The following is a 224,334-nucleotide window of genomic DNA, read 5'->3' on the forward strand; positions in this document are numbered from 1 at the left end:
GCCTGGCGCAGGGCGGCCGCGAGTTGCGCCGGATCCTGGGCGTCGGCGGCGAAGCACAGGACCAGCGCTGGTCTGAAACCCGCCATCTGGCCGGCAATTTCGGCCACTGCGGAGGCAGCGCTGGAAGCCCGGGAAAAAGCAACCCGGATCGAAGTCATGGTGATGTCTCTCTCTTTTATCGGGATCGCTCTGACGCGATCCGCAGGTATTTCATCTGATTCTAATTCACTGTCGGGAAAAATCTATTACTTTAGTAATGGGTCTGTGCATCCATCGGGGAGGGGGCGTCCCGATTTCTGCGGGCTGAGTTCCTGTTGCCAGCACCCCTCCCCAAGGGCGGGAAAGGAAAGGGATGCATCATCTCGGTGCGTGCGACGCCCCCCGAGCACCGGGAAGCGGCATAATTTCACGCTTTGGGGGCTTTCCCCCTGGTGGCATGGAAGGTGCTGTAGTTCTCTGGCAGACCTCTTTTTTTGATCGAGCGGGTGGACCATGAATTTCTATAACGAGATGACCGACGTCGGCGGCACCATCAGGGACCATTACGTCCATTACGCCCGCTGGCTTGAGGAGACGCCGGCGGAACGCATCACGCGCAAGCGGGCGGAAGCCGATCTGGCCTTTCACCGGGTGGGGATCACCTTTGCGGTCTATGGCGAGGAAGCCGGCAAGGAGCGTCTCATCCCCTTCGACATCATCCCGCGCATCATCCCCGCCGCCGAGTGGCGCGCCCTGGAGTCCGGCCTGCGCCAGCGGGTGAAGGCCTTGAACAGCTTCCTGCACGACATCTACCACGAGCGGGAAATCCTCAAGGCCGGCAAGATCCCCGCCGCCCAGGTCCTCGACAACGCCCAGTTCCGCCCCGAGATGCAGGGCGTCGACGTACCCGGCGGTATCTACGCCCACATCGCCGGGGTGGACGTGGTGCGCGCCGGAGCGGGCGAGTTCTACGTGCTGGAGGACAACCTCAGGGTGCCCTCCGGCGTCTCCTACATGCTGGAAGACCGCAAGATGATGATGCGGCTCTTCCCCGAACTCTTCGCCCGCCACAAGGTGGCGCCGGTGCAGCATTACCCCGACATGCTGCTGGAGAAACTTCGGGCCGTGGCCCCCAAGGGGGTGAGCAATCCCACCGTGGTCGTCCTGACGCCGGGAGCCTTCAACAGCGCCTATTTCGAGCACACTTTCCTGGCGCAGCAGATGGGGGTGGAACTGGTGGAGGGGCGCGATCTCTTCGTGGCCAAGGACCAGGTCTTCATGCGCACCACTCAGGGGGCCCACAAGGTCGACGTCATCTACCGCCGCATCGACGACGATTTTCTCGACCCCCTCGCCTTTCGGCCCGATTCCGCCCTGGGGGTGCCGGGCATCCTCAAGGCCTATCAGGCGGGCAATGTCACCCTGGCCAACGCCATCGGCACCGGGGTCGCCGACGACAAGTCCATCTACCCCTACGTGCCGGACATGATCCGCTTCTACCTCGGTGAGGAGCCCCTGCTCAACAACGTGCCCACCTATATGTGCCGCAAGCGGGACGACCTGGATTACGTCCTGGCCCATCTGCCTGAACTGGTGGTCAAGGAGGTCCATGGTGCCGGCGGCTACGGCATGCTGGTGGGGCCGGCGTCCCCTCGGGAGCAGATCGAAAAGTTCCGCCAGCGCCTGCTGGCCAGGCCCGAGGGCTACATCGCCCAGCCGACCCTGGCGCTCTCCAACTGCCCCACCTTCGTCGAGGAAGGCATTGCGCCGCGCCACCTGGATCTGCGGCCCTTCGTGCTCTCCGGCCAGGACGTCGACATGGTGCCGGGCGGGCTCACCCGGGTTGCCCTCACCGCGGGATCCCTGGTCGTGAACTCGTCCCAGGGCGGGGGCACCAAGGACACCTGGATTCTCGAGGACTGAGAAAGGAATACGCCATGCTGAGCCGTACCGCCGACCACCTGTTCTGGATGGCCCGCTACATCGAGCGGGCCGAGAATCTCGCCCGCCTCCTCGACGTCACCTGGCAGATGTCCCTGGTGCCTCAGTCCGTCGAGGCCGCCAACCAGAGCTGGAACGCCATCATCGCCCTCAACAGCCTGGAGGAGGCCTTCGCGGCCCAGTACCCGGCGGTGACGGGAGACAATGTCCTGCGCTTCATGGTGAGCGATGCCGCCAATTCGGCCTCCATCCACAGTTGCCTGCGCCTGGCCCGGGAAAACGCCCACGCGGTGCGCGGGACCATCACCTCGGAAATGTGGGAGACCATGAACGCCACTTGGCTGGAGGCCCGGGAGCAGAGTTTCGAAAGAATCAGCGCAGCCGGCATCGGCGAGTTCTTCGAATGGGTGAAGATGCGCTCTTCCCTCTCCCGCGGCGTCACCATCGGCACCCTGCTGCAGGACGAAGCCTTTCACTTCATCCGCCTGGGCACCCTGCTGGAGCGGGCCGACAACACTGCCCGCATCCTGGACGTGAAATACCACGTCCTGCGGCCCCTGGGCCACGAGGAAGCCACGGATTTCTACCAGTGGGGCGCCCTGCTGCGCTCGGTCTCCGCGTTCGAGAACTACCGCAAGGTCTACCGCGACGTCATCACCCCCGAGCGGGTGGCGGAACTGCTCATCCTGCGCAGCGACCTGCCCCGCTCCCTGCACTTCTGCCTCAACGGCGTGGTCAAGAACCTGGAACTGGTGGCCAACACTCACTGCGGCGAGACCCTGCGCCAGGCGGGCATCCTGCACGCCAGGCTGCACTACGCCCGGGTGGGGGACATCCTGGACCAGGGTCTGCACGAGTGGCTGACCGATTTCATGGACTGCATCTACGAAATCGGCAATGGCATCAGCCGCGACTTTCTGGTGGCCGACAGCGGCGGGGTCTGATCCAGGAGGGTCCCGCTCAATCCGCGTCGGCTGCTACAGGGGCGGTGGCCTCGGCCACCGAGCGGGCGAAGGACGTGATCCCCGCCGTCTTGACGTAGATGCAGCGCTTGCCGCTGCGTTTGCACTGTTCCTTCACCCGCCAGCAGGCGTTATGGCTGATGCAGCCGGCCTGGCAGATGACCAGATCGGCGGCGGCCAGCACCCCGTCGATGCGGTGCACGCTCTCCTCCAGGCCGCCGTCGTGGTGCAGGAAGCGGCCGCCGCGGGATTCCACCAGTTGCCGGTAGGCGTCCACCGAGCCGGAGCGGCCGCCCACGCAGAGGATGCAACGCCCCGCCAGGGCCTCGGGTTGTGGCCAGGGCTTCCGCACTCGGCCCGCATAATTTCCGCTCATGCCGACATGAAGGCTGCCAGCTTCGAGTACATCGAGGTCTTCTACAACCGCAAGCGGCAGCATTCGACACTCGGTTGTAAGTCGCCGACTCAGTTCCTCGAACGCTGGATCAGCGAGCAGCATCAAGAAAAACAGGCAGCATGAAACCCACCCTTTGGCAGACGAAAAACCGAGGGAACCTCACATTGCGGGGTGGTCCCCCGCTCGCCTCACGCCGCTTCGGCCACGCTGAACCCCACCCCGCAGCCCGAGGTGACGATTTCCTTCACCGCGCAGTGGGCGATGGATTCCAGCACCCGGGCGCGCTGCTCCGGGGAGAAATGCTCGGGGAAATGCACTTCGGTCTTGAAGCGGCCCAGGCTCACGGCGCCGCCTTGTCCGGCGACGGGGCGGCATTCGATGTGGATGCCCTCCGGCGACTGGCCGATTTCCTTGCAGGCCTTCTTGGCATAGACCGCGGCGCAGCCCGCCAGGGTGGCGTAGAAAGCCTCCAGGGGGTTCATGAGAGAGCCATCGACGGCGTAGCGGACCTGATGCCTCTGGCCGGAGACGGTGATGACGGGGGATTCGGAAACATCGACGGAGTACATGGTGTCCTTTCGTATTGATATTTGGTGAATTACTGATATGCCGGTGAAAAAAAATCAGTCTTTTCGGGCGGGAGCCTCGAAAAGCAGGATCCCGGCCACCAGGGCGCCCAGAAAAACCATTCCCTGGACCGAGCCCGTACCGGCCAGCACCAGGGCCGGTCCCGGGCAGATACCGGCCAGACCCCAGCCGATGCCGAACAGGGCGCTCCCCGCCAGCAGCCGCTGATCTATCCCGCCCACGGCCGGGAGGCACATGGACTCGCCCAGGAGCGCCACCTTGCGCTGCCGGGCGAAGCGGTAGGCAAGGGACGCCGGCAGCAGGGCGCCGGCCATGACCAGGGCCAGGGAAGGATCCCAGGCGCCGGCCAGGTCGAGGAAACCGAGCACCCGAGCGGGGTCGCTCATGCCGGAGACGATGAGACCGATCCCGAAGAGGAGTCCCACCGCAAAGGCGCCGAGGGCGTTCATGCCTGCCCCCCCAGGGCATGGCGCAGGACCAGGACGGTGAGGAATCCGGTCCCCATGAAGGTCGCCGTCGCCGCCAGGGAGCGCGGCGACAGGCGCGCCACGCCGCAGATGCCGTGACCGCTGGTGCACCCGGACCCCAGGCGGGCACCGAAGCCCACCAGGACGCCGGCCACCGCCAGGAGGGCCAGGGGCGTCTCGACCACGGCAGCGGAGGGAGTCGCCAGAGCCCCGACCAGGACGGGAGAGAGGAGCAGGCCGGCGACGAAGGCCGCCCGCCACAACCAGTCCCGTCTTCCGGCCGGCAGCAAGACGCCGCCCAGGATGCCACTGACGCCGGCGATGCGGCCCGAGAGCAGCAGCAGGAGCGCGACCGCCAGGCCGATGAGCAGGCCGCCGGCAAAGGCCTGGCCGCCGAGGGATGCAAGGAGATCAAGACGCATGGTCGGCGCAGCCCGTCTGGGGGCAGAAGAGACTGTAAAGGGTATCGAGGAGCGCCTGCACCCGGGGGTCGGCGATGGCGTAGAACATGCGCTTCCCCTCCCGGCGGGTGCTGACCAGACCCTGGGCGCGCAGGACAGAAAGCTGCTGCGAGAGGCTGGGCTGGTGCAGGTCCAGGAGGTTTTCCAGTTCGCTCACCGAGCGCTCGCCCTGGGTGAGCTGGCACAGGAGGAGCAGCCGGTTCTCGTTGGCCAGCACCCCCAGGAGGGCAGTGGCCTCCCCGGCGGCACGGCGCATGGCATCTACGGCGAAGGCAGTGGTTTCGGGCATGTCTGTATATTATCGATTGCTGATGTACAACATTCTACGAATCGATATTATGTTTGTCAATAAATTGTTATCAGGCCGCTCGCTGACCCGGGGCGTCACGCCACGCCCAGGCTTCCTCCGCCCGCCAGCTAAAATGGCACGCTCAACTTTCAACTTTCACCTTTCACCCCCGTGCCCAGCCCGCCCCCCGCCCAGCGCGTGGTCAAAATCCGCCGCGACTACAATACCTGGGTCGCCGACGAGACCCTGGAAGACTACGCCCTGCGCTTCACCCCGCGGAGCTTCCGCAAGTGGTCGGAAATGCGGGTGGCCAACACGGCCTTCGGGGCGGCGTCTTTCCTGGTGCTGGAGGCGGTGGGGGCGACCCTGCTGGTCCAGGCGGGCTTCATCAACGCCTTCTGGGCCATCCTGGCCACCGGGCTGATCATCTTCCTGCTCGGCCTGCCGGTCAGCATCGCCGCCGCGCGCCACGGGCTGGACATGGACCTGCTCACCCGCGGCGCCGGCTTCGGCTACATCGGCTCCACCGTCACCTCCCTCATCTACGCCAGCTTCACCTTCATCTTCTTCGCCCTGGAAGCGGCCATCATGGCCTACGCCCTGGAGCTGGCCTTCGGCATTCCGCCGGCCTGGGGCTACCTACTGTGCGCCCTGGTGGTGATTCCCCTGGTCACCCACGGGGTCACGGCCATCAGCCGCCTGCAGGCCTGGACCCAGCCCCTGTGGCTCTTCCTGCTGGTGCTGCCCTACGTCTTCGTCTTTCTGGAAGAGCCGACGGCCCTGGCCGGGCTCTGGCACTACGGCGGCGAGCACGGCCGAGGCGCCGTCTTCGACCCGGGACTGTTCGGCGCGGCGCTGACGGTGGGCATCGCCCTCGTCACCCAGATGGGCGAGCAGGTGGATTACCTGCGCTTCATGCCCGAGAAGACGCCGGCTTCCGCCCGCCGCTGGTGGTTCGGCGTAGTGGTGGGCGGCCCCGGCTGGGTGGTGCCGGGCATCCTCAAGATGCTGGGCGGGGCGCTGCTGGCCTGGCTGGTGCTGCGCAACGGCGGCCCGGCGGACAAGGCGGTGGACCCCAACCAGATGTACCTGATCGGCTTCTCCCACGTCTTCGCCAACACCACCCTGGCCATCGCCGCCACCGCGCTGTTCGTCGTCGTGTCGCAATTGAAGATCAACGTCACCAACGCCTACGCCGGCTCGCTGGCCTGGTCCAACTTCTTCTCCCGCCTCACCCACAGCCACCCGGGGCGCGTGGTGTGGGTGGTGTTCAACACCCTCATCGCCCTGCTTCTGATGGAGTTGGGGGTGTTCCAGGCCCTCGGCCAGGTGCTGGGGCTCTATTCCAATATCGCCATTTCCTGGATGGCGGCGGTGGTGGCCGACCTGGTCATCAACAAGCCCCTGGGTCTGGCGCCCCCCGGCCTGGAATTCAAGCGCAGCCGGCTTTACGACATCAACCCGGTGGGGGTCGGCGCCATGGGGGTGGCGTCGCTGCTCGCCATCGCCGCCTTCGTCGGGGTTCTGGGGCCGCGGCTCCAGCCCTACGCCCCCTTCGTCGCCCTGGTGGCCGCCTTCGTCCTCTCGCCCCTCATCGCCTGGGCCACCGGCGGCCGCTACTACCGGGTGGCGCCCGCCCCCGCCGCCGCCAGCGGCCGGCGCTGCGTCATCTGCGAGCGGGAATACGAAGCCGAGGACATGGCCCACTGCCCCGCCTACGCGGGTCCCATCTGTTCCCTGTGCTGCTCCCTGGACGCCCGCTGCCACGACCTGTGCAAGCCCGAAGCCCACCTGGGCGCCCAGTGGAACGCCCTGCTGCGTCGCCTGCTGCCCCCCGCCGCCCGGCCCTCCCTGGAGCGCGGCCTGGGCCACTACCTGTTGCTCATGGCCGGCATCGTGCCGGTCCTCGCCCTGGTCCTGGGGGTGCTCTACACCCACGAACTCCTCGCCCTGCCGGCGGGGGACGCCGCCGTGGCGGAACGGCTGCGGGACGGCTTCGTCAAGGTCTTCGCCGCCCTCCTGCTGCTCACCGGCATCATCGCCTGGTGGATGGTGCTGACCCAGGAAAGCCGCCGCGTCGCCCAGGAGGAATCGAACCGCCAGACCCAGTTGCTGATGCAGGAAATCGAATCCCACCAGCGCACCGACGCCGCCCTGCAGGAAGCCAAGCGCCTGGCCGACCAGGCCAACCAGGCCAAGAGCCGCTACATCACCGCCATCAGCCACGAACTACGCACGCCCTTGAACAGCATCCTGGGCTACGCGCAAATCCTGGCGGCGGACGTCGACGTCCCGCCCAAGCGGCGCCAGGCGGTCAATGTCATCCGCAAATCCGGCGACCACCTGCTGTCGGTCATCGAAGGCACCCTGGACATCGCCCGCATCGAGGGGGGCAAGCTGGCCCTGGACGTGAAGGCCATGGATTTCCCCGAATTCCTGCACCAGATCGTCGCCATGTTCGAGCTGCAGGCCCGCAACAAGGGGCTTTCCTTCGCCTACGAGCCGGCCGGCGAACTGCCGGCGGTGCTGCGCGCCGACGAGCGACGCCTGCGCCAGATTCTCATCAACGTCCTGGGCAATGCGGTGAAATTCACCCAGCGGGGCGGCATCCGCTTCGCCGTCGAGACGGGGCGGGAGATGGCCACCTTCACCATCCGCGACAGCGGCCCCGGCATCCCGGCCCAGGACCTGGAGCGCATCTTCGAGCCCTTCACCCGCGGCAGCACGGCCCAGGCCGGGGGCAGCGGCGTCGGGCTGACCATCGCCCGCATGCTGGTTTCCCTCATGGGGGGCGAGATGCAGGTCGCCAGCACCCCCGGCGAAGGCACGGAATTCCGCATCCGCCTCTTTCTGCCCCGGGTCCATTCCGCCCAGGCGGCCAAGGAACTGCCCCGCCTGGACCGGGTCGGTTACGGCGGCCCCCGCCGCCGCATCCTGGTGGTGGATAACGAAAGCGACGACCGCCAGTTGCTGCGCCACGTCCTGGAGCCGCTCGGCTTCCTGGTCGAGGAGGCGGCCAGCGGATACGAATGCCTGGCCGTCGCCCCCCGCTGCGACCCCCACCTCATCTTCATGGACCTCGGCATGCCCGGCATCGACGGCTGGGAGACCATCCGCCGCCTGCGCCAGCAGCGCCTCTCCGACGCCGCCGTGATCGTCCTTTCGGCCAACGCCTTCGACAAGCACCTGGACAACGATGTGGGCGTGCGGCCGGAGGATTTCATCGTCAAACCCTTCAAACTCGCCGAACTGCTCGATTGCCTGGGGCGGCGCCTCGAACTGGCGTGGCTCACCGCCGACGCCCCCGTCGCCCCGGCCCCGGCCGCCGAAGCGCCGCCCCTGGTGCCGCCGGGGGAAGCGGAACTCGCCGCCCTGGATGAACTGATCGACCTGGGCTACCTGCGCGGCATTCTCGACAAGCTGACCGCCATCGCCGCCGCCGACGCCCGCCACGCCGAGTTCGCCCGGGTGCTGGCCGAACTTGCGCGACAATTCGACTTCGACGCCATGAAGGAACTCCTGCGCCAGACCCGCGCCGCCCCCACGCCATGACCCCGACCGATCGGCCCCTTTCCGACATCGTCCTCATCGTGGACGACGTGCCCGAGAACCTCTCCCTGCTCCACGACGCCCTGGACGACGCCGGCTACACCGTGCTCGTCGCCACCCACGGCGAGGCCGCCCTGCAACGGGCGCGCCAGAGCCTGCCCGACGTCATCCTGCTCGATGCCGTCATGCCCGGCCTGGACGGCTTCGAAGTGGCCCGGCGCCTCAAGGCCGACTTCGCGACGCAACACATCCCCATCGTCTTCATGACCGGGCTCTCCGAAACTGAGCACGTCATCGCCGCCTTCGCCGCCGGCGGCTCCGACTACGTCACCAAGCCCATCCGCCCGGCCGAGGTGCTGGCCCGCATCGCCGCCCACATGGCCAGCGCCCGCCAGATGCGCCAGGCCCGCAGCGCCCTGGACGCCTTCGGCCAGGCCACCGTCGCCGTGCGCGCCGGCGACCGCCGCATCGTCTGGCAGACGCCGCTGGCCCGACGCCTGCTCACCGCCTACTTCGGCAACCCGGAAACCGTCGCCCCCGACGAACTGCTGGCCTGGATCGCCGCCGCGCTCAAGGCCCGCGGCGAAGGCCGCGAACCGGCCCAGCTCCTCCTGGCCCAGGACAGCCGCCGCCTGCTGGCCAGCTTCCACGACCAGAGCGGCGAGGAGGAATGGCTGGTGGTGCTGCGGGAAGAAAACGACGGCGCCGCCGTGGAGACCCTCATCGCCGCCTTCCGCCTCACCCAGCGGGAGGCCGAAGTGCTCTACTGGGTCGTGCAGGGCAAGACCAGCAAGGACATCGGCGACATCCTCGGCAGCAGCCCCCGCACCGTGAACAAGCACCTGGAGCACGTCTTCGAGAAGCTGGGGGTGGAAACCCGCACGGCGGCCGCCAATCTCGCCCTGGGCAAGCTGCGGGGCGCATAGGAGCGGTCTTCGCGGATTCGTGGTGGCGCCCAAACAAGCCCGCAAAAAATATTTTTGTTGCAGTGCACCAATTTCTTCGGAAGTCGTCTATACTCCGTTCCGCACTGAGCAATTTACGTACTCCAACCCCTCCTCATCTCTCTCGCACTGGAACCCATCATGACCGTTACCCCCGAGCAGCTCGTCGCCGCCAACAAGGCCACCGTTGATTCCCTCCTGGCCGTTGCCAACACCGCCCTCGCTTCCGCCGAGCGCGTTGCCGCCCTCAACCTGAGCACCTCCCGCGCCGCCCTCGACGACGCCGCCGCCGGTGCCCGTTCCGTCCTGACCGCCAAGGATCCCCAGGCCGCTCTGGCTGCCCAGGCTGCCCTGGCCCAGCCCGCCGTGGATAAGGCCGTCGCCTACTCCCGTTCGGTCTACGAAATCACCAGCCAGACCCAACAGGAACTGGCCAAGCTGGTCGAAGCCCAGTTCGGTGACTTCCAGAAGTCCGTGGCCGGCCTGGTGGACCTCGCCGCCAAGTCCGCTCCCGCCGGTTCCGAAGGTGCCGTCGCCGCGATCCAGAGCGCCATCGCTGCCGCCAACTCCGCGTTCGGCAACATGAACGCCCTGGCCAAGCAATTCTCCGACGCCGCCCAGGCCAACGTGACCGCCGCGACCAAGAAGGGCCGCTAATCCCTTCGGCCTCTCAGGCAACCCGGGGCCCCACGGAATTTCGTGGGGCCTTTTTTCGGCCCCTACACTTCAAGCCATGGCTGATTCCAAAGACGCCCCCTCGCCCGAAGAACTCGACCTCGCCACCGAACAAGCCCTGATCGCCGCTCTTGGCGGGCTTTCCCCGCGCGAAGCCCTGCTCGAAGCCTCCCGCGCCCAGGACGCCGACGCGGAAGCCCGCGCCGCGGCCCGGGAACGCAATCGGGCCAACGCCCTGCGCCTGCTGGAAATCCTGGAAAAATCCGGCGGCGGAACACCGGACTGATCCGTTCATGCGGCGGGGGAGCATCCCCCCCGCACCAAATCGGGGCTCGCGCGCACCGGCCCGGAGCTACGCAATCTAACGTATTCCTCCGCCCCCACCCGGCTCCTTACATTGGCGTTGCACTGCAACAGCGCAGTTCAACCGCTTACCCAATGTCCAAGGAGCTTTCATGAGCACTCGCCGCAGCTTCATCCAGGCCACCGTCCTGGCCGCCGCCCTGTCTTCCATCGGCATGGCCGCCCGCGCCGCCGACACCATCAAGGTCGGCATCCTGCATTCCCTCTCCGGCACCATGGCCATTTCCGAAACCGCCCTCAAGGAAACCGCCCTGATGACCATCGAGGAAATCAACAAGGCCGGCGGCGTCATGGGCAAGAAGCTCGAACCCGTGGTGGTGGACCCCGCCTCCAACTGGCCGCTCTTCGCCGAAAAGGCCCGCCAGTTGCTGACCAAGGACAAGGTTGCCGTCACCTTCGGCTGCTGGACTTCCGTCTCCCGCAAGTCCGTCCTGCCGGTCTATAAGGAATTGAACGGCCTGCTCTTCTACCCCGTGCAGTACGAAGGCGAAGAGCTGGAAAAGAACGTTTTCTACACCGGCGCCGCCCCCAACCAGCAAGCCATCCCTGCCGTCGAATACCTGATGTCCAAGGACGGCGGCGAAGCCAAGCGCTGGGTGCTGCTGGGCACCGACTACGTCTATCCCCGCACCACCAACAAGATCCTGCGTGCCTTCCTGAAGTCCAAGGGCGTCGCCGAGGCCGACATCATGGAGGAGTACACCCCCTTCGGCCACAGCGACTACCAGACCATCATCGCCAAGATCAAGAAGTTCGCCGCCGAAGGCAAGAAGACCGCCGTCGTCTCCACCATCAACGGTGACTCCAACGTGCCCTTCTACAAGGAACTGGGCAACGCCGGCCTGAAGGCCACCGACGTGCCGGTGGTCGCCTTCTCGGTGGGTGAGGAGGAACTGCGCGGCGTCGATACCAAGCCCCTGGTGGGCCACCTGGCCGCGTGGAACTACTTCCAGTCCCTGAAGAACGCCGAAAACACCAAGTTCATCAAGATGTACAAGGACTGGGCCATCAGCAAGAAGCTGCCCAATGCCAAGACCGTGGTGACCAACGACCCCATGGAAGCCACCTACATCGGCATCCACATGTGGAAGCAGGCGGTGGAAAAGGCCAAGAGCACCGACACCGACAAGGTCATCGCCGCCATGGCCGGCCAGACCTTCAAGGCCCCCTCCGGCTTCGAAGTGAAGATGGACGAAAAGAACCACCACCTGCACAAGCCCGTGTTCATCGGCGAAGTGAAGGCCGACGGTCAGTTCAATGTCGTGTGGAAGACCCCCGGCCCGGTCAAGGCCGCCCCCTGGAGCCCCTACATCCAGGGCAACGACAAGAAGAAGGACGAGCCGGAAGGCAAGTGATCCACAAGCAACGCAACGGGGGCCTCGGCCCCCGTTTTTCATCCTGACCCGCCATGTTCGCCAACCTCCACAACCTCTCCCACCACGCTGCCTGGCGCCGGCAGCTGGAGATGATCCTCGAATCCACCGGCGAAGGCATCTACGGGATCGACCTCAAGGGCCGCTGCATCTTCATCAACGAAGCCGGCGCCCGGCTGCTGGGCTATACGCCGGACGAAGTGCTCGGCCGCTCCATGCACTACCTCATCCACCACTCCCACGCCGACGCGACGCTCATGCCGGTGCACGAATGCCGCATTTACAAGGCCTTCCACCTGGGCCGGGGGGTGCGGGTGGATGACGAAGTGCTGTGGCGCCGCGACGGCTCCAGCTTCCCGGCCGAATACGCCTCCTACCCCATCCGGGACGGCACGGCGGTAGTCGGCGCCGTGGTCACCTTCAACGACATCACCGAGCGCAAACGCACCGAATCGCTCCTGCGGGAAGCCCACGACACCCTGGAATGCCGCGTGCGCGAGCGCACCGCCGAACTCACCGCCGCCCACGACCGCCTGCGCCAGTCCCACGAATCCCTGCGCCGGCTCTCGGCCCACATGAACACCCTGCGCGAGGAAGAGCGCCGCCACGTCGCCCGCGACATCCACGACGACCTGGGCGCCGCCCTCACCGCCCTGCAACTCGACATGAGCTGGATGCGCCAGCGCCTGGCCGCCGAAGACCCCCTGGTCGCCAAGCTGGAGGGCATGCTCGACATCGGCAGCCAGGCCATGGAATCGATGCGCCGCATCCTGAACGACCTGCGCCCCGGCGTCCTCGACCACCTGGGCCTCTGGCCGGCCCTGGAAAGCCTGCTGCAGGACTTCCAGCGCCGCAACCGCCTGCAATGCCTCTTTCGCTGCCCGCCCCTGGTCGAGCGCTGCCGTCTCGGCCGCGACGCCGAAATCGCCCTCTACCGCATCGTCCAGGAGGTGCTCACCAACGTCTCGCGCCATGCCCGGGCAACCCGGGTGCGCCTTGAGGCCACGGCCGAGGACCGCGACCTGGTCCTCACCATCGCCGACAACGGCCAGGGCATGCGCGTCCCGCCCCAGCCCAGCTCCTTCGGCCTACTCGGCATGCGCGAACGCACCCTGGCCCTGGGCGGCAAACTCGACATCGTCAGCAACCCCGGCGAAGGCACCACCGTCGTCCTGCGCCTGCCCGGAGTCCTGGAGGGGGAGGTGGGATGATCCGCATCCTCATCGTCGACGACCACATGATCATCCGCCGCGGCCTGCGGCAGATCCTCTCCGAAAACCCTGGCATCGGCGCCATCGCAGAAGCGGAAGACGGCCCCACCACCCTGCGCCACCTGCGCACCGCGCCGGTGGACGTGGTGCTCCTCGACATCGCCCTGGGCGAACGCGACGGCCTCGACCTCCTCAAGACCCTGCACGCCGAATTCCCCCGCGTAGCGGTCATCATGCTATCCGTATACCCGGAGAACCAGTTCGCCCTGCGGGCGATCCGCAGCGGCGCCCACGCCTACCTCAACAAGGGCTGCAGCCCGGACATCCTCTACGCCGCCATCGCCAAGGTCGCCAGCGGCGGCCTCTACATCACCCCCGCGGTGGCCGAACTCCTCGCCCACGACGTGCGCGGCGACCCCGCCGCCGCAAAGCCCCCCCACGAAACCCTCTCCAACCGCGAATTCCAGGTGCTGCAACTCCTCGCCCAGGGCCGCGGCGTCACCCAGATCGCCCAGCAGCTCGCCCTCTCGGCCAACACCATCTCCACCTACCGCGCCCGCATCTTCGACAAACTCGACCTGCACAACCCGGCCGACCTCTTCGCCTACGCGGCGCGGCACGGGCTGACGGGCTGACGCGAGCAGCGGCGATCAATCACGAAGAGCGTGCGGGGATTCCGCCGCTTGGCCAATCCGACGTTGGCCAAGCTCGATCAAGCGCAGCCTGACATCAGAGGCGTGTTGCATCTCCGCTTATGGCTGCGGTTCGCTTCGTGCGATCGGGGCGCGGAGGCGCGCCTCGGCATCGACGCAAACCTATCTGACTGAGGACTGGCTCTCGCCCCACGTGCTGCGCCACACCTTCGCCACCCACCTGCTCAACCACGGCGCCGATCTGCGGGTAGTCCGGTTGCTTCTCGGCCACGCCGACCTCTCCACCACCCGGATCTACACCCACGTGGCGCGGCAAAGGCTGAAAAGCGTTGCATGTGGTGCATCACCCCCGGGGCTGACCCAGCGGGGGGATTTCACGCTGCTGCAGGCGAGACGGGCCGTTCAACCGCCAGTGCGGCGGCTCCTGCGGTCGATCGTCGCGAGGCCCGCATCCGCGCACTTGCATTTCCTGAAGCGACTCTCCAATGAGGACGGCGAAAGGAACACCGCCCGCGCAAGGGACAAGCCCCATCAGGCCGAAAACCACGCCTGGTCGGGGCAGGTTCTGACGCCAAGGCGCATGCCAGTCAGGGTCGCCACCACTGCGCACTCCGTGTCAGGCAAGTGCGTCCTCCTCACGCTCCGAGAATCCGGCCCGACCTGCTTGCTTTCGCCGACATCCTCGAGCACCGTCAGGGCAGCGACTTGCCCTTCCCAGCGCGCGGCGCTGACGTGGAGCCGGCATAGCAGCATCTGGCCGCTGCGATGGATGATGCGCGCCTCGTAGGCGTCTGGCGCCGCATCGCCTCGCAGACGTCGCTCGCAGATGGCCATGATGCGCGGACGGTCCGCCTCGTGCAGAAAAGATAGGATTGATTGGCCGACACCGTCCTCCGGGGACCATCCCAGAAGGACGGCTGCCCGGTCATTGAGGTAGCGGACTATGCCATCCTGCACGATGGCCACGCCTACTGGCAGCTTGGTGATGAGTTCGCGATGGATGCGCTCGGATTCCTCGAGCTCCTTCAACAGGCGATGGCGGTGGGTGATGTCCCGGGCAAAGCCGACCGTGCCGACCCGTTTGCCGTCGATGGTCACCGGCGAACGGTAGGTCTCGAACCAGCGCGCGTCTCCGGCTTCACCGAGGCGCGCTTCGACGAGAGCTTGCTCGCCGCTCTCGAGCACGGAACGGTCGGCAGCGCGACACGCCTCGGCCAGATCCCGGGGCGTCAGGTCGAAATCGGTCTTGCCCACCAGGGCCTCCACCGAAGGCAGCCCGAAATTCCGGGCCAGGGGCAGATTTACGGCGAGAAAACGACTTTCCGTGTCCTTGAGCCAGACCATGAACGGAAAGTTGTCGAGCACCGCGCGCAGGTAAGCCTCGCGCTCGCCCAAGGTTTTTTCGACCTGCTTTTCGGCGGTGATGTCGGTGACCACCATGCGGCATTCCCGGCCGCTCTCGTCGCTGACGGCCTCGATATGAACCACGGCCTCGCCCCTCTGCCCGTTGGGCACCAGGGAGACTTCGCAAATCTTCTTGGTCTTGGCGTCACGCATCGTCCCGAGGAAACGATTGAATTCCGCCAAATACTCCGGGGCGACGGCGGCGGCGAAGCGATGCCTGGCCTTTTCCGATCGCTTGATGCCCAGCAGGATGGCCCCGGCAAGATTGAGATCGACGATGGAACCCTGGCCGTCCAGGGTGAAATACCCCACTGGCGCAAAGTCATAGATGTCGGCATAGCGGCTACGCAGCGCGTCGGCTTCATCGTAGGCGCGGCGCAACTCCTCGTTGTGCAATTCCAGTTCGATCTGATGCACCTGAAGCTCGTGCAACAATCGCGTCGTCTCGCCGGGGTTGGTCGGCGTCTTCGCCAAGGTACGTTCCAGCAAGGTCTCGGCCCGCTGGCGCAGGTTTCCCGGCTCCGGGCGCTTGCGGCAGACCGCTGGCGGCGCCTGCATCGGCAGGAACAGGCGGTCGAATTCCTTTTTTACCGTGCCATAGCATTCGCACACCCGGGCTTCGAGCCCGCCACGATCGAGGATGGCGATGTGGCCCCGGCTGTACTGGATCAGCCCGGCGGCCTGCAGCTTGCCGGCCGCCTCGGTGACTGCTTCGCGACGTACTCCCAGCATGTTGGCGATCAGTTCCTGGGTCATATTGAGGTGGTTGCCCGGCAGGCGGTCGAAACTGAGCAGCAGCCAGCGGCAGAGCTGCTGGTCCACCGTGTGGTGGCGGTTGCAGACGACCGTCTGGGCCATCTGGGTCATCAACGCCTGGATGTAGCGCAGGGCGAGGTACTGCAGCCCGCTCGCCGGGGCGAGTTCCCAGCGCAGGATTTCGACGCGCAGGCGGTAGGCATTGCCGGCACTCTGCACGACGCAGCGATGGGTCGTCGTCCCTCCCCCCAGGATGAGGGGGATGCCGACCAGGCCGTCGTTGCCGGTCATCGCCAGTTCGGCGGAGGAACCGTTTTCCGTGATGAACACCAGGGAAACGATGCAGGTGGTGGGGAAATAGACGTAGCCCAGAGTATCGCCGCACTCGTAGAGAACCTGGCCGAGGGGCAGGGCCACGAGTTCGAGATCGTCGGCAAGGCGCCCAATTTCTTCCGCGGACAGGGCCGCCAGGATGCGGTTCTCCCTCGGGTTGTCGATCATTGTCTTCGCCATGGCAATCCCTTCCTGTCGTACCGCTCGTAGTCAGATAGGATCAGCACTGTTCGGCGCGCCTCGGCATTCACGCATGCCGATTTGATTGACTACCAGTTCGTTCTACGACCTTGCAGCGCAATGGCAAGATCTAACCGTCACAGCCTAGCCTCAACCGGTCTCCGACTGTGTTCGATAGCACACACAAGGCACCGATGGCCCGGCCATTGGCATTTGCCTCGCCGTGCTCAGCGGGAGCGCGCTCGCGTAGGGATCATCCGCTGGTAACCTGCCTTGTCGGCTGCGTAACATCGGCAGGCAGCCCCCTCCAGGCCGGTGCGGTCGAGAATGACGACGTCGCCCCGGCGATAGCTGATCAGCTTCAGTTGCTGCAGAACCGTAGCGGCCCGGGTAACCCCGACCCGGCGCACTCCCAGCAGGGCGGCCAGATGTTCGTGGGTGAGGTGGAAGGCGTCGGAACGGGCACGGTCCCCCGTCATCAGCAGCCAGCGGGCGAGGCGTTCCATTACCACATGAAAGCGAGTGCAGGTGACGGCCTGGGCCAGTTGCTCGACCAGCATCAGCAGATAGCGATCGAGAAGCGCCCGCAGCACGGGACTGCGCGCGAGTTCCTGGCAAAACGAGGCGACCTCCAGCCGCAGGGCCGGCCCCGGCTCCTGAACCACGGCATGCAGGGGAGAACGGTCAATGCCCAGGACCAGTGAAAATCCGACCATGCCCTCGTTGCCCACCAGGCCGACAGCCAGGCTGGACCCCCGATTCGCCGGCGACATGAGGGCGACGACACCTCCGGTCGGGAAGTGAACGTATCGAATCGACTTCCCCGCCTCGGCGAGAATGTCCCCGGCCGGCAGGTCGACGGATTCGCCCATCGACACGAATCGATCCCGCTCCCGCCGTGGGAGGGCGGCAAGCAACTGGTTTGCAGCCAAAGCCGGCGTAACGTGCGGCACGGGGGTCTCACTGGAGAAGAAGGGCGAGGGTGCGGAACGTCGCGCCGGCTCGCGGCACGGGCCGAGGACGCATGGGTACTTGGCCGCACCCTGCGACGAATTTCGGGCGCCGTCCGGCGGCTGGCGCACAGAAGGCGCCCCCGCGGCGGAGCACGGGACGCCGCCTATGTGCGATGGCGAACGGAGGACATCGCCACGAACTGCGTCAATGGGCGTTCCTGCTTCCGGAGCCCGACCGCCATCGGGTATCCGGAGCCCTGTATCGCCCCTTGAAGGAGATCCGGCATGCATGAGAAAAACTGTTCGGCAGTCGGACTGTTTTGCGACCACCGGGATGCGGAAGAAGCCGTCATGGAATTGCAGAAGGCCGGCTTCGACATGAAGAAGCTCTCCGTCGTCGGCAAAGACTATCAAACCGAGGAATCGGTCATCGGCTACTACAACACTGGCGAGCGCATGGCGACCTGGGGAAAGTTCGGATTGTTCTGGGGTTCCATCTGGGGCCTTCTGTTCGGCTCAGCCTTTCTCATCATCCCCGGCCTCGGTCCGGTCATGATCGGCGGTCCCCTGGTCAGCTGGATTCTTGGCGCTCTGGAAACCGCCCTGTTCACGGGCGGCCTCACCGCGCTGGGCGGCGCGCTTTCCGGTATCGGAATCCCCCGGGATAGCGTGATCCACTACGAAACCGCCCTCAAGGCCAACAAGTTCCTCCTCGTGGTGCACGGATCGGCCGCCGAAATTGCCGCGGCGAAGGAAATCCTGTTACGGAACAAGGCGGAAGAAGCGCATATCCACGAAACCCCCTCCGATCCGCAGCCGCTAGCGGCCTAATCACCCCGAGGAGCATCAAATGTCCACCCTTCACCGACTGTTTGCCGCCACCGCCTTCGCCTCCGCGCTGGGCGCCCTTGCCACCCCCACCCTGGCGGCGCCCAACGATTGTGCTTCCCGGGGCGGGTACTGGGAACACCGCAGCGAAACCATGGAACAGCACCACAAGAGGCTCCACACCGCCTTGAAACTGACCCCAGAGCAGGAAAGTGCCTGGACGAGACTGGTGGATGCGGTGCCGCCCCCGACCGCGCCGGACGTCGGCAAGGCCGACGACTGGTCGAAGCTCACGACGCCGGAAAGGGCCGACCGCATGATGGAGCGCATGAAGGCGCATCAGGCACGAATGGCCGACCATCTGGCGGCCATGAAGGCGTTCTACGGGGTTCTCACCGCCACCCAGAAAAAGACTTTCGACGATTTCCACGCCGGCCCGCGGGCAGGCATGGACGGCAAGCGGGAGGGGCGCGGAAATCCGCGGGCTGCACCCTGAAGGGCAAGTGACGGGATTTCCCGCGGCCCGGATCGGGCCGCCTCAAGGAACGGGGAAAAGCCATGCCCCATCGCGAAAGGCACCGTAGCCACCGCACCGGCTGGCTGCGGGCCGCGGTGCTCGGCGCCAACGACGGCATCGTCTCCACGGCCAGCCTGATCCTCGGGGTCGCCGCGGCCGGCGCGGACGCCAGGGCGATCCTCGTCGCCGGCGTGGCCGGCCTGGTGGCCGGTGCCACCTCGATGGCCGCCGGCGAATACGTTTCCGTCAGTTCCCAGTCCGATACCGAGGGGGCCGATCTGGAACGGGAAAGGCGCGAACTGGCCGCCGACCCCGTCCACGAACTGGCCGAAATGGCCGCCATATACGCCCGGCGCGGCCTGGAACCCGGCCTGGCCGCGCAGGTTGCCCGCCAGTTGATGGCCCGTGATGCCCTGGGAACCCACGCCCGTGACGAACTGGGAATATCCGAAACCCTGACCGCCCGGCCGCTCCAGGCCGCCGCCGCTTCTGCGGCCACCTTCGCGGCAGGCGCCGCCCTGCCTCTGGTGGTAGCTCTGCTGGTGCCCCCCGCCACCGTCCTCTGGTCCGTCGCCGGCAGCGCCCTTCTCTTCCTGGCCCTGCTGGGCGCCCTGGCCGGCTGGGCCGGTGGTGCGCCCCTTACCAGGGCCACCTGCCGCGTAGGCTTCTGGGGCGCACTGGCCATGGCCTTCACCACCCTGGCCGGAGCGCTTTTTGGTGTAACCGCCTGACGGTTTTCGGCTTTAGCGCGCCAGCGTACAGAGCGGACTGCGATTTCCACCAATCATGGGAGCAATGACCGATTGCCCTCGGGAACCGCGTCGGCGCCCTGCGAAGGGGCAGCCTCTCCGGCCACTCCTTCTCCGGCCCCACCCGGAGCGGACCACCGACCGGCATTTCCGGACCATGGCTGCCGGTACCCGCCGTTGTGCCGGCAGTTGCACTAGCCAAGCCTGCACAAGGCCGAGATGGCGCTACTTGTTAAGCGAGAACAGCTATGACTAATTCATTGAGCAAGACGCAGGCCTGCCTGGCAGTGTCGTGTGCCCTGGCTTTGGGCCTGGTGCCGGCTTTGTCCCGGGCCGAAACAATCAATCCGGCGGAGGCCAATTTCGTCACGGACCAGCGGGGCGCCGTCGCCAAGAGCGGCTTCGGACTTTGCTGGCACAGCGGATACGGGCCAACGCCCGTATCCACCGCCGAGTGCGACCCGAACTTCGTCGCCCCGAAGCTCGTGAAGCAAGACCCGCCGGCCGCTGCCGTTGCGCCGCTGATCGCCGGCGTGAAACCCGCCGCCGAACGGCTGACCCTGGACGCGGACATGCTTTTCGATTTCGACAGGGCGACCCTTCGCCCGGCCGGGCAAACCGCCCTGGACGGCTTCGTCGACCGGCTCAAGGACATCAGTCCGGAAATGATCATGGCCGTCGGCCATGCCGACCGCTTCGGGACCGCCGACTACAACCAACGCCTCTCCGAGGAGCGCGTCGGTTCCGTCAAGACCTATCTGGTCGGGAGGGGTGTGGACGGGAGCCGCGTGCACACCGAAGGCAAGGGGGAGTCGCAGCCCATCACCAAGGCCGGCGATTGCGTAGGCGCCAAGAGCGCCAAGGTCATCGCTTGTCTGCAACCCGACCGCCGGGTCGAGATCCAGATGGTGGGGACACGGGTCGCCCGTTGAACCCAAGCGTTACGCCAGTCTTTAAACCACTCACGCAAGGAAGCCAAATGAAAAACCTCAACTACAAAGTGATCGCCCTGGCGGTCAGTCTCTCCGTCGGCGTCGGCGCCTTTGCCGAGGGCATGTCCAAGGTCGATTACAAGGCCGGCAAGGACAGGATCAGTGCCACATACAAGACCGACACGGCCGGGTGCAAGGCCCTGTCAGGCAACGCCAACGACATCTGCGGGGCCGAGGCCAGCGGCAAGGAGAAGGTCGCCCTGGCAGAACTCCATGCTGCCTACAAGCCGAATTCCAAGACCCATTACGACGTTCTCGTCGCCAAGGCAGATGCCAGCTACACCGTCGCCCGGGAACGTTGCGACGACAAGTCGGGCAACGCCAAGGACATCTGTATCCGGGAGGCGCAGTCCGCTGAAACGGCCGCCAAGGCGGATGCCAAGGCCCAGATGAAGACGAATGATGCGAACGACAAGGCAGGCGAAGCGTCCACCGATGCCCGCAAGGAGGCCAGCGAAGACAAGGGTGAGGCCCGGTACGCGGTGGCCAAGGAAAAGTGCGATACCTACGCCGGCGTCACCAAGGACACCTGCCTGGCCCAGGCCAAGGCCCGTTTCAGCAAGCAGTAAGCCAGGCAACCGGAAGGGCGTGCCCCTGTCGCCGGTTGACGGGGTACGCCGGACCAAGCCCCCCAAACACGTAGAGGTCATTCGATGAGCAACACGCCGAGATTCACCCTCACCTCCCTGACAGCAGCCTTGCTGCTGAGTCTTGGGGCCTGTTCCAACATGTCTTCCCAGGACAAGAGCACCGCTATCGGTGCCGGCGCCGGCGCAGTCGGCGGCGCCATCCTGACCGGCGGCAGCGCCGTCGGAACCGTAGGCGGCGCGGCAGTCGGCGCCATCATCGGCCATGAAGTTGGCAAGTAAATTCGCGTGGCGGGTGCGCCGCTCTCGTCTGGAAAGCAGAGCCATCTGCCCCCGGGGGAACACGCGGCCATGCGTGGCCGTGTGTCGCGCCGGCCGCCGGGGTCCTCCATGAACCCGGCTGACGGCCCCCTGTCCGTGCTTTGCGCCGAGGTTGCGGACGCGCCACCCTTGCCGGCGGGATCGGAATTGCGCTATGTCATGGGGCGTTGCGAAAAACGTATGCGGCACGCCGTAGAACGCTGCGGCGGACAAATGGTGGGCCATCAGGGCCGCTGCTTGATGGCCTTCTTTACCGACGATCTGCGAGCCCTGCAATCGGCAGTCGAGATCCAGCACCGCATCGCCGACCTGCCACCCACCGGGGGATTTCCCCTCGCGGCACGTGTGGGTGTATGCGCCGGCCATCGCAAGCGGGAAGAGCCGTACTTCCCGGGTGCAGGCTTGAATCCGGCCGCCTGGCTCTCGGCGGTGGCGGACCAGGGGGAAATCCTCATCAGCATGCCCCGACGGGTACGCAGCTTTTCCTGGTCCCACTTGCTATCGAACAGCATTCCGGAGTTGACGCTTAATTGCGGCAAACGGCGCCTGGGCGTCTTTCAGGTGCCCTGGCAGTCACACGATCCTGCCACCTTGGGGGCCTTGCTGCGACAGCGGCGGGAAGGCAGCGAACCGTTCTCCGTCCACCATCGGCACGGGGACCAACCCCTCGAGGGCAAGGGGGCCGTCATGCGCATCGGGCGCCATCAGGACTGCGAGCTGAACCTGGGCGACCTGCGCGTTTCCCGCTTCCACGGGAAAATCGAGCGACGGCCCGACCAGGTCGTGCTGGTCGATCACAGTCGAAACGGCACTTTCGTGACCTTCGAGGGCCAGGCCGAGTTCTTCCTTCACCATCAGGAGTTGATCCTGGCTGGCCGCGGGTGCCTGAGTTTCGGCATGTCATGCAGCGCCGCGGGCGCCGAGCCGATGGCCTTCGCCGGGACATCCTGACTACCCGGCCGGCGCCAGTGTGCGCCGTCGTACAGACCATGCCGGCGGCACGGCGTGACAATCCCCCGACGACCCGAGGTTGCGGCAACGCGCCTGGCCGGGATGGGCGGGTGTGTCATCCGCTCAGGCCCGGGGTTGTTTTCCGGGGCAGACCATGAACCAACACCTGTCAGGCTTTTTGCGGCCTTTCCGCCGCCCCCCGACGCGCCAGGCCTTGCGGGCGCGGCCAGCGAAGGCCCTGGCCGCCCTCCTGGTTCCCATTGCCCTGTTTTGGGTACCGCTGTCGACCCAGGCGGAGAACGACATGGCGCGCTACAACTCCACGAGCCCAGCCACGGCCGAGATTGCCTGGATGAGCGGCGGCGTCGGCGGCGAAGCCCGCGACGAGATGCGCAAGGCCAGTGTTGCCTATAACGTGCATGTGCTGTTCAGTGATCGCCGGGGCCGCTATCTCGCCGACGTCCCCTATACCGTGACCCGGCACGACGGCAGACAAGTGCTTTCAGGCATCGCCGAGGGGCCGCTGCTCTATCTGAAACTCCCCCCCGGGTCCTACCGCGTCGGAGTCGAAATCGACGGGGCCTGGCAACGCAGATCCGTCCAGGCCGGCGTCTCCGGACGACCCACCCGGTTGATGTTCGTCGGCCGCCGGGGATGACGCGCGTTCGCCCGACCGAAGACCCGGCGGCGGAGTACCGCCTGCTGACCGTCTGGCGCCTCGAAGCACCGCTGGACGATATCTACGCCGCGATTCACGATTCCCTGCACTGGCCGGACTGGTGGCCGGGGGTCATCGAGGTGGCGACCATTGCCGATGGCGATGCCGAGGGGGTCGGCAACATCCGCCACTACGCCTGGCAGGGGCGATTGCCTTACCGGGTCACTTTTGCCGTGTGTACCACGCGCATCGAAGCGCTCACTGCCATCGAGGGGAACGCCTGCGGCGACCTGGAAGGAACGGGCCGCTGGAATTTTTCCTGCCAGGGCCCGATCAGTATCGTTCGTTACGAGTGGCACGTCCGCAGCACCCGCTGGTGGATGAACCTGATCTCCCCGTTGGCCCGCCCGCTGTTCGTCCGTAACCACGCCTGGGTCATGTCGCGGGGCGGGGAAGGCCTGGCGCGACGACTCGGCGTGCGTCTGACCAGCCAGGAAAACATCGATCTGACGGCGGCTGCCCCACCGAACGCCAAGCGCGGCAGCCGTTGGGAGGGCGGCCGGATCGATCCGGCGATGGCGCTGATTGCCGGCATCGCCGCCGGGGTACTGGCCACCGGCGCCCAGGTCGTCCTCTGGTGGCTCGCCGGAATGCCGCTGGCCGCCACGCTCTTGCGCGACGCCCGCCTGACTGCAGCCCTGCTCCTGGGGCCCTCGGTCCTTACGCCACCCTCGACCCTGAGGTGGGACATCCTGCTGGTGGCGACGCTGATCCATTTTGCCCTGTCGGTTCTCTACGCCCTGCTTCCAGCCGCCGTGGGCGGGCGTCTGCGCCAAGGGGAGGCCCTCGTTGCCGGCGCCGCTTACGGTGCGCTCATCTACGCCGTGAACCTATACGGGCTGACCTATTTCTTTCCCTGGTTCGCCGTGGCCCGGGACTGGGTGACCCTGGCAGCCCACCTCGTGTTCGGCGTCGCCCTCGTCGGCGCCTGCCGCCTGTATGCGGGCAGGCGGTGACCCCCATCGGTCGCCAGTTGTGGTTGCGGTTCCGGACGATTGCGGCGCCTTACTGGAAGGGCAGGGAGAAATGGCGAGCCCGGGGGCTGCTCGCTCTTCTGGTCCTCCTGCTCTTGGGGCAGACCGGCTTCGCCGTGCTGTTCAACGAGCAGACCGGGGAATTCACGTCGGCACTGGCGGCAAAAGACCCGGAACGGTTCTGGCTGTCCATGCAGAAATGCCTCGCCATCCTCGTCGTGGGCGTGCCGACGTATGCCTTTTACTACTTCGTGCGCGACAAGCTCGGCGTGTATTGGCGGCGCTGGCTAACACGGGATCTGCTGGGCAGCTATTTCGCCAACCGCGCCTACTACGACCTGAATGCCTGTAACCAGATCGACAACCCGGATCAGCGGGTCGCCGAAGACATCAACACCTTTACCCAGAAATCCCTGCAGTTTCTCCTGGTACTTGTCGGGGCGGTGCTGCAGCTGATCGCATTCTGTGGCGTCCTATGGTCCATTTCCCACGCCCTGGTGGCCTTTCTCATCGTCTATGCGATTGCCGGCACGGGGGTGACGGTGCTGGTGTTCGGAAAGGTGCTGATCGGCCTCAATTTCCACCAGCTCAAACGGGAGGCCGATTTCCGCTTCAGCCTGGTGCGTATTCGAGAAAACGCCGAGGCCATCGCCTTCTATCGCGGCGAGGCGCAGGAGTCGGCTCTGGTTGGCCGCCGTTTCAACGAGGCGTTCAGCAATTTCAACAAGCTGATCCGGGTGCAGCTCAATTTGAACCTCTTTCAATATGGCTACAGCTTCCTGACCATCATCCTGCCCAGCGCCATCATTGCCGGGCGGGTGATCTCCGGGGAACTGGAGGTCGGGCGGGCGATCCAGGCCGCGGGGGCATTTGCGGCCATCCTGAGCGCCCTGACCGTACTTATCGACAACTTCGAGAGCTTCAGCAAATTTGCCGCCGGAATCGATCGGCTCGACAGCTTTGCCCGCTTCCTCCAGGGGACGCGGGGCGACCGGCCGGGGTCCGGCGATGGCATCAGCTTTGTGTTCGGCAAGCATCTGGCCATCGAAAATCTCACCCTGCAGACGCCGAACCGCGGCAGAACTCTGGTCAAAGACTTGTCGCTGACCGTCAATCCGGACCAGGGGCTGATGATCGTGGGGGCCAGCGGCTGCGGGAAGAGTTCGCTGCTGCGCGCCATCGCAGGCCTGTGGCGTTGCGGAAGCGGAAGGATCGTCGGGCCTGACGGCGGCGAAATGCTGTTTCTACCGCAGCGCCCCTACATGCTCCAGGGCAGTTTGCGCAGCCAGTTGCTGTATCCGCAGCAGCCTCGGGGTGTCCCGGACGAGGCCCTTCTGCACGCCCTGGCCAGGGTCAATCTGCCGGATATCGCCGCCAATTTTGGCGGCCTGGATGCCGAACTGGACTGGGCCAAGGTTTTGTCCGTGGGCGAGCAACAGCGGGTGGCCTTCGCTCGCGTGCTGCTCGCCGCACCCCGGTATGCCATGCTCGACGAAGCGACCAGCGCCCTCGACATCGCCAACGAAGACAGCCTCTATCGGGAACTGGCGGCCACCGGGACGATCCTGGTCAGCGTCGGCCACCGTCCCTCCATCCTGAAATACCACCCCCAAGTGCTGGAACTGGAAGGCAACGGATCGTGGCGGCTCTATTCGGCCGACGACTACCGGTTCAACCGCTAGGAGTTAACGATGTGCCTCAGTGCCAGGGCGTGACCCATAGGCCCCGCATGACTACGGAGCTGACCGATTTCGCGGGGACGTCGAGGATGCGTTGGGCGCCGGTGATCGGCCAGCGCCTCGCTCACACGGTGGCGACGTCGCTGATCTCGCCGACCGACGCCGCGATCACCTCCCGGGCGATGGCCGTTTCCGGCTCGGTGATCGTCTGCGCAACAAGGACGACCTGACCGCTGGCAATGGCATCGCTGACCAGGTCCGACAGCCAGCCTTCCTTTTGCTCGATATCGCTTTGAGCGCCGGTTGCGGCGCCGATGAAGGCACCGAGACTGGCCCCCCAGCCCAGCATGACCAGGGGCGCGACCAGGGGACTGGCGATGAACAGGCTGACGTTTCCCGCCACCAGCGCCAGTTGTGCCAGGGCGCCGATGCCGGTGCCCACGGCGGTGCCGATGGCGCCGTCGACGAGGACATTGGTCAGCACTTCGTTGCTTTCCCCTTGTGGCTTGGTTGCGGGGGGGCCCGAATTGGCGTCGAACAGATGCAGGCGCCCTCGGGGGAGTCCCCGTTCCATGAGGCGGGAAAGGGCGCCTTCGGCTTCGACCCAGTTGGCAAAAAAGCCCGACACATGGTGGCTATAGGTGGTCATGGTATTTCTCCTTCGGCGGCCCTTGAGTAAGGGGTAGTCCCCACGCTAGCGGAGCCCCGTGAGCACGTCTGAGCGCCACCGAACAGAAAGCGCGGGCGGTTGAACACGGGAAGCTTCCGCCGCCCCGGTACAGGATGCCGGCTTTCGCCACGCCGTCGGACGACCGGGGTTCCCGCCCGGGAGCGATCAAACCCCCCAGGTGACCGGCGTGCCTTCCTTGAGGGCGTGTTCCAGCAGTGCGAGAAGCGGCACCGCTCGCTGGTAAAAGGCGACGCTGCCGCCCGGCGCTTCCGTATCGTCGGCGTCGTCGGCGGGGGGGCACCGGTGCTTGAGCCTGTCGGCCGCAATGGCGGCCCTGAGGGCACTGGTCGCCGCGGGCAATTGCTCGACGGTAACGACGCCCCGGCGGGCGCCGGCGTCCTTGCCAAGAACCCCCAGGGCCTGGCTGGCGTTGCTCTCGAACAGGGTGACATCGCCGCAGGCGGGAGACTTGAAGATGATCAGCATGGCTGTGTCCTTGGAGTGAAATGCCGCCAGGCGCGAAACGTGGTATCCCCCCGGCAGCCCGATCGCCCTACTTGTCGACGACGACCTTGATATGGTTACGCACCGAGGTCACGCCCTTAACTCCGTGGGCGATGGCGACGGCCCTGTCGATGGCGGCCTGACTGGCGGCGCTGCCGCTCAGGGTAACGGCCCCCTTCTTGTCGGTATCGACGTTGATCTTGACCAGGCTCGACAGCTTTTCCTCAGCCAGCTCGGCCTTGATCTTGGTGGTGATGACCGAGTCCTTGACGTACTCGGTTGCGGTCGAGCCGGTGGCATCCGCGGCGTGGGTGGCAAGCGGCAGCGACAGTGCCGCAGCCAAGATGAAACCAAAACGGGCTGCAAGTCGGGAATTCATGATTTCTCCTGTTGCGAAGGAAATTGACGGGGCGCCACGTTCGTGACGGCAAATGGCGCAAGTCTGAATGGGCGGCCGCCAGTGGCGGAGCGGCTTCTCGATGCGGCACCCTCATTGGGCAGTGGGCGATGGTCAGGGTCTGTGCGCCGGCGCACGGAATCGGCCGATGGCTCCGACAGACACGAAACCGCAAGGTGCCCCCTGCCGCGACGAACGATGGGGCGACGGACGGCCCGAAACGGGTGCTACGCATTGCCGAAGGCGACGGCGCGACGGGAAGGCCACCACAATCCGGCCTTTATGTGTGCCACCGAACATAGCGAAAGCGCCCTCTGGTGCATGCTGCCCGCAGATGTTCGCTTTCGCCCCCATCCCTTGAGCGACCATCTGACAACTTCAGCCCGGACCGGCAATGCCGCTCCGGGCTTTTTCTTGCCCGGCCTTCTTGTCATCGGCAACGCCGGGGCGAGGGGGGCGCGACCTTGATCGCCAGCCCCATTCCCCGTTCCCGCCAAGGGGCATTTCGACGCCGCTCGCCATGCGAACCGGACAGGCGACCTATGCGCGACACCGCACAGAGGAAACGCCGTGCCATGCCTAATCTCCAGCGGTGGGCGCTCGTGACATCCCCGGCGCTCCCGCTCAAGGTCAACACTCACCACAGGAGAAAAGCATGAACAAGGACCAAGTCAAAGGACACCTCAAGGAAGCAGAGGGCAAAGTGAAGGAGGTCGCCGGCAAAGTCGTCGGCAACAAGGCGCTCGAACAAAAGGGAAAGATCGAGAACGCCCAGGGAAAGATTCAATCGGCCTGCGGTGACTTGAAGGCAGACCTCAAGAAACCTTGCTGAGCAGGAATGAACCGCAAGGCACCCGGGGAGTGAGCCTGCCCGATGGTCGCCTGGCGGCTTTCACATGACATTATTGAGGAGCACGACATGAGTAGCGAAATCAGCAGTTCTTCCGCCGATACGAACACGTCCGCTGGCCACCTGGTATTGAGCGCCAGCACGCTCGCCGGCGACGACGTCTATAATCGGCAGGGCATAAAGCTCGGCAGCATCAAGGAAATCATGCTGGATGTCCCCAACGGCACGGTGAGTTATGCGGTCTTGTCCTGTGGCGGTTTTCTCAGCTTGGGCGAAAAATTGTTCGCCATCCCGTGGCGTGCCCTCCAGGTGGATACGGAAAAGAAGCGCTTCGTGTTCGATGCCGACGAGGCACGGCTCAAGGACGCCCCGGGATTCGACAACGACCATTGGCCGAACATGGCCGATGCGTCCTGGGCGAAGGGTATCCATTCCTACTACGGCACCCAGTGGGACATGCGTCCCTGACCCCCCGGACATACGATTGTCGACAATCCCCGTCCACGCGCCTGCCCGGCGCGGACGGGGATTTTTCTTGGCCGCGGGGGAAAGTCACGCGCCGATTCCTTCCCGGGTTTTCGCGACAGCCCGAAGGGGGCAGCGATGAGGCCCTCTGAAGCGCCAGCCCCGCCCTGGTGGGTCGAGACCTTGCCTCCGGAGGCAGGGAGCCTGTCGGCCGCCGAGGCCGGTGCACGGCTCGCGCAATTCGGCCCCAACCAATTTCGCGATCATCGGGACCAACCGCTGTGGCTCCAGTTCCTGGCCCGCTTCAAAAATCCCCTGGTGATCCTCCTTCTGTTCGCCAGCGCCCTCTCGGCCATCGCCGGCGAATTCACCAATTTCCTCATCATTTCGGTGATGGTGCTCTTCAGCGTCACCCTGGACTTCGTCCAGGAGCGCCGCGCCGGCAAGGCGGCAGCCAGTCTCCGCCAATCCGTCGCGGTGCGGACGCGGGCGCTCCGCGACGGCAAATCTGTGGAAGTACCGGTGGCCGAGGTGGTGCCAGGCGATTGGGTGATGCTCTCCGCGGGGGACATGATTCCCGCCGATGGCCGGGTGCTGGAGGCCAACGATTTCTTCGTCCAGCAGGCACTGCTGACGGGCGAGGCCTATCCAGTGGAGAAGCGGCCGGGCCAACTTGCGGCGACCGCCACCGACATGCAGGAAGCCGCCAATGCGGTATTCATGGGTACCACGGTGATCAGTGGCAGCGCTACGGTTCAGGTGGTCAGGACCGGCGCTGAAACAGCCCTCGGGGCCATCGCCGATACCCTGATCCGGCAGGCGCCACCGACTGCCTTCGAGTTGGGCACCCATCGTTTCGGCATGCTGATCATGCGCCTCACCATCGTTCTGGTGCTCTTCGTGCTGCTCGTCAACGCGCTGATGCACAAGCCCTGGCTGGAGTCCTTCCTGTTCGCCGTGGCTCTCGCCGTGGGACTGACGCCGGAGCTCCTGCCCATGGTGGTGTCCGTCACCCTCGCCCGGGGCGCCTTGGTCATGGCCCGCAAGCGGGTCATCGTGAAACGGCTCGCGTCGATCCAGAATCTGGGCTCGATGGATGTGCTGTGCACCGACAAGACGGGCACCCTCACCGAGGCCAAGATCCGGCTGGAACAACATGTGGACTCCCTGGGGCAGGCGAGCCCGCGGGTACTGGAACTGGCCTATCTCAACAGCTTTTTCGAAACCGGCCTGAAAAGTCCTCTCGACGAGGCGATCCTCGGTCACGAACACATCGACGTGGGGGCCTGGAAGAAAATCGACGAGGTGCCTTTCGATTTCGAGCGGCGCCGGGTATCGGTGCTGCTGGACAAAGGGAACGGCCGTCTTTTGGTGGTCAAGGGCGCTTCCGAGGAAATCGTCGGCCTGTGCACCCACTACGAGGTGCTGGGCAGCGACGCCCAGACGGTCCTCGACAAGGATTCCCGGGCGCACATCCACGGCGTTCATGTGGCGCTCGAAAAAGAGGGGTTTCGCGTCCTGGGTATTGCCTGGCGAGAGGTGCCGCCGGACCATCCCCATGCCGTGATCGGCGACGAGGCCGAACTGGTGTTCGCCGGGTTTGCGGCCTTTCTCGATCCGCCCAAGGAAAGTGCCGGTACCGCCCTTGCCGCCCTCAGGGACAGTGGTGTCGCCGTCAAGATCGTCACCGGCGATAGCGAACTGGTCACGCAGCACGTCTGCGCCCAGTTGGCCATTCCTGTGACCGGATTGCTGACCGGAAAGGACATCGAAGTCATGGACGATTCCGCCCTGCAGGCCCGGGTGGAGGCGGTCAACCTGTTCTGCCGCGTCAATCCGGCCCAGAAGAACCGGGTCATCCTCGCCCTCAAGGCGCGTGGCCATGTGGTCGGCTACCTCGGCGACGGGATCAACGATGCGCCTTCCCTGCATTCCGCCGACGTCGGCTTATCGGTGGATTCCGCCGTCGACGTGGCGAAGGAGGCCGCCGACATGATCCTGCTGGACCAGGATCTCCATGTCCTGCACGACGGCGTCCTCGAAGGGCGTCGTACGTTCGGCAACATCATGAAGTACATCATGATGGGGACCAGTTCCAACTTCGGCAACATGTTCAGCATGGCCGGGGCGGCATTGTTTCTGCCCTTCCTGCCCATGCTGCCGACCCAGATTCTGCTCAACAACATCCTCTACGACGTTTCCGAGGTGCCGATCCCCCTCGATGCGGTGGACCCGGAGGAACTGCGTCAGCCGCGAACCCTCGACATGGCCTTCATCCGCGATTTCATGCTGGTCATCGGCCCGATCAGCTCGGTCTTCGATTTCCTTACCTTCTACGTCCTGATCGCCGTCCTGCAGGCAGGCGAACAACTGTTCCAGACCGGCTGGTTCGTCGAATCGCTGTGTACTCAGGTTCTGGTGATCTTCATCATCCGCACCCGGGGCAATCCCCTCAAGAGCCGTCCGCATCCCGCCCTGATGGCGACTTCCCTCACCATCGCACTGACCGGTGCGGTGCTGCCGTATACGCCGGTCGGTTCCTACTTCGGCTTCGTTCCTCCGCCGGCGGGTTTCTATCTGATACTCGCGGCCATGGTGGTGGTCTATCTCGGGGCCGTCGAGATGGCCAAGCAGGCGTTCTATCGGTGGCACCGGAAATCCCCGCCCATGGGCGGGCCGCGGTAGTGCGAGCCCGTTTGCCGCGCGTGTTCGCTGCCGCACCGACGCCGGATGGCGTGGCGCCCAGGCTACCATCAGGTCTACCGGGCATCGGACTGCAAATCGCATGCGCTGGGAGACCGGATTGGCAGCGGCTGGCATTTCTCTGGCTTGTTCCTATGCCCCCACCAGCCGCCAGCCGCCGTTCAACGCTGAAAAAAGGTGTGCTCCATGCTTTATACGATCGCTGTCGTCATGCTCGTCCTGTGGCTTTTCGGGCTCGTCACCTCCTACACCCTGGGGGGGTTCATCCACGTCCTGCTGGTGGTCGCCCTCGTGATGGTCGTGGTCAACCTCCTCACCGGGCGACGGGCGCTCTGACGCCATCGCCAAGGGCCTCCGGCCACAGGACTCGCCCTCACGCCGGCCAAGCGCGACCCGGGTGCCGGGTCAGGCGGCGATAGGCAGGTTCGTGGCCTTCCGCGCAAGGCTTCGCATTGCCGCGCTGAGGGCCACTTGCTGGCCTGCAGTGAGCATGCGCCTGCCCTCGCGCCAATCATGGGTGATGCCGTTGATCGGCACCCCAGCGCAACAAAGGGCCTGGGCCACTGAGGGCAAATCCGTGGCTTCGATGCTCCGGCCGTCGCTCAAGGCGGCGAGAAAGCGGTCCTCCACTGCTCCGACGTGGGCAGAAATCTCCATGGCGACTCCTCGTTGGTGTGATCCCGATGGACGACGGGGCAATCCGCTAAGCACCGCTTCCCGCTCTGCGCTCGGCACCCTTGGCGGGGGGTGCCGAACGGACGAACAGGGCAATGATCTCGGGCCAGGTGTTCCGTGGGGGCAACTCGTCTTCCGGAATGGGAAACACCGGCTGCCTCGACGCCGCAACTCCCTCCCGCGTCACGCCGCCGGTTTCCAGGTAGTCCCGCGAAAGCGCGAGAAAATTCTCGATGATCGATTCCTGAGCACGTGCCACGGCTTCCATGTCCTGGGTATTCATCGCGTCGTCTCCGTATTTTTCAGGAACTGCCCCCGACCAACGCATGACGACGGCGCAGATCGCGGATGGCGGTGGCGAAGGTACCCCAGCGGGATGAACATTTATGTTCGCCAGCACACATAGAGGGCAGCGCCACGGCGGGGACGGCCGGGGGATACCTTCGCGCAACGCCTATGTTCGCTGGCGCACAGTGAGAGCTTCCTGACGCTGGCATCGTGGGCTGACCGCAACAAGGAGCCCACCCGTGCACAAAGTGAAAATCCTGGGGATTGCAGGCAGCCTGCGCAAGACGTCGTTCAACCGTTCCGCACTCTTGGCCGCGCAGCGACTGCTGCCCGACGACGCCGAACTGACGATCATTGGCCTCGAAGGCATCCCGATCTTCAACCAGGACGACGAAGCGGCGCCACCGCCGGCAGTGTTCGAATTCAAGCGCCGCATACTGGCGGCGGACGCCATACTTTTTGCCACGCCGGAATACAACTACTCGCTGCCCGGCGCCCTCAAGAACGCCATTGATTGGGGCTCCCGGCCCTACGGCGAGAGCGTCTGGGCGGGCAAGCCGGCCGCGATGCTGGGCGCCTCGGTGGGAGCGCTGGGTACCGCCAGGGCCCAATACCACCTGCGGCAGATTCTCGTTGCCCTGAACATGCCGGCAGTCATTCAGCCAGAGGTAATGATCGGCAACGCCGCCCAGCGCTTCGACGAACTCGGAACCCTGACCGACGAGCCCACCCGCCAGTTCATCCAGAAACTCCTGGCTGCGCTGGTGCAGCTGGCCAGGTTGAGTATGACGAACCATGGCTAGGAACGCGGAAAGCCGGTCGCCGCATGGAGAAGGCAAGATGGACAAGAAAATTCCGCTTCGGGTGATAGCTATGCGTAACGCGATGACGCCAGCTTGCGACCGGTGGACACCCATCCTGGCCGTGGCCGACGATTCCCCGCCGCGAGTGCCGGCGCCGGCGGTGCCCCGAATTCGTCCGGAAGCCACCCCTGACGTCGTCCGCACCCCCGACCGATACCCGGAATGAATGATCGACATCCCTTGCTGCGCCCGTCGCAACGGGGATCGGATCAGGGTCCGCTCTAGATGGAATTCAAGGATTACTACCAGATCATGGGTGTGGCGCGGGATGCGACCCAGGACGAAATCAAGCGCGCCTACCGCCAACTGGCCCGCAAGTACCACCCTGACGTGAGCAAGCAGGCCGATGCCGAAATCCGTTTCAAGGAACTCGGCGAGGCCTATGCCGTGCTCAAGGATATCGAAAAGCGCGCCGCCTACGACCAGCTGGGCAGCGACTGGAAAGCGGGGCAGGATTTTCGTCCCCCGCCGGACTGGAAAACCGGATTCGAGTTTTCCGGCAATGGCGCGGACGGCGGCAACGGCGCCGACTTCAGCGACTTTTTCGAAACCCTGTACGGGCAAGCCGGCGGCCGCAGGGAGCGCCAGGCTTTCCACGCCCGGGGCGAAGACCGCCATGCCCGGGTACACATCGACCTGGAAGACGCTTACACCGGTGCCACCCGCACCATCACGCTGCACAGGCCGGAAGCAGACCAGGAACGCGGCTCGGCTCGCGCCCACCAGCTCAACGTGACCATTCCCCGGGGCGTCCGCGCCGGGCAGCACATCCGTCTGGCCGGGCAGGGAGCGCCGGGCTTCGGCCAGGGCAAGCCCGGCGACCTGTACCTGGAAATCGTGTTCAACCCGCATCCGCTGTTTCGGGTCGAACAGCGGGATGTCTTCCTCGACTTGCCCGTGGCCCCCTGGGAAGCCGTTCTGGGTGCCACCGTGCAGGCGCCGACCCCGAGCGGCCTGATCGAACTGACGATTCCGGCCGGCTCTGCGCCAGGAAGCAGCTTGCGCCTGAAGGGCCGCGGCATTCCGGGCGCCACCCCCGGTGACCTCTATGCCGTCCTGCGCGTCGCCTTGCCGCCCGGTGAAGACGAAACCGCCATCGCCTTCTATCGCCAGATGGCCGATCGCTTCGACGCCTTCAAGCCTCGCGCCGGACTGGGAGTCTGATCATGGAAACGCCGAATCGCCTACCGCAGGTCAGCGCCGTCATCCTGGAGGAGCAGGGCAACCTGACCCTGGCCGATCTTGGCCATGCCTGTGCGGTGCAGGCGGAGTTCATCGTCGATCTGGTCCAGGAAGGCGTGCTGGCGCCGGCAGGGGAGGCGCCCCATCGCTGGCGCTTCAATGGCGCCCATCTGGTGCGGGCCACCGTCGCCTTCCGGCTGCAGCGGGATCTCGGCGTCAATCTCCCCGGTGCCGCCCTGGCCCTGCAACTGCTGGACGAAATCGAGGCGCTGCAGGCGCGGCTCCGGGCGCTTGGCGCCGATCCCGGACCGAGTACTGGTACGGCGAGCACGCCCGAACAAAATGCTGTCCGACCCGGAGGAAGAGCATGACATGGCGCAATACGAAGGAACACTACGGACCTCCCGCGATCCTGCTGCACTGGATCATGCTGCTCCTGCTGGTCGCGGTCTACGCCTGCATCGAACTCCATGAGGCGCTTCCGAAGGGGAGCGATACCCGCGAGGCGCTGAAGACCTGGCATTTCATGCTGGGCCTGACGGTCTTCGTGCTCGCGTTCATCCGGCTGGCGGTCCATCCGGCTGGCCCGGAGCCCCTGATCGTGCCGGCGCCGCCGTCGTGGCAGAAGGCCTTGGCGACCACCGCCCACGTTCTGCTCTATGTCCTGATGATCGCCATGCCCCTTTTGGGATGGCTGCTCCTGAGCGCCTCGGGAAAGCCGGTACCGTTCTGGGGCATGCAACTCCCGGCATTGGTCGCCGAAAGCAAGAGTGTCGCGGCCTGGGTCGAGGAAGTTCATGAAGCGGGGGGCACCGCAGGCTACTTCCTCGTCGCCTTGCACGCCGCTGCCGCCCTCTATCACCACTACTTCGTCAGGGACAACACGCTGCTGCGCATGCTGCCGGAGCGCAAATGACGCGAGCCCGCGACGGATCGTTTCCAGCCTACCCTGAGGAGATCGCCGTGCCGCCCCCGAGTACCGCCCTGGACGAACAGGAACTGAAGCGGATCGACGCCTATTGGCGTGCCGCCAACTATCTTTCGGTAGGGCAGATCTACCTGCTCGACAACCCCCTCCTGAAGGAGCCGCTGCAACTGGCCCACATCAAGCCCCGCCTCCTCGGGCACTGGGGCACGACACCGGGGTTGAACTTCATCTACGCCCACATGAACCGGGCCATCCGATGCCAGGACGTGAACATGGTCTTCATCGCCGGCCCGGGCCACGGCGGGCCGGCGGTGGTGGCCAACACCTATCTCGAAGGCACCTATAGCGAACTGTACTCGGACATTTCCCGGAACGAGGATGGCCTGCGGCGCCTGTTCCGGCAGTTCTCCTTCCCCGGCGGCATTCCCAGTCACGCCGCGCCGGAGACCCCCGGCTCCCTCCACGAGGGCGGCGAGCTGGGGTATGCCTTGTTCCATGCCTACGGGGCGGTATTCGACAATCCCGACCTCATCGCCTGCTGCGTGATCGGCGACGGCGAGGCCGAAACCGGTCCCCTGGCCACCTCCTGGCATTCCAATAAATTCCTCGACCCGCGCCGGGACGGCGCGGTGCTGCCGATTCTCCATCTCAACGGCTACAAGATCGCCAGCCCGGCGATCTTGGCCCGCATCGACCGCGGCGAGCTGGAAAGCCTGCTGGTGGGTTACGGGTACGCAACCTACTTCGTCGAGGGGGACGACCCGGATACCATGCATCGGCTGATGGCCGATACCGTCGCCACGGTCATCGGCAGAATTCGCGAGATCCAGCGTCAGGCACGGCGGGGTGGCGATGGGAAACGGCCCCGGTGGCCGCTGATCGTGCTGCGTTCCCCCAAGGGCTGGACCGGGCCCAAGGAAGTGGACGGCCAGAAGACGGAAGGATCCTGGCGCTCCCACCAGGTGCCCTTCAGCACGATGGAAAAGCCCGAACATGTCCGCTTGCTGGAACGCTGGATGCTCTCCTACCGGCCCCGGGAACTGTTCGACGCCGAGGGATGCCTGATGCCCGAACTGGCAGCCCTGGCCCCGGCGGGCGAGCGGCGCATGGGGGCCAATCCCCACGCCAACGGGGGCATCCTGCTGCATGCCCTGAACCTGCCGAATTTCCGCGACTACGGTGTGGCCGTACCCGCACCGGGCGCCGCCCTGGCCGAATCCACCCGGGCCATGGGGGTCTACCTGCGCGATGTGATGCGGGCCAATGTCGACAATTTCCGCCTCTTCGGTCCCGACGAGACGGCATCGAACCGCCTCGGCGCCGTCTTCGAAATCACGGACCGCAGCTGGATGGCGAAGCGCTTCCCTTACGACGACCACCTGGCCCCCGACGGCCGGGTGATGGAACTCCTGTCGGAACACGCTTGCCAGGGCTGGCTGGAAGGCTATCTGCTCACCGGCCGCCACGGGCTATTCTCCTGTTACGAGGCTTTCATCCACATTGTGGACTCGATGTTCAACCAGCATGCCAAGTGGCTCAAGGTCTGTCGCGACATTCCCTGGCGCCGGCCCATCGCCTCGCTGAACATCCTGCTCACCTCCCACGTCTGGCGCCAGGACAACAACGGCTTTTCGCACCAGGATCCGGGTTTCATCGATCACGTGGTCAACAAGAAGGCCGACGTCATCCGCGTCTACCTGCCGCCGGATGCCAATACCCTTCTCTACGTGACCGCCCAATGTCTGAAGAGCCGCAATCTGGTGAACGTCATCGTCGCCGGCAAACAGCCGGAACTGCAGTGGCTGGACATGGAAGCCGCCGTGGACCACGCCAGCGCCGGCATCGGCCTCTGGGAATGGGCCTGCAACGACCACACCGGCGAACCGGACATCGTCCTGGCGGCGGCGGGGGATGTGCCGACCCTGGAAATGCTGGCGGCCATCGCCCTCCTGCGGGAGCTGGCGCCAGAGCTCAAGATGCGCTTCATCAACGTCGTCGACCTGATGACCCTGCAGCCCCAGGAGGAGCATCCCCACGGCCTGTCGAGCGACGCCTTCGACGCCCTGTTCCGTACCGACAAACCCATCCTCTTTGCCTATCACGGCTATCCCTGGCTGATCCACCGCCTCTGCTATCGCCGTACCGGCCACGCCAAGCTGCATGTCCGTGGCTACAAGGAGGAGGGCACGACCACCACCCCCTTCGACATGGTGGTGCTCAACTCGCTCGATCGCTTCCATCTGGTCATGGACGTCGCCAGCCAGGTGCCGCTCCTCCAACCCCAGGCCGCCCATATCAAGCAGCGCATGCGCGACAAGCTCAATGAGCACACCCGATACATCCACGAGCATGGCGAAGACCTGCCGGAGATTCGCAACTGGACCTGGCCGGGTCAGAAGGTCGGACGATGAAGGAAAATCCGCTCCTGGCGCTGAAAGCTCTGGGCCAGCAGGTGTGGCTCGACAATCTGTCGCGGGCGCTGTTCCGCGATGGTGCCCTGGAGGGGTTCGTCCGCGATGATGGCGTCGACGGCGTCACCTCCAATCCGAGCATTTTCCGCAAGGCCATCGCCGACACCGCGGACTATGCGGACGACCGCCAACGCCTGCGCCGCTCAGACCTCACTGCGGAAGGGCGCTACGAAGCCATCGTCATCGACGACATCCGGACGGCGTGCAACCTCCTATGGCCGACCTATCTGGCCAGTGGCGGTGAAGCAGGCTTTGTCAGCCTGGAAGTCTCGCCAGCCTTGTCGCACGACGGGGCGGGTACGGAGGCGGCAGCCCGGCACCTGCGCCTGCTGGTGAGCCGCGACAACCTGCTGGTCAAGGTTCCAGGAACACCGGCCGGGATCCGGGCCTTCGAGGCTTTGACCGCTGCCGGCATACGGGTCAACGTGACCCTGCTCTTTTCTCAGCCCCAGTATGAGGCGGTGGCGCAGGCCTATCTGCGCGGCGCCCAGCGTTGGCTGGAGAGCGGCGGACACCCCGGGCGGTTGCGTTCCGTGGCCAGCCTGTTCCTCAGTCGTATCGACACGCTCGTGGACTGGCGGCTCGACGCCATCGCCACCGGCGAAGCCCTGGCCCTGCGGGGCCGGGCGGGGGTGGCGCTGGCCAAACGCTGCTATTCGCGTTATCGGGAGCTCTTCCACGGCCCGGCCTTCAGCACGCTTGCCGCGGCCGGCGTACGTCCGCAGAAGCTGCTCTGGGCCAGCACCGGCGGCAAGAATCCAGCCTACAGCGATGTACTCTACGTGGAAGCGCTGATCGGTCCGGAAACCATCACCACGCTTCCCGACGCGACGCTGGCGGCCTTTCGCGACCACGGCCGAGTCGGCCCGACCCTGATGTTGGGTATGGACGACGCGCGTATCCATATCGAAGCCCTGGCAGCCCTCGGCATCAAGCTGGACGAAGCCGGGGAAACCTTGCAGTTCGACGGGCTGTGTCTCTTCTCGGATGCCTATGCAATGCTTCTGGAGAGCCTTGGCCCAAGGACTGCCTGAGGCCCCTGCGCCCAGGCCGGAGAAAGTTCGGCGCATGAGGTCTCGAGCTTTGCCTCGAGGAGGTTGATCTGGGCGCTCCACTCCTTCAGTTTCGCGCCCATTTGTTCGCGATAGGCTTATTGAATTTCCAGGATGGACTCCTGGTAGGTGGGGGGGTGGGTGCTGCTCACTTGGCTGCCGCCAGCTTCAGGCGATTGGCGACATCGCTGACGCCGGGAACGGCGGCGGCCAGGGTTCTGGCGCGATCGCTGCTGGCCTGGGAGTCGGCGGTGCCGGTCAGGGTAACCATGCCCTTCACCGTATCGACACTGATTTCCAGTGTCTTGAGGCCGGGTTCGGCGAGGATCGCCGCCTTCACCCTGCCGGTGATTTCGGTATCGCTGATGGCCGCGGCGGTTCTGGCGCCCTGTTCTTGCATGGTCTTTTCGGCCTTGGCAGCGGTATCGCTGGCGGTCCTGCCGACGCTCTCGGCCGCCTGATCCAGTTTCTTGCCGGCATTTTCGGCCGGCCCCGGCTTCTCGCAGGCGAGCAACGCCAGGACCACGGCCACAGAAACGACAGATAGCTTGAAATCTTCCAGAGTTTTCATTTCGACTTCCTTTCGAAACAGTTCGCATTGGCGAAAAAAAGGGGGGCTTGCGCCCCGACAGCGGCCGAAACCGGATCCATGGCCCCGGCCCCCGACCGGAATGGGGTCGTTGCGGCGGCCGCCCGCCGCCGAAAAAGGGATTCCGGCCGGGCGCGCTAAATCTTGCCCAGCAGGAACAGGACGAGCAGGATCGCGACCACCAGTCCGAGACCGCCGCTGGGGCCGTATCCCCAGCTCCGGCTGTGGGGCCAGGCGGGAATTGCGCCGACCAGCAGCAGAATCAGGATGATCAGCAGGATGGTTCCCAATGACATGACACACCTTCCCTAGCAGTCAGTCAGATCGGATTGCGTCGATGCCGAGGCGCGCATCCGCGCCCCGATCGCACGAAGCGAACCGCAGCCATAGCCGAAGCTATGGCGAGGATGAGCGACAAAGCGAGCGGGGATGCGGGGCGGGCCGAACATAGCTGAACCTATCTGACTGACTACTCGTCGTGAATGAGCGCTTTCCGGTCTTCCCGACCGGTCTGTCGCAGGACGATTGCCGTTCCAGGAGGCTACGCTTCGAGGAGGTGTCGTCCGTACGCCAGCGCACACAGCGTCTGGCGCGGGTGCCGGAGCGGGCACACGGCCAGCCTGTCGGGCGCCATCAGTGCGGTGGCGCACAGACCCCGCCCCGTCGGCCATTCACCATCGCTGCAGGAAGCCGGGACTCAGGAACGCCTGCCGTGCGCTGTCTTCGACTCCGGGCACTCGCTGCCCACGGCTCCGATTTCTTGTTCAACAACGGGAGTAAGCATGAGCACCGAACTGACGACAACCCCGGGCGCTGCCGGCCTCACGCAGGACGATCCGGGCAAAGAATTCAAGACGATCGCCGCGAACGGCGAAGCATTGCTCAAAGACGCGGCCCACGCGACGGCGGATAGACTTGCCGCTGCACGCCGGAAGCTGGAGAGGCAGCTCGCGGCGGCCAAAGCCGGGCTGGGGAGTGCCGGCACCGCGGTCGGCGCCAAGGCGAAGTCCATCGCCTGCTCGACCGACGGCTATGTGCGTGACAATCCGTGGAAGACCGTTGGCCTGGCCGCGGTGGCCGGCGTCCTGGTCGGCATCGTCCTGATCCGGCGGTAGGGCCATGTCCCTGCGCAAGCCATTTGTCCAGACGATCAACCCGACGCAGGGGATTCCCTCGACGTTTTTCGGGCGCATGTCCGCGTATCTGTACGACAAACATGCCAAGCGGCACAGGGCTCGGCTGAGCGGAGGGGACGACCACGGCAGGGCACCTGAACTTCATCCGGTCTTCCCCACCGAACGCCACTGACAGGACGATTGAAATGGCCAGCGTCGGATACCACGAGCCCCTGGACGAACAGAGCACCGAAACGCAAGACATGCGCCGGGCGATCGTTTCCCTGATGGAAGAACTGGAGGCTGTCGAGTGGTACAACCAACGGGCCGAGACATGCGAGGATCGCGAACTCATGGCCATCCTGGAACATCACCGGGATGAAGAGAAGGAGCACGCCTCCATGCTGCTCGAGTGGATACGGCGCCATGACGAAAGGTTTTCCGGAGCGCTGAGAGAAACTCTCTTCTCGCCCGGTCCGGTCCGGTCCGGTATCGAAAGCATGACCGATCCTGCCTGCATGGCGGGATTGCCCCTCGAACCCGGTCACTGATGCCATCAGCCTGGCCATGCGCGATACGCTGACCCGCGTGCTTCTCGTCACAAGCAGGCGGGGCGCTGCCAAGGGGGTGCGCAGGGCACTGGCGGCGTGCGAGACCGGTCAGTTTCAAGTCGAATGGGTGCGGGGCCTCGCCGGCGCCATCGATCGCCTGGCGCAGGGTGGCGTCGATATCGTCCTGCTTGACCTGGCCCTGCCCGACGGACGGGGCCTCGAGGCCTTCGAGCAAATCCGCGCTGCAGCGGGCGACGCCATGATCCTGGTTCTGTCTGCGGCAAGCGACGAAGCGACCGCCCGTCAGGCGGTGCGGCAGGGTGCCATGGACTATCTGGTTGAGGGCCATGTCGATGCCCACTGGTTGCCGCGTACGCTGCACTACGCCGTCGAACGCAAGGCTGTCCAGGACGCCTTGCGGGCCAGCGAGGCCCGTTTCCGGGCCATCAGCGATGCCTCGCCCCTGGGGATCATGGTGTGCGATGCCCGGGGGGATTGCGTCTACACCAACGTCGCCTATCAATCGATCACCGGCCTCACGCTTGCGGAGACACTGGGATCGAAGTGGAGCCGGGCGATCCATCCGGCCGACCGGCAGTCGGTCCTGCGCAAATGGCAGCAGGCCGACCAAGAGCAGACACTGTTTTCCGTCGAAACGCGCATTTTGCGGCGTGATGGCGACCTTGCCTGGGTGCGCCTGAACGCCGCGCCGATGGGCGACGGCACGGCCCATCGGGGCCATGTTCACACCGTCGAGGACGTCACCGAGCGCAAGGCCACCGAACGCATTTTGCAGAGCGCGGAAGAAATCCTGTTCACGGAAAAGGAACGCGCCGAAGTGACGCTGAATTCCATTGGCGACGCGGTGTTGTGTACCGATCTCCCGGGCCGGGTGACCTACCTGAACACGGTGGCCGAAGCGATGACCGGCTGGCCCCGGGAGGAAGCCATCGGGCGTCCGCTGGCGGAGGTCTTTCGCATCATCGACGGCATGACGCGGATGCTCATCGCCAATCCGGCCGAACGCGCCATCCGCGAAAACCTCACCATCGGGCTTGCCTCCGACAGCGTTCTGGTGCGCCGGGATGGCGTCGAGGTGGCGATCGAGGATTCGTCGGCGCCCATCCACAACCGTGACGGCTCGGTGGCGGGCGCCGTGATCGTCTTTCATGACGTCACCGAGTCCCGGGCCATGACGCAAAAGATGGCGCATCTCGCCCAGCACGACTTCCTGACCGGCCTGCCCAACCGTGCCTTGCTCATCGAGCGCCTGGACCGGGCCATTGGCTTGGCGCAACGGCATCGCAAGCAACTGGCCTTGCTGTTCATCGACCTCGATTATTTCAAGACCATCAATGATTCCCTGGGGCACACGGTCGGCGACCAATTGCTGCAGTCCGTGGCGGCACGGCTGCTCGAATGCGTTCGCACCACGGATACGGTGTGCCGCCAGGGGGGCGACGAGTTCGTGATCCTGCTGGCCGAAATCGAGCAGCCCCAGCGGGCGGCCCATGTTTCGGACAAGCTGCTTGCCGCATTCGCCGCCCCCCATCTCGTGGATGGTCATGAACTCCACGTCAACCTGAGCATCGGCATCAGCATCTATCCGGACGATGGCATCGATGTCGATACCGCCCTCAGGAACGCCGACACGGCCATGTACCACGCCAAAGGCTGCGGACGGAACAACTACCAGTTCTTCACCGCCGACATGAACGCCCGGGCCGTGCAGCGCCTGTCCATCGAAAGCAATCTGCGCCGGGCACTGAAGGACGACGAGTTTGCCCTTTACTATCAGCCCAAGGTGGATCTGGCATCCGGCACCATGACCGGCAGCGAGGCCCTCATCCGCTGGCTCGATCCGGTTCGCGGCGTGATCTACCCGGCCGAGTTCGTCACCGTGGCCGAAGAATCCGGGCTCATCGTCCCCATCGGCCGATGGGTGCTGCGGGAGGCTTGCCGCCAGGTGAAGGCCTGGCTGGATTCGGGTCTGGACGCGGTACCCGTGGCGGTGAATATATCCGCGGTTGAATTCCGGCACCTCGACTTTCTCGCCGGGGTCACCCGTATCCTGGCGGAAACCGGCCTGGCCCCGCGCTACCTGGAAATGGAGGTGACCGAGGGTATCCTCATGCACGATGCCGCGGCCTCGGCATCGCTCCTGGCAGCCCTCAAGGACATGGGGATCCGGCTGGCCATCGACGACTTTGGCACCGGGTATTCCAGCCTGAGCTATCTGAGAAGCTTCCCCATCGACACCCTGAAGATCGACCGCTCCTTCGTCAGCGACATCTCCCTTCAGGGGGGCGACACCACCATCGTCACCGCCATCATCGCCATGGGACGCAACCTCAACCAGAAGGTGGTCGCCGAAGGGGTGGAAACCCTGGACCAGTTGCGCTTCCTGCGGGCCCGGTGCTGTGACGAAGGGCAGGGCTATCAGTTCAGCCGTCCCTTGTCGGCCGGGGATTTCGGGCGAATGCTCGGCGACAGCCCCCGACTTCCCGACCGAAACGGGCACTGAAGCGCCGGAATTGCCTGAATCGCCGCATGCGCCGGTTGGCGCCCGCTGGCGAAGCTGTGTGCGATAGCGCACCGACCGGGCTGGCGTCGGCGGCTAGTCTGGCACCACGGTACCGACGGGGCCTGAGCAGGGCCCAGGACACCTCAGACCGAACGCCCGACGGGGACGGTCCCCATGCACCACAATCTGGAGCCATACCATGAACCGATTCAGCAAATGCTGTTCCGCCATCTGTCTTGCCGCCACGCTGGTCACAGCAGCCGGCTGCGCTTCCACGGCAAAGCAGGAGGGCACCGGCGAGTATGTCGACGACAGCGCGATCACCGCCAAGGTGAAGGCGGCCATCCTCAACGACCCGAGCCTGAAGGTGGCGGAAATAAATGTCGAGACCTTCAAGGGCGTCGTTCAGCTCAGTGGCTTCGTCAGTTCCCAGGCTGCGGCGAACAAGGCGGTCGAGGTGGCCCGGGCCGTGGGCGGCGTGAAATCCGTCAAGAACGACATGCGCATCAAGTAAGCCTGTCCTTCCGGACTGCGGCCGGGCCCTGGGTCCGGCGGCGGCTCCGGGGTGGCGGACAGCAGTTCCGCCAGCATCGTAAAGGAATTGCGCCGGGGCACGCGCCGCATTCCCGGAAAGACCCCTCTGAATCGAGTCGGCATAAATCCGCTCCGCTATTTGCAGCAGCTGAAGACCGGGCTGCCGCAGAGCCTGTGGCCAAGGATTTCAGCCGAAGATGAGCCGCCGCTGCGGTCGGAACTGTTCAGCGCCGATCAGATGGAGCAGCACGGCAAGGCCCTCGCCGCCTCGCACCGGGTAGCGCGGGGGCACGCGCCGGATCGTCTGCTCGGCCGCCTCGCGGCCAACGAAGATGCCCTGATCGACGTCTGCAGCTTGCTAACGGCAGTGGTCCTGGAAAACCGCCAGGTCACCCCGGCAGGAGAGTGGCTGCTCGACAACTTCTACCTCGTAGAAGAGCAGATCGGCACCGCCAAGCGGCACCTGCCCAGGGGCTACAGCCGCGAACTGCCGCGCCTGGAGCAGACGCCCTGGGGCGGTCGGCCCCGGGTCTACGACATGGCCCTGGAAACCGTCGCCCACGGGGATGGACGCATCGACACGGAAACGCTGGGCCGCTTCGTCGCCGCGTACCAGACGGTGACCGCGCTCAAGCTGGGGGAATTGTGGGCCATCCCCATCATGTTGCGTCTCGCCGTCATCGAGAACCTTCGTCGCGTCAGCGTGCGCATCGCTGCGGGCTGGGGCGAGAGAAATCTGGCCGATTCCTGGGCGGACCGCATGCTGGAGATCGTCGATGAGGATCCAAAAAGCCTGATCCTGGTGATCGCCGACATGGCCCACTCGGACCCTCCCATGGTCAGCACCTTCGTCGCCGAACTGGCCCGTCGCCTGAAGGGCCAGGGCCCGGCCCTGGCCCTGCCGCTTACCTGGATCGAACAACGGCTTGCGGAATCCGGGCAGACCATCGACCACCTGGTCCAGGCCGAGAATCAGCAGCAGGCTGCCGACCAGGTTTCCATCAGCAATAGCATCGGCAGCCTGCGCGTGCTCGGCGCCACCGACTGGCGCGCCTTCGTGGAGAGCATGAGCGTCGTCGAGCGAACCTTGCGCGAAGATCCCAGCGGCGTCTATGGCGGCATGGACTTCGTCAGCCGAGACCGCTACCGCCACGCCACCGAAGAGATCGCCAAGGGCAGCCGCCTGACCGAGGGCGAGCTTGCCCGCCTGGCCGTCGATCTGGCCACGGCCGCCCAGGCCGAGGGTGGCGGCGACGACGACCCGGCGGCCCACGTGGGTTACTACCTGATCGACCGGGGGCGGCCGGCACTGGAGCGACACGCCCGGGCTCGCATTGCCTGGGGCGAGACCTGGCGCCGCAGGGCCGCGCGTTGCCCCCTGTTCCTCTATCTCGGGGCTGTCGCCCTGGTCACGGCGCTCGCGGCCGGCGGATTCCTGGCATTGGTTCCGGCAAACTGGCCACTCGCGGGGCTGCTGCCGGTCGCCGCCCTCGTGCTCCTGGGCGCCAGCCAGCTGGCGGTATCCCTGGTCAATTGGGGGGCCACCCTGCTGGTGACGGCCCACCCCTTGCCGCGCATGGATTTTTCACAGGCGATACCGCCCCGGTTCCGTACGCTGGTCGTGGTCCCCACCATGCTGAGCAGCGCCGCTGGCGTCGAGGATCTGGTCGAGGCCCTGGAGGTGCGCTTCCTGGCCAACCGCGACGAGGGACTGCATTTTGCCCTGTTGACCGATTTTCTTGATGCCGCCGCGGAAACCCTGCCCGGCGACGGAGCTCTGGTGGCCCTGGCCCACCAGCGGATCGGGGAACTCAACGCCAAGTACGACGGGGCTGGCGGCGGCAAGGTCTTCTTCCTGTTCCATCGGCCACGCCGGTGGAACCCCAGGGAGCGGCGCTGGATGGGCTACGAGCGCAAGCGCGGCAAGTTGTCCGACCTCAACGCCCTGCTGCGGAAGGGCACCACGGAGGCCTTTGCGGTGGTGGAGGGCGAGATCGCGGCGCTGTCCGGGGTGAAGTACGTCATCACCCTGGATACCGATACCCAGCTGCCGCGGGATGCCGCCCGGCAATTCGTCGGCGCCATGGCCCATCCCCTCAACCGGCCGCGCTACGACGCGGGGCAGCGGCGGGTGGTGGCCGGTTACGGCATTCTGCAGCCGCGGGTGACGGTCAGCCTGCCGGGCACCCATCGCTCTCACTACGCACGCCTCTACGGCGGCGAGCCCGGCATCGACCCCTATACCCACGCGGTCTCCGATGTGTATCAGGACGTGTTCGGCGAAGGCTCTTTCATCGGCAAGGGCATTTACGACATCGACGCCTTCGAACTGGCCCTGGCGGGACGCTTTCCGGAGAACCGCATCCTCAGCCACGACCTCCTGGAAGGCTGTTATGCCCGCTCGGGCTTGTTGAGCGACGTGCAGTTGTACGACGATTACCCGGCCCGTTACGGCGCCGACGTCAGCCGCCGCTACCGCTGGATTCGCGGCGACTGGCAACTGGCGGGCTGGCTATGGCGCCGGGTGCCGGCGGGACGACCGGAGGCCGGAAAACGGCGGGAGCGCAATCCCCTGTCGCCCCTGTCCCAGTGGAAGCTCTTCGACAATCTGCGGCGCAGCCTCATCCCGGCAACGATGACCGGCCTCCTGCTCTTCGGATGGGCTTCACTGCCCGCGCCCACGCCATGGACCCTGGCGGTGCTTGCCCTCGTGCTGCTGCCGCCCTTGGCAAGCGCCGCGGTGGGCCTCTTCCGCAAGCCGGGCGAGGTACTCGTCACCCAACACCTGAGCGCCGCATGGCGGACCGTGTCCCGCCAGATGCGGCAGGTCGCCTTCGAGATCGCCTGCCTGCCCTATGAAGCGTGCTACACCCTCGACGCCATTCTGCGCACCCTGTGGCGTACTGTCGTCAGCGGCCGCCAGCTTCTGGAATGGAATCCGTCGAGCGAGGTCGATCGCCTGGCCAGGAGAACCGATCTCGCCGCCAACTACCGTACCCTGTGGGCTGCCCCAACCCTCGCCGCAGTGGTGGCTGTGGAACTGGCTGCCTGGAACGCTGCCGCCCTGCCCGCGGCGGGGCCTATCCTGCTGCTGTGGGTCACCGCACCGTTGCTCGCCTGGTGGGTCAGTCGCCCTCTTGCACCGCGCCAGGCGGCGCTGTCCGCAGAACAGAGCTTCTTCCTGCGCACCGTGGCGCGCCGGACCTGGGGATTCTTCGACCGCTTCGTTGCTGCCGAGGACCATTGGCTCCCGCCGGATAACTTCCAGGAATACCGGGCGGCCTCGGTGGCCCATCGCACGTCGCCCACCAACATGGGTCTGGCACTCCTGGCGACGCTGTCAGCCCACGATTTTGCCTATGTCACGACGGCCGGGCTGATCGACCGCACAGCCCGCGCCCTGGGGACGATGAAGGGCCTGGAGCGCTACCGCGGGCATTTTTACAACTGGTACGACACCCAGACGCTACAGCCCCTGCCGCCGCTGTACGTGTCGACGGTGGATAGCGGCAACCTCGCCGGGCACCTGCTGACCCTGCGGGCCGGCCTGCTCGGCGTGGTCGACGCGCCGATTCTCTCGGGCCGGCTCTTCGAAGGCGTGCGGGACACCTTCGGCGTGCTGGTCGATGAAGTGGGCATCGAGAACAAGACGGTGACCCACCATTTGCAGGACTGTGCCCGGGAGCTTGAAGCGGCGGTTGGCGCTGCGCCCGGAACGCTGCCAGCGATGCGGCGGGCCCTGGGGAAACTGTCGGCCCGGGTCGCGAGCTGTGCCAGCATGGCCGACGGCCGTGACGACGAAGGCGAGATTGCGCGGTGGATGCACGAGTTGGCGCGGCAAAGCAGCGATGCCGTGGAGGAATTGGGCTTTCTCGCGCCCTGGTCGGCGCTGCCGGCAGCGCCGGGGGGGCTGGAAGAATTTTCGGATGCCATGGCCATACCCACCCTGCGCGGTCTGGCGCATCTGGATTCGGCACTGAATCCCCGCCTCGCCCACCGGCTCGAGGCAGGAACGACGCCAGCGCAGCGCGACTGGCTGGAAGAATTGCGGCGTCACATTGCCCAAGGCAGCAGCCGTGCCCGCGACCGCATGGCGGCGCTGATCGGTCTTGCGTCCCGGGCGGGCGACATGGCGTGCATGGACTACGAATTCCTGTATGACCGGACCCGCCATCTGCTTTCCATCGGCTACAACGTCCATGAGCATCGGGTGGATGCCAGCTATTACGACCTGCTTGCCTCGGAGGCGCGCCTGTGCGCCTTCGTTGCCATTGCCCAGGGCCAGTTGCCCCAGGAAAGCTGGTTCGCCCTGGGCCGCTTGCTGACCGGCACCGGGGGCGACCCGGTCCTCCTGTCGTGGAGCGGCTCCATGTTCGAATACCTGATGCCGCTCCTGGTGATGCCCAGCTACGAGAACACCCTGCTCGACCAGACCTGCAAGGCGGCGGTGGCCCGGCAGATCGAATACGGCATCCAGCGCGGCGTGCCTTGGGGGATGTCGGAATCGGGGTACAACACGGTGGATGTCCATCTCAACTACCAGTACCGGGCTTTCGGCGTCCCGGGCCTCGGGCTCAAGCGCGGCCTGGCGGAAGATCTGGTCATCGCCCCCTATGCCTCGGCCCTGGCGCTGATGGTGGCGCCGGAAGAAGCCTGCCGCAACCTGCAACGGCTCGCGGCCGAGGGTTTTCTCGGCAAATACGGCTTCTTCGAGGCCATCGACTACACGCCGGCCCGGCAGCGGCGGGGCCAGGCCCAGGCGGTGGTGCGCTCCTTCATGGCGCACCATCAGGGCATGAGCCTCCTTGCGCTGGCTTACCTGCTCCTGGATCAGCCCATGCAGCGGCGCTTCGCTTCGGACCGGCTGTTCCAGGCGGTGATGCTGCTGCTCCAGGAACGCATTCCCAAGGCGACCGCGCTCTTTTCCCATACCGCCGAACTGGCCGATGCGCGCTCACCAGCGGCCAGCGCCGAAACGCCGATCCGGGTGTTCAAGAGCCCGGATACACCGCTTCCCGAAGTTCAGTTGCTGTCCAATGGCCGCTACCACGTCATGGTCACCCATGCCGGCGGCGGCTACAGCCGCTGGAAAGATCTGGCGGTGACGCGCTGGCGCGAGGACGTCACCCGCGACCACTGGGGCAGTTTCTGTTACCTGCGGGACCTGGCGAGCGGGGACTTCTGGTCCACTGCCCACCAGCCGACCTGCCGCCCGGCGGCCAGCTACGAGGCCGTCTTCTCGGAAGGGCGGGCCGAGTTTCGTCGGCACGACATCGTGGATGGCGGGGACGGAAGCTTCGAGACCCATACCGAAATCGTCGTCTCGCCCGAAGACGACATCGAGCTGCGGCGCATCCGTGTCGCCAACCGTTCGCGGCAGCGGCGGGCCATCGACATCACCAGCTTCGCCGAGGTGGTGATCGCGCCACCCGCCGCCGAAGCGCTGCACCCGGCTTTCAGCAACCTGTTCGTGCAGACCGAGATCCTGCCGGAACGGCGGGCCATCCTGTGCACCCGGAGACCCCGTTCCAACGGGGAGCCGGTGCCCTGGATGTTCCACCTGATGGCGGTCCATGGCACGGCCATTGCCGATGTATCCTACGAGACCGACCGGGCGCGCTTCATCGGCCGTACGCGGGATGCGGCGTCGCCGCAGGCCCTGGTGCAGGCGGGGCCGCTCTCCGGCAGCGCGGGTTCGGTGCTCGACCCCATCGTCGCCATCCGCTATTCGCTGACGCTCGACGCCGGGCAGTCGGCCACCGTCGACCTGGTGAGCGGTATCGCCGACAGCCGAGACGCCGTCCTCGGGCTGGCGGACAAATACCAGGACAGGCACCTCGCCGACCGGGTCTTCGACCTGACGTGGACCCACAGCCAGGTCGTTCTCTGGCAACTCAACGCCAGCGAAAGCGACTCGGAGCTTTACGCCCGGCTCGCCAGCCGGGTCATCTACGCCCATGCCTCCCTGCGCGCCGACAGCAGCGTACTGCTGAAGAATCGCCGTGGGCAGTCGGGACTGTGGGGGTACGCCATTTCCGGCGACCTGCCCATCGTCCTCCTGCAGATCGGCGACGTCGCCCATATCGATCTCGTACGCCAGCTGGTCCAGGCCCACGCCTATTGGCGGCGGAAGGGCCTGGCGGTGGATCTGGTGATCTGGAACGAGGATCACGCCGGCTATCGGCAGCGGCTTCAGGACCAGATCATGGGCATGATCTCGTCGGGTATCGAGGCCAGCGTCATCGATCGCCCCGGCGGAATCTTCGTGCGGCAGGCCGAGCAGATTTCGAGCGAGGACCGTGTCCTGCTCCAGGCCGTGGCCCGCGCCATCATCACCGACTGCAACGGCGGCCTGGCAGAACAGCTCGACCGAAGCGCCATGGCGGAAGCGAAGATTCCCCATCTGCCGCCCAGCCGGCGGCTGCCGTCGGAACCGGTTTCACCGCCATCCATGGCCCGGGACGATCTGATCCTCTGCAACGGCCTGGGCGGATTCACCCCGGACGGGCGTGAATACGTCGTCGTGCTCAAACCCGGCGAGACCACGCCGGCACCCTGGGTCAACGTGCTGGCCAATCCCCATTTCGGAACCGTGGTTTCCGAAAACGGCACGGCCTACACCTGGAGCGAGAACGCCCATGAGTTCCGCCTCACCCCCTGGGCCAACGACCCGGTGAGCGATGCCGGCGGCGAGGCTTTTTACCTGCGGGACGAAGAGACCGGCCACCTCTGGTCCCCGACGCCTTCACCCGCCGCATCCGCGACGACCCACGTGATCCGGCACGGCTTCGGCTACAGCGTCTTCGAAACCTGCAGTGACGGGATCTATTCGGAGTTGTGGGTCTACGTGGCCACCGACGCCCCGGTCAAATTTTCCCAACTCAAGCTGCGCAACGCCTCCGGCCGCCCGCGGCGCCTGACCGCCACGGGCTATGTCGAGTGGGTGCTGGGCGATCTGCCGGCAAAATCGGCCATGCACGTGAGTACCGGGGTCGACGTGGCGAGCAAGGCGCTGTGGGCACGCAACCCCTACAACGGGGAATTCGCGGAACGGGTGGCGTTTTTTGACACCGATGCCGCGGCCCGTACCGTCACCGGCGACCGGACGGAGTTCATCGGGCGCAACGGTTCCCTGCATCGCCCGGCGGCCCTGGGTCGCACACGTCTCTCCGGCCGGCTGGGGGCAGGGCTCGACCCCTGCGCCGCCATCCAGGTCAGCGTCGATCTTCCCGACGGCCAGGGCCGCGATGTCGTCTTCCGGCTCGGTCTGGGGCGCGATGCCGAAGACGCCAGCCAGCTCGCGCAGCGTTTCCGGGGGGTCGCCGCAGCGCGGGTGGCGCTGGAAGCTGTCTGGCACCAGTGGAATCACACCCTGGGCGCTGTCCAGGTGGAAACCGCCGATCCGGCAGTCAATGTACTGGCCAACGGCTGGCTGGTTTATCAAACCCTGTCCTGCCGCCTCTGGGCCCGCAGCGGCCACTACCAATCGGGGGGCGCCTTCGGCTTCCGCGACCAGTTGCAGGATGTGATGGCCCTGGTTCATTGCGCACCCGGATTGGTCCGCGACCACGTGCTCCTCTGTGCCAGCCGCCAGTTCGTGGAGGGCGACGTGCAGCACTGGTGGCATCCGCCTGCGGGGCGGGGTGTCCGCACCCATTGCTCCGATGATTACCTGTGGCTGCCCCTGGCCGTCGCCCGGTACGTGGCGACGACCGGAGACTCCGGCGTGCTGGACGAGACGATCGCCTTCCTCGAGGGCCGGCCGGTCAATGCCGAGGATGACTCCTATTACGACCTGCCGGGCCGTTCCAGCGAAACGGCAAGCCTCTACGAGCATTGCCTGCGGGCGATCCGGCACGGCCTGCGCTTCGGTGCCCACGGGTTACCCCTGATCGGCTCGGGCGACTGGAACGACGGCATGAACCTGGTGGGCTTCCAGGGTCGCGGGGAAAGCGTCTGGCTGGGCTTCTTCCTCTGCGACGTGTTGCGGCGCTTCGCCAGACTGGCAGAAGCCCATGGCGACCCCGACTTCGCCCGGCTGTGCGTTGAAGAGGCGGGGCGGCTGCACGAGAACATCGAGTTGCACGCCTGGGACGGGGCCTGGTATCGGCGGGCCTATTTCGATGACGGCACCCCCCTCGGTGCTGCCGCCAATGCCGAATGCCGCATCGATTCCATCGCCCAGAGCTGGTCGGTGCTTTCCGGAGCGGGGGATGCCGGCCGCGCCCGCCTGGCCATGGACGCGGTGGATCGATTCCTGGTTCGGCGCGGCGAGTCCCTCGTGCAGCTCCTGGACCCGCCCTTCGACAAATCCGGCATGGACCCGGGCTACATCCGCGGTTACGTTCCCGGGGTGCGCGAAAACGGTGGCCAATACACCCACGGCGCCATCTGGGCCGCCATGGCTTTCGCCGCCCTCGGGGACGGCGCGCGCGCCTGGGAACTGCTGGACCTCATCAACCCGGTCAATCATGCGCGCTCGCCCCAGGGCGCCGCCGTCTACAAGGCAGAACCCTATGTCGCGGCGGCCGATGTCTATGCGGTCGCGCCCCATGTCGGCCGCGGCGGCTGGTCCTGGTATACCGGCTCGGCGGGGTGGATGTATCGGCTCGTCGTCGAATCGCTCCTCGGCCTGCACCGGGCGGGCGAAACCCTGCATCTGGCCCCCTGCCTTCCGCCCGACGGGCAGCCGTTCAAGATTCATTACCGGTTTGGCGAGACGGTCTATCACATCGCCGTCACGCCCTTGCCCAGCGGGGCACCCGGCATCGGCGTGCTCGTCGATGGCGCCGCGCAGCCCGATATGGCGCTCCGCCTGGTCGATGACCGACGGGAGCACCTGGTGGAGGTCAACATCCATGCGCAATAAGACCATCACCCTCGCCCTGCAAGGCGGCGGTTCCCACGGCGCCTTCACCTGGGGGGTACTCGACCGCCTGCTGGAAGAGCCGCGGCTCGGCATCGAGGGAATCAGCGGTGCCAGCGCCGGGGCAATGAATGCGGTGGTGCTGGCCCACGGCTATACCCGTGGCGGGCGGGACGGCGCACGCCTTGCCCTGAAGCGCTTCTGGGACGCGGTCGCCACTCGCGAACCCCTGACGGCCATACCCGACAATCCGTTCGCGCCGGATGGCGGCGGAGCCCTGGGCAGCGACAACCCGCTGCGGGCCTTTCTCTTCATGACGCGGTATTTCTCTCCTTATCAGCTCAATCCCCTGGACGTAAACCCATTGCGGGATATCCTGGAGGATCAGGTCGATTTCGAAGGTCTGCGCACCGACTGCCCGATCGCCCTGTTCATCGCCGCAACCCGCGTCAGCACGGGCACGTTGCGCATCTTCGGCACCCGGCAGATCACCCTCGAGGCCTTGCTGGCGTCGGCCTGCCTGCCGGCGCTGCACCACAGCATCAAGATCGACGGCGAAGCCTACTGGGATGGCGGCCTGACCGCCAACCCGCCGCTCTATCCGTTGCTTGCCGGATGTTCCGCCGACGATCTGCTGATGGTGCTGCTCCACGGCGAGCCACTGGCAACGATTCCGGCCACGGCCGACGAGATCGCCCGACGCTTGACCGAGATCGGCTTCACTGCCGGGTTTTTCGCCGAAATCCAGGGTCTGTTCCTGGCGAAGCAGGAGGCGGAGCGGGGCTGGGGTGCCATCGGCCGCCTGCAGCGCAAGCTGCGCCGTCTGCACCTGCATCTGATCGATGCCCCCAAGTACATGAGCACCCTGGGCGTCCTGAGCAAGGCCAACACCCACGCATCCTTCATCGCCGCGCTGTACGAGGAGGGCCGGCGGCGGACGGACTTGTGGCTGGCCGCCAACCTGCAGCGGGTGGGCGTGGCGTCGTCCTGCGAACCGAGCGATGTGCTGCGCTGAGCACCCAGGCCGGGCCGCCCGGGAACCAGGCCATGGCGCGGCAGATAGCCGGCACAGCCGGCTGGTTCCGAACGCATCCCGGGCGCTGGCCGTGACCCGACAATTTCTCGCCGACCTGCATCCCGGTACTGCCGGCGTCCGGGCCGTCACCCTCGACAGCAATCTGGAGCGGGATTTCGCCCTCGACAGTCTGAGCCGCGTGGAACTGGCGGTACGCATGGAGGGCGAGTTCGGCCTGGCCCTGCCCGAGTTGGCCCCGGGGCGAGGCGACGACGGTTCGGGACCTGCTTGCCGCGCTGCACATCGTCTCCGGGGGGCCGTCGCCGGTGGCCATCATGCTGCCCACCGGCCCCGAGTACTTCTACGCCTACCTGGGCATTCTCCGGGCGGGGGCGGGGGCGGTGCCGATCTATCCGCCGGCGCGCCTGTACCAGATCGAGGAGCACGTGCGCCGCCATGCCGGCATCCTCGCCAACGCCCAGACCCCGCTATTGCTTTCCGTTGCCGTAGCGAGGGGCGTGGCGCGACTGCTCGAGGCGCGGGTTGCCGGGCTGCACCGGGTGGCCACTGCGCCGGAACTTCTGGAGGGTGTTGGCCGGCCAATCGCCGCACCCATCGCCTCCGGGGACATCGCCTTTCTGCAATACACGGGTCGTTGATACACCGGCACTTTATTCGAGAGAAACGGGAGCAGTTTGTATGTCCCATGCCCAAGTCCTTGCTGCCGCACGCCCGTGGGTCATTCGTCGAAGCCGTCTCTACTTCCCACGCCGTATTTCTAATGTCGCTTTAGCCGAGGCATCAGAACCCCCATTGGTCAATCTAGGCTCGGTTCACAGCCGTCGCGCAGACCAGTTTCTTCTTTGGATTCATGCCGGCGCAAAACAAGTCGCTGTCGCTGATACTTGATCCGTCACTCCCGGCAGCCAAGCTCAACCATTCCCGGGCGTCCGCTTACCCGACTGCACAATTGCCGCTTTGTGTCGCTTTGAACCAACAAACCCCATACGCCTCAACCGTGACCCCGGCCGCCAGACCCATGCCGCGCGCCAACCGCGCCATCCGTCGGCCTTCCCGGCTATCATGGGCGCCTTGTCGAAACCCTGCCGACCCCTGGTCGCCCCATCGTCATGTTCCGTCCCGCTGCCCTCCTGCTCGCCCTTCTCCTCCCTCTTCCCGGCCTGGCCGAAGCCCCTCGTGACGGGGTCGAAGTCGGCAAGGCTTCGCCAGTACGCAAGCTGGTACCGGCCGATCAGCTGGAAAAGGCCGCCGCCCAGCAGTACGCCCAGTTGAAGCAGCAAGCCGCGTCCCAGGGCGCCCTGGTGCCGGACAATCATCCCCAGGTGCAGCGCCTGCGTGCCATCGCCCAGCGCATCCTGCCCCACACCGAGCGCTTCAATTCCCGGGCCGATCGCTGGAAGTGGGAAGTCGTCCTGATCAAATCCAAGGAGCTCAACGCCTTCTGCATGCCCGGCGGCAAGATCGCCTTCTACACCGGACTCATCGATACCCTGCACCTTTCCGATGACGAGGTCGCGATCGTGATGGGCCACGAAGTAGCCCACGCCCTGCGCGAACACGCCCGGGAGCGGGTGGCCAAGACCCAGCTCACCCAGATCGGCACCGCCATCCTGGGAGAGCTGATCGGCGGCGGCAAATACGCCGGCGCCTTCCAGTTGGGGGGCAATCTCATGACCCTCAAGTTCGGCCGCGACGACGAGACCGAAGCCGACGTGGTGGGTCTGGACCTCTCCGCCCGGGCCGGTTACGACCCGCGGGCCGGGGTCAGCCTGTGGAAGAAAATGGGCGCCGAGAGCAAGGGCGCTCCGCCCCAGTGGCTCTCCACTCACCCGGCGGGCAAGAACCGCATCGAGGAAATCGAGCGCCACCTGCCCGAAGTGATGCCCCTCTACGAAGCCGCCCGCAAGCGCGGCAATCAGTAGTTCTTGGCGTTACCCCGGGGCGGCATTTTCGGCTTGCCCGTGAAGGTGGCCGGCGGCACCTTGTAGCCTGCGGGTTTGCCGTTTTGGTCGACGACGATGTTGGCCGACTGCTGCTTGGGATCCTTGCGGCTGGCGGTGATCTCCAGGGTCGCCGCCCGGGCCGGACCATCCCGGTTGAGTTCCGCCCGCACGATGCGCGCCCGCTCGGCCGCGATGCGGTTGTCGACGGTCTGGGTGGATAACTTGCGCTCGGCCAGGATTTCCCGCATGCGCAAGAGCTCGTCCAATTCCCTGGAACTGCGGTGGGAACGGCGAGGCTCGCCCCATTTGGCCTTGGGCTGGGCCACGGCGATGTTGAATTCCTCCGGGCTGGTCACCAGCCGGGCGAGCTTGAGATTGTTGTTACGCATGGCCCATTCCAGCGCGCCGTCGCCCCAGTCGTTCTTGACCGACCGGTCGGCCCCCTTTTCGATGAGCAGGCGGGCGAGTTCCTCGCGCCCTTCGTAAATGGCCATCATCAGCACGCTGGACCCGTTGCTGCTGCGGGCATCGATGTCGGCGCCCCGCTCGATGAGCTGGCGGGCCAGGTCGCCGTGGCCGGCAAACACCGCGTAATGCAGGGCCGACCACTGCTTCTCGCCGGCGTTGATCTTGGCGCCCCGCTCCAGGAGCCAATCGACCGCCGCCTGCCGTCCCTGCCAGGCCGCCAGCAGCAGCGCGGTCTCGCCGTTGCCATTGCGGTAATCGATATCGGCCCCGTGGGCGAGGAAGAGGCGCATCAACTCCAGATTGCCCTCCCAGGCCCCGATCTGGAGCCCGCTGCCGATGCGGCTACCCTCGAAATCCGGCGGCAGGCCCGCGGCAAGCCAGGCCTCGGCCTTGGCGCGGTCGCCGAGTTCCATCTGCACCGAAAACTCCACCGGACTCGGCAGGCGGGTTTCCGCCCACGCCGGCATGGGCGGAAACCCGCCCAGGCCCAGTGCGATTATCATTGCCGCCAGTGTCCGCCCCATGCCGCCATCCGTCATTTTCGCCAGCCGCCATTCTCGCATGACTTCCCCCCCTCGCCGGCTGCTGGCGGCGCTCGCCCTGTCCCTCCTCGCGCACGGCCTGCCCTTCGTCAGCGACTTCCTGCCCCGCCCCCGGGCGGCCCCTCCGCGCCCGCTGGTGGCCGAGTTGCGCCCCCCGGCCGCCCCCCTGCCCGAGACGCCGCCCCTCTTCCTGCCCGAGCAGCCCGCCGCCAAGCCGGAGCCCCCTCCGCCGCCCCCGACGGCCCGTCCTCCGGAGCCGCGGCGCCCCAAACTTGTCCCCGCCCCCTCCCGCACCTGGCAGGAGGAGGTCAAGCGCCAATTCAGAAAGCTGCACGAGGCGGGTCTCTTCTACCCGGAGGAAGCCATCGCCCGCGGCCTGGAAGGCGAAGCCCTGGTGCTCCTCATCCTCGACGCCGACGGGAATGCCGTCGCCGTACGCCTGGAAACGAGCAGCGGCCACGGCATCCTCGACCAGGCCGCCTTGCGGGCCGCCCGCTCCCTCAGGAGCCTCCCCGGCGACGCCTCCAGGGAAACCCTGATTCCGGTGCGTTTTCGGCTTCGCTGAGGTCTGAATCGCCAGATTTTCGACGCTCGGACAGGGTCCGGGCCGCAGCGGGGATTCTCCCCGGTGGCAGGGGAACACTTCCCCAGCATTGCGGGGCCTTCGTGTCAGACCGCCCCTGCCGCCCGCAGGGCGGCAACCTCCTCCGTACCGTAGCCCAGGCTGGCCAGCACCGCGTCGGTGTGCTCTCCCAGGGCCGGCCCGGGCCATTCGGCGCCCCCCGGGGTCCGGGACAGCTTGGGGACGATGCCCGGCACCTTGATTTCCCGCCCCCCCGCCAGGCGGGCGGTCTGGATCATCTCCCGCGCCAGGAATTGGGGGTCGGAGAACATGTCGGCCACGGAATAGACCCGCGAGGCGGGCACCTCGGCTTTTTCCAGCAGGGCCAGCACCTCGGCTTCATCGTGGGCCGAGCACCAGGCGTCGATGAGGGCGTAGATGGCCTCGCGCCGGGCATCGCGGCCGGCGTTGTCGGCCAGGCCGGGATCGTCGGCCAGATCGTCACGACCGATGGCCCGCATGAAGCGCTTGAAGATGGCGTCGCCGTTGGCGCCGATGGTGACGTGCTTGCCGTCCCGCGTCGTATGGGTGTTGGACGGCGTGATGCCGGGCATGATGTTGCCGGTGCGCTCCCGCACGAAGCCGAACACGTCGAACTCCGGCACCATCGACTCCATCATGGCGAACACGGCTTCGTAGAGCGCCACGTCTACCACCTGTCCGGGACCGCCCTGCACCTCCCGGTGGCGCAGGGCCATCAGGGCCCCGATGGCGCCCCACAGGGCGGCGATGGAGTCGCCGATGGATATGCCGGTACGCACCGGCGGCCGGTCGGGGAAGCCGGTGATGTAGCGCAGGCCGCCCATGGATTCGCCCACCGCGCCAAAGCCCGGCTGATCCTTGTAGGGCCCGGTCTGGCCGAAGCCGGAAAGGCGCACCATGACCAGGCCGGGGTTTGCGGCCTGCAGGGATTCCCACGACAGCCCCAGCTTTTCCAGCACCCCGGGGCGGAAGTTCTCCACCAGGATGTCGGCCCCGGCAATGAGACGCCGCACGAAGGCGAGACCGTCAGGATGTTTCAGGTTGGCCGTGACCGAACGCTTGTTGCGGGCCTGGACCGCCCACCAGAGCGAAGTGCCCTCGTGCAGCTTGCGCCACAGGCGCAGGGGGTCGCCGCCCTGGGGGGATTCCACCTTCACCACCTCGGCGCCGAATTCCGCCAGGATGCGGGTACAGAACGGCCCGGCGATAAGGGTGCCGAGTTCGACGACCTTCAGGCCGGCGAGGGGTTTTTGCGTATCCATCATGTCCAGGGCTCCCAATGCTCAACCGCAAGATGCGTTCCCCACAAGCGCGCGACCTTCTCTCTCACGACCTGGGGAGCGCCGCTCGTGGCCACCCGGAGACCCCCATGGCCTCCCCCGAGCAGCCCCGCCGTCGTAAGGATGCGCTCGAGTTGCCGCGCCACGGCTTCGCCGGTGTCGAGCAGGGTCACGGCCTGCGGCAAGCGGCGGGCAATCGCCGCCGACACCCAGGGATAGTGCGTGCAGCCAAGAACCACCACATCCGCCGCCGCCAGGGGAGGAACGAAGGTGTCGAGCAGTTGCGCAACGCCTTCCCCATCCGGTCCCTCGGCTTCGATGGCCTCGGCCAGCCCGGGACAGGCCTGGGCGATGACCCGGAAGCCCTCGGCGTGCCTATCCACCAGGCTGCGGAAACGCTCGCTCTCCAGGGTGCGGGTGGTAGCCAGGACGCCGATGGTGCCGCTGCGGCTCAGGGCGGCGGCAGGCTTGACGCCCGGTTCCAGGGCCACCACGGGGAGTCGGGTGGCAGCCCGGATGGCTTCCGCCGCCGCCGCGGTCGCGGTGTTGCAGGCGATGACCAGGGCCTTGGCGCCCCGCCGCACCAAGCCCTGGGCGATAACCACGCCGCGCTCGCGCAGGAAGACCTCGGGCCGGTCGCCGTAGGGCAGGAAGCGGGTGTCGGCGAAATAGAAGAAGTCCTCCTGGGGCAACCGGTCGCGCAGGGCCCGCAGGACGGTGAGGCCGCCCAGGCCGGAATCGAACACGGCGACGGGAGCGTTCGGGCTCATGGGGGCAGCGGGCGAGGGGCGCAGACCAGGGCTCACCGCGGCGCGGCGGGCCAGGCAGCGACGAGTTCCACCAGGGAGCGCTGGCTGACCTGGACCAGGCCGCGGCGGGGCCGGTCGAGGTCGAGGACGAGGAAAACCAGGAACACCATCATCCCGGCCAGCAGATACCCCGCCAGGGAGAGCCGGTGGCCGGCCAGACCCGCGCCGTAACCGACGACGCCCCCGGCGAACAGGAGACAGGCGTAGAGGAAATCCAGGATGGGTTCCGGCACATGGCGGTCGAGGGCGGCTTCGCGGGTGTCGGCATTATCGAAGGCTTCGTTGATGGCCTGGACGAAAAGTCCGCCGGTGGCCGGCCGGGAATCGACGGCGATCACCTGGCGCACCCCCTCCCAGAGGGCGTCCCGCGCCGCCGATGTGCGGGCGGCCAGGGCCTGGCGCCCCCCGTGGTCGTCCAGGCTGATCCGTCCTGCCTCGACGCGGGTCTGGGCATAGGCACGCAGGAGCCGCTGCATGTGCGGAGCCTGTTCGGGCGGCAGCAGGCCGATACGCAGCCAGGCGGTCCCCAGGGCGTTGGCCTCGGCGACCAGGGCCTCGCTGCGGCTGTCGTAGCGTTGCAGCGCCAGTGACAGGGTAAAGCCCAGTACGATGGCCAGGATGCCGAGAGTGGCGCCCTGGATGAAGCGGACGTGCTCGCGGAAGGCATCCTGCGCCCCGGGCGCGGCGCGGCGTCCCAGGCGGGTGCCGACTTCCACCGCCGCCGCCATGCTGACGAAGAGCGTCAGGGCGATGAGGGCGCCGGGAATGTCGTAGCTAAGCTCGTGCATGGGGTCAGGGCTGCGGAATGGCGGGAACACCCTCGCCGGTGGGCGACAGTTTAACCGCATGACGGACCGGGCCGGTACGGGCGGGCAGCGCCCGGGCGCACCGGCTCCCGGCGGCGGGGCGGCCGGGCGCAGGCAATTCCGCACCGGGGAAGCGCAGGCAGCGTGGGGCGCAGGAAACACCGGGGCCGGGCCGACGACGGAAAATGACGCCGCTCTCCGCCCGCGGCGAGGCTTGCTTTACACTATTGCGTCATTCGCTTCGAGGTCGATGGTGCGGCGCCTATTCGTTTCCCTTTTTCTCGCCTCCCTGACGCTGCCGGCGGCAGCCCAGGCGCAGGCCCCGGCCCCCGGCGTCGGCGCCGGAACCTTCGTCCAGGCCCTCGCGGCCCTGGGCCTCATCGTCCTCCTGCTCCTCGCCCTGGCCTGGGTCGCCCAGCGCATCGGCGGCGGACGGGCCTTCGGCACGGCGGGCATGAAGGTGGTCGGCGGGCTTTCCCTCGGCCCGCGGGAAAAGGTGGTCCTGGTGGAGGTGGGCGACACCTGGCTGGTGATCGGCGTCGTCCCCGGCCAGATCCGCACCCTGCACACCCTGCCCAAGGGCGAGACCCCTGAATCCTCCGGCGCCGGGCCGGAGCGCCCCTTCGCCCGCTGGCTGAAGGAAATGGTGGAGCGCCCCCGTGGCTAGGCCGCCCAAGCCCTTCCTCGGCGCCCTTGTCCTGCTCGCCGGCCTGCTGCCGGCGGGGGTCGCCCTGGCCCAGGCCGCGGGGGGCCTGCCGGCGGTGACCAGCACGCCCTCCCCGGGCGGCGGAACGACCTATACCCTGTCGATCCAGACCCTGCTCACCCTCACGGCGCTGACCTTCATCCCGGCCATCGTGCTCATGATGACGGGCTTCACGCGCATCGTCATCGTCCTTTCCCTGCTGCGCCACGCCCTGGGCACCCAGACTTCGCCCCCCAACCAGGTGATCGTCGGGCTGTCGCTCTTCCTCACCTTCTTCGTCATGGCACCGGTGGCCGATCGCATCTACACCGAGGCCTACCAGCCCCTGAGCGAAAATCGCATCTCCTTCGTCGAAGCCGCCGACCGGGCTTCGGTCCCCCTCAAGGCCTTCATGCTGAAGCAGACGCGGGAGTCCGACCTGGCCCTCTTTGCCGGCCTGGCCAAGATCGAGCGCATCGAGAAGCCCGCCGACACTCCCCTGCGCGTCCTGGTGCCGGCCTTCGTCATCAGTGAGTTGAAGACCGCCTTCCAGATCGGCTTCGTCATCTTCATTCCCTTCCTGGTCATCGACCTGGTGGTGGCCAGCGTCCTCATGTCCATGGGCATGATGATGATGTCGCCGGTCCTGGTGGCCCTGCCTTTCAAGCTGATGCTCTTCGTGCTGGTGGATGGCTGGCACCTGGTCATCGGTTCCCTGGTCCAGAGCTTCGCGCCATGACGCCGGGCATGGTCATGGAAATCGGCCGCCAGGCCATCGAAGTGACCCTGGTGGTCGCCGCGCCCCTGCTCCTCGCGGGCCTGGTGGTGGGCCTCATCATCAGCATCTTCCAGGCGGCGACCCAGTTGAACGAAGCCACCCTGCAATTCGTCCCCAAGCTGGTGGTCATGCTGCTGACCCTGCTGCTCCTCGGCCCCTGGATGCTGCAATACCTGATCGATTACATCCAGCGTCTCTTCAGCAGCATTCCCCAGCTTATCGGCTGACGGCCATGGCGCGCCGTCCTCTGCAATCCCGCGCGCGCCGCCAGCGAGCCTGAAGATGATCGCCCTCACCTCCGCGCAGCTCGACGCCTGGATGGCGGCCTTTCTCTATCCCCTGACGCGCATCCTGGGCGTCTTCGCCTTCGCCCCCCTGCTGGGCAGTGCCGGCGTGCCGCGCCGCATCCGTCTGGTCCTGGGCCTGGCCATCGCCGTTGCCCTGGCCCCCATGCTGCCGCCCATGCCGGACGTGGCGCCGGCCTCCGGCACCGGATTCGGCATCCTGATCGAGCAGGCCCTCATCGGCGTGGGCATGGGCTTCGCCATGCGGGTGGTGTTCAGCGCGGTGGAAATCGCGGGGGAATTCATCGGCCTGCAGATGGGCCTGGGCTTCGCCACTTTCTACGACCCGCTCTCCAGCGGCCAGACCCCGGTGGTCACCGAGTTCATGAATCTCCTGGCGCTCCTGGTGTTTCTTGCCCTGAACGGCCCTCTGCTCTACGTCGCCACCCTGGCCCAGAGCTTCACCGCCCTGCCGGTGGGCGCCGGCCTGGGCGCCACGAGCTGGCGCAATCTCGCCGAACTGGGCAGCGTCATGTTCTCGGCCGGACTGCTGCTCGCGCTGCCGGTGCTGGTCTCCCTCATCATCACCAACCTGGCCCTCGCCGTGCTCACCCGGGCCTCTCCGCAACTGAACATCTTCGCCGTCGGCTTCCCCATTACCCTGGCGGTGGGCCTCATTGCCCTGGGGGCCAGCCTGGGCTACCTGGCAGCGCCCCTGCAGACCCTCTTCGAGCAGGGACTCGCCTCCATGCTGGGCTTCGCACGACTGCGCTGATCGGGCGCGCCCGAAAAAATCACAGGCTCTGAGTCAGCCTCCGGTGGACGATGCAGGCGATGCGTCCCTCCGCAAACACGGCGCAGGGCTGCCACAAGTGCCGTTTCGCCGTAAAGTTACGCCGTGGAAAGCCCTCGTGGATATCGGGAGGATCGATGAATGCCAGAGACCTCGAAGCGGCGCTGCTCGAGCGCTGCTCCGTCGCCGCGCGGGACGATGCACAGGCTGCCCGGGATCAGCGGGAGGCCAATGTCTTTTACCTGGCAGCCATGCTTGTCCGGTCTCGTTTCCCGTGCGCGTCGAGCAGCTTGCTGCAAGCAAGCGATCGGTATTTCGCCGTCCATCCGGAAGAGCGGCTGGCTCCTGGCGACATCGTGAGGAAGGGCTGGATCCCAAGTCTGCCCCGCATGAGGGACATGTTGGCCCACCACCTGGTGGGATTGGCCTGACAGCCTGTGCATGAACCCAGACCGCTTGCCAATCCCCGGAATGCCTGGTGCCCTTGACCTTCACGCGACTCCGCAATGCTCACCCCGCGGAGGCCGGGGAACGCGCCGACCCTGTTTGTCTCTCTCGCAGAACGGCAAAATCCATGGCGAAAACCCCATTCCTTCACACTGACACGGCACTGGCCGGCGGGCTGAAGACCCTTTTCTTGCAGCTCGAAGAGCGACTCGCCCTGGACCGCCCCATGAACGTGTACCTCGCCGGCGGCATGGCCGTCCATCTCTACACCGCGAATCGTGTCACCACGGACGTGGATGCCGCATTCGGGGGGCGGGTCCATATTCCCAATGATCTGGTGGTCGAAGTTGGCCTGGAGGACGGAAGCAAGCAAATCCTTTACCTCGACACCCACTACAACTCGACCTTTGCGCTCATGCGCGAGGACGCTTTGCAGGACGCCATCCCCATCGACCTGGGCACCGAGCAATTACAGCTGCGCGTACTCTCCCCCGTCGATCTCGCGGTCAGCAAGATTGCCCGCCTTGCCGCCAACGACCGGGAGGATATTGCCGCTCTGGTCCGCCGCGGCCTGACGACGGCGGACGCCATCGAGCGGCGTGCAACTTCCGCCCTGGCAGACTTCGTCGGTGGAGAGGCGCTGCTGCGACTCAATCTGCGTGACGTCGTGGCCCTGGCACGGCAGATCGAAGCCGCGGGCCCGGCGGCCCCAAAGTGAGCAAGGGGAGCGGCGGCAATCTGCCACAACCCCGCCCATCTTCCACACGCGCTGGCCAGGCCTCCAGAGATTGCAAGCCCTCCGCGTCCCTCAGCGGGCTGCGTTCTGCAGGAAGGAGTCGGCTTCGCGCCGCTGCACCAGACGGATGACGCCGTCGGCGACGCGGCGGGCACCCACGGTCTGGGAGTCGATGCCTTCGGTGTACTCGACGATCTGGTAGCCGCCGTAGCCCAGGTCGCCCTGGAGCTGGGCGGCGCGGCGGCGCAGGGCCTGGATGGATTCGCCGGCGCCTCCGGTGTGGTAGCGCTTCATGCGCAGCGCGAGGCGGAAGGTGTCTTCGTCCACGCGGGTTTCCTCGATATCCCAGTTGGGCGCCAGGGGGTCGTAGATCAAGTAGATGGCGCCCACGACCAGGGCGCCGGTCGCCAGCCGGGAGAGGGAAAGGCTCGTCTTGGCGGTAAGCAGGAGCTTCTTGTCCGGAATGAGCGGGCTGGAATTGGAACCGGGGCTGGAGCAGCCAGCCAGGATCAGAGCCGCCGAGGCGAGGGCTAGCGCACGCCTCATAGGATGTTGAACAGGGAAAGCTGGTTGACCTGCTTGAAGGAAAGCTGGGCTGCCTGAAGCTGCAATTGCTCCTGGGTAAGATTGGAGATGGCCTCGGCGTAGTCGATGTCCTGCAGGTCCGAGAGGCGCTGCTGGTACTGGAATTTCTGGTCTTCGCCCAGGGAGGTCAGCGATTGCAGGCCTTGCATGCGGGCGCCGACGTCGGCCCGGATACGGGAGACGTGGTCTATGGCGGCATGCAGATCATCTATCCCCTGAGTGTACGCCGCAGCCGTGTAGGCGACGCCGCTGTTGGGATCCAGGATGTCGATGACGTTCTGCACCGAGTCGAAGAGGCTGCGGCCGGTGACCGTGCCGCTGCCGTCCCGCACCTGCATGAAGAGCGACTGGCCGTCGACGGCGGTGTTCATGGTCTGGGTGGCATTGGCCTGGACCGCCCGGGGGCCGGTGTCGCCCTGGTAGCTGACGTAGAGATTGCCCAGGTTGTAGGTACCACCGCTGCCGACCACCTGGAAGGGCTGCACCTGGGTGCGGGTGCCCGAGAACATGTAGAGCCCGCTGGCGTCGCGGCCGTTGGCGACGGTCAGGATGTTCTGGAAGCGCTGCTTGAGCTCTTCGGCGATCATGCCCTTCTGGGCCGGGCTGTAGGAGCTGTTGCCGGCCTGGATGGCCTTTTCCAGGATGCTTTGCAATTCCCCCACCAGGTTGCCCAGTTGGCTGTCCACTGCCTTCAGGGCCGTGCTCGCGGCGGCCTGGTTGGTGAGGAACTGGTCGTTGACCTGCTTGGTCTGGGTGACCTCCAGGGCCTCGGAGGCCCCGATGGGGTCGTCCTTGGGGGTGAGAATCTTGCGCCCGGTGGACAACTGCTCCATGAAGCGCGCCAGTTCGGTCTGGTTGCGCTGGATGCCCTGGAGGCCGGAATCGAAAATCTGGGAGGTGCTGATACGCATGGTGCTTACCTCAACCCAATTCGAGGATGGTGTCGAACAAACGGCTGCCGACTTCGAGCATTTTGGCCGAAGCCTGGTAGGCCTGCTGGAACTTGATGAGATTGGCCGCCTCTTCGTCCAGATTGACGCCGGAAAGGGCCTGGCGCGCCGCTTCGGACTGCTCCAGGAGCGCCTGCTGCGCGTTGTTCTTGACCTGGGCCTGGCGGGTGCGGATGCCGTTGTCGGCCACCATCTGCGAATAGGCCGACTGGTAGGTGGCCGAGCCGCCGGCCATGGTGTTGCGGGTCTGCAGCCCGGCCAGGAGCAGGCCGTTGCGGTTGTCGTCCACGCCGCCGGCGTTGGTGGCCAGGGTGAAGCTGTCGCCGTTGCCCGGAGTGCCGGTAAGGGTGAAGGTGAGGCCGTCGAAGCCCACCCGGGCGATGGCGCTGCCGCCGTTGCTCAGATTGACGCTGCCCGCAGTCGTCACGTCCGAAGTCCCGTCGGCGTAAAACACCGTCACCGACGTTCCCACCGGAAAGCCCGACAGCGTCCCGGCCCCCGTATCGACGCTGAGGCTCAGGGGCAGATTGGCGAGGCTGTAGCCGGTGCTGACGCCGCCCTGGCTGAGAGTGAGGGTGCCCGTATTGGTGAGGGCCGCCTGGCTGCGCACCGGCGCGGCAGCGGCGACGAGGCGGGGATCGGTGGCGAAGCGCGCGTCCACGTCGATATTGCGGGCGATGCTGCGCGTGGGCTGGAGGGTGAAGTTGTCGCCGGCATCGCCCACCGCGGTGATGTCGATGGACAGGCCATCCACCACCACCGTTCCGATTCCGGTGCCGGCGGCCACCGCGGTGCCATCCGACAGACGGGTGATGGTGTAGGCCCCCCCGGCGCCGAAGGCGATCTTGTAATCGCTGCCGGTCAGGCGGGTAAACAGGCTGCCGTCGGTCACATCGACGCTGCCGGAAGAGATGTTGGGCAACACGAGGGCGTTGCCGGTGGCGCTGTTGACCGTGGTCTGCAAGGTGGCGAGGCTGGTATCGGACCAGGACTGGCCGTCGCTCGCCCGGGTCAGCGTATAGGTGCCGGCGGCGAAGGAGAGGGAAAAACGGCTGTCGGCGGCCGGGTCGACGAAGCTCGCGCTGATGGCGCCGCTGCCGGTGTTATTGGTATTGGGCGTCACGTCCGGGGTGCCGATGAGGAAAAAGTCCTCCACCAGCCCGGAACCGCTCACATTGCCCAGGAGATCGCGCCCCAGGGCGTGCTGGGCATTGAAGGTGAGCGCCATGGAGGCGGCGATGCGCCCCAACTGGTTGTAGGCGGTGTCGAGGGCCTCGCTGCGGAAGCTCAGCAGGCCGGACAGTTCGCCGCCGGTAATCAGGAATTCCGCCAGTTCCTGGGTTCCCCCGGCGGTCTGGAGCCCCACGGCGATTTTGCTCGGATCGGCGGAGGAGGCCAGGGAAGTCATGCTCATGGCCTGGGTGCCGATGACCAGTTGCTGGCCGGTCCCGACGAAGACGTTGAAGCTGCCGTCGCTGTTGGTGGTGGTGGTGACCTTGACCCGCTCGTTGAGCTCGGCCACCAACTGGTCCCGCTGGTCGAGGAGGTCGTTGGCCGGCTGTCCGAAGGAGGCCTCGGCGATGATGATGCGCTGGTTGAGGTCGGCGATCTGGCTGGCGTAGGCATTCACCTCGGTCACCACGGCCTGGATGCGGCCATTGACCTCGTCGTTCAACTGGTCGAGACGGTTTTCCAGGGTATGGAAGCGATCCACCAGGGTCTGGGCGGTGGACACCATGGTCTGGCGGGCGGGCAGTTGGGAAGGGTTGGCTGCCATCTGCTGCACGCCGGCGAAGAAATCCTGCAGGGCCGGCGAGAGACCCGCGTTGGCATCGGCCAGCATGTCGTCGATCTGGCCGATCTCGTCCAGATAGACGCCCAGTTGGCTCACATTGGTCTGGGCGTAATTGACCTGATTGGCGAGAAAGCCGCTGTAGAGGCGCTGCACGGTCACCACCCTCACCCCCTGCCCCAGCGATCCGGCGCCGGTCATCACCGCGGTATTGGTGGCCTGAATGGTGCGCTGGCGGTTGTAGCCGTCGGTATTGGCGTTGGTGATGTTGTGTTCGGTGACCAGCAGCGCCATCTGCGCCGCCGCCAATCCCGATACACCGATGCTGTAGATGCCTGTGCTCATATTCGTCCTCTGCTGAGGAGGTTAACGGCGCGTGCCGGCCAATGTTTAGCCGATCAATGCCTGCCGCAGGGTGGGGCCGCTGATGATGCGGGAAAGCTTTTCGGCATAGGCCGGATCGGTGGCGTAGCCGGCCTGTTGCAGGCGCCGGGCGAATTCCGCCCCGTCCTGGGAACCGATGACGCCGCCGTAGCGGGGATTGTTGCGCAGGAGCGCCGCGTAATCCTGGAACGCCTCGGCGTAGGATCCGTAGGCCCGGAAGCGCTCGCTCACCTGCTGCGGCACGCCGTCCACGTATTCCGTAGTCTGGGCCTCGACGGTGGCGCCGGTCCAGCCTCGTCCGGCCTTGATGCCGAACAGGTTGTAGCTGCCGCTGCCGTCGGAGCGCCGCGGTTCGCTGCGACCCCAGCCGCTTTCCAGGGCGGCGTGGGCCACCAGGAACTGGGGGGGAATGCCGGTGGAACGGCTGGCTTCGACGGCGTGGGGCCAGACGCGATTGACGAAGTCCCGCGCCGAGGCCGGGGCGGCGGCTTCGCCCGGCACGGGCGGGACGCCCGCAGCCTGGGCGGCGGAGAGGGAGGCCACCCCGCGGCCCGCAAGGGCCCCCGGGCGCAAGTCCGGCAGACCGGTGGGCACGGCAGCCGCCCCCGGGAGGCCCAGGGCGCCGACCCCGTCGCCGGAGTTCTTCAGATACTGCCCCAGTTGTTCCTCGATCAATCGGGCAAAGCCGAGTCCCTTGCCGGAAGCGAGGTTCTGCGCCAGCTGCTGATCGAGGAGCCCGGTGTAGAAGCGGGTCTGGTCGCTGTCCAGCAGGCCGTCCTGGGGCGTCGCATCGCGCATGCTCTTCATGACCATCTGCAGGAACAGGGTCTCGAACTGGCGCGCCGCTTCCTTCAATCCCTGCTGCGGATCCCGGGCCAGAGCCTCGCGGATGTCCTGACTGACGCGGGCATCCACCGCCAGCCGGTTGGGGGTGTCCTGAATCTTGATCGCCATGGTGACAGGGGGTCTCCGGCGCGGCTCAGACCGGGCGAAACCCGTGGAAGGGCCACCGCATCAGATCACCTCCAGTTCGGCGCGCAGGGCGCCGGCGGCCTTCATGGCCTGGAGGATGGCCAGCAGATCGAGGGGATTGGCCCCCAGGGCATTGAGCGCCTTGACCACGTCGGCGAGGTTGGCCCCGGCCTTGACGCTCATCAGGCTGCCGTTGTCCTGCTTGACCTGGATATCGGTGGTCGGGGCCTGGGCCAGCCCACCGGGCTGTTCGCCAACGACGACGGAGAGATTGCCGTGGGCCACGGCGCAGCTTTCCAGAGTGACCGTCCGGTTCATGACCACCGAGCCGGTGCGGGGATTGACGATGACCTTGGCGGCAGAAATCGCCGGCGTGACTTCCAGATTGTCCAGTCGCCCCAGGAAGGCGACCCGGGCGTCGGCTTCGTCCGGTGCCCGCACCCGGATCTGCCGGCCGTCCACCGCCTGGGCCACGTTGCGCCCCAGGGCGGCGTTGATGGCCTCGACCACTTTCTGGGCCGTGCCGAAGTCGGCGCTGGCCAGTTCGTAGTGGATGTAGGGGCCGTTGCCCACCGGCGTTGGCACTTCGCGCTCGACCGTCGCGCCGGCCGGGATGCGGCCCGCCGACAGGTGGTTGACCGTGACCTTGGCGCCCCCCGCCGAGGCACCGGCGCCGCCCACCAGCACGTTGCCCTGGGCGATGGCGTAAACCTGGCCGTCGGCACCCTTCATGGGGGTCATGAGCAGGGTGCCGCCCCGCAGGCTCTTGGCGTTGCCCAGGGAGGAAACGGTCACGTCCATGGCCTGCCCGGCCTTGGAGAAGGGCGGCAGGCTGGTGGTGACCATGACCGCCGCGGCGTTTTTCAGCTGGAGCTTGGCGGCTTGGTCGGCGGACAGGGTGATGCCCATCTGGGCCAGCATGTTGGCGATGGCCTGGGTGGTGAAGGGCGTCTGGGTGGTCTGGTCACCGGTGCCGTCCAGGCCGACGACGATGCCGTAACCGATGAGCTGGTTGCTGCGCACCCCCTGGATACTGGCCAGGTCCTTGATGCGCTCGGCCTGGGCCGTACCCGCCAGGAGTGCGCAGCAGCCGGCGGCGAGGATTGCCGCCTGCCGGAACCAATTGCCGCTCGATGTCTTCATTTGCCGCCTCCGGCCGTATTTTTCCTAGAACGGCAGAACACTAAGGAAGAAGCGTGCCAGCCAGCCGATGGTTTCCGAGTCGGCAATCTGGCCGGCGGATTTGTATTCGATGCGGGCGTCGGCGATCTTGGACGAGGGCACGGTGTTGGTGGAATCGATGAACACCGGATTGACCACGCCCGAGACGCGCACGTATTCCTGCTCCTTGCCGATGGCGACCTGCTTTTCGCCGGAAACCAGGAGATTGCCGTTGGGCAGGACCTCGATGACCGTGGCGGTCATGGTGCCGTTGAACAGGTTGCGGTTGCCGGCGTTGCCCTTGCCCTCGAAGGCGGTCGTGCTGGAGGCATCCAGCCCGAGACCCCGCAGGCCCTTGCCCGGCAGGCGGGAGACGGTGTTGACCTCCGCCGACATGGTGCTGGTCCGGTCGATCTTGGCGTTCGACGTCGTCGAAGCCGAGGTGCTCTCGGTGATGGTGACGGTGAGGGTGTCGCCGACGAAGCGCGCCCGGTGGTCCTCGAAGAGCGGCCGGCTGTAGCCTGCCTGATAGATGGCACCCCGGCCGACGGCCATGGCCGGGCGATCGGCGGGCCGCGTGGTCATGGGCTGATGGACGTTGGTCGGCGGAACGGTCTGGCAGGCGGCGAGGAGAAGGGCCACCAGCGCGAGGGAAGCGAGGCTTTTCATGGCGCGACTCACAACTGGGTCAGGCGACCCAGCATCTGGTCGGACGTGGACACCACCTTGGAATTGAGTTCGTAGGCCCGTTGGGTCTGGATCATGGTCACCAGCTCCTCGGCCACATTGACATTGGAGGTTTCCACATAGCCCTGGCTGACGATGCCGGCGCCGTTGGTCCCCGGGGTATTGGGGGTGGGGGCGCCGCTGGCGGCGGTTTCCTGGAACAGGTTCTGCCCCAGGCTTTGCAGGCCGCCCGGGTTGATGAAGGTGGCCAGCTGGATCGAGCCGATCTGGGTGGCGGTGGCGCTGCCGGTCTGGGTGACGGTCACGGTGCCGTCCTGACCGATGGACATGGACAGCGCATCGGCGGGAATGGTGATCGCCGGAGAAAGGGGAAAGCCGTCGGCGGTGACGATCTGGCCTTGATTGTCCTTCTGGAAGGAGCCGTCCCGGGTGTAGCCCGTGGTGCCGTCCGGCAGGAGGATCTGGAAAAAGCCGTTGCCCTGGACGGCAATATCGAGGGAATTGTCTGTCTTCTGCACATTGCCCTGGGTAAACACCCGGGCCACGGCCACCGGCCGCGCCCCCGTCCCGATCTGGAGGCCGGTGGGGATCTGGGTCTGCTGCGAGGACTGGGCGCCGGGCTGACGCAGGGTCTGGTAGAGCAGATCCTCGAACACGGCCCGGCCCCGCTTGTAGCCGTTGGTGCTGACGTTGGCCAGGTTGTTGGCGATGACGTCGAGCTGGGTCTGCTGGGCATCGAGACCGGTGCGGGCAATCCAGAGGGAGCGGATCATGGCATATTCCTAAGAGTGAATCATGCGGCCAGCGCAAGGAGCTGGTCGGCGCGCTGGGCGTTGCCTTCGGCGTTCTGCATCATCTTGATCTGCATCTCGAACTGGCGGGACAGGCTGATGAGATTGACCATGGCATCGACCACATTGACGTTGCTGCCTTCCAGGGCACCGGAATTGAGACGCACCTGATCGTCCACCGGCGCGGCTTCGCCGCCCCGCAGGCGGAAGAAGCCATCGTCCCCGCGCACCAGATCGGCCTCGGGGGGATTGACCAGCTTGATGCGCCCCACGGCGTTGGAACTGTTGGGCGTACCGAAGGAAGGCACCACGGAGACCGTGCCGTCGGGAGCAATTTCCACCACGTTGTCCGGTGGCACGTTGATGGGCCCGCCATCGCCCGCGACGGTCTGGCCGGCCTTGGTTTGCAGCAGGCCATTCACATTGACATCCAGGCTGCCGGCCCGGGTGTAGGCCTCGCTGCCGTCCGGCATCTGGAGAGCGATCCAGCCGCGGCCGCGTACCGCCACGTCGAGATTGCGGCCGGTGTACATGAGGGGGCCCTCGTCGAAGACATCGGCCACCGTCGCGTCTACCACGAAGGCCCGCGTCGGCACGCCCTCGCCGAGGACTGGCACGGCGCGGAAACGATGCTCCTGCGCCTTGAAGCCGATAGTGCTGGCGTTGGCCAGGTTGTGCGCATTGCCCGCCTGTTGCAGGAAGGTATGCTTGGCCCCGGTCATCGCGGTGTAGATCAGGCGATCCATGCTGGCGCTCCCGTCGTTTCAGAATCGATCAGCGCAGGTTGACCAGGGTCTGGAGAATCTGGTCCTGGGTCTTGATCGACTGGGCGTTGGCCTGGTAATTGCGCTGCTGCGTAATGAGGTTGACCAGTTCCGCCGTGAGATCCACGTTGGATTCTTCCACCGTCGCCGAGCTGAGCACCCCCAGGCTGGAGGTGTTGGGGGCTCCCACCAGGGCCGGACCGGAATCCGAGGTTTCCGTCCATTGATTGTTGCCCAGGGACTGCAAACCATTGGGATTGGTGAAATTGGCCAGCACCACCTGCCCCTGGTTGAAGGTCTGTCCGTTGCTGTAGCGGCCCTGGATGACGCCATCGTTGCCCACCGAGAGACCCACCAGATGGCCCGCGGTGTAACCGTCCTGCTCGATCCGGTTGGTGCCGAAGGGGCTGCCGAACTGCGTGCTGCCGGTGAAATCGATATTGAAGGCCAGGGGGGTCGCCGCGCCGTTGGTATTGCCCAGACTGGTCCCTACGTTGTTCAGATCGATGGAGATGGCCACCGGGTTGCCGCTGTTCAATTGCCCCGAGGTGTTGAAGTTCAGGGTTCCCAAGGGGCCGGTGGATCCGCTGTTCTGGTTGGTGGTGCCATCGACGTTGCCATAGACCTCCCAGTCCCCGGCGGTGGCCGCCTTGCGGAAATACATGGTCAGGGTGTGGGCGTTGCCCAGGGTGTCGTACACCGAAAGCGCGGTGGAAAAATTGTAGGTCAGGGGGTCCGGCGTCCAGCCGGCGACGGTACCGGCCCCGGGACCGTCGGCCCAGGCGCTGGTGGGCACCGTTTCCCGGGAATCCAGGTTGATGTTGGCCTTGACGCCATTGAAGGTCGAACTGGTGTTGGACCCGGTCGCCACCGGCGCCAGATCCGAGGCCGAAATCTGCAGGGCGACGGGCGTGGAGGCCGTGATGATGCCGGACTGGGCCGGGTAGCCGGTGAGGCGCATGCCCTGGTCGTTGATGACGTAGCCGTTCTTGTCCAGGTGGAACTGGCCGTTGCGGGTATAGGTCACCGCACCGTTGTTGTCCATGCGGAAGAAGCCGGCACCGTTGATCGAAATATCCAGGGGATTGTTGGTGGTGGTGATGTTGCCCTGGGTGAATTGCTGCTGCACGGCCGACAGACTGACCCCGATGCCCACTTGGCTGGAGCCGCTGCCGGCCAGGGAATTGGCATAGACGTCGGAAAAATGGGAAACCGCGCCCTTGTAGCCGACCGTACTGGCATTGGCGATATTGTTGCTGGTGACGTCGATGGCCTTGGACGCCGTATTGAGCCCGCTCAGACCTTGTTGGAATGCCATGATCTATCCCCTCAGTAAATTTCTTGCACGTCGTTGAAGGCAAAATCGCCGAGACTGCCGAGATCGAGCACGAAGCCGTTGCCGCTGCGGGTCACGGCACCCACCAGCCCCAATTGAAGCGCGGTGGGCGTGAGCGTCTTGCTGTCCTGGGTGGCCGTCACCTTGAAGCTGTAACTGCCGTCGGGGACCGCGCCGCCGGCGTTGTTCTTGCCGTCCCAGAGGAAGGTGGCGGTGCCGGCTTCGTATTCGCCCAGATTGGCCGTGCGTACCAGGTTGCCGGACTTGTCGAAGACCTGGACCTGCACGTTATCCACCGCCTGGTCGAGCTTGAAGCCCGCCGCGGCGACGCCTTCGGACAGGTTGATATTCTTGCCCGGCACCAGCACGGTTTTGCCAATGATGCCCGCCGCCTGCATGGCCTGGGCGTTGTTGTAGCCGTCGAGCAGCTTGGTCAGGGTGGCGTTGAGCCTTTCGATGCCATTGACCGTGTTGATCTGGGCAAGCTGGGTGGTGACCTGGGCGTTGTCCAGCGGATTGAGCGGATCCTGGTTCTTGATCTGCGTCATCAGCAGGGTGAGGAAGCGATCCTCCATGGCCTCGGTGGTCGATTTGCTCTTGGTGGTGCTCGAGGTGCCGTTGAGGGAGGCGAAGAGGTCTGCCGCCGATGCGGCAGCGCTGGTGGATGAGGTCGTTGCCATGGTTCAGTCCTCCTACTGGCCGATCTGAAGAGTGCGCATCATCATGTTCTTGGCGGTGTTCATGACCTCCACATTGCTCTGGTAGGAGCGCGAGGCGGAAATCATGTTGGTCATTTCCTCGACCACGTTCACGTTGGGGAAGGCGACGTAGCCCTTCTCGTCGGCGGCGGGGTTCTTGGGGTCGTACACCATGCGGGGCGGCGACGCGTCCTCGACCACCTGGCGCACCCGCACCCCCCGGGCCCCGTCGCTGCCACCGGCCACCGGAACGGCCTCGAAGACGACCTGCTTCGCCCGGTAGGGCCGCCCATCGGAAGAGACGATGCTGTCGGCGTTGGCCAGATTGGACGCCACGGCGTTGAGACGCATGGACTGAGCGGTCATGGCGCTCGAGGAGATGTGAAAGACGTTGAACAGGCTCATGCGATGGGCTCCAGGCGTCAGGATTGAGTGCTGAGGGCAGCCTTGAGGCCCTGCAGGCGGTCGCCCACCAGACGGGCCAGGATGTCGTATTGCAGGGCGTTCTCGGCCATCTGAGCGCGCTCCACGTCCATATCCACCGTGTTGCCGTCGACCGCCGACTGGGTTTCCTTGCGGTAGGCCAGGGGGGCCGAAGCCGCGGCGGACCCGCCCTCCAGGTGGCGATCGGAGCTGCGGCTGAGGGTCAGGTCGCCCAGCCCGCGCCCGCTCATGGCCTGGGCCATGGCAGAACGGAAGTCGAAATCCCGCGCCTTGTAGTTGGGGGTATCGGCGTTGGCGATATTGGCGGCGAGCACCTGATGGCGCTCGGCGCGCAGGCCGATGGCGGTGCGCAGGGAGTCCAGACTGGCGGCGATGCTTTGCATGGGCTTTTCCAAATAGACGTTGCGCCAGCCCTTTTGCAGGAAGCATGCCAGGGGCTGAAATACGCGGAACCTGCGCCCCGGGGCCCTCCCGCCAGGGGCACGAGGGGTCCGTTTCGGCAAGGATCGGCAAAACTTGCCGCCGCCGCTATTCCGCCTTGCCGCCCCCTTGGGCACAATGGCGAGGCCATGCCCCTCCCACGTCCCCGCGCACTGCTTCTGCTCTTCGCTTCGTGCTGCACCCTCCCCGGGGTCTCCCCGGCGACCGAGGCAGACCCCATCCTCGCGCTGGCCGAGCGCCATGCGCGGGAGCAAATCCGTGCCCTGCCAGGCCGGGTCAGCATCGAGATGGGGCGCCTCGACCCACGCACCAGACTGCCGCCCTGCCCCGCGCCGCAGGCCTATACCCCGCCGGGCGCCCGCCCCATGGGCAAGACCCAGGTCGGCGTGCGCTGCACCGCGCCGCGGGCCTGGAACGTCCTCATTCCCGTCCACGTGCGGGTCACGGGAAGCTATGTGAGCACCGGGCGCGCCCTGCCCGCCGGTCACCTGATCCAGGCCGAAGATCTGATCTCCAGCGAAGGGGAACTCGACAGCCTGCCCGCGGGCACCGTCACCGACCCGGCCGCCGTGGTAGGCAAGACCCTGCGCAACGCCCTGGCCGCCGGTCAGCCCCTGCGGTCCCAGCAGGTGCAGGCGCCCCTGGTCATCCGCCAGGGCCAGACGGTCCGGGTGATTTCAAGAGGTTCCGGCTTCGCCGTCAGTGCCGAGGGGCGCGCGGTGAACGACGCCGCAGCGGGCCAGTTGGTGCGGGTGCGCCTGTCGGAGAAGCAGGTGGTGTCCGGTACCGCGACGGCCGACGGCAGCGTCGAATTAAATTTCTGACTCAAGTCTTGCCGATTTGGGCCGATAATCCGGGTGAATCGAAAAAGTTTCCCGCAGGTGACTCCGTGAAAATCGACAATACCCTCAAGCCCACGACCCCCCAGGCCACCGCCCGGACCAGTGCCCCAAAGCCAGCGGCCACGTCCGGCACCGCTGCCGCCGACGTACACCTGAGCAGTCTGGCGGCCGACCTGGCCGGCGGCGACGATACGCCGCCCATCAACGCCGCCCGGGTGGCCGAAATCCGCCAGGCCATCAGCGAAGGGCGATTCACCATCGACTCCGGGGTGATCGCCGATCGCCTCATCGCGACGGCGCGCGAGTTGCTGCAAGGCCAGCGCAAGGCTTGATGTCCTCCCCCGCCGCCATCATCGGGCGGGAACTGGCGCTCGTCGAGCGCTTCCTCGCCGCACTTCTCGAAGAACAGGCCCTCCTGCGCCGGGGGGCGACGCAAGGTCTGGAAGGCTTTGTCCAGGCAAAGGCGGAATTGGCCCGGGATCTGAACGCCGTCTCGGCGGAGCGGGAAAGCTGGCTCGCGGCCCAGGGCAGCGACGCCGGACGGCGGGGAATGGAAGGCTGGCTCGCCCGCAATCCGGGGGATGAAATTTCGCGGCAGGCCTGGATGACGCTGATCGCCCGGGCCGAGGAAGCGCAAGCGGCCAACACGCTGAACGGCCAGTTGATCGCCCAGCGGCTGCACACCACCCATCAGGCCCTGGCCATTCTCTCCGCCGAGTCCCCGGCTGCGGGCCTTTACGGCCGCGACGGCCAGGCTGCCCTCGGCACGGGCAGCCGCATCATCGACTCGGCGTAGGCGCCCCCGCAGCAGCCTGGGGCACCTCGGTGGGCTCTTCCGGGCGGTTGGAGTCGATCAGGATGCTCACCCGCCGGTTGCGACCCCGGCCTTCCGGCGTGGTATTGGTTTCCAGGGGCCGGGTTTCCCCGTAACCGATGGCCGTGAGGCGCTCCGCCCCGACGCCGGAGTCGTTGAACAGGCGCAGCACCGTGGTGGCGCGCAGGGCGGAAAGCTCCCAGTTGGAAGGAAACTGCGGCGTGGCGATGGGAACGTTGTCGGTGTGGCCTTCGATGGTGATGGGAAAGTCCGTGGCCGCAAGAACCTGGGCGATGGCGCCCAGAGCACTCACCGAAGGGGCCTGGAGTCGCGCCTGGCCCGCGGCAAAGAGCACGCTGTCGTTGATTTCGATGGTCACGCCGCGGCTCGTTTCCAGAAGACGCACCTTGCCGGCGGCGACCAGGGGTTGCAGGGCTTCCATGATGTCCCTGGCCACGTTCTTCATCTTTTCCCGCTCGACCTTTTTCACCTCGGCCTGCCGGTCCACCTTGACCACCGGTTTGGGCGGCAGGACAGGCGCCCCCGGCGTCAGCGCAAGGGGTTGCCCGCCAGCCTGACCGGTGACGTTGCGAAAGGCGTTGGTGAGCGAATTGGACAGCACCTTGTACTTGCCCTCGTTGATCGACGAGAGGGCATACATGACGACGAAGAAGGCAAACAGCAGGGTGATGAAATCAGCGTAGGACACCAGCCAGCGTTCGTGGTTGGGGTGTTCCTCTTCCCGGTGCCTGCGGCGCGCCATCAAACAAGGTAGCCCTTGAGGCGGGCCTCGATGATGCGGGGGTTGTCGCCGACGGCGATGCCGATCAGCCCATCCACCAGCATTTCCCGGGCGGTGACCATGCGGCCGATGTAGTACTTGAGCTTGCCGGCGATGGGCAGGTAGATGAGGTTGGCGAGGCCGACGCCGTAGATGGTGGCGACGAAGGCCACCGCGATACCGGCGCCGAGTTTGGAAGGGTCGGTGAGATTTTCCATGACGTGGATGAGGCCCATGACCGCGCCGAGGATGCCGATGGTGGGCGAATAGCCCCCGGCGGCTTCCCAGATGCGGGCGGATTGCTTCATCTCTTCTTCGAAGGCATCGATCTCGACTTCGAGCAATTCCCGCAGGCGCTCCGGATCAGCGCCATCCACCAGCATCTGGAGGCCCTTCTTGGCAAAGGGATCCTTGAGCTGGGGGATGAAATTTTCCAGGGCCAGGAGCCCTTCGCGACGGGAGACCTGGCTCCAGCTCCCGATCTGGTCAATGAGCCGCTTCTGCTCGATGAGGGGAGGCACCCAGATCCAGCGGGCCATCTGGATGCCGCGCCGAAAGACGTGGAAGGGACTTTGCAGCAGGACCGCCCCCAAAGTGCCTCCGAGCACGATGAGCAGGGCGGTGGGCTGCACCAGGGAGGTGAGGTGCCCGCCTTCGAGAATCTGCCCCCCGACGATGGCGACGATGCCTATGGCCAGGCCGGCGATACTGATCTTATCCACGGGCCTTCTCCCGTCGCGGCTTGGCCGGAGGCTTGAGTTCGCCCAGCACCTGGCTGCGCAGGCGCGCGATGGCCTGGCTGTGGAGCTGGCAGACGCGGGACTCGGTGACGTCCATGACCTCGCCGATTTCCCTGAGATTGAGTTCCTGCTCGTAGTAGAGCGCCATGACCATGCGCTCCCGCTCCGGCAGGCGGTCGATGGCCGCCACCAGAACTTCGCGCAGGTTGTATTCCTCGATCAGGCGGGCGGGATCGGCCTTGTCGTCGGTGAAATGGCGCTCGAGGAAATCCTCGTCGCCTTCACCGGCGAAGTCTTCGAAATAGACGAGCTGATGGCCCCGGGCGTCGAGCAGGGTCTTCTGGTAATCGGCCAGGCTCATGCCGAGGGAATCGGCCAGCTCCCGCTCCGAGGGCGCGCGGCCCTGAGCCTGCTCCAGGGTGTGAATGGTGCTCTCGATGCGCCGCAGTTCGCGCCGGATGTGGCGGGGCAGCCAGTCGTTTTCGCGCAGGCCGTCCAGCATGGCGCCCCGGATGCGCTGGGTGGCGTAGGTCTCGAACTGGGCGCCGAAGCCCTCCTCGAAGCGGCCGATGGCGTCCAGAAGCCCGATCATGCCGTTCTGGACGAGATCGTCAAAGAGGACGTTGGAGGGGAGCCGCGCCATCAGGTGATAGGCGATGCGCTTCACCAGCGGAACGAAGCGCTGAACCAGCTGTTCCCTCTCCGGCTGACCAGCGGCGGTGTACATCAGATTCGGGGATGGGTGGTCGGGATGCGTTGGCTCAAGTGTAGCAGTTGCTGCATGAAGTGTTCGACACCGCCCGCCTCGGCCTCCTGCCGAGCCCAGCCGGCCATGGCAGCCGCGATGTCCCGGAAGGCTTCGGCGGCAGCCGACTCGGGAGCCGCGGAAACCACCGGGCGACAGAGCTGGCCAGTCTGGCGCATGGCCTCGTCCAGGGGCACCGAAGCGACGTACTCCAGGCGGGCGATGCCACGCTGCATCGCGACGTGGGCCATGTTGTCGAAAATGGCCCGGGCATCGGCTTCGCAACGCACCTTGTTGATCAGGATGCGGAAGTTCCGCCGCCCATGGACCTGACTGAGCTTCTTGATGGCGGTATAGGCTTCGGTGATCGACGCGCTGTTCCCGGAGAGGACGAACACGGTTTCCTGGGCGATGAGCCCCAGGGGCGAGAACCCCTGGCGGTGGCCGACGCCGGCGTCGATGAGGATGACGTCGATCGGGCGGGCCAGCCCCGCCACTGCTTCCAGGAGGATGTTCTGCTGGGCGCCATCGAGGGCGCCCAGCTTCTGGGCCGCCCGGGAGGCGGGAAGAATGTGCAGGCCGGGCTGCGGACGCACGAGGACCTGCTCCAGACTGCGTTCCTTCTGCACCACGTGCAGAAGGTCCCAGGGGGCGAGGAGTCCGAAGGCGGCAGCGAGGTCGTCGCCCCCCGAGGTTTCGTCGATGAGCAGCACCTCACGCCCCTGCCGGGCCAGCGCAACGCCCAGATTGGCGACGGAAGCGGTCTTGCCCACCCCGGCACAGCCGGCGGCAAAGCTCACCACCTGCAGATGGCCGCCGCCGAAGAGCCGCCGCAGTCCGGCAGCCTGATCGCTGCGGAAATCAGCCACGGGCACCCCCCGCCGCCGAGAGGCCGGCGCTGGCCATGAGCATGGCCGGTTCGCTGCCCGCCAGACGATGGGGGGATTCGGCGGGGAGATCCTTGAAGGCACGGTGCAGGAGATAGGTGCGATTGGGCAGGTGGATGTCTTCCGGCACGCGTTGGCCGTTGGAAACGTACAGGAGGCGCAGGCGGTGACGCATGATGACGTCGAGGGCGGTGGCCAGGCTGGCCGCCTCGTCGACCTTGGTCAGGATGCAGCCCGCCAGTCCGTCGCCCTGGTAGGCGCGCACCACGTCGTCCAGGGTGTCGCCACGGGAAGTGGAGGAGAGCAGCAGGAGGCGCTGCACGCGGCAGCCGGCCAGCATGCCGGTCAATTCGGGGACGAGCCGGTCCTTCTGGCTCATGCCCATGGTGTCGATGAGCACCATGTGCTTGTGGGCGAGTTCGGCCAGGGTCTGGGCCAGTTCGTTGGCGTCCTTCACCAGATGGACCGAAACGCCCAGGATGCGGCCGTAGATGCGCAACTGCTCGTGGGCGCCGATGCGGTAGCCGTCGGTGGTGACCAGGGCGACCTTGTTGGGGCCGTGCCGCATGACGCAACGGGCGGCGAGCTTGGCGGTGGTGGTGGTCTTGCCGACTCCGGTGGGGCCGACCAGGGCATAGACGCCGCCGCGGTCCACGATGTCGTCCTCGCTCCCCACGGTGATGAGGCTGCGGTCGGCGGCGCCCTTGACCCAGGCCATGGCCTGGGCGGCATCGAAGTCGGCGGGCAGGCCGGTGAGCACGTCGCGGGCGAACTGGGGTGAGAAGCCCGCGTCGAGCAACTGGCGCAGGGCCTCGGTCTTGGCGGGCGCCGAGCGGGACGCTTCGTTCCAGGTGAAGCCGGCCAGATGCTGCTCGACGATGCGCCGCAGGGAGCGGATTTCGTCCATGACTTCGGCCGGGACGACTTCCGCCTCCCGCCGGGGTTCGGGTGCCCGGGGTGCTTCCGGCACCGGCGCCATGGCCGGGCGCGGGGTTTCGAACTGGCGCAGGGCGCCAGTCCTGGGTATGCCGGCATTGACCAAGGGCATGGCGAGCGCAGCTTCACGCACCGGCACAGCCTCGGCAGCGGGGGCCGGTGCGCGGACCGGAGTCTGCCGGGGGGCGCTGCTCAGGCTGACCCGATAATCCTCGCCCTCCGGAGCCGCAGGCCGTTCGGCGGCAGGACGGTCGCTGCCGGCGGGCACGATCATCGCCATGTCCCGGGACGCCACGGCCATGATCTCCACGCCTCCCGGAATGCTCCGGTTGGAAAGGATGATGGCGTCGTTGCCCAGGGTCTCCTTCACTTTTTTCAACGCTTCGCGGGCGTTGGCGGCGATGAATTTTCTGACGTTCATGCTCTGCCTCCGATGATCGAGGTCACCTTGATGATGCGGGTTTCGGGAATTTCGTTATGGGCCAGAACCTTGAGCTGCGGCACCGAGCGGCGCAGGAAGCGCGACAGCAGCAGACGCAGGCTGGCCGGGACGATGAGGACGGCGGCCAGCCCCAGTTCCTCCTGGCGGCGGGCGGACTGCATCGTCTCCCGCACCAGGGTGTCGGCCAGGCCGGGCTCGAAGCTGGCGTTCTCGCCCCCGCCCGCGACGGCCTGGGCGAGCAGGCGCTCCAGGGAGGGATCCAGGGTCATGACCTGAACTTCGCCCGCCCCCGGGAAGAGTTGCTGGACAATGGCGCGTCCGAGGGCCGTGCGTACCTGGACGGTCAAATCGTCGGCGTTCTGGGTCCGCGGCGCGGCATCGGCCAGGGTTTCGATGATGGAGCGCACGTCGCGGATATGCACCCCCTCTTCCAGCAGGTTTTGCAGAACCTTCTGCAGGACGCCCAGGGGAAGGATCTTGGGGACGAGATCCTCGACCAGCTTGGGCATTTCCTTGCCCAGGTGATCGAGCAACTGCTGCACCTCCTGGCGCCCCAGAAGCTCGGCGGCGTGGGTGAGGATCAGGTGATTGAGATGAGTGGCGACCACGGTGGAGGAATCGACCACGGTGTAGCCCAGGGCCTGGGCTTGCTCGCGTTCGCCAGCGTTGATCCACACGGCGGGAAGCCCGAAGGCGGGGTCGGTGGTGGCGGTACCGGCGACGGTCCCGGCAACCCGCCCCGGGTTGATGGCCAGATACTGCCCGGGAAAGGCTTCGCCCCGGCCCACCTCGACGCCCTTGAGGAGGATGCGGTAGGCGTTGGGCTTGAGTTCCAGGTTGTCGCGGATATGGACCGGCGACACCAGGAAGCCGACTTCCTGGGCGAATTTCTTGCGGATGCCCCGGATGCGCCGCAGCAGTTCGCCATCCTGGGCCTTATCAACCAGGGGAATGAGACGATAGCCCACTTCCAGCCCGAGAACGTCGAGGGGGGCGACGTCGGCCCAACTGGCTTCCTGCACCTCGGGGGACGGCGCCGGGGCGACGGCGACGGGCGCGGGGATGGCCTTGGCCTCGGCGTCCATCATCCTCCACGTGGCCCAGCCCAGGACGGCAGCCATGAGGAGGAAGACCAGGTTGGGCATGCCCGGGATGAGCCCCAGCAGGCCGACAATACCGGCGGTAAGGGCCATGACCCGCCAGTTGCGGAACATTTGCCCGAGAAACTGCTGCCCCACGTCCCTGTCGTCGGACACCCGCGTCACCACCATGCCAGCGGCGATGGAGATGATGAGGCCGGGAACCTGAGCCACGAGACCGTCGCCGATGGTCAGCAGGGTGTAGTTGCGCGCGGCGAGGGCCACTTCCATGTTGTGCTGGAAGACGCCGACGATCAGACCGCCGACGACGTTGATGAGCATGATGACGATGCCGGCGATGGCATCGCCCCGCACGAACTTTGAAGCACCGTCCATGGAGCCGAAAAACTCGGCTTCCCGCGCAATATCGGTGCGCCGCCGGCGGGCATCCTCTTCACCGATGAGTCCGGCATTGAGGTCGGCATCGATGGCCATCTGCTTGCCCGGCATGGCGTCCAGGGTGAAACGCGCCGAGACCTCCGCCACGCGCCCGGCGCCCTTGGTGATCACGACGAAGTTGATGACCACCAGGATGAAGAAAACGATGATCCCGACCGCGAAATTGCCGCCCACCAGGAAGTGACCGAAGGCCTCGATGACCTTGCCGGCCGCATCGGGGCCGGTGTGGCCCTCGAGCATGACGATGCGCGTGGAGGCAACGTTGAGCGACAGGCGCAGCAGGGTCGTCACCAGCAGCACAGTGGGAAAGACCGAGAAGTCGAGGGTCTTGCGCGTATTGACGGCCACCAGGAGAACCAGGACCGACAGGGCGATGTTGAAGGTGAACAGCACATCCAGCAGAAAGGCCGGCAGGGGCAGGACCATCATCGCCAGGATGAGTAGCACGAGCACCGGCGCGGCAAGCTGGGTCAGGTTGAACCGGCCCAGCAGGTTCTGCACGCTCAGGGTGGCGCTGGCCATTTAGTTGGCCTCCGGCACGAGTTCGGCGGGAACGGGCAGATCGCGGGGGGGCACGGGAATCTGCCCGCCGCGCACCTTCCACTGGGAGAGCTGGTAGACGTAGGCGAGCACTTCGGCCACCGCCGCGTAGAGCTTGCCGGGAATTTCGGCATCCAGGTTCACGTGCTTGTACAGGGCCCGGGCCAGGGGCGGTGCCTCGAGCAGGGGCACGGCGTGGGCCGCGGCAATCTCACGCATGCGCCGGGCGATTTCGCCCGTGCCCTTGGCGACCACCCGGGGGGCCGCCATACCCTCCTGGTAAGCCAGGGCGACAGCGTAGTGGGTCGGGTTGGTCACCACCACGTCGGCCTTGGGAACCGCCGCCATCATGCGCTTGCGGGCGGCCTGCATCTGAAGGCTGCGGATGCGGCCCTTGACCTGGGGGTCGCCGAGCATTTCCTTCATTTCCTGCCGCACTTCGTCGCGCGTCATCTTCAGGCGATCAAAGTATTGCCAGAGCTGGAAGGGCACGTCAGCCACGACCACCAGGGCCAGGATGCCGACCAGAACCATGAAGGAAAAAACAACGAGGTGGCCGGCGTGTCCCACGCCCCGCTCGATGGGCTCCCCCACCAGACCGAAGATTTCATCCTGGGTATGCCACAGCAGCAGTGCGGCGACCCCGCCCACCAGGAGCGCCTTCAGGATGGCCTTGGTCAGTTCGGCCAGGCTGTGCCACGAGAACATGCGGCCGAAGCCGGTCAGGGGATTGAGCCGCTTCAGGTCGGGAGCCAGTGCCTTGGGCGCGAAAACCCAGGCGTTGAGAAAGAAGGGAGGAAGAAGCGCAGCCAGAACCAGCAGGGCGAGGAGCGGCGCCATGAGCAGCACGGCGTCACCGCCGATATCGGCAAAGCGCACCAGCATCTGACCGGGTTCCTTCAGGCTGCCGGAGTCGAGAGCAAGCCCCTTGCGGGTGAGCGCCAGGGCCCCCTGGGCGAACCAGCCGCCGGCCAGCCAAAGGGCCGAGGCGGAGACGATCAGGGTAAGAAAGGTGCCGAGTTCGCGGGAATGGGGGACCTGACCCTGCTCGCGGGCTTGCTCGAGTCGCCTGCCCGTGGGCGCTTCTGTTCTGTCGAGGTCGCTCTCTTCCGCCATGGCCGCTTCGCAGGTTACGTGCGGCTATTATAGGAAAAATTCAAGAAAATTAAATAGGTAGCCGTTACTTTTTAATTGGTTTCGAGGATGCCGCCGGTAAGTCGATGACAGAAAGGTAAACTTCAAAAGGAAACGGGGGCCGAAGCCCCCGTTAAGCCGTTGACCCCAAAGGCGAATCAGGCGAGTTGCAGAGCCCGCATGCCGCGATCGACGTCCGGGTGCTGCCCGAGGTCGCTGAGCAATTCCTTCATGTCCAGGATGAGGACGATCTGGCCATTGGACAGGGTGGTGACGCCGGCCACCCCCCGCGGACGGAAGTCTTCCAGGGACTTGATGACCGCGTCGTCCCGGCCGGCAAAGCTGTCTACCCCCAGGATGAAGCTGCGCTCCGCCGTCTGCATGAAGACCCCGTATTCGGGATGACGGTCGAGGGGCCAGCCCAGGAGGCGTGCCAGGGAGATGACGGGCAGGACTTCGCCACGCACCACCAGGGTTTCCTTGCCGCCCACTTCCTGAATCTTGTCGTGCTCGATCGGCAGGATTTCGCGCACCAGGGACAGCGGCAGCGCGAACGGCTGGTCGCCCAGCAGCACCAGAAGCACCGGCAGGATGGCGAGGGTCAGCGGCAGGGAGATGACGAAGACCGATCCCTTGCCTGGCTCGGAGCGAATGTCGATGGAGCCGTTGAGCTTCTGGATGTTGGTCTTGACCACGTCCATGCCGACCCCGCGCCCCGAGACGTCGGAAATCTGTGTCTTGGTCGAGAAACCGGGCAGGAAGATGAGATTGAGACTCTGGCGTTCGTCCAGGGTATTGGCTTCCTCTTCCGAAATCAGGCCTTTCTCCACGGCCTTGGCACGGATGCGCTCGGCGCTCATGCCCTTGCCGTCGTCGGCGATGATGAGGACGATGTGATCGCCTTCCTGGCGCGCCTCCAGCCGGACAAGGCTCTTTTCCGGCTTGCCGGCCGCCTTGCGCTCCGGAGGAATCTCGACGCCATGATCGACGGCATTGCGGATCAGGTGGATGAGGGGATCGGCCAGATCCTCGATCATGGTCTTGTCGACTTCGGTTTCCTCACCCGCCAGGACGAGTTCGACGTCCTTGCCCAGTTGCCGTGCCAGATCCCGGGCGATGCGGGGATATTTCTGGAACAAGCGGCCGATGGGCTGCATGCGGGTCTTCATGACCGAGTTCTGCAGGTCCGAGACCAGCAAATCAAGCTGGCTCACCGCCTGATCGAGGGCATGCAGGGTTTCCGAATCACTCTTTCCAGCCAGGATGTCGGCCCGCAGGCTGGTGAGACGGTTCTTGGTCAGGCCGATTTCGCCAGAGAGGTTGAGCACCTGGTCCAGGCGGGCCGTATCGACCCGAATCGTGTTTTCCCGTGCACGCTCGTCGGTGCGACGGCCGACGGAACTGGCACCTGGCTTGTCCGTCGAACGCCGGCCATAGGGCGCAGGCGCCGCAGCGGACGCTGCCGCGGGTGCCGGCGTTCCGGCTGGCTGGACGATCATTTCGGCCGATGCAGCCGGCGTCGGGGCCGGTACCGGGGCCGCCGGTGCTGGACTGGGTTGGCCAGCCGCAGCGGCATGCAGGGCGTTCCAGTCCGGCCCCCCCTCGGCAGCCGGCGCCGCCGCAGCGGGCGCCGCCGGCGCAGCCGCCGGAGGCGGAGGCGCCGCAACTGGGGCATGCCCCGCCGCCCCTTCACCCAGGGCGGCATGGAGCGCTGCGAGAACTTCCGGGTCGGCCGGCTGGGGCTGGACCGCCTGGGAAAGCTCGCCGAACATCTCCCGCACTCCCTTGGTCGCCGCCATGATGGTGTCCATCAACTCCGGGCTGAGGTGAAGCTCGGCGTTGCGCAGGCGGTCGAAAAGGTTCTCGGTGAGATGGCAGAGGGTGACCAGCTCCGTGGCGTTGAGGAACCCGGCGCCCCCCTTGATGGTGTGGAAGCCGCGGAAGATGTCGTTCAACAGCCCGCGATCATCGGGCATGCGTTCCAGATCGACGAGCTTGTTATCCACGTCGGACAACAGGTCGTGGGCTTCCTGCAGGAAATCCTGCAGCAGATCCTCCATGCCGCCAAAGTCGCTCATGGCCCTCTCCTCAGAATCCGAGACTGTCGAGCAGGTCGTCCACCTGCCCCTGGTCGACGACGACGTCGGTGCGCCCTTCGGCGGAAATCACCGGGCCGTTCATCAGGCTGTTCACTTCTTCCGTACGCTTCTGCTCGGGCACCACTTCGATCAGCAGGCCCATCATGCTCTGTTCGAGAACCTGGGACAGGTTGACGATTTTCTTGATGACCTGCCCGGTGAGATCCTGGAAGTCCTGGGCCATCATGATTTCGGTCAGTTGGGCGTGGGTCGCCCGGGTCTTCTCCGGCACCTTCTGGTTCAGGAAGGCCCGCGTCTCGGCAGCCAGCACCTTGAATTCCTCGACCCCCAACTGGTTGGCAAAGACCTTGTCCCAACGGGCGCCCAGATCCCGAGCCCCATTTTCGATCTCGTCGACCAGAGGGCCGGCGACATCGGTGGCGTTGAGCACGCGACAGGCGGCCTGCTCGGTCAGATTGGCCACGTAGGCCAGCCGGTCCTGGGCGTCCACATTGGCTGATACGGTCTGCTCCAGGAGCTTCTCGTAACCCAGTTCCCGCAGGGTGTCGTGCAACTGCCGCGCCATATGGCCGACGCGGTTGAATACCGACTCCTGCTGGGGCCAGCCGCCGACCTCGGCAGGGGCTGCGGGCGCCGCTTCCGGCTCGGGGGTCGCAGCAGCGTGATATTCGTTGGACACGCTATCGAAGAGCGACTGCAAATCGTCGTTGTCGCCAACGGCTGAAGCCGCTGCGGCAGGCGCAGGGGGGGCGGCAGGTGCCGCAACGGGCGCAGGCGCGGCCACCGGAGCGGCGTGCTGGACGTCGGAAGCGATGCTGTCGAACAAGGCTTCCAGTTCGTTGGAATCGTTATTGGCGGTCATATCGGACCCTTTCAGCCCTGGCCCATCTTCTCAAAAATCTTGTTCAGCTTTTCCGACAGCGTGCCAGCAGTGAAGGGCTTGACGATGTAGCCACTGGCGCCCGCCTGCGCGGCGGCGATGATGTTCTCCTTCTTGGCCTCGGCCGTGATCATCAGCACGGGGAGGTGTTTCAGATTGGGGGTAGAACGGATGGTTTGCAGCAGGGTCAGGCCGTCCATGTTGGGCATGTTCCAGTCGGTGACCACGAACTCGAAGCCGCCGGCCTGGAGCTTTTGCAGGGCGATCGCCCCGTCTTCGGCCTCATCGACGTTGGTGTAGCCCAGTTCCTTCAGAAGGTTGCGCACGATACGGCGCATGGTGGAAAAGTCATCCACCACGAGAAATCTCATTTTGGGATCAGCGGACATTCAATACTCCAGGGTTCAGCGTTCGAGCAAGGGTCGCAAGGTATCGGCCAGGGCCTCGGCGTCGAATTTGGCCACGTAGGCGTCCACGCCGACAGACTTGCCCATGGCCCGGTTGGCCTCGGAAGAAAGCGACGAATGCATGACGATGGGCACCCCCTCGAAACGCGGGTCGCTCTTGATGTTCTTGGTCAGCACATAGCCGTCCATTTCGGGCATTTCGGCATCGACCAGCACCAGCCTGACTTCGTCACGCATGCGACGGCCCGTCTGATGAGCGTGGGCGGCGATGGCCTGCAGGCGGGTCCAGGCTTCGGCCCCGTTGGTGGCGTGTTTGTGACGCACGCCCAGCTTCTCGAGCACCTCGGTAATCTTGCGCCGGGCCACGATGGAGTCGTCCACGAAGAAAACGCTGGTGTCCTCGTCGACCCGGGCCGGAGGAATGTCGATGATGACCGCTTCACCGAATGCATTGGCGAGGATCTGCTCGACGTCGAGGATGGAAACCAGGTGACCGCTCTCCAGCTCGATGACCGCCGTGATGAGGCCCTGATTGGCAGTCAGCACGCTCTCTGGGGCCTTGACCCGTTCCCAATCCACCCGAATGATGCGATCAACGTCCTGTACGAGGAAACCCAGGGTCCGCTTGGAGTACTCGGCCACCATCATGGTCTTGCCCAGACCCGGAGGCCGCCCCTCGAGTTGAAGGAAGGGGGCCAGCGAGAGCACCGGAATGACGTTGCCGCGCAGCGAAATGAGCCCCTCGACACCCCGAGGCATATTGGGCGTCTTGGTGATGTGGGGTGTACGCCCCACCTCGCGCACCTTGAAGACGTTGATCCCGAAAGTCTCCCGCGTGCCCAGAGAGAAGAGCAGGATTTCCATTTTGTTGGAACCGGCGAGCCGCGTGCGCGCATCGACGCTATCCAGCAGATTCTTGTTTTCGACCATTTCCATGGTGGCTTCCCTTCGGCGTCAAGCGGCCTTGGCCGGAACCGAGCCCATCAGGCGGCGGGAGAGCGTCTCGGATAGACGCTGGGGCTCGAACTTGGGCACGTATTCATCCACCCCCACCGACTGGCCAAGCTTCTGGTTCGACATGCCGGAAAGAGAGGAATGCATGATGACCGGAACGCCGGCAAAGCGCGGATCGGACTTCATGCGCTTGGTGAGAATGTAGCCGTCCATTTCCGGCATTTCGATATCGGTGAGGACGAGGCTGATGAGTTCTGCGGCGGGCTTGCCGATGGACTGGGCGTAAGCAGCCATCTTCTCCAGTTCGTCCCACATCTGCCGCCCGTTGATGGCCGAAACCGACTTGACCCCCATGACGGCCAGCGTACGCTCGATCTGCTTGCGCGCCACGCTGGAATCGTCGCAATAGAAGACGGTGGCTTCGGGCCGATTCACCTGGACCACGCTGCGGTACATGAGATCGTCGTCGTAGGAGGTGGTTTCGGACAGGATGCGTTCGACATCCATCATCATGACCAGGCGGCCGTCGTCGAGTTCGGTCACCGCGGTGACCAGACCGCCGGTCTGGGCGGTCAGCATTTCAGGCGGCACCCGCATCTTGCTCCAGTCCAGGCGCAGGATGGTATCGACGCCCTCGACCAGAAAACCCTGGGTGTGCCCGGCGTATTCGGTGACGATCATGATGTCCCGGGGCGTCGTCGCCGTGATTCCCGAGTATTTGGCCAGATCGATGACCGGAACCAGAACGCCGCGCAGGCTGACCATACCCTCCACCGACGCGGGCATGTCGGGGGCCGCCGTAATGGGCGGCGTACGCATCACTTCGCGCACTTTGAAGACGTTGATGCCGTAGGTTTCGCGACGGCCGGTGCGCTGGTCCTCGCCCAGGAAGAAGAGCAGGATCTCGAGCTTGTTGGTCCCCGCAAGCTTGGTTCTCGCGTCGATGTTCTTGAGCAGATCAGACATTCCACACCCCTCTTCCCGACACGCCGAACCCGCGGCAAGCCTCTTCCGGCAACGGTAATTCAAGCATACACAGTTTCATCACAAGGTAAAACCTGATTCTATCCAGGCCAATCGCCGCAAAGCCCCATCAGTCGCGGACTTTGCCCCCGAAGGGCTTATCGGCCACGGCGCCGCTTTCCTTTAGGAAATGCGGAACAGCTTGCCGAAATTGGCGATGTCGAGCACCTGCTTCACATTGCCGCCGACGTTGACCAGCAGGACGTCCTTGCCCGCACCGGTCACCTTGTCGCGCAGCATGAGCAGCATGCCCAGAGCCGAGCTGTCCAGGTAATCGACGCCGGAAAAATCCACCCCCACCTCGCGGACGGCGGCATCGCCCACCAAGCCCTCGTAGGCGGCGCGAAAATCGCGGTGGGTATTGAAATCGAAACGGCCGGAAAGCTTGATGACAGCTTTGCTCCCCTCCTTGGTCACGCTAGCCTGCATGGTGTCTCCTCTCCTCTTCTTTATGTCTGGCACCCGCAAGCGCCAACGGTGCCCTAGTGTAATACGCCTCGCGGGGCTTGCGGGAGCCCCTGCCCTTCAACGCCCCGCCGCAGCAAGGACTTTGCGCGCCATATCGGCCAGGCTGCACTGCTCCTCGACCGCGCCGACCAGGAAGGCCTCCCGCGGCATGCCGTACACCACACAACTGCCTTCGTCCTGACCGAAGGTCCGTGCTCCCGCCTGGCGCAGGCGCAGAAGCCCCTGGGCGCCATCCTTGCCCATGCCGGTAAGGATGGTCGCGACCGCCTGCCGCCCGACGACTTCTGCCGCCGAATCGAAGAGCACGTCCACGGACGGGCGGTGACGATTGACCGGCGGCGTGGACTGCAACTCGGTGGTGAAGCCCGACGCCCCGCGCCGGATACGCAGATGCGAGTGACCGGGAGCGATATAGACCGTGCCGGGCTCGACCCGCTCGTTGCCCGCCGCTTCGATGACCCGCGGGGCGGAGAGACTGTCGAGCCGCTTGGCGAAAGACGCCGTAAATGATTCGGGCATGTGCTGCACGATCAGAATGGGCGGGCAGTCTGCCGGCACGCCGGACAGGAAGTGCTTGATGGCTTCGGTACCCCCCGTCGAGGCCCCGACGAAGATGATCTTGTTGATGATGCCTCCTCGATTGACGGGAACGTTGGCCCGTGCGGGCGCGGCCGCAACCGGAAGCGGCAAGGTGCGCAAGCGCGCGCCCCGCGCGGCGCGCAGCTTCTCGGCCAGATCCTCGGCGTACTCCTCCATGGTCTGCCCGGCGTCGGAACGGGGCTTGCCGATGAAATCGACGGCCCCGAGTTCCAGGGCGCGCAGGGTGGTGTCGGAACCGGCCTCGGTATAGGCGGAAACCATGACCACCGGCATGGGGCGCAAACGCATCAGACGTTCGAGGAAGACCAGGCCGTCCATGCCCGGCATTTGCACGTCCAGGGTCAGCACGTCCGGGTTGAGCGCCTTGATCATCTCCCGCGCCGCCTGGGCGTCGGGGGCGGCCCCGACGACTTCGAGGTCGGGGAAGGCGCCGATCATTTCGGTCAGGAGCCCGCGCATCAGGGCGGAATCGTCGACGACGAGGACGCGTATCCTGGAGTTCATGAGGTTTTGAGCCTTGCGACGATCATCGCCGCCTTAGACGAAGAGTTCGACATCGCCTTCCACCTTGGCCGTGCTGAGCCGCGTCTTGTATTCGCGCTCGCGGCTGAAGAGGGTGTCGTTGTGCACCCGGTGCAGCTTCTTGACCAGCACGCGACCGCTCTTGGGAAAGTAGTACACCTTGCGGGGATAGGAATCGAGCAGGTCCTTGGCGACGACGGGCACCTTTTCCGTATTCAAGAACTTGAGCACGAACTCGGCGTTCCTCACCCCGACGTTGCTGCTCGAAAGGCTCTCCATGACCGCGCCCCCCCCGAAGACCTTGGCCTCCAGACGATTGCGGCGCGCCCCCAGTTTCAGGAGGTGATTGATGAGCACTTCCATGGCATAGGTGCCGTAGCGGGCGGAGGTACTCAGCACTTCGCGTCCCCCTTCGTCGGGAAGCATGAAGTGATTCATGCCGCCCACCCCCGAATCCACATCGCGGATGCAGGCCGCGACGCAGGAGCCCAGGACGGTCACCAGCAACATGTCCTGGGTGGTGACGAAATACTCCCCCGGCAGAATCTTGGCCGCCTGGGCCTCGAAATGCCGGTCGAAGTAGCGATTGGTCGCCAGATGTTCGTCGAAGGCGTGGGTGCTCACGGCAATCCTCAGCGTCCGCGATTGCTGCGGGTCGGCGCGTATACGGTCTTGCCCAGGGAGCGGAACAGGTCGGCGGCGTGGAGAAAGCTCTCGGAATGGCCTGCAAACATGAGGCCGTCGTTTTCCATCATGGGTTCGAAGCGGGAGAGAATCTTGTACTGGGTCGGCTTATCGAAATAAATCATCACGTTGCGGCAGAAGATCACGTCCAGAGGCCCCCGCACCGGCCAGTTGGGCTCCAGCAGGTTGATGCGCTGGAACTGGATCAGGCGCTTCAATTCGGGTCGCACGGCGACCATGCCCTCCTGGGCGCCCGTGCCCTTGAGGAAGAAGCGGCGCAGGCGCTCCTGCTCCAGTTTCTCGACCCGCTCGATGGGGTAGACCCCTTTCTGCGCCGTGGCGAGAACGTTGGTATCCAGGTCGGAGGCGAAAATCGAGACGTGGGAGACGTCGCTGCCAAAGGTTTCCAGAACGGTGATGGCGATGGAGTAGGGCTCTTCCCCGGTGGACGAGGCAGAACACCAGACCCGGATGGGCCGCCGCGTCCCCAGCCGCTTGAGATGATCGGCGAAGATGGGGAAATGGTGCGGCTCGCGGAAAAATGAGGTCAGGTTGGTCGTGAGCGAATTGACGAAACGCTCCCACTCGTCGCCGCCGTCCTTTTCCAGGGCATCGAGATATTCGGCAAAGCTGTTCTTGCCCGTGGCGCGCAGCCGCCGCGCCAGCCGGGAATACACCATGTCCTGCTTGACGGGGGAGAGCGAAATGCCGGCGTGGGCGTAGATCAACTTCCTGACCCGCTCGAAATCGGTCGAGGAAAAACTGAATTCCCGCGCCCCTCCCTCCCGCGGCGGAGGCGGCCGCAGGGGGGCGGGATTTCCGGGACGACTATCGCCGAGGGCCATGGTCAGAACTCTTCCCATTCATCGTCCGGTCCGGAAACCGGCAGCTTCGCCGCGGGTTTCGCAACCCGGACCGGTTCGCTGTGTTGCAGGGCCGGCCTGGGACGGGCCTGGGGAGCGCGCTCGGGCGTCAGACGCCTGCTCTGCTGCGGCGCGGACTCGCTGCCGGTGCGGAAGACGGCCACGGCGGAAGCGAGCGCGTGGGCCTGCTCCTCCAGGCTTTCGGCCGCCGCCGCCGCTTCTTCCACCAGGGCCGCGTTCTGCTGCGTCACTTCGTCCATCTGGCTCACCGCCAGACTGACCTGCTCGATGCCCGAACTCTGCTCCCGACTGGCCGAGGAAATGTCCGCCATGATCTTCGCCACCCGTTCGATGGCGCTCACCACTTCTTCCATGGTCCGGCCCGCCTGCTCCACTTGCTTGTTGCCGGCTTCCACCCGTTCCACCGAATCCGAGATCAGACCCTTGATCTCCTTCGCCGCATTGGCACTCCTCTGGGCCAGGTTTCGCACTTCCGTCGCCACCACGGCAAAGCCCCGTCCCTGCTCCCCTGCCCGCGCGGCTTCCACCGCCGCGTTCAGGGCCAGAATGTTGGTCTGGAAGGCTATGCCGTCGATCACGCCGATGATGTCCGCGATCTTGGCGCTCGACTGGTGGATGGCGCTCATGGTCTGCACCACCTGCCCCACCACCGCACCGCCCCGGGTCGCCACTTCCTGCGCCGTCCCCGCCAGTTCGTTGGCTTGCCGCGCGTTGTCCGCGTTCTGCTTCACCGTGCTGGTCAGCTGTTCCATGCTCGAGGCCGTCTCTTCCAGGCTGGACGCCTGTTCTTCCGTGCGGCCCGACAGATCCTGGTTCCCCGAAGCGATCTCCTTCGCCGCCGTGTTGATCGCCTCCGTCGCCCCCTTGATCTGACCGACGATCTCCTGCAGGTTGTCGACGGTGGCGTTGGCATCGTTCTTCAGCTGGCCCAGCATGCCGCGGTAGTCGGTGTCGATCTTGTGGGTGAGGTCACCGGCGGAGAGCCGCTGCAGCATGGTAGCCACGTCGCCCAGGGCACGGTTGTTGGCATCCAGCAAATCGTTGATGCCCGTGGAGAGCTTGCGGAAGAAGCCGCTCATGCCGGCCGCGTCGAGGCGCTGGCTGAAATCCCCGGCCACGGCGGCTTCGATGATGGCGGAAACTTCGCTTTCGATATTGACTTCCGCCGTGCGGTCGCGCCATTCGACCACCGTCCCCAGACGCTCGCCACGGGCGTTGACGATGGGGGCGGCCACCAGGGCAAAGTGACGACCGCCAACGACGATTTCCGTGCGGTATCCCTCGCGCAGGCCGGCCAGCATGTTGCGCTGGTGGGCCGGGTTCTTGTGGTAGACGTCGAAATTGGAACCCAGGATGCCGTCGGCACGGAAATTGGGCAGGTCGCGGCGCAGATCGGCCTCGGCCTGACGCATCATCTCGATCACCGCTTTATTGCAGTAGATGATCTTGCCGTCCGGGTCGGCGATCATGACATTGGTCGAGGTCACGTCCAGGGCCACCTTGACCCGCAGGTTTTCGTTATTGACCCGGGCGTCGGCCTCCAGGCGCTCCCGTAGCTGTTTCTGCATCTCGTCCAGCCGGCCAATGAGATGGCCGATTTCGTCGGAAGTCCCGGCGGTGAGAGGAACATCGAAGCGTCCGCCGGCAATCTGGTCGAGGGCCGAAGAGGCCTGGACGATACCCCCGTTGACCTTGCGCAGGATGACGAAACCGACCCCTCCCGCCAAGGCGATGATGGCCAGCACGCCGCCCAGCACCAGGAGACGCTGGTTGCGAATGGCGCTGATGCGGGTCGTCAGCATGGTATCCAGGGAACTGACTCCGTCGTCGTAGAGCTTGAAGGCGGCGTCAATGGCACGGGTGGTCTCGTCAAAGTAGCGGACCGGATCGTAGGCCAGGGTCTCGGCCCGCAGAATGTTCTGTTCCACGTTGCTGACGAAGAGGGCAATGCCGCTCTTGGCTTCGTCGAAGAGCGGCTTGAGATGGGTAGCAGCCTCCGGGTTGGCGCCGAAGACCTTGGTGCCGGCATCGAGGATGGCCTTCTCCCGCACCCTGATTTCGGCAAAGGCGCCGATGAGGGTGTCGCGCCGATCCTGGGTGAGGCTTTTCTCAGCCAGCACAAGCGAGCCCATGGCACGGCTCTGGCCCATGCGCTCGGTAGTCGGCGGCAATTCGATCACGGCGAGAAGCATGGTGTAGAAACTGTCCAGGTCGGGGTCGAGGACCAGGCCGGACTGGTCGGCCACCGCGGTCATGGCTTCCAGCAGGGTACGGATCAGTTCTGTGTGCTGGCTGGCGTTGGTCTGGGGATTCAAGCCGGCGTAGCTGCCGCGCAGGGTCTGCCAGCCGGCCCGAAACTTCTCCCAGGCCTCCACCTTGCCCAGATCGCCTCCGTGGGCGGAGAGGGCCGCATCGACGCGCTGCACGGCAGCATCGACGCCCGATCGCGCCTGAGCGACCTTGTCCCGAAACTGCTCCTTGCCCGACAGGAGCGAGGTGCTGGCCCCCCGATGGCGCTGAATGTCCTGGAGAACGAGGCGCATCTCCTTATGCACGGCCACGCCTGAGCGCTCCAGATCGGCCACCGTGATGCGCTCCGCGAAGCCCTGCAGGAGGGGCACGGTGGGCACCGCTGCGGCGAGCGCCGCGAGCAGTCCCAGGGCCAGGAATTTATGGGCAAGCTTGCCGGTCAGGGCTTTCATCGGTCGATCTCCATTGATGCAGCAGCCGGGGTACCCCGGTCAGAATTCTTCCCACTCGTCGTCCAGGGACGCGGGCAAGGCCTTCCCGGCCTTGCGCCCCCCCTGCTTGTCCACCGTTGCGGCCTGGGGTCTGGCGCTTGCCGCAAGGCGCGGCGCGGCCCCATCCCTGCCGGTGCGGAAGACGGCCACGGCGGAGGCGAGCGCGTGGGCCTGCTCCTCCAGGCTTTCGGCCGCCGCCGCCGCTTCTTCCACCAGGGCCGCGTTCTGCTGCGTCACTTCGTCCATCTGGCTCACCGCCAGACTGACCTGCTCGATGCCCGAACTCTGCTCCCGACTGGCCGAGGAAATGTCCGCCATGATCTTCGCCACCCGTTCGATGGCGCTCACCACTTCTTCCATGGTCCGGCCCGCCTGCTCCACTTGCTTGTTGCCGGCTTCCACCCGTTCCACCGAATCCGAGATCAGACCCTTGATCTCCTTCGCCGCATTGGCACTCCTCTGGGCCAGGTTTCGCACTTCCGTCGCCACCACGGCAAAGCCCCGTCCCTGCTCCCCTGCCCGCGCGGCTTCCACCGCCGCGTTCAGGGCCAGAATGTTGGTCTGGAAGGCTATGCCGTCGATCACGCCGATGATGTCCGCGATCTTGGCGCTCGACTGGTGGATGGCGCTCATGGTCTGCACCACCTGCCCCACCACCGCACCGCCCCGGGTCGCCACTTCCTGCGCCGATCCGGCCAGTTCGTTGGCTTGCCGCGCGTTGTCCGCGTTCTGCTTCACCGTGCTGGTCAGCTGTTCCATGCTCGAGGCCGTCTCTTCCAGGCTGGACGCCTGTTCTTCCGTGCGGCCCGACAGATCCTGGTTCCCCGAAGCGATCTCCTTCGCCGCCGTGTTGATCGCCTCCGTCGCTCCCTTGATCTGACCCACGATCTCCTGCAGGCGGCCGACGGTGAGGTTGGCGTCGTCCTTCAGCTGGCCGAAGGTGCCGGAATAGTCCGCCTGGATGGTCTTGGTGAGGTCGCCATCGGCCATGGCGGCCAGGACGTGGGCCACGTCGTCGAGACCCCGCTGGCTGGTTTCCAGCAGACGGTTGAGATCGTTGGCCAGGGTGAGGAAGAAACCTTGCTTGCCCGTGGTGGCCACGCGCCGGGTAAAGTCCCCATTGGCAGCGCCGGACACGATGCCGGCCACTTCGTCCTCCACCGCGACTTCCGCCGTGCGGTCCTGCCATTCCACGGCGGAACCCAGGCGCTGCCCGCGGTCATTCACCACAGGCGTTACCGCCAGGGCAAAGGTGCGGCCGCCAACCTTGATGCTGGCCCGATGGGTACCGGACAGCTTGGCCAGCATGCCGCGCTGGTGGGCCGGGTTCTTGTGGAAGATGTCGATGTTGGCGCCCATGAGAGCGGCACGGGAAAACTGCGGCAAATCCTTGCGGATGTCGGTCTCGGCGACGGCGAACATCTCGTGGATGGCCTTGTTCATGTAAATGATGTTGTTGCCGTCGTCGGCGATCATGACGTTGGTCGCCACGTTGTCCAGGCCGATGCGGATGCGCAGGTTCTCTTCGCTCTCCCGACGCGCCTCGGCCACGTCGCAGCCCAGTTTGATCTGCATGGACTGCATGGCCTGGAGCACCTGGCCGATTTCGTCGTTGCGGTCGAAGGCAAAGCGGTTGTCGTAGGTGCCCGCGGCGATGGCGCGGAAGGTGTCGGTGATGAGAGCGAGGGGCTTGCGGATATTGCCGGCCAAGAGACGCACAAGGACAAAGCCGGCCACCGCCGCAACGACGGCAACGGGTAACGCGGCGCCCGGCATGAAACTGCCCAGGAGCCCGACCCCCAGCATGGCGGCCACAAGAAGGCCAAAGATGAGGTTGAGCTTCGCCGAGAGCGACAGGTCGCGCAGCTTCGCGCCCAGGCCCTCGCCACCGGGGACAACCGCCCCCCGCACGACGCGCAGATTGCCCTGGCGCTTGCCCACAAACTGCCGGTAGATGGCGGCGACCTGCTGGATGGTCGCCGGGTCGGCCTTGCGGCGCACGGACATGTAGCCCGTCACCTGGCCGTTCTCCCAGATCGGTGTGGCGTTGGCCTCGACCCAGTAGTAGTCGCCGTTCTTGCAGCGATTCTTGACGTAGCCTGTCCAGGGACGGTTCTGCTTCAGGGTGTCCCACAGATCCTGGAAGGCCTCCGCCGGCATGTCCGGGTGGCGTACGAGGTTGTGGGGCTCGCCGATCAGTTCCCGCTCGGTGAAGCCGCTGATTTCCAGGAAATCCCGGTTGACGTAGGTGATGCGCCCCTTGAGGTCGGTCTTGGAGACGATGAGGGTATCGTCCCGCAGGAGTACTTCCTTGTCGGTCACGGGCTGGTTGTTGCGCATGGTCTCTCTCCTCGGCTGGTTGCCGGCCCCGGGGCCGGCCAAAGGCGCGAACTCTTACTCGGCCGCGTCCATCAATTCCATGTCCCGGCTGGACATGAGCTGGGCGATGTCGGTCACGATCAGCATGCGGTTGTCGACGGTGGCCAGACCCAGGATGTACTTGGTGTCGAAGCTGGCCGAAAAATCGGGGGCCGGACGGATCTGCTGCGGCGTCATGGAAATGACGTCGGAGACACTATCGACCACGGCGCCGATGACGCGGCTGGCCACGTTGAGGATGATGACCACCGTGAAGGGGGTGTACTCGACCTGGGCCAGGTTGAACTTGATACGCAGGTCGACGATGGGCACGATGATGCCCCGCAGGTTGATGACGCCCTTGATGAAGGGCGGCGCATTGGCGATCAGGGTCGGTGCTTCGTAACCACGGATTTCCTGCACCTTCAGGATGTCGATGGCGTACTCCTCGGCCCCCAGGGTGAAGGTGAGGAATTCGCTGGCGACGAGATCCTCGTCGGCCACGGTGCCGGCTTGGCTATTGTCCATGTCTCGCTCCTTGGGGCCTTCAGGCCGCCTTCTGCAAATTCGATTTGGCCCGGCCGGCAAGGGCCGAGACGTCGAGGATCAAAGCCACATGACCATCGCCCATGATGGTCGCTCCCGAAACGCAGGGGACCCGGCGGTAGTTGGCTTCCAGGCTCTTGATGACCACCTGGTGCTGTCCCACCAGGGCATCGACGAAGAGCGCCGCCTTGGCGCCGTCCGCCTCCAGGATGACCATGATTCCCTGCGTAAACTCCGTGATGGCGTTGTCGAGGTTGAAGAGTTCGCGCAGCACCACCACGGGCAGGTACTCTCCCCGCACCTGGATCACCCGGGCAAGGTTGGAAAGGGTCTTGATGTCCCCCTCCTTGGGCTGCAGGGATTCCACCACGGAGGCCAGGGGAAGGATGTAGGTGTGCCCTCCCACCGCCACCGACATGCCGTCGAGAATGGCCAGGGTGAGGGGCAGGCGGACGGTCATGCGGGTGCCGATGCCGGCCATGGATTCGATATCGACCCGCCCGCCCATGGCCTGGATATTGCGCCGCACGACGTCCATGCCCACGCCGCGGCCGGAAACGTCGGTAACTTGCTCGGCAGTGGAGAACCCGGCTTCAAAGATGAGGTTGAAGACCTCGCCGTCGCTCATCTGGTCGGAGACCTGCAATCCCTTCTCCCGCGCCTTGGAGAGAATCCTCTGGCGGTTGAGCCCGGCACCGTCGTCGCCCACTTCGATGACGATATTGCCACCCTGGTGGTAGGCCTTGAGCGTGATCGTCCCGGCCGGATTCTTGCCCGCGGCGACGCGCTTCTCCGGCGACTCGATGCCGTGGTCCAGGCTGTTGCGAATGAGGTGGGTAAGGGGATCGGTAATGCGTTCGATGAGGCTTTTGTCGAGTTCCGTCGTTTCTCCCGAGGTGCGCAACTCGACCTGCTTGCCCAGCTTGCCCGACAAATCCCGCACGACGCGGGGAAAGCGCGAAAAGACGAAGGAGATCGGCAGCATGCGGATGGACATCACCGATTCCTGCAAATCCCGCGTATTGCGCTCCAGTTGGGCGAGCCCGGAAGTCAGGCGTTCCGGAGCCGCATCCTGCAATTGCACGGCGCACTGCTGCAGCATGGCCTGGGTAATGACCAGTTCTCCCACCAGATTGATGAGCTGGTCGACTTTTTCGACGCTGACCCGGATGGACGAATCCCCCGCGGCTGCGACTGGCGCGGCGGAGACCGGCTTGGGGCGGGACGCAGGCTCCCGGCTTGCGCTGGCGGCGGGCACGGGGACCGCAGGCGTCGCCGCTGAAGGGGCCTGAGAGGGCGCAGCTACAGGAGCCGCCCCCCCTGCCGGAAGTGGCGCAAAAAAGCCATATCCCTCGCCTTCCTCTGCGGGCAGGGTCTTGGCTGCGCTCGCGGCGCTGTCCCCCGTCGCCGCAGGGTTCGGCAAGGGCGCGAAAAAGCCGAAGCCATCTCCTTCCTCGGCAGCCGGCGGCACTGCCGCCGCCGGCACCGGCTCGAAGAAGCCGTAGGCCCCATCCGCCTCGGGCTTGATCTCCGCCCCCCCTGCCGGCGCATCTCCAGGCAGGGGCGCGAAGAACCCATAGGAGGCGTCATCGGCCGCCGCACCGGGAAAGGGATCGAAAAAGCCATAGCCTTCAGCCTCCACCGGGGTTCCGGGCGATCCTTCGAAGAGGCCAAAGACTTGATCCCCCGACCCGTTGCGCGAGGTATCTTCATCGACACGCCAGGCGCCTGCATCGGCGATGAAATCGAGTTGCTCTTCGAAGGCGTCCCGGGCGGCCTCGGTGGTCAGCCGCAGTTGCCAGAAGCCGACCCCGTCGCTTCCGGGCTCCGGTTGTCCAAGGGTCTCCAGTCCCCCCAGGCGCCGCAGATCCTCGATGAAATTGCGCACTCCGTCCCCCGCCGCCGAGGCCGCCGTGGGGACGAACTGGATGTCGTAGACCCGAGGGCCGGACGGCACCGGGGCAACGGGGGCAGGAGGTGCGTCCGGAGGCGACGCCGCCGGCACCTCGCCGGAATCCCCGGAGGAGAGCCGGCGTAAGCGTTCCCGCAGGGCCTCCGCCGCATCAGGGTCCACTTCCCCCTGTCCTTGGTGGGCCGCAAGCATGGCCTTGAGCAGGTCGCCGGCTTCCAGAAAGGCGTCGACCATGTCCGCGCGCAGGGCGAGTTCCTGCTTGCGAATGCGGTCAAGCAGGTTTTCCAGGATGTGGGTGGTCTGGGAAAGATCGGTAAAGCCGAAGGTTCCCGCGCTGCCCTTGATCGAGTGGGCAGCCCGGAAGATGGCATTCAGCTCCTCCGCATCCGGATTGCCGACGTCGAGTCCCAGGAGCAGCGATTCCATGGTGGCCAGGTGTTCCGCCGATTCCTCGAAGAACACCTGGTAGAACTGGCTCATGTCGATGGCCATGATTCCCCCTTCCCTTGCGGGTTGGCGTGCGGTCGAACCGGCGTCAGCCGATGACCTTGCGGACGACTTCGATGAGCTTCTGGGGATCGAAAGGCTTGACCAGCCAGCCGGTGGCTCCCGCCGCACGGCCCTGGGCCTTCATGGCATCGGACGACTCGGTGGTCAGCATGAGAATGGGCACCGAGGCGTACTGGGGCATGCCACGCAAGCTCTTGATGAGCGTAAGCCCATCCATGCGCGGCATGTTCTGGTCGGTCAGGACCAGATTGACGCTGCGCGCCTTGGCCTTGTCCAGGCCGTCCATGCCATCGACGGCCTCGACCACGTCGTAGCCGGCACTTTTCAGGGTGAAAGACACCATCTGACGGATGGATGCGGAGTCATCTACTGCAAGTATGGTCTTGGCCATGTTGTCCCCTCATGGTTTCAAAACAGTTCTACGTCGCCGCTGGAAAGACCGGTCTGCTGACTGGTCGTGTTGCCGGCACTTTGTTTGAGATCGCCCACCTGCCGCGCAATGTCCTCGATGCGCCGGCAGAGTTCCTCGATGGCGGCGGCGGCAGCCACGGCGTCGCCACTGCCGCGCAGCGCTCCGGCAGCGCCGGCCTGGCTGCCCGCCATTTCGGCCAGGGCATCCAGCCGCCTCGACACGTGTCCGAGCAACTGGGTGACCAGATCCTGAAACTGGAGCGATACGATGGCCTGATTGACCGCCACCTCCATGGATCCCGCAATTTCGTTCAACTGGCCGACGGTGTGACCGGTACGCCGGTTCATTTCCTCGATTCCGGACATGGCCTGCTCGACACCATCCTTGGAAGTCAGCGCGAAGGTCATGTCCTGGGCAGCCATCTGGTTGATGGCCCCTTCCGCCGCCTCGATGGAAACCTGCATATTGGCAAGTTGGCCGCGAATCTGCTGACTGAAGTGGTTGGTTCGCCCGGAAAGATCGCGTACTTCGTCTGCCACGACGGCGAATCCCCGCCCCGCCTCCCCGGCCCGCGCCGCCTCGATGGCCGCATTGAGCGCCAGCAGATTGGTCTGCTTGGCGATGCCTTCGATTTCTCCGAGCATGCCCTTGACGTCGCGCATCTGGGCCATGATACGGTCGGTGAGTTCCACCAGGGTCATGGCGACGCGCGAATTCTCGATGACGCTATCGACGAAACGCCGCAGCGTTTCCGAGGTATGCGAGGCAAAGGACTCGAAGGCCGCCACCGAACTCTGCCCCCCGCTGTCACCGGCCCCGGAAACGATTTCCATGCCCAGGCGCTGCTGCCGCTGCACTTGCTCGTTCATGCCGCTGAAACTGCCGATGAGCTTGCCGATGGCGTCGCTGAAGATGGCTTGTGCCTGCGTCACCTCGCTGCGCATCTGCTCGATCTGCTGGACACCGTGCCGCGACGAGGCTTCCAGGGCCTGGGCGCTGCGGTCGGCCAGGAGGCGGTCGCCGTTCCCCGGGGCGTCGGGGCGTTCGGACGGCGAGGGCGCCGCCCCAGCGGGAAAGAGGAGCAGGAGAATCGCGCTCAACAGGCCCCAGGCGATGGCCACCGCCGGAATGCGGGCAGCCGGTTCGAACCCCCAGAGCAGAGCCCCAAGAAGGAGAGCAATGACTCCCCCCAGCCAGCGACGACGACCCGTGGTTCCCATGCCTCTCCTCATCCCCAATTCGTCATACTAACCGAAATTGGCATTTTTGTTAAAAAATTATCGTCGCCAAGGAGCCTTTCGCACCGCATCAGTGCGCACTGCCGCCAGATTGTCCGGGCGACGGGTCCAGCTCGCTGATTTCTGCCTCGGGCCCCTCTTCCTGAAGAATGGCCAACTCGGTTTTCTTGTTCATCACGACAATGCTGATGCGGCGATTGACCGGATTGAGCGGATCGTTCTTGTCGAAAAGAATGGTCGAAGCCCCGCCGACAACCCGCAATACCTTGGATTCGTCCATTCCCCCGACGACGAGTTCCCGGCGCGAAGCATTGGCACGATTGGCCGACAGTTCCCAGTTGGAAAAACCCTTCTCGCCGCCGCCAAACTGGGCGGCATCGGTATGGCCGGTAAGGCTCACCCGGTTCGGTACCGCGTTCAGTGCCTTGCCGATCTGCCGCAGGATTTCCCTGGTATAGGGCTTCAATTCAGCGCTGCTGGAATCGAACATGGGCCGGTTCTGTTCGTCGACGATCTGGATACGCAGGCCCTCGGCGGTGATGTCGAGCAGCATCTGGTTCTTGAAGGGAGCAAGCTGGGGGTTGTCACCGATGGCTTTTTCGATGCGCCCCTTCAATTCTTCCAGGGATTCCCGCTCCTTGCGCTGGAACTCCAGCGAAGCTTCCTTCTGGACGAAACGCTTTTCCTTGGTCTCGGCCTCGCCCTTCTTGACCTGCCCCGCCTGCCGGGTCAGATCCTTCCCCCCGCCTTTGAGAATGGAGGAGGAATCCCCCGAGCCGCTGCCCCCTTGCAGCCCGACTTTGAGCGGGTTCTGGAAGAATTCGGCAATCCCCTGCAAGTCGCCCTGGGCGGTGGAGCCGAGCAGCCACATGAGCAGGAAGAAGGCCATCATGGCGGTCACGAAGTCCGCGTAGGCGATCTTCCAGGCGCCGCCGTGGTGACCGCCGCCGCCTTTCTTGATGCGCTTGATGACTATGGGACGTGTGGAATCGTCGCTCATGCCTTGGCCTTATCCCGCTCCTCGCGCAGGCTTCACTTGCCCTTGCGGGCCTTGAGATCCTCTTCGAGCTCGCGGAAACTGGGCCGCACGCTGGAGCCGAGAACCTTGCGGCCGAATTCCACCGCCACTTGGGGCGCGTACCCCGACATCGAGGCCAGGAGAACGACCTTGATGCACTGGTAGATTTTGCCCTCTTCTTCCGCCTTCTGCTCCAGGATACTGGCGATGGGCGCGACAAATCCGTAGGAAATCAGGATGCCGAGGAAAGTCCCGACCAGGGCGCCGCCGATCATTTTGCCCAGCACGGCGGGCGGCTGCCCCACCGAGCCCATGACGTTGACCACCCCCATGACGGCCACCACGATACCGAAAGCCGGCACGCTGTCGGCCACCTTGGAGACGATGTGGGCGGGACCGGCAACTTCGTGGTGATGGGTTTCGAGTTCCATGTCCATGAGCGCCTCGATTTCCAGAGCATTGAGGTTGCCGCCAACCATCATACGCAGGTAGTCACAGACAAAATCAAGAACGTGGTGATCTGAAATCACATTGGGATACTTGCTGAAAATGGGGCTGGCTTCGGGGTTCTCGATATCGCCTTCGATGGACATCAAGCCCTCCTTGCGCACCTTGCCAAGGATTTCGAACAGCATGGCCAGGGTATCCATGTACAGCGCCTTGGTGAATTTGGATCCCTTGAGCGCCCCCGGGACCGCAGCCACCGTGGCCTTGATGCTCTTGATATCGTTGCTCGCCACGAAGCCGCCGATCATGAGGCCGACGATGGCGATATATTCGAGGGGGACCCAGAGCGCCGCCAGGCTTCCGTGGACGGCATAGGTGCCGACCGAGGCGCCGAGTATGACGACATAGCCGATGATCAGGAACATCCCAGAACCCTTCCGCGCCGTAATGCCGGCGACCTGCCCAACTCTGTTATTGGTATCTTGGCCAGCCGCCGAAAGCCTTGGCTAAGGCCAGCCTGCGAGCGGCCATTGTAGGACGGTCGGCCCGGACGGCGCAATGCTACACTGCGACTCGAGCCTTGCCATGTGCGCCTTCGCGCGACTTTCCCCGTGATCCGATACTGCCCCCTTTGCGCCGCCCCGGTCAGCCACCGTGTCCCTCCCGGAGACACGCTGCCCCGCCACGTATGCGACGATTGCGGGCACATCCACTACGAGAATCCACGCCTGGTGGTGGGGTGTATCTGTACCTGGGAAGACTCGATCCTGCTGTGCCGGAGAGCCATCGAGCCCCGCCACGGCTTCTGGACCCTGCCGGCAGGTTTCATGGAGAACGGCGAAACGACGGCACAGGCAGCGGCACGCGAGACGCTCGAGGAGGCCTGCGCGGAAGTCGTCGTCGAGAGACCCTTCGCCCTCGTCAATGTGGCCCGCATCCATCAGGTCCATCTTTTCTATCTTGGACATCTACCTCATCCCGGCTGCGCGGCCGGGAGCGAGAGCCTGGAGGTAACCCTCGCCCGGGAACACGAGATCCCTTGGTCGGACCTGGCGTTTCAAAGCGTGAGCCTGTGCCTGCGGCAATTCTTTGCCGACCGCCAACGCGGCGCCTTCGGCTTTCACACCGCTGACATCGAGCCTGCCTGAACCCAGCCACGGGTTCGTCCAACTGAGGTTTCCAGGATCATTGCTCCAGGGAGTAATTGACGGGCACCGCAACGGTCAGTGCCTCGCCGCGCAGACGTTGCGGCAGGGAGACCCGGGCGGCGGCCTTGGCCACGGTGTCCATGGCCTGGCGGTCCAGAATCGCGTGTCCCGATGAACGGCCCAGGGATACCGCCGGGAACGTCGTACCCGGGGCGTAGACGAGAACCACTTCTACGGTCCCCGTCCAGCCCCGCTCACGGGCCAGAGCCGGATAGGGATGCTGTCCCCGCAATTCCCGCGCCAGTGCGAGCCGCAGTTCCTTCACCGTGTCCTGATCAGGCTCGGGAGGCCGAGCGGGCGACTGGGCCACCGCTTCGCTCTTGGGCGCGGCATTGGCTGTCTCGGCGGGGGGAACGGCAGCGGTGGACACCGCTGCTGCCGCCTCCGTAGCCTGCAAGGTCGGCGCCGGCCTCATTTCCCGGGGGTCTGTCTTGGAGGGCACGGTCTTCCTCATTTCATGAGTTGGCACCGTTTTCCGGGTCACCGGAAGCGTGCTCGTTTCTGCCTGTACCCTGGGTGGCAAAACTTCCTGAGCGAGGCGCACGGCAAGAGGCCGCGCTCCCTCGGGCGGCCCCGGGGGCGGAGGGGCCCCCCAAAGCAGTAGGGCGTGGGCAATTGCTGACGCCACCAGCGCACGCCGCAGGTTCAGGTCGTTCTCCCGGCGGAGCATCGGGGTCATGGGATTGGCGGGCCGGGACGAAAAACCCCCGCCGGAATCCGGTCGGGGGTTCACTGCCTCGCAAGCGGGCAAAGCCGCTGGGACGGCTCAGCGCCCGGCGTTCTTCGCGTCTTCCTCGGCCTTGGCGTTGTACATCTTCACCATGCAAACGCCAATCACCACGACGCCGACGATGACCCCGAGGCTCATCAAGCCGAAATCACTGCCAAACAAGAGTTGCCATGCCATAAATCACCTCCCGGTTTCAGATTGAACATGCGATGCGACCTTCGCTCCGGACCCCAGCCGGAGCGCTTCCTGGGTGCCGGATTGCCACTCTCCCTGGAGACGCCAGCTACCTCCCGGCTCTTCCAGGGTGACAATCCAGCGCCCCGAAATCTCGGCGGACAATTTCCCGCCATAGAGACCCTGCCCTTCCGCAGCGAGAACCGCCTGACGGTCCTGGCCAGACTGGGTCGGATGGATGAATTTGGCACTCAGGTTGGTCGGCAACTGCGCCGGCTCCCGGGCCAGCACGATGACCCGAACCTGACTGCCCGACACCATCAGATCAGCGGCGAGCCCAAGGTCTGAAGCCTTGTGATCCCGCTGCAGGCGCCGGTTCACCTCCAGCCCCTGCTTGTAATAGTCGTCTTCCACGAGGCCGTCGAAACTACGAACGGCAAGCCAGAGCGTCACCGCCCCAGCGATCACCACCGCCAACGGGCCGGCCATCAGGATCCAGGGCCAGCGCTCACGGTACCAGGGACGCTCGCCCCTCTGTTGCAGTGTCATTTCGAGCCTTTCAGGGCATCAGGAAGGAAGCCTTTTCGTGAACGGCAACCCCTTCCCGGTCAACAGCCTTGACGTCGAAGAAGAGAACGTTCGCGCCCTTGCGGCCATTCTCCGGGGGCACCCGGACGCTGACGACCACTTCCTTGTTCTCGGCGCTCGCCACCTCGACCTCGCGCTCACCGACGATTTCGGCGCCTTCCAGGCCAGAAACCGCCAAGGTAAAGCGACCGACACCTTCGGTGACATTCATGATTTTGACGTGATAGAGGTTCTCGATGCGCCCATCGTCGGCTTCCCGAGCCAGCACCGAACGATCCCGCAACACATCAACCTTGAGTGGAACCCGCATCGCCAGGGACCACGCCGAAGCAGCCGTGACGGCCAACAGGATACCGGTATACAGCATGATCCGCGGCCGCATGATGTGGGCAAGAATTTCTCTGGGCGTGTAGTGCTGGGCCAAAGCATTTTCAGTGGAATAGCGGATCAGCCCCTTGGGCTGCCCGGTCTTGCTCATGACCTGATCGCAGGCGTCGATACAGGCGGAGCAGCCGATACACTCGTACTGCAGCCCTTTGCGGATATCGATACCGACCGGACAGACCTGGACGCAGAGTCCGCAGTCGACACAGTCCCCCAGACCTGCCGCCTTGGGATCAACGCCCTTCTTCCGCGCACCTCGAGGCTCACCCCGTTCCGGATCGTAGGTGACGATCAGCGTATCGGCGTCGAACATGACCCCCTGAAACCGGGCGTAAGGGCACATGTACTTGCACACCTGCTCCCGCAGAAAGCCCGCCTGCATGTAGCAGAAACCCGCGTAGAACAGGATCCAGAAGATCTCCCAGGGACCGAAATCGAAGGGCAGAGACGCCAGAAGCTCGGAAGTGGGTGTGAAATAGGCGACCAGGGTGAAGCCCGTCCACAGCGAGACCACGATCCAGGCGGTGTGCTTGAGTGCCTTGAGACGCAGTTTGCGGGCGTCCACAGGGGCCTTGTCAAGCTTAATGCGCGCCGAACGATCCCCTTCGATACGCGCCTCGATCCACATGAAAATCTCTGTATAGACCGTCTGAGGACAGGCATAACCACAGAACAGTCGCCCCGCGACGGCGGTGAAGAGAAAGAGCGCGCAGGCGGAGATGATGAGCAGCAGCGCCAGATAGAAAACGTCCTGGGGCCAGAGCACCAGGCCGAAGAGGTAGAACTTGCGCTCGACCAGATGAAAGAGCACCGCCTGCCGGTCGTTCCACTGCAGCCAGGGACCACCGTAGAAAATGAGCTGGGTGAACCAGACCAGGGCCCAACGCCAATTGGCCCACCAGCCTTTCACTTCCTTGGCGTAGACAACCTTGTGTTTGGCGTAAAAGGAAACCTGCTGTACCGCCGGGGCCGGCGCATCGGTCGACGCGCCGCTCTCTGTCTTTTTATTCATGCTCGATCCAGGTTCGTATCAGGATGGCTCAAGGCGCCATTGTGCCCCAAGGGCGCCCTAAACCATCGTGATGCGAAGCAGAACTTCCCGCACCGCAAACAAAAACGCGGGGTGGCTTGCCACCCCGCGCTCGGACAGGCTTGACTTACTTTCCGCCCAGGCTCAGCACGTAGGCGGCCAGGACATGAACCTTGCCGTCACCCAGGAACTCCTTCCAGGCCGGCATCTGGTTTTGACGGCCATTGGTGATCGTCTCGACAATGGTGGCTTCGGAAGATCCGTAGAGCCAGACCTTGTCGGTCAGGTTGGGAGCCCCAATGGCCTGCATGCCGGTACCATCAGGCCCGTGACAGCCGGAACAACCTGCAGAGTTGAAGGCATCCTTGCCCTTGGCAGTGCGCGCGGCGTCGTTGGGCAAGCCGGACAGGCTCCGCACGTAGTTGGCAAGATCCTTGATGGTATCTGCACCCAGCTGGGCATGGGGAGGCATCATGCCCATGCGGCCGGCTGCAATGGTCTCGACGACCTTCTCGGCTTCTCCGCCGTACAGCCAGTCACCATCGGTCAAGTTGGGGAAGCCCTTGGCACCGCGGGCGTCCGCCCCATGACATTGCATGCAGTAGGTCATGTAGAGGCGCTTGCCCATTTCCATGGCCTGCTTGTCCGCAGCGACGGCCTTGAGATCCATCTTGAGGTATTTCTCGAACATCGGCTTGATGGTCTCATCGGCCTTGGCCACTTCTGCCTTGTGCTGACCGGCAGAGGACCACCCCAGAACGCCCTGGAACTTGCCAAGGCCCGGGTAGAGGGCGAGGTAGACGAACGCGAACGCCACCGTGATGACGAACATCCAGGTCCACCACTTGGGCATCGGGTTGTTGTACTCCTCCAGGTTTTCGTCCCAGACGTGACCCATGGTCTTGCCGGGCGTGAAGGTGGCCTTGCCCTGGACGACCAGGAGGACGACGCAGTACAGAATACTGGCCACCACGATCACGATTACATAGAGGTTCCAAAAATCGCTAACGAAATCGCTCATTTGCTTTCCTTTTTTCAGCGCGGGTGCGACGCGCGAGACGCCGCACCGTCTTCATCGTGTTCTGCGAACGGCAGGTTGGCAGCCTCGTCGAAGCGCTGCTTGTTGTTCCGACTGTAGGCCCACCAGACGATACCCAGGAAGGTCAGCAGGGAAACCACCGTGCCGATGGATCGCAGATCGTTGATGTCCATGGCTTTACTTGGTGCTCTTCAGCGCCGTGCCCAACCCTTGCAGGTAGGCGACCAGAACGTCGAGCTCGGTCTTGTCACCGATCGCCGCCTTGGCACCCTTCATGTCTTCGGCGGTGTAAGGCACACCAACCTTGGACAGGGCAGCCATCTTGGCTTCGATGTCAGCACCGACCGTATCCTTTGCCTTGGCCGTGGCTAGCCACGGGAACGCCGGCATGTTGGATTCCGGTACCACGTCGCGCGGATTGATGAGGTGAGCCCGCTGCCACTCGTCGGAATAACGACCACCGACGCGGTGCAGGTCCGGACCGGTACGCTTGGAGCCCCACTGGAACGGATGGTCATAAACGAACTCACCCGCCACAGAGTAGTGGCCATAGCGCTCGGTCTCGGCGCGGAAGGGACGGATCATCTGCGAATGGCAGTTGTAGCAGCCTTCACGGATATACACGTCACGGCCGGCCAAACGGACCGCATCGTAGGGCTTGAGACCCTCAACCGGAGTGGTGGTGGATTTCTGGAAAAAGAGCGGAACGATTTCCAGCAGCCCCCCCCAGAGAATCACCAGAAGCGTCAGAACGATGAGGAGTCCGACGTTCTTCTCGATTTGCTCGTGCTTGATCATTATTTCCCCCTGTTAAGCGTGGTGGCCGGCCGCGGCGACGACGGGGACATCCCGCGTGTTGCCACCAGCGATGGTCTTGAACATGTTGTAAGCCATGATCAACATGCCACCCAGGAACAGAACACCACCCAGAACCCGGATCGCCCAGAAGGGGTACGAACCCTTCACTGCTTCGACGAAGCTGTAGGTCAGGGTGCCATCCGGATTCACGGCACGCCACATGAGGCCCTGCATCACACCGGCGATCCACATGGAGGTGATATAGAGCACGGTGCCGATGGTCGCGATCCAGAAATGAACCGTGATCAGCTTGGTGCTGTACATCTCTTCCTTGCCGAACAGGCGGGGCAACAGGTAGTAGAGGGAGCCGATGGACACCATGGCGACCCAGCCCAAGGCACCGGAGTGCACGTGACCGACGGTCCAGTCGGTGTAGTGCGACAAGGCATTCACCGTCTTGATGGACATCATCGGGCCTTCAAAGGTGGACATGCCGTAGAAGGACAGGGAGGTGACCAGGAACTTGAGGATGGGATCGTCACGCAGTTTGTGCCAGGCACCGGACAGGGTCATGATGCCGTTGATCATGCCGCCCCAGGACGGAGCGAGAAGGATCAGGGAGAAGACCATCCCCACGGACTGGGTCCAGTCGGGCAGCGCGGTGAAGTGCAGATGGTGCGGACCCGCCCACATGTAGGTAAAGATCAGCGCCCAGAAGTGCACCACCGACAGGCGGTAGGAATACACCGGACGACCGGCCTGCTTCGGCACGAAGTAGTACATCATGCCGAGGAAGCCCGCGGTCAGGAAGAAGCCCACCGCGTTGTGACCGTACCACCACTGGATCATGGCGTCCTGAACCCCGGCGTAGCAGGAGTAGGACTTGAGGAAGGACACCGGCACTTCGCAGCTATTGACCAGGTGAAGGAGCGCAACCGCCAGGATCATGGAGCCGAAGAACCAGTTCGCCACGTAGATGTGGGAAACGGTCCGCTTGGCGATGGTACCGAAGAACACGATGGCGTAGGACACCCAGACCAGGGTGATGAGGATGTCGATGGGCCATTCGAGTTCGGCGTACTCCTTGCCCGTGGTGAAGCCCAGGGGCAACGAAAGCGCAGCGAGAACGATGACGATTTGCCAACCCCAGAAAGTGAAGGCAGCCAGGGGACCGGCAAAAAGCCGGGTGTGGCAGGTGCGCTGGACGCACCAGTAGGATGTTGCAAACAATGCACAGCCGCCGAAGGCAAAAATCACCGCATTGGTGTGCAAAGGACGCAGCCGGCCGAAGTGCAGCCATGGCCCGATATTGAGCTCCGGCCAGACCAGCTGAGCGGCAACGATGACGCCGACCAGCATCCCGACGATGCCCCAGATGACGGTCATGACGGCAAATTGCCGTACGACCTTATAGTTGTATGTGGTTTGCGTTTCCGACATGGACCCACCTCTCGTTAATGAAAAAACCCCGTGAACCGCCCCCCTGCAACCCAAGGCGGCAATTGGACCGAGATGCTATTCTAGAACGAAAGCCCAGGATTGATATAGATCAACATACTAATTATCTAGACCGGCCTAATCCCTAGGAATTACGCGGGTCGGCGGGATACGGAAGGGCAATCGGCGGCTAGCGGGGGCCTCCGAAAAGTGGGGACAAAAAAAGGGTGCGTCGTAACGCACCCCAACCCCAACAGAGAATCGCTGTGAAGCACTCGCTTCACCTGGGGAGAATAGTGCCTTTCCCACTGGCCGTCGGCGTTGACCCAGGTCAACGAGTCTCGGTTTTGGCGCCTTTTCCTCGGGATATTTTTCTTTCCCCGGATTCCGGCACGTTTTCCTCCCTGTCGTCGTCCATGAGCACGCGGAAACCCGGCCCTTCGAGATCGTCGAACTGCCCACTCTTCACCGACCACCAAAATAGCCAGGCAATCAGGAAAACCAGGACGACGGAGAGGGGGATGAGGAGATACAGGCTTTCCATCAATTTTCCTCTGAGCGCTGAATGCGCAGGGAATTCAAGACAACCAGGAGCGAACTTGCCGACATGCCTATCCCCGCCATCCAGGGGGTTACATACCCGGCAATGGCCAGGGGCAAGGCGACGAAATTGTAGGCGAAGGACCACCACAGGTTCTGCCGGATCACCCGTAGGCTGAACCCGGCCCGACGCACACCACGCCTCAGGTGATCGAGATTTTCCGACAGAAGCACCATGTCCGCCTGGGTGCGTGCCAGTTCGGCGCCTCCCCCCATGGCCACGGATATCTGGGCCAGGGCCAGGACGGGAGCGTCATTCACTCCGTCACCCACCATGGCCACCACGGCCCCGCGGGACTGAAGTTCGGTCACGCATTCGTGCTTGTCCTGGGGCGTGGCGCTCGCCCTGACCTGGTCGATTCCCAGGCGGCGCGCCACGGTTTCAGCCACGGCAGGCGCGTCGCCGGTCAGGAGGACGACGGTCTTTCCGTCCCGGCGCAATTCTGCGATCAGTGTTTCCGCCTCCGGGCGTACCTGATCGGCGATCCGGAACAGGGCCAGCCAACGGCTTTCGTCGGCCAGCGCGATGACCGTATCGCTCGCATCGAGCCACGACTCAGCCGCGGCAGGAGGCGCGCCGACCCGGGCAGCAACGAAGGCCGGCCGGCCGATCCGGAGTCGTCGCTCTACGACAAGCCCCTCGACGCCCTGACCCGGTTCATTGATGAGATCGAGTGCCAGAGGAAGTTCCCGGGATGGAGCCGCCGCCCGGATTGCCTTTGCCAGCGGATGCTCCGACCCCGCCTCCAGCGCGGCGGCAAGCGCCAGACACTGGTCGGCGGGAAGGTCGGAGAGTGGCAGGATGTCGCTGAGGGTCATGCGCCCGGTGGTCAACGTTCCGGTCTTGTCGAAGACGAAGTGGGTGGCGCGGGCGAGGGTCTCGACCGCGTGCCCGCGAGTGACCAGGAGCCCGTCCCGGGCCAGCGCCCCGGCAGCAACGGTCAGGGCGATGGGAGTAGCCAGGGAAAGGGCGCAGGGGCAGGTGACGACGAGCACGGAAACGGTAATCCACAGGGCACGCTGGGGGTCATGGACCATCCAGGCAACCGCCGCGGCAAGCGCCACCAGAAGGAGCGCGGCGACGAAGCGGCTGGCGATGCGGTCGGCCAGCTCGACCACCCGCGGCTTTTCCAGTGCAGCCCGCTCCATGAGCCGCACGATGGCGGACAGGCGCGTTCCCTCACCCACGCGGTCGACCCGTATCACCAATGGGCTTTCCGTGTTGACGCTGCCCCCGGTCACCCGGTCGCCGGGAGTCTTGCGTACCGGGCGGCTCTCCCCGGTCAGGAGCGCCTCGTCGGCAGCGCTATTGCCCTCGACCACCCTCCCATCGGCGGGGATGGTTTCTCCGGGGCGGACCAGTACATGGGCGCCGACGGGCAAGTCGCCCACCATGACCTGCGTGAACTCCCGGTCGTCAGGGTAATTGGCCAAGCGATGGGCAAAAGCCGGCATGAGCCGTGCCAGGGCCTCGGTGACACTGACCGCCTTCTGGCGGGCGTTCATTTCCAGGAAGCGGCCACCGAGGAGGAAAAAGACGAACATGGTCACCGAATCGAAATAGACCTCGCCCGACTGAACCCAGGTCGCCCACACGCTGGCCAGGAACGCAGCCCCCACGCCAAGCGCCACGGGAACATCCATGCCAACGCGGCGCAGACGGAGGTCCCGCCAGGCGTTGCGGAAGAAGGGCGCCGACGAGTACACGACCACCGGCAGGGTGAGCAGGAGGCTGGCCCAGCGCAGGAGGGATTCCACGTCTGCCGTGATTTCGCCTTCTCCCGCCACGTAGACGGGAACCGCGTACATCATCACCTGCATCATGCCCAAACCCGCCACCCAGAGACGCCAGAGGGCGTCGCGCCGTTCGCGACGGGCCAGTTCCTCGTGCCGGCCCGCGTCGTAGGGATGGGCGCGGTACCCGATGGCCGCGATGGCGGCGAGAATTTCCGAGAGCCGGATGCGGGTTTCATCCCAGCGCACGCGGGCCCGACGGGTGGTGTAATTGATGTCCACGGCCACGACACCGGGCAAGCCTCCCGCGTGCCGCTCGTTGAGCCAGATGCAGGCGGCACAGGTGATGCCTTCGAGCATCAGCGAAGCCTCCCGCTCGTTCTCGCCCATTTCCCGCACGAAGCTTTTCTGAAAGTCCGCGTGGTCGAAGAGCGCCAGCCGGTCGAGCACCTCGGGGACAGCCTGAGCGGGCGACTCGGGAAGCGCGCCCCGGGTGCGGTAGTAATCCTCCAGACCGTTTTCGACGATGGCTCTTGCAACCGCCTGGCAACCCAGGCAACACATGGGCCGAAGCGTGCCGCCAACACTCACGTCCAGGCTGACATCGGCTGGAACGGACTGGCCACAGTGATAACAGGATTGAGAAGTCATGTCCGATGGGCGGTGGGACGGCGTTCCGGGAAGAACCGGGCGGAGTGCGTCGCGCTGGCGATCAAGGGGGAACGCTGGCACCACCAGTCCGGCGCACCGCTTCCCTGCGAGGGCCCGGCGCTAAATCCGGGGCGCTCTGGCCGCCGAATCGGCGGAACCCATCATTCGACGGACGGAAGCAACGCCCGGGTAAAGAATTCCGTGGTGCTGCAGAGAGGAATCGAACCTCCGACCTACTGATTACGAATCAGTTGCTCTACCAACTGAGCTACTGCAGCAAAGCGTAGAATTATAGCTTTTGTGCCCAATACCGGGCAACGAGACGCCATGAACCTGTTGCGTGCCCTGGCCACGGTCAGCGCCATGACCCTGCTTTCCCGGATCCTTGGCTTCGTACGCGATTTCATCGTGGCTCGGGTTTTTGGCGCCGGCTTGGCAACGGACGCCTTCTTCGTCGCCTTCAAGCTCCCCAACCTGCTGCGCCGCATGTTCGCCGAAGGGGCTTTCTCCCAGGCTTTCGTGCCCATCCTGGGGGAGTACAAGAATCGGCGCGGCGAAGCCGAGACGCGGCTATTGGTGGATCACGTGGCCGGGGTGCTGAGCCTGGTTCTGTTGATCGTCACGGCCCTGGGTGTCGCGGCGGCGCCGGTGCTGGTGTGGATCTCCGCACCGGGCTTCGCGGCCGACGTGGAAAAGTTCGAGCTCACCGTACAACTCACCCGCATCACCTTTCCTTACATTCTGTTCATGTCCCTGGTGGCCCTGGCGGGGGGCGTTCTCAACACCTGGAGCCGCTTTGCCCTGCCGGCCTTCACTCCCGTCCTGCTCAACCTCTCGTTCATCGGCATGGCGCTCTTCGCGGCGCCCTATTTCGAGCCCCCCATCCTGGCCCTGGGCTGGGCCGTTTTCCTCGGGGGCATCCTGCAGCTGGCGCTGCAAATTCCCGCCCTGCGCCGCATTGGCATGCTGCCACGCCTGACGATGGATTGGCGTCGAGCCTGGCAGGATCCCGGCGTACGACGCATCATCACCCTCATGGGCCCGGCCATGGTCGGCGTCTCGGTGTCCCAGATCAGCCTGCTCATCAACACCATATTCGCGTCGTTTCTTGGCGAAGGCAGTGTCTCCTGGCTGTACTACGCCGATCGCCTCATGGAGTTTCCCGCGGGCATGCTGGGCGCGGCGCTGGGGACCATTCTGCTGCCTTCTCTCGCCAAGTACCACGCCGACGATCGCACCGAGGACTATTCGCGCCTGCTGGACTGGGGTCTGCGCCTCACCTTGCTGCTCGCCGTTCCGGCCGCCTTGGCCTTGGCGCTATTGGCCGTTCCCCTTGTCGCCACGCTCTTTCATCACGGCGCCTTTGGCAGCGAGGATGTCTTCCGTACCCGGGAGGCCCTGGTGGCCTACAGCGTGGGACTTACCGGGCTCATTGTGGTCAAGGTCCTCGCCCCTGGCTTCTACGCACGGCAGAACATTCGCACCCCGGTCCGCATTGCCATCGGCGCTCTCGTCGCCACCCAGGTCATGAACGCACTCTTCGTATTGGGCCTCGACCTGGGCCACGCGGGACTGGCGCTCTCCATCGGGCTTGCCGCCTGTCTCAACGCCGCCCTGCTCTACTTCGGCCTGCGCCGCCACGGCGTCTACAAGCCCCAGCCAGGTTGGATGCTGTTTCTCGTCAAGCTGCTCATCGCCCTCGTGGTCATGGCCGGTGCCCTGATGGCAGCCGCAGGCCCAAATTCCCTCTGGCTCGAGGCAGGCAGTGCGACGCGCATCGGCCGCCTCGGCGTCCTGGTCGTTCTCGGCGCGGGCGCCTATTTCGCTACACTGGGCGTTCTGGGATTTCGTCCCGCCGACTTCCGGCGCCGGGCGGCAGAATAGAAGGAGGACACCCATGAAACTCGTCAGCACCAGCTTTTCCGAAGGGCAGCTCATCCCGGGGGAGTACGCTTTCTGTACCCCCGATCCCGCTCATCACGTTTGCCTGGGTCGTAACTTGAACCCCCACCTCGCCTGGAGCGAGGTGCCGCCCGGGACGCGTTCCTTCGCAGTCATTTGTTGCGATCCGGACGTCCCCAGCCGAGGCGACGACGTCAATCAGGAAGGACGCAGCGTCCCCGCCGAGCTTCCGCGCGTCGATTTCTTTCACTGGCTGCTGGTGGACCTGTCGGTGGACCGCCGCGAGATTCAGGCGGGTGAATTCTCGCGGGAAGTCACACCGCGGGGCAAGAGCGGCCCCCAGGGGCCCCAGGGGACACGGCAGGGGATAAACGACTACACCGGCTGGTTCGCCGCAGACCATGACATGCGCGGCGACTACCATGGCTATGACGGCCCCTGCCCCCCGTGGAACGACGAGCGGATGCATCGCTACGTCTTTACCGTCTATGCCCTGGATGTAGATCGTCTGGAACTCGATACACGCTTCGACGGCGCCGGACTGCGCGCCGCCCTCGCCGGCCACATCCTCGACGAAGCGTCCCTGACCGGCATCTATACCCTCAATCCAGCTCTCGGGTAGGCCGCAAGCCGGCACAGGCCAGGGCTCTTCCCGCTGCCAGCGCAATGCGGCACAAGAAAAAGGCGGCCGAAGCCGCCTTTTTCTTCGCCGGATTTCGATCAGGCCATGAGCGGCACGATGAGCAGGGCCACCAGGTTGATGATCTTGATGAGCGGGTTAACCGCCGGGCCGGCCGTATCCTTGTACGGGTCGCCGACGGTATCGCCAGTCACCGCCGCCTTGTGGGCTTCGGAACCCTTGCCGCCGAAGTGGCCGTCCTCGATGTACTTCTTGGCGTTATCCCAGGCACCGCCGCCGGTGGTCATGGAGATGGCCACGAACAGGCCGGTGACGATGGTCCCGACCAGCAGGCCGCCCAGGGCCTGGGGCCCGAGGGCAAGACCGACGACGATGGGCACCGCGACCGGCAGGATGGACGGAATCATCATTTCTTTGATGGCAGCCACAGTCAGCATGTCCACCGCGCGGGAGTAATCCGGCTTGGCGGTTCCTTCCATGATGCCGGGGATCTCCTTGAACTGGCGGCGCACTTCGACCACCACGGCACCCGCCGAGCGACCCACCGCCTCCATCGCCATGGCGGCGAAGAGGAAGGGAATCAGACCGCCGAGGAAGAGACCGATGATGACCATGTGATTGGACAGGTCGAAGGTGATGCCGGTGAGGCCAGCGGCTTCCAGGCCGTGGGTGTAGTCGGCGAAGAGCACCAGGGCAGCGAGGCCGGCAGAACCGATGGCATAGCCCTTGGTCACGGCCTTGGTGGTATTGCCCACCGCGTCCAGGGGGTCGGTGACGTTACGCACTTCCTTGGGCAGTTCCGCCATTTCGGCGATGCCGCCGGCGTTGTCGGTGATGGGGCCGTAGGCGTCCAGCGCCACGACGATCCCTGCCATGGAAAGCATGGAGGTGGCGGCGATGGCGATACCGAACAGGCCGCCCAGCGCAAAGGCCGCGTAGATGGCGATACACACCGAAATCACCGGCAGGGCACAGGCCTTCATCGAAATGCCGATACCGGCGATGATGTTGGTCGCGTGTCCGGTCTGACAGGCGGAAGCGACGTGCTTCACCGGCGCGTAGTCGGTACCCGTGTAGTACTCGGTGATCCAGACCAGGGCAGCGGTCAGCACCAGACCCACGACGGAGCAGCCGAACATGCTCATGGTGGTGATCTTGGCAGCGGTATCGCCGTCCCCGATCATCCAGGAGGTGATCGGGTAGTAGGCGATGAGCGCCAACACACCGGCCACGGCCAGTCCGCGATACAGAGCGGCCATGATCTTGCCCCCTTCGGTGGCCTTGACGAACATGCAACCGACGATGGAGGCGATGATCGACACACCGCCCAGGGCCAGGGGGTAGAGAACCAGGTTCTCGCCCAGACCGGGCGAGGTCTTGATGACCAGCGCTGCCAGCACCATGGTCGCCACCACGGTCACGGCGTAGGTTTCGAACAGGTCGGCCGCCATGCCGGCGCAGTCGCCCACGTTGTCACCCACGTTGTCGGCGATCACCGCCGGGTTGCGCGGATCGTCCTCGGGGATGCCGGCTTCCACCTTACCCACCAGATCGGCGCCGACGTCGGCCCCCTTGGTGAAGATGCCACCGCCCAGACGGGCAAAGATGGAAATCAGGGAAGAGCCGAAGGCCAGGCCGATCAGGGGCTCGATGACGTGGTGCAAATTGGCGTCGGCGGCGGCGCCCATGCGCAGCACGGCGTAGTAGCCGGCCACACCCAGGAGGCCGAGGCCCACAACCAGCATGCCGGTGATGGCGCCGCCCTTGAAGGCAACCGCCAGCGCCGGAGCGATACCGCCGCGGGCGGCTTCAGCCGTGCGCACGTTGGCGCGGACAGAAACGTTCATGCCGATGAAGCCGGCGGCGCCCGAAAGCACCGCACCGATCAGAAAGCCGATGGCGGTTGGCCAGCCCAGCTTGGGCACGAAACCAATGACCAGAAACAGAATCCCGCCGACCATGGCGATGGTCTTGTACTGCCGGGCGAGATAGGCCGACGCCCCCTGCTGGATAGCCTTGGCGATTTCCTGCATGCGGGCATTCCCCGCCGACAAGCCAAGAATCTGGCTGCTCGCAACCCAGCCGTAAAGCACGGCCAGGACGGCACACCCAAGTGCCAATATCAACGCTGTAGACATCAAACCCCTCCTTTGGTTAATGAGCTAAAACCACTACTGAAACCTTGAGCCGACCTGAACCGCCAGGGCTAAACCTTGTACTCCCCCAGCTTCTTCGGCACGGCGCAGTTTTTTAGATGCACGTAATCTGGCAGCCCGCCCTTGAAGGGTGGGGGGTCCTCCCCCTCTATTAATGGGCGCAGGTACGCGCGGCACGCGTCTGTGATGTGAAACCCATCCGCCGAAATGAACTCCGGCGGCATCTTGCGTTCGACATTGGCGACGTCCTTCAACGCCGCCACGCCGATTTCCCAACGGTATGGCGCATCGGCCTTGCGGTCGATGGTTGGCATGACGGCGTTCTTCCCGGCCAGGGCCAGATCCACCGCCGCCTTGCCCAGGGCGTAGGCCTGATCCACATCGGTCTTGGACGCGATGTGGCGGGCCGAACGCTGGAGATAATCGGCCAGGGCCCAGTGGTACTTGTGGCCCAGGCGATCCTTGATCAATTGCGCCACCACCTGCCCCACCCCCCCCAATTGGGAGTGGCCGAAGGCATCCTTGGCGCCGGATTCGGCGATCAGCTTGCCAGAGGCATCGGAAAGACCTTCCGAAACGCCGACCGTACAGTAGCCGAAACGCTTCACGCACTCGTCCACCCGAGCGACGAAGCGCTCCGGGTCGAAGGGCACTTCGGGGAAGAGCAGGAGGTGGGGCGGCTCGCCCTCCGCCTCGCTGGCCAGACCGCAGGCCGCGGTGATCCAGCCGGCGTGACGGCCCATGACTTCGAGGACGAAAATCTTGGTGGATGTGCGCGCCATGGAAGCCACGTCATAGCCCGCCTCGCGCATGGAGGTGGCGACATACTTGGCCACCGAGCCGAAACCCGGGCAGCAGTCGGTAAGTGGCAGGTCGTTGTCCACCGTCTTGGGGATGCCGACGCAGACCACCGGGTAGCCGAGCTTCTCGGAAATCTGCGACACCTTCCAGGCGGTGTCCATGGAATCGTTGCCGCCGTTGTAGAAGAAATAACCGATGTCGTGGGCGCGGAACACCTCGATCAGGCGCTCGTATTGCGCCCGGTGCTCGTCCAGGCTCTTCAGCTTGTAGCGGCAGGATCCGAAGGCGCCCGCCGGCGTGTGCTTGAGGCGGGCGATATCGGCATCGGATTCCTGACTGGTGTCGATCAGGTCTTCGGTGAGGGCGCCGATGATGCCGTCGCGCCCGGCAAAGACCTTGCCTATCCGGTCCGGATAGCACCGGGCCTCCTGGATGAGGCCGCAGGCGGTGGCATTGATGACGGCGGTGACACCTCCCGATTGTGCGTAGAAGGCGTTCTTCGCCGTCATCACCAAAACCTTCTTACTTCAGTGCTTCGAAAACGCGGGCGGTAATACCATCCACGCTGCCGACTCCGGCGACCTTGCGCACCTTGGGGGCCTTGGCGTCGCCGCCGGCCGACCACTTGCTGTAGAAATCCACCAAGGGCTTGGTCTGGGCGTGGTAAATCTCCAGACGCTTCTTGACGGTCTCTTCCTTGTCGTCGTCGCGCTGGATGAGGTCTTCGCCGGTGGCGTCATCCTTGCCGGCCACCTTGGGCGGGTTGAAGGTGACGTGATAGGTTCGGCCGGAGGCCAGGTGCACACGACGCCCCGCCATACGGGTGATGATGTCGGAATCGGGCACATCAACTTCCAGCACGAAATCGATCGGCACACCGGCGTCCTTCATGGCCTCGGCCTGGGGAATGGTGCGCGGAAAACCATCGAACAGGTAGCCGTTCTTGCAATCGGGCTCCTGCAGGCGATCCTTGACCATTCCGATGATGACGGCATCGGGCACGAGGCCGCCGGAATCCATGTGCTTTTTGGCTTCCAGGCCCAGCGGAGTGCCGGCCTTGACCTGAGCCCGCAGCATATCGCCGGTGGAAATCTGGGGAATGCCGTACTTTTCGCAAATAAACTTGGCCTGCGTGCCCTTGCCGGCGCCCGGAGCGCCCAAGAGGATGAGTTTCATGGGAAATCCCTCTGCATTGTTTGTCGTTGATGGAGTTTTGTACTTCTTGTGCCGGTCGGCGCCGACTTCAAGGTGTGAAAAATTACTCGGTATTTCAGGCCGGGTCAAACCCTTTGCGCAAAGACTTTGCTCATGCGATCAGCGTCTTCCGGGGTGTCGACCCCGGGGGCCGGAGCCACATCGACAATCAGGACGGAAATGCGGTAGCCGTGCCAAAGCGCCCGCAATTGTTCAAGGGACTCGAAGCGCTCGGTAGGCGCCGGGGCGAGTCCCGCGTAAGCATGCAGAAAGCTCGCACGATAGGCGTAGAGCCCCACATGGCGTAGGGCGGGCAGTTCCTGGGGCAGAGTCTCGCCCCCCCCTTCCCGGGCAAAATGGTCCCGGGCATAGGGAATGGGCGCCCGGGAGAAGTAGGCTGCATCACCATCCTGGCGGCAAACCACCTTGACCACGTTGGGATTGAAGAAGTCGGCAGCGTCCAGGATCGGGTGGGCCACCGTGGCAATGGCGGCACCGGTGGCGGCCAGTTGCCCTGCCGTGCGGGCGATGATCGCCGGTTCGATCAGGGGTTCATCCCCCTGCACATTGACCACCAGGGTTTCGCCGTCCCAGCCTCGCAGCGCTGCCACTTCGGCGAGGCGATCGGTGCCGCTGGGGTGCTCGGCCCGGGTCATGACCACCGGAAGCCCATACATGCGGGCCGCCCGTTCCACCTCGGGATGATCGGTGGCCACCAGAACTTCATCAGCCCCGGACTGCTGCGCACGCTCCGCCACTCGCACCACCATGGGCCGCCCGCCCAGATCGAGGAGGGGCTTGCCCGGCAGCCGCGTCGACGCGTAGCGGGCCGGTATGACGACCTTGAAGCTCATGCTTCCTCGGGTTTCAGTTGCCGCGCCTCGTCTTCCAGCATGACGGGGATGTCGTCCCGGATGGGAAAGGCCAGACGACAGGGCTTGCAGACCAGTTCCTGCTCCGCCTTGCGATAATCGAGATTGCCCTTGCACAGGGGGCAGACAAGGATGTCAAGAAGCCTTGCGTCCACGGATTTTCTCCACGATGAGATCGACGAGGCCAGGGGGAATCCCCGCCTCCACCGGTAATACCCAGGCTTCGCCAGCCAGGTCCGGCGGGCATTTTACTGCATCCTTCTCGGTGAGCAGGAGCACGTCACCAGGGGGAATGGCGAGATCCTCGCGGCAAAAGCGATGGTGATCGGGAAAGGGTCGCGGCGCCACGTCCAGCCCCAGGTCGGCGAGGGTGCGGAAAAAACGCTGGGGATGGCCGATCCCCGCCACCGCGTGCAGACGGCGCCCGCGCAGGGCTTCGGCACTACAGGTCTGTGCCATGTCGTGCAGGCGATGGAAGGGCCCGGGCTGCAAGCTCATGGAGAAACTGCGCGGCGCCCTGCGATCCACCCCGGGATCGCAGGCGCCATTGAACACCACGGCGTCCACACCCTTCAGGCGCACCAGGGGCTCCCGCAGCGGGCCCGCCGGGAGCAGCCAGCCATTGCCCGCACCACGCCCGTCGAAGACCGCCAGCTCCACATCGCGAGCCAGGCGATAGTGTTGCAGACCATCGTCGCAGACCACGACGTCCACCTCGGGATGCTCAGCCAGCAGCGCCGCTCCGGCCGCGGCCCGGTCGCGGCCGACCCAGACCGGGCAAGGCGCCCGACGGGCAAGCAACAGGGGTTCGTCGCCCACCAGGGCGGCGTCGCCATCGGGTCTCACTTGCAGGGGGGCCGTCGCGCCACCGCGGTAGCCGCGGCTCACGATGCCAGGGTGCAGGCCGCGCTGGGCAAGTTCCCGCACCAGGGCGAGGGTCAGGGGCGTCTTGCCGGCGCCCCCGACGATCAGGTTGCCGACCACGACGACGGACACCGGCAAGCGCCGGGTCGCCAGCCAGCCCCGCCGGTAGGCAAGGCGGCGGGCGGCGGCCAGGACCGCGAAAAGGGCGGAAAGAGGAACGAGGGGCAGGAGTCCGGCGGCGATGCGAGGCTCGAACCAGCGCTCCTGCAAGGCCATCAGCGCGGCGTCTGGGTGGCGAAGGAAATGTGGGGATAGCCCGCCGTCTGGGCAGCCTGCATGATATCCACCACGCTCTGGTGGGTCGCCTTGGCGTCGGCATTGATGACCACCACCGGATCGCTGCGTTCGCCGGCGGCCCGGCGCAGGGCTTCGGCTATGGTTTTGACGTCGGTGGCGGCGAGGGGCGACTTGTTCACCAGAACCTGCCCGCTGGCCGTGACGGCCACGTCGATTTCATTGGGTTTTTCCGGCTGTTTGTTGGCTTCCGCCGTAGGCAGGTTGATTTCCAGCCCCGAGAACTTGGCGTAAGTGGTGGTCAGCATGAGAAAGATGATGATGACCAGGAGCACGTCGATCAGGGGAATCAGGTTGATCTCGGGCTCTTCCCGGCTGCGGCCGCGCTGGAAGTTCATTTGCGCTCGCCGTGCATGTACTCGACCAGTTTGACGGCCTGCTGCTCCATTTCCACCACGAATCCATCGACCTGGGCGCGGAAGTGGCGCCAGAAGATCATGCTGGGAATGGCAATGACGAGACCGAAGCCGGTGTTGTAGAGCGCAATCGAAATGCCGTGTGCCAGCTGCATGGGATTGGCCCCGGTAGGTGCCTGGGAAGCGAAGATCTCGATCATGCCGACCACGGTGCCAAAGAGGCCCATCAGGGGGCTGATGGAGGCGATGGTGCCCAGGGTGGTGAGATAGCGCCCAAGATCGTGGGCGACGGCGCCGCCGGCTTCCTCGATGGACTCCTTCATGACTTCGCGCGAGGAGCTGACATTGCGCAACCCCGCCGCCAGGACGCGGCCAAGGGGGGAGTGCTTCTCCAGATCCCCGACCAGTTGCTCATTCCCTCCCCCGCGCTTGTACTCGCCTACGGCGCGCTGGAGGAGTCCTGCGGGAACGACCTTGCTGCGGCGCAAGGCAACGAGACGCTCGATGATGAGGGCAACGGCGATGATCGATGCCAGCAAAAGGGGCCAGATGGGCCAGCCGGCAGCCTGAACGATGGCGAACACGTAGGATTCCCCGCAAAATGACAGCCGCTGATTTTGCCTGCCGGCGTCCTTCCCGGCAAGCCCTGCGCGCCGCCGTGCATCCCGCGCCGGCGCCGCAGGCGCTCAAACCAGGAACATGGTGGCGTTTTCCAGATCTTCGTGGGTCTTGCCCTGTTGCAGGACATTGACGAACTTGCGCCAGATGATGTCGGGCTCGCCCAGCCTGAAGCCATAGAATCCGTTGAAGCCGTTGGCCCTGTCGCGCACCGCGAGGGCCTTGACGGTCGATTGTTCGAGGCGCCCCAACTGCACCGTGGCGTCGCTCCACACATTGAGCGGCAGCGGGTCGGTGGAGTGGGCCTGAAAGCCGAAGGCGGAAACCTCGACCACCTGCATCTGGTAACGCATGCGCCCGTCGGAAATGATCACGGCGAGCTCCCCCGGACACTTCACCGAATAACGCTGGTGCTGGCGCAGCTTGGATCCCTCGCCCTCCCGCTCGGGAATCGGCGGCAGGACGCTGCGGTATTCGCCCAGATCGTAGATGGAGTGCAGCAACAGCCGCTTGCGTTCATCGAGGTTGGCGAAGCCCTGGGTACGCTGGTTGAAGAAGTAATCGAGCAGATCCGGGGTCATCACGGGATCGTTGGTGGTGAAGTAGCGACGCTTGGGCAGATGGATATTGGCCAGCCGAACCTCGGCAAAGTAGGCATGCAGGTTCTTGCGCGCCGGCTTCTTGCCATAGACCGCCTTGAAGGTGGCCGGGGCGTAGAGCAGGTCGAGGCTCGCCCCGACTGCGGGCGCTCCGTTGGCGAAATCGTATTCCTCGACCACATTGGCCGTAAGCCGCTGGAAAAAAAGCAGCGACTCGTACATCTCGATGCGATTCGGGTTGACCGCGATGACCAGGTGCCGCACGTCGAAGAAGGTCGTGCAGTACTCGTACATGAACTTCATGAGGGGGAAGAGGATGGACCCCCCGGTCTTACGGAAGCGGGGATGCACCGCCAGGGCCGAGACTTCGGCCACCTGCCCCTCCCGGGCGCGCACATTGGAAAGGTCGAAGATGGCCTGGAGCGGAAAGCCCAGGGCGCTCTCCCGGATGAGAGAGATGGTCCCCACCACCTCGCCGTCCCACTTGGCACACAGGGTCGTCGTCGTCGGCAGGGCGTGGTAGAGGGTGACCCGCATCCCGGAAGGGTCGGGCTGCATGAAGCCGGCGTCCACGTAGGCGTCGTGCAGGAGACGGAAGCAGGCCTCGAGTTCCTCCCGCGTCTCGGCGATCTTCAACTGCAGGCGCTCGCTGGGGGCGGGATCGCAATCGACGAAGGAACGATAGATGGCGAAACGCCGCTCCCGCGGCAAAGCCGCAAACAGCCTGCGCATGGCCCGATGCCATAGTTTTCCGATTGACGACATACCCTGGACAGCCTTTTTATTTTCCTCGCTTGGAATACTACTCCAGGGCTGATGTTTGGAAAGCCTTGATTTCATTCGCGCTCCAGGTCGCCCTCACCCGAAGGCGGGACTTACCCCCATTTTCTGTGGATAAGGTTGTGGAGCGACAGCCACCAGGTATCCTAAGTCGCCAGCCCCGTTGAACTTTCCCTGCCGTGCCCGAAAATCAGGCATACGGTTTTCGCCCCCACTCCGACTGCCGCCTTGACCGAGCCCCTGCCCGGCCCCGAGACGCGCTAGAATCCCGGTTTGCCTCCCGCCCGCCATGCTCGGAACGCCCTCCCCGCCGGTCCTGACCGTTTCCCTGCTCAACCGGCAGGTGCGCGAGTGCCTCGAAGCCGGATTTCCCCTGTGCTGGGTGGCCGGCGAGGTCTCCAACCTGACCTACGCCGCCTCGGGCCACGTCTACTTCACCCTCAAGGACGCCACGGCCCAGGTGCGCTGCGTCCTGTGGCGCAATCGGGCCCAGACCCTGGGGCGGCGCCTGGAAATCGGAGAACGGCTTGAGGTTCGCGCCCTGGTGTCTTTTTACGAACCGCGCGGCGAATTCCAGCTCAGCGTCGAAGCCGTGCGCAGCGCCGGCCAGGGCGAACTCTACGAACGCTTCCTGCGCCTCAAGGCATCCCTGGAGACGGAAGGCCTCTTCGACCCCGCCGCCAAGCGTCCCCTGCCAGGCTTCCCCCGCCGCCTGGCCATCGTCACCAGCCCCCAGGCCGCAGCCCTGCGCGACGTGCTGAGCACCCTCGCCCGCCGGGCGCCCCACCTGGCCTTGACCCTCTACCCCACGCCGGTCCAGGGCGAAGGCGCAGCCCAGTCCATCGCCGCCGCCCTTCTCCAAGCCGGGGCCGGCGACCACGACCTCGTCCTGCTCTGCCGCGGCGGCGGCAGTATCGAAGACCTGTGGGCCTTCAACGAAGAAGCTGTCGCCCGGGCCATCCGCAACTGCCCGGTACCCGTGGTGGCGGGCATCGGCCACGAAACCGACTTCACCATCGCCGACTTCGCCGCCGACCTGCGCGCCCCCACCCCCACCGCTGCCGCCGAACTGGCGGCCCCGGACCGTGCCGCCCTCCTCGCCCGCGTCGAGAGCCTCGCCGATCTGCTCCAGCGACGGGCCGAGCGCCATCTGGCCCAGGCCAATCAATCCCTGGATCGCCTCACCGCCCGCTTGCTCCACCCTGCCCGCCGCATCGCGCTCCAGCGCGAAGCCCTCGCCACAGCGGCCGATCGGCTCCAACGCAGCACCCTGCGCCGGGTGAGCGCGGAACGGATGACATTGGCCGCCCTCAAGGCCCGCCTGACGGCCAGCCGGCCGGCCACTGCGGTGGAAGCCGAACGCCTGCGGGGCATGGCCCTGCGCCTGGCCGGGGCAGGCCGTCACCGCCTCGCCCTCGCCAGCGGGAAACTTAAAGCCGCTTCTGCGGGTCTGAGCCCACTCAACCCCCATGCGGTGCTCTCCCGGGGTTACGCCCTGGCCCTGGACCGCCAGGGGCGTGCCATCCGGGATGCGGCATCGCTCCAGCTTGGCGAGCACCTGCGCCTCGCTTTCGCCCAGGGAGAGGCCCGGGTCGTCGTCGAGGAATTGCCCCCCGGCCCGGCCACCCGCTAGACTCCTGGCATTACCACCGCTTTCCCTCAACCCCAATCCAGATCCGGAGAAAACCATGGAACACCAACTGCCGCCCCTGCCCTACGCCAAGGACGCCCTCGCCCCCCACATGTCGGCCGAAACCTTTGACTATCACTACGCCAAGCACCACCAGGCCTATGTCACCAATCTGAACAACCTCATCAAGGGCGGCGAGTACGAAAATCTCGACCTCGAAGCCATCGTCAAGAAGGCCCCCGCCGGCGGTATCTACAACAACGCCGCCCAGGTGTGGAACCACAGCTTCTTCTGGAACTGCATGAAGCCCGCCGGCGGCGGTGCCCCCAGCGGCGCCCTGGCGGCCGCCATCGACAAGAAGTGGGGCTCCCTGGATGAGTTCAAGAAGGCCTTCCAGGCCTCCGCCGTGGGCAACTTCGGCTCCGGCTGGACCTGGCTGGTGAAGAAGGCCGACGGCAGCGTCGATATCGTCAATATGGGCGCCGCCGGCACCCCCCTGACCACCGGCGACAAGGCTCTGCTCTGTGTCGACGTCTGGGAGCACGCCTACTACATCGACTACCGCAACCTGCGGCCCAAGTTCGTCGAGACCTTCCTCAACAATCTGGTGAACTGGAGCTTCGCCGAGCAAAACTTCGGCGGCTGATCGCCGGGTTCTTACCTGGATCGCAGGCTTGAGCGGTTCCGGGCTCGCGACTGACAAAAAGGGCACCCTGTCATCAGGGTGCCCTTCTTCGTTGGTCCCATCCAGTTGCTTATCCGCGGAAATGCGTTCGGCGTCGCCCGATAGCACCCATCCCGAGACCGGCTACGGCAAGACACGCAAGGATGCCGGGCTCCGCAACGGTCGCAGAATCGGCCACCCGTGCAACAAGGGTGAAGCTGAATGTGCTGGGGAGAAAATCTCCAGCGTAGTCCAGCCCCGTCATCGACAGCGTGCTGCCGTCGAAAGTCCCTGAGTACTCGCCGAACCATCCCATCGAGGTGCACGCGCCGGTCGATGGAAACCAGGTACAGTAGTCTTCGCTGCCCTGGAAGGTGGCGCCGAGCAAAACGGAGAGATAGGTGGGAAACTCAAAACCAAGCGCTGCCGCGCCGCCACTATCCACTGCAAGGCTGTCAAACTGAATCTGGTCACGCTCGTAGCCATCAAGCGGGAAGAAGGAGGTGACGACGAAAACCCTGTCCTGCCGTACATTGAAGCTACCAGAGAGCGCGAACGTTTGAGGCTGCGCAGACACGCTGCAGTTGCCAAATGGGTCGCAAATCGTAAAGCCGGATGGCGTATACGTTACCGAGCTCTGACTCGGATCAATATTGACGACGACCGCGTTTGCGCCACTGGTGGCCACACTCAGCAGCAGGACCACGACGCCGGAGAGGGCGGCACGGATGGACTTTCGAATTGAGGATTTCATAGGAGATCGATAGGTTTGAGAAGGAGTGGCGAGGGAATCCGCCAGGGGAGTTTTTTTGGGCGGATAGGAACCGCGAAGAAGCCCCAGCAACATACATGCCATTTGACACAAACAATCCAATATTCATAGGCATGTTTCAAGTCCCGCGTTTCCCACGGGCTTTGAGTAGCGGTATCTGTAAGAAATACCGACAGCATTAAACGGTGTTCTCGCGCTTGCCTTCGCCATTTGGTGCGACCGGGAAATACGGCAGAACGGCCCGACACGCCCCGGGACCACCAACTTCTACGTCGCAGCGACCTTGAGCGCAGCGAATGCCCTCTTTCGTCTCCGCCGACCAACCAGTGGCCGATGGCTCATTCCGCCTGAAGGCCAAGAGGCAGGTTTGCCCCCCCTCACCCCAACAGCCGCCCCAGCCGCCGCACCCCCTCCTCGATTTCCGGGCGCATGGGGTGGCCGCAGTTGAGGCGCAGGCAGTTGCGGTACATGCCGCTGGCGGAGAAGAGTTCGCCCGGCACGTAGGCGACGCCTTCGGCCAGGGCGGCGGGGTGGGCGCGCAGGGTGTCGGCCCCTTCGGGCAGTTCGACCCACAGGACGAAGCCAGCCTGGGGTTGGGACACGCGCGTGCCGGCGGGGAAGTGCCGTGCCACCGCCGCCTGCATGGCGGCCACCTGGTCGCGGTAGGCGCGGCGCAGGCGGTGCAGGTGGCGGTCGTAGGCGGACGAGGCCAGGTACTCAGCCAGGACACGCTGGGTGATGGGGTTGGTGGCGCCGCTCGACACGGTCTTGTGCAGGGCGATGGCCTGCCGGTAGCGGCCGGCCGCGACGTAGCCGATGCGCAGCGAGGGTGTCAGGCTCTTGGAAAAAGAACTGCACAGCAGGACGTTGCCCGTCTGGTCGAACGCCTTGATCGGCCAGGGACGGGTGGGGCCGGCGTAGAGTTCGCCGTAGATGTCGTCCTCGATGACCGGGATGTTGCGGCTGGCGGTCAGGGCGGCCAGACGCCGCTTGTGTTCGTCCGGCATCACCTGGCCCAGGGGATTGCTGCCGTTGGCGACGATCAGGCAGGCGGCGATGCCGCCCTGGCGGCTGGCCAGTTCCAGGGCTTCCACCGACACGCCGTTGCGGGGGTCGGTGGGAATTTCGAGGGCCTTCAGCCCCAGGGTCTCCAGCAGTTGCAGCATGAGGTAATAGGCCGGAGACTCCACCGCCACGGTATCCCCCGGCCGGGTCACGGCACGCAGGCAGAGACCGATGGCCTCGGTACAGGAGTGGGCGATGACGATTTCCTCCGCGTCCAGCGGCCCTCCCCAGGCCAGGGAGCGCCGCACCAGTTGGCGCACCAGGGCCGGGTCGTCCATGTTCATGTGGCTGCCGCCCTGCAGCAATTGCGGATGGCGCCGCGCCACGCCGGCGTAGAGCCGGTTGAGGGCGGCAAGAGGAAGCAATTCGTTGGCGGGGAGTGCCGCCGCCAGGGGCACCACGTCTGGCCGCGCCCCGGCTTGCAGGACGGAGACCAGACGCTGGGAGATGGTGACGCTGCTGGCCGCCTGGGGCGTCGCATGGGCGCGGGGCGCCTCCAAGGCCCGCGGACCGCGCCGGACGTAATGGCCTGACTGGGGCCGGGCTTCCACCAGGCCCCACTCTTCGAGCCGACGCAGGGCCTGCACCACGGTGGAAACGGACAGCCTGCGCTCCTGCGCCAGCCGCCTGACGGAGGGCAGGCGCTCTCCCGGCCCGAGGACGCCGTTCTCGATCATGCCGGCGAGATCGCCGGCCAGGCGCTCGTAGCGCAATTCAGGATTCATGCAGCGGCCTTGCGGGGGCAATACAGTTCAGAGGGAAAAGGAGCGGTACAGACGAGCGAATCACTTTCTGTGCTCATTACAATTCACTTTATTTGCAACTGTACCGTACTCCGGCCCAATCCTACACTGGACTATCTGCCTGCCGCGTCGTCACTTCGCGCCAGACACCCGCCCGAACGCACCAACGGGCTCGTCCAAAATGGTTTCTAGGATGGAAATCGACCTGTCCCGCAGCGAACTGACCGTGTACCGCAACGGCCCGCTCCGCCTCTCCAAGGCAAGGGGCCGGGTGATCCGCTGCGTGGAGGGCCGGGTCTGGATTACCCAGGCGGGGCAGTGGGAGGATGTCTTCCTTGGCCCGGGAGAAACTCTGTGCGTCGCCTCCGACGGCCTGCTGCTGATCGAAGGCGCGCACGAAGGCAAGGTCCGGGTCTTGCCCCCGGAATGCCGGGGGCTGGGCTCCCGCAGCCCGGGAAGCGCCTTTCAGCGCTGGCTGGTCTCCGCCCGCACGGCCACCCAGACGCCGTCGCGAACCTGCAGCAGGTAAGTCTCGCGGGAATCGAAACGGTAGGGCTTGCCGCCCTGTTTGCCCTGTTCGCTCACGGTGGAACTGACCTTGACCTCGCCACAGCTTGCGCTGCCCACGGACTCACCCTTGACGCTCAGGCGGCGCTGGCGGTAGTCGCTGAGGCTCGCCAGGGCGGCCAGTGCACTGTCGGAGAATTCCTGCCGGTTGAGGTCCAGGGTGGCCGTACCGCCCTGGGGATCGAGGACGGTGGCCCGGATGGCGGCGTCCGGGGCAAAGAGGACGATGACCGCCGCGCCGTCGCGGCGCTGGATGGCGCCATCCAGGGCGGCGAGCCACTTGCGGGCCACGGCCTGGGGTTCGCAGAGCGCAGCCTCCGGCGCCCGCGCCACCGGTCCCCGGTCGCTGTCCTGCTGCCGACGGGCCAGTTGACGCGAACCGGTGTCGTCGGCGGTGGCGGCAAAGGCGTCGAGTTCGGCATCGAAGGAGCCGGGGACATAGAAGCCGGGTACCCGCTCCAGCACCACGGGCAGGAGCAGGGTCATCAGGGCCCGGGTGCGCTGCTTGCCAGGGGCCCGGACGAAGCCGACCTTGCCGGGGTCGATATCGACGCTCTTGCCGGCGGATTCCAGGGTCGTTCCCCCGCGATTCACCTTGTCGTAGGTGCCGGTACGATAGGTGCCGTCCGGCGACTCGATGTCCTTGTCCAGCACGTAGGGCTCGTGGTCGGTTCCCCGCACGCCTATGGTCGCGGTGGGGGTGTTGACGCGGTAGTTCTCGCGGTTGGCGCGGCCGATCCAGCCGGTGATGATGCGCAGGGAGCCGGTAAAGACGCGCATGACGAAGTTGTCGCTTTTTTCTCCCCGGGCGGAAAATCCTTCCGCCGCAAATTCCGCGCCGGGGCGCACGGCGATCATCCCGCCGTCGTCGGTCTTCAAGACCGCTTCGGAATTGCTTTCGGCCCGCACCCGCTCGCCCACATAGACCAGATCACCCTCGCGCAAAGCGCGGCTGCGCCCCCCGTTGCTGGCGTGCACGTCGCCCTTGAGGCGCCAGACGAGGGCAAAACGCAATCCCTTGGGTTCAGCGGCGCCGGGTCCGTCGGCGGCCTGGGCAACGGGGACCTGCGCAAGACCGACGCACAGCAGCAGGGCGAGGAAGACCCCCCGCGCGATTTGCCCTGCGTAAAGCGAAACCTTGGTCATGCCGCGCTCCCGAAATTTAGAAGAAATTGTAGCTGAGCTGCACATGAACACCGTCGTCCTGAAGAGTGCTGCCACCGCCCGGGACTGAATCCGGCCGCTGCAGGCGCCTGGCCAGGGCGAGATCGAGCGAAAAGCCCTGCCAGCGCGCCCTTGCCGCCAGGCCCGCCGAAGACAGGATGGCCGCATTCTCTCCTTGATTGCGGCCGCGGCCCCAATCATAGAAGGGGATGAGATTGAGGCTCGCCCCGTCGCCCCGCAGGACGGGGAAATCGAATTCGAGGCTGGCCACCGCGCCCCTGTCGCGGATGAGCTGGTTCTCGCGGAAGCCACGCACGGTATAGACGCCGCCGATGGCCATGCGGTCGATGGCCGGCAGATTGGCGCTGGTCCCCTGGCTGGAGCCGCGCAGGACGATCTGGGCGCCGTTGTCCATGACGCGTCGGGCGTACTGGAACTGGCCCAGCCAGATGCGGTAGTCGCGATCCGGAATCAGGGTGGTGATGCCGGGCAGGCCGACGGGATCTTCGAGATTGTTGTGGGCCGTGGTCAGTGTGGCGCGCAGGGCGATGGCCTGGGTCTCGGTCCTGAAGCTGTACTCCTGCCACAGGCGCCAGGCACGGACCTTGATGACGCCATCGGGCTCGCCGGCGGCGAAGGCGAAGGGGCGTCCCAGCAGGGTGGTGCGGTTTTCCCGCAGGACGTAATGGGCGCCGAGGGCGAATTTGTGGGCCAGGGATTCATAAAGCAACTGGCTCAGGCCCACGTCGCGGCTATCCAGGGTGCTCTTGATGTCCAGGATGCCGAGGGGCTCCTCGACGACCGAGGAGCGGCCGTGGTCGATCTGGACGGAAAGCTGGGTGCCAGCGTAGGTCAGGGGGAAACGCCAGCCCAGGCTGTAGCGCCGGCTGGGGACCGATTCGGTGGACTCCTGCCAGGTGGCCTCGATGAGATCGCCGCGCCCGGTGGCGTCGCGCAGCCAGCCGCTGATGCCCACGGACTCGGAGCCGATGGAAGGGGGACGGTAGTTGTTGGCGAAAAGGCTCAACTGATAGGGCCGCGCCCGTTGCACATTGAGGTCCAGAATCGCTTCCCCCGGCTGGCGGCCGGGCAGCAGACGGGCGTTGATACGCTCGAAGAGCGGATCTTCCAGGAGCAGCAGGAAGCGCTCGCGCAACTGGTCCGCGTTGAGCACCGCACCCTCGTCGCGCACCAGGCGGCGGACGACGTATTCCTCATCCAGACGGCCCAGCCCGGCGATGCGCATCTCGCTCAGGCGCCCCTCGACGATCCGCACCGTGAGCACCGCATCCTTCACCCCGCCCAGGAGGGCACCGGAATTGACGTAGCCTCGTTCGATGTAGTGCCGGGTCAGGGCCTGGCGCAGCGCCTCCAGGTCGCCCTCGCCGAGTTCGCGCTCCAGATAGGGGGCAGCCAGCGCGGCGAGTTCGGCGGTGGGAATCGCAGTATTGCCTTCGAAGATCACCTGCCGCAGGCCTTGCTTCGCGCCGGCGCCTTCGGGCGCAGCCTGGGGCGGCGGTGCCACCGGCGGCAGCTTGAAACTGTCGGAAGGCACTGTCTCGCGGTAGAGGGGCGCCCGCGGTTCCTGCACGTTGAAATGGTCGGCGGTATCCACGGCGAGGGCGGACCCGATGAACGAAACACCCCCCAGGGCCGCGAGGGCGAGAACGAAAGCACGCATCAACCGGTACACCTTGCGCCGAGGGAAGCCAGGGGCGGCACGGCGGCGGCGGCACCCGGAGAGGGTGCCGGCGACGACAAGCCATCGGCACCGAGGAAATCCCGTGCCGAGGGCGCGAAGCCCCCCCGGCCGGTCTGCACCAGGGAGCTGCCCGCCCCCAGGCGGCACGGGCTGCGGCCCAGATCGCCGGTTCCGATGGCCTGACCGGCAAGCCCCGTGAGGCTGCCGGACAGATCGAGAACCGGCGCCGTTACGGCGATGACGCCGCTCACACCGTCGGGCGCTGCGGCCTGGATGACGTTGAAACCGAAGACGCCAGGGACGAAGGTGTACGGCGTGCTGCCGCCGACGAAGAGGCTGTTGCCGCTGGGCACCAGCCATTGCACATTGATATTGACGTCGCCGCCGCTGGCCGCCAGCGCCGCGGTGTTGGCCTGGATGAAGCCGGTGTTGAGGACGAGCCCCAGGGCGTCGATGGTGATGTCGCCCCCGTTGCCGGTCAGGCCCGCCACCGAGGTGGTGATCTGGGAGTTTTCCAGCACCACGAAGGCATTGGGCCCCAGGATGGAGATGCTGCCGCCGTTGCCGTCCACCGAACTGGTGGAAATGGCGCTGGGGTCGAGGAAGAGCAGCTTGCCTACATTGACGACGATGTCGCTGGCCGCCACGTTGCCGCTGGAAGCCGCGGTGATGGCGGCGTCCTGCAGGACGATGACCGGCGCCGTGACCGTGAGTTGCGTCGGGGTGAGCAGCAGGGGATCGAGGACGACGGCCTCGTTTTCGATGGACAGGGAACCGCCGTCGGCCAGCAGGATGCGTGAGGCGGCGGTGACATCGACCGTCCCCGTCTGCCCCGCGCTGAAGGCGAAGGCCTTGCTGGAAATCCGGGAAAAAGCCCCGGAGACCTCCAGGCTGCCGGCATTGACCGTCACGTCGCCGGCCCGCCCCAGGGAATAGGTATCGGAGGAAACCGAGCCGCCGTTCAGCACCCGCATGGCACCGCCGACCCGCACATTCACCGAGCCGGCATCGCCGTCCCCCAGAGCGTCGCTGGAAATGAAGGTCAGCAGTCCCTGACCATCGACGGTGAGGGAGCCGGCATTCACCGTCACATTGCCCGCCCGGCCGATGGAATAGGTATCCGAGGACACCGAACCCCGGCTGGCCACCCGCATGGCGCCGTCCACATTCACCGTCACCGAGCCGGCATCGCCGCCGCCCAGGGCATCGCTGGAAACGTAGGTGGCGGTGCCTTCGCCATCCACATTGAGGGAACCGGCCGTTACCGTCACGTCGCCGGCGTTGCCGAAGGAATAGCTGTCCGAGGACACCTGGGCGCCCCGTAGCACATGCATGGCCCCGCCCACCCGCACCGCCACCGACCCGGCGTTGCCGTCGGCCCGGGCGTCGCTGGAGATCACACTGCCGTCCTCGACGGTCAGGCTGCCCGCACGCACCGAGACATTGCCACCGGAACCAAAGGCGTAGCTGTTGGACGACACCGCGGAATTCCAGGACAGGCGCGCTCCCCCGGTGACCGAAACATCGAGGGAACCCGCGTCGCCGTCGCCGCGGGATTCGGAAAGGATGTCGCTGTCGTCGAGGGCCAGGGAGCCCGCCCGTACCACCACGTCACCGGCACGCCCCTGGGAGACGGTGTTGGAGGAAATGGAGGAATTATCGTAGGCCCAGAGCGCCCCTGTGACTCGTACATCCACGAGACCTGCATCTCCCACGCCATTGGAGTCGCTGGAAATGCGGGATTCGCCGCCCATCACCAGGCTGCTGGCCCGCACCGTCACGTTGCCCGCGTTGCCGAAGCCCTGGGCGTTGGAGGTGATCTTGCTCAGGGTGTAGAGGGACAGGTCGTTCGTCACCCGCACGTCCACCGCCCCCGCAGTCCCGTCGCCCAGGGCGTTGCTGCGGATATTGCCCCCGACGTCGAGCACCAGGGAAGCCGCCTGGATGCTGACGTCGCCCGCCTGGCCGGTGGAATAGGTATCGGAGGAGACGAAACCGTCGTTGAAGATCGCCATGGCCCCGCTGACGCGGATATCCACCGATCCCGCGTCGCCGATGCCCACGGCGTCGCTGGAAACGTAGGCATTGTTGCTCGTGTAGCCATTGATGAGCATCGACCCGGCGGTGATCGTGATATCGCCGGATCGTCCGAAAACGCCGACGCTGTATGAATCCGAGGACACGTGCCCCCGGTCGAGGACGTTCAGGCGCCCGGCGACGTTGAGGTCGATGTCGCCCGCATCGCCATCGCCGTAGGAATCGCTGGAAATCTTGGCGAAGAAGCCCTGGCCGTCCACATTCAGGCTACCGGCGGTGACTGAAATATCGCCGGCACGGCCGGTAAGGTAGGTATCAGACGACACACGGCCGCCGGCCAGCACGTTCATGGCGCCGCTGACATTGACGCTGAGCGGCCCAGCGTTGCCATCCCCGAGGGAGTCACTGGAGATTTCCGCGAAGCCCGCGCCCCCTCCCTCGATGGTCAGGCTGCCAGCGCTGACCATCACGCTGCCGGCGTTGCCGGTGGATAGGGTGCTGGACGAAATCGAGGCACCGTCGTAGACGTACAGGTTGCCGCGCACCTGCACGGTGACCGAACCGGCGTCGCCGGTAGTGCCCGCATCGGCGCTGCTGCGGATGACCGAGTGTTCGACCCAGCCCGTCCCGGAAGCCACCTGGACATCCCCGCCGTGCAGGGCACCGGGGGCGGAGCCGTCGATGAGGCTGTTGCTCAACATGATCAGACTGCCCCGCGCGTCGGGCAGGGCGCCGCTGATGCCGACCTCCCGCGCCCCCGGAGCCCCGAGGGCGATGACCCGCACGTCACCACCGCCGCTGGCGACGGTACCGCCCTCCATATAGACATCGCCGGCCACGACGCTGAGGGGCTGGGCGGCGGTGCTCAGGGTGGCGCCATCGACCACATCGACCCAGGCCCGGGTGGTGCCCAGAAAGCCGAAGGCTTCCGGCGCCGCGCTGGAAAAGGTGCTGGCGTGGGTGGTATCGGCGTAGAAGCGGCCATCGGGAAACTTGAGATAGTTGGCGGTGCTGACATGGAAGGCGCCGGGCACATCGACGACCGCCCCGGCGCCGAAGGTGACCCCGGCCGGATTGATGAGAAAGAGGTTGGGCGTGCTGCCGGTGCCGCCGGGGTCGACGCCGAGGAGACCATTGATGAGGGAAGCCGACCCGCCCGTGACCCGGGAGATGATATTGGTGGCGGGCGCCGTGATGGTGAACACGGCTCCGTCGCCGCTTCCCACACTGAAGGAGGAAAAACTGTGGAAGACGTTGGCACCGGCGCGTTGGCCGTAGCTTTCCGGCAGCGGGACCACGTTGTAGGTCACCGCATTGTGGGTCACCGTGCCCGAGGTGCCGAGGGCCGTCGTCGAACCGCTGCCGATGCTGCCGTCGCGCACGATGTTGGTCGCAGCCCCGGCACCGCCCCCCAGCAGGGAGAGCGGCAGGGCGAGGCAGAGGGCGGGGAGAGTGCAGGGAAGGCGGGTCATGGTCGATCTCACTGCCAGTTGCCGATCAGGACAAAGGGCGCCCAGTAGAAGGGGTCCCGGAATTCGTCGTTCTTGAGCAGCCCCAACTGGGCCTGACGCAGGGCCTGGGCCTTGCTCAGGCCGCCCCCGGAGATGCCGCGATAGAACTGCTGCATGAGGGTCTTGGCGGCGTTGTCTTCCACCGGCCACAGGGTGCCCAGCACGCTCTTGGCCCGGGCCTTGATTGCCGCACCGGAAATGCCCAGGGGAGCGCGGTCGTTGCCCTCGGCGGTTTCGCAGGCGGAGAGGGTGAGCAATTCGAGGGGCGTCTCCTGCAGTTTCCGGCTGCGCAAGAGGGCCTGCAAGTCATTGACCTTGAGCAGATCGTCGTAGGCCATGATGAAGCTGCTGTCCGCGCTGCCGCCGAAAATGCCGTGGGAGGCAATATGGACGATGCGGTAATCGCCGGTCTCCGCTTCCTGGCGCAGGCGGCCCAGGGTGAAGTCGGCGTCGAGCAGGTTGGCGCCGGGAAGAATGCCGGCCAGGGCCTGGATTTCGTCCCGCACGCCGGGCAGGGCCAGGCGCGTGCGCCAGTCGTCCAGTTGGCGCAGGCGATCGGCGGATGGTGGCGCCTCGTCGGGCAAACCACGCACACTGCGCAGGGTGCGCGTCGCCGCCAGACCGCGGGTGGAGGTCGCACCCCGCGACCCGGGGTTGAGCACCTGATCGGTCATGGCTCGATCGAGTTTGCCCACCACCGGGCCCGGTTCGGCCATGCCCATGACCAACGCCCGGCTGTCGGATTTTTCGGCACTGGCCGCGTTGGTCAGGCTGAGGCCGGTCACCAGGGAGACCGCGTAGCGCTCGATGGCGTAGGTCTCGCCGTCGTGCAGCGCGGCCAGGGGAATGAGGCGCAGCGCACCGTCCGGCACCACCACCAGGGCATCGACGCCGCGCTGGCGCAGCGTGGGGGAAAAAGGCGCCAGGAGCCATTGGTCGAGCTGGCGCGCCTGGGGACGATGGTCGGGCAGCCCGTTGCGCAGGGTATCGGCAAATTCGAGAGCCGCCTTGCGCAGGGCGGCGGCGCCCACCGGGACGCTGCGGCGCTCGATACCGGCGCCGGTTTTCAGGAGGAGTTCGAGGCGGTCGGCAAAAACCAGGGGATAAAGCACCGCGGTCCCCGCCGGCAGGCCCCGGCTGATGCCCCCCTGCACGGCTTCCACCGAGCAGCGGTCACCGAGAAAATCCTGCAGTTCGGTCTGGCGGATGAGTTCGATGGCCTCCACCGCCGCCTGGAGCCGGGCCGCCTGCACCCCGGCGGGCTGGGCGTCAAGGCGACGCAGCAGCAGGTCGGCGTATCCCAGGTAGATGGGCTCCAGGGTGGCGCGGAAGGAGGAACGGCCGTCCTCGTACTCGATGGGGATGTCCTGGCGCACGGCCTCGATGCGCGTCACCGCCCGCATGTAGGCCGCCAGGGCCGCCTCGTCGTCCCCCGCCGCCCGCAGCAGGCGGGCTTGGCGCCATTCCAGGGCAATGAGCAGATCGGCCACCGCGGCGGCTTCGAGCCGGCCGGCCAGCGCCAGGGCGTGGCGGCCCAGGTTGAGGGCGTCGGCGCCGCGACCCTGATCCTCGTACATCTGGGCCAGCACATCGTGGGCCTCGACCTCGCCGCGGCCATCCCCGCCGGCGGCCGCCAGACGGCGCGCCTTGTCGGCGTGGGCGAAGGCCAGCTCCAGGGCCGGCGTCTGGCCGAGCAGGGCAAGCTGGCGCGCCTGGTGGCCCAGATTGAGGTGCTGGCGGGCCCAGCGGGGATCGTCACCCAGGCCGGCAAGCCGGCCGGAAACGGCCTTGAGGGCGGCGAGGCGCTGGCCGTCCGGGGCCAGACGGGCCAGGTTGAGTCCCGCCGAGAGCTGGATGTCTGCATCCTGCGGGGCCAGACGCTGCGCCTCGCGGTAGCGCTCCTCGGCCTGAACCTTCTGCTGGCGCGACTGGGCCAGATTGCCGAGATAGAGCGCGTAGCGGGCCCGCCCGCTGCCGTCGTGCGCCGCGTAGGCCCGTTGCAGAAGCGTTTCTGCCCCGGCCAGATCGCGGACCTGGAGGAGACCGATACCCAGTTCCCCTTCGGCCCTGCTGCGGGAGGCGCCGTCGGGCGCCCGCTCTACGGCGGCGGCGAGAATTTCCAGGGAGCGCTGCAATTGCCCGCGATTGCGCTGGGCAACCCCTTCAGCCAGCAGACTCTCCCAGTCGGCCGGCGGCTGGGCGCGGAGCGGCCCTGGCAGCAGCGCTGCCAGCAGCCATAGCAATACCAGTAATCGCCCCATCGACCCCATCGATCTGCTCCCCTACACCCCTGCCATTATCCCGGAATCCGCCCCCGCCGGCTTGGCGGATTGGCCAAATAAATCCTGGGCTTGCACGAGGGGATCGAGTGCCCGCGGGCCGGTATCGGGCCGGCGGCCCGACCCCTGCCCCCTGCCCCCTGCCCGGCCTGCGGCGGAAGCGGGAGAGCGCATTTCAAACCCCGCTTTGGCGGCGCAGGGGAGGCAGGACTTCGCGTTCCAGCCAGAGGCAGAAGCGCCAGGCGCGCTGATCGCCCCCCTCGGCCCGCTGGTGCAGGTCGGCCAGCAGGGCCGCTTCGGCGAACCACCAGAAGCCCTGGACATCCTGCCGCAGGGCGGCGGGGGGAAGCCGGGCGGCGAGCTTGCGCCGGCCCAATTCGTCGAGGCTGATGCCGAGGACGCGCCAGGCGTCGTCGGCGCGGATGCGGAAGCGCCCGCCGCCCTCGGCCTCGATGCGCACCCAGATATCGTCGAAGGCGTGGTGCCGCCCCTGGGCCTCGGCCCAGATCCTGCGCCGGCCCCAGCCGTGGACCGCACTGCCCCCGGCGACCAGGCCCCGGGCGATGAACGCCGCCACGAGAGGAACGCCGAACAGGATGCCGATGAACCCCATGAGAGACCCTAGCAACGCGAGCGCCCCGATAAGGCCCAGGGCCACCCAGACACGGGAAGCGGTGAGCCAGCGCCCGTGCCAGGTCTCGTAAGCGTCCCGGGGGCGGTCGGGGAAATCGGTGCTCACCGTGGAGAAGCGGAAAAATAGCGTTCGCGCATCCGCCGGCAATAGGCGGGCAGGGCCGGCAGGCTGCGGGCGTGGCGGGCGAGGGGCGAATCCTCGGGAAACACCAGGATGTTGGCCAGGAAAGCGTAGGCGCTGGCGTCCAGGGTTGTGGGAGCGTCGCCCAGAAAGTAGGCCTGCTCTCCCAGCAGCTCTGCCAGGGCCGTGAGGTCGGTGCAGCCAATGGCCATGATCTCTTCGGGCCTATGGCGCCCCAGGCCGTGGCCGTGGATTTCCTGTCGCACGCTGCGCCGCGCCAGGGGCGGCACGATCAGCCGCAGGGGGGCGGGGAGCGCGGCAAAGAAGGCCTGGCGTGCCGCGGCGAAGCCTGCGTCGTCTATCCAGCGCAGGTAGATGAGCGCCCAGTAGAGGTTCTCTTCCAGCAGACGCCGGATCGCCACCCCCAGGGCCCGCTGCCGCGGCGCGAGGGGGGCGTCGAACGGGTCACCGTACTTGCGCTGGAGGTACTCGATGATGAAAGTCGAGTCGGCGATCCGCGATCCGTCGTCGTCGATGAAGGGAAGCTTGCCCTTGGGCGCCTTCTGCAGGAGGCCGCGATTGTCGCAGCGGTAGGCCAGCCCGGCCATGCGCAGATAGGTCTCGACCTTCATGCAGAAGGGACTGAGATTGGGCAGGCCGAAGGCGGTCGGGAATTGATAGAGGGTGATCACCGCTTCCGCCGTGCCGCTTAGCGCGTGAATTCGATCTTGCTGGCCGGCTCCACCTTATTGAGGTAGTAGGCGCCGTCGTCCCCCTTGAGGATGGCCGCGCACCAGCTTTCCGAAGCGCGCTTCCACTCGATGCTGACGCAGTACTTGCCCTCCTCGCTCACGCTCCAGGTGCCGGGGGACGACGCGGACTTGTTGCCGGCGATGGACCCGTAGAGCCGGTTGTCGCTGGTGGCGTAGAGCTTGCCGTCGGCATCGTTGCTCCAATAACGATGACTTCCGGACGACTTGGACACGTGGGCGACCTTGGCCCCGGGTAGAAGCTCGCCGAGTTGTTCCCGGCTGAGGCGCACCGCTTCCTGGGCTGCGGCACCGCCGACGAGAAGCAAGGCAGAAACAAGGACGAGAGTGGATTTCATGGTGGCCTCCTGGGATGTGCGCCCCACGGACGCAGGCTTGGCAAGGACGCCAGCATGGCCGCGGCGGCGCAGAAAATCAAGCCGCAGGGCAGCCGGCGCCCTCCAGCGCCGCGACCGCCGGCAGAAACACCTCGGTCACCAGAACCTGCTGTCCGCCCAGACGATGCAGGGAACGCCGCGCCCAGAACGGGCCTTCCCCGGGCGCGTAAGGCGCCGCCCGCCCATGCAGCGGATGGCGGCGGTCTATGCGCAAGAATTCCAGCCGCCCGCGCGTGAACCCCGGGTAGGCGAAGAGCAGGGAACCCAGGGAGCGGCTGCCCAGACGGACGAGCCAGCGGGTCAGGCGCCCGCGCGGGCGCTCGGGCAACACCGTATGGGCGAAGATGACGGGAACGCCGTCACACTCCAGCACCACCTCCCGCACCCAGGAGCGCCCCGAACGCCCCTCCGCTGCAAGGACTTCGTCGCGCAAGGCCGCGCCGCGGCCGCAGGCGACAAGACGCACCCGGAACCGGCCGCAGGCGGCCTGGCAACGGGCGGTGAGCGAGCCCGCCTCCACCAGCCAGGAACGGAACGGCCCCGCCCCGGTCCGGGAGGGGGGAAAACGTCGCCAGGAAATCACCGGGGCGCCGGAGCCTTCTCGATCCCGCCGATGCGGCTGCCGGCCTGGACGCCTTTGGCCGCGAACCAGCCCTGGTTCATCTCCAGGGCGTAACGGGCCGGCCGGGCGGCGCAATGGCTCGTTTCACTGTGGGGCGTCATGTCGGCGATGTTGATGATGCGACCCTGCTCGTCGAGGAAGGCGACGGAAAGGGGAAGGAAGGTGTTCTTCATCCACATGCAGTGGGTACGCTGGGCCGGAAAGACGAACAGCATGCCCTGATGGGCCGCCATGGCACGCCGGTTCATGAGCCCCACCTGGCGGTTGGTATCGTCGGCCGCGACCTCGGCGTCGATACGGTACATGCCGACGCTCAGTTCCAGATGCGGCATCTCGGCGCTGGCCACGGTGCAGAACAGTGCCAGGGCCAGGGCGGGAATTAAACGGACATTCATGGGGAGTTTCCTCGGTCGGACGGGGTGGCGGCCCGCAATTATCGCCGACCCGCCTTGCGCTTGGCAGCGGATGCCTTGCGCACAGGCGAATTCTTCTTGGCCTGGGCCGAAGACTTGACGTGGGGCGCCGGACCGGGCGCGGTCGTGACGGCATCGTCAGGGCTCTCGGCCGCCCGGGGCGTGGCGGCCTGCGCGGCGAGGGAGGCGAAAGCGAGAATGGCCGCAGTGGCCAGGGCAAACAGGGACTTCATCGGGAGCTGCGTTCCTTTGCGGGGATGGGGGGCGTGCCGAACATAGCTGAACCTATCCGACTCTCACTCCTTGGGCGCCCCCGACGAACCGGGCGTTCCCGGCGCCGGCGGGTCCGTGCGCCAGGCCCCGGGAGCCAGGCCCTCCAGGGTGTAGGCGCCCACGGCAGCGCGGATCAGGCGCAGGGTAGGATACCCGATGGCGGCAGTCATGCGCCGTACCTGGCGGTTTTTTCCCTCGCTGATGCGGATCTCCAGCCAACTGGTGGGGATCGCCGCCCGGTAACGAATGGGCGGGTCCCGGGGCCAGAGGCCCGCTGGCTCGTCGATGATCCGCACCCTGGCCGGCTTGGCCGTGAAGTCGGCGAGTTTCACCCCCCGGCGCAGGGGCTCCAGATCGGCCTCCGCCGGAATGCCCTCCACCTGCGCCCAGTAGGTCTTTTCCAGCTTGTGGCGGGGATGGGCGATGCGGGCCTGCAAGGCCCCGTCGTCGGTGAGGAGCAGGAGCCCCTCGCTGTCCGCATCCAGGCGCCCGGCCACATATACGCCCTTGACCGGGATGAACTCGTCCAGCGCCCGCCACTTGCCTTCCGGGGTGAACTGGCTCAGGACGCCGTAGGGTTTGTTGAAGAGGACGAGGGTGACCACGCGAATCAGCGATAGAAGGCGTAGCCGATCAAGATCGCCCCCACCAGCCCCACGACGTCGGCGATCAGGCCGCAGGCTACGGCGTAGCGGGTCTTGGTGATATTGACACTGCCGAAGTAGACGGCCAGGACGTAGAAGGTGGTTTCCGTGGAGCCCTGGATGATGGCGGCCAGCTTGGCGGGGAAGGAATCGACGCCGTAGGTGGTCATCACATCCACCATCAACCCGCGGGCGCCGCTGCCGCTGAGGGTTTTCATCAGCCCCACCGGCAGGGCCGGGACGAAAGCGTCGTCCAGGCCGAGGGCCAGGACCACGCTGCGGATGGCGCCGATGAGGAAATCCATGCCCCCGGTGGTGCGAAAGATGGAGATAGCCGCGAGCATGGCCACCAGGTAGGGGATGATCTGCACCGCCACCCCGAAGCCCTCCTTGGCGCCGTCCACGAAGCTCTCGTACACGTCGATGCCCCGCCAGGCCGCCACGGCGACGAAGAGCACGATGAGCGAGACGATGACGCCGCTGCCCAGCAACCCGATCATCTGCGCCATGCGCTCCGGCGCCAGACCGGAAAGCCCCCAGTAGAGCCCGCCCATGAGGGTGGCGAAACCGGCGAAGAAGGCCAGCACCGGCCGGCAGAAGAGGTTGATGCGCTGCCACAGGGCCACGGCGACCAGCCCGGCGCAGAAGGAGACGAAGGTGCCGAGCAGGGTGGGCAGAAAGATGTCGGCGGCGTTGAAGCCCACCAGCCCCTGCTGCAGGGCGATGCTCTGGCGGATGGCGATGACGGTGGTAGGAATCAGCGTGATGCCCGCCGTATTGAGCACCAGGAACATGATCATCGGGTTGCTGGCCGTGTCCTTGTGCGGGTTGATCTCCTGCAATTCCCGCATGGCCTTGAGGCCCAGGGGCGTGGCGGCGTTGTCCAGGCCCAGCATGTTGGCGGAAACATTCATGACGATGCTGCCGCCCGCCGGGTGCCCCGGCGGAATCTCGGGAAACACGCGGCGGAAGAAGGGCGCCACGGCCCGTCCAAAAAGTTCGATCAGCCCGCCCCGCTCGCCGATCTTCATGATCCCCAGCCACAGGCTCATGAGGCCCACCAGGCCGAGGGCAATGTCGAAACCGGTCTTGGCTGTGTCGAACAGCCCCGTCAGCACCCGGGAAAACACCTCGACATCGCCTTGCAGGGTCTGCACCACGGCAGCCACGAAGCCAAGGAGGACGAAGGCGATCCAGATGCGATTGAGCACGGGAGCGGGAATGCCGCGCGGGTAGAGGGGGGTTTCAGGCCACAGCGCGGCGCAGAAGCCGGCCCACACCCTGGCGCAGGCGCTGCCACCAGGTGCGGCCGGCCGAGGGCAGCGCCGCACACGCCGCCCCGGGGGCAGGCTGCGGAAGGCAAGCCGCCAACGCAGCAGGCAGCGCCTCAGGGGCGACGGATGCGGACACGGGCTGCGCCGCACTGGCCGGAACGGAAACCAGCGCATCCACTGCGCCAGGCTCGACCGGCGCCGGTGCCGGCGACAAGGCCGCGGGCTCTGCGGAAGTCGTCGCAGTCTGGGGAGAGAGGGCCTCGCCGGCCGGGGGGAGGACGGCGGCGACGGCGATGGGCGGGGAAGAGACTGTCACCGCAGCAACGGGCGCAGGCACGGCCAGGATCGGCGTCTCGACCGCCGGCGAAGCCTTCGCCAAGGCCTTTCCGCGCGCCGCGCGAGCCCGCGGTGCTGCCGCGGGCCTGGGGTGGCGCTTGGCCGCGGGCGCAGCGGGTTCGTCACGCAGATAGCTCGATTTGCGTTCGTCAAAGTGCTCGATTTCGTCGAAGGTCAACATGGCGAATCTCCGTGAATTGGCCGTGACGCCCGCCGCTGCCAGCGCAGGGCGTCACGTTTCCTATCCGGCAGGATAACAGAAATGGTGCACCGCACCAAAGCCACCCCGGACCTGCACCGGCTATTCCACCCCGCCGGGCAGCCGCCAGGGCTCCCGGACCGTCTGGTAGACCGCGTGGGGCAACTGCACCAGCACCGGCGCCAGCGTCCCGTCGAGCCAGGTCGCCAGGGCCAGCATGTCCTCCCGCGCCAGGGCCGTGCACCCGGCCGTCGGCACCCCCGGCGCCTCCCAGATGTGCAGAAAAATGCAGGAACCCGCCCCAGGCACCACGGGATCGCCGTTGTAGCCGACCACGGCCCCGACCTCGTAGCGCCCGTCCCGGCGCAGCATGTCTTCGCAGGAACGCCAGTCCTTGTCGACCCGGCGTTGATCGACGATGCGGTTGTAGTGGCGGGAAGCCGGGTCATCGATGCACTTCAGGTCCGGCGTCGCCGCAAGAAAGGGTAGCCGGGCAACGCGCGCCACCGCCTCACCGGCGCTGCCGTAACCGAACAGCCCGGTGACGGGGAAAATCCCGGCGGGAGAACGACCGTCACCTTCCCGCTTGAGCGGCGCCGCGCTCAAGCGGGCATCCGGAAAACCACTCCCCACCGCCATCCCCGCCCGGCCGAGCACGGCCCGGAACGGCCCCGGGCCGGCTTGCCACGGCAGTCCGGGGGAAGCGGAGGCAAAGCACTGGAGAGTTGCCGCAGGGCTGTCCCAAGCTTCGCCGAGGACCAGGACGAGTTGCGTGGGTAACCGGCATGCAAGTGACGCTTGGGCTTTAAGCGACATACCGCTTCACGGGGAGGGCGGGGGAAGAATGCGGCCACGACTTCCGCGTCCAGGCGTCTTGTCTCCCGGTGCCCGCCAGGAACGCCTTCATTGCCGCAAGGCTCGGGTGAAGACTGCGTCGTTGGAAAGGTTGGCGATGCCGGTCAAAGCCTGCGGACTGCGCCGGCGCAGGTTAGATCTGGGCTGGGTCATGATTCGTCCTCGTCGCCCTGGATTTCATCGCCCGCCAGCTCGCGCTCGATCTGTTCGATGCTGGGCAGGCTGGTTTGCAGTTCGGCGGGTAGCGATTCGAGCAACTTGTATTCGGCAACGCCCATCGGTTGCGTCTTGTCGCCCAGGGCGTACTCCGCCACGATTTTGTTCTTGGTCTTGCAGAGCAGGAGACCGAGGGTCGGATTGTCGTGCTCGCTTTTCACCTGCCGATCGACGGCGGTCAGGTAAAACCCCAGTTGCCCCAGGTGCTCGGGCTTGAATTTGCCGCCCTTGAGCTCGATGACCACATAGCAGCGCAGTTTCAGATGATAGAACAGCAGGTCGATGAAGAACTCGTCGCCGCCCACGTCCAGCAGCACTTGCCGCCCGACGAAGGCAAAGCCGGCGCCCAGTTCCAGCAGGAATTCGGTGACGTGCCGAACGAGGGCGCCCTCGATGTCGCGTTCTTGCGCTTCATGCGTCAGGCCAAGGAAGTCAAAACGGTAGGGGTCTTTCAGAGACTCGAGGGCAAGGTCGGACTGCGGCCTGGGCAAGCGCGCCTCGAAGTTGGTGACGGCGGTGCCGCTGCGCGCGATCAGGCGGGTTTCTATCTGGATGTTCAGCACATTGCGAGACCAATTGTGTTCGATGGTCTTGGCGATGTACCAGCGGCGTTCTTCCGGCGTATTCAATCGATCCAGCAGCACCAGATTGTGGCCCCAGGGCAATTGTGCAGCAGCCTGTTGCACAAATTCCTCATCCGGCCAGGCCTCGGCAAAGGCGCGCATGTACTTGAGGTTGCGCGGCGAAAACCCTTTCATGTCCGGGAAAGCGGTGCGCAGGTCCTGCGCCAGCCGCTCGATGACCTTCGCCCCCCAGCCTTGTTCGGCCTGCCGCGCCAGGATGTCGCGCCCGATCTGCCAGTAGAGCCGCACCAGTTCGCGATTGACCGCCAGCGCGGTGCGCTGCTGGGCGCCGTGAATGCGGGCTTTCAGCTCGTTCAGCCAGTCGGCGTAGCCAGCGGGCGGCGCGGTCAGGCGGGCCGGCTTGTCGTTCATGGTTTCGTTTCCTCCGCCTGATTCGCAACAGCGGCCAATCCGCCGAAAGTGGCTGCCGACTCACTTGCCGTCATCGGCGGCCAGGACTTTATCGGCATGAAGACTTCGTGCTTGCCGAGGGGGGAGTCCATGGGCTTGCGGGACGTCCTCGGACTCACGGGATAGCACCAAAGGCGGCAAGCCTCGGGAATCAGGACATTATGCCTCATACCCACATTGACTTTAGCCCGATCACGGGGCGCGGACTGCGGACGGCGCAAGTGCGGGCCGCTCCCGCCCCGAACCGGAACGCCCCTCACCCCCCCATCCGCTTCACCTCCTCATGCCGCGGGCAACTCAGCAGATGATCATTCACCATCCCCGCCGCCTGCATGAAGGCGTAGCAGATGGTGGAGCCGACGAACTTGAAGCCGGCGCGGGCCAGGGCCTTGCTCATGGCGTCGGATTCCGGCGTCTTGGCGGGGACTTCGGCCAGGGACGCCCAGGCGTTCTGGATGGGGGGACCGCCGACGAAGGACCACAGGAAATCGCTGAAGGACTGCCCGCTGGCGGTGAGGGCGAGAAAAGCCCTCGCGTTGCCGAGGGCGGCGGCCACCTTGGCCCGGTTGCGCACGATGCCCGGATCGGCCAGCAGGGCCGCAACCTTGGCGTCGTCGTAGCGGGCGATGGCGGCGGGGTCGAAGCCGTCGAACACGCGGCGGTAGTGCTCCCGCTTCTTGAGGAGGGTGGACCAGGAAAGTCCGGCCTGGGCGCCTTCCAGGATGAGGAGCTCGAAGAGGGCGCGGTCGTCGCGCAGGGGGACGCCCCATTCCTCGTCGTGGTAGCGGCGGTAGAGTTCGAATCCGGTGCACCAGGGGCAGGGTTCCATGGGAGGTCTCGCAGAGCGTTGGGGTTTCGCCTGACCCCGGCAAGGTGCGAGAGGCTGGCGGGGAGCGCGGCGCAGAGTAGTATGAAGGAAAGGCGCGACGGGTGAGGGGAAGGAGGCGGGCATGTTTCCTGATTTTCGGCAGCTGACGCGGGGTGTCTCTCAGGCAGCGGCCGCTCTGGCGATGCTCTGGCCGGGCATGGCCCCTCTGCCGGCCCTGGCGGAAGACACCTGCGCCCGCAGCCTCCCGCCGCTTTCCCAGGACTTCACCCCCGGAGGTCCTGTCCCGCCGGCCATTCCCGGCCGTGTGATCCCCATGCCCCATGTGCTGCGCGACGAATTTCTGGTCGCTTCCTGGCTGCAGGGCTTCTACAACGCCGCACCGGGCTACGACCGCGGCCTCAATTGGGGCGGCCCCGAGGTTCTGCGGGGGGGCGACATTACGGGCACCTTGCAGGGTCTGGCCGACATGGCCGAGTTTTTCGACTTTTCCCGCCCGCAGCAAACCGACACCCTGATCCTGAGCAAGTATTTCGTGGATGTCCTGCGCCAGCAGAAGCAGGTGGAAGCGGCCATCCAGATCGCCAAGAACGAGGCGCGCAATCACGCCATGACCCTCAAGAATCGTCTGGCCTGCGGGCAGTCGGGAGACTATTCCTACCGCGGCCGCGAGATCGTCATGGGCGACGACTACAGTTTCAGCGTGCATCTGGCCATCGGTTCCTTCAGCGTCTTCTGGGAGGCGACCTGCCGGGTCGGCCCCAAGCGCTGCTGCATCCCCGACGCCGGCAGCGAATCGGGTTTCCGGGACGAGGCCGAATTCCACTGCGACATCGACTTCACCCTCTACGACAACTACAACTTCAGCATCCGCTCCGGCACCGGGGGAACGGGTCTGCTCAAGGCGATCAATCCCCTGGGCTGGTTCGGCACCAGCTTCCACCAGTACGGGCGCTGGCGGCAGGGCGTGGAGGGTCGCCTCACCCATGCCATGAGCCCAGCGGCTGCGGCCTGTTGCCGCCGCACGGCGGCCGATCCGCCCCCGCCTCCTCCGCCGCCGCCTCAGCCCCCCGATCCTCCCCCCGTGCAGCCGCCGCCCGGCGACGGTCCCGCCCCGACCGGCGAGGCGCCCTGCCCCGAGTGCGACCCCATCGCCGCCCAGATCGCCGCCGCCGAGCAGGCCCTGGCCGACGCGGAAGCCCGCGTCGCCGCCTTGCGCCAGGCGGCGGAAGACAACCGCCGCAAGCGGGCCGCCGAGGAGGCCCGTCTCAAGGATCTCCAGCGCGAGCAGGACAAGGGCGAATGGACCGCCTCGGGCAGCGACCCGGAAACCGGCATCAGCAAGGATTACGACGCCACCCGGGGCGACGGGCAGGTCCATGTCACGGTGCGCAACGCCAAGGGCGAGGTGATCGACAGCTACAGCTATCCACGCAGCCGCAACGCCAGCGAAATCCGCAGCCGCATCGAGGCCACACAGAAGACCCTGGCCGACTTGCGGGCGGAAGGGGCCCGTCTGGACGAGCAACTCGGCAATGCCCTGAAGGAGCAACGCCGGCTTTCCGCGGAGCTGCGCCGCTTGCGGGCGGAACTTGAAGCCTGCCTGAAGCGCTGCCGCGGCGGGGGAGAAGACGGCGGCGGGACCGGCGCCCTGCCCGGCGGCGGCTGCAGTTTCCCGCCCGCCAAGCCCGCCATCCTCGGCCCCCGGGACCAGTTCGGCTACGGCGGCGAGCAGAAGGCGGCCGAAGTGGGCAAGGCCGCCCTCGGCCTGCTGGGTGGACTTTTGGGCGGCCGCGGCGGTGGCGGCCGGGGCGGTGGCCCCCTGGGTGGCGGGTCGGACGACGGCAAACCGCCCCTGGCCGACGACCCTGTGCGCGACAAGCGCCTGTTCACCGACGCGGACACCGGCACGGCGATCAAGGTCGGGGGGCTCACCCGGCCCGACGGCAAGCTGCTGGTCAGCATCGACGTGAACAAGGCCGAGGATAAGGGCGTCGTCCATTACGCCACCCTGGAGCGCCTCGAACCCCAGGCCGACGGCAGTTGCCGCCTGCTGGTCGCCGAACCGGTGGAGTGGCAGCACTACGAAATCTGGGAAGACTGGTGGGCCAAGATTCGCATCCGCCGCTACGAGAGCGTCAATGGCGGCCCCTGGCGTCAGACCCACGACACCGGCTGGGTCGATTGGGGCAGCGGCTCCCGCCTGCTGGAAAGCGGCCTCCTCGCCCCCGACCAGATTCCCCGCACGGCCTGGGGCTCCATGGGGGCAGATCGTGCCTTCGGCGGCCCCCGGTCGGCGGGGGCGGTCTTCGACCTGGGGCGCATCGCCGAAGTCACGCCCGGCACGGCGGAACGGCTGGTGGTGCATGTCACCCGCCCGGGGCAGGATCCCGTCAGCACGGTACCCTTCGTGCTGTATCCGGTGAAGGGCGACGGCGGCCGCGTCGGCTATAGTGATTCCCCCTTGCCGCCGAGCGAAGGGCCCCGCTGAACGCCCCCGCCGCAGCGCAGCGCTGAGCGGACCCCTTCATCGCGTTAAGGTTCTGTAAAGCCGGGAATGCCAGACTCGCCGGGGTCTGCCGCCAGTCCCTCTCCCCGGGCCCCCGGACGCCCCCCACTTTTCGCCCCGATACCGTGCCCTCCACGCGCCGCCGCCCTCCCCTGCTCCTCATCGCCACCCTGGCCGCACTGCTCGTCTGGTCCCTCCTGCGCTTCGGCCTCTGGCTCTCGCTCGGCGATGCCCGCCCGGGCGCGCCCCTGACCGGATCGGCACTTCTGCTGGGCCTCGCCTTTGACCTCGCGACCCTGGCCTTCATGGCCGCCCCGGCACTATTGATCGCGGCGCTGTGGCCCAATCGCTGGGCCTCCGGGCGCCTCGCTCTGCTCCTTCGCTGGTGCATTCTCGGTACCGCGCTGTTCGCCCTGGGATTTGGCGCCATTGCCGAGGGGGTGTTCTGGCAGGAGTTCACCACACGCTTCAATTTCATTGCCGTCGACTACCTGATTTACACGCAGGAAGTGGTCAACAACATCCGGCAGTCCTACCCGGTGGGAGCAATCCTCGGCATGCTGGCCGTCGCCGTTGCGAGCCTGGTGTTCCTGCTGGCACAGCGCCTGGACTTGAGTGCCCGGCCAATCACCTGGCGGCACAGGGCTCTCCTGGCCCTTGCGGGGGTCGTGCTTCCTCCGGCCGCCTTCGCACTGTTCAGTGTCGACATGATGGAGTTTTCCGCCAATCAGTACGCCAACGAACTGGCGGGCAACGGGCTGTTTTCCCTGGCCGCGGCCATGCGTCGCAATGAACTGGACTATGAACGCTACTACCGGACGATTCCGCAACCCCGGGCGGATCAGCTTCTGAGCAGTCTGGGTGCCAATCGCCTTCAGTTGTCCGACGCTTTTGCGGCACCTGAGACGGGGCCCCGCAAGGTCGAGCTAGGTCCTTTCACGCGCTCGCCCCGGCATCTGATCCTGATATCCGTCGAAAGCCTCTCCGCGGAATTCCTGGGTGTTTATGGCAATTCTCAGGGCCTGACGCCCAAGCTGGACGAACTGGCCTCCGCAGGCCTGCGATTCGACTGGATGTTCGCCACGGGGACGCGCACCGTCAGGGGCCTGGAAGCGCTTTCCCTGGGGGTTCCCCCGGTGCCTGGACAATCCATCGTCCGCCGTCCGAACAACGAGCAACTGGCCAGCCTGGGGGAAGTGCTGGAGGACAACGGGTTCAAGAATTTCTTCCTCTACGGCGGCTACGGGTATTTCGACAACATGAACGCCTTTTTCGGCGCCAACGACTATACGGTTATCGATCGCACCGACTTCAAAAAGGACTCGATCGTCTTCGAGAATGTTTGGGGTGTTGCGGACGAATCCCTGTACGCAAACACTCTGGCCACCGTAGACGCTGCGGTCCGCGCCGGGAATCGGGTTTTCGCCCACGTGATGACGACATCGAACCATCGTCCCTTCACCTACCCGGGCGGGCGGATCGACATCCCCTCGCCGGGAGGGCGGGAGGGCGCGGTGAAATACACCGACTACGCCATCGGGAAGTTCATCGACGACGCCAGGGGAAAGGATTGGTTCAAGGACACCCTGTTCGTGATCGTCGCCGACCACTGCGCCTCTTCCGCCGGAAAGAGCAAGCTTCCGGTCGAAAAATACCGCATCGCCGCTCTCTTCTACGCCCCTGACATGCTGGAGCCCGGCGTCTATGAGCGGCGCGCCAGCCAGATCGACCTCGTACCGACCCTGACCGACGTCCTGGGGGCCAAGGGCGACGAACACTTCTTCGGCCAGTCGCTGTTCGAGGAAAAGCACCTGCCCGCCCGCGCCTTCATCAGCAACTACCAGGAACTGGGCTATTACCGGGAAGATCGGCTGGTCGTCCTTTCTCCGCGCCAGCGCGTCGAAACCTTCGCCATCGATCCCGCTACCCTCGCCGCATCGCCGACGGAAAACGACGATGCCCTCACCGAGGAAGCGATCGCCTATTACCAGACGGCGTCCAAGGCCTTCAAGTCCGGCGCCCTGCGCTATACGGAACGCGCCTACTCCACCCGCTGAACGCCCATCCCGGCCGCACAGGCACGCCGCGCCCCAGCGACCAGACGCCACGCCAGAGCCAGGCGCTAAGGGGCGCCGGGGGCGCCGCGCCCGCCAGCGGCGTGGCGGGCGTCCTCTTTCATGTGCTTGATGGCGTAGCGGCCGATATACACCGCCATGACCAGAATGAAGAGGATGGTGAACAGGCTGAGCAAGCCAATGTCGGAAGTGAAAAGCAGTTGCCAGGCCATGACGGATCTCCCAAACGTGACGGACATCGCCGCCCCGACAGCGATGGGGGCAGGCAGGGAAGATTTTGCAAGAGGCGTGCCTGGGGGAAACGCCGGTGGCGACTGTGGCGGGCCCTGCGCAAAACCCCTGGCCTGCCGGCCTTTTACGCGACAAGGGAGTGCAAAGGACTGCCGCGGCGCACAGAATCGCCAGTCCCGCTGCGCCATCTTCGGCGCAGACCTTGGCGCAATGCGCCACATTCGGCACCCCTCCCCGTGACGCCGGTCACCGCCAAGCCGACGGTCGCCGGGGTCAGTGGCTGGTGCCTTCGGATTTGGTGATCTTGTTCCAGACGTTGTACTTGCCCACGGGTTTCCGCATGGGCAGGCGCTTCACTTCCTTCAGGGTCGCCGCGTCGTAGATGATGAGGGCGCCCTGGTCTTCCCACAGGCTGGCAAGGACGTACTTGCCGTCCTTGGTGAATTCGACGTGGGCAAAGGTCTTGCCGGGTTCCGGCTTCAATTCGGCGACGACCTCCAGGGTTTCCTTGTCGATGATCTGCATGGTGTCCTTGAACTCCTTGCTCATCATCGAATCGGTCCAGGCGTAGCGGCTCTTCTCGTGGCTGCGCATGAAGAAACCAGGGCCCCGGGTCTTGATCTGCTTGATCGTCTTCCAGGTGGCCATGTCGATGATGCTGATCACCCCTTCGTTGAGGTTGGGGGTGGCCATCACCGTCCTGCCCTGCCAGGTCCAGCTGATGCCGGAACCCAGGTGGGGCATGCCGGGCAGCTCCAGATCGGCGATCTTCTTGCGCGCATCCAGATTGACCACCTGGCCGGTGACGGCGGCCTTGGCGTCGTTGCGCGAGGCACCCATCACCTCGTCGTAACCCTGGGTGAAGTAGAAGTCGTCCAGGTAGTCGTCGAGAACGCTGCGCTGGGGGTTGAGGAAGCCCTCGATGAAAGCGCCCTCCTTGTACTTGAAGTCGTGGATCATGCCGGCCGGAATATCCGGCGCCCTGGGGTTGTAGGAAACCTCCCACACTTCCTTGACGTCCTTCAGGGCCGCCACGAAGCTCTGCCGCGGCGAGGCGTCGTAGACGGCGGAGACCCGGGAGCTCAGCTTGCCGTCCTTGTCGGTGACCGGAAGGATTTTCTTCAGATTGAGGTCGGCGTCGAGGATGACCAGGCTGTGGGGCAGGTAGTTGGCCACCGCCACCCACTTGCCGTCGCCGGAGACGGCCGCGTTGCGGGTGTTGATGCCGGCCCGCACCTCGGCCACCACCTTGAGGTTCCACAGGTCGAACTTGGTGATCCAGCCATCGCGGGACGCGAAGAAGACGAAACGCCCGTCCGGTGTGAATTTCGGCCCACCGTGCAGGGCGAAACGGCTCTGGAAGCGGTGCATGGGTTCGAGCTTGTCACCGTCGAGCACGGAGACGTGGTGGTCGCCGGATTCCACTACCAGGAAGAGGTTCATGGGGTCGGCGGTGAAGGCCGGCTTGTCCGGCAGGCTGCCGGCGGGGTGATAGACCACCCGGGAAGCCTTGATCTCGGCCTCGCGCCAGGCGGGCATGGGCTTGATCGGGGTGTAGGCGTAGTCCACCAGGGCCTTGATCTCCTCGGCCGCCAGTTGCTGGCCGAAGGCCGGCATCTGGGTCGCCGGCCGGCCTTCGCGGATGACCTTCTCGGCTTCGGCCTTCCTGAGGCGCGCCAAGTTGTCAGGCAGCAGGGCGGGACCGATACCCCCAAGACGATCGGCACCGTGGCAGGCCGCGCAGTGCTGTTTGAAATTGGCCGGCGCATCGGCGGCCTCGGCCAGGTTGGCCAGGGCGGAGAGGAAATAGACGGCGAAGGCGGCCGCGGCAAGGGTTTTCCAGTTCATTAAACGATCACCAATGCGTTGTTGGAACGGCAGCGCGACCGCCCCCAAAAACCGTTCGCCCTGAGCCTGTCGAAGGGCGCTAAACCTAGGGGCATCCCGGGCTTCGACAAGCCTGTCCTGAGCACCGTCGAAGGGCTCAGCCCGAACGGAGGGGGGACGGCGATTCACGCCGAGATTTCCTCGTCGTCCAGATAACACCCCGGATCTTCCGCCCAGGGGTCGCCGGTCATCTGCTGTGCCCGCACCCGGGTGTTGCCGTTGCAGATGGGCAGGTAGGCGCAACTGCCGCAGCGGCCCTTGACCGCCCGCGGGAACTGCTTGAGGCCGGCCATGAGGGGGTCGGAGGTATCCGGCCAGATTTGCGAAAAGGGCCGCTCCTTCACATTGCCCAGGGTGTGGTGCCACCACATGGTGTCCGGATGCACGTTGCCCAGGTTGTCGATGTTGGCGACGTTGATGCCCGAGGAATTGCCGCCCCACTGCCTGAGCTTGGCCTCGACGTGGGCCGCCTTGTCCGGGAAGCGGCGGCGCACCCAGTGCAGGAAATAGACGCCGTCGGCGTCGTTGTTGCCGGTGGTGAATTCCTTGTCCAGGCCGCGTTGGTGATAGTCCCAGCAGGTGTCGAAAAGGAGGTCCATGGCCCAGCGGGTGAGCTTGTGCTGGGCATCGTCCTTGCGGTTCTTGTTGCCGCGGCCAGCGTAGTTGAGGTGGGAGAAGTAGAAACGGTCGATGCGTTCGTCTTCCACCAGCTTGAGCAGGCCCGGCAGATCCTGGGCGTTGTCCTGGGTCATGGTGAAGCGCACGCCGATCTTGAGGCCCCCGTCGTTGCCATAATCGCGGCAGAGGCGGATGCCCTTGAGCGAGGCCTCGAAAGCCCCGTCGAGCCGGCGGAACTTGTCGTGGGTGGCGCCCAGCCCGTCGAGGGAGACGCCCACATAGTTGAAGTCGCACTCGGCGATCCGGCCGATGTTTTCCTCGGTGATGAGGGTGCCGTTGGAGGAGAGGCCCACATAGAAGCCCTTGGCCTTGGCCCGCTTGGCGATGTCGAAGATGTCCGGCCGCAGCAGGGGCTCGCCGCCGGAAAGGATGAGCACCGGCACGCGGAAGGCCTTGAGATCGTCCATCACCGCATACACCTGGTCGGTGGAAAGCTCCCCGGGGAAATTGGTGTCGGCGGAAATGGAATAGCAATGCTTGCAGGTGAGATTGCAGCGACGGATCAGATTCCAGATCACCACCGGCCCCGGCGGATTGCGCTTGGGACCGAGGGGCGTCGGGGCGGCCACTTCGGCCAGGTATTGGGATATGCGGAACATGGGAGTCTCGGGCTCGGAACGCCGCTATTCAACGGCACCGGCGGGAGAATAGCCTTGACCCGGGTCAACCGGAAAAATTATGCGGCGTCAGCAGGGAGCCGCCCCACCGGGCCGGGAAGCCGCCTCCGGTATACTTCCCGCCTTGCACCCGTCGGCGCCCCCCGCCAGAAAACCATTCCATGACCGACTGTCGCCCCCCCGACGCCCCCGAGACCTCCCTGCCCCAGGCCTGGCGCGAAGCCCTGCTCCCCCGCCTGGCAGCCGGCGACACCCTGCGCGCCTGGCTGGAAATCGACCTCGACCCCCGCCTGCGCTTCTGCCGCGGTCTGCTGGCCGTCACCGACCGCGCCCTCCTCGCCTGTGACCCGGAAGCCGGCACCTGGAGCACCTGGGAACTGCGCGACGACCTGAGCCTGGATCACCACGACCACGCCGGCGTCGGCACCCTGGAACTGGCCGACGGCACGGGCCGCCTGGGCTGCTGGCGCTATACCCTGGCCCACGACGTCGCCGCCCTCAAGTTGCAGCGGGAGTTCGACCAGCGCCGGGAAAGCCGGCGGAGCGGCCGGCCTGTCGTGGTGCCCGACGAACTGGTGTGCCCCAAGTGCAGAGCCCCCCTGGAGCCCGGCGTCGAGGAATGCCCCATCTGCACCCGGGAAACCGCCACCCCACCTTCCACCTGGACCCTGTTCCGCCTGTGGCGCTTCGCCAAACCCTACAAGGGCCAGCTCCTGGCCGGCTTCCTGCTGACCATGGCCTCCACCGCCGCCACCCTGGTGCCGCCCTACCTGACCATGCCGCTCATGGACAACGTGCTGATTCCCTTCCAGAACGGCAAGCCCATCGACGTCGGCCTGGTCACGCTCTACCTCAGCGGCCTGCTGGGCGCCGCCCTGCTGGCCTGGGCCCTGGGCTGGGCGCGGACCTACATCCTGGCCCTGGTGTCGGAACGCATCGGCCGCGACCTCAGAACCACCACCTTCGAGCACCTGCTGCAACTGTCGCTGGAATACTTCGGCGGCAAACGCACCGGCGACCTGATGGCCCGCATCGGCTCGGAGACGGACCGCATCAACGTCTTCCTCTCCCTGCACCTGCTCGATTTCGCCACCGACGTGCTGATGATCGTCCTCACCGCCATCATCCTCTTCTCCATCCACCCGGCCCTGGCCGTCGTCACCCTGCTGCCGCTGCCCCTCATCGCCTGGATGATCCACGCCGTGCGGGACCGCCTGCGCACCGGCTTCGAAAAGGTGGATCGCATCTGGGCCGAGGTGACCAACGTGCTGGCCGACGTCATTCCCGGCATCCGTGTGGTCAAGGCCTTCGCCCAGGAAAAACGCGAGGCGGCGCGCTTCCGCGAGGCCAATTTCCACAACCTGGCCCTGAACGACCGCATCAACAAGACCTGGTCGCTCTTCGGCCCCGCCGTGACGCTGCTCACGGAAATCGGCCTCCTGGTGGTGTGGGGCTTCGGCATCTGGCAGATCAGCAAGGGCGAGATCACCGTCGGCGTGCTCACCGCCTTCCTCGCCTACATCAGCCGCTTCTACACCCGGCTCGATTCCATGAGCCGCATCGTCTCCGTGACGCAAAAGGCGGCGGCCGGGGCCAAGCGCATTTTCGACATCCTCGACCATGTTTCCAGCGTGCCGGAGCCCACCAACCCGGTGCATCTGAAGGAAGTGCGGGGCGAGATCGAACTCAGGAGCTGCGGCTTCCGCTACGGCACCCGCGCCGTCACCCGGGATGTGAGCCTGACCATCAAGCCGGGCGAAATGATCGGCCTGGTCGGCCATTCCGGCTCGGGAAAAAGCACCCTGGTCAACCTCATCTGCCGCTTCTACGACGTCACCGAGGGCGCCGTGCTGATCGACGGCGTCGATGTGCGCTCCGTCCCGGTGGCCGAGTTCCGCCGCAACATCGGCCTGGTGCTGCAGGAGCCCTTCCTCTTCTTCGGCACCATCGCCGAGAACATCGCCTACGGCAAGCCGGACGCCAGCCGCGAGGAAATCATCGCCGCCGCCCGAGCCGCCCACGCCCACGAATTCATCCTGCGCCTGCCCCACGGCTACGATTCCCTGGTCGGCGAGCGCGGCCAGGGCCTCTCCGGCGGCGAGCGCCAGCGCATCTCCATCGCCCGGGCGCTCTTGATCGACCCCCGCATCCTCATCCTCGACGAAGCCACTTCCTCGGTGGATACCGAGACCGAGAAGGAAATCCAGAAGGCCCTGGACAACCTCGTGCGCGGCCGCACCACCATCGCCATCGCCCACCGCCTGTCCACCCTCAGGAAGGCTGACCGCCTGGTGGCCATGGACCGCGGCCAGGTGGTCGAGGTGGGCAGCCACGACGAACTGATGGCCAAAGAGGGACACTACTACCGCCTTTACCAGGCCCAGGCCAGGAACGTCGATACCGAACTGGAACTCTCCAGCGTCCCGACCCCGGCCAAGGAGCACGCCGCATGAGCGCCCCTCTGCAACTTTCCCGCAGCCCCTTCGGCCGGCTGATGCTGGCCACCGCCGACGGCCCCCAGGCCGTGGTGCCGGTACGCGCCTTCCCCATCGCCGAGCCGGACAAGGGCATCTCCCTGGTGGATGGCGACGGCCACGAACGGGCCTGGATCGACCGCCTCGCCGATCTCGCCGCCCCCCAACGACAACTGGTGGAAGAAGAACTGGCCAGCCGCGAGTTCGTGCCGGAAATCCGCGGCATCCGTGAAGTCTCCAGCTTCGCCACGCCCAGCACCTGGCAGGTGGACACCGACCGAGGCCCCTTCGCCCTGGTCCTGAAGGGGGAGGAAGACATCCGCCGCCTGTCCCAGACCATGCTCATGATCGCCGACAGCAACGGCATCCAGTTCCTCATCCGCGACCTTTCCCGACTCGACCGCCACAGCCGCAAGCTTCTCGACCGCTTTCTGTGAGACCTTGGTTTTGCCCTCTACCGTTCCCACCAGTTCCGGTAGAGCCCCTGGGTATTGAGGCTCTTCTTGACGACCGCGAGCACCTTTTGGGTTATGAATTCAGCCGTGCGACCACGCAGCATCATGCCCACCGCAAGAACAAAACGCTCTGGCCAACTGAACTCCTTATGCACGCGCCTCAGCACTTCGTCGACGCGAGCACGAATCATCCCGGCAACGGAATCCGTTTGGCCATTACGGGCGAAATCTAGATCAAGCGCTTTAGAAGGCCACGGATAAGGCAATTGCTGCGTAGCGGCGGTCCCGCAGAGTGGGATCAGCGGAATCTCTCCCCGTGTGTTGTGCGGCAGGCCCGCTGTCTGGGCCGCTGGTCCGAACACAGCTTCGTTCTCCGCAGGCAGAGAAAACCACTCTTTCAAAAAGTACTGGCAATTGCGGCGGCCGAGAAAGAAGTCGTGGTTGCGATACTCGGGATGGAGGAATCCGGCAAAGGCCCCCAGCGGATCGCTGCATAGCGCCTGACCGCCGGTCAGGGACTGCCCCCCTTCACCAGTTCGTTTCGCGGTGATCAGGAACCGGCTACGGATTCCCGCCTCGGCTGCAAGCAGAAAATCCTGCGTACTGAAGCGAGCGTTGGCAAGCCAGGCGCCAATCAGCGCGCCGCCAGCGGCGGCGACATTTTGCTCGTCGCTTGGCCCGGGTGTAGAGGCGTCCGCAAAGGGGTCGACCAGAATGACGGCCCGTCGAGCCTGCTGCGGCTCATAGTCATTCCTAGAGGTCCAACCCGCCAGATGCCGACGGGCCAACTCGACGGGTTCATTGTTGAAGGCGCCCCCATCCACACAAAGGAAGGTGTAGTTCGCCCCCGGGCTGATCCCCCACGAACTGAGGTCTGGGAATACCAGCCCTTGGCCATGCCCGACACTGATGGGTTGGTAATAGTAATGCCACGCTGGCCGCTGCAGCTTGACCGGCGGGAAACCGACCGGAAAGGCCCCCGACGCCCGGGCGAAGCGCGCAACTTCATGCCAGGAAGTGACTGTACCCCCAGGCACTGAAGCCGTCGGACTCCCCGCCACTCGATAAGCATCCGGCCACTGCACCGACGGAGTGCCATCCCCATGGTAATAGCTCTCGACGCGGACGTAGTCGGCGTGGCGCCGATAGCACTGCTGGCGCCCCGTTGCCCCGCCGTAGCCCACGGCGTAAGGCACACCGGTGAGGTTGGACAGGGTCATCAGTAGCGTCAGCGGCTCCGACACATAGGGCCGGGGAGATGCAACCGGGTCCACCTCATTCGGCACACCCTGCGGAAAATTGGCCGCAAGGTCGCACCCTCTGAGCAGAGGCTCGGGGTTGAGAAGCGAAGCCAGCGAATCCGTTTTGCCACTATAGCCCTCGTTTGGATCGCAAAAGCCCGCGATGTCCAGGGTCTGTACCCATAGGGCGTAGAGCGGATTCTTCGGCCCCAGGGTTTGTCGCGTACCTGGATCCATGCTGGAGTCGATGTGGGGGAAGCCGTAACCCAGGGCCTTGGCCAGCACCGCCGCGCAGACACTTCCACCGGACGCGCCGGAAATCACCTTGATCCGAACCTGATGCCAAGGAACGGTGCGCTTTTCGAATGGATGGTCACTCTCCGCGGCTTTTTGCGTCTCCCATCTCTCCAGAGCTTCGATCAGAAAATCCAGCACTCCGGCGGTATAGGCCCCCGCCGAAACAGTACCCCCCAAAGACAAGCCGATTTCGAACACACCCCGTGCTAGGTCACCCGAGTTTGAGGCGGAGTCCGCAAACCATTTCTTTGCCGCGCTCAGCCGAGGATTGCAATCAGAATCCAACGGCGTCACCTTACCGCTTCCCCGCCCGCACTGTTGCCACCTCGGGCGTCCTCGCCATGTATCGTGCCTCGCCAGTAGTCCACCGGCTCATATTCTTTCCCGCCCAACGGTCCCGTCTTACCGCGGCATTGGTTGAGCCAGTCGTCCAAGGCTCTGGATTTGTCGTCGTCGAACCCGCGCTTTCCGTCTCTACTCCCGATGTAATACAGCTCAGTCTTGATCTTCTTGTCTGCAAGTTCGAGAACCCGCTTCCCAACTGCAGCACGCACTGCCAGAACGGTACGATAGCCGTCTGATGGTCCTTTCAAAGACGGCTTATCCGAGCCACCACCAACTATCGACTCAAAATGGGCGCGAGGCGGGAAGAAGCAACTCGACCTTATTGTTTCCCTCGGCGCGGAAAGAACGCCGCGATTCCCCAGGGAACGACTGAACCTACGGTAATAGTCCAGTGAAAACGCTGCATCCTTGAAGGCTTGACTCAATTTCCGCAACTGATCCGGCGTTAGATTGAGCCGTAAAGAGAGTTCCTGCACTGCGTCGAGTTCCTGGGCATGCGCGGTATGGCGGGCTTGAAGCGTATAGGTTGTCACCCCGACACGCGCCAGGAAATCGATGAGGTCTTTGTCCAACTCTCTGACCATGTCGAAGAAATCCTCGCCCACGTGCAATGAAACGGACCGCATGCCAGCCAGAACCAGAAACCCCGTACGAGTATTGGACCCACTCCCGCCAGCAGAAACTATCGGCCCAACGGTCGCACCGCCTCCCGTCGCCCCGGAGACCTCCCAGCGGGTTACGAGGATATTGCCGCTCCCAACAGCCGAGTCATATTTTTCGCGAGCCTTGTCGAGTTCTCCCCCGAACTTTCGCTAGGTCGCCCGTGACCTTGGCCAGTAGCGCCTTGCCCTGGTCCACACTATTCAGTTCTTCCCCCGCAAACATGCGCTTGATTTGGGCCAGCGTTCCCGCATTGCGCTGCGGATCGGCGAACAAATTGTTCTCCAGCAAGTGGCTGAGAGCCGCAGCTTGCAGATCAAATTTAGAGACGGTGAGCGCCTGAGATTGAACACCTTCCAGCAGCTTAGCCACGTGAGACGCCGGGTCGTCGTTAGAATTACCAATATTCTTGACCTCAAAGTCCCGAATGACGCTGAAACTAAACTTCGGGCTCAGGAATATCGAGTGACTCGGCGATGTCCCCTCGGGCTGATACGAAAGCATCTGTACGGCATTCGCCGGGGTTACTCCGGCAATCGACACATAGGTACTGAAAGAGAACAAGGGGTCGCTGGCACTGCTCCGCACCTCGTTGGACAAATCGTCCAGGGCTTCGATACTCACGGGACGGCTTGTGGTTCCGCACGCGCAAAGCGCGACGCAGAGCATCGCAATCCCCGCGCGCTTGCCCCCCGTTCCGCCCGTTAGGCTGGCGTTCCAGGCGTGCCTGCTTCTTTTCATGGTCTTCTTCTCCGTTGGTTTATTGATGAAATGAGCGACCGCGAGCAACTTCTGATCGCCAGCCGTAAAACTTGGCTACGAACAGTCGATCAGTACGTACAGAAGGTTCTGGCGATCTCGATCACGTCCGAAAAGTCGATCACCCGCATCGTGTGCCGCAGCGATGAATTCGTCCCACTGGCCCGGCGGCAGGGTCTGGCAACCGTGGCTCGATGTCGAGAAATTTCCGCCTTTATGAATATTGATGCCGAAATTCCCAACGTGGTCGTAAGGTGGACTGCCATCACGCAGCACCCTGACGGGACCGGCCCGCTGGCAGATTGCCGGATGGGGCCGCTTTCCACCGTGTATATCGAAGCGATAGCACGGCCAGACTCCGGGTTGCAGGACCGCCATTCCGCGCGTGCCCTCCACAAAGCCGCTCCCTTCCCGGTAACTTGACGGATCGGTATTGCCATTGAACGCCTGAAACAGATTCAGGTTTGGCACGTAGAGCACGATGGCATCGTCGTAGATACTTCGCTCATTATTCGGCGTCGCACCCATGGTATTGGCGTAGTACCCACGCAGGCCGATCACGGCGAGCGGAAAGTCGCTCAGTTCCAATTTGGGTTGTTTGGCGAGGAGCGCCAAGAGTTCAGCTTCGGTGATTTTCGGACGGCCACTCGCCGGGAGGAGGTTGGTAGGCTTGCTGGGCATTGCGGCCTCCTCTAATGCTCGGGGTACAAAAGGTCGAAAACGGCTACCTCATCGAGCGTACCGGTTGCCGGCTTCCCCTTGGCCGACTGCCACCGGCGAATGGCTGCTCGCGTAGGCTCGTCCAACTCCGCAGTCGCTCGCTCGATAGGAATTCCAAGCGCGAGTTGGATCGCCTCGATGTCTTGGGGCTCAAGGCGAGTCGCCTCGAAATCACTGACCGGCCCGACAATGGCGGGTGATCGGGGCACATCCGCGCCACTCGCAGAGACCAGAGGATTCGGTGTCGGCGGTGTAGCGCCGCCAATATTCGACGACGGGGGCGACGGTTTGATTCCGGCACCCCGCAACGAAACCAGCTTGGAAAGGGCATCGAACCAGAACGGCGCGCCCAGAGTGGCTGCCATGGCCGTAATCAGCCAACCAAAGATTGGCAGCATCCCTCCGGGCCATTCCGGACACCCTTTTGCGTCCAGTTTCCAACCAACCGGAATCCGAAGATCCTTCAAGTCCTTGATGTGGCGATTCACCTCGTCAATTTTCGCCTGGAGTTCTGGCGACGATTTCTCGTCTTGCCTCGCGACAATTCCGTTTACTTGTTGCTCGGCAACCCTCACCAGTGAGGCAGTCAACGCCCCGTCCTTCGCCAACCGCTGCACCAGTACAAGGGAATCAACGTTGAAGACAAACGCGGCGGCGAACGCGATGGCGAATAGCCATACCTGGGTATTCCGCTTGTACCATCCGGACACCCGATCCATGGACGCATTGAAATACGACTCGATCGACTCCCTTAGGCGTTCGGAATTTCCTTGAGCCTGGAGGACGAAAATCTCCAGGGCCTGTTTCAGGGCACTACTCGGCATGCGCTGCACAGCATCCGGAAGCCCGTCGAACAGCGGGCGCTGAGCCCTGTATTCCCGGACGAGCGTATCGGCCAATGCAGTGGCGAAATAGCCTGCCGGCATGTAGGAGGGTTTCTTTCCTTGTTTCGATAAAGACGCGATCAGCGGATGGCCGTACAGAATGGTCAACGGAGATTGATCTTTGCCACCAAAACTCTTCTCCCTCCCAACAACAGTTCGACCCCTTTGCTCAGGAGCTTCCCTCGCAAAGCAAGCAGTTGCGCCACAACCTCCTGAATTCCGCTGACTAGGCCAGAGAACAGCAGATAGATAAGCGCCATACCAATCGCCACGTCCAACATCAAGATCCCCCCTCTTGATTGCAAAGCCCAAATTGGCATGCATCTCCCTTTGCAATGATGCAATCTGGGAGACATCCGTATGCAGAGGGGAAATATGCATAACAAGTTCCCATTCGTCAATCGAAGATGATCGGCAAATTCCCGCACACCTAGCGAACGGCTCTGGATAGCTCCCAGCCCGTGGCGTTCATCGCCGGTTTGCAGGATCATTACGCCTTTCGGTAATCCGGTTTCCAGCGCGGCACGTTATGCGGGAACCGGCGCCAGCCCCAGCCGACGCCCCTGCGGATAAAAACACTCCATGAGCAAGAGAGAAATCGAGTTCCTCAAGATCACGCATCTGAACGGTCCCAGCCTGTGGACCTACCGCCCCGTCCTGGAAGCGCTGATCGACATCCATGACCTGGAGGACGCCCCTCCAATACCATTCCCGGTTTCGTCGAACGCCTGTCCGCCTGGCTGCCGTCCCTGGTCGAGCACCGCTGCAGCTACGAGGAACGCGGCGGCTTCCTGCGCCGTTTGCAGGAGGGCACCTGGCCCGGCCACATCCTGGAGCACGTCACCCTGGAATTGCAGAACCTGGCCGGCCTGCCCGGCGGCTTCGGCAAGGCCCGGGACGGTGGTCGCCGCGGCGTCTATAAGGTGGTCGTGCGCGCCTGGCAGGAGGACGTCACCCGCGCCGCCCTGCACGCGGCCCGCGACCTGGTGATGGCGGCCATCGAAGACAAGCCCTTCGACGTGGCCGGTACCATCGAGCGCCTGTCGGACATGGCCGATTCCCTCTGTCTCGGCCCCAGCACGGCGAGCATCGTCGATGCGGCCGACGACCGCGACATCCCTACCATCCGCCTGATCCCCGACGCCAACCTGGTGCAGATCGGCTACGGCGCCGCCATGCGCCGCATCTGGACGGCCGAAACGGACCGCACCAGCGCCATCGCCGAGACCATTTCCCGGGACAAGGATCTGACCAAGAGCCTGCTCTCCTCCTGCGGCGTTCCGGTCCCCGAGGGCCGCGAGGTCGACAGTGCCGAAGACGCCTGGGAAGCCGCCCAGGACATCGGCCTGCCGGTGTGCGTCAAGCCCACCGATGGTAACCACGGCCGCGGCGTCTTCATCGACGTGAAGACCCGGGAAGAAATCGAGAAGGCCTACGCCGTCGCCTTCGAAGAGGGCAGCGGCGTCCTGGTCGAGCGTTCCCTGCCGGGCACCGAGCACCGCCTGCTGGTGGTCGGCGGCAAGCTGGCCGCCGCCTGCCGCGGCGACATGGTGTGCGTGGTCGGGGACGGCCAATCGACGGTAAGGCAATTGGTCGAGACCCAGATCAACTCGGACCCCCGCCGCGGCCCCACCGAACTGCACCCCCTCTCCCTCATCCGCCTCGATTCCGCCGCCACCATGGAGCTTTCCCGCCAGGGCCTGGACGCCGATTCGGTGCCGCCCCCGGGCAAGGAAGTGCTGATCCAGCGCAATGCCAACCACGCCTTCGACGTAACGGACCAGGTGCATCCCGACAACGCGGCCCTGGCCGCCCTCGCCGCCCGCATCGTGGGCCTCGACATCGCCGGCATCGACCTGGTGACGCCCGACATTTCCAAACCCCTGCTGGAGCAGGGCGGCGCCATCGTCGAGGTCAATGCCGGCCCCAGCCTGCTCATGCATTTGAAGCCCGCCGTCGGCGAGCCCGCCCGGTGGGCAGGGCCATCGTCGATCATCTGTTCCCGGACGGCCAGACGGGGCGCATCCCCATCGTCGGCATCACCGGTTCCCGGGGCAAGACTTCGGTGGCCCGTTTTCTCGGCCATCTCACCCGGCTTTCCGGCAAGTACGTCGCCCTGGCGTCCAGCGACGGCCTCTTCCTGGACCAGCGCCACGTCCAGAAGACCGACGCCGCCCACTGGGCCGCGGCCCGCCGGGTGCTGCTCAACCGGGCGGCCGAAGTGGCCATTTTCGAAAACGGCGCCCGGGCCATCCTGGGCGAGGGTCTGGCCTACGACCGCTGCCAGGTGGGGGTGGTCACCAATCTGGATCCGGAAGAGACGCACCTGGACTACGCCATCGACGACCACGAGATGCTCTACAAGGTCCTGCGCACCCAGGTGGACATCATTCTCAAAGGCGGCGCCGCGGTGCTCAACGCCGCCGACCCCCAGGTGGTCGAAATGGCCGAACTCTCCGACGGCGAGGCCTATTTCTTTGCCGCCGGCGAGGACAATGCGGTGGTCCTGGCCCATTGCGCCAAGGGAGGCCGCGCCGTGGTCGCGCGGCGGGGCGAGCTGGTCCTGGCCGCCGGCAATACCGAAACCCGCCTGGCCAAGCTGGCCGACATTCCGGCCCTGCGCCAGGGCGAGGAAACCTTCCGCCTGGAAAACACCCTGGCGGCGGTTGCCGCGGGCTGGGCCTTGAACATTCCGGCAGAACTGCTGGCCGCCGGCGTCAAGACCTTCGAGCAGGAAGCCCCCGCCCCTTCCCGGCGCCAGAAAAAAAACTAAGCGATCGCAGCAGAGAGGAAAACCCCCATGGAAGTTTCACGCATCCGGGCCCTGCGCGGCCCCAACCTGTGGAGCCGGCACACCGCCATCCAGGCCATCGTCGAGTGTCGCGAAGCGGAGCGCTCCATCAACGCCCTGCCCGGCTTCGAAGCCCGCCTGCGGGAGCGCTTTCCCGAAATCGATTTCCTCAACGTCACCGGCCACAACGAGGTCATTTCCCTGGCCCACACCCTGGAATTCGCCGCCCTGGGCCTGCAGGCCCAGGCGGGCTGCCCGGTGACCTTCAGCCGCACTTCGGAAACCATAGAGCCCGGCACCTTCCAGGTGGTGGTCGAGTACAGCGAGGAGGATGTCGGCCGCCTGGCCTTCGACCTCGCCGAGCAACTGGTCAACGCGGCCCTGGAGGACAAGCCCTTCGATCTGGCCGATGCCCTCTACCGCCTGAAGGACCTGGACGAGGACATCCGCCTCGGTCCCTCCACCGGCTCCATCGTCGCGGCGGCCGTCGCCCGGGGCATTCCCTACCGGCGCCTCACCCAGGGCAGCCTGGTGCAGTTCGGCTGGGGCAGCAAGCAGCGCCGCATCCAGGCCGCGGAAACCGACATGAGCAGCGCCATCGCCGAATCCATTGCCCAGGACAAGGAACTGACCAAGCACCTTCTCCACGCGGCCGGCGTCGCCGTGCCCCTGGGGCGCCCGGTGACCAGCGCCGAGGACGCCTGGGCCGCCGCCCAGGAAATCGGCGGCCCGGTGGTGGTCAAGCCCCGGGACGGCAACCAGGGCAAGGGCATTTCGGTCAATATCCGCACCCGGGAAGAAGTCATGGCGGCCTACGAGACAGCCATCGAATTCCGCGACGACATCCTGGTGGAACGCTTCCTGCCCGGCCATGACTACCGCTTTCTGGTCATCGGCGACAAGCTCATCGCCGCCGCGCGGCGGGAGCCACCTCAGGTGATCGGCGACGGTGTCCATACCGTCCGCCAACTGGTGGATATCGTCAACGCCGATCCCCGCCGCGGCGAGGGCCACGCCACTTCGCTGACCAAGATCCGCTTCGACGACATCGCCCTGGCCCGCCTGGCCCTGCAAGGCCTCCAGGCCGATTCCATCCCGCCCCGGGGCAGCCGGGTCATCCTGCGCAACAACGCCAACCTCTCCACCGGCGGCACCGCCACCGACGTCACCGACGACGTGCATCCCGAACTCGCCGCCTGCGCCGTCGCCGCCGCCCAGACCGTCGGCCTCGACATCTGCGGCATCGACGTGGTCTGCGATTCGGTCCTGAAGCCCCTGGAAGACCAGGGGGCGGCATCGTCGAGGTGAACGCCGCCCCCGGCCTGCGCATGCATCTGTCGCCTTCCTACGGCAAGGGCCGCAACGTGGGCGAGGCCATCGTTTCCATGATGTTCAGACCCGGGGAGGACGCCCGCATCCCGGTGGTGGCCGTGGCCGGCACCAACGGCAAGACCACCACCGCCCGCCTCATCGGCAATATCTTTACCCGGGACGGCAAGCGGGTCGGCATGACCAGCACCGACGGCGTCTACATCGAAGGCCGGCGCATCGACAGCGGCGACTGCAGCGGCCCCAGGAGCGCCCGCAACGTGTTGCTTCACCCGGGCGTCGACGCGGCCGTCTTCGAAACCGCCCGGGGCGGCGTGCTGCGCGAGGGCCTGGGCTTCGACCGCTGCAACGTGTCGGTGGTGACCAATATCGGCATGGGCGACCACCTGGGGCTCAACTACATCACCACTGTCGAGGATCTCGCCGTGGTCAAACGGGTCATCGTCGAGAACGTATCCAAGAGCGGCCATGCCGTACTCAACGCCGCCGACCCTCACGTGGCGGCCATGGCCGCCACCTGCCCGGGCAGCGTCATCTACTTCGCCCGGGACCGCTTCCTGCCGGTCATGGCCACCCACCGCGCCCAGGGCAAGCGCGTCGTCGCCGAGGGCGACTCCATCGTCTGCGCCGAAGGCAGCAGCGAACACCGCATCCCCCTCGCTTCCATCCCCATCACCCGGGGCGGCACCATCGGCTTCCAGATCGAGAACGCCATGGCCGCCACCGGCGCCGGCTGGGCCCTGGGCCTGCCCTGGGAGATCATCGCCGCGGGCCTGGCGAGCTTCGTGAACGACGCTCAGACCGCCCCCGGCCGCTTCAACGTCTTCAACTACCGCGGCGCCACCTTGATTGCCGATTACGGGCACAACCCGGATGCCATCCAGGCCCTGGTGAATGCCATCGACACCATGCCTGCGGGCAAACGCTCGGTGGTCATCAGCGGCGCCGGCGACCGCCGCGACGAAGACATCCGCCAGCAGACCGAAATCCTGGGCGACGCCTTCGACGAGGTGATCCTTTACGAAGATGCCTGCCAGCGCGGCCGGGAAGACGGTGAAGTCATCGCCTTGCTGCGCAAGGGCCTGGAAGACGCCCAGCGCACCCACTCCGTGGAGGAAGTGCGGGGCGAATTCCTGGCCATCGACACCGCCCTGGCCCGCCTGGAGTCAGGCGACCTGTGCCTGATCCTGATCGACCCAGGTGGAAGAGGCGCTGGCGCATATTGCGAAGCGGTGCGCGGAGTAGGCTATTGTTGGCCTGACGAGGAATCGATGCGCAATCGCCCGCGCTCCCGCAACCGCACCACGTCAAGGGCCTCCGCCGTCTGTATCCGTTGCGGATGCCGCAAGGGCGGCGCCCTGCAGTTTTGTTCCGCCTGCGGTTTCGCGCCGCTGACGGCGGAGGACCGTGCACGTTCGCTCATGCTCTCCCCTCTTTTCGATGTCGGAGAAAGCACAATGGGACTGTCAGACGAAGCGCTGGCAGATGCCGCACGGACTCTGCGGGAAGGCCGTCCCTGGGCCTGGGATGCGGGCGAAGTCGCCCGGGTCGCGGCGCTCCACAGCGCAGCAGAGTCTTTGACTCCCCTACACCTCGCCTCTGACCTCGCTCGGTGGCTCCTGCCCCCGCTTGCGCTGCTTGCGGGCATTCTTTGGCTCGCGACGCATTCCTAAAGGGCTTGGTGGTCAGTTTTCGGAGACACCTGTGGGCTTTTCCATATCCTGGCTGGCGTGTCGCGGCCCCTCCTTCGAAGTCGTCGCCACTCGCCTGGGCTTCACCCCCAGCGGGAAACAGGCCGCCTTTCTCCGGGCCCCGCTTGCGGGTCGGACACTCTCCCGGCGGATGGCACCTGCTAGTCGCCAAGCGCTGTGACGCCCTTCTGGTCAAGGCCGGCGCCCTCGCCAGCCTCTCAACGGATTGCACGGTCGTCGCCTGCAGTATCGAGGAGCACGTCATGTTTTCCTCGGCCGAGGCCTGGCAGCACGGGAAGCGTCTCTGGCGCATCGAACACGCTGCGGAGGAAGGCGACGACCATCTGGCGGTCGAAGGCACCCCGCCGGACATCCTGGCACAGCGAATCGCCGACGCTCGCGCGTGCCAGAGCGAGGATTCGGAAGTCGGCTGGTTCTTCGAGATTCCCCTCGATTGCGCGAAGAACCTCGTCGGCTTCAAACACGACGAAGTCCGCCCGGAAATGGAGGACGAGGGCTTCATCGTCCTTCAGTCCATGCGCGGGGAAAAAGTTTGGTGGCGGTTTTGGTAAGTTCGGGGGCCGAGGCGAATCAGCCGGCCAAGGCCCTGATCGCTTACATTGGAATCCACGAGCTCAACGGAGAGTCAGGGAACCGTTTGAATTCTTAAGGATTCTCTGAATAACCGGCTATTTCCGCGCAGGCTGTCATAAAAAAGATGAAAAACAGGCGATTTTCGACCGTTGACCGTGAAATCCAGGGAGTTTTCCCTGCATTTCCCGTTTCACGGGCGCACCTCGCCCACCAAGGGCAACAATCGCTTGCGAGCCATCCACAAATTTGCCAGCGCAAACAGCGTCACGATCTGCCCCGTATTCTTCGCCAGACCACGGTAGCGAACTTTCACAAAGCCAAACTGGCGCTTCACTACCCGGAACGGATGTTCAACAATTGCCCGCACCGCCGAGAGCATCCGGTTGAACGCCTTCTGCTCCTCAGTCAGCGCTCCGCCAGCCGGCTTCTTGGTCGGTGTCAGAACAGACAGATTGCCTTCCTTCTGGAACTCGTCAATCGTCCGGTTCTTCTTGTGATAGCCGCGATCACCGAGCGCAATGGCTTCTTCCCCGTGCAGGCACTTCTCCATCATCGCAATGTCCGCAACCTTGGCCGTCGTGCATTCCACGGTATGAATCAAGCCGCTGTCGGCATCGACGCCAATATGGGCTTTCATCCCGAAGTGCCACTGATTGCCCTTCTTGGTCTGCGTCATTTCTGGATCACGCTTCTTGTCTTCGTTCTTCGTCGAACTCGGTGCTGCAATCAGCGTTGCATCGACTACCGTGCCGCGCTTCATCGACAGCCCTTTCTCCGACAACACCGCGTTGACCTCGGCAAAGATCGCCACCGCCAGGTCATGCTTCTCCAGCAGATGGCGGAAGCGCAAGATGGTGCTTTCGTCTGGCATCACATCCTCGAAGGCATCCAGTCCGGCAAACTGGCGCAGCAGCGGCACGTCGTGCAAGGCTTCTTCCATCGCCGGGTCCGAGTAACCAAACCACTGTTGCATGAAGTGAATCCGCAGCATCGTGCCCAGCGGCATCGGCGGGCGGCCGTTTCCCTTTTTCGGGTAGAACGGCTCGATCAGCGACTCAAGACGCGACCACGGCACCACCGTTTCCATCTCCGCCAGGAACACTGCCTTGCGGGTTTGCTTGCCGGCTTTCGGCAAAAAACCCGTCTCGGCCAGGCTCAGTTGCTTCATCGGTTTCATCTGTCTCATCAACTCAATGACAATGCCGTCATTTTCTCAAATTGCGCTGCATGATGGTTACTTATGCAGAGTTTCCTTAAGGCCCGTGCTAGTAGTCAGTCAGAAAGGTTTGCGTCGATGCCGAGGCGCGCAACCGCGCCCCGATCGCGCGAAGCGAACCGCAGCCATAGCCGAAGCTATGGCGAGGATGAGCGACAAAGCGAGCGGGGATGCGGGGCGGGCCGAACATAGCTGAACCTATCTGACTGACTACCAGCCCCGTGCCGGCTCATCCAACGCATCGACTGCGAGCGCAAAGGTGCCTGGTTCGTTTTTCAATTCAGTAAGCTCCCTCAGGCATCCATCAGTTTTCCAACATCGACGATCAAGTCGCTCACCAACGCACATAGCTCGCGGATCGCCGATTCTTCGATCTCGAGAAACCCCTCGTATTCAGCCAGGTTTCGCTTCTGGTGGGCGCTGTCGAGAATGCGCCATTGAACGGCGGTCCAGCCGAGGGTGTGGGGAAGGCATTGGAATACGGTATAGCGGTTCTCGCTGCGATAGCCGTGCCAACGGAGTGCAGCCAGCGCCGCGCCATGGGCAGCGTTGTAGGCGCTGGTGAATCGGCCTTCCGCGGAGAGCGCCTCAACCCGGGCATCGGCCAGACGAGTACGCGCCAGGTCCAGTAGGCGCCGGACTTCGGCATCGTTGCGCGGCTCGGCCTTAAGCTGGCCGATGCGCACCAGATTGTCCAGCGCTGGCTGGGACAAGGTTCTCTCCGATCAAAGGCAGAATGGGCTGGGCGAGGACGCGATTGATGAAGGAGTCCGCCTCGGCAAGCCGATTGGCATATTCTTTCGGAGTATAGCAATTAGGGTTGATCTTGCGCACCAATTGCGTTTCCGCCGGCAGGAGGAGGGGCAAGACCTCGCTCAGGGTCAAATCGTCGCCAACCAGCAAGAGGTCTATATCGCTGCGCACCGTGTCGCTCCCCTTGGCGACAGAACCATAGACAAACGCCGTGCTCAAGCGGGATAGCAGGGGCTCCAGAGCCCGTTGCAGCACCGGAACCACGCCGAGTGTCTTGGTAGTCAGTGCGACCAACTCGGCGTAAACCGGACTGTCCGGATTGGCCTGGAAGCGACGTTGATTGCCGACCATTTCGGCAAGAACCAACCCGGCAGCGGCCAGACGATTCAGCTCCCGCTGCAGCGAAGCGCTGCCAAGCCGGGTCAGGCGGCGCAACTCGCTCAGGTGGTAGCTACGTTCGGACTGGCCGAAGAGCCAAGGAAATAGCTTGGCCTGGCTGTCGGTGAAGAGGGCGGCGGCGAGTGACATAGCCAAATATTAGCACGATCGTGCCAACATCTGGCTCGATAAAAGCTTCCTGATCGCCTCCGTCGGTATCCACAAGGTCATCGGCGAGTCCGGTCGTCGCTCGAACTCGTAGCGCTCATACCCCCCCACGCCTGCCCATCCTTCGCATCGACAATGACGCCGACCATGCCGACGGACGAAGCGGCGCAAATACTCGTCGAGCGCGAGGACGCCGCAGGTGAAGGCGCGCCGGTCGTGGTCCGCGGAGAGGCGTTCGATGCTGCCCGCGAACTTCACCGTCAGCGCTTTCCCTGCCAATCGCGATGACGTTCGATCGCTGCGGAAAGTTTCGGCCTGGGCTTGTCCGCTTCATCCAGGGCCTGGGCAAAGACATCCCAGTCATGAGCCGACAGGGTCATCATCTCGGCATCGGCAAGGATTTGCCTGGCGCGCTCCTGGGCCGTACCCAGCAAAAATGCACTGACCGACAAACCGGCGGTCGTTGCGGCACACACGATGAGTGCCTTGATTTCTGGCGAGGTGCGCAAACCGATGCGCTCGTTCGCTTGAGTTGAAGCCAGCATGATCGAGTCCTTTGTACGGAATATTTACGGAACAGTCCATCGCCCACCCCGGACTTTTGCAATTACCCGTACAAATTCCGTACAAACACAGGACCACTACCCGATGCGCAATCCGCTCTTCTTGAGGATGCGGGTCGAGAAGAGCACGTCGCTGGCCCGGCAGGCATCGCCCAGGAGGGAGCGGATGGTTTCGGCCTTGGCCAGCACCTCTTCCCGGCTGCTGCCGTGGACCATGGCGAAGAGGTTGTAGGGCCAGGCCGGCAGGGCGCGGGGACGGCGGTAGCAGTGGGTGACGCAGTCCAACGCCCCCACCTGGCGGCCGAGTGGGTCGATGCGTTCGTCGGCCACGTCCCATACGGTCATGCCGTTGGCAGTCCAGCCGATGGCGTAGTGGTTAGGCACGGCGCCGATACGGCGGATGATGCCCGCCGTCATCATGGCCTGGAGACGGGCCATGACCTCCTCCGCCGGCAAGCCGACCTGATCGGCCACGGCGTGGTAGGGCCGGGGCACCAGGGGCAGGCCACCCTGGGTGGCGATGATGATGGCGCGGTCGGCGGGGTCGAATACGTATTCAGTCAAACCCGTGACTCCAGCTTCATTTCCACGAAGTATTCGGCTTCCTTGGGGAAGGCGTGGACCGGCAATCCAGTGGCCGCCTCAATCTTGGCGATGGCTGCGGGAATACCGTCCGGCGTTTCGGTGGCCAGCACGAACCACATGTTCAGGGCGTGTTCCCGGCGGTAGTTGTGGGCCACCTCGGGGAAGGCATTGACTGCTGCCGTAACCGCCTCGTAGCGCGCCTCCGGCACCGCCAGGGCCGCCAGGACGAAGGCGCCGCCGAGGCGCTCGATCTGCACCATGGGGCCGAAGCGGGTCAGCACCTTGGTGTCCAGCAGGCCTTGCAGGCGGGCGAGCAGTTCTTCTTCGCGGATACCCAGGGCTGCGGCGGCTTCGGCGTAGGGGGCCTCGCTGACGGGGAAGCCCCCCTGGAGGGTGTCGATGATGCGCCGGTCGATGGCATCGAGATCCACCGCCGGACGCTCACGCATAACGGGCGCCGTTCTGCTTGTAACGGGTCAGGGAAAAAAGCACGTCGTGGGCGCAGGCGTCCAGGCCGTGACGGCGGCGCAGGTCGGCGATGGTGGCTTCGACTTCGCCGCGCTCCCGGCCGTGGATCATGCAGAAGAGGTTGTAGGGCCAGTCGGGCAGCACCCGGGGGCGGCGGTAGCAGAGGGTCACCGCGGGCTCTTCGGCGAGGGCGCGGCCCAGTTCGCTCACCCGTTCGTCGGGGATGTCGTGGACCAGCATGCCATTGGCCGTGTAGCCCAGTTCCCGGTGGCGGACGACGACGCCGAAACGCTTGATGGCGCCGTTTTCCAGCCATTGTCCGATGCGCGAGAGCACTTCGCTCTCGGAGGCGCCGACGCGCTCGGCGATGAGGGCAAAGGGGCGGATGAAGAGGGGCAGGCCTTCCTGCAGCACGGACACCAGGCGGCGCTCGGCTTCGTCGATGGGGGCCTGGGGCTGGACCGGGCGCGCCTCGGCCTGACGCCGGGCAGGGGGCACCGCCTTGAGGGGGAAGCCCAGGTCGATATGGAATTCTTCCAGGAGCGGCAGGGCCAGCACCGGGTAACCGGCTGCTTTCTCGATGGCCCCCAGGGTGGCCTGGAGCCGCCCTTCACTGCCGGCGGTGACGACGAACCACAGGTTGTAGCGATTTTCCCGCTCGTAGTTGTGGTTCACCTCGGGGAAACGATTCACCGCCTGGGCCACGGCGTCCAGCTTTTCCGGCGGCACGGCCATGGCGGCCAGGGTGGAGGCACCGATACGCTTGGGGGCAAAGACGGCGCCGACCCGGGAAATCTTGCCTTCCCGGCGCAGGGTTTCGAGCCCACTCAGCACCGCCTTTTCCGCCACTCCCAGGCGCGCCGCCAGCTCGGCAAAGGGCGCCGGGCAGAGGGGGAATTCCCGCTGGAAGTCGTTGAGGAGGTGGAATTCGAGGGTGTCGTCCATGGTCATAAACCGGTGCGGTGGGCTCGCGAAGTGAAGAATATGCCTGAGGGGTTGTCGGCAGCAATTTCGCCCAGGGTCTTGAAGCTGGTGGTGTCGACGATGACCACCTTGTTGTCGTCCCGGGCCGAGAGCCAGACGGCTTCGCCGCGGGGCGCGAATTCCATGTGCAGGATGCCCTTGCCTGGCTCGAAGGTGTGGACCACCTTGCCGGCCAGGGTGTCGATGACGTCCACCTTGCCGTTGTCGGGGAAGGCGAAATTGACCCACACCTGGCGGCCGTCGGGTCGGGCCATGACGAAGACCGGCTGGCCGCGCACGGGGATGCGGGCGACTTCCTTCCAGGTCGTGGCGTCGACCACCAGCACCTCGTGGCGGCCGATGGCGGGCAGGTGGGCCTTGCCCTGGGCCACCGACCAGCCCCGCAGGTGAGGCATCTTGAATACTGGCAGCTTTTCCTGGCCGCGGCCGTAGTTTTCCAGAATCTTGCGGGCGCCCTTTTCCGGCTGCCAGAGGTCCACCAGGGCAACGCCGTCCTCGCCGAAGAGGCCGGCCAGGAAGTGGCGGCCGTCGGGCGTCACCAGGCCATCGTAGGGCTGGTTGCCGGCGGGAAAGCGCTGGGTGACGGGGCGGCGGGGATCGCTGAAGTCGCTGACCCAGATTTCGCCGCCCTCGAACAGGGCATAGGCGAACTTGTTGCCCGGAGCGTCGGCCAGGCCCACCACTTTCGAGAACTTGCCGGGAGCGTATTCGGCCGGCACTTCGGAGAGCAGTTCCAGGGTCTCCGCGTCGAAGGCCTTGATGCCGCCCGGGGTGTAGTTCTGGGCGACGACGATGCGGCCATCCTGGGAGATGGAACCGCCGATGGCGTTGCCGGACTGCATGACCCGCCTGACGATGCGGGCCTCCAGGAGGTCGATCTTGGTCAGGGCGCCGTCGCGGCCGAAGACGAAAGCGTAGCGGCCATCCCGGGAATAGACGGCGGAAGCGTGGGAGAGGTCGCCCAGGCCGCCGATGCGGGCGTAGGCGCTCTTGCTCGTGGTGTTGACCAGGGTGACGTGGCCGCTGGCCCGCTCGATGACGAGGCCAAGATCGCCGGTGCCGCGCAGTTGCGGGCCGGCGCAGGCGGCGAGAAAGGTGGCGGTCAGGAAGGCGAAAAAGAGTCGCACGGCGGGCCTCAACGGGGGAATTCAGTCATCAGTTTATCGACGATCCAGCGGGCCTCGGCCTCATTGACGAAGCGTTCCCAGGGCGGCATGGCGGTCCCCGGGCGGCCGAGCAGGATGGTGGCCACCAGGCCTTCCGCCGGTTTGTCCTTGAGGGCGGCCGGCAACAGGGGGGTGCCGAGGCCGCCCGCCAGGGTCATGCCGTGGCAGGAGCCGCAGTCCTGGCGCACCAGGCGCACCAGTTCCTTCTGGCGTTCGGCCGGCGGCTCGGCGGCATAGCCCGTGCCAGCCGTACCGGCCACGAGCAGGCAGGCCATCAATTTATTCGGATACAACGACGAGGCCCTTCATCTCCGGGTGGGGGCCACAAGTGTAGGGGTAGCTGCCCGCCTTGGGAAAGCTGCGCTGCCAGGTTTCTTCCGGAAAGATGCGCTCCGACTCCAGCCCGCCCTCGGCCGGAAAGAGGATGGAGTGGCTGGTGCGCTTTTCCTTGTTGATCCAGCGCACCGTATCGCCGATGCGGATCCTTACTTCGGCCGGGATGTAACTGTAGTTCTGGATTTCGACGGTCACCGTCTCGGCCGCCGCCGAAAGCGCAACGAGCGCCAGGATCACTGGCGCCCGCCGCAGGAGTTGCCTTCCGGTGTTCATGGCCGGAGGCGCAGAGGCTTACTGCTTGACCGCCTTCACATCGCCGTCGGCACCGATACCCAGGGAGTAGCCGAAGGAAATGTGGTGGAAGCGCCCAGCAGCGCCGTCAGCGTGGATGGCCACGCCGAAGGGAACGGCCTTGCCCTCGGCCATGGCAACGCCACCGGCAAGCTTGCGGGTGAAGGTGACGGTGTAGGTATCGCCGGCCTTGGCCCCATCGGCCTTGACGCCAGCGGTACCGCCTTCCATGTTGCGCTTGTCGGCCACGGTGCCATCGACGGCCTTGGCGCCCTTGCCGCTCTTCCACTGCATCAGGTCCATGGCGCCTTCCTTGACGTACTTGGTCTTCTTGTCGTCGGCGCCGGGCATGGTACGGGCGTCGGTGTGGCAAGTAGCCCAGCAGCCGACCTGGGCGCCCTGGGGCACCTTGTCGTTGGCGAACATGACCGTGGCCTTGACCTCGTTCTCCTTGTCCTGCGGATCCGCGGCGCCAGCCGGAGCCTTGAACGTCAGGCGGACATAGAGGTTGGTTGCGTCATAGGCGGCCTGCACACCCACCGGGAAAGTCATGGTCTTGGGCGCGCCCTTGGGTTCCAGTTCCTTGCTGGCCAGACGCTTGAGGTCGATGGACAGCTTGCCCTTTTCATCGTGGCAGCCGGCACAGGTCTCGCCCTTCTTGAGGCCGGACGAGCCGCTGTGGTCGGATTTCTTGGTCGCCCACTCGATGGGCGTCACGCCCGGGTGGAAGACTTCGATGTTCTTGGTGGGCACCTTGCCCCAGTCGGGCGCGGCAAAGGCCTGGGAGCCCATGGCGAGGAAGGCGCCGGCCACGGCCAGGGAAACAAGATTCTTGTGCATGGTGTTATCTCCGTTCTAAGAGTCGTTCGATCCGTGACGGCGACGATCACTCGTCTTCGTCATCTTCCTTCATGCCTTTCGGCTTCTTGTGGGCGATGCCCTTGTGGCAGTCGATACAGGTCTTTTTCTCGTCCTGGGCAATCTTGTGCATCTTGGAGGCCCGGGTTTTCTGCTTCTCGATGTTCATCCCCTCGAAGCTGTGGCAATTACGGCATTCGCGGGACTCAGCCTTCTTCATGCGCGCCCATTCGTGCTCTGCCAGCTCCAGGCGTTTGGCCTCGAACTTCTCCGGCGTATCGATGGTGCCCATGATCTTGCCATAGATTTCCTGGCTCGCCTGGATCTTGCGGGCCATCTTGTGCACCCAGTCCTTGGGCACGTGGCAGTCGGAACAGACCGCGCGCACGCCGGTGCGGTTGGAATAGTGGATGGTCTGCTTGTATTCCTGGTAGACCGTATCCCGCATCTCGTGGCAGGAAATGCAGAACTCCAGGGTGTTGGTCGCTTCCATGGCGGTGTTGAACCCCCCCCAGAAGACGATGCCGGAAAAGAAGCCGACGACCAGAAGGGTCAGCAGGGAATACTTGGCGCTGGGACGCTTGAGCGCCGCCCACAGACCCGCTTTGTTACCGTCTCCCATGATGGGATTCCTCCCGCGTTGTTGTGCGTTTTAGATGCCCGACAGGATAAGGGGGCTTGCGCCCCCCTCTCCTTGTGTTCGATCAAATTGCCGATCGATCAGTAGATGTCGTGTTGCGTGTTGTAGACGTTGAACTTGCCCGTCGGGGTGATCATCTTGGGATCGGTGATCACCTTCTTGAGCTTCAGGGTCGCGTCGTCATACACCACGATGGCGGACTGGTCGGTCTTGCCACCCCACAGGGAGATCCACACTTCCTTGCCGTCAGCGGAGTATTCCGGATGCACGGCACGCTTGGTCGCCTTGGTGGCGGGCAGGCCGGAGTCCTTTGCCACGTTCAGGATGGCCTTGGGCTTGGACAGATCGGCCATGTCCCAAACGGCGACGGATTCAGCCAGATCCTTGTCCGGGTTCTGCGGCGCGTCAGCCCAGAAGTGCTTGGACTTGGGATGGGTCTTGACGAACAGGTTGCCCGGCACGTGCTTCATTTCCTGCACGACCTTCCAGTTGTACTGCTTGTACTTGGCGTACTTGGGATTGTCGGACGGCGTGGAGATGAGGGTCACCACGTCGGCACCCAGGTGACCGGTCGCCCAGACGGGACCGAACTGGGGATGGACGAAGTTGGCGCCCCGGCCCGGGTGCGGGATCTTGGCGGTGCTGATCAGGGCGGCCAGCTTGCCGGTCTTGGTATCCACCGCTGCGATCTTGTTGGAAGCGTTGGCCGCCACCAGGAAGTAGCGCTTGGAGGCATCCCAGCCGCCGTCGTGCAGGAACTTGGCGGATTCGATGGTCGTCGTCTTGAGGTTCTTGATGTCGGAGTAATCGACCAGCAGGATCTGACCGGTTTCCTTGATGTTGACCACCCATTCCGGCTTGATTTCGGAAGAGACGATGGAGGCGACGCGGGGTTCCGGATGGTATTCGCCATCGACGGTCATGCCGCGGGTGGAAACGACCTTGAGGGGCTTCAGGGTGTCGCCATCCATGATCACGTACTGGGGCGGCCAGTAGGAGCCGGCGATGGCGTACTTGTCGTCGTAACCCTTGAACTTGGAAGTATCGACCGAGCGGGCGTCGAAACCGACCTTCAGTTCGGCGACCACGGCGGGCTTTTCCATCCACAGGTCGATGAGGCTCAGGCGACCGTCGCGACCGATCACGTAAACATAGCGGCCAGACTTGGAGAGGCGGGAGATGTGCACCGCGTAGCCGGTCTTGACGATGGAGCGGATCTCCTTGGTGTCGCCATCGATGAGGGCCACTTCGCCGGTATCACGCAGGGTGACGGAGAACATGTTCTTCAGGTTGAAGTTGTTCATCTGCTTCTTGGGACGCTGATCCACCGGAACGATGACCTTCCAGGAATCCATGGTGTCCTTGAAGCTGTACTCGGGCGGCACATCCGGGGTGTTCTGGATGTACTTGGCCATCAGGGCCAGCTCGTCCTTGGTCAGGATGTCGTCGAAGTTCACCATGCCGCCGTCGGTACCGTAGCCGATGATCTTTTCCAGACGCTGCTGGCCGAGCTTCAGGGTGCCGCCTTCGGTAACGTTGCCGTCCTTGTCCTTCTTGGTCCAATGCGGTTCCAGGTTCTTGCCGGTGGCGCCCTTGCGCAGCACGCCGTGGCAACCGGCACAACGCTCGAAGTAAATCTTCTTGGCCTTTTCCTTCTCGTCGGGAGTCATCGACAGGGCGTCGTTGCTGGCCGTCTGCGCGAAGGCGGAGCCCATCGCTACGGTCATCGCAGACAGCGCCAATACCCCCATGAAGCTCTTTCTCATCTTCCTCTCCTTTGAATGAATAGAACCGCGTGAAATCCCCTTACGCGATGGCCGGTAGGTTGAACCTCCCCGCACAGGGCTTCCTTGATTTTCATCAATCCAACCCAAAAGCCTTTCCATCGCCAAATCAGGGCCTTACCCCACCTTTCGAACTACAGTAACTAGCCCTTTGGTACTAGGAAAGCTCCAGCGCTTGCCCCGGCTATTGGCAGGATTGGGCAGGGGCATTAGGATGGCCGGCCTGGAAAACGGTGCGGAAAAAACGATGAGCAGAAGCACGATGGCGGGGGGAAAGGTCTGGCTGGTGGGGTCGGGCCCCGGGGATCCGGAACTGCTGACGGTCAAGGCCGCCCGCCTGATCGCTGCCGCCGACGCCCTGGTGTACGACCATCTGGTGGGCGAGGGCATCATCGATCTGGCCCGGCCCGAAGCGCGCCGCATCTACGCCGGCAAGGAAGCGTCCAACCACACCCTGCCCCAGGATGCCATCAATGAACTCCTGGTCTGCCTCGCCCGGGAAGGTCTGGCCGTCGTACGGTTGAAGGGGGGCGACCCCTTCATCTTCGGCCGCGGCGGCGAGGAACTGGAAACCCTGGCTGCGTCGGGTATCCCCTTCGAGGTGGTGCCCGGCGTCACGGCGGCCGCGGGCTGCGCGGCCTACTCGGGTTTTCCGCTCACCCACCGGGAGCATGCCCAGGCCGTCGTCTTCGTCACCGGCCACCTCAAGGACGGGACGGTGAATCTGGACTGGCCCGCCCTGGCCCGCCCGAAGCAGACCGTCGTGTTCTACATGGGCATCGGCGCCGCGGGGGAAATCTGCCGCCACATGATGGCCCACGGGCTCCCGGATACCACGCCGGCGGCGGTGGTACGCTGCGGCACCCTGCCCGGCCAGCAGACCCTGCTCGCCACCCTGGGCACCCTGGCCGACCGCATCGTCGCCTCGGGCATCCGCCCACCGGCGCTGATCGTGGTCGGCAGCGTGGTGGAACTTCACCAACGCCTGAGCTGGTTCGAGCCCGGGCCGCAGTGAAATCTGCGCTCTTCCTGGCGCTGGGCCTGGTCGCCGGGCCAGCGCTGGCCTACTCCGGCACGGAGATGCTGGCCGACTGCCAGGCCGCCGAGAGTTTTTTCGCCGAGAAGAAAAGCAGCGATCCCTACCAGTCCATTCGTGGCGCCCGCTGCCTCGCTTATATTTCCGGCTTTGCCGACGGGTATGGCGTTGCCGACTTCCTGGCCGGCAAGGTCGGCGTTCAGCTCAACGCCCTCTGCCTGCCCGGTGAAGACGACCGTCAGTACCGCCTGCTGCGGGCGGTCGTCGCCCACCTGGAGAAGCAGCCGCCCGGCACCGACGCCGACCCACGCACCCTGGTCGCGGGCGCCCTGTCCAAGGCCTTCGCCTGCGCCCCGTGACCGCGCCGCGCCGCTTCCCAGTTGTGGGCAGACCGCCGATTGGGTGATAATCCGCCCTCCTCGGCCGAGGTGGCGGAATCGGTAGACGCAGCGGATTCAAAATCCGCCGCCGCAAGGTGTAAGGGTTCGAGTCCCTTCCTCGGCACCACGCTGGTCCCTGCCCTGCGGGCGGTGCACCGGGGATCGAAAGGCAGCCACGCCGCCGCATGACGCGGAGGTCCTCCCGGGCCCGACTCCATGCCCGCCCACCCCGCTCCTCCACGCCGGGCCTGAGACTCCGGGCGAATTCACCTTACCCCCGCAGAGCTTTCCCGCCTTCCAACGACTTCTCGCACTGCGATCATGGATTTCCTCGGCCTCGATACCGCCTTCCTCCTTGCCGTCGCGCAGATCGTCATGATCGACATCCTCCTGGGAGGGGACAACGCGGTGGTCATCGCCCTGGCCTGCCGCCGCCTGCCCGAAGCCCAGCGCAGCAAAGCCATATTCTGGGGCGTCGCCGGAGCCATCGGCATCCGCATCGTGCTCATCTTCTTTGCCCTGCAACTCCTGGCCCTGCCCTACCTGAAAGTGGTCGGCGCGGTGCTCCTCCTCTGGATAGGCATCAAGCTCCTGTTGCCTGAGGATGACGATGAGCACGGCTCGGTCGCGGCCGGTGAAAGCCTCTTCGCAGCGGTCAGGACAGTCATGCTGGCCGACGTGGTCATGAGTCTGGACAACGTCATCGCCGTGGCGGGAGCCGCCAAGGGCGACATCGGGCTGGTGGTCTTCGGCATTCTCATCAGCATCCCCATCGTCGTCTGGGGAAGCCGCTTCGTGCTGCGCCTCATGGATCGTTTCCCGGTGGTCATCACCCTGGGGGGCGCCCTCCTGGGCTGGATCGCCGGCGAAATGGCAATCACCGACCGGGCCATCGTCGGACATTTCTTCGCCGAGGGGATGGCGGCGGCCTACAAGTACGCTGCCGCCGCGACCGGTGCGGCCTTGGTGATCCTGGTCGGCAAATGGCTCGCCGCCCGCCAGGCGCGCAGCGCAGCACCCCTGGAAATCGAACTCGACACCGGGCCCTCCACCGACAGCCGTTCCTGAGAAGAGAATCGCCATGCACACCATCCTGCTCGCCGTGGACGGGAGCCCCGGCAGCCTCGGCGCCGCCGACCATGTCGTACGCCTGCTGCAGACGGGCCTGAAGGCCGAGATCCATGTGCTCAACGTGCAGATCCCGGTCGATTCCGGCCACGTGCGTCTCTTCGTCGAAACCGAGCGCATCGAGGCTTACCATCGGGAAGAGGGGCTGGCGGCCCTGGCGCCGGCATGCCAGGTGCTCGCTACGGCTGGCCTCGCCTATCACCGCCATCTGGCCGTGGGGCATGTGGCCGATACCATCGCCCATTACGCGGAGAAACTTCCGGCTGACCAGATCGTCCTCGGTTCGAAGCGAGGCGAGTCCCTGCGCCACATGCTTCTCGGCTCCATCGCCCACGACGTCGCGGAACGCACCCGCGTGCCCGTGACTTTCGCGCCGGCCCGGGGCTGAGACCCCGTGAAAATTCCATTCACCCCCGCTCGCCGTGCCCCCCTGCGAACGCGGGAAAGAACGCAGGATTTCTCCCCCGCGACGGACGAAAACGCACCATTCTTGTGCGGGCATCAAGGACAAGTCTGGGGAACTGTTTTAGAATCGGCCCCTATCCACCACCTTGGTCATAGCCTCCCCAAAGGCACCATCATGGAAAAACTGGTCTGGGAGAACCGCTTCAGCGTCGGTGTTCCCGAATTCGACGAGCAACATCGCAAGTTGGCCGACCTCATCAATGAGCTGGTCGATTGTCTCGGCCAGCCGGCCCATAGCGAAGCCGTGGCAGACGTGCTGCACGCGCTGTCGGAGTACGCCAGCACCCATTTCGAGGCCGAGGAGACTCTGCTGCAACACCTGGCGTACCCGGAACTCGAAGAGCAATGGAAGGACCACACCGAATTTTGTGAGACCGTGGCCAACGCCTGCTACGACGCGAGTTGCAATACCGCCGACCTGCCGGCGCTGCTCGCCTACCTGACCCACTGGTGGACCGACCACATCCTCCGCCTCGACATGCGCTACCGGCCCTTTGTCGCCGCACGCCTCGGGCAGCCCGCCCGTCCCGGAGCCTGAGCCCCCCTCTGCTACAATGCGCGGCCTTCTCCGGCCCGCCCGCTCCGGCTTTTCCCTTGGCTTTTCCCTTGGTTTTTCCCTTTTCTTCCGGGTGTCGCCCATGTCCTTGAGCGTCGAGGACTTCGATTTCCCCCTGCCCCCCGAGCTGATTGCCCAGCATCCGGCGGCAGAGCGCCGCGGCAGCCGGCTCCTGCACGTGCGCGACAAGGCGCTGGACGATCTGCGCTTCACCGCTATCCTCGACCTGATCGCGCCTGGCGACCTCCTGGTCTTCAACGACACCAAGGTCATCAAGGCCCGGCTCTACGGCGAAAAGCCCAGCGGCGGCAAGGTGGAGGTCATGCTGGAACGCATCGTCGACGCCCGCCATGCCGTGGCCCAGGTCCGTGCCAGCAAGGCGCCCAGACCGGGCAGCCGCTTGCGCCTCGCCGACGCCTTCGAGGTCGAAGTCACCGGCCGCGCCGGGGCCAAGGAAGAGTTCTTCGCACTGGAACTGGTGGACACCGGAGACCTCTGGCAATTGGCGGAACGCCATGGCCACCTGCCCCTGCCGCCCTACATCACCCACGCGGCCGAGGGTGACGACGAAACCCGTTACCAGACGGTCTATGCCCGGGAACCCGGGGCTGTCGCTGCCCCCACCGCCGGCCTGCACTTCGACGAATCACTGCTCGCCGAGTTGCGCCGGCGCGGCGTCGGCACAGCCTTTCTGACCCTGCACGTGGGCGCCGGCACCTTCAAGCCGGTGCGGGTCGAGAAAATCGCCGAGCACCGCATGCACAGTGAGCGTTTCGACATTCCCGACGCCACCGCCGCGGCCATCGCCGCCACCCGCGCCGCCGGCGGACGGATCGTCGCCGTCGGCACCACCAGCCTGCGCGCCCTGGAATCCGCCGCCGCCGAAGACGGCACGGTGCGGGCCGGCGCCGCCGAGACCGACATCTTCATCACCCCGGGCTACCGTTTCCGGGGGGTGGATAGGCTCATCACCAATTTCCACCTGCCCCGGTCGACGCTGCTCATGCTCGTTTCCGCCTTCGCAGGCTACGACACCATCCGCGCCGCCTACGCCCACGCCGTCGCCCAGGGCTATCGCTTCTTCAGCTACGGCGACGCCATGCTGCTGGAGCCGGCCGGTCGCTGAGGCGGCCGGCGATCCGCCTTCAGCGCATCACCGCCCGCCCCTGCAGCGGCTTTTTGCCCGGCCACTGCAGCGTGACCAGCAGCTTGGCGCCACTGGCGATGCTGCCCTGTCCTTCGAGCCGGTCGCCGCCGACAGGCTTCAGTTCGACCTCGCTGCGGTCGGCGCCGGACAGCACGGTCAGCTTGGCGCTGGCACCGCTGACGTCGACCGGGTTGCCGTGATTGCTGACATGGACCGTAACCCTGCCATCCTTGCCGACGATTTCGAACTGCACCTCGCCGGCCTCGGCCACGACGCCGCCAAACTGCGGCTTGCCGTGTTCGGCATGGGCGTGGGCAGGGGCCATCGGCAGATTCAGCGCGCACAGCGCCAATGCTACGGTCAGAGTGTTTTTCAGGCGCATTTCATTTCCTTTCACGAGAATAATCAAAGGGCTTCGTCGCCGGCCTCGGCCAGCAGACGTTCCGCGGCCGGGCGGCCGAACAGCCAGAACAGCGTCGGGGTGACAAAGGTATCGAGCAAGGTCGAGCTGATCAGGCCGGAGAAGATCACCACGGCGACCGGATGCAGGATCTCGGTGCCCGGCTGTTCGGCCTCGAAGAGCAAGGGCGCCAGCGCGAAGGCGGCCACCAGCGCGGTCATCAGCACCGGCGTCAGACGCTCCAGCGAGCCGCGGACGATCATCGGCACGCCGAAGGTCTCGCCTTCGAGGCACATCAGGTTCAGGTAGTGGCTGATCTTCAGGATGCCGTTGCGCGTCGCGATGCCGGCCAGCGTGATGAAGCCGATCAGCGCGGCGACCGACAGCGGCTGGCCGGAAAGCCACAGGCCGAGCACGCTGCCGACCAGGGCCAGCGGCACGTTGGCCATGATCAGCCCAGCCAGCAACGCCGAACGGTAGCGGCTGTAGAGGACCATGAAGATCAGCGCGACCGAGCCCAGCGCCAGCCATGAAATCAGCCGCGCCGCCTCCTCCTGGGCCTGGAACTGGCCGCCCAGGGTGATGAAGTAGCCCTCGGGCAGCGGAAAGGCGGCGACCGCCGCGCGCAGGTCGGCGACCACCTCGGACAGTGCCCGCTCCTGCGCGTTGGCCGAGATGACGATGCGCCGGCGGCCGTCGTCGCGGGTGATCTGGTTCGGCCCGTCGGCGTCCTCGATGCTGGCCAGCAGCGCCAGCGGCACGCGGCCCCCCGGCGTCTCGAGCAACAGGTTCTTCAGTCCTTCCAGCGAGCGGGCGCTTTCCGGCAGGCGGACGACGAGATCGAAGCGGCGGTTGCCCTCGACGATCTGCGTCACCTTCTCGCCATCGACCAGCGTCTGCAGCGTGCGCGTCAGCTGCGCCGTCGAGATGCCGTAGCGGGCGGCGGCGTCGAAATCGACGCGCACCTTGATCTGCGGCGCCAGCACCTGCTTTTCGATCTCCAGGTCGGCCAGCCCGGGGATTTTGGCCAGCCGCTCGCGCAACAGGCCGGCCTGGGCGCGCAGGGTGTCGAGATCCTCGCCGAATATCTTGATGGCGATCTGCGCCCGCACGCCGGACAGCATGTGGTCGAGGCGGTGGGCGATGGGCTGGCCGAGGCTGAGGCTGGCCGGCAAGTTGCCCAGGCGCTGGCGGATGTCGGCATAGACCTCTTCCTTGGGCCGGCCGCCCGGCTTGAGCTGGATCTCGAACTCGGTCACATGCACGCCCTCGGCGTGTTCGTCGAGTTCGGCCCGCCCAGTGCGCCGCCCCATGTGGGCGACTTCCGGCAGGCCGCGCAGGGCGGCTTCCGCCGCCTCGGCGATGCGCACCGACTCGCCCAGCGTCGCCCCCGGGTTGAGGCGCAGGCCAAGGGTGATCGAGCCCTCGTTGAAGGGCGGCAGGAAAGTGGTCGGAAAGAAGGGCACGGCCGCCACCGCCAGCACGACGGCGACACCGGTCGCCGCAATGGGCAGGCGCGGCGCGGCGAGCACTTTTTCCAGCGCCGCCCGGTAATGCGCCTTCAGCCAGCGCACCAGCCGCGTCTCGCCGTGGTCGTGGGCAACCAGCGCCGGCAGCAGCCAGAAGCAGAGCACCGGCGTGACGATGACGGAGACGGCCAGCGAGGCGAGGATGGAGACGATGTAGGCGACGCCGAGCGGCACGAACAACCGCCCCTCGATGCCGGGCAGGGCGAACAACGGCACGAAGACCAGGGCGATGATCAGCGTCGCGTAGACGATGGCGGTGCGCACCTCCAGCGAGGCCGAGACGATGGTGCGCAGCACCGAATACACCCCGCCATGCGCCGCCTTTTCGCGCAGGCGGCGCAGGATGTTCTCCACATCGACAACCGCGTCGTCGACCAGCTCGCCGATGGCGATGGCCAGGCCGCCCAGGGTCATCGTATTGATCGACAGGCCGAGCCAGTGGAAGACCAGCACGGCGATCAGTATGGACAGCGGGATGGCGGTCAGGGAAATCAGCATCGTCCGGAAATTGCCCAGGAAGAAGAACAGCACGCCGGCGACCAGACAGGCGGCGAAGAGCAGCTTGACCTGGAGATTGCCGATCGAGGCCTCGATGAAATCGGCCTGGCGGAAAATCACCTGCGGCGCGCTGATACCCTGCGGCAGGCTGCCCTTCAGGCCTTCGAGCGCGGATTCCAGGCGTTGGGTCAGCTCCACCGTATCGGCCGTCGGCTGCTTCTGGATGCTCAGGATCACCGCCGGCACGCTGCCCTTGCCGTCGCTGAAGCCGCCGTCGCCGCGCTTGATCGCCGCCGCGAAGCCGACTTCGGCGACCTGGCGGAGCAAAATCGTCTGGCCGGCCCGCGCCGTGATCGCCAGGTTCTTCAGGTCGTCGAGGCGGGCGCTACGGCCAAGGTGGCGGATCAGGTACTCGCGGCCATTCAACTCCAGGAAGCCCCCCGAGGTATTGGCGGCAAAGCCCCTGACCGCCGCCTCGATCTGGTCGAGGGAAATACCCAGTTCGGCCATCCGCCGGGTATCCGGCTGCACCTGGAACTGGCGCACCTCGCCGCCAATCGGGATGACCTGCGAGACGCCGGCGATCGCCATCAGCCGGGGCCGCAGCACCCAGTCGGCGTACTCGCGCGCCGCCTTGGCGTCGGCGGCCGGCCCGGCAATCGGGATAGCGACCAGCATGATCTCGCCCATGATCGACGACACCGGGCCCATGCGCGGCACGCTGCCCGGCGGCAGGGCCGACTCCATCGCGGTCAGCCGCTCGCCGACCATCTGCCGGGCGCGGTAGATATCGACGCCCCAGTCGAAGGAAATATAAAGGAACGACAAGCCGGCGCTCGACACCGAGCGGATGCCGGCGACACCGGGCAGGCCGCTCATCGCCGTTTCGAGCGGGAAGCTGATCAGCTGTTCGACCTCCTCCGGCGCCATGCCGCCGGCTTCGGTCATCAGCGTGACGGTCGGCTTGTTGAGGTCGGGAAAGACGTCGACCGGCAGGCGGGTCGCCTGCACGCCGCCCCAGAGCATCAGCGCCACCGCTGCCGCCAGCACGAAGAGCCGGCTGGCCAGGCTTTTTTCGACGAGCCACTGGAACATGCTCTGCTCCTCAGCGTATCTGCGAAATCAGGCTGGCGCCCTGCACCACCGCCCGCTCGCCGGCCTTCAGGCCGCCGGTGACGACGACCCGCAGGCCGTCCAGCGGCTGGGTCTGCACCGCCCGCGCCTCGAAGCGCTCGGGCGCCGTCTTGACCCAGACGATCACCTGGTTGGCCGTGTTGCGGGTCAGCGCCGCCATCGGCAGCGGCAGGCCGCGTAGCGTCGCCTTCAGGCCGACCTGCACCTTGACCGGCTGGCCGAGCGGCAGCGTCAGGCCGGCGCCGGTCGCATGGTTTTCGAACATCAGCGGCAGCGCCTGCTCGCGCAGCCGACGGCTGGCGCCGATGTAGCTGAGCGGCACCGAACGCTCGCCGACCGCCACGCTCGCCGACACCACCTGGTCGAGGGGCAGCGGCTCGTAGGCGCTGGCCTCGATGTGCAGGCTGTCCGGGTCGATGACCTCGAAAATCAATTCCTTGACCTCCACCACCTGACCGACCACCGCATTGCTCGCCGCCAGCACGCCGGAGACCGGCGCGACCAGCGCCTCTCGCCCCGACAGTCCGGCGCCGACCGCGGCGATCCGCCCGTGCAGGCTGGCCAGTTCGCTCTCGGCCGCCTCGATGTCCTTCTTGGGCACCGTATCGGCCAGTTCCTGCAGGCGATGCAGGCGCTTCTCGGCCAACCCCCGGCTGGCTTTCAGTTCGGCCAGCAGCGCCGACTGGTTGGAACGCTCGATGGCCCCGGACGAGGGCGCGACCCAGGCCAGCACCTCGCCCTTTTTGACCTTGCTGCCGGCCGCCGGCAGGCCATGCGGCCCGGCCGCCTCGATGCGCCCGGGAATCATCGCCTGGACGCGCCCGCCGAGATGCGGGTCCATGATGACCCGGCCGGTCAGTTCCAGACTTTTCGGCAGGTCGGCCTCGACCGTCCGTTCGGTCAGGACGCCCATGCCGCGCTGGGCCGACTTGGGCAGGAAGACGGCCCCGTCGGGCAGGCGCTGCGGGGTGTTGCCGGGCACCACCATGGTCTTCTTCTCGTCACCGTGGTCGTGCCCCTCATGGGCCGTCAGCGGCAGGCTCAGGCCGGCCAGCAACAGGCTCAACAGATGAACGTGTTTCATGCCCGACCTCCCTTGCGCCCACGGCGCCAGAGCAGCAGGGCGATCAGCCCGGCGAGCAGGGCCAGCCCGCCAAGGATGCGGCCGCTCCCCGCCGTGCCCGCCGCCGCGGCGCTTGGTGCATGGACGTCGAAGTCAGCGGTCAGCAGATCGCTCTCGGCGCCCGCGACCAGCGTCATCGCCAGCGCATATTCGCCCGGCTGGCGCAGGGGTTTCAGCCAGTCGGCGTCGGCGATCAGGTAGTCGCCGCGCTCGGCGCGGAAGCTCGCCTTGGCCGCCTTGCCGCCGGTATCGACCTCCAGCGTCGCGCCGAGCACCGGCGCATTGCTGTCGGCCCGGTCGATGTAGAAGACAAAGCCCTCGTCCTCCAGCCGGCCGACCACTTCGAAGGCTTCGCTTTCCGCCACGGCGACCGGAATCGGCGCCGCCGGGTCTGCCGCCCCCGCCACCGGGCCGGCCAGCGCAAATGCCAGGCTCAGCCCAAGAACATGTCCAAGTTTCAAACTCATGCTGTTTACTCCGGCAACAAGCCAAGACTCTGGCGCCATTGCGATATGCCCTGAGCCAGCGCGATGCGCGCCCGGCCCAGCGCCCGTTCCGCCTCGAAGGCTTCGCTGTCGATGCGCAGGCGCGTCGGCAGATCGCTTTCGCCAAGACGGAAGGATTTGTCGTAGAAGCCGCGGTTTTCCCGCGCCAAACCGGCCCGCTGTTCCGCCGCCGCGAGTTGCTGGCGGGCCGCCGCGACCTGGGCCCGCACGGCGGCGACTTCCAGGCTGAGGCGTTCGCGTTCACGTTCGAGTTCGACGCCGGCCTCGATGGCCTCCGCATTGGCCGTCGCCACCCGGGCGTCCTGGCGTGGCCCGGCACCGAAGGGAATGCGCAACGCCAGGGCCCAGGTCTGTGCACTCGGTTCGCCGGAGGCAGCGCGATCGCTGCGCGTCGACAACATCAGCTCCGGATTGGCCCGGCTCTGCGCCCGGGCCAGATCGACCTGACGCCGCGCCACGTCGCTCTGCGCAGCCAGTTCGCGCAGGGCCGGATGCTCGGCCGCCGCGGTGGCCGGCTCCGGCTCGTATTGCACCTCGACGTCGCCGACCGGCCGGCCGCTCAGGCTCTCCAGCCGATGCCGCAGGCCCAGTTCAGCAGCCTGTGCCTCGGCCTGCAGGGCCTGGCTTTGGGCCAGCACCCCGGCGGCCTGGTTGAGGTCGGCCCGGGACAGGTCCCCGGCGGCGAAGCGGCGGGCCACGTCTTCGCGCAGGCGTGCCGCCGCGGCAAGCCGCTCGCCGGCCAGCGCCAACTCGTTGCGGGCGCCCTGCCAGTTCCACCAGCTCTCACGCAACACCTGGGCGAGGCGCAGGCGCAGCGTCTCGCCGCGCCCGGCCGCCACGTCGGCCTCGGCGGCGGCCAGCGCCTGGCTGCCGCTGCGTTCGCCGGGCAGCCAAAGCGGCAGGACGAGGCCGATTTCATTTTCGCGGGCGCCGTTGCGACGGTTGAAACGGTCGCTGCGGGTGCCGATTTCGACGCTGGGCGGCGCCGCCGTCCAGGCATCGGCGGCGGCGCGCAGGGCGGTGGCTCCCCGCTGGCGCTCGTGCAGCGCGGCGGCCGCCGGCTGGCGCTGCCAGGCTGCGGCAAAGGTACGGGCAAGGGCCGTCTCGCCCTGTGCCGAAGCGCTGGCGAAGAGGCTGACAAGCAAAATGGGCGCGAGGCCGAAAACGGTTCGCATGGGGGTTCCTCCGGTTGCTGGATGGCATCAACCGGCGGTATGCCGCACCGGCCCTCGTGGCAACGCGGACCTTCAGGGATTCTGGGACGAGGCAAGCCGCCGCGGATCAGGCGGCGGCTCTGGGAGGGCGTTCGAGCCCTTCGGGAATACGCGAGGAAAACGGCGCCTGCGGAGCCTCGACCGTGGCGTCGCTGCCGTCGAGCACCGGCAGTTGCGGGCCCGCCGCCACGCCACCCGGCAGGTGACCCAGGATGTGTCCGGGGCAGCAATGATGCTGCGCCTCGTCGCAGGCTGCCTGGGCGTGGTCATCGCAACCGGCACAAGCGTCGCCCGCTGCCGTGTGATCATGGTCATGATCGTGCGCGTCGGCCACCGCCACCGGATGCTCGTGGGCCGCCATGCCGCCGGTCGCCTCCCAGCCGAAACTCGGCGAGAAGACGGTCAGCAGCATGACCAGAATCAACAGGCGGGAAACGAGGCGTGTCAGCATCAGGGCTCAACGATAGCGTAGACAATCTATACAATCACGCACCCGGCGCAAGAAGCTCTGATTTGCGCCAAAAATTCATAAGAATCAAGCTACCCATGCACTTCGAACTCCTCGCGACCGATGGCGCCGCCCGCCGCGGCCGCCTTGGCCTGGCCCACGGCACCGTCGAGACTCCGGTCTTCATGCCCGTGGGCACCTACGGCACGGTCAAGGCCATGACGCCGCAGTCCCTCGCCGAAGTCGGGGCGCAGATTTGCCTGGGCAACACTTTCCACCTCTGGCTGCGGCCGGGGCTCGACGTGGTGCGCGCCCACGGCGGCCTGCATCGCTTCATGAACTGGGACCGCCCCATCCTCACCGATTCGGGAGGCTTTCAGGTCTTTTCCCTGGGCGCCCTGCGCAAGATCGGCGAAGAGGGCGTGAAATTCTCCTCCCCCATCGACGGCGCCAAACTCTTCCTGACCCCGGAAGAATCGATGCGCATCCAGCACGGGCTCAATTCCGACATCGTCATGATCTTCGACGAGTGCACGCCCTACCCGGCCAGCCATGAGGAGGCAGCCGCTTCGATGCGCCTGTCGCTGCGCTGGGCCCGGCGCTCCAAGGACGAGCATGACCGGCTGGGCAATGGAAACGCCCTCTTCGGCATCGTCCAGGGCGGCATGTACGAGGATCTGCGGGACGAATCCCTGGCCGGGCTGGATGGCATCGCGAATGGGCGTGGATTCGATGGCATGGCCATCGGCGGCCTTTCGGTGGGCGAGCCGAAGGAAGACATGTCGCGCATCCTGGCCCACACGGCACCGCGCCTGCCCACCGGGAAACCCCGCTACCTGATGGGCGTCGGCACGCCGGAAGACCTGGTGGAAGCCGTGACCGCCGGCATCGACATGTTCGACTGCGTGATGCCCACCCGCAATGCCAGGAACGGCCACCTGTTCACCCGCTTCGGCGACGTCAAGATCAAGAACGCCCGTTTCAGGAACGATACCGGCCCCCTCGACCCTTCCTGCACCTGCACCACCTGCACCCAGTTCACCCGGGCCTATCTGCACCACCTCTTCCGGGCCGGGGAAATCCTGGGTTCCATGCTCAATACCCTCCACAACCTGCACTACTACCAGACCCTCATGGCGGAAATGCGCGGGGCCATCGAGACCGGCCGTTTCGGCCCGTGGCGGGAAGCGTTCCGGCGGGACCGTCAAGGTGGCATTGCATGACCGGTGCTAGAATGCCGCCTTTCGTTTCGACCGCTTTGAGGAAAACCCCCCATGATTAGCCTTGCCCACGCCCAGGCCGCAGCCCCCGCCGGCGGCGCCGATTACACCGGCCTCATCATGATGGTGGCCATGTTCGCCATCGTCTGGCTGATGATGATCCGCCCCCAGATGAAGCGCGCCAAGGAACACAAGACCATGGTCGAGGCGCTGCAAAAGGGCGACGAGATCGTGACCCAGGGAGGGCTCGCCGGCCGGGTCACCAAGATCGGCGAAAACTACCTGCACGTGGATGTTGCCGAGAGCAAGGACGGCGCCGTCGAAGTCATCGTGCAAAAGACGGCGGTGGCCAACCTGCTCCCCAAGGGCACGCTGAAAGGACTGTGAGGCGTGAAGAGAGAGGAGTGAGGCGCCATACCCGACTCCGGGCTTGGCCCTGCTTCCGTCCTCAACCCGCCCACCTTCCACCCCTCACTCCTCACTGAGCCATGAATCGCTACCCCCTCTGGAAATACATCGTCGTCGCCGTGGCGCTTGTGCTGGGCTTCGTCTATACCCTGCCCAACTTCTTTGGCGAGTCGCCCGCCGTCCAGGTTTCCAGCGCCAAGGCCACCCTGAAGACCGACGACAAGACGCTGGCCCGGGCCGAGGAAGCACTCAAGGCGGCGGGGATCGCCCACGACGGCATCCAGCTCGATTTCAACGGGGTCAAGGCCCGCTTCAAGGACACCGATACCCAGTTGAAGGCCAAGGACGCCCTGGAAAAGGCCTTCAATCCGGACGCCGCCGACCCCCATTACGTCATCGCCCTGAACCTGCTCACGGCCTCACCGTCCTGGCTGACCGGCCTGCACGCCCTGCCCATGTACCTGGGCCTGGACCTGCGCGGCGGCGTGCATTTCCTGCTCCAGGTGGACATGAAGGGGGCCCTGACCAAGCGCCTCGATTCCGTCGGCGCCGACGTGCGCACCCTGATGCGCGACAAGAATGTACGCCACGCCGGCGTGAGCCGTGAGGGCGAGCGCCTGGTGATCCGCTTCCGCGACGCGGAAACCCGCGACAAGGCCCGGACCACCCTCACGGACGCCCAGCCCGATCTGGCCCTGGTCGAACAGGGTGAAGGCAGCGACCTCCGTCTGGTCGCCACCCTGAAGCCCGAAGCGCTCAAGCGCCTGGGCGAATTCGCCCTCAAGCAGAACATCACCACCCTGCACAACCGTATCAATGAACTGGGCGTCGCCGAGCCGGTGATCCAGCAGCAGGGCGGCGACCGTATCGTCGTCCAGTTGCCCGGCGTGCAGGACACGGCCAAGGCCAAGGACATCCTGGGGCGCACCGCGACCCTGGAAATCCGCATGGTGGACGACGCCCCTGGCGTCCTGGAAGCCGCCCTGGCCGGCAACCCGCCTTTCGGCACCGAACTCTATACCGAACGGGGCGGATCGCCCCTGGTGGTGAAAAAGCAGGTCGTCCTCACCGGCGACCGCCTGACCGATGCCCAGCCCGGCTTCGACAACCAGACCAACGAGCCCGCCGTCCATCTCAATCTCGACTCCGCCGGGGCGCGCATCTTCAAGGACATCACCCGGGAAAACGTGGGCAAGCGCATGGCCATCCTGCTCATCGAAAAGGGCAAGGGCGAAGTCATCACCGCCCCGGTCATCCGCACCGAAATCGGTGGCGGCCGGGTGCAGATTTCCGGCCGCATGAACACCGTCGAGGCCAACGACACGGCCCTGCTGCTGCGTGCCGGCTCCCTGGCGGCGCCCATGGACATCATCGAGGAACGCACCATCGGCCCCAGCCTGGGTGCGGAGAACATCAAGAAGGGCTTCCATTCGACCCTGTGGGGCTTCGCCGCCATCGCCATCTTCATGATCGCCTACTACCAGATGTTCGGCGTCATTTCGGTGATCGCCCTGGCTTCCAACCTGCTCTTCCTGGTGGCCCTCCTATCCCTTCTTCAGGCTACCCTCACGCTGCCCGGCATCGCCGCCATCGCACTCACCCTGGGCATGGCTATCGACGCCAACGTGCTCATCAACGAGCGCGTCCGGGAAGAGCTGAGGAACGGCGTGCCTCCCCAGGGCGCCATCTCCGAAGGCTACGAACGGGCCTTCGGCACCATCCTCGATTCCAATATCACGACCCTCATCGCCGGCCTGGCCCTCCTCATTTTCGGCTCCGGCCCGGTACGCGGCTTCGCCGTGGTCCATTGCCTGGGTATCCTGACCTCCATCTTTTCGTCGGTGGTCGTCTCCCGCGCCCTGGTCAATCTCGTCTACGGCCGCCAGAAAAAGCTGGTCAAGGTCGCCATCGGCGCCGTGTGGAAGCCGGGCCTCGCCGGCAACGGCACCCAGTAAGGGGAAACGAACATGGAATTTTTCCGCATCAGGAACGACATCCCCTTCATGCGCCATGCGCTGAAGTTCAACATCATTTCCCTGGTGACCTTCATCGTGGCCGTGGTTTTCCTCTTCGCCAAGGGCCTCCACCTCTCCGTCGAATTCACCGGCGGCACCCTGATCGAGGTGCATTACCAGCAGGCTGCCGATCTGGAGAAGATTCGTGGCGCCCTGGGCAAGTCCGGGTTCACCGATTACGCGGTGCAGAATTTCGGCTCCTCCCAGGACGTGATGATCCGGCTCCCCCTCAAGGCCGACCAGAACACGGCCCAGCTTGGCGAAGCGGTCATGAAGTCCCTGGAGGCCGACGCCCCGGGCGCCCGCTTGAGCCGGGTCGAATTCGTCGGTCCCCAGGTAGGTAAGGAACTGGCGGAAAACGGCGCCATGGCCCTGCTGCTCGTGGTCATCGGCATCGTCGTCTATCTGGCCTTCCGCTTCGAATGGCGCTTCTCGGTTTCGGCCATCATCGCCAACCTGCACGACGTGGTCATCATCCTGGGCTTCTTCGCCGCCTTCCAATGGGAATTTTCGCTTTCCGTGCTGGCCGCGGTCCTCGCCGTGCTGGGCTATTCGGTCAATGAATCCGTGGTGGTCTTCGACCGGGTGCGGGAAACCTTCAAGAAGAAGCGCGGACTGACCACACCACAGGTTCTCGACCACGCCATCACCAGTACCATCAGCCGCACCATCATCACCCACGGCTCCACCCAATTGATGGTGCTGTCCATGCTCATTTTCGGCGGCGAGACCCTGTACTACTTCTCCCTCGCCCTGACCATCGGCATCTGCTTCGGCATCTATTCCTCGGTCCTGGTGGCCAGCCCCCTGGTCATGTGGCTGGGGGTCTCGCGGGAGCAGTTCATCACCCAGAAGAAGGTCATCGAAGGCGCCAACGAGGAAGGTGCCGTGGTCTGACGGACTCCGGACAAGGGCAAATCAACGGGCGCCCTGGGCGCCCGTTTTCATTCACCAGCGCTCAGACGGCGAAGACGTGCTTGACGCGCAAGGCCGGTTCTCCGGCCTCGATCCCGAGCAGCCGCGCAATATTGGGATGCTTGCCGGGATTAGCCCGCTCATCCTCGCTGTGCTCGGCGAAAATTTCCAGGCCCATCTTCGCCGCCTCGGCGGTGATGGCGCCGTAGGTCTGGGCCAGATGGTTATAGACCGCCAGGGAGCCCTGGCTGCCAGCCTTGTTTTCGATGGTGGCGACGACATTGCCCTCGGCGTCGAGGAGGTTGAGGGCTGCCAGATGGGAGATCCCGGGCAGCTTCTTCAAGTTTTCTGCGAATTGACTCATTTCCAGTCCTGTTTGGCCTTGACCATCCCGAGGATGAGGCCAGTGGTGAAGGTGGCGACAGGCACGGCGAAGGCGATGGCCTTGATGCCCCGCTCGGCGCCGAAGAGGTAGAGAAGGACGAGCGCCGGCAGCAGACCGACGATCAGGCCGAGAAGCCCTCCCTTCAAGCCCCCCGCGATGACGTCACGGTCGGTCGTCTTGCGCTCGCCGACACAGAAGGGGCAGTAGATGGCGTCCTCCGGCACGTCTCTCCCGCATTTTCCGCACTGCATGGGCTAGGTCTTTCGCCGGGCCGGCCCAAGGCCGGCCTGCGCTCCCTCCGAGGGCAGCGGGCCGGGCGAGCGTGGGGGCAGTCCCATCAGATGCGCTTGGCCAGGTCGGCCGCCTTGCCCGTGTAATCCCAGGGCGTCAGCTTGAGCAGTTCCGCCTTGGCGGCCTCGGGAATCGCCAGGGTGGCGACGAAGGCCTGCATGCCGTCGCGGGACACCCGGGTGCCCCGGGTCAGCTCCTTCAGCTTTTCGTAGGCCTCGGGCACCGCATAGCGGCGCATGACGGTCTGGATGGGCTCTGCAAGCAGTTCCCAGTTGGCGTCCAGGTCGGCGTGCATGAGATCGGCGTTGATTTCCAGCTTGCCCAGGCCCTTGAGCAGCGAATCGTAGGCCAGCAGGGTGTAGCCGAGACCGACGCCCATGTTGCGCAGCACGGTGGAGTCGGTGAGATCGCGTTGCCAGCGGGAAATGGGCAACTTCTCGGCCAGATGCTTCAACACGGCGTTGGCCAGGCCCAGGTTGCCCTCGGAATTCTCGAAGTCGATGGGATTGACCTTGTGGGGCATGGTGGACGAGCCGATTTCGCCGGCCTTCACCTTCTGCTTGAAGAACCCGAGGGAGATGTAACCCCAGATGTCCCGATCCAGGTCGATGAGGATGCTGTTGGCGCGGGCGAAGGCGTCGAACAGTTCGGCCAGGGCATCGTGGGGTTCGATCTGGATGGTGTAGGGGTTGAAGCTCAGCCCCAGGGATTCGACGAAGCGCTGGGCGAACCCCTCCCAGTCGTAGCCAGGATAGGCCGCCAGGTGGGCGTTGTAATTGCCGACGGCACCGTTGATCTTGCCCAGCAACTCGACCCCGGCGATGCGGGCGTGGGCCCGTTGCAGGCGGTAGGCCACGTTGGCCATCTCCTTGCCCAGGGTCGTCGGCGTCGCCGGCTGGCCGTGGGTACGGCTCATCATCGGCACCGCGGCGTGGGCATGGGCCAGTTCCCGCAGCTTGGCGATGACCTGATCCAGGGCCGGCAACAGGGCCGCTTGCCGGGCGCCCTGGCACATCAGGGCGTGGGACAGGTTGTTGATGTCTTCCGAGGTGCAGGCGAAGTGGATGAATTCGCTCACCTTCACCACTTCTGCGTTGCCCTTGGTGTTGCCCTTGATCCAGTATTCGAGGGCCTTGACGTCGTGGTTGGTGGTGGCCTCGATGGCCTTCACCTCGGCGGCCTGTTCGGGGCCGAAATGGCTCACCAGGGCGTCCAGTTCCGCCACCGTCGCCGGAGAGAAGGCGGCGATTTCGCTGAAATGGGGCTCGGCGGCGAGGGCCTTGAGCCATTCGATCTCCACCTTCAGGCGGGCGCGGATGAGGCCGAATTCCGAGAAATGCTCGCGCAGGGCGTCGACCTTGCCGGCGTAGCGGCCATCGAGAGGGGAAAGGGCCGTAAGAAGGGGGGCAGTCATGGCGGCGTCCGGGGGGCGGAAAAGGGCGCTATTTTATCCGTCCGCGCTGCATCGCAGCAAACGGCAGGGAAATTCCCGATGACCGTGAAATGCTCGAGCACCGTAAAGTGGGGGGCGGTAGGCTATAATCCGCCAACCCCAAAAACGGATCACCTACGAGAAAAACCATGAAGCTGATCGGCTCCCTGACCAGCCCGTTTGTCCGCAAGGTTCGCATCGTCCTGGCAGAAAAGAAGATCGATTACGACTTCGAGGTCGAGTCCCCCTGGACAGAGGACAGCAAGGTTCCTGACTACAACCCCCTGGGCAAGATCCCCGTCCTGCTGCTGGACGACGACACCCCACTCTTCGACTCCCGGGTCATCGTCGAATACGTCGACAGCGTCACCCCGAACAACAAGCTCTTCCCCAGCCCCAATCGGGAACGCATCGAGGTGAAGCGCTGGGAGGCCCTGGCCGACGGCGTGTGCGAAGCGGCGGCCACGGCCTTCGTGGAAGCCAAGCGGCCCAAGAAGGAACAGAGCCCGAGCTGGATCGAACGCCAGCGGAGCAAGATCGTCCGGGGCCTGGAATTCATGTCCGAGGAGCTGGGCGAAAAGACCTACTGCACAGGCACCCACATTTCCCTGGCCGACCTGGCCGTGGGGGTTTCCCTGGGTTACCTGGCCTTCCGCTTTCCCGACATCGACTGGAAGAGCGCCCACCCCAATCTGGCCAAGCTCTACGACAAGCTGATGCACCGGGCCTCCTTCGCCGACACCGTTCCGCGCGAGTAGCGCCACGCGGCTGTGGCGCGACCGTCGTCGGTCACCTGCACAAGCAGCCGACGGGGGCTGCGGTTCTCACGACCACCGCAGCCCCCGCCTCAGGACCAAGCCGGGCCCTGTGCCGCCCATTGACGGCCTCGGAACCCGTGAATTTTTCGGGCGCCGCTGGGCATGGCGAGGGGGGACCCAGGGAAATTTTGCGGTGCTCAGTCCCGGGAGGATCGATTGCCCGGTAGCCACGCGACGAAAACCGCTCGCCCCCTCCCGGGATGAGCGGGTTTTCAGCGGGCACGCGAGGATTCCGCCCTCAGTAGGCCGAGGGAACGGCCGGCCCCGATACGGCGGCCTTCTTGTTTGGCGAGGCCACATGCCAGGTGCCGCCCTGGCCGTCGCCGTTGCGCTCGCCAGGCTTGGTGTCTCCGGCGAAGAAATAGAGGGGTTTGCCCTTGAAGGCCCACTGGGTGCCGCCGTCTTCCCGGGCGACGATGCTGAAGTCGCCGCCGGCCAGGGCCGGATTGGCCACCGCAAAGGGGGGCCAGGCCCCCGCGCACCCCCCGCTGCAATTGCTCTTGCCGCTGGAGTCCTTGTCGAAGGTGTAGAGGGTGCGGCCTTCCTTGTTGGTCAGAACGCCGTCCTTCTCGACGGTGGGGTTGGCCTGGACCAGGCCGGTGAGGGCGAAAAGGGCGGTGGCGATGACGATGCGCTTCATGGTGATCTCCTGTTCGGTTGAGGATGAACGGGGTTTATCTATCCCGTGGCCCCACTTACGGGGGTGCCCTCGGATCGGATGCAGGGTCACCAGAGTTTGACGCAATGGCCCTTCAGCAGGAACTCGCCGGGCGCGTCGCCGGGCCGGGCCGGGGCGTCCTGCAGCGTCACCGCGAGTTGGGCAACATTGGCGAGCAGACGTTCGGCCGTGTCGTCGAGCATCACCGCGCCGGTCCCCTGGGCGGGAACCAGGCCCAGGGGAATGGGCGGCAGGGCCTTGCCTGCCTTGTCCTTGGGCAGGCCCCACAGTTGCAGCACTTTGCCAGCGGGCAGTTCCAGCGGCCGCAGTACCTTGAAGGTCAGGCGCCGGCCATGGCGGGTGGCGCTGGCCAGCACCGTCGGCCGGCCCTCGGCGTCAAGGAGAAGGCCGATGTAGCTCTGCGGCAGGGACTGCTCCCGCTGGGCGAGTTGATCGAGGCCGACGAAGCGTTCCGGCATCTGCATCACCAGGGCGATGCTGGCGACGACGCCGAACGCCACCCCCAGCAGCGGACTGGCCCAGGCCAGCCAACGGCTGCGCGGAGCGGCCCGACGGGCCGGTTCGGGCTGACGCGCGCCCGGCAGGCGGCGGGCGATGCCCTGCCATACCCGCTCCGGCGGGGCGACCGGCGGCACCGCAGCGGCCAACCCGCCGAGACGCCGCTCCCAGGCCCCCAGGGCGTCCCGGGCCGGCAGGCTGCGCAGCAGATGGCGCCGGAAGCGGCGGCGGGCCCGGGGAGCCAGTGTCCCCAGGGCGTACTGGGCCGCCAGATGGTCGAGGAGCGGGGGGCGGTCGTAATTCATGCCGACTCGGCACCCTTGCGGCCGCCGGCCTCCAGGCAGCGTTTTAAAGATTCCAGACCGCGCCGCACCCAGGCCTTGACCGTGCCCAGCGGCGCCGCCATCCGCTCCGCCACTTCGCTGTGGGAAAGGCCGTGGTAGTAGGCCAGCGCCAGGCTCTGGCGCTGGCGGGCATCGGCGGCGTCCAGGCATTGGCGAATGGCCAGGGTGTCGCCGGCGCTCTCCAGCAGGGCGAGGGGATCGGGGCCGTCATCGGCGATGTCGCGCTCCAGCCCCTCCTCGTCCCGCGGCAGTTCGGTCTCGCGCCGGGCGGGGGCGCTGCGCACCTGGTCCAGGGCCTTGTTGCGGGCGATGCTGATCAGCCAGGTCATCGGCTGCCCCTGGCTGGCGCTGTACCCGGCGGCGTTGTGCCATGCGCTCACGTAAGTCTCCTGCAACAGCTCTTCGGCAAGATCCTGCCGCCGGGAGATACGGAGGATGACCCCGAACAGATGCGCCGAGGTGCGCTGGTAAAGCGCACGCAGGGCCGCCTGATCGCCGAGGGCGACGCGGGCGAGCAGGGCTTGCAGGATTTCTGAACCGTTTGCGGACATGGGGGGCACCGACGGGGCGAACGATGATCTTGCCATAACCCTGCGCCGCAGTCAGCGAATGCGAATCATCCTGGAAACCTCAGTCAAGCGCTGGCCTACGCCCGAACTGCCTTGTGCCCTGGACCGCCGGGCATGGCGTGCGGAGGCGAACGGAAATTTGCCCCCCGCTCAGCGGATGACGCCCCCCCCCAGGCAGACACGGGATTCGTAGAGCACCACCGACTGCCCCGGAGTCAGCGCCCACTGGGACTCGGCAAAGTGGATTTCGGCACACCCGCCATCGACCCGCTCCACTTCGCAGGGCTGGTCCGCCGTGCGATAACGGGGCTTGGCGGTGTAGACCCAGTGGGTATGGGGCGCCTGGCCGGAAACCCAGGAAAGATGCTCCGCCACCAGGGAATCCCGGTAGAGGGCGGGGTGATCGTGGCCCTGGACGACGTGGAGGACGTTCTTCTCCATGTCCTTGCCGGCGACGAACCAGGCGTCGTGGTCGCCGCCGCCGGGCTGTCCCTTTTCCTTGACGCCGCCGATGAGCAGGCCCTTCCTTTGCCCCAGGGTGTGGTACATGAGGCCATCGTGCTCCCCCAGGACCTTGCCGTCGTCGAGGCGGCGGATTTCGCCCTTTTTCGGCGGCAGGTAACGCATGAGGAATTCCTTGAAGGGCCGTTCGCCGATGAAGCAGATGCCGGTGGAGTCCTTCTTGGCGGCGACGTGCAGGCCCTCGGCTTCGGCAATCTTGCGCACCTCGCGTTTGTAGATATCAGCGAGCGGAAAGAGGGTCTTGGCAAGCTGCGCCTGATTCAACCGGTAAAGGAAGTAGCTCTGATCCTTGCTGCCGTCCTCGGCCTTCAGGAGCTGGAACTTGCCGTCGAATTCCCGCACCCCGGCATAGTGACCGGTAGCGATCCTGTCGGCACCCAGCGTCAGCGCATGGTCGAGGAAGGCGCGGAACTTGATTTCCGAATTGCACAGGACGTCCGGATTGGGCGTGCGGCCGGCCTGGTATTCCGTGAGGAATTCAGCGAAAACCCGCTCCCGGTATTCGGCGGCGAAATTGACCACCTCCACGTCGATGCCGATGCGGTCGGCGACGCTCATGACGTCGATGAGGTCCTGGCGGGAGGAGCAGTACTCCTCGCTGTCGTCGTCCTCCCAGTTTTTCATGAACAGGCCGATGACCTTCCAGCCCTGGCGCTTCAGGAGCAGCGCCGCCACGGAGGAATCGACCCCGCCGGAGAGCCCGACGACCACGGTTTTACTCGACACTGGAACCTTCTCCTTCCATCCAGGCGGCCAGCGGCAGGATGACCACCGGCTGCCCGTTATCCACAAACCAGCTATCCACGGCGTAGGCTTCGCCGCTCGCCTGCTCCTCGATGACCGCGGCAAAGTGCTGTGCCACCAGGTAGTGGGTCCGCCTTGCGGGCTCCCTCACCCGGTGCCAGTGCAGGGCACCGTAGACTTCCAGGAGGCGCAGCAGGCGGGTCGTGGTGGTCGAGTGGTCGATGCAGTCCATGCGCCCATCGACGTCCCCGTCGGCGCCATTGCCGGCCAGATCGTGGTGGATGGGCGTCTGCTCGCCGGCCCATCGATACAGCCTGCCCAGGGACTGGGCGAGCAGGGCGCGCTCCCCCGCCGCGTTGTTGGCCAAGGCCAGGAGCCGCGTGGCTTCGAGCCACTGATAATCGTCGTAAACCACCTCGGCCTGGGCCGCGCAATCCCAGTTGTAGCAGACAGCAACCCGCTGCTCGGCAAGGGCCGGGCCCGCCAGGGCAAGAAGCAGCAAGAGGCGCAGGATCATCCGTAATGCGTCAGGAGTTCCAGCGGATAAGCACATCCGGCCAGACAATCCTCGATACAGCGCAGCACCAGGGGACTGCGGTGGCGGCCCGCCTCGCGCCGGATATCCTGGGGCGTCAGCCAATGGGCGGCGACGATGCCTGCGTCGAGGGGACGATCCGCCTCCCAGCCCACCAGGTCGCCGCCAAAGGCGAAGCGCAGGTAGGTGATATCCCGGGTGGGGTGGCGCCAGGTGTAGATTCCCACCAGATGGGTGGGGCGGAAGTGATAGGCCGTTTCTTCCAGAGCTTCCCGGGCGACGGCATTGACGAGGGCCTCCCCACGCTCCAGGTGGCCCGCCGGCTGGTTGAAGGCCAGTCCTGCCTCGGTTTCTTCCTCCACCAGGAGGAAGCGGCCGTCGCGCTGCACCACGGCAGCCACGGTCACATTGGGTTTCCAGACGTTCTTTTCGCTCAAGATCCTGCTCGTTTGCCGCTCGCCACCGGGGGCCAAAGCGGCGATTTTACCCGAGGAAATCGGCTAGAATGTCGGGCTTTCGGCAGCAAGACGGAGACACCCAAAATGTCCATGGCGGATCGCGACGGATTCATCTGGTACGACGGCAAGCTGGTGCCCTGGCGGGACGCCACCACCCACGTCCTCACCCATTCCCTGCATTACGGCATGGGCGTCTTCGAAGGCGTGCGGGCTTACAAGACCGAATCCGGCACTGCCATCTTCCGCCTGGAAGACCACACCGACCGCCTCTTCAACTCGGCCCACATCTTCCAGATGGCCATGCCCTTCGACAAGGCCACCCTCAACGAGGCCCAGAAGGAAGTCATCCGCGCCAACAAGCTGGAATCCGGCTACCTGCGCCCCCTGGCCTTCTACGGCTCGGAAAAGCTGGGCGTCTCGCCCAAGGGCGCCAAGGTGCATATCGCCATCGCCGCCTGGCCGTGGGGTGCCTACCTGGGCGAGGAAGGCCTGGAGCGCGGCATTCGCGTCAAGACCTCCAGCTTCACCCGTCACCATGTCAATATCAGCATGGTGCGCGCCAAGGCCTGTGGCCACTACATCAATTCCATCCTGGCCAATAACGAAGCCACCAACGACGGCTACGACGAGGCCATGCTGCTGGACCCTGAAGGCTACGTGGCCGAGGGCGCCGGCGAGAACCTCTTCATCGTCAAGAAGGGCAGGATCTACACACCGGATCTGACCTCCTGCCTGGAAGGCATCACTCGCGCCACGGTGCTGCAACTGGCCGAGGAAATGGGCATCCCGGTGCTGGAAAAGCGCATCACCCGCGACGAAGTCTATGCCGCCGATGAAGCCTTCTTCACCGGCACCGCCGCCGAAGTGACCCCCATCCGCGAGCTGGACGGCCGCCAGATCGGCATCGGCCGCCGCGGCCCGGTCACCGCCCGCCTGCAAGCCAAATATTTCGACGTGGTCTATGGCCGCTCCGCCGAACACGCGGGCTGGCTGGCCCACGTCTGACACCCTCCCGGGAGAATTCACCATGGCCGATAACGCCCGCACCGTCGAAATCGACGCCCACGACCTGCCCCTGCACTGCCCGCAACCCAGTTCGCCCCTGTGGTGCCAGCATCCCCGCGTTTTCCTGGATGCCACCAAGACCGGCGAAGTGGTCTGCCCCTATTGCAGCACCAAGTACGTCTTCAAGGGCGAACTTCCCAAGGGACATCATTGAGCGGGGAGTGAAGGGCGAGGTGTAAAAGCCTTTCATCCGGTTAGCCATCTTGGCCGCCTCTCCCCCGCCCGCCTCACCGCTCATCGCTGACCCCGCCCCCGTGCCCCGCGCGCTGGTGGTCGCGCCTTCCTGGATCGGCGATGCGGTGATGGCCCAGCCGCTCTTCCGGCGGCTGCTGCAAGCGACCCCCGGCCTGCACCTGGATGCCCTGGCGCCACGCTGGGTGGCCCCGGTGCTGCGCCGCATGCCGGAAATCGCCGACATCGTCGATAGCCCCTTCGGGCACGGCGAAACCTCCCTCAAGGCGCGCTGGCGCCTGGCCCGCAGCCTGACGGAGCGCCACTACGATCGGGCCTACATCCTGCCCAATTCGCTCAAGTCCGCCCTGGTGCCATTCCTGGCCGGCATTCCGGAGCGCGTGGGCTTCATCGGCGAGTCGCGCTACGGCCTCATCAACCGCCGCCACCGCCTGGACAAGGCCGCCCTGCCCCTCATGGTCGAGCGCTTCGCACAGCTCGCCGAGGCCCCTGGCGTCCCCCCGGCCCGCCCCATCGCGCCACCCCGGCTGCTCTCTTCCCCGGCCCAGCAGGCAGAGGCTCTGGCGTCCCTCGGTCTCGCACCGCCGACCCGTCTGGTGGCCTTCTGCCCCGGCGCCGAATATGGCCCCGCCAAGCGCTGGCCCGAGGCCCACTTTGCCCGCCTGGCCCGGGAACTCGCGGCCCGCGGCCATAGCGTCTGGCTCTTCGGCTCGGGCAAGGACAAGGCGGTGGGCGACGCCATCGTCGCCCAGGCGGCGGGGGCCTGCCGCAATCTCTGCGGTGCCACGGGACTGGACCAGGCCATCGACCTCCTGGCCCTTTCGGAACTCGTGGTGTGCAACGATTCCGGCCTCATGCACGTCGCCGCCGCCCTGGATCGCCCGCTGGTGGCCCTCTACGGATCGTCTTCCCCCGGCTTCACCCCGCCCCTGAGCGAACGCGCTACCATAGCCAGCCTCGCGCTGTCGTGCAGCCCCTGCTTCAAGCGCCAGTGCCCCCTGGGCCACCTGGACTGCCTCCAGCGCCTCGAACCGGACCGCATCCTCGCCGCCTGCCTCGCTCACCTGTCCCCATGACCAAGCCCAACCATTTCCCCAGTCCGGAAGACGTGGAAACCGCCTTTTACGAATCCCTCGCCAGGAGTGATCTGGACACCTTCATCCTCACCTGGGCCGAGGACGAGGATGTGGTCTGCGTCCACCCCACCGGTGCCCGCATCGCGGAATTGCCGCTCATCCGCGAAAGCTGGCGGCAAATCCTGGCCAGCAGCCGCCTGCGCGTGCGCACCGAGTCGCGCTACCACTGGCAGGGGATGGTCCTCGCCGTGCATCACCTGACCGAAACCCTGTACCTGGGCGACAATCCGGAGGCTCAGGGCACCCTGCACGTCACCCACGTCTATACCCGCGGCGCCCATGGTTGGCGCCTGGTCGCCCGCCACGCCTCCGCCGCCGGGGACGACCAGGCCCTGGCCCAGGCGCAGGTCCAGGAGGCGGGTTCCCACACCCTGCATTGACCCCCTACGCCGCTCCCGCCTGGCTGCCGGGCGGCCACGCCCAGACCCTCTGGCCGCGAGCCATCCGCCCGCCCTTGCCCCCCACCCGGCGGGAGCGCTGGACCACCCCGGACGGTGACTTCATCGACGTGGACCGTCTCGACGGCCCGCCGGATCGGCCCCTGTTGGTGCTTTTCCACGGCCTGGAAGGCAGTTCCCGCAGCCCCTACGCGGCATCGCTGGCCCAGGCCTGCAAGGCCGCCCGGTGGCGTCTGGCCCTCCCCCACTTCCGCGGCTGCTCGGGCGAACTGAACCGCCGGCCGAGGGCCTATCACTCCGGTGACTCCGACGAAATCGACTGGATTCTCGCCCGTCTTGAAGCGGAAAACGGCGGCTGTCCGGTCTTCGCTGCCGGCGTCTCCCTGGGCGGCAATGCCCTGCTCAAGTGGGCCGGGGAGCGGGGCGCCGATGCCGCCCGCTACGCGCAAGCCATCGCCGCCGTCTGCGCCCCCCTCGACCTCGCGGCCTGCGGCCACCATCTGGCCCGGGGCTTCAACCGCGTCTACACCCGGCACTTCCTCAACACCCTGAAAGCCGTCTCCCGCCAGCGGCTGCAGCAGTTTCCCGGCCTCTTCGACGCCCTGAGCATGGAAGCCGCTCGCAATCTCCATCAGTTCGATGACGCCGTCACCGGCCCGCTGCACGGGTTCGCCGGCGCGGACGACTATTGGGCGCGCTGCTCCAGCAAACCCTGGCTGGCCCATATTCAAGTGCCGGCCTGGGTGCTGAATGCGCGCAACGACCCCTTCCTGCCCGCCCGCTACCTGCCCGGCCCGGGTGAAGTCGGCCCCGGTGTCGTCCTCGAACAGCCCGCCGCGGGCGGCCACGTGGGCTTCGTCAGCGGCGCCTTCCCCGGCCATCTGGACTGGTTGCCCCAAAGGCTCTTACACTTCTTCCATTCCGCAACGTCATAACGAGAACGCCATGAGCAACGCACCCGCTTCCCTGCCCGCCGAAATCTTCAAGGCCTACGACATCCGCGGCATCGTCGGCAAATCGCTGACCGCCGACGTGGTGCGCCGCATCGGCCACGCCCTCGGCTCCCTCGCCGCCGAAAAGGGCCAGACCGCCATCGCCGTCGGCCGCGACGGCCGCCTCTCCGGCCCCGAGCTGGCCGGCGCCCTGATGGACGGCATCTGCGCCGCCGGCATCGATGCCATCGACGTCGGCTGCGTGCCGACCCCGGTGACCTACTTCGCCGCCTATGAACTGGGGTGCAACTCCTGCGTCTCGGTCACCGGCAGCCACAACCCGCCGGACTACAACGGCCTGAAGATGGTCGTCGGCGGCGAAACGCTGGCCCTGGACGCCATCCAGGACTTGAAACGGCGCAGCGAGGAAGGCCGCCTGCGCACCGGCCAGGGCCAGAAGCGCAGCGCCGACGTGAAGGCCGCCTACATCGAACGCATCGTCGGCGACGTGAAACTCGCCCGGCCCCTGAAGATCGTCATGGATTGCGGCAATGGCGTCGCCGGTGCCATCGCCCCGGAACTCTTCCAGCGCCTGGGCTGCGACATCGTGCCGCTTTTCTGCGAGGTGGACGGCAACTTCCCCAACCATCACCCCGACCCCTCCAAACCGGAAAACCTGGAGGACGTCATCCACGCCCTGAAAACCACCGACGCCGAAATCGGCATCGCCTTCGACGGCGACGGCGACCGCCTGGGCGTGGTGACCAAGGACGGCGAAATCATCTACCCCGACCGCCAGCTCATGCTCTTCGCCGCCGACGTGCTCTCCCGCGTTCCCGGCGGGCAGATCATCTACGACGTGAAATGCACCCGGCTGCTGGCCCCCTGGATTCGCCAGCACGGCGGCACGCCCCTCATGTGGAACACCGGCCACGCCCTGGTCAAGAAGAAGCTCAAGGAAACCGGCGCACCGCTGGCCGGCGAAATGAGCGGCCACACCTTCTTCAAGGAACGCTGGTACGGCTTCGACGACGGCCTCTACACGGGAGCACGCCTGCTGGAGATCCTCGCCCGCGCCGCCGACGGCAACCCGGTGCTCAAGGGCCTGCCCAACTCGCCCAGCACGCCGGAGCTCAATATCAAGATGGCCGAAGGCGAACCCTTCGCCCTCATCGACAAGCTCAAGGCTGCCGGCCGATTCGACGGCGCCACCGAAATCATCACCATCGACGGCGTACGGGTCGAATACCCCGACGGCTTCGGCCTGGCCCGCCCCTCCAACACCACGCCGGTGGTGGTGCTGCGCTTCGAGGCCGACACCCCGGCGGCACTGGAGCGCATCCAGGCCGGCTTCCGCCTGGCCATCAGCGCCGTCTGGCCGGGCGTCCAACTTCCCTTCTGACCCCCCGAGGAATCCCCATGCTGCTCACCACCACCCCCAGCATCGAAGGCCGTAGCATCACCGCCTACCACGGCGTCGTCACCGGCGAAGCCATCATCGGCGCCAACTTTCTCAAAGACATGTTCGCCGCCATCCGCGACATCGTCGGCGGCCGCGCCGGCGCCTACGAGAAGACGCTACGCTCCGCCCGGGAAACCGCCTTCGCCGAACTCAGCGAAGCCGCCCAGGCCCTGGGCGCCAACGCGGTGGTGGGTATCGACATCGACTACGAAGTGCTGGGGGAAACCAACGGGATGCTCATGGTGGCGGTGAGCGGGACGGCGGTGACGGTGGGGTGAGGGGTTGGCAGAGGCAAATGCGGGGTCCGTCCCAGAATATCCGTACCGTTCGGACAAGTCGGCCGATTACGAATGCACAAGCCGAATACATGAAGTTTCACCGTAAGAGCATCTTCCGAGGTAGATAGTGCCTCGGCAAGATAGCACGCTCATTGCACGCGCGCTCAGTGTCAGGTTTTGCAATCCAGCATCTGCCGGAAACAGCCTCAGGCCGCGAGTCCTCTCAGCCACTCTGCCGCCTCGGTCGTAAACGCGTAAACGGGGACGTACCACGAAAAGCGAGAAAAGACGCAGCGGCCCGAGACGCTTATGGTAGTCGGGCTATCCATAATTTTGAGAATGCCCCGTGAGAACCGTTGCCGTCTTTGAAGCCAAGAACCGGCTTTCCGAACTGCTGACCGCTGTCGAACAGGGCGAGGAAATCACCATCACCCGGCATGGCTGCCCGGTGGCTCGCATCGTATCCGCCAATGCCCCCACCCGTGCCGATCAGGATCAACGGGAGCGGGTCTCCGGTGCCCTGGCGCGGCTGCGCAGCCTTCGCCGGGGTAGCAGCCTTGGCGCTTCGCTGCCCGAAGCCATAGAAGACGGCCGCGACTGATGCCTTTTGTCCTCGGCAACTCAGTCGTCACCGGCTGGGTCATCGAGGACCAGGCGACCGACTACACGGAAGCCATTGCCGTCAGGCTGGAAGCTGACTGCGCGATGGTTCCGGCACTCTGGCAGCTCGAATTCGCCAACGTCCTGAAAACCGCCTGTGCCCGGGGCAAGCTGGACATCGAAACGGCCCGCCAGATCGTGGATACCGTCTGCGCCCTGCCCATCGAGATCGATGCGGACGCGCCGGCACCGCGCCAATTGTTCGAACTGGCGATGCGCTACAACCTGAGCAGCTACGATGCAGCCTATCTAGAACTCGCCATGCGTCACGGCCTCCCCATTGCGTGCCAGGACGGCAAATTGCGAGAGGCAGCCCAGATGGCGGGAGTGACCGTAGCCTGAGGGGGCGAGTCGGCCCTCGCCCCAAGCGTCATGCCCGCTGGATCAGGTTTTGCAATCCAGCAGTCGCCGAACACCCAGGCTCAGGCCGCAAGCCCGATCAACCATTCGGCCGCGTCGGTTATCCGCACCCGGCCGCGGGCTGTTAAGGAGGAGCATTTTGCGCCGGGGTTGGCGGCGATAAGTTCGTCAAGATAACGCTCAATTGGACGCCCGGAATTCCGCCCCGGAACCACAGTCCCGCTCAGCGCGTCTTGGGATTGAGGCTACCCCGGTTGTATTCCTTGTCGCCGGGCACGACCATGCGGGTTCCCGGGAGCCAGCCGCCCTGGGCGTCGATGGGGCGGGTCTTGTTCTCCGGGTATTGGGCGGCCACCTGCTGGGCGTCCGCGGCCTTTTTGGCATCGACGTATTCCCAGCGGCCGTTGGGGAAGAGGCGGACCTTTTCGCCGCCGGCCGTGGTGGCTTCCACGGGCGTGCGGTCGAGGTCGGCCGCCAGGGCGGCGCCACCGGCCAGGAGGAGGGCCAGCGCGACGGCAGCCCTCACAGCTTGCCCTCCACCCAAGCCTGGACCGAGGCGAGAGCGCCGGCCAGGTTCTCCGGCTGGGTGCCGCCGGCCTGGGCCATGTCCGGCCGGCCGCCGCCCTTGCCGCCCACTTGCTGGGCCACCATATTGACCAGTTCGCCGGCCTTGACCTTGCCGGTGAGGTCGGCGGTGACGCCGGCAATGAGCGTCACCTTGCCACCAGCGACGGAAGACAGCACCACGGCGGCGGACTTGAGCTTGTCCTTCAGCTTGTCCATCGTCTCGCGCAAGGCCGTGACGTCGGCCCCTTCCATGAGGGCGGCGAGCACCTTGGCGCCCTTGACGTCCACGGCCTGATTGACCAGGTCGTCGCCCTGGCTGGAGGCGAGCTTGGATTTGAGGCGGGCCACTTCCTTCTCCAAGGCGCGGACATTGTCCAGCGCCTGGGCGATCTTGCCCGGCACCTCGGCCACCGGGGCCTTGAAGGCGGCGGCGGCGGAATCGAGAACCGCCTGCTGCTGCTGCACCAGGGCCAGCGCGTTATCGCCGGTGATCGCCTCGACGCGGCGCACGCCGGCGGCGACGCCGGCCTCCGCCACGATCTTGAAGAGACCGATGTCTCCGGTGCGGGCCACATGGGTGCCGCCGCACAGTTCCCGGGAGGAACCGATGTCGAGCACCCGCACCTCGTCGCCGTACTTTTCGCCGAAGAGCATCATGGCGCCCAGCTTCTGGGCTTCGGCGATGGGCAGGACGCGGCATTCGGTGGCCCCGTTGGCCAGCACCTCGGCGTTGACGATGACCTCGACCTCGCGGATTTCTTCGTCGCTCATCGGCTGGTTATGGACGAAGTCGAAGCGGGTCTTGTCCGGGTCCACCTGGGAGCCCTTCTGCTGCACGTGGTCGCCCAGCACTTCACGCAGGGCCTTGTGCAGCAGATGGGTGGCGGAGTGGTTGCGCATGGTGCGCTGGCGGGCGAGAACGTCCACCTTGGCGGTGACGCCGTTGCCGACCGTGAGGGTGCCGGTCTTGACTACGCCGTGGTGGCCGAAGACGGCAGCCTGGATCTTTTGCGTCTCCTCGACGGCGAAGATGCCGTGCACCGACTGCAAGGCGCCGCGGTCGCCCACCTGGCCGCCGGATTCGGCGTAGAAGGGGGTGTTGTCGAGGACGACCACGCCCATCTCGCCCTCATGCAGTTGATTCACAGGGGTGCCGTCCTTGTACAGCGCGAGGACGTTGGCCTTGTATTCCAGGGTGTCGTAACCGTGGAAGGCGGTGGCCGGGCCGTCGTAGTCCAGATTGGCGGCCATCTTGAACTTGCCGGCGGCGCGGGCCTGTTCCTTCTGGCGGGCCATGGCGGCGTCGAAGGCGGCGCCGTCCACCGTCACCTGGCGCTCGCGGCAGATGTCGGCGGTGAGGTCCAGGGGGAAGCCGTAGGTGTCGTGCAGCTTGAAAGCCGTCTCGCCATTGAAGACGCCACCCTCGGGCAGGGCCTTGAGTTCGCCCTCGAGGATGGCCATGCCGTGCTCGATGGTCTCGAAGAAACGATCTTCCTCCTGCTTCAGCGTCGCCATGACCTTCGCCTGGTGCTGGGCCAGTTCCGGATAGGCAATACCCATTTCGGCCACCAGGTCCGGCACCATCTTGTGGAAGAAGGCAGCGCGGGCGCCCAGCTTGTAGCCGTGGCGGATGGCGCGGCGAATGATGCGGCGCAGCACGTAGCCACGGCCCTCGTTGCCCGGGATGACGCCGTCGGCGATGAGGAAGGAACAGGCGCGGATGTGGTCGGCCAATACCTTCAAGGACGGGCTGTCCATGTCGGCCCCGCTGGTTTCGCGGGCGGCGGCCTTGAGCAGGGCCTGGAAGAGGTCGATCTCGTAATTGGCGTGCACGCCTTGCAGCACGGCCGAGATGCGTTCCAGGCCCATGCCGGTGTCCACGCTGGGCTTGGGCAGCGGGTGCATGACGCCGGCCTCGTCCCGGTTGAACTGCATGAAGACGTTGTTCCAGATTTCGATGAAGCGGTCGCCGTCTTCTTCGGGGCTTCCCGGGGGGCCGCCCCAGTGCTGTTCGCCGTGGTCGTAGAAGATTTCGGTGCACGGGCCGCAGGGGCCAGTGTCGCCCATCATCCAGAAGTTGTCAGAAGCGTAGCGGGCGCCCTTGTTGTCGCCGATGCGGATGACCCGCTCCACCGGCACGCCGATTTCCCTGGTCCAGATGTCGTAGGCTTCGTCGTCCTCGGCATACACAGTGACCGTCAGCTTGTCCTTGGGCAGCTTGTAGACTTCGGTGAGCAGTTCCCAGGCGTACTTGATGGCATCGCGCTTGAAGTAGTCGCCGAAACTGAAATTGCCCAGCATCTCGAAGAACGTGTGGTGGCGGGCGGTGTAGCCGACGTTTTCCAGGTCGTTGTGCTTGCCGCCGGCACGCACGCATTTCTGCGAGGTGGTGGCACGGGTGTAGGGCCGCTTGTCGAAACCGAGGAAAACGTCCTTGAACTGGTTCATCCCGGCGTTGGTGAACAGCAGGGTCGGGTCTTCGTGGGGCACCAGCGACGAGGAAGCGACGATCTGGTGGCCCTTGGAGGCAAAGAAGTCGAGGAACTGCTGGCGGATTGCGGAGCTTTTCATAAGCTGGGGCCTCGGGGGGCGGAAATGCGAAGCGCCCGATTTTAAATGAAAGCACGACGGCAAAAGCAGAAACCCGCCGGAGGGCGGGTTTCTGGGGGGGCGGCCGGGGCAATCAGTTTCTGCGCCGGTGATCGGTCACGCCGTTGTGATTGTAGTCATGCTGCCGGTCGTGCTTCTGGCGGGCGATGCGGCGGCTCTGCACGTCCTGGGCATGCTCGATGCGGGCAGCCTCGCGACCGGTCACCGTGCCGTCCGCCACAGCCTTGTTTTCCAGGTTCTGGACGTGCTGCTGGCCGCGCTCCAGGCGGGCGGCTTCGCGGTTGCTCAGGGCACCGGAAGCCTGCCCCTGGTCGATGCGCGATGCCTGGTTGGCCTGGCGCTGGTCGATGCGCCCCGTGCTCTGGGCAAAGGCGGCGACGGGAAGGGCGAGGCAGGCGGCGAAAAGGATGTTCCTGGCGTTCATGCGTTTCTCCTTGTGTGTGGCATGGGACGATCCCATGGCCGGATTAACCCACCGCGGGGCCGCTTCGGCTGCAAGCGACTGTCAGCAATTGTTTCACGGTCCGAGGCCATCGAGGCGATCGGTGAACAGCGCGGCGATGCCCATGTCGAAACAGCGCGCCGCGTCTTCGGCCCGATTCACCGTATAGGCGGCCACCGGAACCCCCGCCGCCCGCAGATCGGCCAGGGCCGCGGCGTCCAGGTCGGCGGCCCGGCCGTGGAGCAGGGAGCAGCCCAGGCGGGCGAGGCGTTCCCGCCAGTCCTCGGGAAGCGCCTCCACCAGGAGCGCCCGGGTCTGCCCTGGCGCCGCCGCGCGGGCGGCGGCCAGGGCAGGCTCGGAAAATGAGGAAAGCACCGCTGGCAGTGCAGCCGGCCAGCAGGCGGCCACCTGCTCGGCGACAATGCGACCGGTGGCTTCGTCGTGGCCCGCCGCGGGCTTGATTTCCACGTTCACACCCAGGCCGAGGCGGGCGCACAGCGCCAGCACCTCGTCCAGGCGGGGAATGCCCACCCCAGCCCAGGCCCGATGCAGCCAGCGACCGGCGTCCAGGCCGGCAAGCTCAGCCCAGTTCCGCTCGCAGACCCGGCCCTGGCCGTCGGTGGTGCGTTCCAGGGTTTCGTCGTGGATGAGTACCGGCACGCCGTCCCGGGTAAGCATCACATCGAATTCCACCGCCCGGAACCCCAGGCGGGCCGCCAGCCGGAAGCCCTCCAGGGTGTTTTCCGGCGCCAGGCAGCCGCCGCCCCGATGGGCGATCCAGCGGGCGAGCGGATAAGCGGCCATCAGAAAGGAATGGCCTTCTTGAGGGCCGGCTTGGCGGAAAGCACCGCGTTGCCACGGCTCACGGCGGTATCCAGGGCCGCCTTGGCGGGTTTGCTGTCCGCCCAGACGGCCTCCAGTTCCTCGTCGAGGATGAGGCGCACCGGGTCGATCCCGAAAATGCGCAGGGGGTGGGTCGAACCCCAGCCCTTCATCGAGGCATAGGCCACGTCGAGGGTGTGGTCCCGATCCCGCTGCACCTGGGCCTTGAGCGCCGAGCGGGCGCCATCGGTCAGGGGAAGCTGGCCGTAGGTGCGGGCCAGTTCGACCTGTACGTCCGGCGTCAGCAGCCAGGCCACGAAGCGGGCGGCGGCCTTGTATTCGGGCGCCTTGTAGCCGGCCCCAATCCACAGGGACGCGCCGTCGGCCAGGGTGTGCTGCCGGCCGCCGAAAACATCGTCGTGATGCGGCAGGGGGGCGACGCCGAGCTCGACGCCCCGGGCTTCGCGGAAGCCCGTATGGGCCCAGGAGTCGGTGGTGATCATGGCGCACTCGCCGTTGAGGAAGTGCTTGTCGGCTTCGTTGCGCCGCCCGAAATCCCGGAAGAACTTGGCCTTGTGCCAGGTGGCCAGCATGGCGATGTGCTTGACCTGGGGCAGAGCGTTGAAGGCGAGTTCGCCCTTCGCCGTCGCCACCGGAACCCCGGACAGGGCGCTGACGTTGTCGATGTGGATCCACACCGGCCAGGAAGTGGTGTAGGGGCACTTCTCGCCGGCATCCTGGAGTTTGTCGGCCGTCTGCTGCACCTCCATCCAGGTGCGTGGCGGCTGGTCCGGGTCCAGACCGGCCTTGCGCAGGGCGTTGCGGTTGTAGAACAGTACGGGCGTCGAATAGGCCACCGGCAGGGCGAAGAAGCGGCCCTTCTCGTCGGTGGTACCCGCGCGCAGGTCGGGGGAGATGATTTCCGGCTTGAAGGCTTCCTTGGCTTCCTTCATCACTTCGTGCAGGGGCTTGAAGGCAGCCTTCCCGGCGATGGCCTCCAGAACGTCCTGGCGACGCACCAGGTTGAGGACCGTGGGCTTTTCGCCCTCCGCCGCGTGGACGAGCTTGATCTCGGCGCCGGACTGGCTCCCGTTGTAGCGCTCCACCAGGCGTTGCAGGTTTTCCGCGCCTACGCTGCCCAATTGGTGGGCCAGGGCAATTTCCACCCGGGCGGCGGGGGCTTCGGTCTTCGCCTTGGCGGGCTTTGCGGCCTTGGCCGGGGCGGCCGTGACGGGAACGGCCGCGGTGGCCAACAGGACACAGGCCAGAACCGTGAGCGGCAGGTTCTTCATGGGCATGGGGACTCCGATGCGAATGGGACAAGGGCGCGATTATAGCCGGTCGCGGCAGGGGACCTGGAGCCCGGGATATACTGACGCCATGAACGAATTTGCCCTCGCCCGCCTGGTCCATGTCCTCGGCGTCATCCTGTGGATCGGGGGCGTCGCCTTCGTCACCACGGTCCTGCTGCCCGCCGTCGGGCGCCTGAAGACCGCCGCCGAGCGCGTCGCCTTCTTCGAGAACATCGAGCAGGGCTTCGCCCGCCAGGCCCGCGTCACCACCCTGTTCACCGGCCTTTCCGGGCTTTGGCTGGTTCATCTCTTGAGCGCCTGGGAGCGCTTCGCCTCGCCGGCCTTCTGGTGGATGCACGCCATGGTGGCGATCTGGGCGCTATTTACCCTCATGCTCTTCGTCCTGGAGCCCCTCGTCCTGCACCGCTGGTTCCTGGAGCGCGCCCGTCGCGACCCCGAGGGGACCTTCCGGCGCATCCAGCGCCTGCACTGGCTGCTGCTCAGTGCCAGCCTGGCCGCCGCCGCGGGGGCCGTAGCCGGGAGCCACGGCGGCTTGTACTGATTGACGGGCGGGCCGGTTGTGGGAAGAATGCCCGCCATGCGCAAAACCCTCTTTCTGCTGCCTTTTTTGACCCTGCTCTCGGCCTGCGACCAGATCGGCCAGAAGCTGGGCCTCGAGGACCCGACCAAGAAGGAAGCCCAGCAGGAAGCCGAAGGCAAGGCGGTGGGCAGCGCCTGCCGCCAGTCGGGGCGGGCCATCGAGGATTGTTATTCCATCTACTCCTGGCTGCCCAAGGCCGCCGTCTTCGCCGGCTGGCGGGAGATGGACAGTTACATGCGCGACAACAAGATCGAAACGGTCGAGCCTCAGTTGCCTCCGCCGGAACCCCCGGGCAAGAAAAAGAAAAAGGCCGCCGAGGCCCCTGCAGAAGAGCACAAGAGCAAGGAATCCGGCGCCGAGAAGGGGGACGAGAAGGCCTCCGCGAAGGCTGACTCCGCCCCGGCGGACAAGGCTGAGGCCGCGACCGAAAAGTCCGCCAAGCACTGAGAAACTGTGAAAATTCCGTTCGCCCCCGCTCGTCATGCCCAAGTGCGCCCGCTCGGCGTTGCAAGAGCTCGCCATAGCCCCAGCTATGGCCGTGCTTTGCGCCTTGATCGTACACACCTGTGCACGCCGCTCGGACGCGCCCGAGAATTTCGCAGGCTCTGACGACCGGTCCTGCCACAATGGAACCCGCGGGAAGGAGACCTTCGTGAAGCCGCCAGGCATTCTCGCCGGCATCCGTGGCAAGCTGATTGCCATCTTCGTCCTCATCAAGGTGCTGCCCCTGGTGCTGCTGGCGTGGTTTGCCTGGCACGCCGCCCGCAGCCTGGGTGAGGATGTTTCGAACCAGGCCGGAGCCATGGCCGACGCCACCCTGGAAACCCTGGGCAGCGTGGGCAAGACCGTCACCGACGATTCGATCCGCGCCCTGGACCTGCGCTCCCGGGAGGCCATCGAAGAGATGACCACCGACACCGCCAAGGAAATCGCCAGTTTCCTCTACGACCGGGACCGCGACATTCTGGCCCTCTCGGACCAGGAGCCCTCGGAGGCCGCCTTTGCCCGCTTCCTGGACCGGCGCACCCGCCCCCTCTACCGTCACGGCACCTGGAAATTGTCCGAGGACGGCAAGACCTGGGTCGCCTCGGAGCCTGCACGGCGGGAAGCCAAGGTGACGCGACCGGTGCTGCCGGACAACGCCAAGGATTTCCACGCCCGCCCGGCGGAATACCTGGGAGAGAAGGAAGACCGCCCCCTGTTCGTCGAGGCCACCTTCGTCGGCCTGGACGGCCAGGAGCGCGTCAAAGTCACTCGGGGCGACCTGACCGATCCTCGCCCGCGCAGGGTCTCCGACCGCAGCCAGACCTTCGTCCGCGCCGAAACCTATTTCGCCGAACTCGCCGCACTGAAACCCGGCGAGATTCACGTTTCCGAGGTCATCGGCGCCTACGTGCCGACCCAGATCATCGGCCCTTACGTCCCCGCCGCCCTGGAAAAGGCGGGCAAGCCCTTCGAGCCGGAAAAATCCGCCTATGCGGGGACGGAGAACCCCTTGGGCAAGCGCTTCCGGGGCATTGTGCGCTGGACCACCCCGGTGGTGCGCGGGGGCCGTATCACCGGCTACGTGACCCTGGCCCTGGACCATGACCACATCCGCCAGTTTTCCGACCGGCTCATGCCCACGGACGAACGCTACACGCCCATCGCCGACGCCATCAAAGGCAACTACGCCTTCCTGTGGGACCACAAGAGCCGTTCGATCTCGCACCCACGGGATTACTTCATCGTCGGCTACAACCCGGACACAGGCCTTCCCGAAACACCCTGGATGGACGAGGAACTGTTCGCCGAGTGGCAGGCCAGTGGCAAGCCCTCCCACGAATTCCTGGCCGCAATTCCGCCCTTCCGGGACCAGAACCTGAAGAAGAAGCCCGCCAAGGCCCTGGTCAAGGCCGGCACGGTGGCCCTCGACTGCCGCTACCTGAATTTCTCGCCCCAGTGCGATGGCTGGAACGCGGTCACCGAGCACGGCGGCTCAGGTTCCTTCGTCATCTTCTTCTCGGGCCTGTGGAAGCTCACCACTGCCGCGGCGATCCCTTACTACACCGGCCGGTACGGCAAGTCCGCCCAGGGTTTCGGCTTCGTCACCATCGGCGCCAACGTGGACGAATTCCACAAGGCCGCCACCGAGACCGCCAGCCGCATCGGCCAGGTGGTGGCGGAAAAAGACAAGACTTTCAAGGCCCAGCGCGCCAGCCTGCTGGAATCCATCGACGCCAGCCTCACGCGCACGTCCTGGGGCCTGTGGGGGTCTACCGCGGTGATGATCGTCATCGTCATCTTCATCGCGGTGTGGATGGCCAATTTCCTCACCCGGCGCATCACGGGCATGATCGACGGTATCCACCGCTTCCAGGGCGGGCAGCTCGATCATCGTCTCGACGCCGGCTCCACCGACGAAATGGGCGAACTGGCCCGCTCCTTCAACGGCATGGCCGATTCGGTATCCGAATCCTTCCGCCGCCTGGAAGACGCGCGCCAGCGGGCGGAAGAGGCCAATCGCATGAAGTCCGAGTTCCTGGCCAGCATGTCCCACGAATTGCGCACGCCCCTGAACGGCATCCTCGGCTTTGCCGAAATCCTTCAGGCGGAACTGAGCGACCCGGCCCAGCAGGAATACGCCCGGGTGATCCAGGACAGCGGCCAGCACCTCCTCAGTCTGGTCAATGAGATCCTCGATCTCTCCAAGGTCGAGGCGGGCAAGATGGAATTCCAGTGGAGCGAAATCCCCCTGAGGGATCTGGCCGACGAGGTCGCCACCCTGCACCGCGGCCCGGCGGAGGCCAAGGGCTTGGCCCTCACCCTGGAATGCGCCGCCGAACTTCCGGACCATCTGGTCAGCGACCCCACCCGCCTGCGCCAGATACTCAATAACCTGCTCAGCAATGCGGTCAAATTCACCGCCGCCGGAAGCGTGCGCCTGGCGTTGTCCCGCAGCGGCGACGAAATCCTCTTTGCCGTCACCGACACGGGCCCCGGCATCGCCCCCGAGTATCACGACCTGGTCTTCGAGAAATTCAAGCAGGTCGAGCACTTCCTCACCCGCAGCCAGGGGGGCACCGGCCTGGGTCTGGCCCTGGTCAAGCAACTGGTCGAGCACATGGGAGGAAAGGTCGAACTGGAATCCGTACCGGGTGAAGGCGCCACCTTCACCGTCCGCCTCCCCCTGCGAGCCCCCGATGCCTGAACCCCGCGCTCTCGTCGTCGACGACAATCCCACCAACCGCATCCTCGCCCGGGCCTTGCTGAGCAAGCTGGGCTGGCCGGTGGACGACGTGGATGGCGGCGCCGCCGCCCTCGCCCGCCTGGAGCACGGCCGCTACACCCTCATCCTCCTCGACGTCAGCATGCCGGGGCTGTCCGGCGAAGAAACCTGCCGCGCCATGCGGGACCGCCCCGATGGCGCAGGCCTGCGCATCGTCGCGTACACCGCCCACGCCTACGACGACGAGCGCGCCCGCATCATGGCGGCGGGTTTCGACGACATCCTGATCAAACCCGTCACCATGGCGGCCATGGAAGCCGTTGTCGGGCGCCCCTGACCCTACCGCGAGAGGGCGTATAATGCGCGCCCATGTCCGACCCTAATCTTCCCGCGGACGGCGCCGCCCCTCCCGCCGAAATCACCTTCGCCGATCTTGGCCTGGCGCCGGAAATCCTGCGCGCCGTCACCGACGAGGGCTACACCCGCCCGACGCCCATCCAGGCCAAGGCCATTCCCCTCGTCCTGGCCGGCCAGGACATCATGGGGGGCGCCCAGACCGGCACGGGCAAGACCGCCGCCTTCACCCTGCCCATCCTGCAACGCCTGCTGCCCCACGCCAGCAGCAGCCCTTCCCCGGCCCGCCACCCGGTGCGCGCCCTGATCCTCGCCCCCACCCGCGAACTCGCGTTGCAGGTCTTCGAATCGGTGAAGACCTACAGCAAGCACACCCCCCTGCGCGCCATGTGCGCTTTCGGCGGCGTGGACATCAAACCCCAGATCGAGGAACTGCGGCGCGGGGTCGAAATCATGGTCGCCACCCCGGGACGGCTCCTGGATCACGTCGAACACAAGTCGGTGAGCTTCGCTGCGGTGCAGGCCCTGGTGCTGGATGAAGCCGACCGCATGCTGGATATGGGCTTCATCCCCGACGTCACCCGCATCCTCAAGATGCTGCCCCAAACCCGGCAGAGCCTGCTTTTTTCCGCCACCTTCTCGGAAGAAATCAAACGGCTGGCCGACACCATGCTGAAGGCGCCGGTGCTGGTCGAGGTGGCCCGCCGCAACCAGGTTTCGGAAACCATCGCCCACCGCGTCCATCCGGTCTCCGACTACGGCAAGCGCGGCCTGCTCACCAAGCTGCTCAAATCCGGCGACATCACCCAGGCCATCGTCTTCGTGCGCACCAAGCAGGGCTGCGGGCGCCTGGCGCGGGAACTGCAGCGGGCCGGCATCCACGCTGACGCCATCCACGGTGACAAGAGCCAGCTCGACCGCCTGAAAGCCCTGGACGCCTTCAAGGCCGGCACCACCCATGTGCTGGTGGCCACCGACGTGGCCGCCCGGGGCCTGGACATCGACGACCTGCCCTACGTCATCAATTACGAACTGCCCCACACCCCGGAAGACTACGTGCACCGCATCGGCCGCACCGGGCGCGCGGGCAAGCAGGGCAATGCCATCTCCCTGGTGAGCGCCCACGAAGTGGTCTACCTGGTGGATATCGAAAAGCTCATCAAGCGCCCCATCGAGCAGATCGAGGTCGCGGGTTTCGAGCCGGAGCCGGCTTACGAATACCCCCCAGGCAACCGCAAGCGCCGTGCATCGGCTGCGCCACCGCCGCCCCCGCGGGCGCCTCTGGCCCAGCGACCGGAAAAGCGCCCCCGCGGCGGACGCGACCGCATGATCGCGGCCGACGGCTTCGATTTCAGCCAGCCCTACGAGTCCCGCGGTGAAGTGCCCGATTCCCCAACGGCGCCGCCCAAGGCCGACCCCCACAAACCTCAGAAAGTCGTTGCAGCCCTGCTGGGCGGCCTGGGCCGCAAGTAGGGCTTCCAGGCGGAGTCGCGCTCGCGCCGCGGGCGGGTGAGTACTGCCCCGCGCCCCAGGCGAAGCGAGGCCAGCTCTACGATACCGGGCGGCGGAACCCCGCCTGCACGGCCGGTTTTTTCGCTTCCACTTCGTTGAGCTTGATGATGGCCAGGGATAGGTTGTCCCCCTCCCCCTTGGCGCGCTCGCGGGCGAGGGCAATGAGGGTTTCCGAGGCATCCCGGGCGCTTTTTTCGGCCACGATGGCCCCCATCTCACCCGGTTCGAAATAGGCCCAGAGGCCGTCCGAACAGAGCAGGAAGGCATCTCCCCCAGCCAGGTCGGAGGCCGTCCCGAAGTCGTGGCGCGGTTCTTCACGCCCCCCCAGGGAGGTGAGCAGGATGTTGCGATTGGGATGCACCAGGGCCTGCTCCGGGGTGATCTTGCCGCTGGCCACCAGATGCTCCACGTAGGAGTGGTCGGTGGTGCGAAAGGTCATCTTGCCCTTGTGGAAGCGGTAGAGGCGGCTGTCGCCGCAGTGGGCCCAACTGACCCGCCCCGGACGCAGCAGGAGCAGGACGCCGGTGCTGTGGGGATCCTTCTCGTTCATGAAGCGCGAAGCCTTGATCATGGTGTGGGCTTCGAGCAGGCTGTTTTCCAGCAACTGGCGATCGGTATCTTCGCTGGGGGAGTATTGCTCCAGGTTGGTGCGGGCGGTGTGGACCACCTGCTCCGCGGCCAGGACGCCCCCGGTGTGCCCGCCCATGCCGTCGGCCACCACGGCGAGGACGACGCCACGGACCCGTCCGTGGGGCAGAATGGCCACCCGGTCCTGTTGTTCTTTGCGGTCCCCTTGATGCTGCGCGACGCAGGCATCGACGCTGATCGGCATGACGCTCCCCCTCCGGCGGCGGAGAATAGCACGAACGTCAGGGTTCGACATCGGGGCGTCCCCGTGCCGCGTCAGCGGGCGAATTCCTCCGGGCGGCGCAAGTGGCCGCTGCTGTCCGGATGGGCGCTGATATAAACCCGGTGGGCGGCGGCGACCACCACGCGCACGTCCTCCGCCGACAGGGCGGGGAAATTTTCGCGCAGGAGCCGGAAGGCCAGATGGTCCAGGGAGCGCCCGCCCCAACCCGTCGCCGGATCGAAAAAAGGTTCCACGAGCCGGTAGGCACTCTCGAACAGCTCGCGCAGTTCCGGGCGTCGGCGGCGATCCGGCCGCTCCTTCCCGCTGGGGTCGACGTAGCTTTCCGTGCTCATGCGCGCAACACGCGCCTCCCCTCGCGCCCGGGCCGGGGGACGAGGATGCGGCTTGTGCTCACCCTCATGCGCCGCATTCCTGGGCGTGAAAGGCTTCCAGGATGTCGTCGATGAATTCGGGCAGTGCATCGTCCCGCAGGCCTAGCTCGATCAGGACATCCTCCTTGACCCGGTCCCACTCGGTGTTCTTCACGTGCTGGTCGCGGTAGAAGATTTCGATGGCCAGTTGCAGGATGGCCACCATGGTGCGCGAGGCGTGCAGGCCGATGGAACTCATGTCGTGGTGGTAGCGGATGGCGTCGCAGATGAATTCCGGCAGATTCCAGTGGCGCGCCACGATATAGCCGACGACGCAGTGGTCGGCGCTGAACTTCTTGTCCTCGTCGGCCAGCTCGATCCAGCGGCCGGGTTCGCCCAGGTGCATTTCCGCGCAGTAGGTGGTGAAGCGCTGCATGAGGAGCGGCACACCGCAGTCGTGGAAGATGCCGGCGAGAAAGGCCTGGTCCGGAAAGACATTGCAGACTGCGATGCGCTCGTCGGCGATCAGCATGGCCAGTTGCGCCACCGCCTGGGAGCGGGTCCAGAAGGCCTCGTAGGCACGGGGATTTTTCTTCACCACCGAAATGCTGGCCAGGGCGATGGCCTGGACCAGATTGAAGGTCTGCCGCACCCCCACGGCGTGCAGGATTTCCTCCACCGACGCGAAGGGCTGGTGCTGCTTGTAGGCGGCGTTGCCCACCACCTTGAAGAGCATGGCGGAAAGGCCGGGATCCTGGTTGATGACCCGGGCCAGGACACGCACGTCGAATTCCTTGCGCATCAGGTGTTGGCGCAGTTCCTC

222 protein-coding genes, 2 tRNA genes and 5 pseudogenes (2 of these 229 only partly in view) are annotated in these 224,334 nt (G+C 65.7%); 91 read left to right on the forward strand and 138 right to left on the reverse strand.

The genetic code is table 11. The annotated features are described in order from the left end of the window. Nucleotides 1-86 carry the start of an FIST C-terminal domain-containing protein gene (locus tag IPM73_11490; protein MBK8918635.1) on the reverse strand. It extends 994 nt beyond the left edge of the window, so only the first 86 of its 1,080 coding nucleotides appear in the window; the start codon lies at nt 84-86; its stop codon lies beyond the left edge, outside the window. A 406-nt stretch (nt 87-492) separates the two neighbouring features. Between IPM73_11490 and IPM73_11495 the strand changes: the two genes are divergently transcribed. Together IPM73_11495 and IPM73_11500 are read left to right on the forward strand one after the other, a co-directional pair. After that, complete coding sequence (locus IPM73_11495) at nt 493-1,902, forward strand: circularly permuted type 2 ATP-grasp protein (protein ID MBK8918636.1); 1,410 nt, start codon at nt 493-495, stop codon at nt 1,900-1,902. A 14-nt stretch (nt 1,903-1,916) separates the two neighbouring features. Then, a complete protein-coding gene (locus tag IPM73_11500) occupies nt 1,917-2,864 on the forward strand; it encodes an alpha-E domain-containing protein (GenBank protein MBK8918637.1) in 948 nt (315 codons plus the stop codon). A 16-nt stretch (nt 2,865-2,880) separates the two neighbouring features. On the opposite strand, the gene IPM73_11505 is transcribed toward IPM73_11500, so the two are convergent. Next, nucleotides 2,881-3,321 (reverse strand): DUF2325 domain-containing protein, encoded by a 441-nt coding sequence (locus IPM73_11505; protein MBK8918638.1) that lies wholly within the window; start codon nt 3,319-3,321, stop codon nt 2,881-2,883. Between IPM73_11505 and IPM73_11510 the strand changes: the two genes are divergently transcribed. Continuing rightward, nucleotides 3,265-3,402 (forward strand): IS3 family transposase, encoded by a 138-nt coding sequence (locus IPM73_11510; GenBank protein MBK8918639.1) that lies wholly within the window; start codon nt 3,265-3,267, stop codon nt 3,400-3,402. The two genes, IPM73_11505 and IPM73_11510, sit on opposite strands and share 57 nt — an antisense overlap. Nucleotides 3,403-3,467: 65 nt before the next feature. Here IPM73_11510 and IPM73_11515 read toward each other — a convergent pair whose 3' ends face one another. From IPM73_11515 to IPM73_11530, 4 genes are read right to left on the reverse strand one after another with little or no spacing between them, the layout of a single operon-like run. Further along, the gene (locus IPM73_11515; GenBank protein ID MBK8918640.1) at nt 3,468-3,848 is read right to left on the reverse strand and encodes an OsmC family protein; all 381 of its coding nucleotides are present in this window, start codon (nt 3,846-3,848) and stop codon (nt 3,468-3,470) included. 54 nt (nt 3,849-3,902) lie between these two features. Further along, complete coding sequence (locus IPM73_11520) at nt 3,903-4,316, reverse strand: hypothetical protein (GenBank protein ID MBK8918641.1); 414 nt, start codon at nt 4,314-4,316, stop codon at nt 3,903-3,905. Continuing rightward, entirely contained in the window at nt 4,313-4,756 is a 444-nt protein-coding gene (locus IPM73_11525; GenBank protein ID MBK8918642.1) for a YeeE/YedE family protein, read from the reverse strand. Before IPM73_11525 ends, IPM73_11520 begins: the two co-directional genes overlap by 4 nt. Then, nucleotides 4,746-5,051, reverse strand: a complete 306-nt coding sequence (locus IPM73_11530) for a helix-turn-helix transcriptional regulator (GenBank protein ID MBK8918643.1) — start codon at nt 5,049-5,051, stop codon at nt 4,746-4,748. Before IPM73_11530 ends, IPM73_11525 begins: the two co-directional genes overlap by 11 nt. Before the next feature lie 204 nt (nt 5,052-5,255). Between IPM73_11530 and IPM73_11535 the strand changes: the two genes are divergently transcribed. The 8 genes and pseudogenes from IPM73_11535 to IPM73_11570 all read left to right on the forward strand — a co-directional run bounded on the left by IPM73_11535 (nt 5,256) and on the right by IPM73_11570 (nt 14,183). Then, nucleotides 5,256-8,636, forward strand: a complete 3,381-nt coding sequence (locus tag IPM73_11535; protein ID MBK8918644.1) for a response regulator — start codon at nt 5,256-5,258, stop codon at nt 8,634-8,636. Then, entirely contained in the window at nt 8,633-9,559 is a 927-nt protein-coding gene (locus IPM73_11540; GenBank protein ID MBK8918645.1) for a response regulator transcription factor, read from the forward strand. Before IPM73_11535 ends, IPM73_11540 begins: the two co-directional genes overlap by 4 nt. A 159-nt stretch (nt 9,560-9,718) precedes the next feature. Next, nucleotides 9,719-10,234, forward strand: coding sequence for a phasin family protein (locus tag IPM73_11545; GenBank protein ID MBK8918646.1), 516 nt, complete (start codon nt 9,719-9,721; stop codon nt 10,232-10,234). Between the two features lie 76 nt (nt 10,235-10,310). Then, complete coding sequence (locus IPM73_11550) at nt 10,311-10,538, forward strand: hypothetical protein (GenBank protein ID MBK8918647.1); 228 nt, start codon at nt 10,311-10,313, stop codon at nt 10,536-10,538. Between the two features lie 169 nt (nt 10,539-10,707). After that, entirely contained in the window at nt 10,708-11,970 is a 1,263-nt protein-coding gene (gene urtA / locus IPM73_11555; protein MBK8918648.1) for an urea ABC transporter substrate-binding protein, read from the forward strand. A gap of 53 nt (nt 11,971-12,023) precedes the next feature. Continuing rightward, a complete protein-coding gene (locus IPM73_11560) occupies nt 12,024-13,199 on the forward strand; it encodes a PAS domain S-box protein (protein ID MBK8918649.1) in 1,176 nt (391 codons plus the stop codon). Further along, nucleotides 13,196-13,834, forward strand: a complete 639-nt coding sequence (locus tag IPM73_11565) for a response regulator transcription factor (GenBank protein MBK8918650.1) — start codon at nt 13,196-13,198, stop codon at nt 13,832-13,834. Before IPM73_11560 ends, IPM73_11565 begins: the two co-directional genes overlap by 4 nt. A gap of 55 nt (nt 13,835-13,889) precedes the next feature. Continuing rightward, a pseudogene (locus tag IPM73_11570) lies at nt 13,890-14,183 on the forward strand (tyrosine-type recombinase/integrase). Nucleotides 14,184-14,383: 200 nt separating this feature from the next. Here the strand turns inward: IPM73_11570 and IPM73_11575 are convergent. Both IPM73_11575 and IPM73_11580 read right to left on the reverse strand, forming a co-directional pair. Continuing rightward, entirely contained in the window at nt 14,384-16,525 is a 2,142-nt protein-coding gene (locus IPM73_11575) for a PAS domain S-box protein (protein ID MBK8918651.1), read from the reverse strand. Nucleotides 16,526-16,752: 227 nt separating this feature from the next. Then, nucleotides 16,753-17,397 (reverse strand): Crp/Fnr family transcriptional regulator, encoded by a 645-nt coding sequence (locus tag IPM73_11580; protein MBK8918652.1) that lies wholly within the window; start codon nt 17,395-17,397, stop codon nt 16,753-16,755. 366 nt (nt 17,398-17,763) lie between these two features. Here IPM73_11580 and IPM73_11585 point away from each other — a divergent pair, with 366 nt between their 5' ends. The 11 genes and pseudogenes from IPM73_11585 to IPM73_11635 all read left to right on the forward strand — a co-directional run bounded on the left by IPM73_11585 (nt 17,764) and on the right by IPM73_11635 (nt 25,797). Then, nucleotides 17,764-18,309 carry a DUF1269 domain-containing protein gene (locus IPM73_11585; protein MBK8918653.1) on the forward strand — a complete coding sequence of 182 codons (546 nt, stop codon included), beginning with the start codon at nt 17,764-17,766 and terminating at the stop codon, nt 18,307-18,309. A 19-nt stretch (nt 18,310-18,328) separates the two neighbouring features. Continuing rightward, the gene (locus IPM73_11590) at nt 18,329-18,802 is read left to right on the forward strand and encodes a Spy/CpxP family protein refolding chaperone (GenBank protein MBK8918654.1); all 474 of its coding nucleotides are present in this window, start codon (nt 18,329-18,331) and stop codon (nt 18,800-18,802) included. 62 nt (nt 18,803-18,864) lie between these two features. Then, nucleotides 18,865-19,554, forward strand: coding sequence for a VIT family protein (locus IPM73_11595; GenBank protein MBK8918655.1), 690 nt, complete (start codon nt 18,865-18,867; stop codon nt 19,552-19,554). A 299-nt stretch (nt 19,555-19,853) separates the two neighbouring features. Then, nucleotides 19,854-20,504 carry an OmpA family protein gene (locus IPM73_11600; protein ID MBK8918656.1) on the forward strand — a complete coding sequence of 217 codons (651 nt, stop codon included), beginning with the start codon at nt 19,854-19,856 and terminating at the stop codon, nt 20,502-20,504. A gap of 47 nt (nt 20,505-20,551) precedes the next feature. Then, nucleotides 20,552-21,133: a hypothetical protein gene (locus tag IPM73_11605; protein MBK8918657.1), complete on the forward strand. Its 582-nt coding sequence runs from the start codon at nt 20,552-20,554 to the stop codon at nt 21,131-21,133. A gap of 84 nt (nt 21,134-21,217) precedes the next feature. Then, entirely contained in the window at nt 21,218-21,433 is a 216-nt protein-coding gene (locus IPM73_11610) for an osmotically-inducible lipoprotein OsmB (GenBank protein MBK8918658.1), read from the forward strand. Between the two features lie 108 nt (nt 21,434-21,541). After that, complete coding sequence (locus tag IPM73_11615) at nt 21,542-22,423, forward strand: FHA domain-containing protein (GenBank protein MBK8918659.1); 882 nt, start codon at nt 21,542-21,544, stop codon at nt 22,421-22,423. 154 nt (nt 22,424-22,577) lie between these two features. Further along, a complete protein-coding gene (locus IPM73_11620) occupies nt 22,578-23,081 on the forward strand; it encodes a hypothetical protein (GenBank protein MBK8918660.1) in 504 nt (167 codons plus the stop codon). Next, nucleotides 23,078-23,566, forward strand: a pseudogene (locus tag IPM73_11625) (SRPBCC family protein). The gene IPM73_11620 and the pseudogene IPM73_11625 overlap by 4 nt, the downstream one beginning before the upstream one ends. A 90-nt stretch (nt 23,567-23,656) precedes the next feature. Continuing rightward, entirely contained in the window at nt 23,657-24,097 is a 441-nt protein-coding gene (locus IPM73_11630; protein ID MBK8918661.1) for a sodium:proline symporter, read from the forward strand. Next, the gene (locus IPM73_11635; GenBank protein MBK8918662.1) at nt 24,094-25,797 is read left to right on the forward strand and encodes an ABC transporter ATP-binding protein/permease; all 1,704 of its coding nucleotides are present in this window, start codon (nt 24,094-24,096) and stop codon (nt 25,795-25,797) included. Before IPM73_11630 ends, IPM73_11635 begins: the two co-directional genes overlap by 4 nt. Nucleotides 25,798-25,918: 121 nt before the next feature. Here the strand turns inward: IPM73_11635 and IPM73_11640 are convergent, their stop codons facing one another. The 3 genes from IPM73_11640 to IPM73_11650 all read right to left on the reverse strand — a co-directional run bounded on the left by IPM73_11640 (nt 25,919) and on the right by IPM73_11650 (nt 27,347). Beyond that, nucleotides 25,919-26,443: a hypothetical protein gene (locus IPM73_11640; GenBank protein ID MBK8918663.1), complete on the reverse strand. Its 525-nt coding sequence runs from the start codon at nt 26,441-26,443 to the stop codon at nt 25,919-25,921. A gap of 186 nt (nt 26,444-26,629) precedes the next feature. Then, on the reverse strand, nt 26,630-26,950 hold the full coding sequence (locus IPM73_11645) for a DUF1840 domain-containing protein (GenBank protein ID MBK8918664.1): 321 nt from the start codon (nt 26,948-26,950) through the stop codon (nt 26,630-26,632). A 67-nt stretch (nt 26,951-27,017) separates the two neighbouring features. Then, a complete protein-coding gene (locus IPM73_11650) occupies nt 27,018-27,347 on the reverse strand; it encodes a BON domain-containing protein (GenBank protein ID MBK8918665.1) in 330 nt (109 codons plus the stop codon). Nucleotides 27,348-28,020: 673 nt separating this feature from the next. On the opposite strand from IPM73_11650, the gene IPM73_11655 reads away from it, so the two are divergent. From IPM73_11655 to IPM73_11670, 4 genes are all read left to right on the forward strand, one after another. Beyond that, nucleotides 28,021-28,197 (forward strand): CsbD family protein, encoded by a 177-nt coding sequence (locus IPM73_11655; GenBank protein ID MBK8918666.1) that lies wholly within the window; start codon nt 28,021-28,023, stop codon nt 28,195-28,197. Between the two features lie 87 nt (nt 28,198-28,284). Next, complete coding sequence (locus IPM73_11660) at nt 28,285-28,683, forward strand: PRC-barrel domain-containing protein (protein ID MBK8918667.1); 399 nt, start codon at nt 28,285-28,287, stop codon at nt 28,681-28,683. Nucleotides 28,684-28,818: 135 nt separating this feature from the next. After that, nucleotides 28,819-31,365, forward strand: coding sequence for a magnesium-translocating P-type ATPase (mgtA, locus tag IPM73_11665; protein MBK8918668.1), 2,547 nt, complete (start codon nt 28,819-28,821; stop codon nt 31,363-31,365). 204 nt (nt 31,366-31,569) lie between these two features. Beyond that, the gene (locus IPM73_11670) at nt 31,570-31,719 is read left to right on the forward strand and encodes a lmo0937 family membrane protein (GenBank protein ID MBK8918669.1); all 150 of its coding nucleotides are present in this window, start codon (nt 31,570-31,572) and stop codon (nt 31,717-31,719) included. A 69-nt stretch (nt 31,720-31,788) separates the two neighbouring features. On the opposite strand, the gene IPM73_11675 is transcribed toward IPM73_11670, so the two are convergent. Then, entirely contained in the window at nt 31,789-32,040 is a 252-nt protein-coding gene (locus IPM73_11675; protein MBK8918670.1) for a hypothetical protein, read from the reverse strand. A gap of 46 nt (nt 32,041-32,086) precedes the next feature. Then, nucleotides 32,087-32,341 carry a hypothetical protein gene (locus tag IPM73_11680; protein MBK8918671.1) on the reverse strand — a complete coding sequence of 85 codons (255 nt, stop codon included), beginning with the start codon at nt 32,339-32,341 and terminating at the stop codon, nt 32,087-32,089. Between the two features lie 244 nt (nt 32,342-32,585). On the opposite strand from IPM73_11680, the gene IPM73_11685 reads away from it, so the two are divergent. From IPM73_11685 to tal, 6 genes are all read left to right on the forward strand, one after another. Next, complete coding sequence (locus IPM73_11685; protein MBK8918672.1) at nt 32,586-33,149, forward strand: NAD(P)H-dependent oxidoreductase; 564 nt, start codon at nt 32,586-32,588, stop codon at nt 33,147-33,149. A gap of 285 nt (nt 33,150-33,434) precedes the next feature. Further along, a complete protein-coding gene (locus tag IPM73_11690) occupies nt 33,435-34,373 on the forward strand; it encodes a DnaJ domain-containing protein (protein MBK8918673.1) in 939 nt (312 codons plus the stop codon). A 2-nt stretch (nt 34,374-34,375) separates the two neighbouring features. Beyond that, a complete protein-coding gene (locus tag IPM73_11695; protein MBK8918674.1) occupies nt 34,376-34,762 on the forward strand; it encodes a chaperone modulator CbpM in 387 nt (128 codons plus the stop codon). Continuing rightward, nucleotides 34,759-35,307 (forward strand): cytochrome b, encoded by a 549-nt coding sequence (locus IPM73_11700; protein ID MBK8918675.1) that lies wholly within the window; start codon nt 34,759-34,761, stop codon nt 35,305-35,307. Before IPM73_11695 ends, IPM73_11700 begins: the two co-directional genes overlap by 4 nt. Beyond that, complete coding sequence (locus IPM73_11705) at nt 35,304-37,730, forward strand: phosphoketolase family protein (protein ID MBK8918676.1); 2,427 nt, start codon at nt 35,304-35,306, stop codon at nt 37,728-37,730. Before IPM73_11700 ends, IPM73_11705 begins: the two co-directional genes overlap by 4 nt. Next, on the forward strand, nt 37,727-38,824 hold the full coding sequence (gene tal / locus IPM73_11710) for a transaldolase (GenBank protein ID MBK8918677.1): 1,098 nt from the start codon (nt 37,727-37,729) through the stop codon (nt 38,822-38,824). Before IPM73_11705 ends, tal begins: the two co-directional genes overlap by 4 nt. Before the next feature lie 166 nt (nt 38,825-38,990). Here tal and IPM73_11715 read toward each other — a convergent pair whose 3' ends face one another. Together IPM73_11715 and IPM73_11720 are read right to left on the reverse strand one after the other, a co-directional pair. Then, nucleotides 38,991-39,404: a BON domain-containing protein gene (locus IPM73_11715; protein ID MBK8918678.1), complete on the reverse strand. Its 414-nt coding sequence runs from the start codon at nt 39,402-39,404 to the stop codon at nt 38,991-38,993. Between the two features lie 164 nt (nt 39,405-39,568). Continuing rightward, nucleotides 39,569-39,727 carry a DUF3309 domain-containing protein gene (locus IPM73_11720; protein ID MBK8918679.1) on the reverse strand — a complete coding sequence of 53 codons (159 nt, stop codon included), beginning with the start codon at nt 39,725-39,727 and terminating at the stop codon, nt 39,569-39,571. 486 nt (nt 39,728-40,213) lie between these two features. Between IPM73_11720 and IPM73_11725 the strand changes: the two genes are divergently transcribed. The 10 genes and pseudogenes from IPM73_11725 (at nt 40,214) to IPM73_11770 (ending at nt 55,979) form a co-directional block, all read left to right on the forward strand. After that, nucleotides 40,214-40,546 (forward strand): DUF883 family protein, encoded by a 333-nt coding sequence (locus IPM73_11725; GenBank protein MBK8918680.1) that lies wholly within the window; start codon nt 40,214-40,216, stop codon nt 40,544-40,546. Nucleotides 40,547-40,550: 4 nt separating this feature from the next. Continuing rightward, on the forward strand, nt 40,551-40,739 hold the full coding sequence (locus tag IPM73_11730) for a hypothetical protein (GenBank protein MBK8918681.1): 189 nt from the start codon (nt 40,551-40,553) through the stop codon (nt 40,737-40,739). Nucleotides 40,740-40,752: 13 nt separating this feature from the next. Continuing rightward, nucleotides 40,753-41,097 carry a ferritin gene (locus tag IPM73_11735; protein MBK8918682.1) on the forward strand — a complete coding sequence of 115 codons (345 nt, stop codon included), beginning with the start codon at nt 40,753-40,755 and terminating at the stop codon, nt 41,095-41,097. A gap of 16 nt (nt 41,098-41,113) precedes the next feature. After that, on the forward strand, nt 41,114-43,621 hold the full coding sequence (locus IPM73_11740; GenBank protein ID MBK8918683.1) for an EAL domain-containing protein: 2,508 nt from the start codon (nt 41,114-41,116) through the stop codon (nt 43,619-43,621). A 199-nt stretch (nt 43,622-43,820) separates the two neighbouring features. Next, entirely contained in the window at nt 43,821-44,135 is a 315-nt protein-coding gene (locus IPM73_11745) for a BON domain-containing protein (protein MBK8918684.1), read from the forward strand. 258 nt (nt 44,136-44,393) lie between these two features. Continuing rightward, nucleotides 44,394-53,024 carry a cyclic beta 1-2 glucan synthetase gene (locus IPM73_11750; protein MBK8918685.1) on the forward strand — a complete coding sequence of 2,877 codons (8,631 nt, stop codon included), beginning with the start codon at nt 44,394-44,396 and terminating at the stop codon, nt 53,022-53,024. Further along, entirely contained in the window at nt 53,014-54,036 is a 1,023-nt protein-coding gene (locus IPM73_11755) for a patatin-like phospholipase family protein (GenBank protein MBK8918686.1), read from the forward strand. Before IPM73_11750 ends, IPM73_11755 begins: the two co-directional genes overlap by 11 nt. Beyond that, nucleotides 54,023-54,286 (forward strand): annotated as a pseudogene (locus IPM73_11760) (acyl carrier protein). The gene IPM73_11755 and the pseudogene IPM73_11760 overlap by 14 nt, the downstream one beginning before the upstream one ends. A gap of 85 nt (nt 54,287-54,371) precedes the next feature. Then, nucleotides 54,372-54,695, forward strand: coding sequence for a hypothetical protein (locus IPM73_11765; protein MBK8918687.1), 324 nt, complete (start codon nt 54,372-54,374; stop codon nt 54,693-54,695). A 471-nt stretch (nt 54,696-55,166) separates the two neighbouring features. After that, entirely contained in the window at nt 55,167-55,979 is an 813-nt protein-coding gene (locus tag IPM73_11770; GenBank protein ID MBK8918688.1) for a M48 family metallopeptidase, read from the forward strand. On the opposite strand, the gene IPM73_11775 is transcribed toward IPM73_11770, so the two are convergent. After that, the gene (locus IPM73_11775; GenBank protein ID MBK8918689.1) at nt 55,973-56,971 is read right to left on the reverse strand and encodes an ankyrin repeat domain-containing protein; all 999 of its coding nucleotides are present in this window, start codon (nt 56,969-56,971) and stop codon (nt 55,973-55,975) included. The genes IPM73_11770 and IPM73_11775 overlap by 7 nt on opposite strands. Before the next feature lie 58 nt (nt 56,972-57,029). On the opposite strand from IPM73_11775, the gene IPM73_11780 reads away from it, so the two are divergent. Continuing rightward, complete coding sequence (locus IPM73_11780) at nt 57,030-57,575, forward strand: energy transducer TonB (GenBank protein MBK8918690.1); 546 nt, start codon at nt 57,030-57,032, stop codon at nt 57,573-57,575. Between the two features lie 104 nt (nt 57,576-57,679). Here the strand turns inward: IPM73_11780 and IPM73_11785 are convergent, their stop codons facing one another. The 3 genes from IPM73_11785 to IPM73_11795 are packed head-to-tail and all read right to left on the reverse strand — an operon-like array spanning nt 57,680 to nt 60,491. Beyond that, nucleotides 57,680-58,879, reverse strand: a complete 1,200-nt coding sequence (locus IPM73_11785) for a CoA transferase (protein MBK8918691.1) — start codon at nt 58,877-58,879, stop codon at nt 57,680-57,682. Then, the gene (gene murI / locus IPM73_11790) at nt 58,876-59,664 is read right to left on the reverse strand and encodes a glutamate racemase (protein ID MBK8918692.1); all 789 of its coding nucleotides are present in this window, start codon (nt 59,662-59,664) and stop codon (nt 58,876-58,878) included. The genes IPM73_11785 and murI overlap by 4 nt, the downstream gene beginning before the upstream one ends. Before the next feature lie 32 nt (nt 59,665-59,696). Then, a complete protein-coding gene (locus IPM73_11795; protein MBK8918693.1) occupies nt 59,697-60,491 on the reverse strand; it encodes a hypothetical protein in 795 nt (264 codons plus the stop codon). Nucleotides 60,492-60,759: 268 nt separating this feature from the next. Between IPM73_11795 and fliO the strand changes: the two genes are divergently transcribed. The 6 genes from fliO to IPM73_11825 all read left to right on the forward strand — a co-directional run bounded on the left by fliO (nt 60,760) and on the right by IPM73_11825 (nt 64,214). Beyond that, on the forward strand, nt 60,760-61,176 hold the full coding sequence (gene fliO, locus IPM73_11800) for a flagellar biosynthetic protein FliO (protein MBK8918694.1): 417 nt from the start codon (nt 60,760-60,762) through the stop codon (nt 61,174-61,176). Between the two features lie 31 nt (nt 61,177-61,207). Continuing rightward, on the forward strand, nt 61,208-61,933 hold the full coding sequence (gene fliP, locus IPM73_11805; GenBank protein MBK8918695.1) for a flagellar type III secretion system pore protein FliP: 726 nt from the start codon (nt 61,208-61,210) through the stop codon (nt 61,931-61,933). Next, on the forward strand, nt 61,930-62,199 hold the full coding sequence (gene fliQ / locus IPM73_11810; protein ID MBK8918696.1) for a flagellar biosynthesis protein FliQ: 270 nt from the start codon (nt 61,930-61,932) through the stop codon (nt 62,197-62,199). The genes fliP and fliQ overlap by 4 nt, the downstream gene beginning before the upstream one ends. Before the next feature lie 55 nt (nt 62,200-62,254). Further along, nucleotides 62,255-63,031 (forward strand): flagellar biosynthetic protein FliR, encoded by a 777-nt coding sequence (fliR, locus tag IPM73_11815; GenBank protein MBK8918697.1) that lies wholly within the window; start codon nt 62,255-62,257, stop codon nt 63,029-63,031. A gap of 155 nt (nt 63,032-63,186) precedes the next feature. Next, nucleotides 63,187-63,480, forward strand: coding sequence for a hypothetical protein (locus IPM73_11820; protein ID MBK8918698.1), 294 nt, complete (start codon nt 63,187-63,189; stop codon nt 63,478-63,480). Nucleotides 63,481-63,623: 143 nt separating this feature from the next. After that, nucleotides 63,624-64,214: a hypothetical protein gene (locus tag IPM73_11825; GenBank protein MBK8918699.1), complete on the forward strand. Its 591-nt coding sequence runs from the start codon at nt 63,624-63,626 to the stop codon at nt 64,212-64,214. 90 nt (nt 64,215-64,304) lie between these two features. Here the strand turns inward: IPM73_11825 and IPM73_11830 are convergent, their stop codons facing one another. Genes IPM73_11830 through flgB form a run of 12 tightly spaced genes read right to left on the reverse strand, consistent with a single transcriptional unit; the run spans nt 64,305 to nt 75,179 of the window. Further along, complete coding sequence (locus IPM73_11830) at nt 64,305-64,778, reverse strand: hypothetical protein (protein ID MBK8918700.1); 474 nt, start codon at nt 64,776-64,778, stop codon at nt 64,305-64,307. Beyond that, nucleotides 64,775-65,728, reverse strand: coding sequence for a flagellar hook-associated protein FlgL (gene flgL, locus IPM73_11835; protein MBK8918701.1), 954 nt, complete (start codon nt 65,726-65,728; stop codon nt 64,775-64,777). The genes IPM73_11830 and flgL overlap by 4 nt, the downstream gene beginning before the upstream one ends. Before the next feature lie 10 nt (nt 65,729-65,738). Beyond that, a complete protein-coding gene (gene flgK / locus IPM73_11840) occupies nt 65,739-67,904 on the reverse strand; it encodes a flagellar hook-associated protein FlgK (protein ID MBK8918702.1) in 2,166 nt (721 codons plus the stop codon). 45 nt (nt 67,905-67,949) lie between these two features. Next, nucleotides 67,950-68,897 carry a flagellar assembly peptidoglycan hydrolase FlgJ gene (gene flgJ, locus IPM73_11845; protein ID MBK8918703.1) on the reverse strand — a complete coding sequence of 316 codons (948 nt, stop codon included), beginning with the start codon at nt 68,895-68,897 and terminating at the stop codon, nt 67,950-67,952. Nucleotides 68,898-68,957: 60 nt separating this feature from the next. Further along, nucleotides 68,958-70,058, reverse strand: coding sequence for a flagellar basal body P-ring protein FlgI (locus IPM73_11850; protein MBK8918704.1), 1,101 nt, complete (start codon nt 70,056-70,058; stop codon nt 68,958-68,960). Between the two features lie 24 nt (nt 70,059-70,082). Next, nucleotides 70,083-70,745, reverse strand: coding sequence for a flagellar basal body L-ring protein FlgH (locus IPM73_11855; GenBank protein MBK8918705.1), 663 nt, complete (start codon nt 70,743-70,745; stop codon nt 70,083-70,085). An 8-nt stretch (nt 70,746-70,753) separates the two neighbouring features. Then, nucleotides 70,754-71,536: a flagellar basal-body rod protein FlgG gene (gene flgG, locus IPM73_11860; GenBank protein ID MBK8918706.1), complete on the reverse strand. Its 783-nt coding sequence runs from the start codon at nt 71,534-71,536 to the stop codon at nt 70,754-70,756. 20 nt (nt 71,537-71,556) lie between these two features. Further along, nucleotides 71,557-72,300: a flagellar basal body rod protein FlgF gene (locus tag IPM73_11865; GenBank protein MBK8918707.1), complete on the reverse strand. Its 744-nt coding sequence runs from the start codon at nt 72,298-72,300 to the stop codon at nt 71,557-71,559. A 28-nt stretch (nt 72,301-72,328) separates the two neighbouring features. Then, nucleotides 72,329-73,636 (reverse strand): flagellar hook protein FlgE, encoded by a 1,308-nt coding sequence (flgE, locus tag IPM73_11870; protein MBK8918708.1) that lies wholly within the window; start codon nt 73,634-73,636, stop codon nt 72,329-72,331. 11 nt (nt 73,637-73,647) lie between these two features. Beyond that, nucleotides 73,648-74,334 carry a flagellar hook assembly protein FlgD gene (locus IPM73_11875; protein ID MBK8918709.1) on the reverse strand — a complete coding sequence of 229 codons (687 nt, stop codon included), beginning with the start codon at nt 74,332-74,334 and terminating at the stop codon, nt 73,648-73,650. A gap of 12 nt (nt 74,335-74,346) precedes the next feature. Continuing rightward, nucleotides 74,347-74,757 (reverse strand): flagellar basal body rod protein FlgC, encoded by a 411-nt coding sequence (gene flgC, locus IPM73_11880; protein ID MBK8918710.1) that lies wholly within the window; start codon nt 74,755-74,757, stop codon nt 74,347-74,349. Between the two features lie 17 nt (nt 74,758-74,774). Then, on the reverse strand, nt 74,775-75,179 hold the full coding sequence (gene flgB / locus IPM73_11885) for a flagellar basal body rod protein FlgB (GenBank protein MBK8918711.1): 405 nt from the start codon (nt 75,177-75,179) through the stop codon (nt 74,775-74,777). Between the two features lie 186 nt (nt 75,180-75,365). Between flgB and flgA the strand changes: the two genes are divergently transcribed. From flgA to IPM73_11900, 3 genes are all read left to right on the forward strand, one after another. Then, a complete protein-coding gene (gene flgA / locus IPM73_11890; protein ID MBK8918712.1) occupies nt 75,366-76,061 on the forward strand; it encodes a flagellar basal body P-ring formation protein FlgA in 696 nt (231 codons plus the stop codon). 65 nt (nt 76,062-76,126) lie between these two features. Next, the gene (gene flgM, locus IPM73_11895) at nt 76,127-76,411 is read left to right on the forward strand and encodes a flagellar biosynthesis anti-sigma factor FlgM (GenBank protein MBK8918713.1); all 285 of its coding nucleotides are present in this window, start codon (nt 76,127-76,129) and stop codon (nt 76,409-76,411) included. Next, nucleotides 76,411-76,875, forward strand: coding sequence for a flagellar protein FlgN (locus IPM73_11900; protein ID MBK8918714.1), 465 nt, complete (start codon nt 76,411-76,413; stop codon nt 76,873-76,875). Before flgM ends, IPM73_11900 begins: the two co-directional genes overlap by 1 nt. Here the strand turns inward: IPM73_11900 and motD are convergent. The 24 genes from motD to motA form a co-directional block, all read right to left on the reverse strand. Beyond that, nucleotides 76,859-77,656 (reverse strand): flagellar motor protein MotD, encoded by a 798-nt coding sequence (gene motD / locus IPM73_11905; protein MBK8918715.1) that lies wholly within the window; start codon nt 77,654-77,656, stop codon nt 76,859-76,861. The genes IPM73_11900 and motD overlap by 17 nt on opposite strands. Beyond that, nucleotides 77,656-78,396, reverse strand: a complete 741-nt coding sequence (locus tag IPM73_11910; GenBank protein MBK8918716.1) for a flagellar motor protein — start codon at nt 78,394-78,396, stop codon at nt 77,656-77,658. The genes motD and IPM73_11910 overlap by 1 nt, the downstream gene beginning before the upstream one ends. Beyond that, entirely contained in the window at nt 78,389-79,141 is a 753-nt protein-coding gene (locus IPM73_11915) for an RNA polymerase sigma factor FliA (protein ID MBK8918717.1), read from the reverse strand. The genes IPM73_11910 and IPM73_11915 overlap by 8 nt, the downstream gene beginning before the upstream one ends. Next, nucleotides 79,141-80,028, reverse strand: coding sequence for an AAA family ATPase (locus tag IPM73_11920; protein MBK8918718.1), 888 nt, complete (start codon nt 80,026-80,028; stop codon nt 79,141-79,143). The genes IPM73_11915 and IPM73_11920 overlap by 1 nt, the downstream gene beginning before the upstream one ends. Continuing rightward, complete coding sequence (gene flhF / locus IPM73_11925) at nt 80,021-81,403, reverse strand: flagellar biosynthesis protein FlhF (GenBank protein ID MBK8918719.1); 1,383 nt, start codon at nt 81,401-81,403, stop codon at nt 80,021-80,023. Before flhF ends, IPM73_11920 begins: the two co-directional genes overlap by 8 nt. Continuing rightward, a complete protein-coding gene (gene flhA / locus IPM73_11930; GenBank protein ID MBK8918720.1) occupies nt 81,400-83,484 on the reverse strand; it encodes a flagellar biosynthesis protein FlhA in 2,085 nt (694 codons plus the stop codon). The genes flhF and flhA overlap by 4 nt, the downstream gene beginning before the upstream one ends. Further along, nucleotides 83,485-84,618: a flagellar type III secretion system protein FlhB gene (gene flhB, locus IPM73_11935; protein MBK8918721.1), complete on the reverse strand. Its 1,134-nt coding sequence runs from the start codon at nt 84,616-84,618 to the stop codon at nt 83,485-83,487. It lies immediately after the preceding gene. Between the two features lie 176 nt (nt 84,619-84,794). Next, on the reverse strand, nt 84,795-86,714 hold the full coding sequence (locus IPM73_11940) for a chemotaxis protein CheA (GenBank protein ID MBK8918722.1): 1,920 nt from the start codon (nt 86,712-86,714) through the stop codon (nt 84,795-84,797). Between the two features lie 10 nt (nt 86,715-86,724). After that, entirely contained in the window at nt 86,725-87,597 is an 873-nt protein-coding gene (gene cheZ, locus IPM73_11945; GenBank protein ID MBK8918723.1) for a protein phosphatase CheZ, read from the reverse strand. Between the two features lie 11 nt (nt 87,598-87,608). Continuing rightward, complete coding sequence (gene cheY, locus IPM73_11950) at nt 87,609-88,004, reverse strand: chemotaxis response regulator CheY (GenBank protein ID MBK8918724.1); 396 nt, start codon at nt 88,002-88,004, stop codon at nt 87,609-87,611. A 15-nt stretch (nt 88,005-88,019) separates the two neighbouring features. Then, entirely contained in the window at nt 88,020-88,958 is a 939-nt protein-coding gene (locus IPM73_11955) for a chemotaxis protein CheV (GenBank protein MBK8918725.1), read from the reverse strand. 18 nt (nt 88,959-88,976) lie between these two features. Further along, nucleotides 88,977-89,942 carry a chemotaxis protein CheV gene (locus tag IPM73_11960; protein MBK8918726.1) on the reverse strand — a complete coding sequence of 322 codons (966 nt, stop codon included), beginning with the start codon at nt 89,940-89,942 and terminating at the stop codon, nt 88,977-88,979. A 180-nt stretch (nt 89,943-90,122) separates the two neighbouring features. Continuing rightward, nucleotides 90,123-90,428: an STAS domain-containing protein gene (locus IPM73_11965; GenBank protein ID MBK8918727.1), complete on the reverse strand. Its 306-nt coding sequence runs from the start codon at nt 90,426-90,428 to the stop codon at nt 90,123-90,125. Nucleotides 90,429-90,524: 96 nt separating this feature from the next. Then, on the reverse strand, nt 90,525-91,571 hold the full coding sequence (locus tag IPM73_11970; protein MBK8918728.1) for a chemotaxis response regulator protein-glutamate methylesterase: 1,047 nt from the start codon (nt 91,569-91,571) through the stop codon (nt 90,525-90,527). Between the two features lie 33 nt (nt 91,572-91,604). Beyond that, nucleotides 91,605-92,213 carry a chemoreceptor glutamine deamidase CheD gene (cheD, locus tag IPM73_11975; GenBank protein ID MBK8918729.1) on the reverse strand — a complete coding sequence of 203 codons (609 nt, stop codon included), beginning with the start codon at nt 92,211-92,213 and terminating at the stop codon, nt 91,605-91,607. 8 nt (nt 92,214-92,221) lie between these two features. Further along, nucleotides 92,222-93,118 carry a chemotaxis protein CheR gene (locus IPM73_11980; protein ID MBK8918730.1) on the reverse strand — a complete coding sequence of 299 codons (897 nt, stop codon included), beginning with the start codon at nt 93,116-93,118 and terminating at the stop codon, nt 92,222-92,224. A gap of 2 nt (nt 93,119-93,120) precedes the next feature. Further along, nucleotides 93,121-94,959 (reverse strand): HAMP domain-containing protein, encoded by a 1,839-nt coding sequence (locus tag IPM73_11985; GenBank protein MBK8918731.1) that lies wholly within the window; start codon nt 94,957-94,959, stop codon nt 93,121-93,123. A gap of 939 nt (nt 94,960-95,898) precedes the next feature. After that, nucleotides 95,899-98,238 (reverse strand): PAS domain S-box protein, encoded by a 2,340-nt coding sequence (locus IPM73_11990; protein MBK8918732.1) that lies wholly within the window; start codon nt 98,236-98,238, stop codon nt 95,899-95,901. A 54-nt stretch (nt 98,239-98,292) separates the two neighbouring features. Next, nucleotides 98,293-98,784 carry a chemotaxis protein CheW gene (locus IPM73_11995; GenBank protein ID MBK8918733.1) on the reverse strand — a complete coding sequence of 164 codons (492 nt, stop codon included), beginning with the start codon at nt 98,782-98,784 and terminating at the stop codon, nt 98,293-98,295. A 19-nt stretch (nt 98,785-98,803) separates the two neighbouring features. Beyond that, the gene (locus IPM73_12000; GenBank protein ID MBK8918734.1) at nt 98,804-101,206 is read right to left on the reverse strand and encodes a chemotaxis protein CheW; all 2,403 of its coding nucleotides are present in this window, start codon (nt 101,204-101,206) and stop codon (nt 98,804-98,806) included. Between the two features lie 43 nt (nt 101,207-101,249). Further along, nucleotides 101,250-101,615 carry a response regulator gene (locus tag IPM73_12005; GenBank protein MBK8918735.1) on the reverse strand — a complete coding sequence of 122 codons (366 nt, stop codon included), beginning with the start codon at nt 101,613-101,615 and terminating at the stop codon, nt 101,250-101,252. Nucleotides 101,616-101,632: 17 nt separating this feature from the next. Continuing rightward, nucleotides 101,633-102,868, reverse strand: coding sequence for a methyl-accepting chemotaxis protein (locus IPM73_12010; GenBank protein MBK8918736.1), 1,236 nt, complete (start codon nt 102,866-102,868; stop codon nt 101,633-101,635). A gap of 76 nt (nt 102,869-102,944) precedes the next feature. Further along, nucleotides 102,945-103,874, reverse strand: a complete 930-nt coding sequence (motB, locus tag IPM73_12015) for a flagellar motor protein MotB (GenBank protein MBK8918737.1) — start codon at nt 103,872-103,874, stop codon at nt 102,945-102,947. Nucleotides 103,875-103,906: 32 nt separating this feature from the next. Next, on the reverse strand, nt 103,907-104,764 hold the full coding sequence (motA, locus tag IPM73_12020) for a flagellar motor stator protein MotA (GenBank protein MBK8918738.1): 858 nt from the start codon (nt 104,762-104,764) through the stop codon (nt 103,907-103,909). Nucleotides 104,765-104,953: 189 nt separating this feature from the next. Here motA and IPM73_12025 point away from each other — a divergent pair, with 189 nt between their 5' ends. Next, nucleotides 104,954-105,487, forward strand: coding sequence for an NUDIX hydrolase (locus IPM73_12025; GenBank protein MBK8918739.1), 534 nt, complete (start codon nt 104,954-104,956; stop codon nt 105,485-105,487). 37 nt (nt 105,488-105,524) lie between these two features. On the opposite strand, the gene IPM73_12030 is transcribed toward IPM73_12025, so the two are convergent. The 11 genes from IPM73_12030 to IPM73_12080 all read right to left on the reverse strand — a co-directional run bounded on the left by IPM73_12030 (nt 105,525) and on the right by IPM73_12080 (nt 114,990). Next, entirely contained in the window at nt 105,525-105,989 is a 465-nt protein-coding gene (locus IPM73_12030; protein ID MBK8918740.1) for a TonB family protein, read from the reverse strand. A 324-nt stretch (nt 105,990-106,313) separates the two neighbouring features. Next, nucleotides 106,314-106,454, reverse strand: a complete 141-nt coding sequence (locus IPM73_12035; GenBank protein ID MBK8918741.1) for a DUF3149 domain-containing protein — start codon at nt 106,452-106,454, stop codon at nt 106,314-106,316. A 3-nt stretch (nt 106,455-106,457) separates the two neighbouring features. Continuing rightward, a complete protein-coding gene (locus IPM73_12040; protein MBK8918742.1) occupies nt 106,458-107,000 on the reverse strand; it encodes a FixH family protein in 543 nt (180 codons plus the stop codon). Nucleotides 107,001-107,010: 10 nt separating this feature from the next. After that, entirely contained in the window at nt 107,011-108,435 is a 1,425-nt protein-coding gene (gene ccoG, locus IPM73_12045) for a cytochrome c oxidase accessory protein CcoG (GenBank protein ID MBK8918743.1), read from the reverse strand. Between the two features lie 145 nt (nt 108,436-108,580). Beyond that, nucleotides 108,581-109,474, reverse strand: a complete 894-nt coding sequence (gene ccoP, locus IPM73_12050) for a cytochrome-c oxidase, cbb3-type subunit III (GenBank protein MBK8918744.1) — start codon at nt 109,472-109,474, stop codon at nt 108,581-108,583. 14 nt (nt 109,475-109,488) lie between these two features. Beyond that, nucleotides 109,489-109,665: a cbb3-type cytochrome oxidase subunit 3 gene (locus tag IPM73_12055; protein MBK8918745.1), complete on the reverse strand. Its 177-nt coding sequence runs from the start codon at nt 109,663-109,665 to the stop codon at nt 109,489-109,491. A 4-nt stretch (nt 109,666-109,669) separates the two neighbouring features. Next, nucleotides 109,670-110,290 carry a cytochrome-c oxidase, cbb3-type subunit II gene (gene ccoO / locus IPM73_12060; protein ID MBK8918746.1) on the reverse strand — a complete coding sequence of 207 codons (621 nt, stop codon included), beginning with the start codon at nt 110,288-110,290 and terminating at the stop codon, nt 109,670-109,672. A gap of 12 nt (nt 110,291-110,302) precedes the next feature. Further along, entirely contained in the window at nt 110,303-111,730 is a 1,428-nt protein-coding gene (ccoN, locus tag IPM73_12065; GenBank protein ID MBK8918747.1) for a cytochrome-c oxidase, cbb3-type subunit I, read from the reverse strand. 328 nt (nt 111,731-112,058) lie between these two features. Further along, on the reverse strand, nt 112,059-112,271 hold the full coding sequence (gene ccoS / locus IPM73_12070; protein ID MBK8918748.1) for a cbb3-type cytochrome oxidase assembly protein CcoS: 213 nt from the start codon (nt 112,269-112,271) through the stop codon (nt 112,059-112,061). Then, nucleotides 112,271-114,712: a heavy metal translocating P-type ATPase gene (locus IPM73_12075; GenBank protein MBK8918749.1), complete on the reverse strand. Its 2,442-nt coding sequence runs from the start codon at nt 114,710-114,712 to the stop codon at nt 112,271-112,273. The genes ccoS and IPM73_12075 overlap by 1 nt, the downstream gene beginning before the upstream one ends. 202 nt (nt 114,713-114,914) lie before the next feature. Beyond that, nucleotides 114,915-114,990, reverse strand: a tRNA-Thr gene (locus IPM73_12080). 49 nt (nt 114,991-115,039) lie between these two features. On the opposite strand from IPM73_12080, the gene murJ reads away from it, so the two are divergent. Next, nucleotides 115,040-116,596, forward strand: a complete 1,557-nt coding sequence (murJ, locus tag IPM73_12085; GenBank protein ID MBK8918750.1) for a murein biosynthesis integral membrane protein MurJ — start codon at nt 115,040-115,042, stop codon at nt 116,594-116,596. Nucleotides 116,597-116,609: 13 nt separating this feature from the next. Beyond that, entirely contained in the window at nt 116,610-117,236 is a 627-nt protein-coding gene (locus IPM73_12090) for a YbhB/YbcL family Raf kinase inhibitor-like protein (GenBank protein ID MBK8918751.1), read from the forward strand. Between the two features lie 98 nt (nt 117,237-117,334). Here IPM73_12090 and IPM73_12095 read toward each other — a convergent pair whose 3' ends face one another. From IPM73_12095 to IPM73_12135, 9 genes are all read right to left on the reverse strand, one after another. Further along, nucleotides 117,335-119,392, reverse strand: coding sequence for a sodium-translocating pyrophosphatase (locus tag IPM73_12095; GenBank protein ID MBK8918752.1), 2,058 nt, complete (start codon nt 119,390-119,392; stop codon nt 117,335-117,337). Between the two features lie 68 nt (nt 119,393-119,460). Then, nucleotides 119,461-120,720 carry a 6-phosphofructokinase gene (locus IPM73_12100; GenBank protein MBK8918753.1) on the reverse strand — a complete coding sequence of 420 codons (1,260 nt, stop codon included), beginning with the start codon at nt 120,718-120,720 and terminating at the stop codon, nt 119,461-119,463. A gap of 13 nt (nt 120,721-120,733) precedes the next feature. Next, nucleotides 120,734-121,387 carry an adenylate kinase gene (adk, locus tag IPM73_12105; GenBank protein MBK8918754.1) on the reverse strand — a complete coding sequence of 218 codons (654 nt, stop codon included), beginning with the start codon at nt 121,385-121,387 and terminating at the stop codon, nt 120,734-120,736. Nucleotides 121,388-121,491: 104 nt separating this feature from the next. Continuing rightward, nucleotides 121,492-122,259 carry a 3-deoxy-manno-octulosonate cytidylyltransferase gene (gene kdsB / locus IPM73_12110; protein ID MBK8918755.1) on the reverse strand — a complete coding sequence of 256 codons (768 nt, stop codon included), beginning with the start codon at nt 122,257-122,259 and terminating at the stop codon, nt 121,492-121,494. Next, the gene (locus IPM73_12115; GenBank protein MBK8918756.1) at nt 122,256-122,432 is read right to left on the reverse strand and encodes a Trm112 family protein; all 177 of its coding nucleotides are present in this window, start codon (nt 122,430-122,432) and stop codon (nt 122,256-122,258) included. Before IPM73_12115 ends, kdsB begins: the two co-directional genes overlap by 4 nt. Continuing rightward, nucleotides 122,413-123,417 (reverse strand): tetraacyldisaccharide 4'-kinase, encoded by a 1,005-nt coding sequence (locus IPM73_12120; GenBank protein MBK8918757.1) that lies wholly within the window; start codon nt 123,415-123,417, stop codon nt 122,413-122,415. Before IPM73_12120 ends, IPM73_12115 begins: the two co-directional genes overlap by 20 nt. Continuing rightward, nucleotides 123,417-123,833 (reverse strand): biopolymer transporter ExbD, encoded by a 417-nt coding sequence (locus tag IPM73_12125; protein MBK8918758.1) that lies wholly within the window; start codon nt 123,831-123,833, stop codon nt 123,417-123,419. Before IPM73_12125 ends, IPM73_12120 begins: the two co-directional genes overlap by 1 nt. Further along, nucleotides 123,830-124,435, reverse strand: coding sequence for a MotA/TolQ/ExbB proton channel family protein (locus IPM73_12130; GenBank protein ID MBK8918759.1), 606 nt, complete (start codon nt 124,433-124,435; stop codon nt 123,830-123,832). The genes IPM73_12125 and IPM73_12130 overlap by 4 nt, the downstream gene beginning before the upstream one ends. A gap of 102 nt (nt 124,436-124,537) precedes the next feature. Then, the gene (locus IPM73_12135; protein ID MBK8918760.1) at nt 124,538-125,833 is read right to left on the reverse strand and encodes a GNAT family N-acetyltransferase; all 1,296 of its coding nucleotides are present in this window, start codon (nt 125,831-125,833) and stop codon (nt 124,538-124,540) included. 304 nt (nt 125,834-126,137) lie between these two features. On the opposite strand from IPM73_12135, the gene IPM73_12140 reads away from it, so the two are divergent. Both IPM73_12140 and IPM73_12145 read left to right on the forward strand, forming a co-directional pair. Further along, a complete protein-coding gene (locus tag IPM73_12140; GenBank protein MBK8918761.1) occupies nt 126,138-127,481 on the forward strand; it encodes an exodeoxyribonuclease VII large subunit in 1,344 nt (447 codons plus the stop codon). 55 nt (nt 127,482-127,536) lie between these two features. Beyond that, nucleotides 127,537-128,124, forward strand: a complete 588-nt coding sequence (locus IPM73_12145) for a superoxide dismutase [Fe] (GenBank protein MBK8918762.1) — start codon at nt 127,537-127,539, stop codon at nt 128,122-128,124. Nucleotides 128,125-128,233: 109 nt separating this feature from the next. Here IPM73_12145 and IPM73_12150 read toward each other — a convergent pair whose 3' ends face one another. Further along, a complete protein-coding gene (locus tag IPM73_12150; GenBank protein ID MBK8918763.1) occupies nt 128,234-128,896 on the reverse strand; it encodes a PEP-CTERM sorting domain-containing protein in 663 nt (220 codons plus the stop codon). A gap of 395 nt (nt 128,897-129,291) precedes the next feature. Then, nucleotides 129,292-130,704, reverse strand: coding sequence for a PLP-dependent aminotransferase family protein (locus IPM73_12155; GenBank protein ID MBK8918764.1), 1,413 nt, complete (start codon nt 130,702-130,704; stop codon nt 129,292-129,294). A gap of 211 nt (nt 130,705-130,915) precedes the next feature. On the opposite strand from IPM73_12155, the gene IPM73_12160 reads away from it, so the two are divergent. Continuing rightward, nucleotides 130,916-131,251, forward strand: coding sequence for a DUF2917 domain-containing protein (locus IPM73_12160; protein MBK8918765.1), 336 nt, complete (start codon nt 130,916-130,918; stop codon nt 131,249-131,251). On the opposite strand, the gene IPM73_12165 is transcribed toward IPM73_12160, so the two are convergent. The 16 genes from IPM73_12165 to IPM73_12240 all read right to left on the reverse strand — a co-directional run bounded on the left by IPM73_12165 (nt 131,188) and on the right by IPM73_12240 (nt 148,578). Next, nucleotides 131,188-132,435 carry a FecR domain-containing protein gene (locus IPM73_12165; GenBank protein ID MBK8918766.1) on the reverse strand — a complete coding sequence of 416 codons (1,248 nt, stop codon included), beginning with the start codon at nt 132,433-132,435 and terminating at the stop codon, nt 131,188-131,190. The genes IPM73_12160 and IPM73_12165 overlap by 64 nt on opposite strands. A 16-nt stretch (nt 132,436-132,451) precedes the next feature. Further along, the gene (locus IPM73_12170; protein MBK8918767.1) at nt 132,452-134,134 is read right to left on the reverse strand and encodes a ShlB/FhaC/HecB family hemolysin secretion/activation protein; all 1,683 of its coding nucleotides are present in this window, start codon (nt 134,132-134,134) and stop codon (nt 132,452-132,454) included. Beyond that, nucleotides 134,134-137,664, reverse strand: coding sequence for a filamentous hemagglutinin N-terminal domain-containing protein (locus tag IPM73_12175; GenBank protein ID MBK8918768.1), 3,531 nt, complete (start codon nt 137,662-137,664; stop codon nt 134,134-134,136). Before IPM73_12175 ends, IPM73_12170 begins: the two co-directional genes overlap by 1 nt. A gap of 8 nt (nt 137,665-137,672) precedes the next feature. Next, on the reverse strand, nt 137,673-139,964 hold the full coding sequence (locus IPM73_12180; GenBank protein MBK8918769.1) for a CHAT domain-containing protein: 2,292 nt from the start codon (nt 139,962-139,964) through the stop codon (nt 137,673-137,675). 193 nt (nt 139,965-140,157) lie between these two features. Continuing rightward, nucleotides 140,158-140,721 (reverse strand): hypothetical protein, encoded by a 564-nt coding sequence (locus tag IPM73_12185; protein ID MBK8918770.1) that lies wholly within the window; start codon nt 140,719-140,721, stop codon nt 140,158-140,160. Then, the gene (locus tag IPM73_12190; GenBank protein MBK8918771.1) at nt 140,718-141,428 is read right to left on the reverse strand and encodes a glutathione S-transferase family protein; all 711 of its coding nucleotides are present in this window, start codon (nt 141,426-141,428) and stop codon (nt 140,718-140,720) included. The genes IPM73_12185 and IPM73_12190 overlap by 4 nt, the downstream gene beginning before the upstream one ends. A gap of 17 nt (nt 141,429-141,445) precedes the next feature. Beyond that, nucleotides 141,446-141,844 (reverse strand): DUF995 domain-containing protein, encoded by a 399-nt coding sequence (locus tag IPM73_12195; GenBank protein ID MBK8918772.1) that lies wholly within the window; start codon nt 141,842-141,844, stop codon nt 141,446-141,448. Nucleotides 141,845-141,920: 76 nt separating this feature from the next. After that, on the reverse strand, nt 141,921-142,466 hold the full coding sequence (locus IPM73_12200; protein MBK8918773.1) for a chorismate lyase: 546 nt from the start codon (nt 142,464-142,466) through the stop codon (nt 141,921-141,923). Continuing rightward, nucleotides 142,463-142,900, reverse strand: coding sequence for a DUF192 domain-containing protein (locus IPM73_12205; GenBank protein MBK8918774.1), 438 nt, complete (start codon nt 142,898-142,900; stop codon nt 142,463-142,465). The genes IPM73_12200 and IPM73_12205 overlap by 4 nt, the downstream gene beginning before the upstream one ends. Before the next feature lie 38 nt (nt 142,901-142,938). After that, nucleotides 142,939-143,151: a hypothetical protein gene (locus IPM73_12210; protein ID MBK8918775.1), complete on the reverse strand. Its 213-nt coding sequence runs from the start codon at nt 143,149-143,151 to the stop codon at nt 142,939-142,941. Between the two features lie 63 nt (nt 143,152-143,214). Continuing rightward, on the reverse strand, nt 143,215-143,796 hold the full coding sequence (locus IPM73_12215; protein MBK8918776.1) for a pseudouridine synthase: 582 nt from the start codon (nt 143,794-143,796) through the stop codon (nt 143,215-143,217). Between the two features lie 5 nt (nt 143,797-143,801). Beyond that, nucleotides 143,802-145,046, reverse strand: coding sequence for a spore maturation protein (locus IPM73_12220; GenBank protein ID MBK8918777.1), 1,245 nt, complete (start codon nt 145,044-145,046; stop codon nt 143,802-143,804). Nucleotides 145,047-145,080: 34 nt separating this feature from the next. Then, nucleotides 145,081-145,626 (reverse strand): hypothetical protein, encoded by a 546-nt coding sequence (locus IPM73_12225; GenBank protein ID MBK8918778.1) that lies wholly within the window; start codon nt 145,624-145,626, stop codon nt 145,081-145,083. A 120-nt stretch (nt 145,627-145,746) separates the two neighbouring features. Next, a complete protein-coding gene (locus tag IPM73_12230) occupies nt 145,747-146,250 on the reverse strand; it encodes a hypothetical protein (protein ID MBK8918779.1) in 504 nt (167 codons plus the stop codon). A 398-nt stretch (nt 146,251-146,648) separates the two neighbouring features. Continuing rightward, nucleotides 146,649-147,710: a DUF1016 family protein gene (locus IPM73_12235; protein MBK8918780.1), complete on the reverse strand. Its 1,062-nt coding sequence runs from the start codon at nt 147,708-147,710 to the stop codon at nt 146,649-146,651. A 295-nt stretch (nt 147,711-148,005) separates the two neighbouring features. Continuing rightward, entirely contained in the window at nt 148,006-148,578 is a 573-nt protein-coding gene (locus tag IPM73_12240; protein MBK8918781.1) for a DNA-3-methyladenine glycosylase I, read from the reverse strand. A 121-nt stretch (nt 148,579-148,699) separates the two neighbouring features. On the opposite strand from IPM73_12240, the gene IPM73_12245 reads away from it, so the two are divergent. Next, nucleotides 148,700-151,066 carry a hypothetical protein gene (locus tag IPM73_12245; GenBank protein MBK8918782.1) on the forward strand — a complete coding sequence of 789 codons (2,367 nt, stop codon included), beginning with the start codon at nt 148,700-148,702 and terminating at the stop codon, nt 151,064-151,066. 143 nt (nt 151,067-151,209) lie between these two features. Beyond that, complete coding sequence (locus IPM73_12250) at nt 151,210-153,141, forward strand: LTA synthase family protein (GenBank protein MBK8918783.1); 1,932 nt, start codon at nt 151,210-151,212, stop codon at nt 153,139-153,141. Between the two features lie 65 nt (nt 153,142-153,206). Here IPM73_12250 and IPM73_12255 read toward each other — a convergent pair whose 3' ends face one another. From IPM73_12255 to nirJ, 3 genes are all read right to left on the reverse strand, one after another. Further along, nucleotides 153,207-153,371 (reverse strand): DUF3149 domain-containing protein, encoded by a 165-nt coding sequence (locus IPM73_12255; GenBank protein ID MBK8918784.1) that lies wholly within the window; start codon nt 153,369-153,371, stop codon nt 153,207-153,209. Nucleotides 153,372-153,663: 292 nt separating this feature from the next. After that, nucleotides 153,664-155,238, reverse strand: coding sequence for a c-type cytochrome (locus IPM73_12260; GenBank protein ID MBK8918785.1), 1,575 nt, complete (start codon nt 155,236-155,238; stop codon nt 153,664-153,666). 164 nt (nt 155,239-155,402) lie between these two features. Next, nucleotides 155,403-156,554: a heme d1 biosynthesis radical SAM protein NirJ gene (gene nirJ / locus IPM73_12265; GenBank protein MBK8918786.1), complete on the reverse strand. Its 1,152-nt coding sequence runs from the start codon at nt 156,552-156,554 to the stop codon at nt 155,403-155,405. Between the two features lie 179 nt (nt 156,555-156,733). Here nirJ and IPM73_12270 point away from each other — a divergent pair, with 179 nt between their 5' ends. Together IPM73_12270 and IPM73_12275 are read left to right on the forward strand one after the other, a co-directional pair. After that, nucleotides 156,734-159,025 (forward strand): ABC transporter ATP-binding protein, encoded by a 2,292-nt coding sequence (locus IPM73_12270; protein MBK8918787.1) that lies wholly within the window; start codon nt 156,734-156,736, stop codon nt 159,023-159,025. Further along, the gene (locus IPM73_12275) at nt 159,022-159,483 is read left to right on the forward strand and encodes a DUF1854 domain-containing protein (GenBank protein MBK8918788.1); all 462 of its coding nucleotides are present in this window, start codon (nt 159,022-159,024) and stop codon (nt 159,481-159,483) included. Before IPM73_12270 ends, IPM73_12275 begins: the two co-directional genes overlap by 4 nt. A gap of 17 nt (nt 159,484-159,500) precedes the next feature. Here IPM73_12275 and IPM73_12280 read toward each other — a convergent pair whose 3' ends face one another. From IPM73_12280 to IPM73_12305, 6 genes are all read right to left on the reverse strand, one after another. Continuing rightward, nucleotides 159,501-161,237, reverse strand: coding sequence for a hypothetical protein (locus IPM73_12280; protein MBK8918789.1), 1,737 nt, complete (start codon nt 161,235-161,237; stop codon nt 159,501-159,503). A gap of 92 nt (nt 161,238-161,329) precedes the next feature. Beyond that, nucleotides 161,330-161,989, reverse strand: coding sequence for a hypothetical protein (locus IPM73_12285; GenBank protein MBK8918790.1), 660 nt, complete (start codon nt 161,987-161,989; stop codon nt 161,330-161,332). A 163-nt stretch (nt 161,990-162,152) separates the two neighbouring features. Next, nucleotides 162,153-162,668: a hypothetical protein gene (locus IPM73_12290; protein ID MBK8918791.1), complete on the reverse strand. Its 516-nt coding sequence runs from the start codon at nt 162,666-162,668 to the stop codon at nt 162,153-162,155. Nucleotides 162,669-162,860: 192 nt separating this feature from the next. Next, nucleotides 162,861-163,484, reverse strand: coding sequence for a hypothetical protein (locus IPM73_12295; protein ID MBK8918792.1), 624 nt, complete (start codon nt 163,482-163,484; stop codon nt 162,861-162,863). A gap of 11 nt (nt 163,485-163,495) precedes the next feature. Continuing rightward, on the reverse strand, nt 163,496-164,515 hold the full coding sequence (locus IPM73_12300) for a hypothetical protein (protein MBK8918793.1): 1,020 nt from the start codon (nt 164,513-164,515) through the stop codon (nt 163,496-163,498). Further along, entirely contained in the window at nt 164,512-164,898 is a 387-nt protein-coding gene (locus IPM73_12305; GenBank protein MBK8918794.1) for a hypothetical protein, read from the reverse strand. Before IPM73_12305 ends, IPM73_12300 begins: the two co-directional genes overlap by 4 nt. A 91-nt stretch (nt 164,899-164,989) precedes the next feature. Here IPM73_12305 and cphA (IPM73_12310) point away from each other — a divergent pair. The 3 genes and pseudogenes from cphA (IPM73_12310) (at nt 164,990) to IPM73_12320 (ending at nt 170,790) form a co-directional block, all read left to right on the forward strand. Beyond that, nucleotides 164,990-167,180, forward strand: a pseudogene (gene cphA, locus IPM73_12310) (cyanophycin synthetase). 27 nt (nt 167,181-167,207) lie between these two features. After that, a pseudogene (gene cphA / locus IPM73_12315) lies at nt 167,208-169,772 on the forward strand (cyanophycin synthetase). 709 nt (nt 169,773-170,481) lie between these two features. Further along, nucleotides 170,482-170,790, forward strand: a complete 309-nt coding sequence (locus IPM73_12320) for a hypothetical protein (GenBank protein ID MBK8918795.1) — start codon at nt 170,482-170,484, stop codon at nt 170,788-170,790. 212 nt (nt 170,791-171,002) lie between these two features. Here IPM73_12320 and IPM73_12325 read toward each other — a convergent pair whose 3' ends face one another. The 13 genes from IPM73_12325 to IPM73_12385 form a co-directional block, all read right to left on the reverse strand. After that, nucleotides 171,003-171,980, reverse strand: a complete 978-nt coding sequence (locus IPM73_12325) for an IS5 family transposase (protein ID MBK8918796.1) — start codon at nt 171,978-171,980, stop codon at nt 171,003-171,005. A gap of 341 nt (nt 171,981-172,321) precedes the next feature. After that, on the reverse strand, nt 172,322-172,741 hold the full coding sequence (locus tag IPM73_12330) for a hypothetical protein (protein MBK8918797.1): 420 nt from the start codon (nt 172,739-172,741) through the stop codon (nt 172,322-172,324). Then, nucleotides 172,695-173,309 carry a nucleotidyltransferase domain-containing protein gene (locus IPM73_12335; protein ID MBK8918798.1) on the reverse strand — a complete coding sequence of 205 codons (615 nt, stop codon included), beginning with the start codon at nt 173,307-173,309 and terminating at the stop codon, nt 172,695-172,697. Before IPM73_12335 ends, IPM73_12330 begins: the two co-directional genes overlap by 47 nt. 278 nt (nt 173,310-173,587) lie before the next feature. Further along, nucleotides 173,588-173,872, reverse strand: a complete 285-nt coding sequence (locus IPM73_12340; GenBank protein MBK8918799.1) for a DUF1778 domain-containing protein — start codon at nt 173,870-173,872, stop codon at nt 173,588-173,590. Nucleotides 173,873-173,968: 96 nt separating this feature from the next. After that, entirely contained in the window at nt 173,969-174,454 is a 486-nt protein-coding gene (locus IPM73_12345) for an Lrp/AsnC family transcriptional regulator (protein ID MBK8918800.1), read from the reverse strand. Beyond that, nucleotides 174,451-174,924, reverse strand: a complete 474-nt coding sequence (locus IPM73_12350) for an AsnC family transcriptional regulator (GenBank protein ID MBK8918801.1) — start codon at nt 174,922-174,924, stop codon at nt 174,451-174,453. Before IPM73_12350 ends, IPM73_12345 begins: the two co-directional genes overlap by 4 nt. Beyond that, on the reverse strand, nt 174,917-175,888 hold the full coding sequence (locus IPM73_12355; GenBank protein ID MBK8918802.1) for an Lrp/AsnC family transcriptional regulator: 972 nt from the start codon (nt 175,886-175,888) through the stop codon (nt 174,917-174,919). The genes IPM73_12350 and IPM73_12355 overlap by 8 nt, the downstream gene beginning before the upstream one ends. A 2-nt stretch (nt 175,889-175,890) precedes the next feature. Continuing rightward, a complete protein-coding gene (locus IPM73_12360; protein MBK8918803.1) occupies nt 175,891-177,066 on the reverse strand; it encodes a protein nirF in 1,176 nt (391 codons plus the stop codon). Then, nucleotides 177,063-177,368: a cytochrome c gene (locus IPM73_12365; GenBank protein ID MBK8918804.1), complete on the reverse strand. Its 306-nt coding sequence runs from the start codon at nt 177,366-177,368 to the stop codon at nt 177,063-177,065. The genes IPM73_12360 and IPM73_12365 overlap by 4 nt, the downstream gene beginning before the upstream one ends. 4 nt (nt 177,369-177,372) lie before the next feature. Continuing rightward, nucleotides 177,373-177,702: a cupredoxin domain-containing protein gene (locus IPM73_12370; GenBank protein ID MBK8918805.1), complete on the reverse strand. Its 330-nt coding sequence runs from the start codon at nt 177,700-177,702 to the stop codon at nt 177,373-177,375. Between the two features lie 18 nt (nt 177,703-177,720). Beyond that, nucleotides 177,721-178,560: a hypothetical protein gene (locus tag IPM73_12375; GenBank protein ID MBK8918806.1), complete on the reverse strand. Its 840-nt coding sequence runs from the start codon at nt 178,558-178,560 to the stop codon at nt 177,721-177,723. Between the two features lie 46 nt (nt 178,561-178,606). Beyond that, complete coding sequence (locus IPM73_12380; protein ID MBK8918807.1) at nt 178,607-179,200, reverse strand: NapC/NirT family cytochrome c; 594 nt, start codon at nt 179,198-179,200, stop codon at nt 178,607-178,609. Between the two features lie 98 nt (nt 179,201-179,298). Beyond that, a complete protein-coding gene (locus IPM73_12385) occupies nt 179,299-180,984 on the reverse strand; it encodes a c-type cytochrome (GenBank protein ID MBK8918808.1) in 1,686 nt (561 codons plus the stop codon). Nucleotides 180,985-181,216: 232 nt separating this feature from the next. Between IPM73_12385 and cobA the strand changes: the two genes are divergently transcribed. From cobA to queA, 7 genes are all read left to right on the forward strand, one after another. Then, on the forward strand, nt 181,217-182,017 hold the full coding sequence (gene cobA / locus IPM73_12390; protein ID MBK8918809.1) for a uroporphyrinogen-III C-methyltransferase: 801 nt from the start codon (nt 181,217-181,219) through the stop codon (nt 182,015-182,017). Continuing rightward, the gene (locus IPM73_12395; GenBank protein MBK8918810.1) at nt 182,014-182,397 is read left to right on the forward strand and encodes a hypothetical protein; all 384 of its coding nucleotides are present in this window, start codon (nt 182,014-182,016) and stop codon (nt 182,395-182,397) included. Before cobA ends, IPM73_12395 begins: the two co-directional genes overlap by 4 nt. Nucleotides 182,398-182,460: 63 nt before the next feature. Further along, nucleotides 182,461-182,545, forward strand: a tRNA-Leu gene (locus IPM73_12400). A 194-nt stretch (nt 182,546-182,739) separates the two neighbouring features. Continuing rightward, entirely contained in the window at nt 182,740-183,486 is a 747-nt protein-coding gene (locus tag IPM73_12405; protein MBK8918811.1) for a TerC family protein, read from the forward strand. A 13-nt stretch (nt 183,487-183,499) separates the two neighbouring features. After that, nucleotides 183,500-183,934: a universal stress protein gene (locus IPM73_12410; protein ID MBK8918812.1), complete on the forward strand. Its 435-nt coding sequence runs from the start codon at nt 183,500-183,502 to the stop codon at nt 183,932-183,934. A gap of 192 nt (nt 183,935-184,126) precedes the next feature. Beyond that, the gene (locus IPM73_12415) at nt 184,127-184,549 is read left to right on the forward strand and encodes a hemerythrin family protein (GenBank protein MBK8918813.1); all 423 of its coding nucleotides are present in this window, start codon (nt 184,127-184,129) and stop codon (nt 184,547-184,549) included. Nucleotides 184,550-184,649: 100 nt separating this feature from the next. Next, nucleotides 184,650-185,693, forward strand: a complete 1,044-nt coding sequence (gene queA, locus IPM73_12420) for a tRNA preQ1(34) S-adenosylmethionine ribosyltransferase-isomerase QueA (protein MBK8918814.1) — start codon at nt 184,650-184,652, stop codon at nt 185,691-185,693. Nucleotides 185,694-185,712: 19 nt separating this feature from the next. Here the strand turns inward: queA and IPM73_12425 are convergent, their stop codons facing one another. The 6 genes from IPM73_12425 to IPM73_12450 all read right to left on the reverse strand — a co-directional run bounded on the left by IPM73_12425 (nt 185,713) and on the right by IPM73_12450 (nt 192,569). Further along, entirely contained in the window at nt 185,713-186,096 is a 384-nt protein-coding gene (locus tag IPM73_12425; protein MBK8918815.1) for a hypothetical protein, read from the reverse strand. Nucleotides 186,097-186,119: 23 nt separating this feature from the next. Next, the gene (locus IPM73_12430; GenBank protein ID MBK8918816.1) at nt 186,120-189,236 is read right to left on the reverse strand and encodes an efflux RND transporter permease subunit; all 3,117 of its coding nucleotides are present in this window, start codon (nt 189,234-189,236) and stop codon (nt 186,120-186,122) included. Nucleotides 189,237-189,246: 10 nt separating this feature from the next. Then, nucleotides 189,247-190,359 (reverse strand): efflux RND transporter periplasmic adaptor subunit, encoded by a 1,113-nt coding sequence (locus tag IPM73_12435; GenBank protein MBK8918817.1) that lies wholly within the window; start codon nt 190,357-190,359, stop codon nt 189,247-189,249. Beyond that, nucleotides 190,356-190,865: a hypothetical protein gene (locus IPM73_12440; GenBank protein ID MBK8918818.1), complete on the reverse strand. Its 510-nt coding sequence runs from the start codon at nt 190,863-190,865 to the stop codon at nt 190,356-190,358. Before IPM73_12440 ends, IPM73_12435 begins: the two co-directional genes overlap by 4 nt. 5 nt (nt 190,866-190,870) lie before the next feature. Continuing rightward, nucleotides 190,871-192,079: a TolC family protein gene (locus IPM73_12445; GenBank protein MBK8918819.1), complete on the reverse strand. Its 1,209-nt coding sequence runs from the start codon at nt 192,077-192,079 to the stop codon at nt 190,871-190,873. A gap of 106 nt (nt 192,080-192,185) precedes the next feature. After that, nucleotides 192,186-192,569, reverse strand: coding sequence for a hypothetical protein (locus IPM73_12450; GenBank protein ID MBK8918820.1), 384 nt, complete (start codon nt 192,567-192,569; stop codon nt 192,186-192,188). Between the two features lie 95 nt (nt 192,570-192,664). Here IPM73_12450 and tgt point away from each other — a divergent pair, with 95 nt between their 5' ends. The 4 genes from tgt (at nt 192,665) to secF (ending at nt 197,106) form a co-directional block, all read left to right on the forward strand. Further along, nucleotides 192,665-193,789, forward strand: coding sequence for a tRNA guanosine(34) transglycosylase Tgt (gene tgt / locus IPM73_12455; GenBank protein MBK8918821.1), 1,125 nt, complete (start codon nt 192,665-192,667; stop codon nt 193,787-193,789). Between the two features lie 51 nt (nt 193,790-193,840). After that, entirely contained in the window at nt 193,841-194,173 is a 333-nt protein-coding gene (gene yajC, locus IPM73_12460) for a preprotein translocase subunit YajC (protein ID MBK8918822.1), read from the forward strand. Nucleotides 194,174-194,274: 101 nt separating this feature from the next. After that, nucleotides 194,275-196,149, forward strand: a complete 1,875-nt coding sequence (secD, locus tag IPM73_12465; GenBank protein ID MBK8918823.1) for a protein translocase subunit SecD — start codon at nt 194,275-194,277, stop codon at nt 196,147-196,149. Nucleotides 196,150-196,161: 12 nt separating this feature from the next. Next, entirely contained in the window at nt 196,162-197,106 is a 945-nt protein-coding gene (gene secF, locus IPM73_12470; GenBank protein ID MBK8918824.1) for a protein translocase subunit SecF, read from the forward strand. A gap of 61 nt (nt 197,107-197,167) precedes the next feature. Here secF and IPM73_12475 read toward each other — a convergent pair whose 3' ends face one another. From IPM73_12475 to purB, 3 genes are all read right to left on the reverse strand, one after another. Beyond that, nucleotides 197,168-197,488 carry a DUF2322 family protein gene (locus tag IPM73_12475; protein ID MBK8918825.1) on the reverse strand — a complete coding sequence of 107 codons (321 nt, stop codon included), beginning with the start codon at nt 197,486-197,488 and terminating at the stop codon, nt 197,168-197,170. Beyond that, on the reverse strand, nt 197,485-197,733 hold the full coding sequence (locus IPM73_12480; protein MBK8918826.1) for a hypothetical protein: 249 nt from the start codon (nt 197,731-197,733) through the stop codon (nt 197,485-197,487). The genes IPM73_12475 and IPM73_12480 overlap by 4 nt, the downstream gene beginning before the upstream one ends. A 113-nt stretch (nt 197,734-197,846) precedes the next feature. Further along, nucleotides 197,847-199,214, reverse strand: a complete 1,368-nt coding sequence (purB, locus tag IPM73_12485; GenBank protein ID MBK8918827.1) for an adenylosuccinate lyase — start codon at nt 199,212-199,214, stop codon at nt 197,847-197,849. Nucleotides 199,215-199,381: 167 nt separating this feature from the next. Between purB and IPM73_12490 the strand changes: the two genes are divergently transcribed. Continuing rightward, a complete protein-coding gene (locus IPM73_12490; protein ID MBK8918828.1) occupies nt 199,382-199,990 on the forward strand; it encodes a glutathione S-transferase in 609 nt (202 codons plus the stop codon). A gap of 298 nt (nt 199,991-200,288) precedes the next feature. On the opposite strand, the gene IPM73_12495 is transcribed toward IPM73_12490, so the two are convergent. The 6 genes from IPM73_12495 to IPM73_12520 form a co-directional block, all read right to left on the reverse strand. Further along, the gene (locus IPM73_12495; GenBank protein MBK8918829.1) at nt 200,289-200,690 is read right to left on the reverse strand and encodes a hypothetical protein; all 402 of its coding nucleotides are present in this window, start codon (nt 200,688-200,690) and stop codon (nt 200,289-200,291) included. A gap of 86 nt (nt 200,691-200,776) precedes the next feature. Continuing rightward, the gene (locus IPM73_12500) at nt 200,777-201,532 is read right to left on the reverse strand and encodes an anti-sigma factor (GenBank protein MBK8918830.1); all 756 of its coding nucleotides are present in this window, start codon (nt 201,530-201,532) and stop codon (nt 200,777-200,779) included. After that, on the reverse strand, nt 201,529-202,122 hold the full coding sequence (locus tag IPM73_12505) for a sigma-70 family RNA polymerase sigma factor (protein MBK8918831.1): 594 nt from the start codon (nt 202,120-202,122) through the stop codon (nt 201,529-201,531). The genes IPM73_12500 and IPM73_12505 overlap by 4 nt, the downstream gene beginning before the upstream one ends. Nucleotides 202,123-202,290: 168 nt before the next feature. Continuing rightward, nucleotides 202,291-203,388, reverse strand: coding sequence for a tRNA 2-thiouridine(34) synthase MnmA (gene mnmA, locus IPM73_12510; protein ID MBK8918832.1), 1,098 nt, complete (start codon nt 203,386-203,388; stop codon nt 202,291-202,293). Further along, nucleotides 203,378-203,923, reverse strand: a complete 546-nt coding sequence (locus tag IPM73_12515; protein MBK8918833.1) for a hypothetical protein — start codon at nt 203,921-203,923, stop codon at nt 203,378-203,380. The genes mnmA and IPM73_12515 overlap by 11 nt, the downstream gene beginning before the upstream one ends. Then, complete coding sequence (locus tag IPM73_12520) at nt 203,920-204,378, reverse strand: NUDIX hydrolase (GenBank protein ID MBK8918834.1); 459 nt, start codon at nt 204,376-204,378, stop codon at nt 203,920-203,922. The genes IPM73_12515 and IPM73_12520 overlap by 4 nt, the downstream gene beginning before the upstream one ends. A gap of 105 nt (nt 204,379-204,483) precedes the next feature. On the opposite strand from IPM73_12520, the gene IPM73_12525 reads away from it, so the two are divergent. The 9 genes from IPM73_12525 to IPM73_12565 all read left to right on the forward strand — a co-directional run bounded on the left by IPM73_12525 (nt 204,484) and on the right by IPM73_12565 (nt 210,864). Next, nucleotides 204,484-205,404 (forward strand): branched-chain amino acid transaminase, encoded by a 921-nt coding sequence (locus IPM73_12525; protein ID MBK8918835.1) that lies wholly within the window; start codon nt 204,484-204,486, stop codon nt 205,402-205,404. 22 nt (nt 205,405-205,426) lie between these two features. Further along, entirely contained in the window at nt 205,427-205,618 is a 192-nt protein-coding gene (locus tag IPM73_12530; protein ID MBK8918836.1) for a zinc-finger domain-containing protein, read from the forward strand. Nucleotides 205,619-205,718: 100 nt separating this feature from the next. Beyond that, entirely contained in the window at nt 205,719-206,732 is a 1,014-nt protein-coding gene (waaF, locus tag IPM73_12535) for a lipopolysaccharide heptosyltransferase II (GenBank protein MBK8918837.1), read from the forward strand. After that, a complete protein-coding gene (locus tag IPM73_12540; GenBank protein MBK8918838.1) occupies nt 206,729-207,172 on the forward strand; it encodes a nuclear transport factor 2 family protein in 444 nt (147 codons plus the stop codon). The genes waaF and IPM73_12540 overlap by 4 nt, the downstream gene beginning before the upstream one ends. Then, on the forward strand, nt 207,169-208,125 hold the full coding sequence (locus IPM73_12545; protein MBK8918839.1) for an alpha/beta fold hydrolase: 957 nt from the start codon (nt 207,169-207,171) through the stop codon (nt 208,123-208,125). Before IPM73_12540 ends, IPM73_12545 begins: the two co-directional genes overlap by 4 nt. 10 nt (nt 208,126-208,135) lie before the next feature. Further along, nucleotides 208,136-209,524: a phosphomannomutase/phosphoglucomutase gene (locus IPM73_12550; protein ID MBK8918840.1), complete on the forward strand. Its 1,389-nt coding sequence runs from the start codon at nt 208,136-208,138 to the stop codon at nt 209,522-209,524. Between the two features lie 17 nt (nt 209,525-209,541). Continuing rightward, nucleotides 209,542-209,862, forward strand: coding sequence for a heavy metal-binding domain-containing protein (locus IPM73_12555; protein ID MBK8918841.1), 321 nt, complete (start codon nt 209,542-209,544; stop codon nt 209,860-209,862). Nucleotides 209,863-210,208: 346 nt separating this feature from the next. Further along, nucleotides 210,209-210,463 (forward strand): type II toxin-antitoxin system prevent-host-death family antitoxin, encoded by a 255-nt coding sequence (locus IPM73_12560; protein MBK8918842.1) that lies wholly within the window; start codon nt 210,209-210,211, stop codon nt 210,461-210,463. Then, nucleotides 210,463-210,864, forward strand: coding sequence for a type II toxin-antitoxin system VapC family toxin (locus IPM73_12565; protein ID MBK8918843.1), 402 nt, complete (start codon nt 210,463-210,465; stop codon nt 210,862-210,864). The genes IPM73_12560 and IPM73_12565 overlap by 1 nt, the downstream gene beginning before the upstream one ends. Before the next feature lie 241 nt (nt 210,865-211,105). Here the strand turns inward: IPM73_12565 and IPM73_12570 are convergent, their stop codons facing one another. The 5 genes from IPM73_12570 to IPM73_12590 all read right to left on the reverse strand — a co-directional run bounded on the left by IPM73_12570 (nt 211,106) and on the right by IPM73_12590 (nt 216,621). Next, entirely contained in the window at nt 211,106-211,408 is a 303-nt protein-coding gene (locus tag IPM73_12570; protein MBK8918844.1) for a hypothetical protein, read from the reverse strand. Continuing rightward, complete coding sequence (alaS, locus tag IPM73_12575) at nt 211,405-214,020, reverse strand: alanine--tRNA ligase (protein ID MBK8918845.1); 2,616 nt, start codon at nt 214,018-214,020, stop codon at nt 211,405-211,407. The genes IPM73_12570 and alaS overlap by 4 nt, the downstream gene beginning before the upstream one ends. Nucleotides 214,021-214,132: 112 nt before the next feature. Beyond that, nucleotides 214,133-214,483 carry a hypothetical protein gene (locus IPM73_12580; GenBank protein ID MBK8918846.1) on the reverse strand — a complete coding sequence of 117 codons (351 nt, stop codon included), beginning with the start codon at nt 214,481-214,483 and terminating at the stop codon, nt 214,133-214,135. Between the two features lie 93 nt (nt 214,484-214,576). Continuing rightward, entirely contained in the window at nt 214,577-215,305 is a 729-nt protein-coding gene (gene ugpQ / locus IPM73_12585) for a glycerophosphodiester phosphodiesterase (protein ID MBK8918847.1), read from the reverse strand. Then, on the reverse strand, nt 215,305-216,621 hold the full coding sequence (locus tag IPM73_12590; GenBank protein ID MBK8918848.1) for an extracellular solute-binding protein: 1,317 nt from the start codon (nt 216,619-216,621) through the stop codon (nt 215,305-215,307). Before IPM73_12590 ends, ugpQ begins: the two co-directional genes overlap by 1 nt. Nucleotides 216,622-216,703: 82 nt before the next feature. Between IPM73_12590 and IPM73_12595 the strand changes: the two genes are divergently transcribed. The 5 genes from IPM73_12595 to IPM73_12615 all read left to right on the forward strand — a co-directional run bounded on the left by IPM73_12595 (nt 216,704) and on the right by IPM73_12615 (nt 222,251). Continuing rightward, nucleotides 216,704-217,177, forward strand: a complete 474-nt coding sequence (locus IPM73_12595) for a hypothetical protein (GenBank protein MBK8918849.1) — start codon at nt 216,704-216,706, stop codon at nt 217,175-217,177. Between the two features lie 36 nt (nt 217,178-217,213). Then, nucleotides 217,214-217,663 carry a hypothetical protein gene (locus IPM73_12600; protein MBK8918850.1) on the forward strand — a complete coding sequence of 150 codons (450 nt, stop codon included), beginning with the start codon at nt 217,214-217,216 and terminating at the stop codon, nt 217,661-217,663. A gap of 85 nt (nt 217,664-217,748) precedes the next feature. Continuing rightward, nucleotides 217,749-220,406, forward strand: coding sequence for a HAMP domain-containing protein (locus tag IPM73_12605; protein MBK8918851.1), 2,658 nt, complete (start codon nt 217,749-217,751; stop codon nt 220,404-220,406). Next, complete coding sequence (locus IPM73_12610; protein MBK8918852.1) at nt 220,399-220,761, forward strand: response regulator; 363 nt, start codon at nt 220,399-220,401, stop codon at nt 220,759-220,761. The genes IPM73_12605 and IPM73_12610 overlap by 8 nt, the downstream gene beginning before the upstream one ends. A gap of 80 nt (nt 220,762-220,841) precedes the next feature. After that, nucleotides 220,842-222,251, forward strand: a complete 1,410-nt coding sequence (locus IPM73_12615; GenBank protein ID MBK8918853.1) for a DEAD/DEAH box helicase — start codon at nt 220,842-220,844, stop codon at nt 222,249-222,251. Nucleotides 222,252-222,327: 76 nt separating this feature from the next. On the opposite strand, the gene IPM73_12620 is transcribed toward IPM73_12615, so the two are convergent. From IPM73_12620 to IPM73_12630, 3 genes are all read right to left on the reverse strand, one after another. Then, complete coding sequence (locus IPM73_12620) at nt 222,328-223,122, reverse strand: serine/threonine-protein phosphatase (protein MBK8918854.1); 795 nt, start codon at nt 223,120-223,122, stop codon at nt 222,328-222,330. Nucleotides 223,123-223,193: 71 nt separating this feature from the next. Continuing rightward, nucleotides 223,194-223,493, reverse strand: coding sequence for a hypothetical protein (locus IPM73_12625; protein MBK8918855.1), 300 nt, complete (start codon nt 223,491-223,493; stop codon nt 223,194-223,196). Nucleotides 223,494-223,557: 64 nt separating this feature from the next. Further along, nucleotides 223,558-224,334, reverse strand: partial view of an HDOD domain-containing protein gene (locus IPM73_12630; protein ID MBK8918856.1) — the 3' portion only. The gene runs 129 nt beyond the window's last position; the window shows 777 of its 906 coding nt (coding positions 130-906); its start codon lies off the right edge, out of view — the gene reads right to left on this strand; the stop codon is at nt 223,558-223,560.

The sequence above is a fragment of the Betaproteobacteria bacterium genome (genome assembly GCA_016720065.1).
GTDB lineage: Bacteria > Pseudomonadota > Gammaproteobacteria > Burkholderiales > Rhodocyclaceae > SSSZ01.

Bases quoted from the DNA above. Each gene is read 5' to 3' on its own strand.
- flgE (MBK8918708.1), bottom strand. From the start codon at position 73,636: ATGGCATTCCAACAAGGTCTGAGCGGGCTCAATACGGCGTCCAAGGCC.
- IPM73_12305 (MBK8918794.1), bottom strand. From the start codon at position 164,898: ATGATCCTGCAAACCGGCGATGAACGCCACGGGCTGGGAGCTATCCAG.
- flgA (MBK8918712.1), top strand. From the start codon at position 75,366: ATGCCCCTCCCACGTCCCCGCGCACTGCTTCTGCTCTTCGCTTCGTGC.
- IPM73_12165 (MBK8918766.1), bottom strand. From the start codon at position 132,435: ATGACCAAGGTTTCGCTTTACGCAGGGCAAATCGCGCGGGGGGTCTTC.
- IPM73_11735 (MBK8918682.1), top strand. From the start codon at position 40,753: ATGGCCAGCGTCGGATACCACGAGCCCCTGGACGAACAGAGCACCGAA.
- IPM73_11660 (MBK8918667.1), top strand. From the start codon at position 28,285: ATGAGTAGCGAAATCAGCAGTTCTTCCGCCGATACGAACACGTCCGCT.
- IPM73_12335 (MBK8918798.1), bottom strand. From the start codon at position 173,309: ATGTCACTCGCCGCCGCCCTCTTCACCGACAGCCAGGCCAAGCTATTT.
- IPM73_11865 (MBK8918707.1), bottom strand. From the start codon at position 72,300: ATGGATCGCCTGATCTACACCGCGATGACCGGGGCCAAGCATACCTTC.
- murJ (MBK8918750.1), top strand. From the start codon at position 115,040: ATGAACCTGTTGCGTGCCCTGGCCACGGTCAGCGCCATGACCCTGCTT.
- flgK (MBK8918702.1), bottom strand. From the start codon at position 67,904: ATGAGCACAGGCATCTACAGCATCGGTGTATCGGGATTGGCGGCGGCG.
- IPM73_12235 (MBK8918780.1), bottom strand. From the start codon at position 147,710: ATGAACGACAAGCCGGCCCGCCTGACCGCGCCGCCCGCTGGCTACGCC.
- IPM73_11580 (MBK8918652.1), bottom strand. From the start codon at position 17,397: ATGGGCGAATCCGTCGACCTGCCGGCCGGGGACATTCTCGCCGAGGCG.
- IPM73_12000 (MBK8918734.1), bottom strand. From the start codon at position 101,206: ATGGCCATCGACATGAGCCAGTTCTACCAGGTGTTCTTCGAGGAATCG.
- IPM73_11505 (MBK8918638.1), bottom strand. From the start codon at position 3,321: ATGCTGCCGCTTGCGGTTGTAGAAGACCTCGATGTACTCGAAGCTGGC.
- IPM73_11785 (MBK8918691.1), bottom strand. From the start codon at position 58,879: ATGATGGATACGCAAAAACCCCTCGCCGGCCTGAAGGTCGTCGAACTC.
- IPM73_12380 (MBK8918807.1), bottom strand. From the start codon at position 179,200: ATGGGAGACGGTAACAAAGCGGGTCTGTGGGCGGCGCTCAAGCGTCCC.
- motB (MBK8918737.1), bottom strand. From the start codon at position 103,874: ATGAGCGACGATTCCACACGTCCCATAGTCATCAAGCGCATCAAGAAA.
- IPM73_11765 (MBK8918687.1), top strand. From the start codon at position 54,372: ATGCTGCCCACCGGCCCCGAGTACTTCTACGCCTACCTGGGCATTCTC.
- IPM73_11670 (MBK8918669.1), top strand. From the start codon at position 31,570: ATGCTTTATACGATCGCTGTCGTCATGCTCGTCCTGTGGCTTTTCGGG.
- IPM73_11610 (MBK8918658.1), top strand. From the start codon at position 21,218: ATGAGCAACACGCCGAGATTCACCCTCACCTCCCTGACAGCAGCCTTG.
- IPM73_12195 (MBK8918772.1), bottom strand. From the start codon at position 141,844: ATGAAATCCACTCTCGTCCTTGTTTCTGCCTTGCTTCTCGTCGGCGGT.
- adk (MBK8918754.1), bottom strand. From the start codon at position 121,387: ATGAAACTCATCCTCTTGGGCGCTCCGGGCGCCGGCAAGGGCACGCAG.
- IPM73_12155 (MBK8918764.1), bottom strand. From the start codon at position 130,704: ATGAATCCTGAATTGCGCTACGAGCGCCTGGCCGGCGATCTCGCCGGC.
- IPM73_11590 (MBK8918654.1), top strand. From the start codon at position 18,329: ATGTCCACCCTTCACCGACTGTTTGCCGCCACCGCCTTCGCCTCCGCG.
- IPM73_11820 (MBK8918698.1), top strand. From the start codon at position 63,187: ATGAATGCCAGAGACCTCGAAGCGGCGCTGCTCGAGCGCTGCTCCGTC.
- IPM73_12490 (MBK8918828.1), top strand. From the start codon at position 199,382: ATGAAGCTGATCGGCTCCCTGACCAGCCCGTTTGTCCGCAAGGTTCGC.
- IPM73_11500 (MBK8918637.1), top strand. From the start codon at position 1,917: ATGCTGAGCCGTACCGCCGACCACCTGTTCTGGATGGCCCGCTACATC.
- IPM73_12295 (MBK8918792.1), bottom strand. From the start codon at position 163,484: ATGCCCAGCAAGCCTACCAACCTCCTCCCGGCGAGTGGCCGTCCGAAA.
- mgtA (MBK8918668.1), top strand. From the start codon at position 28,819: ATGAGGCCCTCTGAAGCGCCAGCCCCGCCCTGGTGGGTCGAGACCTTG.
- IPM73_12590 (MBK8918848.1), bottom strand. From the start codon at position 216,621: ATGCCCATGAAGAACCTGCCGCTCACGGTTCTGGCCTGTGTCCTGTTG.
- IPM73_12175 (MBK8918768.1), bottom strand. From the start codon at position 137,664: ATGACCCGCCTTCCCTGCACTCTCCCCGCCCTCTGCCTCGCCCTGCCG.
- ccoP (MBK8918744.1), bottom strand. From the start codon at position 109,474: ATGAGCGATTTCGTTAGCGATTTTTGGAACCTCTATGTAATCGTGATC.
- IPM73_11520 (MBK8918641.1), bottom strand. From the start codon at position 4,316: ATGAACGCCCTCGGCGCCTTTGCGGTGGGACTCCTCTTCGGGATCGGT.
- IPM73_11830 (MBK8918700.1), bottom strand. From the start codon at position 64,778: ATGAGGCGTGCGCTAGCCCTCGCCTCGGCGGCTCTGATCCTGGCTGGC.
- IPM73_12620 (MBK8918854.1), bottom strand. From the start codon at position 223,122: ATGCCGATCAGCGTCGATGCCTGCGTCGCGCAGCATCAAGGGGACCGC.
- cheY (MBK8918724.1), bottom strand. From the start codon at position 88,004: ATGTCCGCTGATCCCAAAATGAGATTTCTCGTGGTGGATGACTTTTCC.
- nirJ (MBK8918786.1), bottom strand. From the start codon at position 156,554: ATGTTCCGCATATCCCAATACCTGGCCGAAGTGGCCGCCCCGACGCCC.
- IPM73_11855 (MBK8918705.1), bottom strand. From the start codon at position 70,745: ATGAAAAGCCTCGCTTCCCTCGCGCTGGTGGCCCTTCTCCTCGCCGCC.
- IPM73_11955 (MBK8918725.1), bottom strand. From the start codon at position 88,958: ATGGAAATGGTCGAAAACAAGAATCTGCTGGATAGCGTCGATGCGCGC.
- IPM73_12325 (MBK8918796.1), bottom strand. From the start codon at position 171,980: ATGAAGCAACTGAGCCTGGCCGAGACGGGTTTTTTGCCGAAAGCCGGC.
- queA (MBK8918814.1), top strand. From the start codon at position 184,650: ATGTCCTTGAGCGTCGAGGACTTCGATTTCCCCCTGCCCCCCGAGCTG.
- flhB (MBK8918721.1), bottom strand. From the start codon at position 84,618: ATGGCGGAAGAGAGCGACCTCGACAGAACAGAAGCGCCCACGGGCAGG.
- IPM73_12515 (MBK8918833.1), bottom strand. From the start codon at position 203,923: ATGATCCTGCGCCTCTTGCTGCTTCTTGCCCTGGCGGGCCCGGCCCTT.
- flhA (MBK8918720.1), bottom strand. From the start codon at position 83,484: ATGGCCAGCGCCACCCTGAGCGTGCAGAACCTGCTGGGCCGGTTCAAC.
- IPM73_11970 (MBK8918728.1), bottom strand. From the start codon at position 91,571: ATGAACTCCAGGATACGCGTCCTCGTCGTCGACGATTCCGCCCTGATG.
- yajC (MBK8918822.1), top strand. From the start codon at position 193,841: ATGATTAGCCTTGCCCACGCCCAGGCCGCAGCCCCCGCCGGCGGCGCC.
- IPM73_11770 (MBK8918688.1), top strand. From the start codon at position 55,167: ATGTTCCGTCCCGCTGCCCTCCTGCTCGCCCTTCTCCTCCCTCTTCCC.
- IPM73_12170 (MBK8918767.1), bottom strand. From the start codon at position 134,134: ATGCGTGCTTTCGTTCTCGCCCTCGCGGCCCTGGGGGGTGTTTCGTTC.
- IPM73_12160 (MBK8918765.1), top strand. From the start codon at position 130,916: ATGGAAATCGACCTGTCCCGCAGCGAACTGACCGTGTACCGCAACGGC.
- IPM73_12355 (MBK8918802.1), bottom strand. From the start codon at position 175,888: ATGGACGACACCCTCGAATTCCACCTCCTCAACGACTTCCAGCGGGAA.
- IPM73_11595 (MBK8918655.1), top strand. From the start codon at position 18,865: ATGCCCCATCGCGAAAGGCACCGTAGCCACCGCACCGGCTGGCTGCGG.
- IPM73_12100 (MBK8918753.1), bottom strand. From the start codon at position 120,720: ATGACGGCGAAGAACGCCTTCTACGCACAATCGGGAGGTGTCACCGCC.
- IPM73_11620 (MBK8918660.1), top strand. From the start codon at position 22,578: ATGAACCAACACCTGTCAGGCTTTTTGCGGCCTTTCCGCCGCCCCCCG.
- IPM73_12150 (MBK8918763.1), bottom strand. From the start codon at position 128,896: ATGAAATCCTCAATTCGAAAGTCCATCCGTGCCGCCCTCTCCGGCGTC.
- IPM73_12005 (MBK8918735.1), bottom strand. From the start codon at position 101,615: ATGGCCAAGACCATACTTGCAGTAGATGACTCCGCATCCATCCGTCAG.
- IPM73_11690 (MBK8918673.1), top strand. From the start codon at position 33,435: ATGGAATTCAAGGATTACTACCAGATCATGGGTGTGGCGCGGGATGCG.
- IPM73_12505 (MBK8918831.1), bottom strand. From the start codon at position 202,122: ATGTCCGCAAACGGTTCAGAAATCCTGCAAGCCCTGCTCGCCCGCGTC.
- IPM73_11680 (MBK8918671.1), bottom strand. From the start codon at position 32,341: ATGAATACCCAGGACATGGAAGCCGTGGCACGTGCTCAGGAATCGATC.
- IPM73_12440 (MBK8918818.1), bottom strand. From the start codon at position 190,865: ATGAGTTTGAAACTTGGACATGTTCTTGGGCTGAGCCTGGCATTTGCG.
- flgG (MBK8918706.1), bottom strand. From the start codon at position 71,536: ATGATCCGCTCCCTCTGGATTGCCCGCACCGGTCTCGATGCCCAGCAG.
- IPM73_11705 (MBK8918676.1), top strand. From the start codon at position 35,304: ATGACGCGAGCCCGCGACGGATCGTTTCCAGCCTACCCTGAGGAGATC.
- kdsB (MBK8918755.1), bottom strand. From the start codon at position 122,259: ATGAGCTTCAAGGTCGTCATACCGGCCCGCTACGCGTCGACGCGGCTG.
- IPM73_11875 (MBK8918709.1), bottom strand. From the start codon at position 74,334: ATGGCAACGACCTCATCCACCAGCGCTGCCGCATCGGCGGCAGACCTC.
- IPM73_12435 (MBK8918817.1), bottom strand. From the start codon at position 190,359: ATGAAACACGTTCATCTGTTGAGCCTGTTGCTGGCCGGCCTGAGCCTG.
- IPM73_12450 (MBK8918820.1), bottom strand. From the start codon at position 192,569: ATGCTGACACGCCTCGTTTCCCGCCTGTTGATTCTGGTCATGCTGCTG.
- IPM73_11550 (MBK8918647.1), top strand. From the start codon at position 10,311: ATGGCTGATTCCAAAGACGCCCCCTCGCCCGAAGAACTCGACCTCGCC.
- IPM73_12605 (MBK8918851.1), top strand. From the start codon at position 217,749: ATGGCCGTGCTTTGCGCCTTGATCGTACACACCTGTGCACGCCGCTCG.
- IPM73_12405 (MBK8918811.1), top strand. From the start codon at position 182,740: ATGGATTTCCTCGGCCTCGATACCGCCTTCCTCCTTGCCGTCGCGCAG.
- IPM73_11850 (MBK8918704.1), bottom strand. From the start codon at position 70,058: ATGAAGACATCGAGCGGCAATTGGTTCCGGCAGGCGGCAATCCTCGCC.
- cobA (MBK8918809.1), top strand. From the start codon at position 181,217: ATGGCCGGCCTGGAAAACGGTGCGGAAAAAACGATGAGCAGAAGCACG.
- IPM73_12245 (MBK8918782.1), top strand. From the start codon at position 148,700: ATGTTTCCTGATTTTCGGCAGCTGACGCGGGGTGTCTCTCAGGCAGCG.
- IPM73_11780 (MBK8918690.1), top strand. From the start codon at position 57,030: ATGACTTCCCCCCCTCGCCGGCTGCTGGCGGCGCTCGCCCTGTCCCTC.
- IPM73_12225 (MBK8918778.1), bottom strand. From the start codon at position 145,626: ATGTTGACCTTCGACGAAATCGAGCACTTTGACGAACGCAAATCGAGC.
- IPM73_12530 (MBK8918836.1), top strand. From the start codon at position 205,427: ATGGCCGATAACGCCCGCACCGTCGAAATCGACGCCCACGACCTGCCC.
- IPM73_11675 (MBK8918670.1), bottom strand. From the start codon at position 32,040: ATGGAGATTTCTGCCCACGTCGGAGCAGTGGAGGACCGCTTTCTCGCC.
- IPM73_12270 (MBK8918787.1), top strand. From the start codon at position 156,734: ATGACCGACTGTCGCCCCCCCGACGCCCCCGAGACCTCCCTGCCCCAG.
- flhF (MBK8918719.1), bottom strand. From the start codon at position 81,403: ATGAACGTCAGAAAATTCATCGCCGCCAACGCCCGCGAAGCGTTGAAA.
- IPM73_12210 (MBK8918775.1), bottom strand. From the start codon at position 143,151: ATGAAGTCCCTGTTTGCCCTGGCCACTGCGGCCATTCTCGCTTTCGCC.
- IPM73_11745 (MBK8918684.1), top strand. From the start codon at position 43,821: ATGAACCGATTCAGCAAATGCTGTTCCGCCATCTGTCTTGCCGCCACG.
- IPM73_11965 (MBK8918727.1), bottom strand. From the start codon at position 90,428: ATGCAGGCTAGCGTGACCAAGGAGGGGAGCAAAGCTGTCATCAAGCTT.
- IPM73_12595 (MBK8918849.1), top strand. From the start codon at position 216,704: ATGAACGAATTTGCCCTCGCCCGCCTGGTCCATGTCCTCGGCGTCATC.
- flgL (MBK8918701.1), bottom strand. From the start codon at position 65,728: ATGCGTATCAGCACCTCCCAGATTTTCGATTCCGGCCTCCAGGGCATC.
- IPM73_11540 (MBK8918645.1), top strand. From the start codon at position 8,633: ATGACCCCGACCGATCGGCCCCTTTCCGACATCGTCCTCATCGTGGAC.
- IPM73_11775 (MBK8918689.1), bottom strand. From the start codon at position 56,971: ATGATAATCGCACTGGGCCTGGGCGGGTTTCCGCCCATGCCGGCGTGG.
- IPM73_11940 (MBK8918722.1), bottom strand. From the start codon at position 86,714: ATGAGCGACTTTGGCGGCATGGAGGATCTGCTGCAGGATTTCCTGCAG.
- IPM73_12610 (MBK8918852.1), top strand. From the start codon at position 220,399: ATGCCTGAACCCCGCGCTCTCGTCGTCGACGACAATCCCACCAACCGC.
- IPM73_12370 (MBK8918805.1), bottom strand. From the start codon at position 177,702: ATGAACACCGGAAGGCAACTCCTGCGGCGGGCGCCAGTGATCCTGGCG.
- IPM73_12180 (MBK8918769.1), bottom strand. From the start codon at position 139,964: ATGGGGCGATTACTGGTATTGCTATGGCTGCTGGCAGCGCTGCTGCCA.
- IPM73_12125 (MBK8918758.1), bottom strand. From the start codon at position 123,833: ATGAACTTCCAGCGCGGCCGCAGCCGGGAAGAGCCCGAGATCAACCTG.
- flgJ (MBK8918703.1), bottom strand. From the start codon at position 68,897: ATGGCGATCAAGATTCAGGACACCCCCAACCGGCTGGCGGTGGATGCC.
- IPM73_12145 (MBK8918762.1), top strand. From the start codon at position 127,537: ATGGAACACCAACTGCCGCCCCTGCCCTACGCCAAGGACGCCCTCGCC.
- IPM73_12525 (MBK8918835.1), top strand. From the start codon at position 204,484: ATGTCCATGGCGGATCGCGACGGATTCATCTGGTACGACGGCAAGCTG.
- IPM73_11795 (MBK8918693.1), bottom strand. From the start codon at position 60,491: ATGCACGAGCTTAGCTACGACATTCCCGGCGCCCTCATCGCCCTGACG.
- IPM73_12365 (MBK8918804.1), bottom strand. From the start codon at position 177,368: ATGGCCTGCCTGCTCGTGGCCGGTACGGCTGGCACGGGCTATGCCGCC.
- IPM73_11985 (MBK8918731.1), bottom strand. From the start codon at position 94,959: ATGCTGACGACCCGCATCAGCGCCATTCGCAACCAGCGTCTCCTGGTG.
- IPM73_12040 (MBK8918742.1), bottom strand. From the start codon at position 107,000: ATGACACTGCAACAGAGGGGCGAGCGTCCCTGGTACCGTGAGCGCTGG.
- IPM73_12415 (MBK8918813.1), top strand. From the start codon at position 184,127: ATGGAAAAACTGGTCTGGGAGAACCGCTTCAGCGTCGGTGTTCCCGAA.
- IPM73_11900 (MBK8918714.1), top strand. From the start codon at position 76,411: ATGTCCTCCCCCGCCGCCATCATCGGGCGGGAACTGGCGCTCGTCGAG.
- IPM73_12135 (MBK8918760.1), bottom strand. From the start codon at position 125,833: ATGTCGTCAATCGGAAAACTATGGCATCGGGCCATGCGCAGGCTGTTT.
- murI (MBK8918692.1), bottom strand. From the start codon at position 59,664: ATGAGCCCGAACGCTCCCGTCGCCGTGTTCGATTCCGGCCTGGGCGGC.
- IPM73_12260 (MBK8918785.1), bottom strand. From the start codon at position 155,238: ATGAACTGGAAAACCCTTGCCGCGGCCGCCTTCGCCGTCTATTTCCTC.
- IPM73_12555 (MBK8918841.1), top strand. From the start codon at position 209,542: ATGCTGCTCACCACCACCCCCAGCATCGAAGGCCGTAGCATCACCGCC.
- IPM73_11645 (MBK8918664.1), bottom strand. From the start codon at position 26,950: ATGCTGATCATCTTCAAGTCTCCCGCCTGCGGCGATGTCACCCTGTTC.
- IPM73_11615 (MBK8918659.1), top strand. From the start codon at position 21,542: ATGAACCCGGCTGACGGCCCCCTGTCCGTGCTTTGCGCCGAGGTTGCG.
- IPM73_12350 (MBK8918801.1), bottom strand. From the start codon at position 174,924: ATGCGTGAGCGTCCGGCGGTGGATCTCGATGCCATCGACCGGCGCATC.
- IPM73_12500 (MBK8918830.1), bottom strand. From the start codon at position 201,532: ATGAATTACGACCGCCCCCCGCTCCTCGACCATCTGGCGGCCCAGTAC.
- IPM73_12375 (MBK8918806.1), bottom strand. From the start codon at position 178,560: ATGCACAAGAATCTTGTTTCCCTGGCCGTGGCCGGCGCCTTCCTCGCC.
- motD (MBK8918715.1), bottom strand. From the start codon at position 77,656: ATGGCGCGCCGCAGGCACCGGGAAGAGGAACACCCCAACCACGAACGC.
- IPM73_12240 (MBK8918781.1), bottom strand. From the start codon at position 148,578: ATGGAACCCTGCCCCTGGTGCACCGGATTCGAACTCTACCGCCGCTAC.
- alaS (MBK8918845.1), bottom strand. From the start codon at position 214,020: ATGAAAAGCTCCGCAATCCGCCAGCAGTTCCTCGACTTCTTTGCCTCC.
- IPM73_11730 (MBK8918681.1), top strand. From the start codon at position 40,551: ATGTCCCTGCGCAAGCCATTTGTCCAGACGATCAACCCGACGCAGGGG.
- fliQ (MBK8918696.1), top strand. From the start codon at position 61,930: ATGACGCCGGGCATGGTCATGGAAATCGGCCGCCAGGCCATCGAAGTG.
- IPM73_11720 (MBK8918679.1), bottom strand. From the start codon at position 39,727: ATGTCATTGGGAACCATCCTGCTGATCATCCTGATTCTGCTGCTGGTC.
- IPM73_11980 (MBK8918730.1), bottom strand. From the start codon at position 93,118: ATGGCCCTCGGCGATAGTCGTCCCGGAAATCCCGCCCCCCTGCGGCCG.
- IPM73_12010 (MBK8918736.1), bottom strand. From the start codon at position 102,868: ATGAGGAGAGGCATGGGAACCACGGGTCGTCGTCGCTGGCTGGGGGGA.
- tgt (MBK8918821.1), top strand. From the start codon at position 192,665: ATGCACTTCGAACTCCTCGCGACCGATGGCGCCGCCCGCCGCGGCCGC.
- IPM73_12035 (MBK8918741.1), bottom strand. From the start codon at position 106,454: ATGGCATGGCAACTCTTGTTTGGCAGTGATTTCGGCTTGATGAGCCTC.
- ugpQ (MBK8918847.1), bottom strand. From the start codon at position 215,305: ATGGCCGCTTATCCGCTCGCCCGCTGGATCGCCCATCGGGGCGGCGGC.
- IPM73_11515 (MBK8918640.1), bottom strand. From the start codon at position 3,848: ATGTACTCCGTCGATGTTTCCGAATCCCCCGTCATCACCGTCTCCGGC.
- urtA (MBK8918648.1), top strand. From the start codon at position 10,708: ATGAGCACTCGCCGCAGCTTCATCCAGGCCACCGTCCTGGCCGCCGCC.
- IPM73_11510 (MBK8918639.1), top strand. From the start codon at position 3,265: ATGAAGGCTGCCAGCTTCGAGTACATCGAGGTCTTCTACAACCGCAAG.
- IPM73_12140 (MBK8918761.1), top strand. From the start codon at position 126,138: ATGCTCGGAACGCCCTCCCCGCCGGTCCTGACCGTTTCCCTGCTCAAC.
- IPM73_11495 (MBK8918636.1), top strand. From the start codon at position 493: ATGAATTTCTATAACGAGATGACCGACGTCGGCGGCACCATCAGGGAC.
- flgB (MBK8918711.1), bottom strand. From the start codon at position 75,179: ATGCAAAGCATCGCCGCCAGTCTGGACTCCCTGCGCACCGCCATCGGC.
- IPM73_11650 (MBK8918665.1), bottom strand. From the start codon at position 27,347: ATGAATTCCCGACTTGCAGCCCGTTTTGGTTTCATCTTGGCTGCGGCA.
- fliO (MBK8918694.1), top strand. From the start codon at position 60,760: ATGGTGCGGCGCCTATTCGTTTCCCTTTTTCTCGCCTCCCTGACGCTG.
- IPM73_11640 (MBK8918663.1), bottom strand. From the start codon at position 26,443: ATGACCACCTATAGCCACCATGTGTCGGGCTTTTTTGCCAACTGGGTC.
- IPM73_11575 (MBK8918651.1), bottom strand. From the start codon at position 16,525: ATGGCGAAGACAATGATCGACAACCCGAGGGAGAACCGCATCCTGGCG.
- secD (MBK8918823.1), top strand. From the start codon at position 194,275: ATGAATCGCTACCCCCTCTGGAAATACATCGTCGTCGCCGTGGCGCTT.
- ccoG (MBK8918743.1), bottom strand. From the start codon at position 108,435: ATGAATAAAAAGACAGAGAGCGGCGCGTCGACCGATGCGCCGGCCCCG.
- IPM73_11750 (MBK8918685.1), top strand. From the start codon at position 44,394: ATGGAGCAGCACGGCAAGGCCCTCGCCGCCTCGCACCGGGTAGCGCGG.
- IPM73_12430 (MBK8918816.1), bottom strand. From the start codon at position 189,236: ATGTTCCAGTGGCTCGTCGAAAAAAGCCTGGCCAGCCGGCTCTTCGTG.
- fliR (MBK8918697.1), top strand. From the start codon at position 62,255: ATGATCGCCCTCACCTCCGCGCAGCTCGACGCCTGGATGGCGGCCTTT.
- tal (MBK8918677.1), top strand. From the start codon at position 37,727: ATGAAGGAAAATCCGCTCCTGGCGCTGAAAGCTCTGGGCCAGCAGGTG.
- IPM73_12625 (MBK8918855.1), bottom strand. From the start codon at position 223,493: ATGAGCACGGAAAGCTACGTCGACCCCAGCGGGAAGGAGCGGCCGGAT.
- ccoO (MBK8918746.1), bottom strand. From the start codon at position 110,290: ATGATCAAGCACGAGCAAATCGAGAAGAACGTCGGACTCCTCATCGTT.
- cheZ (MBK8918723.1), bottom strand. From the start codon at position 87,597: ATGACCGCCAATAACGATTCCAACGAACTGGAAGCCTTGTTCGACAGC.
- IPM73_12090 (MBK8918751.1), top strand. From the start codon at position 116,610: ATGAAACTCGTCAGCACCAGCTTTTCCGAAGGGCAGCTCATCCCGGGG.
- IPM73_12550 (MBK8918840.1), top strand. From the start codon at position 208,136: ATGAGCAACGCACCCGCTTCCCTGCCCGCCGAAATCTTCAAGGCCTAC.
- IPM73_12425 (MBK8918815.1), bottom strand. From the start codon at position 186,096: ATGCGCCTGAAAAACACTCTGACCGTAGCATTGGCGCTGTGCGCGCTG.
- IPM73_12565 (MBK8918843.1), top strand. From the start codon at position 210,463: ATGCCTTTTGTCCTCGGCAACTCAGTCGTCACCGGCTGGGTCATCGAG.
- IPM73_12075 (MBK8918749.1), bottom strand. From the start codon at position 114,712: ATGACTTCTCAATCCTGTTATCACTGTGGCCAGTCCGTTCCAGCCGAT.
- IPM73_11655 (MBK8918666.1), top strand. From the start codon at position 28,021: ATGAACAAGGACCAAGTCAAAGGACACCTCAAGGAAGCAGAGGGCAAA.
- IPM73_12120 (MBK8918757.1), bottom strand. From the start codon at position 123,417: ATGGCCTTGCAGGAGCGCTGGTTCGAGCCTCGCATCGCCGCCGGACTC.
- IPM73_11560 (MBK8918649.1), top strand. From the start codon at position 12,024: ATGTTCGCCAACCTCCACAACCTCTCCCACCACGCTGCCTGGCGCCGG.
- IPM73_11725 (MBK8918680.1), top strand. From the start codon at position 40,214: ATGAGCACCGAACTGACGACAACCCCGGGCGCTGCCGGCCTCACGCAG.
- secF (MBK8918824.1), top strand. From the start codon at position 196,162: ATGGAATTTTTCCGCATCAGGAACGACATCCCCTTCATGCGCCATGCG.
- IPM73_11825 (MBK8918699.1), top strand. From the start codon at position 63,624: ATGGCGAAAACCCCATTCCTTCACACTGACACGGCACTGGCCGGCGGG.
- ccoN (MBK8918747.1), bottom strand. From the start codon at position 111,730: ATGTCGGAAACGCAAACCACATACAACTATAAGGTCGTACGGCAATTT.
- IPM73_12600 (MBK8918850.1), top strand. From the start codon at position 217,214: ATGCGCAAAACCCTCTTTCTGCTGCCTTTTTTGACCCTGCTCTCGGCC.
- IPM73_12410 (MBK8918812.1), top strand. From the start codon at position 183,500: ATGCACACCATCCTGCTCGCCGTGGACGGGAGCCCCGGCAGCCTCGGC.
- IPM73_12055 (MBK8918745.1), bottom strand. From the start codon at position 109,665: ATGGACATCAACGATCTGCGATCCATCGGCACGGTGGTTTCCCTGCTG.
- IPM73_11740 (MBK8918683.1), top strand. From the start codon at position 41,114: ATGCGCGATACGCTGACCCGCGTGCTTCTCGTCACAAGCAGGCGGGGC.
- IPM73_12580 (MBK8918846.1), bottom strand. From the start codon at position 214,483: ATGAACGCCAGGAACATCCTTTTCGCCGCCTGCCTCGCCCTTCCCGTC.
- IPM73_11545 (MBK8918646.1), top strand. From the start codon at position 9,719: ATGACCGTTACCCCCGAGCAGCTCGTCGCCGCCAACAAGGCCACCGTT.
- IPM73_12475 (MBK8918825.1), bottom strand. From the start codon at position 197,488: ATGAGTCAATTCGCAGAAAACTTGAAGAAGCTGCCCGGGATCTCCCAT.
- IPM73_11915 (MBK8918717.1), bottom strand. From the start codon at position 79,141: ATGTACACCGCCGCTGGTCAGCCGGAGAGGGAACAGCTGGTTCAGCGC.
- motA (MBK8918738.1), bottom strand. From the start codon at position 104,764: ATGTTCCTGATCATCGGCTATGTCGTCATACTCGGCGCCTCGGTCGGC.
- IPM73_11605 (MBK8918657.1), top strand. From the start codon at position 20,552: ATGAAAAACCTCAACTACAAAGTGATCGCCCTGGCGGTCAGTCTCTCC.
- IPM73_12320 (MBK8918795.1), top strand. From the start codon at position 170,482: ATGTTTTCCTCGGCCGAGGCCTGGCAGCACGGGAAGCGTCTCTGGCGC.
- IPM73_11630 (MBK8918661.1), top strand. From the start codon at position 23,657: ATGGCGCTGATTGCCGGCATCGCCGCCGGGGTACTGGCCACCGGCGCC.
- IPM73_11585 (MBK8918653.1), top strand. From the start codon at position 17,764: ATGCATGAGAAAAACTGTTCGGCAGTCGGACTGTTTTGCGACCACCGG.
- IPM73_11990 (MBK8918732.1), bottom strand. From the start codon at position 98,238: ATGCGCAACAACCAGCCCGTGACCGACAAGGAAGTACTCCTGCGGGAC.
- IPM73_12385 (MBK8918808.1), bottom strand. From the start codon at position 180,984: ATGAGAAAGAGCTTCATGGGGGTATTGGCGCTGTCTGCGATGACCGTA.
- IPM73_12540 (MBK8918838.1), top strand. From the start codon at position 206,729: ATGACCAAGCCCAACCATTTCCCCAGTCCGGAAGACGTGGAAACCGCC.
- IPM73_12095 (MBK8918752.1), bottom strand. From the start codon at position 119,392: ATGTCTACAGCGTTGATATTGGCACTTGGGTGTGCCGTCCTGGCCGTG.
- IPM73_12495 (MBK8918829.1), bottom strand. From the start codon at position 200,690: ATGAAGCGCATCGTCATCGCCACCGCCCTTTTCGCCCTCACCGGCCTG.
- IPM73_12445 (MBK8918819.1), bottom strand. From the start codon at position 192,079: ATGCGAACCGTTTTCGGCCTCGCGCCCATTTTGCTTGTCAGCCTCTTC.
- flgC (MBK8918710.1), bottom strand. From the start codon at position 74,757: ATGAGCCTGTTCAACGTCTTTCACATCTCCTCGAGCGCCATGACCGCT.
- IPM73_11565 (MBK8918650.1), top strand. From the start codon at position 13,196: ATGATCCGCATCCTCATCGTCGACGACCACATGATCATCCGCCGCGGC.
- purB (MBK8918827.1), bottom strand. From the start codon at position 199,214: ATGACTGCCCCCCTTCTTACGGCCCTTTCCCCTCTCGATGGCCGCTAC.
- ccoS (MBK8918748.1), bottom strand. From the start codon at position 112,271: ATGGAAAGCCTGTATCTCCTCATCCCCCTCTCCGTCGTCCTGGTTTTC.
- IPM73_11995 (MBK8918733.1), bottom strand. From the start codon at position 98,784: ATGGACAATAGCCAAGCCGGCACCGTGGCCGACGAGGATCTCGTCGCC.
- IPM73_11695 (MBK8918674.1), top strand. From the start codon at position 34,376: ATGGAAACGCCGAATCGCCTACCGCAGGTCAGCGCCGTCATCCTGGAG.
- IPM73_11530 (MBK8918643.1), bottom strand. From the start codon at position 5,051: ATGCGCCGTGCCGCCGGGGAGGCCACTGCCCTCCTGGGGGTGCTGGCC.
- IPM73_12255 (MBK8918784.1), bottom strand. From the start codon at position 153,371: ATGGCCTGGCAACTGCTTTTCACTTCCGACATTGGCTTGCTCAGCCTG.
- IPM73_12205 (MBK8918774.1), bottom strand. From the start codon at position 142,900: ATGAATGTCCGTTTAATTCCCGCCCTGGCCCTGGCACTGTTCTGCACC.
- IPM73_11755 (MBK8918686.1), top strand. From the start codon at position 53,014: ATGCGCAATAAGACCATCACCCTCGCCCTGCAAGGCGGCGGTTCCCAC.
- IPM73_11700 (MBK8918675.1), top strand. From the start codon at position 34,759: ATGACATGGCGCAATACGAAGGAACACTACGGACCTCCCGCGATCCTG.
- IPM73_11960 (MBK8918726.1), bottom strand. From the start codon at position 89,942: ATGTCTGATCTGCTCAAGAACATCGACGCGAGAACCAAGCTTGCGGGG.
- IPM73_11525 (MBK8918642.1), bottom strand. From the start codon at position 4,756: ATGCGTCTTGATCTCCTTGCATCCCTCGGCGGCCAGGCCTTTGCCGGC.
- IPM73_12275 (MBK8918788.1), top strand. From the start codon at position 159,022: ATGAGCGCCCCTCTGCAACTTTCCCGCAGCCCCTTCGGCCGGCTGATG.
- IPM73_12340 (MBK8918799.1), bottom strand. From the start codon at position 173,872: ATGCTGGCTTCAACTCAAGCGAACGAGCGCATCGGTTTGCGCACCTCG.